This window comes from Streptomyces sp. NPDC024698 (assembly GCF_055559015.1).
The window spans coordinates 57,672-282,513 of sequence record NZ_JBVHLK010000002.1 but is presented as its reverse complement, the minus strand read 5'-3'; the positions used below and the strand labels follow the sequence as shown (position 1 = coordinate 282,513).

The window sequence follows — 224,842 nt, the reverse complement described above, 5'->3', positions numbered from 1 at the left end:
GTTACGAAGCCGTCATCAGGCGTTTCTCCCAGGACGTGCGCTGTTACGGGTGCGTCATCCGCAGGACATCGAGCGCCTCGTCCAACTGCTCGACCGTCAGGTCCCCGCGCTCCACGTACCCCGACTCCAGCACGACCGCCCGGATCGTCCGGCGCTCCGCCAGCGCCTTCTTCGCGACCTTGGCAGCCTCCTCGTACCCGATGTACCGGTTCAGCGGCGTCACCACCGACGGCGAGGACTCCGCGTACTCACGGGCCCGTTCGCGGTGCGCGACGACCCCGTCGACCGTGCGGTCGGCGAGCAGCCGCGAGACGTTCGCGAGCAGCCGCACCGACTCCAGGACGTTCTTGGCGATCACCGGCAGCATCACGTTGAGCTCGAAGTTCCCGGCCGCGCCGGCGACGGCGACGGTCGTGTCGTTGCCCGTGACCTGCGCGGCGACCATCAGCACGGCCTCGGGAATCACCGGGTTCACCTTGCCCGGCATGATCGAGGAGCCGGGCTGGAGATCCGGGAGGCTGATCTCGGACAGTCCGGTGCGCGGCCCTGAGGCCATCCACCGCAGATCGTTCGCGATCTTCGTCAGTCCCACGGCGATGGTGCGCAGCTGGCCGCTGGTCTCCACGATCCCGTCGCGCGCGCCCTGTGCCTCGAAGTGGTCGCGGGCCTCGGTCAGCGGCAGCCCGGTCGACCGCGCCACCTCCGCGATCACCGCGGCGGAGAACCCGGGCGGCGTGTTGATCCCCGTCCCCACGGCCGTGCCGCCGAGCGGCAGTTCGGCCAGCCGCGGCAGCGAGGCCGCGAGCCGCTCGACCCCGTACCGCACCTGGGCCGCGTATCCGCCGAACTCCTGGCCGAGCGTCACCGGGGTCGCGTCCATGAGGTGGGTGCGCCCCGACTTCACCACATCGGCGAACTCGCGCGACTTGCGCTCCAGTGAGGCGGCGAGATGCTCCAGGGCGGGCACGAGGTCGCGGGTCACGGCGGCGGTCGCGGCGACGTGGATCGAGGACGGGAACACGTCGTTGCTCGACTGCGAGGCGTTCACGTGGTCGTTCGGGTGGACGTCCCGGCCCAGCCGCTCGCCGGCCAGGGTCGCGATGACCTCGTTGGCGTTCATGTTGGAGGAGGTGCCCGAGCCCGTCTGGAAGACGTCGACCGGGAAGTGCGCGTCCCAGCGGCCCCCGGCGACCTCCGCGGCCGCCTCCTGGATCGCCTCCGCGACATCCTTGCCGATCACGCCCAGCTCGCCGTTCACCTTCGCGGCGGCCCCCTTGATCCGGGCGAGCGCCTCGATGTGGGCGCGCTCCAGGTGCTGCCCCGACACGGGGAAGTTCTCCACGGCGCGCTGGGTCTGCGCCCGCCACTTCGCGTCCGCGGGCACCCGTACCTCGCCCATGGAGTCGTGCTCGATCCGGTACGCGCCCTCGCCCTGGCCATCCGTCATGGGTGACACCTCCATGGGAGACAGCGTCCCGGAGCCCGCCGGTGTTCCCGCCCCGCCCGCGCGAACGCCGCCGAGAGGCGCCCGCACGGCCGGGAAACACGAACGGCCGCCTCACCGGCGGCCGTTCCCTCGCTCGTACGGCGTCAAGCGCGTTTCATCCGTACGGCCGCACCCGGATGGGTGTACGCCGTACGGGCCCGCACTACGCCAGTCCCGGGCCCCGCACCGGGATGGTGGTGAAGGTCGGGGCGGGCGCCGGGTCCTGGAAGAAGTCGTTGCCCTTGTCGTCGACGACGACGAACGCCGGGAAGTCCTCGACCTCGATCTTCCAGACGGCCTCCATGCCGAGCTCCTCGTACTCGACGACCTCGACCTTCTTGATGCAGTCCTGGGCGAGCCGTGCGGCCGGTCCGCCGATGGAGCCGAGGTAGAAGCCGCCGTGCGTGCCGCAGGCGTCCGTGACCTGCTTGCTGCGGTTGCCCTTGGCGAGCATCACCTTGGAGCCGCCCGCCGCCTGGAACTGCTCGACGTAGGAGTCCATGCGGCCGGCGGTCGTCGGGCCGAAGGAGCCGGACGCGTAGCCCTCGGGGGTCTTGGCCGGGCCCGCGTAGTACACCGGGTGGTCCTTCAGGTACTGCGGCATCTCCTCGCCCGCGTCCAGCCGCTCCTTGATCTTGGCGTGCGCGATGTCGCGCGCCACGACGAGCGGTCCCGAGAGCGAGAGCCGGGTCTTGACCGGGTACTTGGAGAGCTCCGCGAGGATCGAGTCCATCGGCTGGTTCAGGTCGATCCGGACGACGTCGCCCGCCTCGTCGAGGTGCTCGTCCGTGGTCTCCGGCAGGAAGCGCGCCGGGTCGGTCTCCAGCTGCTCCAGGAACACGCCCTCGGCGGTGATCTTCGCGACGGCCTGGCGGTCGGCCGAGCAGGACACGGCGATCGCGACCGGGCAGGACGCGCCGTGACGGGGAAGGCGCACCACGCGGACGTCGTGGCAGAAGTACTTGCCGCCGAACTGCGCGCCGATGCCGATCTTCTGGGTCAGCTCGAAGACCTTCTCCTCCAGCTCCTTGTCCCGGAAGCCGTGGCCGAGCTCGGAGCCCTCGGAGGGGATCTCGTCCAGGTAGTGCGCGGAGGCGTACTTCGCGGTCTTCAGCGCGTACTCGGCGCTGGTGCCGCCGACGACGATCGCCAGGTGGTACGGCGGGCAGGCGGCCGTCCCCAGCGAGCGGATCTTCTCCTCCAGGAACTTCATCATGGAGCCCTCGTTGAGGACCGCCTTGGTCTCCTGGTAGAGGAACGACTTGTTGGCGGAGCCGCCGCCCTTGGCCATGAAGAGGAACTTGTAGGCGCCGCCGTCGGTCGCGTACAGCTCGATCTGCGCGGGCAGGTTCGAGCCCGTGTTCTTCTCGTCCCACATGGTCAGCGGGGCCATCTGCGAATAGCGCAGGTTCAGGTTCTTGTACGCGTCGTAGATGCCGCGCGAGAGGGCGGCCTCGTCGCCGCCCTCGGTCAGCACGTTCTGGCCGCGCTTGCCCATGACGATCGCGGTGCCGGTGTCCTGGCACATGGGCAGGACACCCGCGGCGGCGATGTTCGCGTTCTTCAGCAGGTCCAGGGCGACGAACTTGTCGTTCGCCGAGGCCTCCGGGTCGTCGATGATGCGACGGAGCTGGGCGAGGTGCGCCGGGCGCAGGTAGTGCTGGATGTCGTGGATGGCCTCCGTGGCGAGCTTGCGCAGCGCCTCCGGCTCCACCTTGAGGAACGTCCGCCCGTCGGCCTCGAAGGTGCAGACACCCTCGGAGGTCACCAGCCGGTACGGGGTGGTGTCCTCTCCCTGGGGGAGCAGATCGGTGTACGCGAACTCAGGCATCTCGCCCATTCCTCACTCGGCAGACAGCTTTAGGGCATCGCCTCGGGCGCGCCCGTTCGGCTCACTCGCCGGAGGCCGGCCGTCATCGGCAGCGTCCACCAGCGTAGAACCTGGCGACGACGCCGGGGTTGTGAGGTAAGGCTCAGTTCGGACACCGGACCGGCGGGCCCCGCGGGAGTGCCGGTTTCACGCGGGTGGCGGGAGAGGGGTAGTCGCGATCTATCGCGTTTGGGTACGCTGTCGCCGTGGACCTTCAAAAGAGCCCCGACGCGAGTGCCGCCACGGCGGCGAAGCCGGCCGAGCTGCGCGCTTCCGACGCCGACCGCGACCGGATCACCGACATCCTGCGCGAGGCCGTCGCCGAGGGGCGGCTGACCCCGGAGGAGCACGCCGAGCGGGTCGAGGGTGTGCTGGCCACCAAGACGGTCGGCGAGCTCGACCGGTTCGTCCGGGACCTGCCCGCCGCCCACACCGGCCGCGCGCCTTCCGGGTACGCCTCCGCGCCCAACCGGCCCGCCCAGGGCGCGATCCCGGCGGAGGCCGACGAGAACGTGGTGGCGGTCTTCAGCTCCGCGGTCCGCAAGGGCCGCTGGCGGGCGGGCCGGCGCATCCACGCGTACTCGGTCTTCGGCAATGTCGAGATCGACCTGAGCGAGGCGATCTTCGAGTACCAGCAGGTCGTGATCAAGGCGATCTCGGTCTTCGGCAACGTCGAGATCTTCGTGCCGGAGAACGTCTCGCTGCGCGGCAGCGGCGGCGGTGTGCTCGGCAACTTCGAGGTGGACACGCTGGACTCGGGCGACGCCGACGCGCCCGTGGTCTACGTCGACGGTCTCGCCGTCCTGGGCAACGTCGAGGCGAGGCCCAAGCGCGGCAAGCTCATCGCGGACATCCTCGACCGGGTCACCAGCCGGGTGAACGAGCGGGTGGCGGACCGGCTGGACCGGAGTTTGCGCAAGCATCTCGACCGTTGACGCTCGTGAATATGCGGGCGGCGGATGCGGCCGGTCCGCGGCGGACGATCGATCACGCGTGGATACGGCCGGGCTTCGGCACGCAGTGCATAGGCGCGCGCACAGCGGGTAGGGCTTGCTGCATCGTCCCCTGAAGGGTGCTGCGGAACGTTCCCGGTGCCCGGCACGCTCGCGAAGCCGTCGTCAGGAGTAGACCGTGCTGCAACCGCCGCATCAGTCCCTGCATGTAGCTGCCGTTCCGGCCCAGCGGGCGCCCGTGCGGGACAGGGATCAGGAAGCGCCATGGCACACGGAGGCGGTGTGCAGGCGGGACGAGGCCGGCCTGTTCTTCGCGCCCTCCAAGGAACCGACCGCCTCACGGCTCTCCCGCGAGGAGGCGGCCAAGCGCGTCTGCGCCCGCTGTCCGGTCATGGTCGAGTGCCGTGAGCACGCGTTGCTGCAACCCGAGCCGTACGGCGTCTGGGGCGGTCTGACCGCCGCCGAGCGCCGTGTCGTGCTCGCCAGGCGCCGCCGCCGCGAGCTGGAACTCAAGAAGGCCGCCCACGGCACGATAGCCGCGGCCGGCTGACCCGGCCGGCAGGCCCCGGACGGGCTGTGCCCCGGACGGGCTGCACCCCGGACGGGCTGTGCCCCGGACGGGCTGTGCCCGGCCGAGCACCGGCTCGTATCGCCCCTGGGGGAAACGGCCCGTATCGGCTCGGGAAAAGGGCAGGAAAAAGGGGCGCCCCTCCGCACAAGGGGCGCCCCTTCCGCGCCTCGTGGGCGCCGGAGCGGTGGTTCTACTTGGCGCGGTCGAAGTCGATCGCGCTGTACGCCCGCAGCTTGCTCAGCCGGTGCTCCGACCGGATCTGGCGGACCGTGCCCGACTTGGACCGCATCACGATCGACTCGGTCGTCGCGGTCTCGGAGCGGTACCGCACTCCGCGCAGCAGCTCGCCGTCGGTGATGCCGGTCGCGACGAAGAAGACGTTCTCGCCGGAGACCAGGTCGTTCGTGGTCAGGACGCGGTCGAGGTCGTGCCCGGCGTCGACCGCCCGGCGCCGCTCCTCCTCGTCCTTGGGCCACAGCTTGCCCTGGATGGTGCCGCCGAGGCACTTCACGGCACAGGCCGAGATGATGCCCTCGGGGGTGCCGCCGATGCCGAGCAGCAGGTCGATGCCGGTGCCCTCGCGCAGCGCCAGGATCGAGCCCGCGACGTCGCCGTCGGAGATCAGCTTGATGCGCGCGCCGGTCTCCCGGATCTCCTTGATGATCCCGTCGTGGCGCGGCCGGTCGAGGATGACGACCGTGACGTCCTCGGGCGTGACCCGCTTGGCCTTGGCGACCCGGCGGATGTTCACGGCCACGGACGCGTTGATGTCGACGAAGTCGGCGGCCTCCGGGCCGGTGACCAGCTTGTCCATGTAGAAGACCGCGGACGGGTCGAACATGGTGCCGCGGTCGGCGGCGGCGAGCACGGCGATGGCGTTCGTCATGCCCTTGGCGGTGAGCGTGGTGCCGTCGATCGGGTCGACGGCGATATCGCACTCGGGACCTGTCCCGTCGCCCACGCGCTCCCCGTTGAAGAGCATCGGGGCCTCGTCCTTCTCCCCTTCGCCGATGACGACGACGCCGTTCATCGAGACGGTGGAGACGAGGGTGCGCATGGCGCGGACGGCGGCGCCGTCGGCGCCGTTCTTGTCGCCGCGGCCGACCCAGCGGCCCGCGGCCATCGCGGCGGCCTCGGTGACCCGGACGAGTTCGAGGGCGAGGTTGCGGTCGGGGGCTTCCGACGGGACTTCGAGTTCGGAGGGCAGATGATGCTCGGTCATCGACACGCACCTTTCTGATACGACGACGGCCGGATGAGGGTGATGCCCCGACTCTATCGCCAGGCTTACAAAATGAGCAGGGGGCCCCACGGATGAGCAGGCCAGGGCACCTGCGACGATAGGTGCGTGGCAGGTATGAAAGGCAAGCAGTCGGTCCGGGACATGATTCTTTCCCTGGGCCTCATCGGGCTCATGGCGGGCGTCATCTACATCTTCATCCCGCATGACGACTCCAAGCCCGATATCAAGCGTGTCGACTACAGGGTCGAGCTGCTGACGGCTCGCCGTGCGGCGAGTTATCCCGTCGCGGCGCCGGAGGGTCTGCCCCCGGCGTGGAAGGCGACCTCGGTGCGCTACGACGGCAGCGAGTTCGATGCCTGGCATCTGGGCTTCCAGGCCCCCGACGGTCAGTACGTGGCGGTCGAGCAGTCGACTCAGCGGCCGGCCGTGTTCATCGACGCGGCGAGTCAGGGCGCGCGGCAGACGAAGGCCACCGAGCGCATCGGTGACCTGACCTGGCGGCGCTACGAGGGCGACCACTACGACGCGCTCGTCCTGGAGGACAAGGGCTCCACGACGGTGGTGACCGGCACCGGGTCGTTCGGCACGCTGGTGAAGATGGCCGAGGCGCTGAAGACCTCGTAGGGGCGTACAGCACGACGAGAAGGGCCCCCGGCACCGCCGGGGGCCCTTCTCGTCGTTCGTGCGGGGCCGGGGGCGATGCCCGGCCGGACCGCGGTGCCGCGGGTCAGACGGTGGTGATGACCTGGTCGGCGTCCAGGCGCGGGGAGCGCTGGAACCAGGCTTCCTCGCCCGGCTTGCCGATGTTGACGATCATCAGCGGGGTGTGGTCGTCGTCCAGGAACTCCTTCTGGACGCCCGCGAGGTCGGCACCGGTCATCGGGCCCGCGGCGAGACCGGCGGCACGGACACCGATGATGAAGTACGCGGCCTGGAGGGCGGCGTTCATCGCGGCGGAACCCTCGCGGACCGGGCGCTCGGAGAAGAACATGTCCTTGGCGGCCGGGAAGTGGGGGAGGAGCGCCGGCAGTTCCTCGTGGAACTCGTTGTCCGCGGAGAGGATCGCGACCAGCGGGGCGGCGGCGGTCTTCGCCCGATTGCCCTCGGCGAGGTGCTGCACCAGACGCTCACGGGCCTCGGGGGAGCGGACCAGCGTGATGCGCAGCGGCGACTGGTTGAAGGCGGTCGGGCCGAACTTGACCAGGTCGTAGATCGCCTGAACCTGCTCGTCGGTCACCGGCTCGTCGGTGAAGGTGTTCGCGGTGCGGGCCTCGCGGAACAGCAGGTCCTGAGCGGTGGGGTCAAGGACGAGAGACATGAAGAACCTTCTCGGTATGTGCGGTGGATCCGGGGGGATCTGTTGGCGAGTACGACAGTACGCCGAAGAGGTTTAAAGTTCAATCAAAACCGGGGCGTGGTGATCCGCTTCACAGACGCGTACGTCCGGGGGCGCGGTCGTCGCGGGACCACATGACGGTGGCCGGCCCCGCCGGGGCCGGCCACCGTGGTCGTCGGGGGTTACGGGAAGCCGCTCACTCCGAGCCGGCGTCCGTCTCCTCCGCCCGGGACTCCTCGGCCAGGGCCGCGTCCAGACGGGCCCGCGCGCCCTCCAGCCAGCGCCGGCACACCTTGGCCAGCTCCTCGCCGCGCTCCCAGAGCGCCAGGGACTCCTCCAGGGTCGTCCCGCCCGCCTCCAGTCGGCGTACGACCTCGATCAGCTCGTCCCGCGCCTGCTCGTACCCGAGCGCCTCGTCCACCTTGCTGGTCATGCGCCCACCCTATGCATCGACTCTGACAGTGAATTCACCTTCGGCGACCCGCGCCCGCAGTGTCTCGTCCGCCGTCACCTCGGCCGGGTCCCGGACCACATGACCGTCGGCCCGCTGAAGCACCGCGTACCCCCGCTGGAGGGTCGCCGCGGGGGAGAGGGCCACCACGCGCGCGTGGGTGTGCGTCAGTTCCGAGTCCGCGCGGTCCAGCAGATGCCCGAGGGTGCGCCGGCCCCGGTCGAGCAGGGCCAGGACCTGGTCCGACCGTTCGTCGATCATCCGGTGCGGATCCTCCATCGAGGGCCGGGCCAGCGTGTGCGCGAGACCCCGCTCCTCGCGGTCGACGAACGCCTGCACACAGCGCCGCGCACGGTCCCGCAGCAGCCGCACCCGCTCGTACTCCTCGCCCACGTCCGGCACCACCTTCTTGGCGGCGTCCGTCGGCGTGGAGGCGCGCAGGTCGGCCACCAGGTCGAGCAGCGGGCTGTCCGGCTCGTGCCCGATCGCCGAGACGACCGGTGTGCGGCAGGCCGCGACCGCGCGGACCAGCTGCTCGTCGGAGAACGGCAGCAGGTCCTCCACGCTGCCGCCGCCGCGGGCCACGACGATCACGTCGACCTCGTCGAGCGCGTCCAGCTCCCGCACCGCCTGGACGACCTGCGGTACGGCGTGGACGCCCTGCACGGCGACATTGCGCACCTCGAAGCGGACGGCGGGCCAGCGGTGCCGCGCGTTCTCCAGCACGTCACGCTCGGCCGCCGACGCCCGCCCGCACACCAGCCCGATCAGCTGCGGCAGGAACGGCAGCGGCTTCTTGCGCCCGGCCGCGAACAGCCCCTGGGCCGCCAGCGACTTCTTCAGCGCTTCCAGACGGGCGAGGAGCTCTCCGACACCCACCGGTTTGATCTCTGTGGCCCGCAGCGACAGCTGCCCGCGCGGGGCGTACCACTCCGGCTTGGCGTGGACGACCACGCGGGCGCCCTCGCTCACGATGTCGGCGACCGCGTCGAAGACCTGGCGGTAGCAGGTCACGCCCACCGAGATGTCGTGCGACGGGTCGCGCAGCGTCAGGAAGACGACGCCCGCACCGGGGCGCCGCGACAACTGGGTGATCTGCCCCTCGACCCACACCGCGCCGAGCCGGTCGATCCATCCCCCGATGAGCCGTGACACCTCGCCGACGGGCAGCGGAGCGTCCGCGGACGTGTTGAGAGCCATGCGCCCGAGCGTAGTGGCCCCCACCGACAACGCCCGGACACCCGGACAGCCCGGTCCCGCGCCCCGTGCCCCGCGCGCGGTCCGGTCATCCGGCTCCGGGCTCCGGCCCCGTGCGCCCCCTTTGGGCGAACAGCACGACCAGGCCCGCCGCCAGCCACACCAGACCCGTCACCTGAGCCGTTCCCGACGCCTCGGTGATCACCGCGACGGTGACCGCCGCTCCGAGGACCGGCATCAGGACGTGCCGCCACCACACCACGGGCCCGCCACGGCGCCGTACGGCGAACCAGCCCACCACCGAGGCGTGCAGCAGGGTGAACGCGGTCAGCGCGCCGATGTCGACCACCGAGACGAGCCTGTCGAGGCCGTCGTCGCGGCGCGCGGCCCAGACCGACGCGACCAGCGTGATCACCGCCGCGCACAGCAGAGCCGCCCGCGGCACTCCGGAGCGGGTCCGCGCCAGCGCCCCGGGCAGCCGCCGGTCACGGGCCATCGCGAAGACGATCCGCCCGCCCGCGGCCTGCCCGGCCAGTGCCGCGAAGGCCGCGCCGACCGCCTTGCCGACCGCGACGAGATCGTGCAGCCACGGCCCGACCGAGGCGTCCACGGCGTCGTAGAAGGCCGGCCCCTGGAGAGCGGGGTCGGCGGCCAGGCGCGCGGAGGGCAGCGGTTCCAGCAGCGCCGCCAGATACGTCTGGGCCACGAACAGCACACCCGCCAGCGCCAGACAGAACAGCACCGCGCGGGCCACCTTCTCCGATCCGCCCGTGACCTCCTCGGCGAAGGAGGCGATCGCGTCGAAGCCCAGGAAGGACAGGACGGCGACCGACACGGCGCCGATCACCGCCGACAGCGCGAACGCGCCCTGGGTGCCGTCCCCCGACAGCGGGGACAGCCATGCGCGTTGCGCGCCGTCGCGTGCGAGCACCACGGCAGCCGACACGACGAACACGGCCAGGATCACGATCTCCATCGCGAGCACCAGGAACCCGGCGCGCGCCGCCGTACGGACCCCGTAGAGGTTGAGGAACGTCGTCACGACGACGGCCAGCGTGGTCCACACCCACCGGGACACCTCCGGGACCAGCGCGTTCATCGCGATCCCGGAGAACAGATAGGCCACCGCCGGAATGAGCAGATAGTCCAGCATCACCATCCACCCCGCGACGAACCCGGCCCCCGGACCGAGCCCCGCGCGCGCGTAGGCGAACACCGAACCCGCCCGGGGGACCACCCGGACCATCTGGGCGTAGCTGAAGGCGGTGAACGCCATGGCGGCCGTCGCGACCAGGTAGACCAGCGCGACCGCGCCGTGCGACCTCGCGTCCAGCGTCCCGAAGACCCCGACCGGCGCCATCGGGGCGATGAACAGCAGCCCGTAGACGACCAGGTCCCGGAAGCCGAGGCTGCGCCGCAGCTCCTGCTCCGCCGGGTCCGTGCCCGCGGTGGTCCGCGCCTCGGACATCGTGCCTCCTGGGAATCGCCTGGTCCCGCCCCCGCGGCTGCCCACAGTGTCTCCGAGGAGGCGATCCCCGACCCGCCGGGCGCGGCCTTACGATGGGGGCATGACCGCTTCTCCTGGCCGCCGTGTCCTGCTCGCCGCCCCCCGTGGCTACTGCGCGGGCGTCGACCGTGCCGTGATCGCCGTCGAGAAGGCCCTTGAGCAGTACGGGGCTCCGATCTACGTCCGTCACGAGATCGTCCACAACAAGTACGTCGTGCAGACCTTGGAGAAGAAGGGCGCGATCTTCGTCGAGCGGACGGCGGAGGTCCCCGAGGGGTCCATCGTCATGTTCTCGGCGCACGGCGTCTCCCCCGTCGTCCACGACGAGGCCGCCGCCGGCAAGCTCGCCACCATCGACGCGACGTGCCCGCTGGTCACCAAGGTCCACAAGGAAGCCGTCCGCTTCGCCGGCGAGGACTTCGACATCCTCCTGATCGGGCACGAGGGCCACGAGGAGGTCATCGGCACCTCCGGCGAGGCGCCCGACCACATCACCCTGGTCGACGGCCCCGAGGACGTCGCCAAGGTCGAGGTCCGCGACCCCTCCCGGGTCGTCTGGCTCTCCCAGACCACCCTCTCCGTCGACGAGACGATGGAGACGGTCGACGCCCTGAAGGAGAAGTTCCCGCTGCTCATCTCCCCGCCGAGCGACGACATCTGCTACGCCACGCAGAACCGTCAGCTCGCCGTGAAGCAGATGGGCGCGGAGGCCGAGCTGGTCATCGTCGTCGGATCGCGCAACTCCTCGAACTCGGTCCGGCTGGTCGAGGTCGCCAAGCTCGCCGGTGCCCGCGCCGCCCACCTGGTCGACTTCGCCGACGAGATCGACGAGGCCTGGCTGGAGGGCGTGACCACGGTCGGTGTCACCTCCGGCGCCTCCGTCCCCGAGGTCCTCGTCGAGCAGGTCCTGGAGTTCCTGTCCGGGCGTGGCTTCGAGGACGTGGAGATCGTCAAGGCCGCCGAGGAGTCCATCACCTTCTCGCTCCCCAAGGAGCTGCGCCGCGACCTGCGCGCCGAGGCGGCCGCACTCGTGGAGTCGCGCACCGGTGGTCCGTCCGGGAAGTGACGGTCAGCCGTACGTCGTAACGTAGGGCCATGAAGATCTTCGGTGTGGACATTGGCGGATCCGGGATCAAGGGTGCCCCTGTGGACCTTGACCGCGGGGACCTGGCGGAGGAGCGCTGCAAGGTGCTCACCCCGCACCCGGCGACGCCCGACGCGGTGGCCGACGGCGTGAAGGACGTCATCGACCACTTCGGTTGGACGGGCCCGGTGGGCATCACGTTCCCCGGTGTGGTGACCGGCGGTTCCACCATCCGTACGGCGGCCAACGTCGACAAGTCCTGGATCGACACCGACGCGGGCGCGCTGCTCGGCGAGCGGCTCGGCGGTCTGCCGGTGACCGTGCTGAACGACGCGGACGCGGCGGGCGTCGCCGAGATGGAGTTCGGCGCGGGCAAGGGCCGCCGGGGCACGGTCATCCTGCTGACCTTCGGCACCGGCATCGGCAGCGCCCTCTTCACCGACGGCGAACTGGTCCCGAACACCGAGCTGGGGCACCTGGAGCTCAACGGCCACGACGCCGAGAAGCGGGCCTCCACCAAGGCCAAGGACGACCACGAGCTGACCTGGGAACACTGGTCGCGGCGCGTCAGCAAGTACCTCGCCCACGTGGAGATGCTCTTCTCCCCGGAACTGTTCATCATCGGCGGCGGCGTCAGCCGCAAGGCCGACAAGTTCCTGCCGTTGATCGAGGGCATCACCGCGGAGATCGTCCCCGCGCAGCTCCAGAACAACGCCGGCATCGTCGGCGCGGCGATGCGGGCGGCGCAGATCTCCCGGTAACCGGGGAGCCGCCCGCGACGGTACGCGGGGTCAGCGGGCCTGCCGGCCGGACGGCAGGCCGCGCGCCCGGTCCCGCCGCTGGGCGCTCCTGCGGCCGATCAGCCGGATCCTGCGGACGGCCACGACGAGGACCGCGGCCAGCGTTCCCGCGTACAGCCAGCCCGCCTGGAGCGCGAGCGCGGTGACCAGGCCCATGAAGTGGCCGGCCAGGCCGCCCCCGCCGTCGTCGGCGAGTGGCGGCAGCCCGACGGCGAAGGCGATCGGTACGACCACGGGTGCGGTCACCAGGTCGCCGGGCCGCACCCACAGCGCGGCCAGCACGCACACGGGCAGGAACAGCACCCCGTACACGGTCGCCGACCCGCCGAACAGCAGCGCGTCGAGGCAGGCCAGCGCGAACATCGAGGCGCCGCAGAACAGGCCGCCGCCGAGCCCGGTCAGCCGGGGCCGCGAGGCGCCGCGCCGCTGCGGGACGCGCGCGGGCGCGGGCCGCCGCGTCACCGGTCCGTCCCGCCGGACACCGCCGCCCGCGGCCCGCCCGGCCTGTGCCGGAACCGGTGCCCCGCGTCGCGGTCTGTACTGAGGGGGACGCGTCCTGTGTTGCTCCACTGGACCAACTTAGGTCGTTTTATGTGTGGAACGGCTCATCGGACACGCCGAAGAACGGCCGAAGGCGAGGTCGTGGAAAGTCCTTGGCCATGCGTTCGATACCTCGCGGGCCGGGGGCGGGCCACGCCGTAGACTGGTGGATCGGCCCGCTCTTCTGGAGGGCCCTTCGCCCATCCTCTCGTACGGGAAGTCGCAACGTGTCGCTCACGATCGGAATCGTCGGACTGCCCAATGTCGGCAAGTCGACCCTGTTCAACGCCCTGACCAAGAACGACGTGCTCGCGGCCAACTACCCGTTCGCCACGATCGAGCCGAACGTCGGCGTGGTCGGTGTCCCCGACCCCCGTCTGACCAAGCTGGCCGAGATCTTCTCCTCGCAGCGCGTCCTGCCGGCGACCGTCGACTTCGTCGACATCGCGGGCATCGTGCGCGGCGCGAGCGAGGGCGAGGGCCTGGGCAACAAGTTCCTCGCGAACATCCGCGAGTCGGACGCGATCTGCCAGGTCATCCGCGCGTTCAAGGACGAGAACGTCGTGCACGTCGACGGCAAGGTCTCGCCCAAGGACGACATCGAGACGATCAACACCGAGCTGATCCTCGCCGACCTCCAGACCATCGAGAAGGTCCTGCCGCGCCTCCAGAAGGAGTCGCGCATCAAGAAGGACGTCGCGCCCAAGGTCGCTGCGGTCGAGGCGGCCCAGGCGATCCTGGAGAAGGGCGACACCCTCTTCTCCGCGGGCATCGTCCAGGGCTCCGGCAAGGAGGAGCTGCTGCACGACCTGCACCTGCTGACCACCAAGCCGTTCCTCTACGTCTTCAACGTGGACGAGGACGAGCTGGTCGACGAGGACTTCAAGGCGGCGCAGCGCGCCCTGGTCGCCCCCGGCGAGGCGATCTTCCTCAACGCCAAGCTGGAGCAGGACCTCGCCGAGCTGGACGAGGAGGACGCCATGGAGCTCCTGGAGTCGGTGGGTGCAGCGGAGCCCGGCCTCGCCACGCTGGCCCGCGTCGGCTTCAACACCCTCGGCCTCCAGACCTACCTGACGGCCGGCCCCAAGGAATCCCGCGCCTGGACCATCAAGAAGGGCGCGACGGCCCCCGAGGCCGCCGGTGTGATCCACACCGACTTCCAGAAGGGCTTCATCAAGGCCGAGGTCATCTCCTTCGCCGACCTGGTCGAGACCGGCTCGGTCGCCGAGGCCCGCGCCAAGGGCAAGGCCCGCATGGAGGGCAAGGAGTACGTCATGCAGGACGGGGACGTGGTGGAGTTCCGCTTCAACGTCTGACCGGACACCGGACCGCTTTCCCGAGCCGGCGGAAAGTGCGGGTCACAAGGGGCTCACCCGTGAGGGTGGGCCCCTTTCCCGTGCGGCGCCGCGGTGTCGGGGACCGGGTCTCAGGCTCGCGCCATCCCCGTCTTCACCCCCGCGCCGCACAGCGGCACCACCGCCTCGCGGCCGGCCAGCGCGCCCTCGCGGACCGCGGCCCAGCAGGCCACGCCCGTCGACTCCACGTACAGCCCGCGTCCCGCGAGGTCCGTCTGCGCGTGTCGGATCTCGTCCTCCGTCACGGTCAGGAAGGCGCCGCCGGAGGCGCGTACCGCGCGCAGGATCTGACGGGCCCGCAGCGGGTGCGGGATCGCGATGCCCTCGGCGAACGTGGGTGCCGCGGGAGTCGTGCCGACGAGCTCGTAGGCGCCCTCGGACCAGGCACGGGCCAGCGGCGCCACGGCGGCGGCCTGGACGGCGTACAGCGCGGGCCGCTTGTCGATCAGCCCCGCCGCGTGCAGTTCGGCCACGGCGAGGGCGGCGCCGAGGAGCAGTGTGCCGTTGCCGACCGGCAGCACGACGACGTCCGGCAGGCGTCCGCCGAGGTCCTCCCAGAGCTCGTGGACGTACGTCTTGGTGCCGTGCAGGAAGTACGGGTTGAAGACGTGCGAGGCGTAGAACACCCCGTCCTCGTCGGCCGCCTCGCGCGCCGCGCGTGCCGTCGCCTCGCGGTCGCCCTCGACCACCCGCAGCCGGGCCCCGTGCGCGCCGATCTGCTCCAGCTTCTTCGCGGAGGTGCCCTCGGGGACGTAGACGGTGCAGTGCAGTCCGGCCCGCGCGCAGTACGCGGCGACCGCCGTGCCCGCGTTGCCGCTGCTGTCCGCGATCACCCTCCGGGGCCCGAGCCGCAGCGCGAGTTCGGCCAGCAGCACGGCCCCGCGGTCCTTGAAGGACAGTGTCGGCATCAGGAAGTCGAGCTTGGCGAGCACGCCCTCGCGCAGGGGGACCAGGGGGGTGCGGCCCTCGCCGAGGCTGACGGTGGGCGCGGCCAGCGGCAGGCACTCGGCGTACCGCCACATCGAGTTCACCCGGCCGGCGAGGGAGGCGAGGGGAGCCGGCGTCGGCGAGAAGTCCAGGTCGAGCGGGCCGCGGCAGACCGGGCAGCACCAGGCGAGCGAGCCGGCCGGGACCCGTGTGCCGTCCGTCGGGCAGAAGCAGTCCGGCAGTGCAGTCATGGGTGCAGGTTAGACGTGCCGCCGCGGGACGGGACGGCGCGCGCGCCCGGGGGGGCGGCCGGTGCCCCCGGGCGGCCGCCCGGACGGCCTCCACGGGCCGCTGTGCGGGCTCTGTACGGCCTCTGTGCGGCCTCTGTTACGACCTCGTCCGTGTCGCGCTTACGATGCGCGCAGCCAATCGGCCGTCGTACGCGCGTTCCGTCGCGCATGCATGAGGAGCAAGGGAAAACGTGGCCATACCCCCGCCGCCCGGCCCGCAGCAGCCCGAGGGGCAGTACCCGCCGCCGGGGACCCCGCCAGGGACGCCGCCCTATCCGCACGCTCCGTACCCTCAGGGGCCCTCCCCTCAGGGGCCGTATCAGCAGGGCCCGTACCAGCAGTACCCGTACGCGGGCCCGTACCAGACCTGGGGGCAGGGTTACTCCCCGTACAACCGGCCCGTTCCCTTCAACGGGCTCGCCATCGCGGCGCTGGTCCTGGGCATCCTCTGTTTCCTGCCCGGCGTCGGACTGGTGCTCGGGATCGTGGCGCTCGTGCAGATCAGGAAGCGCGGCGAGCGCGGCAAGGGCATGGCCGTGGCGGGCATGATCCTCTCGTCGGTCGGCGTCGTCCTGCTCGCGCTCATGGTCGCCACCGGGGGAGCCCGCGACTTCTGGGACGGCTTCAAGGAGGGGGCCGGCGGCAGCGGCAACACCTTCTCCCTGCACAAGGGCCAGTGCTTCGACGCGCCGGGCGGCACCCTGGAGGGTGTCGCCTACGACGTCGACTTCGTGCCGTGCTCCGGGAAGCACGACGCCGAGGTGTTCGCCGAGGCGAGGGCGCACGACGGCTCCTACCCGGGCGACTCCGCGGTCTCCGGCGAGGCCGGGGACATGTGCTACGCCCTCACGGACACCTACGCGCTGGACGGCTGGGCCGTCCCGGACGACGTCGACGTCTACTACTTCACGCCGACCCGGGAGAGCTGGAGCACGGGCGACCGCGAGATCACCTGCATGTTCGGCAACACCGACGAGCACGGCACCCTGACCGGCTCGCTGCGCAAGGACTCCACGACGCTCGACGCGGACCAGCTCGCGTACCTGGAGGCGGCGCGGATCCTCAACAGGGCGATGGACACGGCCCCCGAGGCGCAGTACGTCGAGGACGACCTGCCGGGCCACAAGAAGTGGGCGACCAGGGTCTCGGGGGCCCTCGCGGCGCAGACCGGTCTGCTCCGCGGCCACACCTTCGCCCCCGCCGCGGGCGAGCGGGTCGCGGTCCTGGCCAAGGATCTCGACCTGGCCCGGAAGGAATGGGTGAAGGCCGCCGGTTCTCCGGACGCGGACACCTTCTACGCCCACTACGACAAGGCCCTGAAGCTCATGGATCCCGACAGGACGGTCACCACACGCAAGGCTCTGGGTCTGGCCACCACCCCGCCGAAGGAGGACCAGAGCGGAAGCGGTGGTAGCGGCGGCGAAGACGGCTCCGGAATCGAGGTGTGACGGCGGCCACAGTGGGGAGAAAGTGCCTGCGTAATGCCCTCAAGAGGCAGACGTCATCACATCGAGTGATTCTCTGGCCTTTGCTTGCATGGCACAACCCACGGTTGCCACGCTGTTGCTGTCTGTACAACCTGATGGGAGCGGCTAAGTGACATTCGGTGAGCAGCCGGCGTATCTGCGCGTCGCGGGTGATCTCCGCAAGAAGATTGTCGACGGCTCGCTGCCACCGCACACCCGGCTCCCCTCGCAGGCCAGGATCCGCGAGGAGTACGGGGTCTCGGACACGGTCGCCCTGGAGGCGCGCAAGGTGCTGATGGCCGAGGGCCTGGTCGAGGGCCGCTCCGGTTCGGGCACCTACGTCCGCGAGCGGCCGGTGCCGCGCCGTCTCGCCCGCTCCGGGTACCGGCCGGACAGCGGTGCCACACCCTTCCGCCAGGAGCAGGCCGACTTCGCCGTGCGCGGCACCTGGGAGTCGCACAGCAGGCAGGTCGAGGCGAGCGGCGCGATCGCCGAACGGCTCGCCGTCCAGCCGGGCGACCGCGTGATGTGCACGAACTACGTCTACCGCGACGGCGGCGAGGCGATGATGCTCTCCACGTCCTGGGAACCGCTCGCGGTGACCGGGCGTACGCCGGTGATGCTCCCGGAGGAGGGCCCGCTCGGCGGCATGGGTGTCGTCGAGCGCATGGCGGCCATCGACGTGATCGTGGACAACGTCACCGAGGAGGTGGGCGCGCGCCCCGGCCTCGCCGAGGAACTCCTGGCGCTCGGCGGCGTCCCCGGTCATGTGGTCGTGGTCATCCAGCGCACGTTCTACGCCTCGGACCGTCCGGTGGAGACGGCCGACGTGGTGGTCCCGGCGGACCGGTACCGCATCGCCTATCACCTGCCGGTGAAGTGACAGCGCGTCACGTCCGACCGGAGTGACATCCATCCAGGTGGCGTCCGTGCGGCGTCCGGTGCGGCGTCCAGTGTGCCGTCCGGTGTGCCGTCCGGCGTGGCGCGGAGCCCCGTGTCCCAACAGGGCCTTTCGTGGGCCCGGTTGGAATCTGGCCTTTCTCGCATCGCGGACAGGGGCGACTTCGCCGCACTGGAGGGCGCGCGGGGAGTCGTGAGCGGCGCGTTCGATGGCGTGCGCCCCCTGGGTCCTCGTTCCTTACTGGCCGGTTGCGTACCTCTTTGTGTAAACCCGTGTTCGCTGCGTGAAGGTAAGGCGTACGCTCGGGCATATGCGGATTGCGGTTTCGATGGAATGCGGGGTTCGGCGGGGGCCCGAGGCGGGAAGTGGAGGGGCTCGATGAACGACAGCATGATCACGCTTCCCTGGCTCGTCATACGGCAGGACGACAACGGCAATCGCTATCGCGTGGGCAGGTACGCGACCCGCGCCGAGGCCCAGAAGATCGCGGACAGCCTCGACAGTCGCGGACACAAGCAGCTCTACTGGGTCGAGCGCGTCGGGGCGAACGGAACCCGCTGAACCGGCCGGACCCGGACCCCGCTCCCGCTCCCGTAGGCTCCGGCGCATGACGGAACGGATCGTGGTGGTCGCGGGCGCCGTGGTGCGCGACGGACGCCTGCTCGCGGCCCGCCGCAGCGCACCCCCCGAGCTCGCCGGGCGCTGGGAGCTGCCGGGCGGCAAGGTCGAACCCGGCGAGACCCCCGAACGCGCCCTCATGCGCGAGTTGCGCGAGGAGCTCGGCATCGACACGCGCGCTCTGGAGCGCGTCCCCGGCGAATGGCCCCTCAAGCCGGGATATGTCCTGGTGGTGTGGGCCGCCCGGCTGCTGCCCGGTTCGGCCGAACCCGAACCCCTCCAGGACCACGACGAACTGCGCTGGCTGACACCCGGGGAGATCGGGGACGTGGACTGGCTCGACCAGGACGTGCCGGCGGTCAAGAGCGCGTTGCCCTGGTTCGACCCGGGCGTGTGACGATCCGGCAGCCCGCGGATGCGCCGTTCGCGCCATCGTGTGCCCGGGGCGCGGTAAAGCTCAGGCGATATAGGGTATGTGCCCATTAACCCCCCGAAACCGGGCGTGGGTGGGTTTCTGGTCTGGGAAGTGATCGGCTTGATCGACACTGACGGCTACTGCGCCGAGTGGACCTTTCCCGCGGAGCCCGGTGCCGTCCGCACCGCCCGCGCCGTCGTCCGGAGACAGCTGCGCGCATGGGATCTCGAATCCCTCGGTGACATCGCCGCCCTCCTCGTCAGCGAACTGGTGACGAACTCGCTCCGGCACGCGACAGGCCCGATCGGTGTCCGTCTCGTACGTCCCGAGGGGGCGCCGGGCGTCCCGGGCGCACTGCGGGTCGAGGTCTCCGACCCGCTGCCGGACCCGCCCCGCGAACGGGCCGCCGACACCTCCGACGAGAGCGGCCGCGGACTCCAGCTCGTGGCCGGGTCGTGCAGACGCTGGGGCACCTGGCCCGCGGACACCGGCAAGACGGTCTGGTTCGAGCTGGCCGTCCCCGACTGAGCGACGGAGGCCCCTGACGCCCGCGCGGCACGAGGCCGGATCACACTCCCGACCGGAGTCCCCTTGTTTGGTTCGACGGGGCGCCACCTGGTTAGAAGACTGGGAGTATGTCGCGGCCGGTCCAAAAACCATCGGGACCGTGCTGTGATCGTGAACACCGTGTCGTGCGGCCCCGTAGTGCTGGATACTGCGGGCAGCCGCCTCCGGTGACCGGTGCCGGACGCGGTGAGCTGGAGGGGACGGTTCGCGTGAGCGAGATACCAGCGAAGGCCACGGAGTCCGAGGACCCGTCGGACGGCGCGAGGGCTGATGCGGCGGGCGATGTCGCGCGCGCGACCGCGGGCGAGGCCGCGGACACCGCAGGCGCGGCGGACCGTGCGACGGTGGGCACGGCCGAGGACGAGACCGGCGACGCCCCCGCCGGCGCGACCGGTGGAACGCCGGACGGCATGACTGATGAGACGCCAGGCGGCATGACTGATGAGACGCCAGGCGGCATGACCGGTGGAGCGCCCGGTGACGCGATGTGGCAGAGCAGTCCGCCCGGTTCCATCTACGACTACATCAAGGCCGCCTCCTTCTCCATCGGCGCGGACGGGCTCGTCGACCAGTGGAGTCTGCGGGCCGAGCAGATCTTCGGCATCCCGGCGGAGCGCGCCGTCGGCCTGGACCCCATCGAGGCGTTCGTCCCCGCCGACCGGCGCGAGTCCGGTCAGCGGAAGATGGCGGAGATCCTCGACGGCCGTGAGTGGACCGGTCTCGTGCCCTTCCGCACACCCGCCTCGGAGGACGCCGGGGAGGGCGCCGAGGACGCCGGGGGCAGGGAGGGACTCGCCGAGGTCTATGTGATGCCGACGACCACGGAACACGGCGAACGGGCCGCCCTGTGCATCGTGGTGGACGTCCGGACCCTGCGGACGATCGAGACGGACCTCGCCGCCTCGCAGGCTATTTTCGGTCAATCTCCGTTCGGCTTCCTGCTGATCGACACGGACCTCCAGGTCCGGCGCGCCAACCAGCGGTTCGCCTCGATCTTCGGCGGCACCGTCGACGACCACCGCGGCAAGGGCGTCCACGACTATCTCCCGCACGCGGAGGCCGATCGGGTCACCGCGGTTCTGCGCCGGGTCCTGGAGACCGGGGACTCCATCACGGACATGCACGTCACCGGGCAGGTCCCCGGTTCCGACGAGCGCCGCCACTGGTCCATCAACCTCTACCGGGTGCACAGCGGCAGCGGCCGTCCCATCGGCATCGCCTGGCTCGGAACCGACATCACCTCCCGCCGCGCCGCCGCCCGGGAAGCGGCCGCCGCCCGGCGCAATCTCGCCCTGCTGAACGAGGCGGGCGCCCGGATAGGCAACTCCCTCGACCTCGAGACCACCGCGCGCGAACTCCTCGACGTCGTGGTCCCCGGCTTCTGCGACCTGGCCACGGTCGACCTGTACCAGGGTCTGCTGGTCGGAGACGAGACCCCGCCCGGCCTCGCGGACGGCAGCGCCGAACTCCGCCGGGTGGCCTTCGCCAGCGCCGTCTCCGACGCGCCCTTCGTCGGCGGTCCGGCACCCGTGGCCGTCGGCGCGGTGCACCACTTCCCGTTCAACTCGCCCTGCGCGGACGCCCTGCGCACCGCGCGGCCCCAGCATCTGCCCGCCGACGACGGCGGCCTCATCCAGTCCACCCTCGCGGTCCCGATGGTCGCCCACGACACGGTCGTGGGGCTCGCCCAGTTCTCCCGTACGAAGGGCAGCGAACCGTTCGGGGAACGCGACCGCGCCCTGGCCGTGGAGCTCGCCGCCCGCGCCGCCGTCTGTATCGACAACGCGCGCCTGTACCGCCGCGAACACGAACGGGCCCTCATCCTCCAGCGATCCCTGCTGCCCCCGGGCGACCCCGAGGCCTCGGGCCTCGACATCGCGTGCCGCTATCTGCCCGGCAACGCGGCGACGGAGGTCGGCGGCGACTGGTTCGACGTCATCGAACTCCCGGGCCACCGCACGGCGCTCGTCGTGGGCGACGTGATGGGCCGCGGGCTGCGCGCCGCCGTGGCGATGGGTGAACTGCGCACCGCGGTACGGACCTTGGCGCTGCTCGACCTCGAACCCGCCGAGGTCCTCTCGGCGCTGGACGAGATCGCGCGCGGCCTCGGCACCCCCGGAGGGGTCCAGCAGGCCACCCGCGCGGGCCGTCAGTCCCGCGACGCCGACCTCTCCGAGGTGTACCTCGCGACCTGCGTCTACGCCGTCTACGACTCCGTGACCCGCCGGTGCACCTTCGCCAACGCGGGCCATCTGCCGCCCGTGCTCGTCGAGCCCGGCGAGAACGCGCTGATGCTCGACGTGCCGCCCGGCATGCCGCTCGGGGTGGGCGGCGAGCCCTTCGAGGAGGTGGAGGTCGAACTCCCGGAGGGTGCCCTGCTGGCGCTCTACACGGACGGACTGGTCGAATCGCGCGACCACCCCCTCGACGAGGGCCTCCAGGCGTTCGTCGGCGCCCTCACCGACCCCTCCAGGCCGCTCGAGGACGTCTGCGACCACGTCCTGAACACCCTCGACACCCATCACGGCGAGGACGACATCGCCCTGCTGATGGCCCGTGTCCAGGGGCTGCCCGCCGAGTCCGTCGGCGACTGGACCCTGCCGCGCGAGCCGCGCAGCGTGGGGCGGGCCCGCGAGTACGCGCGCACCCAGCTCGTCGCCTGGGATCTGGAACCCCTCGTCGACACGACGGAACTGCTGGTCAGCGAGCTGGTGACGAACGCCCTGCGCTACGGCGAGGGCGAGATCAGGCTGCGGCTGCTCCTTGACCGCACCCTCGTCTGCGAGGTCTGGGACGCCGGACTCGTCCAGCCGCGCCGCCGCCGCGCCCGCGACACGGACGAGGGCGGCCGGGGCCTTCAGCTGGTCGGCCTCCTCTCCGCCGGCTGGGGCTCCCGCCGGACCCCGCGCGGCAAGACCGTGTGGTTCGAACTCCCCCTCCCGGACGGAGGAACACCCCTCACCGACCCGGCGGAAGCACTCCTGAGCCTGTTCTGAGGGCTGAGGGCTGAGGGCTGAGGGCTGGGGCTGGGCCGGCTACGGGCTGAGGTCCGGGCTGCGGGCCGAGGGTCGCTTCCGGGACGCCCCGGGTGCGCGGGCCGGCCGTGCTCTAGGCCGGTCGCGTTCCCCGGTCGGTGAGCACCCTTGCCGCCTCCCCCGCGCGGACCCCCGGCCGGTCAGGTGAAGAACGCCCCCCGGCGGCCCCGGGTGCGGGGACCGCCGTAGCTCATCGGGCCTCCCTCGCCGTCGCTCAGGAGAATCCCGCCGAGCACCGCGCCGCCCGCTCCGGCGCCGCCGCGGCCGCCCGAGGGGTTGCCGTGGGCCCGTACGTCCCGCTCGGCGAGCCGGCGGGCCTCCCGGGCGAGGTCGTCGGCGCGCAGCACCTCGGAGAGGGGGACGGGTTCCGGCCCGAGCAGCCGCCGCGCCTCGGCCAGCCGGGTCCGCGCCTCGCTGCCGACCGCCCCGCGGTGCGTGCCGACGAAGCACGCGGCCCCGGCGAGCGCGCTGTGGGCGGGGACCAGCGCGGGGCCCCGCCCGTCGGGGACGTCACCGCCGCCCGCCCCGGCCAGGCCCGCGGTCGCCTCCGTCACCCGGCGCAGCGCGTCCAGCGGATCGTGGGGCCCGGCCGCCGTCTCGTGCCGGACCGCGCAGAGCACCGACTCCGTGTGCGCCAGGGCCCCGACGAGCCCGGCGCGGGTGTCCGGCGGGAGTGCCCCGGCCGCGTCGCGCGCGGCCTCCGCAGCCGCGATCGCCTCGGGCAGCCCGGCCGCCGCCGAGGCCAGTTCACCCGCCAGCCGGTCCACGCCGTCCACCAGGTCGAAGGCCTGCGCCAACGCCCCTTCCGCCGCCCGGAGATGGGCCGCCGCCTTCGCGCCGTCGCCCCGGTCCGCGTACTGCCGTGCCTGGTTGAGATGCGACGTCGTGAACAGGAGCCGGTCCTTGGCCTGTTCGGCGTGGCCGACGACCGGGAGCGAGGCGGCGGGCGCGTACTCCTCGTGGAGAGCGGCGATCGTCGCCTCGGCGGCACGGGTGCGCGCGCCGGCCTCACGGAAGCGGGTCTCCGCCGAGTCCAGCGCGGCCACCGCGTTGCGCTCCAGGGCCCGGATCTGGTCGAACCCCGGAGCCGCCGCGTCCAGCCGCTGCCCGGCGTCCTGGCACAGGGCGACGATCTCCTCCAGGACGTCCCTGCGGTCGTCCTGGTCCTCGGCCGGGTCCGCGCCGGTGCCGGCCGTTTCCGTCTCGTCGAGGCGCTGCCGCAGCCGGAAGGCCGCGGCGAGTCCGGCCTCCGCGTGCCGCAGGTCGTACACGAACGGTTCTACCGCGTCGCCCGCCGCGCGGTCCGTGGCGAGCGCGAGCTCCTCGGCGGCGACCCGTGCGCAGTCGTCCGTCTCGACGAGCAACCGCCGTGCCCGCCGGTCGAGTTCGGGCAACGGGGTGAGCGCGGGGTCGCCGCCCGGTGTCGTGCGGGTCGTCGCCCGCCGTCTGCGGCGCCCGTACCCGTACGCCGCGACCGCGCCCGCGGCGCCCGCCGCGACCAGGGGCGGCACCAGATCGCCGGTCGCCGTCGCCTCCTGCGCGGCCGCGGCCGGTGGAGCGCCGGCCCCCGTCCCGCGTGCCGCGCCGACCGGGGCGTCGGCCCCCGCCCGCGCCAGCGGCAGCAGCAGCCAGCCCATCGCGACCAGCCCCCCGAGCACGGCATGCGCCACCCGCACGGCTATGTGCGACGGGACCCGGCGCGACCGGCTACGGCTCTGGGGCGACGTCACATTTGGGAGCGTATGGCCGTTCGAGCGGCTCCGCGACCGGTATACGAGGAGTTGGGGGCAGTTGGGGTACGGGAGGTGTCGGGGTGTACGGGAGGGGCGCGGGGGCCGTTCCCGCGGGCGCCCTCGTGCCCGGGGCCGCACATGGCGCGTCCGCCGCCGAATGCCCCGCCACGTGATGACGGCCCGGATCCCGCGTGCGATGATCGCGACGCGTGCCCCTGTGCGGTACGCGGGGGAGTGGGGGTTCGATGCACCGGTATCTCGTCGGGTTCGCCGCACTGGTCGTCCTCGCGCAGGCAGGGATCGGGATCGCGGCCATCACGAGGTACTGGATCCCCCCGTGGGCGCGTCGCAAGGTCGTGCGCCCGACGCTGTGGGGCTGGGGCGCGCTGGCGGGGGCCGTGGGGTGGTCCCTGTTCATGTTCCTCGGACCGTTCCAAGGACCCGACGCCGAGTTCACGCCGTACGCCCTGGGCGGGATCGGCCTGTTCGTCGCGAGCCAGGCGGTCCAGATGATGGGGCAGTACCCGGGCCGGCGCCCGGTGGCCCCGCCGGACACCGAGGGGCCGTGACGACGGCCCGGGCGGACCGGGGACGGCGTACCCTCCCCGACCCGCCCCGACCCCGGTCTACGTCCGCCGTCTGCCGATCTTCGAGCCCAGCCACACGAGCGGGTCGTACTTGCGGTCCACGGCCCGTTCCTTCAAGGGGATCAGCGCGTTGTCGGTGATCTTGATGCCCTCGGGGCAGACCTCCGTGCAGCACTTGGTGATGTTGCAGTAGCCGAGACCGTGCTCGTCCTGGGCCGTGGCCTTGCGGTCGAGGCCGGACTCCGCCGCCGCGTCCAGCGGGTGCATGTCCAGCTCCGCGACCCGCATCAGGAACCGCGGGCCCGCGAACGCCGGCTTGTTCTCCTCGTGGTCGCGCACCACATGGCAGGTGTCCTGGCACAGGAAGCACTCGATGCACTTGCGGAACTCCTGCGACCGGTCGACGTCCTCCTGCATCATCCGGTACTCGCCGGGCCCGACACCGGCGGGCGGAACGAAGGCCGGGACCTGTCGCGCCTTGTCGTAGTTGAAGCCGACGTCGGTCACCAGGTCCCGGACGACCGGGAAGGCGCGCAGCGGGGTGACGGTGATCGTCTCCTCCCTGCCGAACACCGACATCCGCGTCATGCACATCAGCCGCGGCCGGCCGTTGACCTCCGCCGAGCACGAACCGCACTTGCCCGCCTTGCAGTTCCAGCGCACGGCGAGGTCGGGGGCCTGGGTCGCCTGGAGCCGGTGGATGATGTCGAGCACCACCTCGCCGTCGTTGACCTCGACCCCGAAGTCCTCCAGGCCGCCGCCCTTCACGTCCCCGCGCCACACCTTGAAGCGGGCTTCGTAGCTGCTCACTCGTACAGCTCCTCTTCGGCGAGGTACTTGACCAGCTCCTCCTTCTCGAAGAGGGCGAGCAGGTCGGAACGGATGGGCTGGGTCGTCTCGTTCACCAGGTCGATCTGTCCGGCCACCGGATCGGTCGCGGCCAGCCCGCCGGTCGGATCGGCCGGCCGGCACAGCAGGTTGATCCGGCGCCAGGAACGCTCCATCGCCGGGTGGTCCTCGCGGGTGTGCCCGCCGCGCGACTCCGCGCGCTCCAGCGCCGCCCGTGCCACGCACTCGCTGACCAGGAGCATGTTCCTGAGGTCGAGGGCGAGGTGCCAGCCCGGGTTGAACTGACGGTGGCCCTCGACCCCGGCCCGGCGCGCCCGTACCCGCAGCTCGGCCAGTTTCTCCAGGGCCCGCTCCATCTCGCCCTCGCGGCGGATGATGCCGACCAGGTCGTTCATGGTCTGCTGGAGCTCCTGGTGCAGGGTGTACGGGTTCTCGGGCGGCTGCGCTGCGAGGGCGGCGCCCGCGGCCGGCGCGGCGGGGACGGACTCGGGACCCTCGGCCGAGAAGGGCCGCAGCGCCTCCGCGGCGGCCGCGTCGACCTGGACGTCGTCCACGGGCGGGCGGGAGCCGGGGCCGGTGAGACCGGCCGCGTACTCCGCCGCGTGCCAGCCGGCCCGCCGCCCGAACACCAGCAGATCGGAGAGGGAGTTGCCGCCCAGCCGGTTGGAGCCGTGCATACCGCCCGCGACCTCACCGGCCGCGAACAGCCCGGGCACCCCGCGCGCCGCCGCCGTGTCCGAGTCGACCGCGATGCCGCCCATCACGTAGTGGCAGGTGGGCCCGACCTCCATGGCCTCCGCCGTGATGTCGACGTCGGCCAGCTCCTTGAACTGGTGGTACATGGACGGCAGCCGGCGTTTGATCACCTCGGAGGGCATCCGGGTCGACACGTCGAGGAAGACGCCCCCGTGGGGCGAGCCGCGGCCCGCCTTCACCTCGGAGTTGATGGCCCGTGCCACCTCGTCGCGCGGCAGGAGTTCCGGAGGACGCCGGTTGTGGTCCGGGTCCTCGTACCAGCGGTCGCCCTCCTCCTCCGACTGCGCGTACTTCTCCTTGAAGACGTCGGGGATGTAGTCGAACATGAACCGCTTGCCCTCGGAGTTGCGCAGCACCCCGCCGTCGCCGCGCACCGACTCGGTGACGAGGATGCCCTTGACCGAGGGCGGCCAGACCATGCCGGTGGGATGGAACTGCACGAACTCCATGTTCAGCAGCGGCGCCCCGGCGAGCAGCGCCAGCGCGTGCCCGTCGCCGGTGTACTCCCACGAGTTGGACGTCACCTTGAAGGACTTGCCGATCCCGCCGGTGGCGATCACCACCGAGGGTGCCCCGAGGACGAAGAAGCGCCCGGACTCGCGCTCGTAGCAGAACGCCCCGGAAACCCGCTCCCCGTCCTTCAATATCCTTGTGACGGTGCACTCCTGATAGACCTTCAGGCGCGACTCGTAGTCACCGGTCTCCTTCATGTCCTCCTGCTGGAGGGACACGATCTTCTGCTGGAGCGTGCGGATCAGTTCGAGCCCGGTGCGGTCGCCGACGTGGGCCAGGCGCGGATACTCGTGGCCGCCGAAGTTGCGCTGCGAGATGCGCCCGTCCTTCGTCCGGTCGAACAGGGCGCCCCAGGTCTCCAGTTCCCAGACCCGGTCCGGTGCTTCACGGGCGTGCAGCTCGGCCATCCGCCACTGGTTGAGGAACTTGCCGCCGCGCATGGTGTCGCGGAAGTGGACCTGCCAGTTGTCGCCGGAGTTCACATTGCCCATGGCGGCCGCGATGCCGCCCTCGGCCATCACCGTGTGGGCCTTGCCGAACAGCGACTTGCAGATCACCGCCGTACGGGCGCCGCGCTCGCGTGCCTCGATCGCGGCACGCAGTCCGGCGCCACCGGCACCGACCACGACGACGTCCCACTCCTGTCGGTCGACCACGGACATCAGGGGGTTCCATCCGATCTAGAAGAAGCGCGGATCGTCGAAGGCGCCGGACGCGACCAGGTACACATAGAAGTCGGCGAGCGCCACGCTCACCAACGACGCCCAGGCCAGCAGCATGTGACGGGCATTCAGCTTTCCGACCCACTGCCACATCCGGTACCGCACGGGATGCTTGGAGAAGTGCTTGAGCTTCCCGCCGACGATGTGCCGGCAGGAGTGGCAGGAGAGGGTGTACGCCCAGATCAGTGTGATGTTCACCAGGAACACCAGCGAGCCGAGGCCCATGTGACCCCAGGCGTAGTGCTCGTCGCGGAAGGAGAGCACGGTGTCGTACGTGAGGATGCCGGCGACGACGAGGGCCGCGTAGAAGAAGTACCGGTGGACGTTCTGGAGGATCAGCGGGAAGCGCGTCTCGCCCGAGTACTTCTTGTGCGGCTCGGCCACCGCGCAGGCCGGGGGGCTCGCCCAGAAGCCCCGGTAGTAGGCCTTGCGGTAGTAGTAGCAGGTCAGCCGGAAGCCCAGCGGGAAGACCAGGATGATGATCGCGGGGGAGATGCCCCACCAGCTCCCGAACAGGTCCGCGTTCGGACCGGAGCGCATCGTCCCGCACCGCTCGGCCAGACAGGGCGAGTAGAACGGCGAGACGTAGGGCGCCGCGTAGTAGTGCGTGTCCGAGAAGGCCCGCCACGTCGAGTACACGACGAAGGCCAGCAGCCCGGCCGCGGTGGCGGCGGGCGCCAGCCACCAGCGGTCGGTCCGCAGGTGCGGGGCGGCGATCGCGGCGCGGGTACCGGTGCGTACACCGCCGCTGTTCAGATGAGGTTCCGTACCAGTGGCCAACTTCGCACTCCGGTCGGGTTCGGGGGCGCGCCGCCGTCGGGGGCGCTAGTGGGAGGGACCGTGGTGCGCGCCGAGACCCTCGTCGTCGGAATCGGTCCACAGGGAGCTGTCGTACGGGGTGTCGGAGACGGTCACCAGGTCGGGCAGCCTGCCGGAGGCGGACACCGCAGGCCCGGGCCCGGTGGGGCGCCTGGGGGAGGGTCCGGCGGCCTCGCGCAGCAGCGCGAGGCTCTCCCGCAGACGGTCGGCGTCGGCGCGCACGCGGCGCATCTCCAGACCGGCACCCATCTGCTGTTCCAGGCGCCGCACCGACCGGTGCAGATCGTCCAGGCAGCGCTGGACTGACGTCAGGTCGTCGTGCACGGACATGACTTGCCCTCACTTCCGTGGGCCCCGCGGCCTTCAGGCGGCAACGTTCATGCGCCTGCGAGTGTTGCGCGTCACCCGCACCCGTGTGAAGGCGTGTGCACGGATTGGCGGCCCGCGCGCTCCAGAACGGCTTCCGCGCGCCGGTTCACCCGCCCCGCGCCGGCCGGTCTCCCCGCGCGTCCCGGAGCGGCACCGAGGGCCGGGCGGCAGGCCGGACGGCGTGCGGGGGCGGGCGCGTGGGCCGTGCCCTTCTGCGCGGTGGGTCCGGGTCCCGGCCTCGGCGCGGCCCCGGCGCGGTTCCGGATTGCGCCGCACGAGTGGGGTTCCCGCGCCCGTCGCCGTGTCGCCGTCGCCCCTCCGCCGGACTGCTCTTCAGTTGGCACGTAGATCGGATCAACTCACTAATACCGCCGAACGGGACCAGGAAGAGACCAGCCCCCGCGGCGGAGCGTCCCCCGGAGGTTGCAGTGATGTCCCACGAAGGCGTCGGACTGCGCGCGGTGATGCGCTCGGCCGCATTCCTCGCCGCGGGCGTACTCGCGGTACCCGCCCTGTCCGCGTGCAGTGCGGACGACGAGGCGGACAGGCCTGTGGCCGTGCAGGACATCGCGCCCGCGTCCCGTGACCTGATCGCCGACGGCGGCACCCTGCGCTGGGCCGTGGACGCCGTGCCGGCCACGCTGAACGCGTTCCAGGCGGACGCGGACGCCGCGACCTCGCGGGTAGCGGGCGCCGCCCTGCCCTCGATGTTCCGTCTTGACGCCAACGGGCGTCCGCAGATCAACTCCGACTATCTGGAGTCGGCGAAAGTCGTGGGCACCTCGCCCAAGCAGGTCGTGCTGTACAAGCTCGACCAGCAGGCCGTGTGGAGCGACGGACGCGAGATCGGCGCCGCCGACTTCGCCGCGCAGTGGCGCGCCCTGTCCGGCAAGGACTCCGCGTACTGGACGGCACGCAACGCGGGCTACGACCGGATCGAGAAGATCGAGCGGGGCAAGAGCGACCTGGAGGTCCGCGTCACCTTCAGCAGGCCATACGCCGACTGGAAGGCGCTGTTCTCGCCGCTGTACCCGAAGGACGTCATGGGGACCGCGGACTCCTTCAACGACGGGGCGCGGCGCGCGCTCAAGGTCAGCGCGGGCCCCTTCGCGGTGAAGACGGTCGACCGCAAGACCGGCCAGGTCCGCCTCACGCGCAACGCGCGCTGGTGGGGCCGCCCGAGCAAGCTCGACGAGATCGACCTGGTGGCCGTCGCCCGTGACAAGCGGGCCGAGGCGCTCGCCGACGACGAGCTCGACCTGGCCGAGATCGACCCCGCGGAGGCCGAGCGCGTCACCCTCGCGGCCCGGCACAAGGACGGCGCCCCCTTGCAGGGGGCCTCCGCCACGGACGGGCGCCACACGGCCGGGACGAAGAGCGGGAAGGAACCGTCCGGGAAGAAGGCCGGGAAGAGCGAGTCCGAGGAGGAGGACGGGAAGAACCCGGCGGACGAGAGCACCGGACACGAGAAGAGCGAGAAGAGCGACAAGAGCGAGAAGAAGCACGGGAAGAGCGACGCGTCCGAGAAGAAGGACGAGGGCGCGAAGCGCGAGAAGGACCCGTCCGGGAAGAAGGACGAGGGCGCGAAGGGCGACAGGAGCGACGACGGCGAGCGGGGCGACGAGAGCGGGAAGGGGGAGGCGGGCGCCGAGGGAACCGGCGCGAAGGACGCGGCCTCCTCCGGGTCGGCGCTGAAGGACTTCGTGGTCCGCAAGTCACTCGAACCCGCCTACACCCAGCTCGCCCTCAACGGCTCCGAGGGCCCTCTCGCCGACGAGCGCGTGCGCCGCGCGGTGGCCCGTGCCCTGGACCGCAGGGAACTCGCCCGGGTCGTCCTCCAGCCGCTCGGTCTGCCCGCCGAACCGGTCGGCAGCCATCTGGCCCTGGCCGGACAGGCCGCGTACGCCGACAACAGCGGAGCCCTCGGCAACCAGGACGCCGCCGAGGCGCGGGCGCTGCTCGCGGACGCCGGATGGGTGCCGGGCGGGCCGGTCACGGAGCAGAAGAAGACCGAGAAGGCCGCCGGGTCCAAGGGCAGGAAGGCGGACACCGGCGCGGACGACAGGCCGGGCGCGGGCGGGACCTACGACCTCGGCGAGGACGACAAGCCCGCCGGCGCCCCCCGCGAGCCCGCGCAGGACCCCAAGGACCACGCGGGCAGGCAGGAGCGGCAGGCCAGCGCGATGCAGGGCGCCCACACGGACGAGCAGGCCGCCCGGCATCTGGACGGACGGCAGTACCCCGGGCAGGGCGGGCTTCCGGGGGCGTACGCGCCCAAGGGGACGGCCGCTCCGGCGGGCGCCACGGCGGCTCCCGCGGGTGCCGCGTCCAACGTCCTCGCCAAGGACGGCAAGCCGCTGACGCTCCGCTTCGTCGTGCCCTCGGGCGCCGGCTCGGAGTCCCTGCGTCTCGTGGCCGACCGGATCGCACGGATGCTCCAGCGCATCGGTGTCCGTACGGACATCACCAAGGTCTCCGACGACAGCTACTTCAAGGACCACATCGCCTCGGGGCAGTACGACCTGGCGCTCTACTCGTGGCCCGCCTCCGCCTTCCCGGCCACCGACGCCCGCCCGATCTACGCCAAGCCCGTCCCGGCGGCGGACGGCTCGCTGAGCGTCGAGCAGAACTACACCCGCGTCGGCACCGACCAGGTCGATCAGCTCTTCGACCAGGCGCTCTCGACGCTGAACGAGGACAAGGAGCGCTCCCTGGTCCGCAAGGCGGACGCCCGGATCTGGGCCGCCGCCGGCTCCATCCCTCTCTACCAGCGCCCTCAGCTGGCCGCCGCCCGCATCGGCCTGGCGAACACCGGAGCCTTCGGATTCCAGACCCCGGTGTACGAGGACATGGGCTTCCTGAAGAAGGGCGCCAAGCCGTCGGCGAGCCCGTCGAAGAGCCGGTGACCTGCGCCTGAACGGCCCCGGCCCGCCCTGTGGCGGGCCCGGGCCGTGTAGGCCCCGGTAACCCTGCGGAGGCCGCTTCTGTCAAGGCCCCGTACGATGGGGTAAGGCCGTGGCGTGTTCAGCCCGGCAGTGGCCCCGCGGATGCGGAGGCCGTCCACTCACTCCGGGAGAAGCGCCTCACTATGGCCACGCGCCACGACATCCGCAACGTCGCCATCGTCGCCCACGTCGACCACGGCAAGACCACCCTGGTCGACGCCATGCTCAAGCAGGCCGGTGCCTTCGCCGCGCACGCCGCAGAGTCGCTGGACGACCGCATGATGGACTCGAACGACCTGGAACGTGAGAAGGGCATCACGATCCTGGCGAAGAACACGGCGGTCAAGTACCACCCGAAGGATGGCGGCGACGTCATCACGATCAACATCATCGACACCCCCGGCCACGCCGACTTCGGTGGTGAGGTCGAGCGCGGTCTGTCGATGGTGGACGCGGTCGTCCTGCTCGTCGACGCCTCCGAGGGTCCGCTGCCGCAGACCCGCTTCGTGCTGCGCAAGGCGCTCCAGGCCCGCCTGCCCGTCATCCTGTGCATCAACAAGACGGACCGCCCGGACTCGCGCATCGAAGAGGTCGTGAACGAGGCGTACGACCTCTTCCTCGACCTGGACGCCGACGAGGAGCAGATCGAGTTCCCGATCGTCTACGCGTGTGCGCGTGACGGCGTGGCCTCGCTGACCAAGCCGGAGGACGGCACCGTCCCGGCCGACAGCGACAGCCTGGAGCCGTTCTTCACCACGATCCTGGAGTCCGTCCCGGCCCCGTCCTACGACGAGGCCGCGCCGCTCCAGGCCCACGTGACCAACCTGGACGCCGACAACTTCCTCGGCCGTATCGCGCTGCTGCGCGTCGAGCAGGGCGAGCTGCGCAAGGGCCAGACCGTCACGTGGATCAAGCGCGACGGCACGATGTCCAACGTGCGCATCACCGAGCTGCTGATGACCGAGGCGCTCACCCGCAAGCCCGCCGAGGTGGCGGGCCCCGGTGACATCTGCGCCGTCGCCGGTATCCCGGACATCATGATCGGCGAGACCCTGGCCGACCCGGAGAACCCGATCGCGCTGCCGCTGATCACGGTCGACGAGCCGGCGATCTCCATGACCATCGGCACGAACACCTCGCCGCTGGTCGGCCGTGGTGGCACGGGCAAGGGCGCGGACGCCAAGGCCGCGGTCAAGGACAAGGACCGCAAGGTCACCGCCCGCCAGGTCAAGGACCGTCTCGACCGCGAACTGGTCGGCAACGTCTCCCTCCGCGTGCTCGACACCGAGCGCCCGGACGCCTGGGAGGTCCAGGGCCGTGGTGAGCTCGCGCTCGCCATCCTGGTCGAGCAGATGCGCCGCGAGGGCTTCGAGCTGACCATCGGCAAGCCGCAGGTGGTCACCCAGGTCATCGACGGCAAGGTCCACGAGCCGGTCGAGCGCATGACGATCGACGTGCCCGAGGAGCACATGGGCGCGGTCACGCAGCTCATGGGCGTCCGCAAGGGCCGTATGGACAACATGTCGAACCACGGCTCCGGCTGGGTCCGCCTGGAGTTCGTCGTCCCGTCCCGCGGCCTCATCGGCTTCCGGACCGAGTTCCTGACCGGTACGCGCGGCACCGGCATCGCCCACTCCATCCACGAGGGCCACGAGCCGTGGTTCGGCACCCTGACGACCCGTAACAACGGTTCGCTGGTCGCCGACCGCGCGGGTGCCGTCACCGCGTTCGCGATGACGAACCTCCAGGAGCGCGGTGTGCTGTTCACCGACCCCGGCACCGAGGTGTACGAGGGCATGATCGTCGGCGAGAACTCGCGCGCCGACGACATGGACGTGAACATCACCAAGGAGAAGAAGCTCACGAACATGCGGTCCGCCGCCGCCGACTCGTTCGAGGCGATCGTCCCGCCGCGCAAGCTCTCCCTGGAGCAGTCGCTGGAGTTCTGCCGCGACGACGAGTGCGTCGAGGTGACCCCGGAGTCCGTTCGCATCCGCAAGGTCGTTCTCGACCAGAAGGAGCGCGGCCGCTCCGCGAGCCGCGCCAAGCACGGCTGATCCACCGGACCCGCCGGCCCGGACCACCCGGTCCGGCCGGCTGATCCGAAGGCGACCTGAGCCCGGGTGCCCCCGCATGGGGGCACCCGGGCTTTTTCGTCACCTGTTTTCCGTCCCCCCGTGTCCGAAATGCGGTGTGGCCCGACCGATAGGCATGTAACACGTCCGTTTCGGGGGCTTCTCCCGCAGATCATTTTGTCCAGATAACGGAAGATGTACGCGGCAGCTGTGATGGAACCGAGACCTAAAGGCTGTGGTCGGTTATCTGGCTCATGTCAGATAGTTAGCCGCGTAACGCTCGGGTCAATGGGTCATGCGCTGTGGGGACAGCGCCGACTCACGAGCACAGTGGGGTACTTGATCCTCCGTCAGGGGTGTCGGAGGTCAGCCAGTACCCCTCCTGTCCGTGCACCGGTTGAGTCATGAGGAGGTACCCATGTGCGGTGTCATCAGCGCCCTGTGGGTCACATCGTCCCCTGCGGTCCGCGACGACGGCGCGGAGTTCCGAGCCCGGATCCGCGCCCGAGCGCACTGACGCGGGGCCGGCGTCGACATCCGGCCCGACGGACCGTGCCGTGGTTTCACCTACGCGCGTCCCGCTGGGGTTTCCGGACGTCTGCCGGGCGATTGACGTCTCTTCTGAACCGAACGGTGGCCGGGCACGCCAGGTGACGGCCGCCGGCTCGGCACAGCCTGATCCGCTCCGGCGGACCGGCGGTGCCGGGTACGGCACACCCACACTTGCGGAATGGGCGAATTGTGACGAGTCCTATCGAGACTGAGGACGGCGCGGAACCGGTCGTCGTGCACGGCGGGCAGGCGGCGACCACGAAACCCGAGGGCGATCCGCTCGTCGGCCGGTCTCCCGGCCGGCTCATGTGGATCCGTTTCAAGCGGGACCGCTCGGGGGTCATCTCCGCCTACGTCGTGGGGTTCTTCTTCCTGATCGGGGTGCTCGCCCCGCTGATCGGCAAGCTGTACGGCAAGAATCCGTACACGGTGTACGCGGACGAACGCCCCGAGCTCTTCGACAGCGCCGGTGTGCCGCTCCAGCCCAACGGCGGTATCAGCAGCGAGTTCTGGTTCGGCCTGGAGCCGGGCAACGGCTACGACGTCTTCACCAAGCTGATCTTCGGCATCAGGACCTCGCTGATGATCTCCGTGGCGGTGACGGTCACGGTCGTGCTCACCGGCATCCTGCTGGGCGTCACCGCCGGCTACATCGGCGGACGGGTCGACTACGGCATCAGCCGTGTCATCGACTTCCTGCTGGCCTTCCCCTCGCAGCTGTTCTTCATCGCGAGCATGCCCGTCGTGGTCTCGCTCTTCGTGAGCCCGCGCGACGAGACACCCACCTATGTGCGGGTGATCGCGCTGATCGCCGTCCAGTGGGCCCTCGGCTGGATGAGTCTCGCCCGCATCCTGCGCGGAACCGCACTCGCCCTGCGCGAGCGGGAGTTCATCGAAGCGGCCAAGGTGAGCGGGGCCTCACCCTGGCGGATCATCCGCAAAGAGGTGCTGCCCAACGTGGTGACACCGCTCCTGGTGCAGACCACCTATCTGCTCCCCAACTTCGTGACGATCGAGGCGGGTCTGTCGTTCCTCGGCGTCGGGATCGTCGAACCGACGCCCGACTGGGGCCAGATGTTCTCCAAGGCCTCGACGGAACTCGTCCTCCAGAACGACATCACCTACATGTTCTTCCCGGGCGTCTCGATGATCATTTTCGTCGTCGCGTTCAACCTGCTCGGGGATTCGGTCAGGGACGCCTTCGATCCCAAGACGGCTCGCTGATCACAGAGTTGTGGGCGCCTTCGCCCCGATCACGAACGGCATCTCCACAGCACGTCAAGGTCCTGTCACAGGTCCGAAGACCGCAGAGCGCAACTCACCGGCACCACAGGTGCACTTGTTCGCACCGGTGACAACAGATGGGTAGGAATCTGAGTGATGAGTAGGGGCGGACGCCACGCATACGCCGCAATCTCTGTGCTCGCGGCGGGAGCTCTCGTGCTCACCGGTTGCAGCAAGGGCGGCAGCGACAAGGGGAACAACAACAACAAGGACAAGGAGAACGCGCAGCGGCAGCAGGCCTCGATCAAGTTCGGTGGCGCCGCCGAATCCACCGGACCCGCGGCCGATGTACCCGGCGCGAAGAGCGGCGGCACGATGGAGGTGCTCCAGCGTGACAGCTACGCGCACCTCGACCCGGCCCAGATCTACGTCTCCGACGAGGGCTCCCTCGCCACGCTGATCCACCGTGGTCTGACCGGATACAAGTCCACGAGCAACGACGGCTCCAAGCACGAGATCGTCGGCGACCTCGCCACCGACTCCGGCACCACGACGGACGGCGGCAAGACCTGGAAGTACACGCTCAAGGACGGCATCAAGTTCGAGGACGGCTCGGCGATCACGTCCAAGGACGTCCGCCAGACCTTCGAGCGCCTCTTCGCCCCGTTCATCAACCAGGGCCCGCCCTACATCCAGCAGTGGCTCGCCAACAGCCCGGGCGCGGACTACCGCAAGCTGCTGAAGGACGGCCCCTACAAGGGCAAGCACCTGCCGGACAGCATCCTCCAGACGCCGGACGCGAAGACCGTCGTCTTCAAGTTCCAGACGCCGCACCCCGACCTGCCGTACGCCCTCGCCATGGCGGGCTACGCGGTCGTCTCGGCCAAGGGCGACACCAAGACGAAGTACGACCGGGCGCCCGTGACGACCGGACCGTACAAGATCCAGTCGTTCAAGTCCGGCAAGTCGATGGTCCTCGTGAAGAACACCAACTGGGACCCGAAGACGGACCCGATCCGTCACCAGTACGTGGACCAGTTCAACATCACGTTCAACCAGCAGTACGAGACGTCCACCAAGACGCTGCTCGCGGACACCGGCGCCGACCAGGCCGGCGTCAGCTTCAACAACCAGGTCGACGCGGGCAACCTCTCCAAGGTCCTCGCCGACCCGAAGATGAAGTCCCGTACGGTCTCGGGCTTCCAGCCCTACGTCGGCCAGATGAACATCAACATGACCCACCCGGCGCTCCAGGACAAGAAGGTCCGCGAGGCCATCGCCTACGCCCTGCCGATCACGCCGTTCGTGCGTGCCTACGGCGGCACCGACGCGATGGAGGTCGCCGGCGGTCTCATCAGCCCGACCGTCAGCGGCTACGACGCCTCCTTCGACCCGTTCGGCAAGAAGAAGAAGCCGGCCGGTGACCCGGAGAAGGCCAAGGCCCTGCTGAAGGAAGCCGGCAAGGTGGGCATGAAGCTGACCTTCGGCTACATCAACACCCCCGAGGGCCAGCAGTACTCCACCGCCATGGCGGCCGGTCTCCAGAAGGCGGGCTTCAACGTCCAGCGCCAGGAGATCCCGGCCGAGACCTACTACGACCAGGTCGGCAAGGTCGACAACAACTACGACATCTTCCACACCGCGTGGGGTGCCGACTGGCCGTCCGCCTCGACCGTGATCCCGCCGCTGTACGACGGCCGCGCGATCGCCGACGGCGCGCAGAACTACTCGCACGTCAACGACCCCAAGGTGAACGCGGACATCGACCGCATCAACAAGATCACCGACCCGGTCAAGGGCGCGGCCGAGTGGGAGAAGGTCGACCAGTACCTGGTCAAGGACGTCGTCAACGTCGTCCCGACCGCGTACTACAAGCAGTCCCAGATCGCCGGCTCCAAGGTCGGCGGCCTGGTCTACGACGACGTGATCGGTGGCGTCGACCCGCGTCGCCTGTTCGTCAAGTAACCGTCGCCCTGACGGGGCCCGGCGCGCTCGCCCTCGGCGGGGCAACCGCGCCGGGCCCCGCCGGGCCCGCTGACGTCTGAGAGCTGCCCCTGCCATGCTGCGCTTCCTCATTCGCCGGACACTCGGCGCCGCCGTCATTCTCTTCCTGCTGAGTATCGTCGCGTTCCTGCTGTTCTTCGGGATGCCGAGGGATCCGGGCCTGCTGATGTGCGGCAAGACCTGCACGCCCGCCAACCTCGCGAACATCCATCATGTGCTCGGCCTCGACAAGTCGATCCCCGAGCAGTACTGGATCTTCCTGCACAACCTCGTGCTGGGCAGCAACGGATTCGACCAGGGGCCGTGCCCCGCCCCCTGCTTCGGGTACTCGTACCACACCAACGAGGCCGTCTGGGGCACGCTGATGGACCGCCTGCCCACCACGGTGTCGCTGACCCTGGGGGCCGCGGTGTGCTTCCTGATCGTCGGCCTCGGCACGGGCATGCTCTCCGCGTGGAAGCGCGGCACGCTCGTGGACAAGACGGTCACCGCCGGCGCGATGGTGCTCAGCTCGATGCAGATCTACTTCCTCGGCCCGCTGGCCCTGGCGGCTCTCGTCTACCAGAGCCACCTCTTCGACAAGCCCGCCTACAACGACTTCACCGCGAACCCGATCAGCTGGTTCAGCGGACTGATCATCCCCTGGGTGATCCTGTCCACGATCTTCGCCTCGCAGTACACCCGTATGGCGCGCTCGTCGATGATCGAGCAGCTCCAGGAGGAGCACGTCCGCACCGCGCGGGCCAAGGGCATGTCCCGCAAGTACGTCTTCTTCCGCTACGCCTGGCGCGGATCGCTGATCCCCATCGTCACCATCTTCGGCATCGACCTCGGCTCGCTGCTGGGCGGCGCGATCATCACCGAGTACACCTTCGGACTGCCCGGCCTCGGCAAGCTCGCCGTCGAATCGGTGTTCTTCAGCGATCTGCCGCTGCTGCTGGGCGTGATGCTCTTCTCCGCCGCCATGATCCTTCTGTTCAACATCATCGTGGATGCCTGCTACGCCTTCATCGACCCGCGCGTGCGGCTGTCCTAGGAGCAATCCGTGACCACTCTGACCAAGGAATCGGGCGCCGGCACCCCGGCCGACCCGGGTGCCTTCCTCTCGGTGCGCGACCTGTACGTCCGGTTCAAGACCGAGGACGGTGTCGTCAAGGCCGTCGACGGGCTCTCCTTCGACCTCGAACGGGGCAAGACCCTCGGCATCGTGGGGGAGTCGGGCTCCGGCAAGTCGGTGACCAACCTGACGATCCTCGGCCTGCACAACCCGATGTTCACGAGCATCGAGGGCGAGATCGTGCTCGACGGGCAGGAGCTGATCACCGCCCGTGAGACGGAGTTGGAGAAGGTGCGCGGCAACAAGGCCGCGATGATCTTCCAGGACCCGCTGACGGCCCTCTCCCCGTACTACACGGTGGGCCGGCAGATCGCCGAGCCGTTCTGGAAGCACACCGGGGCCTCGAAGAAGGCCGCCTGGGACCGCGCGGTGGAGATGCTCGGCAAGGTCGGCATCCCCAACCCCAAGGAACGGGCGAAGGACTATCCGCACCAGTTCTCCGGCGGTATGCGCCAGCGCGCGATGATCGCGATGGCGCTGGTCTGCGACCCCGACCTGCTGATCGCCGACGAGCCGACCACCGCGCTCGACGTCACCGTGCAGGCCCAGATCCTCGACCTCCTGAAGAACCTCCAGCAGGAGTTCGGCTCGGCCATCATCTTCATCACGCACGACCTCGGCGTCATCGCCGACATGGCCGACGACATCATGGTGATGTACGCGGGCGGGGCGGTGGAACGCGGCACGGTGAACGAGGTGCTGCGCGCGCCCCAGCACCCCTACACCTGGGGCCTGTTGAACTCGATGCCGCGGCTGGACTCGGACCTCGACACCCCGCTGGCCCCCATCCCCGGCTCGCCGCCCTCCCTGCTGAGGCCGCCGTCGGGCTGCCGGTTCCACCCCCGCTGCACCTTCCAGGGCGAGGTCGGGGGCGCGCGGTGCGTGGACGAACTCCCGCTGCTGCCGGCGGGCCGGGGCGGCGCGTGCCACCTCACGGCCGAGCAGAAGCGGACCATTTTCATCGAGCAGATCAAGCCCCGGCTGCGGTAGGGAGAAGAGCGTCATGAAGGAAGACGTCGAGAAGGACGTCACCGCGGGCGCCGCCACGCTGCCCGCGCCGCGCGCCGCCGGGGCCGACGGCTCCGCCGAGCCGCTGCTGGTGGTCGAGAAGCTCGTCAAGCACTTCCCGGTCAAGGGCGGCTTCCCCATCCGGCGCACCATCGGCGCGGTGCAGGCCGTGGACGGCATCGACCTCACCGTGAACGTGGGCGAGAGCTTCGGTCTTGTGGGGGAGTCGGGCTGCGGCAAGTCGACGACAGGGCGCCTGATCACCCGCCTTCTGGAGCCGACGGGCGGCACCATCAGGTACCGCGGCCGGGACATCAGCCACGCCAGCCGCAAGGAGCTGGCGCCGGTCCGCTCCGAGATCCAGATGATCTTCCAGGATCCGTACTCGTCGCTGAATCCGCGCCAGACCGTCGGCAAGATCATCTCCGCGCCGATGGAGGTCAACGGGATCGACCCGCCCGGCGGCCGGGAGAAGCGGGTCCGTGAGCTGCTGGAGATCGTCGGTCTCAACCCCGAGCACTACAACCGCTTCCCGCACGAGTTCTCCGGCGGCCAGCGCCAGCGCATCGGCGTGGCCCGCGCGCTGGCACCCGAGCCCAAGCTGATCGTCGCGGACGAGCCGGTCTCCGCCCTGGACGTCTCCATCCAGGCGCAGGTCGTCAACCTGCTCCAGAAGGTGCAGAACGAACTGGGCATCGCGTTCCTGTTCATCGCCCACGACCTCGCGGTGGTACGGCACTTCTCGCAGCGTGTCGCCGTCATGTACCTCGGCAAGGTGATCGAGGTCGGCGACCGGAGCTCGATCTACACCCGGCCCCGCCACCCCTACACCCACGCCCTGCTCTCCGCCGTGCCCGAGGTCGAGCTGGAGGAGTCCGACAAGGCCCCCCGGGAGCGCATCAGGCTCGCCGGCGACGTGCCGTCCCCCATCTCCCCGCCCTCGGGCTGCCGCTTCCGCACCCGCTGCTGGAAGGCCGAGGACAAGTGCGCCCAGGAGGAGCCGCCGCTGGTCCGCCTGTCGGGCAACCGCGAGGGGCATCTGACGGCGTGCCACTTCCCGGAGGACCCGACCACCGAGGCGCGCGACGAGGACATCGTGCTGGACCCGGCACTGGTGGCCCTGGAGGAAACGCCCCAGGGCGGGTCCGCGAGTCCCGCCTGACCGCGGATGCGCCCCAGGGCGACCCGCCTACCGAGAGGGGCCCGCAGCCGTCGCGCGCGGGCCCCTCTCCGCGTACGGGCGGGACTCCGTCCGGTCAGGCCCGGGCCGCGACCGTGATGATCTCGGGCGCGGTGGGGGAGGGCGGGCGGCGCCCCCAGTCCCCGTACTGCTCGCGCACGACGAGCCCGGCCCCGGCGAGGAACTCCCCCAGGGCGTCGGCGCCCAGGAACCGCAGCGTGCTGCGGCTGACCCGCGGGCACCCCCAGTGCGCGTGCTCGAACGTCTCGCGGAACGTCACGCGGTCCCCGATCACCGGCGTCTCCACCTCGTGCCGGACCCGTACGGCGTTCCCGTGCACGTCGCTCACCTCGCGCGCCCGGTCCGGCCGCCAGGTCTCCCACGCCCGGGCGCCGGGATTGCGGGTCTCGAAGACGAACCGCCCGCCGTCGCCGAGAGCCTGACGTACGGCGCTCAGCGCGGAGCGCACCTCCTCGTCGCCCAGGAGCACCTGGAACGCGTGCCCGGTCATCACCACGAGGTCGAACTCCCGCTCCCAGCGCACCGACCCGAGGTCGCCGAGCACCCACTCGACGTCCGCCTGCCCCCGCGCCTGCACCAGCATGGCCGCCGCGGGATCCAGCCCGCACAGACGCCCCGTGTGACCGGTCTCCCGGGCACGTGTCAACAGGCGCCCCGTCCCGCAGCCGACGTCGAGCACGGACCCCGCGGCCATCACCAGATCCAGGTAGAAGTCGTCGCTCGGCCCCCAGGGATTCAGCGCGTCGTACAGGGAGGCGAGCGAGACGTCACTGAACGAACGGTCAGTCATCGCAGCAGTCTGTCAGCCCGCCGGGCCATCCGAAACCGTTGATCGGGAAGGATTCCGGTGAGCGAGTGGCCGGAAAGAATCGCAGGTTGAACGGGTGGTACAAGGGAGCCGGGAGACGACCGGCTCCTTCGCCGCTCACGAGAATCGGGACCAGATGCTGCACCACATCGAGCTGTGGGTACCGGACCTGGCGCGTGCCGTGCGCTCCTGGGGCTGGCTGCTGGAGCGGCTCGGGTACGCGCCGTACCAGGACTGGCCGGACGGCCGCAGCTGGCGGCTGGGGGAGACCTATCTCGTCTTCGAGCGGTCGCCCGCCCTGACCGGCGACCGTCACGACCGGCTGCGCCCGGGCCTGAACCACCTCGCCTTCCACGTCGCGAGCCGCGCCGAGCTCGATGCGCTCGTCGCCGAGGCCCCGGCGCACGGCTGGACGCTGCTGTTCCCCGACCGCCATCCCCACGCGGGCGGCCCGGGCCACTGGGCGGCCTATCTGGAGGACACCGACGGGTTCGAGGCGGAACTGGTCGTCAGGCAGGACGCGCCGCCGGGCGACGGCGTCGGCGGGCAACAGCCTTCGCACGAAGGGTAGTTCGCGTCATCAAGCAGGGTGATCGCCCTGCTGTTCTTATTCGCTCGACATCGGCGGGGCGGCCCGCAATGCTTCACCCCGATGACTTCACAGAAACGAACGGACAGGCCTCAGGCCTGGGACGAGCGTACCCAGCTGACCACCTTCCTCGACTACGCCCGAGCCACCGCCCGCGACAAGTGCGAGGGCGTGTCGGCGGAGGACGCCCGCAAGGCTCCGCTGCCCGGCTCCCCGCTGATGACGCTGAGCGGGCTGATCAACCATCTGCGCTGGGTCGAGTACTACTGGTTCCAGGTGGTCTTCCTCGGCGAGGAGGACAAGGGGCCCTGGACGGACGAGGATCCCGACCGCGAGATGCGTGTCGCCGTCGACTTCCCGCTGTCGCTGCTGCTCGACGAGTACGAGGAACAGAGCGCCCGCTACCGCGAGCTGGTGGCGGAGCACGACCTCGACGCGAAGGCCGAACGGCCGGGCCGCGACGGCACCCGTGTCGACCTGCGCTGGATCGTCCTCCACCTCGTGGAGGAGACCGCCCGGCACAACGGCCACCTCGACATCCTGCGCGAACTGGCCGACGGCCGGACGGGAGACTGACCATGGCGGAAGCCCCGGCGTCGCACCCCACCATCCGTACGATCACCTTCGACTGCACAGGCGATCCCTACGAGGTCGGGCTGTTCTGGAGCGGGCTGCTCGGCCGGCCGCTCCACGACGACGACAAGCCCGGTGACCCGGAGGCGGTGATCGAGGACCCGTCGGGCGGCCCGACCCTCCTGTTCGTCCAGGTCCCCGAGAGCAAGACGGTCAAGAACCGCGTCCACCTCGACCTGACCCCGCACGGCCGCACCCGCGACGAGGAGGTCGAACGCGCCCTGACCCTCGGCGCCCGCCACGTCGCGGACCACATCCGCCCCGACGGCGGCGGCTGGGTCCTCCTCGCGGACCCGGAGGGCAACGAATTCTGCGTGGAACGCGGCCCGTCGGAGATGGGCGGCTAAGGGCTGTCCCGTAATCCCCGGTGGATCAGCGCACGGCGTCAGATGCGGTGCATCGCAAGGCGGAGGGTCGTCCTCATACTGGGCGTATTCGGGCGATCCGACAACGCGGCGAGGTGCCGTAGCTGTCGTCGTGTGCCCGCCGGGGATTACGGGACAGCCCTTAGGGCCTGTCGTTTGGATCAGTTCGCAGACGCAGAGTAGTCCCGTCGATGCCCTGCGACCTGATCCGAACGACACGCCCTAGGGGCGAAGATCCGATGCGGTCGCCGTCCTGCCGCCTGCACGGCGAAGGCCCGCACACGAGTGGGTGCGGGCCTTCGGTTCCCCTGGAACCGGCGTTCATGGGCTCGGGTCAATGGGCCGGGAAAGACGGTTCCTCAAGGGGGCGGCTGACGAAAAGGGGTGTGTCAGACCGCCGCCTCGGGGTCCTTGGCGAGACGCTGGGCCGGGATGGTCTCCTTCGTCTCCGGGTAGTGGCAGGCCGTCAGGTGGCCGTCGCTGCTGCCCGAGATCTGCACCAGCGGCGGAGCCTCGGTCGCGCACTTCTCCGTCGCCTTCCAGCAGCGGGTGCGGAAACGGCAGCCCGACGGCGGGTTGAGCGGCGAGGGGACGTCACCCTTGAGCAGGATGCGCTCACGGGACGGGACGTCGTCCGCGGTCGCCTCGGGAACGGCGGACATCAGCGCGCGCGTGTACGGGTGACGCGGGTTGTCGTACAGGTCCTCGCGGTTGGCGACCTCGACGATCTTGCCGAGGTACATCACCGCGACGCGCTGCGAGAAGTGCCGCACGATCGCGAGGTCGTGGGCGATGAACAGGAACGCGATGCCCAGGTCCCGCTGGAGGTCCTGGAGCAGGTTGACGACCTGCGCCTGGATGGAGACGTCGAGCGCCGAGACCGGCTCGTCCGCGACGATCAGCTTCGGCTGAAGCGCGAGCGCGCGGGCCACGCCGATGCGCTGACGCTGGCCGCCGGAGAACTCGTGCGGGAAGCGGTTGTAGTGCTCGGGGTTGAGACCGACCGTCTCCAGCAGCTCACGGACGCGCTTCTCGTGGCCGCCGGGCGGGTTGATCCCGTTGATCTCCATCGGACCCGAGATGATCTTGCCGACCGTCTGCCGCGGGTTGAGCGAGGCGTACGGGTCCTGGAAGATCATCTGGATCTCGGAGCGGACCGGCGCCAGCTGCTTGCGGTTGGCGTGCGTGATGTCCTGGCCGCGGTACTTGAGGCTGCCGCCGGTGGGCTCCAGCAGACGCGTGACCAGCCGGCCCGTCGTCGACTTGCCGCAGCCGGACTCGCCGACCAGACCGAGGCTCTCGCCCTCGGCGATCTGGAAGTCGAGACCGTCCACGGCCTGGACCGCGCCGATCTTCCGCTTGAAGGGGAAGCCGCCCATCACCGGGAAGTGCTTGGTCAGTCCGGTGACGTCCAGGAGGGGGTTCGTGTTGCTCATGATCGTGAAGTCCCGTCTCAGTTACGTCAGTGCGACCGGGTCGCGGCGTAGTCGGCGAAGAAGTCGCGGCGCTGGTCCGCCGTGAGGTGGCAGGCGGCACCGCGCCCGTCGGTGACCTGGAGCGGCGGCTGCTCGGTGGAGCAGAGGCCGCCGGTGACCTTCTCCGCGAAGGTGCACCGCGGGTGGAAGCGGCAGCCGGACGGCGGGTTGAGGAGCGAGGGCGGCGAGCCGGGGATCGGCGACAGCGGCACGTCGACCGGTCCGTCCAGACTCGGCATCGAGCCCAGCAGGCCCCAGGTGTAGGGGTGCTGCGGCGCCCGCAGCACCTCCTTCTTGGTGCCCCGCTCCACGCACCGGCCGCCGTACATCACGAGCACGTCGTCCGCGATGTCGGCGATGACGCCGAGGTCGTGCGTGATGAAGATGATCGCGGTGCCGAACTCCTGCTGGAGGTCCTTGAGCAGGTCCATGATCTGGGCCTGCACGGTCACGTCGAGCGCGGTGGTCGGCTCGTCCGCGATCAGCAGCTCGGGGTCGCAGACCAGCGCCATCGCGATCATCGCGCGCTGGCGCATACCGCCGGAGAACTGGTGCGGGTAGTCGTCCACCCGGACGTCCGGCTGGGGGATGCCCACGCGCCGCAGCATCTCGATCGCCCGCGCCCGGGCCTCCTTCTTGGAGGCACCGGTGTGCTTGCGGTACGTCTCGCCGATCTGCCGGCCGATGGTGTGGTACGGCGACAGCGAGGCCAGCGCGTCCTGGAAGATCATCGACATCTTGTTGCCGCGCAGCCGCTCCAGCTCCCGCTCGGAGGCGGTCAGCAGCTCCTTGCCGTCGAGCAGGATCTCGCCGTCGATGGCGGTGCGGTCGCGGTCGTGCAGGCCGAGGATCGTCAGGTTCGTGACGGACTTGCCCGAGCCCGACTCGCCCACGATGCCGAGCGTCTTGCCCTTGGCCAGGTCGAAGGTGAGACCGTCGACGGCCTTGACGACGCCGTCTTCGGTGGAGAAGTGGACCTTCAGATCCCTGACGGACAGGAAGGGCTGCTGATCGGTGCTCGTCACGGGGACGCTCCTGGGGGGTGATGCGAGGGGTAGCTTGCGGGTCGGCGGGTGGAACGGCGGCGGGGCGCCGGGGTCAGGCGAGCCGGATCCGCGGGTCGATGAAGGCGTAGACGGCGTCCACGAGGATGTTGAAGAAGACGATCGCCCCGGAGGCCACCATGGTCACGGCGAGCAGCATCGGCAGGTCGTTGGCGTCCACGGCGGTCACGGCGAGCTTGCCGATGCCCTGGAGGCTGAAGACCGACTCGGTGATGATGGCGCCGCCGATCAGGGTGCCCAGGTCGATGCCGAAGATCGTGACGATCGGACCCATCGCTCCGCGCCAGGCGAAGCGGAAGAACACCGCGCGCCGGGACAGGCCCTTGGCGCGGGCCGTGCGCACGTAGTCCTCGCTGAGCTGCTCCACCAGCTGGGAGCGCGTCATACGGGTGTAGTTCGCGGTGAAGATGATGGAGAGCGTCAGCCAGGGCAGCAGCAGACCGCCGGCCCAGGCGGCCGGGTCGTCGGTGAACGGCGTGTACGAGGGCTGCTCCAGGATGCCGAGCTGCTGGACCAGGAAGTACATCGCGATGTAGCCGACGAAGTAGATCTGGAGCGAGGAGCCGATCAGCGAGAACGAACTGGCGATCTTGTCGGCGGCCTTGCCCTGCTTGACCGCGGCGATCATGCCCGTGCCGACACCGATGATGAGGAAGAAGACCGAGGCGCCGAGCGCGAGGGAGATCGTCGTCGGCATGCGGTCCATGATCGTGCCCAGAACCGGCTCGCGGTTGGTGAACGAGAAGCCGAGGCAGGGCGCGTTGCAGTTGCCCAGACCGCCGTAGTCACGCCCGATGAAGATGCCCTCCAGCCAGTGCCAGTACTGCACCGGAAGCGAGTCGGCGATCCCGAGGTTGTGCCTGACCTGCTCCAGCAGCTCCTTGGTGCAGACCTTGCCGCACGCCATGCGGGCGGGGTCACGCGGGAGCGCGTAGAAGAGCATGAAGGTGACGGCGCTGATGATCAGCAGAATCACCAGTGCGCCGATCACACGGCGGACTAGAAAACGGAGCATGGCGTGACTTTCCGGACGGGGCGCCGTCGCCGGGAGCGTGGGGTGGGGGTGAGAGAGACCGGGGCGGCGGCACGGTGGCCGCCGCCCCGAAGCAGGATCAGGCCTGTGCGGCGTAGACCTTGCCCAGTGCGATGCAGGTGTTGCCGGAGTCGTAGATCACGCCGCCGACCTTGGAGCCGTGGAAGTAGTTGCGGATCGGGTTGTAGTCCGGAACCACGGCGGCGAGCTGCATGATCTGCTCGTCGATGTCGCCCCACATCTTGGCGGCCTTCTTCGAGTCGGGCTCGATCGTGGCGGCGGCGATCGCCTTGTCCACGCTCGCGTCCTTCAGCTGCGGCCAGTTGACACCGCCGTCGGCGATCTGGCTGCTGTCGAAGCAGGGCTGGATGACCGCGTAACCGGACGGCCAGTCCGGGCCCCAGCCCGCGGCGAACATGTCGTACTGGTTGTCCAGCTGACCGATCTGGCTGTAGAAGGAGGTCTTGTCGACCTGCTTCACGACCGGGGTGAAGCCCGCCTTGGTCAGCGCGGTCTTGATCGCGACGGCCTGCTTGACCGCGTTGTCCGACTGCTGCATGGCGACGACGATGCGCTGGCCCGTCTTGCCGGCCTCCTTGAGAAGGGACTTGGCCTTCTCGGGGTCACCCATCGGCTTGGTCTTCTTCTCGTAGAGGTCGAAGTCCTTGTGACCCGGGGTGAGCGGGCTGATGATCGTGGTGGCGGTCGCCGTGGAGAGCGAGCCACCGCGGATCTGCTGGAGCTGCTTCGAGGGCCACGCGAAGTTGAGCGCCTGGCGCACCTTGGCGTCGGTGACGCGCTTGGTGTTGATCGCGAAGTAGTAGCAGGTGGTGTCGACCTGCGTCAGGACGCGCTTCTTGAGCGTCGGGTCCGTCATGACCTTCTGGATGCGCTCGGCGGCGACCTCGTTGAGCAGCGACAGCGTGAACTGGTCGTTGCCCTGGTCGGCGATGTAGCGGTCCGTGGAGGCCAGCGACTGGAAGCCGAACTGGAACTCGAACTTGTCCGGGTACGCGTTGCGCAGCGGGTCCGTCTCGGCGACCCAGTGGGTGTTGCGGACCAGCGACGCGCCCTTGCCGATGCTGCGGCTGGCGATCTTGTAGGGGCCGCAGGAGAAGGGGCGCTTGTCGTACTTCTCCTTGGTGTCGTGCTTCTTGGGCACGATGGAGAAGCCGCGCATGGCGACCATGAAGTTGAAGTCGGCGTGGGCCTCCTTCAGCTTGAACGTGATGGTCTTGCCGCTGACCTCGATGGAGTCGAGGTGCTTGCCGCCGTAGGGGCCCTTGTACTTGTCGCCGCCGATGAGCCAGCCCTGCGGGTAGCGGGGGCCCTGGGTGACGAAGGAGGCGAAGAGGCGCTCGAAGGTCCAGCGCACGTCCTCGATCGTGACGTCGGCGCCGTCCTCCCACTTCACGTTGTCCTTCAGCGTGAAGGACCAGGTCTTGCCGCCGTCGGCCGCGGTGCCGGCGTCCGTGGCGAGGTCACCCACGAGGGTGGTGCCGCCCTTGGAGTCGACCTTGTAGCCGGTCAGGCCGCGCAGGAACAGGACCGAGCAGGAACCCTCGTACGAGGAGTAGAGCTGCGCCGGGTCCAGGTGGTCCCAGTCGATCTGGTCGAGCGTGTAGATCGTGCCGCCCTTGACCGCGCCGGTGACCTCGGGGGCCGGGCCGGTGGAGTCCGCCTTGGTGCCGACCGCGATGGTGGCCGCCTTGGCCTTCGCCACGGACGGGGCCTTGTTGCTGCCGCTCCCGCCGCCATTGCCGCTGCTGCACGCGCTCAGCACCGTGGTGGCACCGGCGGCCACACCAGTGGCTATGAGGAAGTTTCTGCGGGAAAAGGACATGGCTTACCTGCCTAGTGGTGGGTGAGTGTGAGACGGGTAACCAGCCGGACGGCGATGACCGGTACTGGGGTGGAAGTCAGCGCTTGGACTTCGGGTCGAGTGCGTCGCGGACCGAGTCTCCGAGCAGGTTGAAGGCGAGGACGAAGAGGATCATCGAGACGCCCGGGAAGATCATGAAGGTGATGTCTTCCGTGTAGAAGCCGGCGCCGCGCTGGATCATGACGCCCCAGTCGGGGGTCGGGTCCTGGATACCTGCGCCGAGGAAGGCGAGTCCCGCCTCTGCCGTGACGTATGCCGGCAGCATGAGGGTGGACTGGATCAGGATCGGCGTCCAGAGGTTGGGCAGGAGTTCCTTGAAGACGATGCGGCGCGAGGACGCGCCGGTCACCTTCGCCGCCTCGACGAACTCACGCTCCCGCAGGCCAAGGACCTGACCACGCAGCAGACGCGCGATGGAGGCCCAGCCGAAGGCGGACAGGACGAGGATCAGGCAGGTGGCCCGCAGCCAGGTCGGGACGTCCTCGTTGAAGGGCACGAAGAGCGTGTAGACGACCGGCATGAAGGCGATGAAGAACAGCGTGGACGGGAACGACAGCAGGATGTCGATCACTCGGCCGACGAGGTAGTCCGTCCGGCCGCCGAGGTATCCCGCGGTGATGCCGATCACGACACCGACCACCGTGGTCAGCAGGGTGGCGGCGGTGGCGATCATCAGCGAGGTGCGGATGCCGTACAGCAGGAACGTGAAGACGTCACGGCCCAGCTGGGGCTCGACGCCGAACCAGAAGTTGCTGTCGATGCCGCCGTTGGGTTTCACCGGGAAGGCGAAGTCGTTGAGCAGGCCGTCCTTCTCCTGGCCGTACTGCTCGTACGGGTTCTTCCCGTACAGCTTCGCTATCAGTGGCGCGCAGATCGCGATGACGAAGAAGAAGATCACGACGTACGCGGAGACGACACCGGTGCGGTCGCGCTTGAACCGCGTCCAGGCGAGTCGTCCCGGGGAGCGACTCTCCGAGCCCTTGGAGGTGGAAGACGGAGCCGGGGTCTTGCCGGTCTCGTCGGTCACCTCAAGTGGGGCGGCCGCGGATGGAGTAGGGGGGGTCATGATGCTCCAGGCCCGAGGGTCAAGGGCTCCGCAGGGCGCTCCCTACGGGCTACGCCGGACTTTTTCAACGCAATTCATGCAAGGTCAATAAAATCTCGGTCGCCTTGGTCCTCTCTTTACTTTCTTTACCCTGGGTTGACCTGAGCGTAACTACGCGTGTAGCGCACTGTGGCCGTTCTGTGTCCGGATTCGGACCAATGCGGCGAAACGGGCAATGAGTTCGTTATCCGGACGCCAGAGTCTCGGAATGCGTACATCTGGTGCGCTGGAATCAACAGTTCCGTATCGAAGCGTGAAGATCCATTGCGCCGAAGGTCAAGATCCTCCTCTTCGATGGTCAAGATCATTTGACGGAGTGTCCGGAGCGCCACCCTTCCGGACGGAGCGCCACCCGAAAGGGTGGGGTAAATGTGCGATGCGCCCCATATAGACAGATATTGGGCCCCATAGGTACACCGCACCGGAGCCGGATGCCCGACCCCGACGCCGGCGGCACAGCGCACTCTCGAGGAGGCACTCCATGCGTGGAGCCACGCACGCCAAATGGGCCGCATGCGCGGCGGCGGTAGCCCTGGCGGCGTCCGCCTGCGGGGGCGGAGGGGGGAGCAGCAGCGGCTCCGGCACGGTCAGCGCCTCCTGGGGTGACCCGCAGAACCCGCTGGAGCCGTCCAACACCAACGAGGTGCAGGGCGGCAAGGTCCTCGACATGATCTTCCGCGGGCTCAAGCGGTACAACGCCAAGACCGGCGCCGCCGAGGACATGCTCGCGCAGAAGATCGACACCACGGACTCGCAGAACTTCACGATCACGGTCAAGAGCGGCTGGAAGTTCAGCAACGGAGAGGCCGTCACCGCCCAGTCCTTCGTCGACGCCTGGAACTACGGCGCCAGCCTGAAGAACAACCAGAAGAACGCGTACTTCTTCGGATACATCCAGGGCTACGACAAGACGCACCCCGACACCGGCAAGCAGACCGCCGACACCCTGTCCGGGCTCAAGGTGACCGGCACGGACACGTTCACCGTCGCGCTGACCCAGAAGTTCTCGACGTTCCCGGACACCCTCGGCTACGCGGCCTTCTCGCCACTGCCCAAGTCGTTCTTCAGCGACCACGCGGCCTGGGTGGCGAAGCCCGTCGGCAACGGCCCGTACACCATCGACTCCTACTCCAAGGGCTCCCAGATGGCCCTGGTGAAGTGGAACGACTACCCCGGTGACGACAAGGCGAAGAACGCCGGTGTGACCCTCAAGGTCTACACGGACAACAACACCGCCTACAACGACCTCCTGGCCGGGAACCTGGACCTCGTCGACGACGTGCCCGCGGCCCAGCTCAAGAACGCCAAGAGCGACCTGAACGGCCGGTACATCAACACCCCGGCCGGCATCATCCAGACGCTCGCGTTCCCGTTCTACGACCCGAAGTGGAACACCAGCGGCGCCACCAAGGTCCGCCAGGGACTGTCCATGGCGATCAACCGCCAGCAGATCACCGACACCATCTTCCAGAAGACGCGGACCCCCGCGAGCGACTGGACCTCACCGGTGCTCGGCGAGAAGGGCGGCTTCCAGGAAGGCCTGTGCGGCAAGTACTGCGACTACAACCCGTCCGAGGCCAAGAAGATGGTCCAGGAGGGCGGCGGTCTGCCCGGCGGCCAGGTCAAGATCACGTACAACGCGGACACCGGCTCCCACAAGGAATGGGTCGACGCCGTCTGCAACTCGATCAACAACTCCCTCGGCAACGAGAAGGCCTGCGTCGGCAACCCGGTCGGCACCTTCGCCGACTTCCGCAACCAGATCGGGCAGCACAAGATGCCCGGTCCGTTCCGGGCCGGCTGGCAGATGGACTACCCGCTGATCCAGAACTTCCTCCAGCCGCTCTACTACACGAACGCCTCGTCCAACGACGGCCAGTGGTCCAACAAGCAGTTCGACAGCCTCGTCAACCAGGCGAACGCGGAGACCGACACCACCAAGGCCGTCAAGCTCTTCCAGCAGGCCGAAGGCGTCGTACGGGACAACATGGCCGCCATCCCGCTCTGGTACCAGAACGGCAGCGCCGGCTACTCGGACAAGGTCTCGAACGTGGCCCTGAACCAGTTCAGCGTGCCCGTCTACAACGAGATCACCGTCAACTGAGCCGCCCGGGGCGGGCCGCTCACACCGGTCCGCCCCTCTATCTCCGGAGCACTCATGGGACGGTACGTCGTCCGGCGTCTGCTACAGATGATCCCGGTCTTCTTCGGCGCCACCATTCTCATCTTCGTGATGGTGAACGTGATGGGCGACCCCATCGCGGGCCTGTGCGGCGAACGGCAGTGCGACCCCGCCACGGCCGCCCAGCTGCGCGCGGAGTTCGGCCTCGACAAACCCCTGTGGCAGCAGTACCTGACCTACATCGGCCACATCTTCACCGGGGACTTCGGCACCGCGTTCAACGGACAGCCGGTCACCGAGCTGATGGCCTCCGCGTTCCCGGTCACGATCCGGCTGACGATCGTCGCGATCTTCTTCGAGATCGTCATCGGCATCACGCTCGGCGTCGTCACCGGTCTGCGCCGCGGCCGGCCGGTCGACACCGGCGTCCTGCTGCTCACGCTCGTGGTCATCGCGGTGCCGACCTTCGTCACCGGTCTGCTGGCCCAGTTGCTGCTCGGCATCAAATGGCACTGGATCGAACCGTCGGTCTCCGGGGACGCCACCTTCGGCGAGCTGATCGTCCCGGGCCTGGTGCTGGCCTCGGTCTCGCTCGCGTACGTGACCCGGCTGACCCGGACCTCCATCGCGGAGAACAAACGGTCCGACTACGTCCGTACGGCCGTCGCCAAGGGCCTGCCCCGGCGCCGCGTGACCACCCGGCATCTGCTGCGCAACTCACTCATCCCCGTGGTCACCTTCATCGGCACCGACATCGGCGCGCTGATGGGCGGCGCGATCGTCACCGAGCGGATCTTCAACATCCACGGCGTCGGTTACTACCTCTACCAGGGGATCGTGCGCCAGAACACCCAGACCGTCGTCGGCTTCGTGACCATCCTCGTCCTCGTCTTCGTGGTCGCCAATCTGCTCGTCGACCTGCTGTACGCCGTACTCGACCCGAGGATCCGCTATGCCTGAGCAGCCGCCGTACGAGGAAGAGGAATTCCACCACGGTCCCGAGGGCCCGCCGCCGGAGGATCTCGCCATCGCCCCGACCGGCTTCGGCGGCACGATGGACCTCGGGTCGAGCGAGGCGGAGACGCTGGAGCGGACACCGGGAGGACCGGAGGGAACAGGGCCGAAGGAGAAGCCGCGGTCCCTGTGGTCCGACGCCTGGCGGGACCTGCGTCGCAACCCGGTCTTCATCATCTCCGGAGTCGTCATCCTGTTCCTGGTCGTGATCTCGATCTGGCCCTCCCTGATCACCTCCCAGAGCCCGCTCAAGTGCGACCTCTCCAAGGCCCAGGAGGGCTCGCAGCCCGGACACCCCTTCGGTTTCGACGGGCAGGGCTGCGACGTCTACACCCGGACCGTGTACGGGACCCGCGTCTCGATCAGCGTCGGCGTCCTCGCCACGATCGGGGTCGCGCTCCTCGGCTCGTTCCTCGGCGGTCTGGCCGGCTTCTACGGCGGGGTGGGCGACTCGGTCCTGTCCCGGATCACCGACATCTTCTTCGCGATCCCCGTCGTGCTCGGCGGTCTGGTCCTGCTCTCCGTGGTGACCAGCAACACGATCTGGCCGGTCGTCGGGTTCATGGTGCTGCTCGGCTGGCCCCAGGTCTCCCGCATCGCGCGCGGCTCCGTCATCACCACCAAGGAGAACGACTACGTCCACGCGGCGCGCGCCCTGGGAGCCTCCAACTCCCGGATGATGCTGCGGCACATCACCCCGAACGCGGTCGCGCCGGTCATCGTCGTCGCGACCATCGCGCTCGGCACGTACATCTCGCTGGAGGCGACGCTGTCGTACCTGGGCGTCGGTCTCAAACCCCCGACGGTCAGCTGGGGCATCGACATCTCCTCGGCCTCCGCGTACATCCGCCAGGCCCCGCACATGCTCCTGTGGCCGGCCGGCGCGCTCGCGATCACCGTGCTCGCGTTCATCATGCTCGGCGACGCGGTGCGCGACGCCCTCGACCCGAAGCTGAGGTGACCGCCGTGCTGCTCGAAGTGCGCGATCTGCACGTGGAGTTCAGGACCCGGGACGGAGTCGCCAAGGCCGTCAACGGCGTCAACTACAGCGTCGACGAGGGGGAGACGCTCGCCGTGCTCGGCGAGTCGGGCTCCGGCAAGTCCGTGACCGCCCAGGCCGTGATGGGCATCCTCGACATCCCGCCCGGGAGGATCACCGGCGGCGAGATCCTCTTCCAGGGCAAGGACCTGCTGAAGTTCAAGGAGGAGGAGCGGCGCAAGGTGCGGGGCGCCGAGATGGCGATGATCTTCCAGGACGCGCTGTCGTCCCTGAACCCCGTCATCAGCGTCGGCGACCAGCTCGGCGAGATGTTCACCGTGCACCGCGGGATGAAGCGCAAGGAAGCCCGGGCCAAGGCGATCGAGCTCATGGAGCACGTGCGCATCCCGGGGGCCGCCGAGCGCGTACGGGACTATCCGCACCAGTTCTCCGGCGGTATGCGCCAACGCATCATGATCGCCATGGCGCTGGCACTGGAACCCGCCCTGATCATCGCCGACGAACCGACCACCGCGCTCGACGTCACCGTGCAGGCCCAGGTCATGGACCTGCTCGCGGAACTCCAGCGCGAGCTCCACATGGGGCTCATCCTCATCACCCACGACCTCGGCGTGGTCGCGGACGTCGCCGACAAGATCGCGGTGATGTACGCGGGCCGGATCGTCGAGACGGCCCCGGTCCACGACATCTACAAGGCGCCCGCCCACCCCTACACCAAGGGGCTCCTCGACTCGATCCCCCGGCTCGACCAGAAGGGCCAGGAGCTCTACGCCATCAAGGGCCTGCCGCCCAACCTGATGCACATCCCGCCGGGCTGCGCCTTCAATCCGCGCTGCCCGATGGCCCAGGACATCTGCCGCACCGAGGTGCCGCCGCTCGCCGCTGTCGACGAGAACCGCGGGAGCGCCTGCTTCTTCTGGAGGGAGTGCCTCGATGACTCAAGCCGCAACTGAGCCGCTGCTGGAGGTCAGCGGACTGGTCAAGCACTTCCCGCTCACCCAGGGGATCCTGTTCAGGAAGCAGATCGGGGCCGTCAAGGCGGTCGACGGCGTCGACTTCCACCTCGACCGCGGCGAGACCCTCGGCATCGTCGGCGAGTCCGGCTGCGGCAAGTCCACGGTCGCCAAGATGCTCGTCAACCTGGAACGGCCGACCGAGGGCGCGATCAGGTACAAGGGCGAGGACATCACCCAACTGTCGGGCAAGGCGCTGAAGGCGGTGCGCCGCAACATCCAGATGGTGTTCCAGGACCCGTACACCTCGCTCAACCCGCGCATGACCGTCGGCGACATCATCGGGGAGCCCTACGACATCCACCCCGAGGTCGCGCCGAAGGGCGACCGGCGGCGCAGGGTCCAGGAGCTGCTGGACGTGGTCGGGCTCAACCCGGAGTACATCAACCGTTATCCGCACCAGTTCTCCGGCGGCCAGCGCCAGCGCATCGGCATCGCGCGGGGCCTGGCGCTGCGGCCCGAGATCATCGTCGCCGACGAGCCGGTCTCCGCGCTCGACGTGTCGGTGCAGGCCCAGGTGATCAACCTGCTGGACCGGCTCCAGTCCGAGTTCGAGCTCAGCTACGTCTTCATCGCGCACGACCTGTCGATCGTCCGGCACATCTCCGACCGGGTCGGGGTGATGTACCTCGGGCGGATCGTGGAGACCGGCAGGGACACCGAGATCTACGACCACCCGACGCACCCCTACACCCAGGCGCTGCTGTCCGCGGTGCCCGTTCCCGACCCCGAGGCCCGGGAGCACCGGGAGCGGATCATCCTGCACGGGGACGTGCCCTCGCCCGCGAAGATCCCCTCCGGGTGCCGGTTCCGCACCCGTTGCTGGAAGGCGCAGGAACGCTGCACGCTGGAGGTGCCGCTGCTCGCGGTGCCGGCCGAGTTCCGGCTCGTCGAGGGCCCGGCCGCCCACGACTCGGCCTGTCACTTCGCGGAGGAGAAGCAGGTCGTGCCGCCGGAGGAGCCGACCGACGGGACGGCATAGCGCCACAAATGCGCACGAACGTCGTTAACACGCAGGCAACTTGACGGAAGCGGTACCGATATACGGACGCGGCAGGGTGAACACCGTACGGCCGTGCGGGTGCCGTGAACGAGCCGGGGTGTCGCCATGTCACCCCGGCTCGTTGTTTTCCCGGTGCGTCAGCTCATGCCGAGGGACCGCTTCAGGAAGTCCACCTGGAGCAGCAGCAGGTTCTCGGCGACCGCCTCCTGCGGGGTCATGTGGGTGACCCCCGACAGGGGCAGCACCTCGTGCGGGCGGCCGGCGGCCAGCAGGGCGGAGGAGAGCCGCAGGGCGTGCGCCACCACGACGTTGTCGTCCGCGAGGCCGTGCACGATCATCAGCGGCCGGCGGGTGTCCGCGGGTGCGGACAGTCCCTCGTCGGTGACCAGCGAGTTCGACGCGTAGACCGCGGGACTCGCCGCCGGGTCACCGAGGTACCGCTCCGTGTAGTGCGTGTCGTACAGCCGCCAGTCCGTGACCGGGGCGCCCGCGATGCCCGCGTGGAAGACGTCGGGGCGGCGCAGCACGGCGAGCCCCGCGAGCCAGCCGCCGTACGACCAGCCCCGGATGGCCACCCGGGACAGGTCCAGCGGGAACCGTCCGGCGAGCCCGTGCAGCGCCTCGACCTGGTCGTCGAGGGAGAGCATCAGGTCGTCGCGGACCGCCTTCTCCCAGGCGGGGGAGCGGCCCGGGGTGCCGCGGCCGTCGGCGACCACCACCGCGAAGCCCTGGTCGGCGAACCACTGCGAGGTGAGGTGCGCGTTGTGTGCGGCGAGCACCCGGGGGCCGTGCGGACCGCCGTAGGGGTCGAGGAGGACGGGCAGCGGGCTGTCGCCGTCATAGTCGGTGGGCAACAGCACGGCGCATGGGATTTTCTGTGCGCCCCCTTGTGTGAGCGTCACGCGCGGGGACAAACCAGGATCTTCGGCGTACGAGGGGATGCTCGCCAGTTGCTTCCCCTCGCGCAGCACCTGCACCTGGACGCCCGGCCGGTCGAGCACCGACGACACGAGCACGGTCACGCCCCCGGCGCGCACCGCCCCGTGCACGCCCGGCTCCTGCGAGACGCGCTCCAGGCCGAGTTCGTTCACCCGGTACACATGGACTTCGCCCGTTTCGGGTGAACTCGCGTCCTCGCCCGCGGAGGCCGAGACCAGCACGTCGTCGACCGAGACGTCGAGCACCGCGCGGACATGCAACTGGGCCCCGGTCAGCGGACGTTCACCGAACGCCAGGACCCGCGCGCCCCCCTCGTCCGCGATCCGCACGAGCTGTCCGCCGGGACTCCAGCACGGGACGCCAGGGAAAAGATCGAGCCAAGTTGGATCTTCATCGGCGTGCACCATCCGGGTCGCCCCGGTGTCCGGGTCCGCGGCCAGGAACAGCTGGCTGCGCTGGTCCCGCGCCTGCACCAGAAGCAGCGGCGCACCGGCGGCTGACCAGTGCACATGGGCCAGATACGGGTACCGCGCCCGGTCCCAGGACACCTCCGTGCGTACGCCGTCGAGCCCGACCGTGAAGAGCCGCACGTCCGCGTTGGCGCTCCCCGCCACCGGATACGCGACCCGCTGCGGATCGGCTTCCGGGTGCGCCGGATCGGAGATCCACCAGCGCTGCACCGGCGTGTCGTCCACCCGCGCGACGAGCAGCCGGTCCCCTTCGGGTGACCACCAGAAGCCGCGCGAACGCCCCATCTCCTCGGCCGCGATGAACTCGGCCAGTCCGTAGGAGACGGCACCGGCGCCCGCGGTCTCCTCCGGCTCGGCGAGCGCCCGGTCACCCTCGCCCTCCACCCCGACGACCCGCAGGGCGCCGCCGGACACGTAGGCCACGAGCGTGCCGTCGGGGGAGGGGCGCGGGTCGATCACCGGCCCGGGGACCGGGAGTTCACGTGCGGTGCCGGACCGCAGCTCCGCCGTGAACAACCGCCCTGACAAGGCGAAACAGGCCAACTCGGCGGCTGTGTCGGTGGCGTAGCCGACGATCCCCGCACCGCCCTCGCGGCTGCGCTCGCGACGCGCGCGCTCCTCCGCGGAGAGGTGCTCGACGGCACCGCCGAGCAGGGCCGCCGGGTCCGCCACGACCCGCTCGCGGCCCTCCGGAACGTCCAGGACCCACAGGTGGTTCGCCCGCTCCGTACCCGAAGGGGACCGCAGGAACACCACGCGGGAACCGTCGGGGGACACGGTGAACGCGCGCGGCGCGCCGGAGGTGAACCGCTGGGTGCGGGCGTACCGGCGCGGGAAGGACAGAGGCTCGTTGGTCATGCCTCGACCATATTGGCCATGCGCCCCCTTGTGCGGCCGTGCGCCGATCGATGCGCGCGTACGGATAGTTATGATCACTAGCGCTGTGTGGGTAGGAACCTGCTGGCTGCTGTTTGGAACGACCGACCCCCCATGTCCGACCCCGTACCGGACCCCAGGTCCCTGGGAACTTTGGAGGTGAGCCGCCGTGGCACTCTCGATTTCGGCGGTGGTGCTGCTGGCGATCATCGTCTTTCTTCTGATCAAGAAGTCAGGACTGAAAGGCGGTCACGCGGTGGTCTGCATGCTGCTCGGCTTCTATCTCGCCTCCTCGACGATCGCGCCCACCATCAGCGATCTGACCACCAACATCGCGGGCATGATCGGCAGCATCAAGTTCTGATCCGCGCCGGGCGACCGGCGGCGGGGCGGAGCGTCCGACTCCCGCTCCCCGCCTGCCCTGTTCGGACTTCCCGAAACAGGTCCGTCCGTCCGATCCCACCGACGGCCGGTCCTGCGGCCTCCCGGGGGCTGTGAGGCGGCCTCCGGCCGCCGCGGGGCGGGGAGGCCCGGCGGGCGGGCCGAGGGCGGCCGGCGCCTCGTAGGGTGGGTTCCATGACGGAACTGCCCGACCGGCGTCTGCTCCTGGTGCACGCGCACCCGGACGACGAGTCGATCAACAACGGCGCGACCATGGCCCGCTACGCGGCCGAGGGCGCCCAGGTGACGCTGGTGACCTGCACCCTCGGCGAGGAGGGCGAGGTCATTCCGCCCGAACTCGCCCATCTCGCCCCTGACCGCGAGGGCGGACTCGGCCCCTACCGGACCGGTGAACTGAGCGCCGCCATGAAGGAACTGGGCGTCACGGACCACCGCTTCCTCGGCGGCCCCGGGCGGTTCCGCGACTCCGGGATGATGGGCGCCGAGCAGAACCACCGCGACGGCGCCTTCTGGGCCGCCGACGTCGACGCCGCCGCCGACCATCTCGTGCGGGTGATCCGCGAGGTGCGTCCCCAGGTGCTCGTCACCTACGACCCCGACGGGGGCTACGGCCACCCGGACCACATCCAGGCCCACCGCGTGGCCGTCCGCGCCGCAGAACTGGCCGCCGAGCCCGCCCACCGCCCCGAACTCGGCGACGCCTGGCGGATCGCCAAGACCTACTGGAACCGGGTGCCCCGCCCGGTCGTCGAGGAGGCGTTCGCCCGGCTGCGCGAAGCCCTCCCCGGGCTGCCGTTCGACCGGACCGCCGCCGTCGAGGACGTACCTGGTGTGGTGGACGAGGCGGTCGTCACCACCGAGATCGACGGCACCGCCCACGCGGCGGCCAAGGCCGCCGCGATGCGCGCGCACGCCACCCAGATCACCGTGGACGGACCCTGGTTCGTCCTCTCGAACGAGCTGGCCCAGCCGCTCTTCACCACCGAGTACTACGAACTGGCCGGCGCCCCGCGCCCCGCGGCGCGCGAGACCGACCTCTTCGAGGGGACGGAACAGCGATGAGCACGAACGGACAGCGCGGCGGCGGAAGTCTCCTCGCCCAGCCCCTGACGCGCCCCTCGGGCGGGCGGATCGCCGCCTGTCTGGGGCTCTTTGTGCTCGGCGCCGTCGTCGGTGTCGCCGGCGCGCTGGTGCAGCCGGGCTGGTTCCCCCTCGGGCTGCTGCTCGCCCTGGCGGGCGCCGCCGGACTCTTCCTCGGCGGCGCGCGGGCGACGGAGTCCCGGGCCGGAGCCGTCGCCCCCGCCGTGGGCTGGATGGTCGCCGTCGTCCTGCTCACCGCCAGCCGTCCGGAAGGGGACTTCCTCTTCGGCGCGGGAGTCGGCTCGTATCTCTTCCTGCTCGGAGGCATGGCGCTGGCTGTGATGTGCGCCACTCTCGGGCAGGGGCGGCAACCGGCCCCTTCCCGTGCCCGACTTGGCAAGTGACGTACCACTTCGCCGTATCGGTCCCGTGCCGGTCCCGTGCGAGATTCCTGGACGGGCGAGGTTTGCGGGCCGGACATGGCCAGTATGGTGGTGCGCGCCGCCGAGCTGCCCGAGATGAGGTCGAGTAAACGGGCGGCGGAGCCAACCGGGAGAACCTGCCTTGAGTCGTGAAACTGACAGTTCGTCCTCCGGGCCCAACGGGCGCGGTGGAGCCGCGTACCCGTCGGGGACGCCGCCGTACGGCACCCCTGCGGCTTCCGAGACCGGTGCCGACGCGGGCCGTTCGGCCGCCGGCAAGCCGACGGAGGAGCGCAAGACCGAGACAACCCTGACGACACGGATCCGGATCAACATCCCCGGATCGCGGCCCATCCCGCCCGTGGTCGTCCGTACGCCCGTCGCCGACGCCGACGCGTCGCCCGAGGGCGGCGACCGCGCGCAGACCGGCACACAGGCGCCGCAGCGCACCGGTTCGCCCGCGGGCGCCGCCGCCGCGACGGCCTCCGTCCCGGCCCCGTCCGCACCCGCGGCCGCGCCCGTGGACCAGCCGGCGCCGGCCGAGGAGAAGACGAGCGACTGGTTCGCGCCGCGCAAGGCCGGTGCGCCCCCCAAGGGCGGGCAGGGCGGCGGCTCGACCAACGGAGCGGGTGTCCCGGGTGCTTCGGCGCCCACGGGAACCATGCCCTCCCTGCCCCCGGCGGGCACATCGGGCACGGGACGGCCCGCGCCGTCCCCCGGCGCCGGCCCGCTGGGCATCACCGGCGGCCGACCCGGCGGCGCGAACGGCGCCCCGCTCCCCGGTGCCACCGGCGCCGGACCCGTGGCCCCCGGCCACGGCGGCGGCACGGGCTCCTTCGACGTCTCCGGGGCGCTGCGCGACACCGGCTCGTTCCCGGCCATCGGTTCGGCCGGCGCGTCCGCGGGATCCGGCGAGCCGCGCCGTGACGACCTTCCGTACTTCTCCGAGAACGGCCGGGGCGGCCCGGCCGGTCCGACCTCGGGTCCCGCCACCGGCGACGGCCCGATGCGGCCTCCGGCCGGTGCGGGCGCTGCCCCCGGCAGCCTGGCCGCGCCCTCCGGCCCGGCCACCGGCAACCGGGGCACCGGCAGGGGCTACCCCGCCGCCGGCACCGGCACGCGCGGCGGACTGAGCGGCGGTCTCAGCGACGACACCGCGATCCTGACGCCGCAGAAGCCGGCCCCCGACCCGGGGCCCGGTGGCTACGGCGCCCCCGCCGAGAACGTCTCCGGACACACGCTGACCAGCGGCATGCCCGTCGTGTCGCCCAGCCACAACTTCGCGTACGAGGGTGACCGCAACGACGGCCCCAGGTCGCACACCCCGCCGAAGCTCCCCGAGCCGGTCCGTCAGCAGGCCGCCCCCACGAAGCCGGCGAAGAAGAAGGGCCGCAACAAGCCCGCGCTCCTCGCCGCCCTCGTCGTGGTCCTCGCGGGCGGCGCCTACGGTGCCGGCCTGCTGATGAACCACTCGGACGTGCCCAAGGGCAGCACGGTCCTCGGCGTCGACATCGGCGGCGGCACCCGTGACGACGCCGTCAAGAAGCTCGACGAGGCCTTCGGCGACCGGACGAACAAGCCGCTCACGCTGTCCGTCGACGGTGACACGGTCAAGCTCAGGCCCGACCAGGCCGGACTCCAGCTGGACAGCCAGGCCACCGTCCGCGCCGCCGCGGGCAGCGACTACAACCCGATCTCGGTGATCGGCTCGCTGTTCGGCGAGGGGCGCGTGGTGGACCCCGTGATGCCGGTCGACAAGGAGAAGCTCCAGGCGGCCCTGGAGCGCGCCGCGAGCGACTCGGGTTCGGCGAACGACGGCACGATCAAGTTCCAGCCGGGCAAGGCCGTCGCCGTCTACGGCAAGGCGGGCAAGGGCATCGACGTCGGACCCTCCCTCCAGGCCGTCCAGGACGCCTACCGCGCCCAGGTGGAGACCGGCGCGGCCACTCCGGTCAAGGTCGCCACCACGACCCGTCAGCCGACGGTCAGCAAGGCCGAGGTGGACCGGAAGATGTCGACGTTCGCGACGGTCGCCATGTCCGCGAACATCACCATCCGCACGGACGCCGTCCACGCCATCCCCTTCAGCCCGCAGAAGTCCATCTGGAGGTTCCTGAGCGTCCGGGCGGTCCAGGGCAAGCTCGTCGAGCACTACGACCTCGCCGTGCTCCAGTCCCTGTACGGCCACGCCTTCGACGGTGTGACGATCACCAAGGGCGACGGCACCAAGAAGGCCGTCAGCCCGGAGGACGTGGCCTCCGCCATAGGAAGGGCGCTGGTCGGGAAGACGACCGCCGAACGCGACGTGACCATCCCCACCAACCCCAACTAGGCCGGGCACGAACCAGGTCCTGGCGAGCACGACGGGAGGGCATCCCACCGGTACTCCACCGGCGGGGTGCCCTCCTGCCGTGCCCGACCGGGATCGCAGACATGACATCTGTCATCCGCGACCCAGGACGCACCGCACTGCCGCGGACTCCCCCCTCTCCTCCACGATGGACGACATGACAACGACAGCGGCGACCGCCACCACATCGGTGGTCCGGTTCGAATCGGTGACCAAGAGCTACGGGAACGTCCGGGCCGTGGACGGGCTGACACTCGACCTCCACCCCGGCGAGACCGTCGCCCTCCTCGGCCCCAACGGCGCGGGCAAGTCGACCACCCTGGACCTGCTGCTCGGCCTCAAGAACGCCGACAGCGGAACGGTCCGGGTGTTCGGCACCGGCCCGCGCGAGGCGATCGTCGCCGGCCGGGTGGGCGCCATGCTCCAGAGCGGCGGCCTGATGGACGAGGTCACCGTCGGCGAACTGGTCAGGCTCGCCTGCGACCTGCACCCGAGGCCGTACCGCCCCGGTGAGGTCCTCGCCCGCGCGGGCATCGCCCAGATCGCCGACCGCAAGGTCAACAAGCTCTCCGGCGGCCAGGCACAGCGGGTCCGCTTCGCCCTCGCCACGGCCGGCGACAGCGACCTGATCGTCCTCGACGAACCCACCACCGGTATGGACGTCTCCGCCCGGCAGGCCTTCTGGGCCACCATGCGTGAACAGGCCGACCAGGGCCGTACCGTCCTGTTCGCCACGCATTACCTGGAGGAGGCCGACGCCATCGCGGACCGCGTGCTCGTCCTGCACCGCGGACGGCTGCTGGCCGACGGCACCGCCGCCGAGATCAAGGCCAAGGCCGGAGCGCGCCGCGTCTCCTTCGACCTTGAGGGCGTGATCGACGAGGCCCCGCTGCGCGCGCTGCCGTTCCTCACCTCGGTCGACGTTTCGGGCCAGACCGTCCGCATCCAGTCCTCCGACGCGGACGCGACCGTCCACGCGCTCTACGGACTCGGCGTCTACCCGCGCAACCTCGAAGTCGCCGGGCTCGGGCTCGAGCAAGCCTTCGTCGCCATCACCGAGGCCGAAGAGGCCACGCTCACCGCTGCCGGGGCCGCAGAGGCCACCCGCACCGCCGCCGAGGAGGCCGCGTCCAAGTGAACAGTCTCATCAAGCTGGAGATCACCCGCGCCCTGCGCAACCGGAAGTTCCTGTTCTTCTCGGTGATCTACCCCTCGGCCCTGTTCCTGCTGATCGCGGGCAGCGCCGACGACCACACCAAGGTGCCCGGCACCGGCCTGACCCTGCCGACCTTCTTCATGGTCTCCATGGCCTCCTTCGGCGCCCTGACCGCCGTCCTGATGGGCAACAGCGAGCGCATCGCCAAGGAGCGGGAGAGCGGCTGGGTACGGCAGTTGAGGCTCACCCCGCTGCCCGGCCGCGGCTATGTGTTCGCCAAGACGGCCAGCGCCGCCGTGATCAGCCTGCCGTCGATCGTCATCGTCTTCGTGGTCGCCGCGGCGGTGAAGAACGTACGCCTGGACGTCTGGCAGTGGTTCGCGCTCACCGGTGTGATCTGGGCGGGCAGCCTGGTCTTCGCCGCGCTCGGCGTCGCCATCGGCTACCTCGCCAGCGGGGACGCGGTACGGCCCATCACGATGATCGTCTACTTCGGTCTGTCGATGCTCGGCGGTCTGTGGATGCCGACGACGACGTTCCCCGACTGGCTCCAGGACATAGCCAAGTGGCTTCCCACGCACGCGTACGCTGCGCTGGGGCAGGCCATCGAACTGGGGAACGCCCCGCACGCGAAGGACATCGCCATCCTCGCCGTGTCCTTCGCCCTCTTCGCGGGCGGCGCGGCCTGGCTGTACCGGAAGGACACGCTGAAGGCGTGAACGCCATGACGGAAGACCCGCTGCCCGACGCGGCCCGCACGGACCGGATCGTGAAGTTGGGGGAGTCCCCGCGCAACCTCCGCGAGGCCCTGCGCAAGTCGGCGTGGATCGTCATCTGGCTGGTGTTCCTCAGCTCGCCGGTCCACGACCTCGCCTCGGGCGCTCACACACCCGCGGCCACAGCGGCCGGCTGGGCGGGCCTCGCGGCCTTCGTCGCGGTCTATCTGACGCTGGTCTTCCGGCACATGGGCAAGGCCTTCACGGGCACCCTGGCCGTCACGCTCATGGTCGTCGCCCTCGGCGCGCTGGCCGTCGTCCTGTGCCTGACGCTCGGCGCGCCCTGGCTCGGCCTGTTCGTGTACGTCTCGGTCGCCTGCGGCACGACGTTCCCACTGCGGGTCTCCTACTGGACGATCCCGCTGACCGCCGTCGTGATGCTGCTCGTCGGCCTGCACGGCGGCGAGGACGACGCCCGCAACCTCGTCCTGCTCGTCGTCCTCATCGGCTTCGCGATGACCGGCGTGCGCCAGCTCGTACGGACGACGGTGGAGCTGCGCAAGGCGCGGGCCACCGTCGCCCAGCTCGCCGCGAACGAGGAGCGCCTGCGGCTCGCCCGCGACCTGCACGACCTGCTCGGCCACTCGCTCTCGCTGATCACGCTGAAGAGCGAGCTGGCCGGGCGGATGCTCCCCGACCACCCCGACAAGGCGGCCCAGCAGGTCGCCGACATCGAACAGGTCAGCCGCCAGGCCCTGGTCGACGTGCGCGAGGCGGTCACCGGCTACCGCAGGCCCCGGCTGGCCGGTGAACTCGCGGGCGTCCAGGTGGCGTTGACCGCCGCCGACATGGTCGCCGATCTCCCTGTCGAACCCGACCTCGACGGCGTCCCCGAGGAGACCGAGTCCGCGCTGGCCTGGGCGCTGCGCGAGGCGGTCACCAATGTCGTACGGCACAGCGGCGCCCGGCGCTGCACGGTGGAACTCGTCCGCCGCCAGACCCTGGACGGCCCCGTGCTCGAACTCTCGGTGGAGGACGACGGTTCCGGCGGCACCTCGGGCGCGGCCCCCGGCAACGGTCTGACCGGCCTGACCGAACGCCTGGAGAAGGCGGGCGGATCGATGGAGGCGGGCCGGGTGCGGCGCGGATTCCGGCTGGTGGCACGGGCGCCCTTGGAGGGCGGCCGGACCCCGGCGGGCACGGCGGAGGACCCCGTAGGATCCGGTGCATGAGCCGCACGATCAAGGTCCTGCTCGCCGAGGACCAGTCGATGGTCCGCGAGGCGCTGGCCGCACTGCTGGGACTTGAACCGGACATCGAGGTGGTCGCCCAGGTGGCCCGCGGCGACGAGGTGCTGGCCGCGGCCCGCGCCCACGACGTGGACGTGGCGCTCCTCGACATCGAGATGCCCGGCATGACGGGCATAGAGGCGGCGGCCGAGGTCCACAAGGAGCTCCCGGGCATCAAGCTGCTCGTCCTCACCACCTTCGGCCGCCCCGGGTATCTGCGCAGCGCCATGGAGTCCGGCGCCGACGCCTTCCTGGTCAAGGACGCCCCGGCCGCCCAACTCGCCGCGGCCGTGCGCAAGGTGCTGGCCGGAGAGCGGGTCATCGACCCCACCCTGGCGGCGGCCGCGCTGGCCGAGGGCGCCAACCCCCTGACCGACCGCGAACGCGAGGTCCTGCGCACCGCGGCCGACGGCTCCACCAACGCCGAACTGGCCAAGGCACTCCACCTCTCCCAGGGCACGGTCCGCAACTACCTCTCGACCGCGATCCAGAAACTGGCCGCGCGCAACCGGGCGGAGGCGGTACGGATCGCGCGGGAGAAGGGGTGGCTGTGAGCGGTGGAACCGGCCGGTGCCTCAGTTGAGCATCGCCCGTGCCGCGTGGGCCTGGCGGCGGATCCGGGACGCGGACGGTTCGTCGACCGCCGCCACCACGTCCGCGTAGGCGTCGAGTTCGGCCGCGCCGGTCAGGAAGTCCCCTCGCTGGACGAGGAGTTGAGCCCGCTCATGGCGCAGCCGCGCCGGATGCGAGGGCAGCAGCAGGGAGAGTTCCACCGACCACAGGGCCACGTCGGAGCGTTCGGGCCGCGCGGCGGCCCAGGCCCGGATGTTGTTCAGGACGCGCAGCACGACGTCCAGCGGGTCGGCGGGGGAGAGCATCGACGCGTCGAGCGGGGCGCCGGTCGCGCCCGCGACGAGGAGCTGCGCGTCGGGACCGGTCAGCACGCGCCCGCCGTCGAAGGGATCGGCGAGCACCTGCCGCTCGGGCGGGCCGAAGCCCACCACGAAGTGACCGGGCAGCGCGACCCCGTGGACCGGGGCCCCGGCCCGCCGCGCGACCTCGATCCACAGCACCGACAGCAGGATGGGCAGCCCGCGCCGCCGGCGCAGCACCGCGTGCAGCAGCGAGGACTCCAGCCGCTGGTAGTCGCCAGGTGAGCCCCGGAATCCGTGGCGCCCGCCGAGGAGGTCGGCCAGGGCGGTCGCCCACGGCAGGGGGCCGCCCGGACGGAAGGGCAGCCGGCCCGCCAGTTCGTCCAGCAGGATCTGCGCCGCGTCCATCCCGGCGTCGTCCAGCGTCGCGTCCGCCGCGGCGCCCACCAGCAGGCACAGCTCCGCCAGGTCGGGCCGCTCGGCCCGCGCCTGGTCGGCGAACCGCCGCCGTACCTCGTCGGCCCGTTCCTGCTGCGGTGGCTGGGGGGAACGCATACCTGGCTCGTGCCCCGTCACGTCGATCGATACGGCTCGACGCCCGCACCGGTGTCGCCGGGCGCGCCGCCCGTCCCCGGCGAGGCCTCCGTGGTGGCGCTTCCCCGGCCGGCCTCCGTGGCCGGTCCGGACGGCCACCGGTAGTGGTGGTACGCGTGATGCGGGGCGAAGCCCGTCCGGGCGTACAGCGCCCGTGCCCCGGTGTTGTCCGTCTCGACCTGGAGCCAGGCCGCCGAGGCTCCCTCCTCCAGGGCCCGGCCCGCCAGCGCGGCCATGACGGCGGTGGCCAGGCCCCTGCGGCGCAGAACCGGGTCGACCTCCACGGCGGCGAAACCGGCCCAGCGGCCGTCCACCACGCACCGCCCGATCGCCGCGGGAGCCGCGCCCGGCTCGCCGGGAACCGTCGCGAACCACACCGAGGGACCGCCGCTCAGCACCCTCAGGGCCGTCTCTCCGACGCCCTTGCGCTGGTAGCGGCCGAGCCACGCCTCGTCCGCCGTCCGGGAGAGCTGCACTCCTGGGGCCTCCCGGTCCGCGAGGGGCGCGAGCGCGCCGGTCCACAGCTCGGCGCTCACCTCGCGCGTCCAGCCGCGTTCCTCCAGCTCGGCGCAGAGCACTTCCTGGGTGCCCTCGGCGCCGGTGGCGGTCTGGACGTAGGCGGGCAGGCCGCGGGCCGCGTACCAGTCCCGTACGTAGGTCAGGGCCTCGTCGAGCGGCATGTCCGGGCCGGCCAGCGGCAGCACGGAGTTGGCGCGCCGCGTGAACCCGCCCGCCGCCCGCAGCTCCCAGCCGCCGAGCCGCTCGCTCTCCACCGGAGGCCAGGCCCGCGCGGCGACACGCGCGAGCTCCTCGTAGGACGCCGCGGGGCCGCGCCGCCGTGCGGGCGCGGCCGGTACGACCTTGGCCGCTACCAGGGAGGATTCCTCGATCCGGACGCGTTCTCCGGTCCTGCGTGTGATCAGCAGCACACCGTTGTCCCATGATGTGAGAACACCGACCGTATCGGTGAACTTCTCCACCATGTCTCCATTGTCGGTCAGGCGGCGCACCGAGACGCGTTTCCCCACGTCAGCAGCCGTGACGCGGACCTCCAGGCGGCCGGCGGCGGAGAATTCCACAGGTCAGTTCACCCCTCCTGTTCGGATCGTGCCCAAGAACGGAGATACTAGGGGCGGGCATCGACGAGCCGCGCTCCCGCGCGCCAGGCGGCGGAGCCTACGACAGGCCCGCCAGCGCCCTATCGAGGAGGAACGACAGCGTGACCTACGTCATCGCGCAGCCTTGTGTCGACGTCAAGGACAAGGCGTGCATCGAGGAGTGCCCGGTCGACTGCATCTACGAGGGCTCCCGGTCCTTGTACATCCACCCGGACGAATGCGTCGACTGCGGAGCCTGTGAGCCGGTGTGCCCGGTCGAGGCGATCTTCTACGAGGACGACACTCCTGAGGAGTGGAAGGACTACTACAAGGCGAACGTCGAGTTCTTCGACGAGCTCGGCTCGCCCGGCGGTGCCAGCAAGCTCGGGCTGATCGAGCGCGACCACCCCTTCGTCGCCGCGCTGCCGCCGCAGAACCAGTAGACGGCCCGCTGGGGTCCCACCCAGTGCAAGCCGGCGGAACGTCGCCCCGGTCCCGTACGGCCTGATCCTTCCGGTCGCTGTACGGGACCGAGGCGTTTGCCGTGCCGACGCGCGGCTTCCGTGCAGCAGCCCGTACCCGTGCGTACGGGGCGTCCGTACGAGAAAGTGAGCCTGATCCCGTGTCCGCAGTCTCCGACCGGCTTCCCGTCTTCCCCTGGGACAAGCTGGAGCCCTACAAGGCGACGGCCGCCGCTCACCCGGGCGGCATCGTCGACCTGTCCGTCGGCACCCCGGTCGACCCGGTGCCCGAGCTGATCCAGAAGGCCCTGGTCGCGGCCGCGGACTCGCCCGGCTATCCCACGGTGTGGGGCACGCCCGAGCTGAGGGACGCGCTCACGGGCTGGGTGGAACGGCGGCTCGGGGCGCGGGACGTCACCCACCGCCACGTCCTGCCGGTCGTCGGCTCCAAGGAACTGGTCGCCTGGCTGCCGACCCAGCTCGGCCTCGGCCCCGGTGACAAGGTCGCCCACCCGCGCCTGGCCTACCCGACGTACGAGGTCGGCGCGCGGCTCGCGCGGGCCGAGCACGTGGTCTACGACGACCCGACCGAGCTGGACCCGGCGGGTCTGAAGCTGCTGTGGCTGAACTCCCCGTCGAACCCGACCGGCCGGGTCCTGTCCGCCGCGGAGCTCACCCGGATCGTCGCCTGGGCCCGTGAGCACGGCATCCTCGTCTTCGCCGACGAGTGCTACATCGAGCTGGGCTGGGAGGCCGACCCGGTCTCGGTGCTGCACCCGGACGTGTGCGGCGGCTCCTACGAGGGGATCGTCTCGGTCCACTCGCTGTCCAAGCGCTCGAACCTGGCCGGCTATCGCGCGGCCTTCCTCGCGGGCGACCCCGCGGTGCTCGGTGAGCTCCTCGCGATCCGCAAGCACGGCGGCATGATGACCTCCGCGCCGACCCAGGCGGCCGTGGTCGCCGCCCTCTCGGACGACACCCACGTCCGCGAACAGCGCGAGCGCTACGCGGCCCGCCGCACCACCCTGCGCGACGCCCTGCTGGACCACGGATTCCGTATCGAGCACAGCGAGGCGAGCCTGTACCTCTGGGCGACCCGGGACGAGTCCTGCTGGTCCACGGTGGCCCACCTGGCCGAGCTGGGCATCCTGGTGGCCCCCGGCGACTTCTACGGCGAGGCGGGCGAGCGGTTCGTCCGCGTGGCCCTCACCGCCTCGGACGAGCGGGTGGCGGCGGCGGTGGAACGCCTGCGGTAACCCACGACGACGAGAACGGGGGTCCGGGGAAGCGAGTTCCCCGGACCCCCGTTCTCGTATGAGCGCGGCCCGTATGAGCGCGGTCCGTATGGGCGCGGCCCCTGTGAGCGCGGCCCGTACGAGTGCTGCTGTACGAACGCGGCCTGGCGCGAGCCGAACGGCGGGCGGCGGGTCCTAGCCCAGCGGCAGGCCCTTCAGCGGCAGCCGGCTCGTGGGCAGCCCGCCCTTGGTGACGGCGTCCGTGGGCAGGCCGCCGCCGGACGCGGTCTTCGTGGTGGCCCCGAGGAGGCCTCCGGCCTGCCCGGTCGCGTCCCCGGCCACCTTCCGCGCGGCGGGCGTGGCCTTCTTGGCGACCTTGGCGCCGGTCGGGACGGCCTTCTTGACCGCGTCGCCGCCGGACTTGCCCGCGATCCCGGCGACGTCGTGCGTCGCCCCGTCGACGGTGTTGCTGACGTTCGCGCCGTCCAGGGCGGTCAGCCCGCCGAGACCGGGGGTGACCGGCAGGTCGGTGGCCGCGCAGGCGGAGCCGGCCGCGCCGACCACGGGCGCCGCTCCGGCCGCGACGAGCAGCGCGACACGGGCGATCCGGCGGGTCAGGGAGAGGGACATGGTGCTCCTTTGACGGAAGGGAACGGGGAAGCGCCCTGCCTACCGCTCGAAGCCCGCGAAGGTTGCGGTGGCCCGCCGCAAAGAGTTGGTAATGCGTCGCATTATCGGTTGTGGATAAAAACGGGCAAACAATACCCGGCCAAAGGGGTCTCGGAATCGCCACGGCCCTTTGTTCCCAAGAGTTTTCGCGGGCCCTGGAGTGAGGCCCCGAAGGCCTGTGGTCCGCCGGTCCGCGGGGGTCCGCGTCCTCCCCAGGGGTGAGTCCCCGCACTCCTGCCCGGTCACACTCCTGCCGGGTCGCGCTACTGCCCGGTCACGATGCTGACCTCGGCCGCGGCCTCCTCGGTCCCCGGGCCGCTCTTGTCGTCGGCCGTGCGCCACGAACCCTCCGCGGTGCCCGCGGTCCACTCGCGCCCCGCGTACGACACGCGGTCGATGTGCAGGGCCGAGGAGTTGGCCACGGCCCAGTGCGCCAGCTCCCAGCCGCGGCGCAGCGTCCCGGTCCCGGCCCCGGTGGCGGAGCCGCCCTCGCGCACGGGGACGGTCACGGTCCGGTCGGCCTCCGTGGCGGCGGGGGCTGTGGGGGAGGCGGACGAGACCGTGGCCGCCGGGGAATCCGAGGTGCGCGGTGCCGGAGCCGCCGAGGAACCCGCGGCGGCGTCCACGGTGGCGCCCGCCTCCTGGAGCACATCACGCCCGAAGTCCCGCGCGAGCGCGGCGCGCACCGGCGCCGGGCCGCCCGCCGGAGTGGTCGCGGCCGGCCGGCCCTGGCAGGTCAGCGTGGCCGCCGCGCGGCCGGTCAGGGCGGCGGCGAGCAGGGTGGCGTCCGGCTCGTGCTTCGCGTACGCCTGCGGGAAGCCGCTGTGCTGCACCCGCTGCGCGGCGACGGTGAGCGGCAGCCGCGAGTACCCGGGCACCTTGGCCAGGTGTTCGTAGAAGACACCCGCCGCGTACGTCGGGTCCATGATCTGCTTCTCGGTGCCCCAGCCCTGCGACGGACGCTGCTGGAACAGACCGAGCGAGTCCCGGTCGCCGTGCTGGATGTTGCGCAGCCCCGACTCCTGGAGCGCCGTCGCGAGGGCGATGGCCACTGCCCGCTCGGGCATCCCTCGGGAGGTGCCGACCGCGGAGATCGTGGCCGCGTTCACCGCCTGCTCGGGGGTGAACTCGTACGACGCGCCGTCGCCGTTGCCGGAGACGACCTTGCACCGCGGCGCGCCCACGCCGCCCGTGAGGTACTGCACGCCGAGGTAGCCCGCGACCGCGAGCAGGACCACGAGGGCCCCGCCGTAACGCAGGAGGCGACGGCGGCGTCGCCGGACAGGAGTGGGGGACGGCTCAGACACGCGTACAAGGTACTGGAGAGCGCTGCGGGCCGATCCTGGGGTGTGGACAACACGAGCGCGGCCCGGTGGATAAGACCGCATCCGGCTGCTTTCGATACCTCCGAACGGTGCGCGCTAGGGTCGACGCCATGGCCGACACCCCGCTTGACCTCACCCTCGACGCAGCCGAGCTCACCGCGCGGCTGGTCGACTTCCGCTCGGAGAGCGGCACCGAGAAGCCCCTCGCGGACGCCGTCGAGACGGCCCTGCGCGCCCTGCCGCATCTGACGGTCGACCGGTACGGCAACAACGTCGTGGCGCGCACGAACCTGGGCCGCGCCGAGCGGGTCGTCCTGGCCGGTCACATCGACACCGTGCCGATCGCCGGCAACGTGCCCTCCCGCCTCGACGAGAACGGCGTCCTGTGGGGCTGCGGCACCTGCGACATGAAATCGGGCGTCGCCGTCCAGCTCCGTATCGCGGCCACCGTCCCGGAGCCCAACCGGGACCTCACCTTCGTCTTCTACGACAACGAAGAGGTCGCGGCCGACCTCAACGGTCTGAAGCACGTGTCCGAGGCCCACCCCGACTGGCTGCGGGGCGACTTCGCGGTCCTCCTGGAGCCCTCCGACGGACAGGTCGAGGGCGGCTGCCAGGGCACGCTACGGGTGCTGCTGAAGACCAAGGGCGAGCGTGCGCACTCCGCCCGCGGCTGGATGGGCTCGAACGCGATCCACGCGGCCTCCCCGATCCTCGCCGCGCTCGCCGCCTACGAGCCGCGCCACCCGGTGATCGACGGTCTGGAGTACCGCGAGGGCCTGAACGCGGTGAACATCTCGGGCGGGGTCGCCGGGAACGTCATCCCCGACGAGTGCGTCGTCACCGTCAACTTCCGCTACGCGCCCAACCGCTCCGGGCAGGAGGCGATCGAGCACGTCCGCGAGGTCTTCGCGGACTGCGGTGTCGAGGAGTTCGTGATCGACGACCACAGCGGTGCCGCCCTCCCCGGCCTGTCCCACCCGGCCGCCGCCGCCTTCATCGAGGCGGTCGGGGGCACCCCGCAGCCCAAGTACGGCTGGACGGACGTCTCCCGTTTCAGCAGTCTGGGCGTCCCGGCGGTCAACTACGGCCCCGGCAATCCCCACCTGGCGCACAAGCGGGACGAGCGCGTGGAAACGGCCAAGATCCTCGCGGGCGAGGAACGGCTGCGCGCCTGGCTCACCGCCTGAGGCGGACCGTGTACCCGTCGGCTGTCCACGGCGGACATGCCGACGTCCCCCCGCCGTAACCAGCGGAGATCTACGCTGGGGCGGAACGACCTTCCCCCGCACCGGTTTCGGCCGGGGCGGGGGAGATCCGTACGCGGAGGGAGTGGACATGGCTACTGGCAACCCGGAGGGCAAGAAGCGGCCACCGGACGAGCAGCGGCTGGGCCCGGTGCTGCGCAGGCGGAACCAGGTGCAGGCGAGCACCACGGACCAGCGGCTGCTGGACGCGGGAGGCCCCTCGGACTGGGTGCACACCGATCCCTGGCGTGTGCTGCGCATCCAGTCGGAGTTCATCGAAGGCTTCGGGACGCTGGCCGAACTCCCGGCCGCGATCAGTGTGTTCGGCTCGGCGCGGACGCCGGTCGACTCGCCCGAGTACGAGGCGGGTGTCGCCCTCGGCCGGGGGCTGGTCGACGCGGGATTCGCGGTGATCACCGGCGGTGGGCCCGGTGCCATGGAGGCCGCCAACAAGGGCGCCCTGGAGGCGAAGGGCATCTCCGTCGGCCTCGGCATCGAGCTCCCCTTCGAGCAGGGGCTGAACCCGTACGTCGACATCGGCCTGAACTTCCGCTACTTCTTCGTCCGGAAGATGATGTTCGTCAAGTACGCGCAGGGCTTCGTGGTCCTGCCCGGCGGTCTCGGCACCCTGGACGAGTTCTTCGAGGCGCTCACCCTGGTCCAGACGCAGAAGGTGACCCGCTTCCCCATCGTGCTGTTCGGCACGGAGTACTGGGGCGGCCTCGTGGACTGGCTCAGGAACACCATCGTCGCCCAGGGCAAGGCGGCGGAGAAGGACCTGATGCTGTTCCACGTGACCGACGACGTGGACGAAGCGGTGGCACTGGTGTCGAAGGAGGCCGGCCGCTAGGTCGTGTCCGTAGGCGTAGGCGGGTGCGGGGGTACCGGTACGGCCGTACCCCCGCACACCGTCCGTTACGCCAGCCCGCGCCGGGCCACCGCCGGCGGCCGGTGGCCGGCGATCGACGCCACCATGTCCAGCACCTGACGGGTCTCGGCGACCTCGTGGACGCGGTACACCTGCGCCCCGAGCCACGCCGACACCGCGGTCGTCGCCAGCGTTCCGACGACCCTCTCCTTGACCGGCTTGTCGAGCGTCTCGCCCACGAAGTCCTTGTTGGACAGGGAGACGAGGACCGGCCACCCGGTGGAGACCATCTCCCCGAGCCGCCGGGTCGCCTCCAGGCTGTGCCGGGTGTTCTTCCCGAAGTCGTGCCCCGGATCGATGAGCACCGACTCGCGGGGCACCCCGAGGGCGACCGCGCGCTCGGCGAGGCCCAGTGTGACCCGCAGGATGTCGGCCATCACGTCGTCGTAGGCGACCCGGTGCGGGCGCGTGCGCGGCTCGGACTCCCCGGCGTGGGTGCACACGAGCCCGACCCGGTACCGGGCGGCCACCTCCGCCAGCCGCGGATCGACCCCGCCCCAGGCGTCGTTGAGCAGGTCGGCCCCGGCCTCGCAGACCGCCTCGCCGACCTCGTGACGCCAGGTGTCGACGCTGATGATCACATCGGGGAAGCGGCGGCGCACCTCGGCGACGAAGCCGACCGTCCGGCGCGCCTCCTCCTCGGCGGTGACCTCCTCGCCCGGTCCGGCCTTGACCCCGCCGATGTCGATGATCGCGGCTCCCTCGGACACCGCCTGCTCCACGCGCGCGAGGGCGGGCTCGTCGCGGAACGTGGCCCCCTGGTCGTAGAAGGAGTCCGGGGTCCGGTTCACGATCGCCATGATCACCGGCTCGTGCGCCTCGAATTCGCGCCTGCCCAGCCTGAGCATCCCCTGTGACCTCTCCCAGTAAGTCGCACCGATAAGCCGCCTGCGACCTTAACTGTCAGACTCGCATGGCACGATCGGAGCCTGACACTTCCAGCGTCAGACTGCCTTCGTCAGCACCAGTACTTCCGCGCCGACGCGACCGCGCCGGCACCAGAGCGTGGGGACCTCAGCGATGTTCATGTTCTTGTTCCTGGTCGTCGCCCTCGCCGTCGTGGTCGCCGCGGTGACCCTGTCCGTGGTGGGCGGCGGCGAGAGCACGCCCCTTCCCGACGCCGGACCCGAGCGGCTGCGTGATCCGCTGCCGTACGACCGTCCGGTGCACAAGGGTGACGTGGACGCCCTGCGTTTCGCCGTCACCGTGCGCGGCTACCGCATGGTGGACGTCGACGACGCGCTCGGCCGGCTGGGCGCCGAGATCGGCGAGCGGGACGCCCGGATCGCCGACCTGGAGTCCGCTCTCGCGGGCGCCCGCGCGGCGGGAGCCACCACCTCGCTGCGCAAGCACACCGAGGGCGAGCAGTGAGCGAGGCGCTGGCCGGACCCGACGGCGTCCTGCGCTGCCCCTGGGCGCTGTCCGCCGAGGACTACGTGGCGTACCACGACGAGGAGTGGGGCCGGGCGGTCCACGGCGACGACGCCCTCTATGAGCGGCTGTGCCTGGAGGCCTTCCAGTCCGGGCTCTCCTGGATCACGATCCTGCGCCGCCGCGCCGGTTTCCGCGCGGCCTTCGCCGACTTCGAGATCGCCAAGGTCGCGGCCTACACGGAGGCCGACGAGGAACGGCTGCTCGCCGATGCCGGGATCATCCGCAACGGCGCCAAGATCCGGGCGACCGTCGCCAACGCGCGCGTGCTGGCCGAGTGGGCCCCGGGTGAGCTGGACGAGCTCATCTGGTCCTTCGCCCCCGACGCGGCCACCCGTCCGGCCCCCGCGAAGCTTTCCGACGTACCGGCCGTCACCGACGAGTCGACCGCGCTGTCCAGGGCGCTCAAGAAACGCGGCATCCGCTTCGTGGGCCCGACGACGGCGTACGCCCTGATGCAGGCCTGCGGCCTGGTCAACGACCACCTGGCGGACTGCGCGGCGCGCCACGAGGCATGACCGGGGCGCCCCTTTCGGGAGCGAAGACCGTTCGCGCGGGCCGGGTGCGGCCCGCGCGGGACGGCCCCCGGACGGTCAGCGCCCCAGGTACTTGGGCTTCTCCTTGTTCACGAACGCCTGCACCGCGATGCTGTGGTCCTCGGACGCCCCGGCCAGCCCCTGGAGCTCGTCCTCCCGCTCCAGGGTCTCCTCCAGCGAGTGGGTGAGCCCGAAGGCGACGGCCTTCTTCAGCGAGGCGTACGCCAGCGTCGGCCCGGACGCCAGCGCCCGCGCCACCTTCTCGGCCTCGGCCCGCAGCTCACCGGCCGGAACCAGCCGGTTGGCGATGCCCAGCTCGTACGCCTCCTGGGCGCTGATGCTGCGCGGGAAGAGCAGCAGATCCATGGCACGGCTCGGGCCGATCACCCGGGGCAGCGTCCAGGAGATCCCCGAGTCGGCGGTCAGCGCGACACCGGCGAAGGACGTGTTGAAGGCGGCGGTGTCGGCGACGACGCGATAGTCGGCCGCCAGCGCGAACCCGAATCCGGCTCCGGCCGCCACGCCGTTGACCCCGGCCACCACCGGCTTCGCCGCGCCGGTCAGCGCCCGCACGATGGGGTTGTAGTGCTCGCGCACGGTCCGCATCGTCCCGCCCGACCCCGACTCCCGGTCGGCGGCCAGCAGCCCGATGTGCTCCTTGAGGTCCTGGCCCACGCAGAACGCCCGGTCTCCGGCCGCGGTCAGCAGGATCGCCCGTACGGCGTCGTCGTCGGCGGCGGCCTGTGCCGCGTCCCGGAGAGCGACCTTGGTCTCGACGTTCATCGCGTTCATCGCCTCGGGGCGGTTGAGCGTGATCGTCGCGAGTCCGTCGCTCACCTCGTAGAGCACGGTGTCGGCCATGTGGGGTCCCTTCCGGGGTCGCGGCTCGTCGTACCCGTCCGGTACGTCCTGTGTCCGATGACAGCATGGCGGAGATCACCGTCGGTGGCGCGGTGCTTACATGTGACCTGCATCAAAGAATTCCGGCCCGTGGAAGTCGATGCGGCGGCGAAGTATCGCAGTCACATCGCCGAATTGGGTGGTTTTGCTCAAGCGCGTTGCGCAAGCGATGCCGACTGATGTTGGTCATCGGGTCCTGAGATGCGAGATAATGGCCTGGAAGCAATGTGTTCGATGCCGGTGACGTGTGTCCTATGAGGGGACGTGCGTGCCCTCGGAGGGGGCCGTCGGCGACGATGAGCTGGTTTCAGGAAGGGGAACGAGCATGGCGGCCATGAAGCCGCGGACGGGCGATGGCCCGCTCGAGGTGACCAAGGAGGGGCGGGGCATCGTCATGCGCGTTCCGCTCGAAGGCGGCGGGCGGCTCGTCGTCGAGCTGACCCCTGACGAGGCCGACGCGCTCGGCGACGCCCTCAAGAAGGTCGTCGGCTGACGCGGAACGCGACCCTTACCTCTTCGGCTTCCCCGGCACCGTACCTGGTGCCGGGGAAGTTGTGCTTTCCGGCGCACACGACCACGGCGCCGCCCTCCGGGCAGCAGTCGACGAGGGTATATATCCAGGTCAGAGACGTGTGACGTGAAACGGCCGACCGCGGGAGCCGGCGGTGGGCGGGCTCGCGGTCAGCGTTTGACGGCACACAGCAGGCCGTCGCCCACCGGCAGCAGCGACGGCACCAGCTCCTGGCTCTCCCGCACCGCGCGCAGCAGTTCGCGCAGCCGGCTCACCTCGACCGGCTGCGGTCCCGAGTCCACGGTGCGGCCGTCCGCGAAGACGCCCTCGAAGGCGACGAGCCCGCCCGGACGCAGCAGGCGCAACGATTCAGCGAGGTAGTCCAGACTCTCCAGCCGGTCGCCGTCGCAGAACACGAGGTCGTATCCGGCGTCCGCGAGCCGGGGCAGGACCTCCAGCGCGCGACCCGGGATGAACCGCGCGCGATTGCTGGCGAAACCGGCGGCGCGGAAGGCCTGGCGGGCGAACTGCTGACGCTCGGGCTCCGGATCGACCGTGGTCAGTACCCCGTCCGGCCGCATGCCGTGCAGAAGATGAATTCCCGAGACACCGGTCCCGGTGCCTATCTCGGCGACCGCCTTCGCGTCCACGGTGGCGGCGAGAAGACGCAGCGCGGCGCCCGTGCCGGGCGTCACCGAGCGCAGGCCGGCCTCGTGAGCCCGGTCCCGGGCCCACCGCAGCGCCTCGTCCTCGGCGACAAAGGCGTCGGCGAACGCCGCCCAGCTCGTCTGCCGGTTGCCGGTAATGACCCACTCCTGTCCCCGTGATTGCCTGGGCGTGACTGTATCCGTTGGTGCCGGGAACCTGCGGATGGGACCGGGCGTTTAAGGGGATGGGAGATCCGAGCGGGGGGAAGACGATGAGCCGGTACACGGAGCGGGGCCGGGGACGGACGTCGGCGCACCCATATGAGCCCGTATCAAATTCGCGTAAAACCGCTTATCCGGAGCTAACGGGCGAGGTGGCTATGGTAGGGGCTCCACTGGACACCACCAGAGCCGACAGGGGAGGTGCGGCTGCGCCTGTGGATCGGGGAGGAGTGCTGCGGCGCCTGCTCAGATCGACCGGTGAGCCGAAATCCGTGACCGACAACGCTGACCAGCTCCCCGTTGCTGCCCCGGCGCAGACCGCGACGTTCACCACCGACGCGGAGTCGCAGGCGTGGACTCCCCCGACGTGGGAGGAGATCGTCAGCACGCACAGCGGTCGCGTCTACCGTCTCGCCTACCGCCTCACGGGCAACCAGCACGACGCGGAGGACCTCACCCAGGAGGTCTTCGTCCGCGTCTTCCGCTCGCTGTCCACCTACACGCCCGGCACCTTCGAGGGCTGGCTGCACCGCATCACCACGAACCTCTTCCTCGACATGGTGCGGCGCAAGCAGCGCATCCGCTTCGACGCCCTCGGCGACGACGCGGCCGAGCGCCTGCCCAGTCGTGAGCCCTCCCCGCAGCAGGTCTTCAACGACGCGCACTTCGACGCCGACGTCCAGCAGGCGCTGGACACCCTCGCGCCCGAGTTCCGCGCCGCCGTCGTCCTGTGCGACATCGAGGGACTGTCCTACGAGGAGATCGCCGCGACGCTGGGCGTCAAGCTCGGCACGGTCCGCTCCCGGATCCACCGCGGCCGCTCCCAGCTGCGCAAGGCCCTGGCACACCGGTCTCCCGAGGCCCGCGCCGAGCGTCGCTCGTTCGCGGCCCGTGTGCCCGTGCTGGGGGGAGGAGGCGCGACCGCGTGAGTGGAACCCGTCCCACCCCTGCCGAGCAGCACCTCGGGGACCGACTCTCCGCCCTGGTGGACGGAGAGCTCGGCCATGAGTCGCGCGACCGCGTCCTGGCCCACCTCGCCACCTGCGCGAAGTGCAAGGCCGAGGCCGACGCCCAGCGCCGACTGAAGAACGTCTTCGCGGAGATGGCACCGCCGCCGCCCTCCGAGAGCTTCCTCGCCCGCCTCCAGGGACTCCCCGGGGGAGGCGACTCCGGCAGCCCCCGGCTGAACGGAGGCAGCTTCGGCGGCGGACTGTCCGGCGGTTCCGCCGGCACCGGACTGCCCGGTGTCTTCGGAACGCGCGGCGAACCTTTCGGCTACGTTCCGGCCGGACCGCACGCCGGCGTGCTGCCCCCCGACGCGGGGCGCGGCTTCCGTATCCATGACGTCAGCCGCCACGAGGCGGAGCGGTCCGCCTCGCGCGGGCTGCGGTTCGCCTTCGTCGCCGCGGGCGCGGTGTCCCTCGCGGCCGTCGCGCTCGGCGGGGTGACCACCGGCATGCCCGGGGACACGGACGCGCGCGGCTCCGGGAGCAATGTGACACCGTCCCGGACCCAGGGCACGGGAGCGACCTCGGCACCCGAGTCGCAGCGCCGCCGATCCACCGGGCCCCTGCTCGCCCAGGGCGAGCGGTCCCTCGGCAACGGTCCGGTGGCACCGACGAGCGTGTCCGCCCCACTGCTGCCCGGAGTCCCCCCTCCGGCGGGCCGCGGCCAGGACGCCGTGCACACGCTGACGACCCCGGTGGTCGCCGGCGCCGCCGCGATGTCCCCGCTGATACGCCCGCTCACCGACACCGAGCCGCTCGCGCTCACCCCGCATCCGGGGCTGCTCGCCGCCCCCGCCGTCACACCGACGCCCACGTCGTCCCCGTCCCCCACCCCGCGGGACGTTCACTGACGCCACCCTCTGCGCCGCGGCCCGCGAACCTGGTTGAATCCGGGGTGGGCCGCGTCCGCGGGAGGGTTCACGGACGCGGAGTCGACCAGTCTGTGGTGGCCGTCGGCGAGCTGTGCCGCGGGCCAGGTGTGGGGAGAGCATGAACGAGGGCAGGCCCACGAAGGCGAAGTGGTGGAGTCGACCCCGGCCCGCGGGCACGGGCGCGGACGTACCGGCGCATCCGACGGAACCGGACTCCACGCCGGATTCCCCGCACCTCGCCGCCCTGCCCCCGCCCCGCTCACCGGAACAGGGACCGGAACCGGAGTCCTCCGGGTCCCCGGAGCCGATATCCCCCATATCCGAGCTCCTGGCCGAAGCCGAAGCCGAAGCCGACGCCGACGCTTCCGTCCCGACCGCGTCCGCCGGGCCGGCCCACCCGGCCGAGTCCGCCGAGCCCGTCGAGGACGAGGTCCCCGATCCCTGGCGGAACTACGACCCCTGGGCCACGCCCGGATCCGCGCGGCAGGACGACCGGCTCCTTCGGAGCGGACCCTTCCAGCAGAACGGCGCCGCCGTGCCCACCGCGGCGCAGCGGCGCGGCAGGGCGCGCAGGACCCTGGTGCTCGGTGCCGTCGCGCTCGCGCTGGTGTCCGGGGGCGTGGGCGGCGCCGTGGGGTCGTATCTGGAACGGAACGGGGGGCTGACGGACATCGAGCTGCCGCAGGCCGCCAAGGAGGCCCCGGGGCGCGCCCCGGACAGCGTCGCCGGGATCGCCGCGCAGGCCCTGCCCAGCGTGGTCACGCTGCATGTGCACGGCAGCGAGGAGGACGGCACCGGCACCGGGTTCGTGCTCGACGGCGAGGGACACATCCTCACCAACAACCATGTGATCCAGCCCGCCGGCGGCAGCGGCACGATCACCGTGACGTTCAGCGGCGGTCAGACCGCGAAGGCCCGGGTCGTCGGACACGACAGCGGCTACGACCTCGCCGTCGTCAAGGTCTCGGGAGTCCACGGCCTGGCCCCGATGCCGCTCGGCAACTCCGACAGCGTCCAGGTCGGCGACCCCGTCGTCGCCATCGGCGCGCCCTTCGACCTGGCCAACACGGTCACCTCCGGGATCATCAGCGCCAAGGAGCGGCCCATCACGGCGGGCGGCGAGAACGGCGACGGCTCCGACGTCTCGTACGTGGACGCCCTCCAGACGGACGCGCCGATCAACCCCGGCAACTCGGGCGGGCCCCTGCTCGACTCCCGGGCCCGTGTCATCGGCATCAACAGCGCCATCCGGTCCGCCGACAGCGGCTCCGACCTGGAGACCGGCCAGGCCGGTTCCATCGGGCTCGGCTTCGCCATCCCGGTCAACCAGGCCAAGCGCGTCGCCGAGGAGCTCATCAACACGGGCCGGGCCACCCACCCCGTGATCGGTGTCACGCTCGACATGAACTACGCGGGCGACGGAGCCCGGGTCGGTGCCAAGGCCGCCGGCGGCGGTCCCGCCGTCGCGGCCGGGGGGCCCGGCGCGAAGGCGGGCATCAGGCCCGGCGACGTGATCACCGGGGTCGACGGCACACGGGTCCACTCCGGCGAGGAACTCATCGTCAGGACCCGCGCCCACCGGCCCGGCGACCGCCTCAGGCTGACCGTGCGGCGGGGTCGCGCGGACCGGACGATCACCCTGGTCCTCGGTTCGGCGGACGGCGACTGAGAGCCGCGGGCACCGGGGCCCGCGAGTGACACGAACCTCACAGTCGAGCACGACGTCGCAGCTCCGGACGGCAAACATCATGGAAAACCCTCGGTGCACACGAAGCCGGAAGCCCCTGGACAGTTCCGGACGGACAGGTACGCCGGGTACCGTTGGACTCGGCCCGGACCACGGAAGACTTCCCGAGGGCCGAGGACCGAGAGCATCGCGAGGAGCTACCAGGTGTTCAATGACGTAGGACCGCTTGAGCTGGTGACGCTCGTCGTCCTTGCCGTGCTCGTGTTCGGTCCCGACAAGCTCCCGAAGCTGATCCAGGACGTGTCCCGCACGATCCGCAAGATCCGCGAGTTCTCGGACAGCGCGAAGGCGGACATCCGTGACGAACTCGGTCCGGAGTTCAAGGACTTCGAGTTCGAGGATCTCAACCCCAAGACGTTCATACGCAAGCAGCTGGACAACGACGAGCTGGGGCTCAAGGAGATCCGCAACGGCTTCGACCTGAAGAAGGAGATGGCCGAGGTCACGGACGCGGTGCACAGCCGTGAGGCCGAGTCCTCCTCCGCCGGGTCCGCCACGGGCACGACGGGCGGCTCCGTCGACATGACGAAGAAGCGCGAGAAGCTCGACGCCGACGAGCACCCGCCCTACGACGCCGACGCCACCTGATCCCTGCGGCGCCGACGCCACCTGATGCGCAGCACGACGTCGGGGCACCTGTGATGTGTACGACGTCGGCACGCCTGATCCGTAGACCGTGCTCCGGTCCGTACACCGTCATCTGATCCGAACGGCGTACCGGGGCGCGGTCCTTCGCGACCGGGCCCGTCGACCGGCCCCGATCGGGCCCCGCGCGGTCCGAATACGCCGTTCGTGCGCCTTACGCGCCGGTCGCTTTCACCGCTGCTCGGAGCGGGGTGGCTATGCTGCCCAGTTGTTGTGCGGACCGGCAAGGACGCCCGAGGGGGGCGGGCCCTCCGGTCCGACGAGAGCGAGGAGGCGTCCGGCAGATGGAGACGACAAGTCGGGTAGGCGCGCAGGCGCCGGCCGCGGAGGGCGGGCAGCAGCTCCCTTCCGCCCGGCGTACGGTCGACGGCTACCTGCTGGCGCCCTTCCCCTGGTACGGCCTCGACGAGGCCTTCACGGGACCGCGCTGGCTGATGCAGGTGGGCACCTCCGCGGACGGAATGGTCGAGCACGGTTCCGTCGGACACGGGGACGAGCCCTCGGTGCGCCCCGAGCCGGGCGAGGACAAGGAACGGTTCGCGGTGGTGGTCACCGTCGCCGCCAGCCCCGTACGGCGCAGCGCGGACGGCACGGGACTGCTGGAGGCCACCTCGGTGTCCTCGGCGGCGTGGCTGGCCGGTGTGGGGCTGCTGTCCTTCACCTGGCCCGGCCAGATGGACCACACCCTGCGCGACGACTGGCTGGACCAGCAGACCGAGACCGCGTGGGTGCTGGCCGACGACCTCGACGGCGAGGACTGGTCCACCCTGTCCCTGCCGGTGGACGGCGTCCCCACGCTGTTCCACTACCGCGAGTCCGAGTTCGGCTGGGTCCTGGCGGGTTCCACCCAGGAGGGCGTCCACCTGGGGGCGTACGGACGCGGGATGAGCGCGTACGGGCTCGGCTTCGCCGTGGTCAAGGACATCGCGGCATACGCCGTGTAGGGCCCTGGCGGCCGATGGGAGGCCCCGGGACCGCCGACGGGACCCGGGGCGCCACCGCGAGCCCCTGACAGCCGCTACGAGGAAGGGGGCGCCGTCCGCACGGACGGCGCCCCCTTCCTCGTCTTCGTCGGGTCGGACCCGGCCCGGCTCCGACCTAGAACTTGTTGCGCGGGGTGATCCCCAGCGACATGCCCGACAGACCGCGCTGACGGCCGCCCAGCTTGCCCGCGATGGCGCGCAGCGCCGAACCGGCGGGGGAGTCGGGGTCGGTCAGGACGACCGGCTTGCCCTCGTCGCCGCCCTCGCGCAGGCGGACGTCGATCGGGATGGAGCCGAGGACCGGGACGGTCGCGCCGGTCGTGCGGGTCAGGCCGTCGGCCACCGACTGGCCGCCACCGGTGCCGAAGACGTCGACCATCTCGTCGCAGTGCGGGCAGGGCAGCCCCGACATGTTCTCGACGACGCCCACGATCTTCTGGTGGGTCTGCACGGCGATGGAGCCGGCCCGCTCCGCCACCTCGGCCGCCGCCTGCTGCGGGGTCGTGACGACCAGGATCTCGGCGTTCGGGACGAGCTGGGCGACGGAGATCGCGATGTCGCCCGTGCCCGGCGGCAGGTCCAGGAGCAGGACGTCCAGGTCGCCCCAGTACACGTCCGCCAGAAACTGCTGGAGGGCGCGGTGGAGCATCGGGCCGCGCCAGACGACCGGCGCGTTGCCCGGGGTGAACATGCCGATGGAGATGACCTTCACGCCGTGCGCGGACGGCGGCATGATCATGTTCTCGACCTGGGTCGGCTTGCCGTCCGCGCCGAGCATGCGCGGCACCGAGTGGCCGTAGATGTCGGCGTCCACGACACCGACCTTGAGGCCGTCGGCGGCCATCGCGGCGGCCAGGTTCACGGTGACGGAGGACTTGCCGACGCCGCCCTTGCCGGAGGCGACCGCGTACACCCGGGTCAGCGAGCCGGGCTTGGCGAACGGGACCTCGCGCTCCGCGGTGCCCCCCTTCAGCGCGGTCGCCAGCTCACGGCGCTGTTCGTCGCTCATCACGTCGAGTTCGACCTCGACGGCGGTGACACCCTCGACCCGCCCGACCGCCTCCGTGACCCGCTGGGTGATCGTGTCGCGCATCGGGCAGCCGGAGACCGTCAGGTACACGGCGACCGCGACCACGCCATCCGCACCGATCTCCACCGATTTGACCATCCCCAGCTCGGTGATGGGTCGGTTGATCTCGGGGTCGTTCACCGTCGCCAGTGCTTCACGCACCGCGTCTTCCGTAGCCATAGGGACGATGGTACGGCGCTCCCCATGTGCCCCGGAAAGCCCCGTCACCGGTCGTCTACGTCACGTCCCTTCGACCGTTCCGCCGGGAATACGACCCGTCCGTCCCCGTGGCCGTCCGGGTGATGGTCCTCCAGCTCCTTGACCAGGTCCTGGAGCTCGTTGCGGATCCAGTCCCGGGTGGCGACCTCGCCGAGGCCCATCCGCAGCGCGGCGATCTCACGGGTGAGGTACTCGGTGTCGGCGATGGAGCGTTCGTTCTGCTTGCGGTCCTGTTCGAGGTTGACCCGGTCCCGGTCGTCCTGCCGGTTCTGCGCGAGCAGGATCAGCGGGGCGGCGTAGGAGGCCTGGAGCGACAGCATCAGGGTCAGGAAGATGAACGGGTAGTTGTCGAAGCGCAGGTCGTGCGGGGCGAAGATGTTCCACAGCACCCACACGATGATGACGACCGTCATCCAGACGATGAACCGTCCGGTGCCGAGGAAACGGGCGATGCGCTCCGAGAGCCGCCCGAAGGCCTCCGGATCCCACTCGGGCAGCAGTCTGTGGCGCGGCGGCTTCGGCTGGTCGAGCCGGGTGCGCGGACGGGAGGCCGCCGTCGCCCCCGTGGCGGCCCGCTCACGGGCCTCACGGTCAGGCGCCATGGCGTCCCTCGGGGTGTTCCTCGACGTGTTCCCCGTGGGTATCCGCGTGCATGCTCTCGTGCACGCCCTCGTCGAGGTGGAACTCCGTCTCCCGCCAGTCCTCGGGCAGCATGTGGTCCAGTACGTCGTCCACGGTCACCGCGCCGAGCAGCGAGCCGCTCTCGTCGACGACGGGCGCCGCGACCATGTCGTACGTCGCGAAGAACCCGGCGACCACCGGCAGCTCGTCCTCCGGGGCCAGCGGCTGGAGGTCGTCGTCGACGAGCGAGCCGACCAGGGTGGGAGGCGGATCGCGCAGCAGCCGCTGGAAGTGCACCGCCCCCAGGTACTTGCCCGTCGGCGTCTCGTCCGGCGGGCGGCACACGTACACCTGGGCGGCGAGCGCCGGGGAGAGGTCGGGGTTGCGGACCCGGGCCAGCGCGTCGGCGATGGTCGCGTCGGGCCGCAGCACGATGGGCTCGGTGGTCATCAGCCCGCCCGCCGTCCGCTCGGCGTACGCCATCAGCCGCCGGACGTCCGCCGCCTCGCCGGGCCGCATCAGCGTCAGCAGCCGCTCCACGTCCTCGGTGGGCAGCTCGGCCAGCAGGTCGGCCGCGTCGTCGGGGTCCATCGCCTCCAGGACGTCCGCCGCGCGCTCCTCCTTGAGCTTGCCGAGGATCTCGATCTGGTCGTCCTCGGGCAGTTCCTCCAGCACATCGGCGAGACGGTCGTCGTCGAGGGCGGCGGCCACCTCGCCGCGCCGCTTCGGCGACAGATGGTGCAGCACGTTGGCGAGGTCGGCGGGCCGCAGCTGCTCGAAGGTGGCGAGCAGGCTCTCCGCGCCCTGTCCGTGTTCCTCGAGCGAGAAGCCGGTGACCAGGGACCAGTCGACCGTCGTCGTCTCGCCCTTGGCACGCCGGAACGCGCCGCCCGCCCGCCCCTTGCGCACGAAGACCCGGCCGATCTCCCACTCCCTGCGGGCCGGCAACTGCTGGATCGACACGTCGAGGACCGTCACCTCCTCGCCCGTCTCGACGAGGGTCACGACCCGGTCCAGGAGCTCGCCGAAGACGAGCCGTTCGGTGGGCCGCTGCTCGAAGCGGCGCACGTTCAGGACGCCGGTCGTGATGACCTGGCCGGACTCGATGCCGGTCACCCGGGTCATGGGCAGGAAGATCCGGCGGCGCGTGGACAGTTCGACGACCAGGCCCAGCATGCGCGGCGGGCGCCGTCCCACGCGCAGCATGGCGACGAGGTCCCGCACACGCCCCACCTGGTCGCCGTTCGGGTCGAAGACGGCGACGCCGGACAGGTGCGAGACGAAGATCCGGGGGGCGGCTGCGGCCATGCCCGCGCCTCCTTCGCTTCGATATGTTCTGTGCCGGTCTGTCCGCTCGGGTGGGCTTCAGGCTAGCCCGTCCCGGTCGGCTCCGCCCTGGTGGGCGGTCCGGACGGACTGCCTCCGCCGGGCGGGTGCCGCACCGGTACGCTGCCGTACGCCGTTTGAGGACCGCGCACGAGAGGCAGCCCCACCTGTGACCGCACTTCCCCAGGGCCGTACCCGCAGAGCCGTGACGGTGGCCGCGACGTGCGCGCTGGCCGTCGCGGGGACGGCACTGACGGGCTGCGGCAGCGGGGACCCGGACGCGGGCACGAACGGGGTCGGCAAGCTCTCCGCCGCCGCCATCCAGGCGAGGGCGAGGACGGCGGCCGAGAAGGCGCCGGCCGTGCGGCTCTCCGGGACCGTCGTCTCGGGCGGCACCACGTACACCCTCGACATGCGCCTCAAGCCGGACGGCGGCACCGGCTCGGTCACCTCGAAGGGGGCCGGTTTCCATCTGCTGCGGGTCGGCCGGCACCTCTTCCTCAAGGCCGACGCCGGGTTCTGGGCCCACGAGGACGGCAAGAGCGGCGGCAAGGCGTCGGACACCGCGGCGGCGGACAAGCTGGAGGGCATGTACGTGAAGGTGCCGACCGGCGACCCCGCGTACAAGCGCTTCAGCGGCTTCACCGACAAGGACGTCCTGCTCGAAGGGCTGCTCGGGCTGCACGGCACCCTCGCCAAGGACGGCCACCACGAATCGTCCGGTGTCCGCACGATCCGCATCACCGGCGACAAGGGCTCCGGCGGCACCCTGGACGTCTCCCTCGAAGGCACCCCGTACCCGGTCCTGCTCGGGCGCGCGGGCAACGCCGGCAGCCTCCGCATGACCGACTGGGGCAAGGACTTCAAGCTGGCGGAGCCGTCGGCGAAGGACACGGTCGACTACGGGCAGCAGCTCCCCTCGTCGTAGCCCTGGCGGGCCGCGGGCCGCGGCCGGGAGGGACTCGTCGGAGACAGGCCCCGGCCCCGCTTCCCGCGCCTAGCCCCGCTTCCCGCGCCGCTTCAGCAGCAGGCGGGGCAGCGCCGCCGGCGCAGGCCTGCGGGTCGTCGCCGGGGTCGGCAGCGGCCGTTCGGCGAGCGAGCCGTCGGGCAGCCCGGCCGTCGCGCCGGTCGGCACCAGGCGCACCACCCGGCACTCACGGGCCCAGCGCCCGGGCATCGCCTCGCCGTCGGGGGCGTTCAGCCGCTTGCCCTTGAGCTCGCCGACGGCCGTCTCCCACTCGGGGGTGCCCGCCGAGAGCTCCACGACCTTCGCGGACCAGGTGACGAGCCGTCCGCCCTTGTCCTTGCTGCGTACGGTGACGACCGCGTCGCCCCCGTCCACAAGACCCGGCAGCGGCTGCTCGCCCGGTCCGTCGCCGACCAGGCAGGCCGCGCCGTCGTGCCACACGTGCCACAGCGCGCGGGTGGGCGCCTCGGCGCCCGGACCGGCCTGCGCGGGCACTCCGGCGCCCCGCACCCAGATCAGTCCGGACTTCTTGGTGGCCTCCTCGACGAGGGCCTGGTCGAGCAGCTCTTGCGTCATGGGGCCCAGACTATCCAGCCCGCCCTACAGCCAGCCGTTGCGCTTCAGGATGCGGTGGATGGACAGACACAGGCCGACCGTGATGCCCATGACCACCGGGTAGCCGTAGCGCGCGTGCAGTTCCGGCATGTACTTGAAGTTCATGCCGTACACACCGCAGACCATCGTCGGTACGGCGACGATCGCGGCCCAGGAGGTGATCTTGCGCATGTCCTCGTTCTGCGCCACGGAGGCCTGCGCGAGGTTCGCCTGGAGGATCGAGTTGAGCAGTTCGTCGAAGCCGAGGACCTGCTCCTGCACCCGGGCGAGGTGGTCGGCGACATCGCGGAAGTACTTCTGGATGTCGGGGTCGATCAGCCGCATCGGGCGCTCGCTCAGCAGCTGCATGGGGCGCAGCAGCGGCGACACCGCCCGCTTGAACTCCAGCACCTCGCGCTTGAGCTGGTAGATCTGTCCGGCGTCCGTGCCGCGCGGGGTGCCCTTGCGGCCCGGCGAGAACACCTCGGTCTCGACCTCGTCGATGTCGTCCTGCACGGCGTCCACGACCGCGATGTAGCCGTCGACCACATGGTCGGCGATCGCGTGCAGCACCGCCGAGGGGCCCTTGGCGAGCAGCTCGGGGTCGTCCTGGAGGCGGTGCCGCAGCCCGCGCAGCGAGCCCTGCCCGCCGTGCCGGACGGTGATGAAGAAGTCCCCGCCGGTGAAGCACATGACCTCGCCGGTCTCGACGATCTCGCTGGTCGCCGTGAGCCGGTCGTGCTCGACGTAGTGGATGGTCTTGAAGACGGTGAACAGGGAGTCGTCGTAGCGCTCCAGCTTGGGCCGCTGGTGGGCCTGGACGGCGTCCTCCACGGCCAGCGGGTGCAGCCCGAACTCGCGGGCGATACCGGCGAATTCGTCCTCGGTGGGCTCGTGCAGGCCGATCCACACGAACCCGCCGTCGCGCCGCACCTGGCGCATGGCCTCCTGCGGCGTGAGCGGCGCGCGGCTCGCGACGCGGGCACCGTCGCGGTAGACGGCGCAGTCGACCACGGCCGAGGGGGTGCCGGGGTCGCGCGTGGTGTCGTACGAGCCGCTGTCCTTGCGCAGGGACGGGCGGGGGCGGACCGCGGCTCGCAGGTCACGGATCATCGACATGGCAGGCTCCTTCTCGCAACGGAGGCGGCCTGCGACGGTTGGAACTACCCGGAATGGGGACGTCCTGACTGCGGATGTTTGGCACGTCCACAAAGCGGGGAGCACCGCACCGTCGTCTTGGCAGCTTCGCTGTTGATTCAGATCAGACAGATCAGGGGTTCAGATCGGACAGATCAGGCGGAAACGAAGCGCTCTTCCGTGGTGCGCCGGGCAACGCTGACACGTGCGCACACGATTGCGGGAGGCGGCAGCCGGCAGGGCCGAGGACCCCGCGGAATCAGCTACGAACTCAGCGACAGGAAGAGCGGGTGGTACTGCACGATCGACTTCGATCCATTGCAGCCCCACCTCCTCCGGTCGGTCCCCCGTGAGGGACGGTCCATCCCCCGAAGGGGAGTCTGTCTCCCTCCGAAGGGGAGTCAGATCAGTCTCAGTGCGTCGGAGTCAGGGAGCAACTCCCGCAGTGCCGATGAGGGCCTGTGGGCGCTCAGCCATGCACTGCTCCGACCAGCGGCCAAGACTATCAGCGCACCGATACGTCAAGGCTCCGCTTTGCGCGATGTTGACCGGGGTCCGGTGCGTGGTGGCGCAATTGACGCGGCCTATGCTCGCTTCATGGCTGATGTTCTTCCTCTGGTCGAGGCCCGTTTGCGCTCCGCGCTGGGCGAACCCGACGCGCGGGCCGCGGTCACCTTCCTCGGCACCGACCGCATCGAGGTGCTGCGCTTCACCGAGGGCGACATCGTCCGCTACGCCACCCTCGGCATGTCGGCCCAGCCGATGGCCGATCCCACCGCCGTGCTCGCCGATCCGGTGAAGGGCCCGCGCGCCGAGCTGGTGCTGTCGGTCCGCCCGGCCGGGACCGACACCGACAAGGTGCTCCGCCCGCTCGCCGTGCTCGCCGCCTCCCCCCAGGTCGAGGGTCTGGTGGTGGCCTCCGGTGCCTCGCTCGACGTGGGCGAACCGCTGTGGCCCGGCGCGCCGTTCACCTCCGTCCTGGTCGCCGAGTCCGGCGGTCTGGTGGAGGACCTGGAGCTGGACGCCCCCGCCGATCCCGTGCGTTTTCTGCCGCTGCTCCCCATGACGCCCAACGAGGCCGCCTGGAAGCGGGTCCACGGCGCGGGCGCCCTCCAGGAACGCTGGCTGAACGGCGGGACGGACCTGCGCGATCCGCTGCGCAGGTCCGTCCCCCTGGACTGACCGTCCGGCCGAGCCCGCCCCCTTGTGTGACGGGGAGTCAAGTTCGTTTCCCGATGCCTCAGTTGGCGAAGACGGTCACGCTGTCCTCGGTGGCGTGGACGGGCTCCAGCTCCTCGGCCTTCCTGGTGAGCGCGTCGCGCCGTACGTAGACCACCACCGCTCCCAGCAGCGCGGTGATCGCGGCGACCACGAACGGGACGCGCCGGTCGCTCCAGCCCTCGATCTTCGGAGCGAAGTACGGGGCCGCGGCGGCGGCGAACCAGCGGACGAAGTTGTAGCCGGCGCTCGCCACCGGGCGCGGGGCGTCCGACACCCCGAGGGCCAGCTCGGTGTAGACGGTGTTGTTCACGCCGATGAAGGCGCCGGACAGGACCGTGCAGACGACGGCCGTGGTGTGGTCGCCGTATCCGAGGACGAGTACGTCGGCGGCGAGCAGCACCAGGGAGCCGCCGAGCACCTTCAGCGAGCCGAACCGTGCCTGCATGCGCGGGGCCACGATCACCGAGAACACGGCGAGCAGCAGGCCCCAGCAGAAGAACACCGCGCCGGACCGGTACGGCGTCATGTTCAGCACGAACGGGGTGAAGGCCAGCACGGTGAAGAACGTGTAGTTGTAGAAGAACGCGGAGGCCGCGGCGGAGGCGAGGCCTCCGTGGCCGAGGGCGCGCAGCGGGTCGAGCAGCGAGGTCTTGCGCGCGGGCCTGGGCTGCTCCTTCAGGAACGCCGTGATGCACAGGAAGCCGACCGCCATCAGGAATGCGGTGCCGAAGAACGGGTAGCGCCAGCTGGCGTTGCCGAGCAGGGCCCCCAGCAGCGGTCCGCAGGCCATGCCGAGGCCGAGCGCGGACTCGTAGAGCAGGATCGCCGCCGCGCTGCCGCCGGCCGCCGCCCCGACGATCACGGCGAGGGCGGTGGAGACGAACAGGGCGTTGCCCAGTCCCCAGCCTGCCCGGAAGCCGACGAGCTCGCCGACCGATCCCGAGGTGCCGGCGAGGCCCGCGAAGACCACGACGAGGGCGAGGCCGAGCAGGAGGGTCTTCTTGCCGCCGATCCGGCTGGAGACGAAGCCGGTCAGCAGCATCGCGACGGCGGTGATCAGGAAGTACGAGGTGAAGAGCAGGGACACCTGGCCGGGCGTGGCGTCGAGGCCCCGGGCGATGGACGGCAGGATCGGGTCGACGAGGCCGATGCCCATGAACGCGACGACGGACGCCCCGGCGGTCGCCCAGACGGCCCTCGGCTGACGCAGGATGCCACCCGCGCCGGCGTCGAACGTGTCGCCCTTCGCGGGGCCTTCCGTGCTGTTGATCATGCCCGCTCCCTCACTGTGCGCCGACTGGATCGTTGTCTTATACACACAATAAGTTAGGGGAGCTAATAAATGCAAGATGCACGTAGTTTTTGGCGTGGCCGGCCCGCGCCGGACGGGTGATCGTCCTTGACGCGGGCAAGGACGGGGAGGACCGTTGAGCCCTATGAGGGGCGAACCCAGTTGCCCGAAGTGTGGTGGCCGGGTCAGGGCTCCCGGCCTCTTTGCCGATACCTGGCAGTGCGATGTACACGGCACGGTGCATCCGCTTCAGCCCGTGATCCCGCCCAGCGTCGAGGCCCTCGGCGTGGTCGTGCACCGTGCCCGGGTGCCGGTGTGGATGCCGTGGCCGCTGCCGGTCGGCTGGCTGTTCACCGGGGCGGCGTTCGCGGGGGACGACCGCAGTGGGGGCAGGGCCACCGTCATCGCCTGCTCGGGGCCCGGGCCGCTCGGCGGCATGGGCGAACTGATCCTCGTCGCCGAGGAACTGGGCGTCGGCCTCGGCGCGCGGTACGCGGGCATGGACGGACCCGACCCCGGCCCGTACATGAACGTCGAGAAACCGCCTCAGGCCAAGGTCCTCGCGGCGGGCCGGCCCACTCCGCTCTGGCATGTCTCCGGCGTCCCGGACGACCGCGCCGTGTTCGCGGGCGAGGCGCGGGGGCTGTGGCTGTGGGCCGTCGTCTGGCCCGAACAGACCGGACTGCTGATGTACGACGAGCTGGTCCTGACGGATCTGCGCGACGCGGGCGCCGAGGTCGACCTGCTGCCGTGCGGCGCCCTGTCTCCGCGCATTCTGGAGCCGTAGGGGCGCGAGGCGTCCGCATCTCGGGGTGGGGGTGGGGTGTGCGGTGACCCTGTGCCGCCGGTGGGGGCGCGTGCCTGGGACGGGATCGAGTGCGTTCCAATGGGGTGGAGCTGTTCCGTCGGGGCGATGGCGGGTGCGCCGGATCGCTGGAGCGGGGCGTGACCTCGGTCGGGGCGTGACTGGTTCCGTCGCCCGATGTGTAGGGGGTGCTCCCCTGGTGCGGGTGTGACATCGGGGGGTGGATTCCCGCTATCCTTGAGCGTCCCCGCCCGTTCCGTCCCGCCTGGAGTCCGCGTAGTGCGTATCGACCTGCACGCCCACTCCACCGCGTCCGACGGTACGGACACGCCGGCCGAGCTGGTGCGCAACGCGGCCGCGGCCGGTCTGGACGTCGTCGCGCTGACCGACCACGACTCCACGCGCGGGCACGCCGAGGCGATCGCCGCCCTCCCCGAGGGACTCACCCTCGTCACGGGTGCCGAACTCTCCTGCCGGATCGACGGCATCAGCATGCACATGCTGGCCTACCTCTTCGACCCCGAGGATCCCGCCCTGCTCGCCGAGCGTGAGCTGGTGCGGGACGACCGGGTGCCGCGGGCCAAGGGCATGATCGCCCGGCTCCAGGGCCTCGGTGTGCCGGTCACCTGGGAGCAGGTGGCGCGCATCGCGGGCGACGGCTCGGTCGGGCGCCCGCATGTCGCCTCCGCGCTGGTCGAGCTCGGCGTCGTCGGCAGTGTCTCGGACGCCTTCACCGAGCAGTGGCTCTCCGACGGGGGCCGCGCCTACGTCCCCAAGCACGAGACCGATCCCTTCGAGGCGATCCGGCTGGTCAAGGGGGCCGGGGGCGTCACCGTCTTCGCCCACCCCGCCGCCGCAAAGAGGGGCCGCACCGTGCCGGAGTCGGTGATCGCGGAACTGGCGTCCGCAGGCCTCGACGGCATCGAGGTCGACCACATGGACCACGAACCGGCCACCCGGGCACGACTGCGCGGTCTGGCCTCCGAACTGGGGCTGCTGGTCACCGGCTCGTCCGACTACCACGGCAGCCGCAAGACCTGTTCGCTCGGTGACTTCACGACCGACCCCGAGGTCTACGGGGAGATCACCCGCCGCGCCACCGGGGCGTTCCCGGTGCCGGGCGCGGGCGGAGCCTGAATCCCCGGACGCCGCGCACCGCACGGTTCCGGCCGGGCCCGTGACCGAGGCCGCGTCGTCGCCCGCGGCCAGGTGCCACGGGCCCGGTGCGTGAGGCCCGTACGGACCACGCCGATGTCGTGAGGCCCGTACGGACCCTCCGACCGGCGCCGTGAGGACACTCCCGTCAGCCGTCAGCCGTCAGCCGTCAGCCGTCAGCCGTCAGCCGTCAGCCGTCAGCCGTCAGCCGTCAGCCGTCAGCCGTCAGCCGTCAGCCGTCAGGCCCGGTGCCTATTACGGCCCGGTGCTCGCGGCCCGGCCCGGCGGGAGGCGCCGGTCGTCCCGGACGCGCGGTGTCGCGCGGTGTCGTCGGTTCGGGCCTCGCGTTCCGCGCCGCACCGGCGGGGTCCGCGACGGACCCGTGCCGTCCCGTGCGGCCGTGCGACGGACCCGCGCCCGTTCGCGGCGCGTGACCACGGTGCGGGTCCCCGCTCGCCGGGCCGGAACCGTGTTCTCCGGCCCATTCCCCTGCATCCGGCACCGCCGGCCGTGCCGCCCCGTCCCGCCCGCGGGACGACTGCCCGAAGCGGTGGACGGAAGACCCGCCCACCCACTCCCACCCACCTCGCAAGGCTCTTCCTCACCATGTTCGACGTCGCCGTCTTCGGCTCCCTGTTCCTCACCCTCTTCGTCATCATGGATCCCCCCGGGATCACCCCGATCTTCCTGGCGCTCACCGCCGGCCGCCCCGCCCGGGTGCAGCGGCGCATGGCCGTCCAGGCGGTCTGCGTCGCCGGTGGCGTCATCACCGTCTTCGGGCTGCTCGGGCACCAGATCCTCGACTATCTGCACGTCTCCGTGCCCGCGCTGATGATCGCGGGCGGACTGCTGCTCCTGCTCATCGCCCTCGACCTGCTCACCGGCAAGACGGACGAGCCGAAGCAGACCAAGGACGTCAACGTCGCCCTCGTACCCCTGGGGATGCCGCTGCTCGCCGGGCCCGGCGCGATCGTGTCCGTGATCCTCGCGGTGCAGAAGGCCGACTCGGTCGCCACCCAGGTCTCCGTGTGGACCGCGATCATCGCGATCCATGTCGTCCTGTGGGTCGTGATGCGCTACTCGCTGCTGATCATCCGCGTCATCAAGGACGGCGGAGTGGTCCTGGTGACCCGGCTCGCGGGCATGATGCTCTCCGCCATCGCGGTGCAGCAGATCATCAACGGCGTGACCCAGGTGATCCGGGGGAGCTGACGCGCTCCCGGGCTTGCGGGCGCACGCGCAGAGCCCCGTACGGCATCCTCGCCGTACGGGGCTCTGAAGTCTGTGAAGCGTCTGCTGTCCGCCGCGCGTCTCGTTCCGTGAGGCGCCTTCGGCGCGTTCCGTATACGCGGGGCGGACGGTCGTCGTTGTTACGAAGCGGTGGTGTCGGCCGGGCGGATCCACAGTCGCTGCCCGATGGCGGCGGCCTGCTGAACGATCCGGTTGACGGAGGCGGCGTCCACGACAGTGCTGTCCACGGGCGTGCCGTCGACATCGTCGAGTCGCAAGATTTCGAAGCGCATGGGCTTCTCCCTTCGTCTGGTCATCCTCCTGAGGAGAACTACTCGTGTGAGGAGCGAGGCATCAGTGCCCTCGCTCTCGTAAGGATTCAACGGGATGCGTGTTACAAACATTCCCTACGCTAAGGAAACTTTTCGAGAACCTAATTACCCACGGGTAGCCCGGGTGGCGGAGACTGAACGGCGCCGGTTGTGTTCGCAGCGTGACCGCCGGGACAATGGAAACGATGAACGACGACCACGCGGCTCTCGCCGCCCGCATAGACCGTACGAACGAGCTCCTTCAGCGCATGCTCGCCGAAGTCGCGAAGACCCCCTCCACTCACGCGATCTTCGTGGACGCCGGATATCTGTACGCGGCCGCGGGGCGTCTCGTCGCCGGTACGGAGGACCGCCGTTCGTTCGACCTGGACACCGAGGGGCTCATCGAGGCCCTCATCGACCGGGCCCGCACGATCTTCGCCGACAGCCGGCTGCTGCGCGTCTACTGGTACGACGGCGCACGACGCCGCATCCACACCGCGGAACAGCAGTCCATCGCCGAACTCCCGGACGTGAAGGTCCGGTTGGGCAACCTGAACGCCAACAACCAGCAAAAGGGCGTCGATTCACTCATCCGCTCGGACCTGGAGTCCCTGGCCCGGCACCGCGCCATCAGCGACGCGGCACTGCTCGGCGGCGACGAGGACCTCGTCTCCGCCGTCGAGGCGGCCCAGGGGTACGGCGCCCGGGTCCACCTCTGGGGGATCGAGGCACCCGAGGGCGGCAACCAGGCCGAGCCGCTGCTCTGGGAGGTCGACAGCCAGCGCACGCTCGACCTCGACTTCTTCAAGCCGTACGTGGCCAGGCGCACCGCCCAGTCGTACGACCCGACGGCGGCGGTCCGGCCCACCCGGGAGGACGTGCGTTTCGTGGGCGCCCAGATCGCCGCGAAGTGGCTGGCGGCGCGCGGCCGGGAGTCCCTGGCCGAACTGCTTCCCGGACACCCGTACCTCCCGGGCTCTGTCGACCAGGATCTGCTGGTCGAGGCCGAGGGGTTGCTCCAGTACTCCCTGCGCGGCCAGTCGGACCTGCGCCGCGCACTGCGCGACGGCTTCTGGGAGCACCTTCAGGCGCAGTACTAGGGCGTGTCCCGGGGCCGCGCGGGGGCGCTCGCCCCGAGGTTCCGCGGGGCGGGTGCCGGCCGTGTGCCGTCCCAGAACGCGGCCAGGGCGCGGGCGGTCTCCAGGGGCCGGTCGGCGTTCGGGGAGTGTTCCGCTCCCTCGACGACCGTGCGGTGCGCGTCCAGCCGTACGGCCATCGTGTCCAGCAGGGTGACCGGCCAGGTGTCGTCGTGCTGGCCGGATATGACGTGCTTCGGGAGGGGGACGGCGGCCAGTTCGGCGACACGGTCGGGCTCGCCGCAGAGCTGGCGGCCGGTGGCGACGAGCTGGGCGGGGCTGTTGCCGAGCCAGCGGCGGCGCAGGTCGGCGAGGTCGTCGAGACCCGCGTCCAGTCCGCCCGTGTCGGTCTCCTCGGGCGGCTCCATCGCCTGGATCGCCTCCCACACCTCGGCCATGCTCATCACGGCCAGCGCGTCCCGCAGCAGCTTGACGCGCTGCTGCTGCGACTCGGAGATCTGCGCGGGGCCGGAGGCCATGAGCGTCAGGGAGACGAACGGCGAGGGATCGGCCAGTACCGCGGCGCGTGCGATCTGGCCGCCGAGCGAGTGCCCCACCAGGTGCACCGGAACACCGACGGCGGCGGCCTGCGCGAGCACGTCCTGCGCCAACTCGCTTTGCGCGTAGGCCGTTTCGTCGTCCCGCGGCCCCTCGGTCTCGAACTGCCCGCGCCCGTCCACGGCCACCGTCCGGTAGCCCGCCGCGGCCAGCGGAACGTGCAGCGCGATGAAGTCCTCCTTGCTCCCGGTGAACCCCGGAAGCAGCAGCACGGTCCCCTTGGACCGTCCCTCGGGCTCGGCGTCGAGCACGGCGAACTCGCCGCGCGTGGTGGACAACCGGTACGCGCGGACACCGGCGGGGGGCACGAAGGTGGCGGGCCTGCTCATGCGCAGGAGGCTATCGGGCGACGGCGAGCGCCGCGCGACGGGTACGCCGCTTCCGGACCGGCGACCGGTGGAGTCCGGCGCGGGTCGCCGGGCGGCGCGGGAACGCCGACGGCCCGGTCCCACCGGATGGGGGACCGGGCCGTCGGGGTGGAGATCAGCTCTCCGTGGGCTCCGTGGCGACCGCCTTGCGGGTGCGTCGGCGGGTGGCCGGCGCGGCCTCCGTGGCCTCGGCGGCCTGGGCCGGGATCTCGGCGTCGGCGACGGCCTTGCGGGTCCGGCGGCGGACGGGCTTGGTCTCGGTCGCCTCGGCGGCCGTTTCCGTGTCCGTCACCGTCGCCGTGGCGGCCTTGGCGCGGGTGCGCCGGGGCTTGGTGACCGTCTCGGTGACCTCGACGGCCTCCGCGACCTTGCGGGTGCGTCGGCGGGTGGCCGGCGCGGCCTCCGTCGTCTCGGCGGCCTGGGCCGGGATCTCGGCGTCGGCGACGGCCTTGCGGGTCCGGCGGCGGACGGGCTTGGTCTCGGTCGCCTCGGCGGCCGTGTCCGTGTCCGTCGCCGTGGCGGCCTTGGCGCGGGTGCGCCGGGGCTTGGTGACCGTCTCGGTGACCTCGACGGCCTCCGTGGCGGCGGCCTCGACGGTGTCGACGACGGCCTCCGCGGCCTTGCGGGTCCGGCGCCGCACGGGCTTGGCCGGGGCCTCGGCGACCTCGGCGGCCTCCGTGACCGTCTCGGCGGCGGGAGCCGTCTCGACGGCCTTGCGGGTCCGGCGGCGGGCCGGCTTGGCCGGGGCCTCGGCGACGGCCTCGGCTGCGGCGTTCTCGACCACGGCCTCGGCGGCGGTCACCACCGCCTCCGCCGTCTCGACGGCCGTCGCGGCGGGCTTGCGGGTACGGCGACGGCGCGGCGCGGCCGGCTCGTCGGTGACACCCTCGGCCGTCGCGACGGCGGCCTCGGCGGCCTCGGTCACGGGGGCGGCGACGGCTGCCACGGACTCGCCCGCTCCGGCGCGGGTGCGACGGCGGCGGCGCGGGGTGCGGGGCTCGGTGGCCTCGACGGAGGCGGGCGCCTCCGTGCCGGCCGGAGCGGCCGTGGTCGCGGCCGTCTCCTCCGCGGGCGCACCGCTGCGGGTACGGCGGCGCTGGCGCGGAGTGCGCGGGGCGCGCTCACGCTCGGTGGTCGCCGGCGCGGCCTGACGGCCGCCGCGGCCACGCGGACCACCACGCCCGCCCGTCTCGCCCAGGTCCTCGACCGCCTCGGCCGAGAGCCCGGCGCGGGTGCGCTCGGCACGCGGCAGGACACCCTTGGTGCCGGCCGGGATGTTCAGCTCCTCGAAGAGGTGCGGGGACGTGGAGTACGTCTCCGGCGGGTTGCCGAAGCCGAGGTCCAGCGCCTTGTTGATCAGCTGCCAGCGCGGGATGTCGTCCCAGTCGACGAGGGTGATCGCGATGCCCTTGGCGCCCGCGCGGCCGGTGCGGCCGATGCGGTGCAGGTACGTCTTCTCGTCCTCGGGGGACTGGTAGTTGATGACGTGGGTGACACCCTCGACATCGATACCGCGGGCCGCGACGTCGGTGCAGACGAGGACGTCCACCTTGCCGTTGCGGAAGGCGCGCAGCGCCTGCTCGCGGGCGCCCTGGCCGAGGTCGCCGTGGACCGCGCCGGAGGCGAAGCCGCGCTGCTGGAGCTGGTCGGCGAGGTCCGCCGCCGTCCGCTTGGTGCGGCAGAAGATCATCGCGAGACCGCGGCCGTCGGCCTGTAGTATCCGCGCGACCATCTCGGGCTTGTCCATGTTGTGCGCGCGGTAGATGAACTGCGCGGTGTTCGCGACGGTCGCGCCCGAGTCGTCCGGCTCGGAGGCGCGGATGTGCGTGGGCTGCGACATGTAGCGGCGCGCGAGACCGATGACCGCGCCCGGCATGGTCGCCGAGAACAGCATCGTCTGACGGCGGGCCGGCAGCATGTTCATGATCTTCTCGACGTCGGGCAGGAAGCCCAGGTCGAGCATCTCGTCGGCCTCGTCGAGGACGAGCGCCTTGATGTTCTTGAGGTTGAGCTTCTTCTGGCCCGCGAGGTCCAGCAGTCGCCCCGGGGTGCCGACGATGACGTCGACGCCCTTCTTCAGGGCCTCCACCTGGGGCTCGTAGGCCCGGCCGCCGTAGATGGCGAGGACGCGCACGTTGCGGACCTTGCCCGCGGTCAGCAGGTCGTTGGTCACCTGGGTGCACAGCTCGCGCGTGGGGACGACGACGAGCGCCTGCGGGGCGTCGGTCAGCTGCTCGGGCTTGGCCCGGCCCGCCTCGACGTCCGCGGGGACGGTGACGCGCTCCAGGAGGGGGAGGCCGAAGCCCAGCGTCTTGCCGGTGCCGGTCTTGGCCTGGCCGATGATGTCCGTGCCCGAGAGGGCGACCGGGAGCGTCATCTCCTGGATGGGGAAGGGGTTGACGATGCCGACGGCCTCAAGGGCTTCGGCGGTCTCAGGGAGGATTCCGAGGTCTCGGAAAGTCGTAGTCAGGGTGCTGCCTCTTCTGTGTACGCGGCGCGAGGCGAGCGCGGGGGTCGTGACGGGACCGTGCCGGGGACATCGGCCGCTCTTGACGGGCGGGCCGGGTGGCATGGGACCACTGCCGACGCTCGAGCTCTCGTACCGCTGAGGGTTCCCTCCGGATGCCGTACGCAATGTGCCGTACCTGCGAGGAGGGCTGTCGGGTCGGAGCCGATCGGGCCACCGACCGGGCATCCTCATTCGTGCGGCCCGTCGAATTACTCGCCGGGCGCATTACCACCATACCCCGGAATCGCGCACATGCGATGGCCGATTTGGTCACGTAGTCGTCGTCACACTGGTTGACCAGGGACTTCCCTCGTGCCGTGAGCGGGCTATTGTGCGCTTCATGACGACGCCTGACAACGCCGCTGAGAAGCCCGCCGAGGCCCCCGCCGACACCGCCCCCGCGGCCACCGGAGTCGCCGCGCAGAACTGGGACACGGCCTCGGCCGAGCCTCACTACCGCGCCGCGGTCGTGGACCTGCTCGGAGCGCTCGCGTACGGCGAGCTCGCGGCGTTCGAGCGGCTCGCGGAGGACGCCAAGCTGGCGCCCACGCTCAGCGACAAGGCCGAGCTGGCGAAGATGGCGTCCGCCGAGTTCCACCACTTCGAGCAGCTGCGGGACCGGCTCGCGGCGGTCGGCGCGGAGCCGACGGAGGCGATGGACCCCTTCGTCGCCGCGCTCGACGGCTTCCACCGGCAGACGGCCCCCTCGGACTGGCTGGAGGGCCTCGTCAAGGCGTACGTCGGCGACTCGATCGCCAGTGACTTCTACCGTGAGGTCGCGGCCCGGCTGGACTCGGACACCCGCAAGCTCGTCCTCGGTGTCCTCGACGACACCGGTCACGCCGGTTTCGCCATCGAGAAGGTGCGCGCGGCGATCGACGCCGACCCGCGGGTGGGCGGCCGGCTCGCGCTGTGGGCGCGACGGCTGATGGGCGAGGCCCTGTCCCAGTCGCAGCGCGTGGTCGCCGACCGCGACGCCCTGTCGACGATGCTCGTGGGCGGTGTGGCGGACGGATTCGACCTCGCGGAGGTGGGCCGGATGTTCTCCCGGATCACCGAGGCCCACACCAAGCGGATGGCGGCGCTGGGCCTCGCGGCCTAGCCGGTCGCGGACGCGTTGCCCCGGGCCCGAGGTGCTGGGCCCGAGGTCCTGTTCCCGGGGTGCTGGGGCTCGACGTCCCGAGGTTCAGGTCCTATGACCCGGGGGCCGCGCCGGTCAAGGGCGCGGCTCGCGGTCCCGGGACCGGCGCAGGGGCCTACGCCGTCGCCGAGCGGCGCCGAAACCGCTCCTCGGGGCGCAGCAGCAGCGACAGCAGCGCGGCCGAGACGGCCACGGCGCCGAGAAGGATGGCCAGGAAGTGGCCGGAGCCCAGGGCCGTGTGGGTCAGGAAGGCGCCGAACAGGGCTCCCGCCACACCGGTGGACAGCACCAGGCTGCGTGACGGCAACCGGTGGGGCAGGCGGTACGAGGCCGCCCAGGCCAGCGCGAGACCGAGCAGCGCGGAGCCGAGCGCTTCCAAGAACATGATGGGGTCCCTCCCGCACGGCCGGTGCAAATCGGTCGTAGCCGGTCCTACCCCCGACGTTCGGAACGCAACCCTCCTCCGCGCCCGGCATGTGCTCCATCTGCGTCTGCGCAGGTGCTCGGGCCTGCGAGCGGGTACGCGCACGGACGACGGGAGGGGCCCGGTGACGGTGTCACCGGGCCCCTCCCGTACCGCTTCGCCGCGCGGCAGTCCTACAGGGCGCTGAATCCCACCTTGCGCTGCGTGGGCTCGCCGAGCTCCACGTACGCCAGCCGGTCGGCCGGAACCAGGACCTTGCGGCCGTGGTCGTCCACGAGGCTCAGCAGCTGCGACTTGCCGGCCAGCGCCTCGGACACCGCGCGCTCGACCTCTTCCGGGGTCTGACCGCTCTCCAGAACGATCTCGCGGGGCGCGTGCTGCACGCCGATCTTGACCTCCACGGCTTTGTCCCTCCGACGGTCAGTCATGTGCGCGTTCGTACGCGCCGTACGCAGCACACATTAGCCCGGCGAGGGGACCGGCACGCTCCGCCCGGGAACGCCAGGAGCGAACAGCGGACGGGAACAAGGAAGCGGCCGAGGGGGCGTACCCCTCGGCCGCTTCCGTCACGCCGGTGATCCGGTGGCCCGACGATCCGGCGGATCAGTGGTGGTCGGTGCCGTGCAGCGGGAAACCCGCGATACCCCGCCAGGCGAGCGAGGTCAGCAGCTGGACCGCCTGGTCGCGCGGGACGCTGCGGTCGCTGTGCAGCCAGGAACGGGCCACCACCTGTGCCAGACCGCCGAGGCCCGAGGCGAGGAGCATCGACTCCGCGCGCGAGAGACCCGTGTCCTCCGCGATGACGTCGCAGATCGCCTCGGCGCACTCGTGCGTCACCTTGTCGACGCGCTCGCGCACCGCCGGCTCGTTGGTCAGGTCCGACTCGAAGACCAGCCGGAACGCGCCGCCGTCGTCCTCCACGTACGCGAAGTAGGCGTCCATGGTCGCGCGGACGCGCAGCTTGTTGTCCGAGGTCGACGCGAGCGCCGCCCGCACGGCCATGAGCAGGGACTCGCAGTGCTGGTCGAGCAGGGCGAGGTACAGATCGAGCTTGCCCGGGAAGTGCTGGTAGAGAACCGGCTTGCTGACGCCCGCGCGCTCGGCGATGTCGTCCATGGCGGCCGAGTGGTATCCCTGCGCAACGAACACTTCCTGGGCGGCGCCGAGGAGCTGGTTGCGTCGGGCACGGCGCGGCAGGCGAGTGCCCCGCGGGCGTGCTGCCTCTGTCTGCTCGATGGCTGTCACGCCGCCTCCCAAAATTGTCCACGTGCGGTGTGCGCCGCGCCGCCATCGTACTTTTCGGTAACCCCGCTGTGTGCGGTGCGAGCGCAGAATTTCCTGGACCGGACCCCGACCCGGACGGCGCACAGGGTGCCGAAGGGGACGAGCGGGGGCATCCGGCCGCGGCGGCGGCCTCGATCGACGCCGCCGGGTCACCCGTGGCCGGTCGCCCGTGACCGGGTCACCTGTAGTCGTCCTCGTTCAGCCGGACGACCCGGGCCTGCTCGGCCAGATCCCCCTCGTCGGCGTTGAGGCGGTCGCCCGGCGGTTCCGGGTCGACGTCGTCCGCGGGGTCCAGCTCCGCGGACTGCTCGACGGCGTCCGCCTCGGGGGTCTCCGCGTCGGGGATCTCCCGGAACTGGTCGTCGAACGTTGCGGGGTCTGTCGGGTCGACTGTCATGGTTCCTCTTCCCGAACGGTACGAGTGCGCTCCTGATGTGCGTACGAGTGCCCTCGTTCGAAGCCTAGGAGACACGCGATCCGGACGCTATGCGATCCGTCCGCGATCTGTGACGGCGAACACATGAGCCCCCGCGTGATCGTCTCGTAACATTGCGGCATGTCTTCGACCGAACTCCCGTCCGCGCCGGCCGTCAGCGTCACGCCGAGGGTCGGCGCCGTCAGGGTCGCCGAGGGAGAACGGCTGAGATCGGTGGGGCTGCCGGGCATCACCCTGACGATCCGGTCGCGACCGCCGTCCAGGGAGGGCCTTCCCCCCGCGCTGTACGTGCACGGCCTGGGCGGCTCCTCGCAGAACTGGACGGCGCTGATGTCCCGCCTGGACGGTCTCGTGGAGAGCGAGGCCCTCGATCTGCCGGGCTTCGGCGACTCCCCGCCGCCGGACGACGGCGACTACTCGATCACCGGACACGCGCGCGCGGTCATCCGACACCTCGACGCGTCCGGACGCGGTCCGGTACATCTTTTCGGCAATTCACTCGGCGGAGCCGTCACGACGCGGGTCGCGGCCGTGCGCCCGGATCTGGTGCGGACGCTGACGCTGGTGTCCCCGGCGCTGCCCGAGATCCGCGCCCAGCGCACCGCCTGGCCGACCGCGCTGCTCGCCCTTCCCGGAGTGGCCGGACTGTTCACCAGACTGACGAAGGACTGGAGCGCTGAGCAGCGCGTACGCGGTGTTCTGGCCCTCTGTTACGGCGACCCCGGGATCGTGACCCCCGAGGGGTTCCGTGACGCGGTCGAGGAGATGGAGCGGCGGCTCGCCCTGCCCTACTTCTGGGACGCCATGGCACGTTCCGCGCGCGGGGTCGTGAACGCCTACACGCTCGGCGGGCAGCACGGACTGTGGCGTCAGGCCGAACGGGTGCTCGCCCCCACGCTCCTGGTCTACGGCGGCCGCGACCAACTTGTCGGCTACCGTATGGCCCAGCGCGCGGCCCGTGCCTTCCGCGACTCCCGGCTGCTGTGCCTGCCGGACGCTGGGCACGTCGCGATGATGGAGTGTCCGGAGACGGTCGCCACCGCCTTCCGTGAACTCCTCGCGGACCTGGAAGAGTTGACCTCTTCGGTGGCAGTCGGCGCGGAGAGCTGAGGCGGGAAGTGGGACGACACAGTCGTCGGGGGCGGGCCGGCAGGACGGACACCGCGCAGACGCGGGGGGTTGCGGCGGAGGAAGCGGCACCGGCTCCTGCGCCGGGCCCGGACGGCGCCCACCGCGCCGCGACACGCCCACCCGGCTCCCCGGGCCCCTACCCGCCCACGGCCGGGTACCCGCAACACGGCGCACCACACTTCCCCGACGGGACTCCGGCGCACGGTTTTCCGCGGGCCCAGGGCGGCGGTCCGGTCCAGGGTGGTCCGCGTGCGCAAGGCGGCCCCCCGGTCCAGAGTGGTCCGCGTACGCAGGGTGGCGCTCCGGTCCAGGGTGGGCCGCGTCTTCCCCACGGGACTCCCGCGCACGGTTTTCCGCTGATGGCCGACGGCACTCCCGCGCGCGGGGTGCCACGTCTCGCGGACGGGACTCCGGCGCACGGCGTCCCGCGCTTCCAGGGCGGCACCCCGGAACGTGGGGTGCCGCGTTCGTTCGAGGGGACCCCGGCGCACGGAACACCCCGCCTTCCCGACGGGACCCCGGCGCACGGGGTGGCGCAGGTGCGGGGCGGGCATCCCGAACAGCGTGAACAGGGCGGCGGCTGGGGGGAGTCCAGGGCCGGCGCGGCCCCCCAGGGCGCGCCCGCCGGGCCCCGGGTGCCGCGACAGCGCGCCCAGGCCGTGCCGGGCCCCCGGCAGGCGTACGTCGACGCGTTCGACCTCGACGGGCAGGAGAACGGCACCCGGCCCGGGACCCGTGGCGGCGCGCCGCGGACGGCCCGCACCGGCGCCGTCGGCCTCGACCCCGCCGACTGGAACGCCCCGGCCACCGACGCCGGTGAGCGGCCGCCCCAGGAGACCGCCGATCAGGGCGAGGACGAGGGCAAGGGCCGCAAGGGATGGGCGTTCACCGGCATCGCGGCGGCCGCCGTCACCACGGTGCTGGCCGTCGTCGTGGCCGGACAGATGGCCACGGGAGGCCATGACGCCGACGCGCGGACCCAGTCCGCCGACGCCGCCGGCCGCGCGGCCCAGGACTCCGCCTCGCGCGGAGACGGCAGGCCGACCCAGTCGGGGCAGCCGCAGGTGGCCGCCGCGCCCCTGACGTACGACCAGCAGATGGCCAGGACGTACCCGCTCGGGGCGAAGCTCAAGGGGTCGGGGAAGTTCGAGGTGGTGCCGGGTACCGCCAAGGCACCCGGCAAGGGGCACAAGTACACCTACCGCGTGGACATCGAGCAGGGCCTCGGCCTGGACGGCGCGCTCTTCGCCGACGCCGTCCAGAAGACCCTGAACGACCCGAGGAGCTGGGCCCACGGCGGAGCCCGTACCTTCGAGCGGGTCGATTCCGGCAAACCGGACTTCGTCATCACGCTGGCGAGTCCCGGTACCACCGGCGAGTGGTGCGCCAAGTCGGGGCTCGACACCACCGAGGACAACGTGTCCTGCGACTCGGCCTCCACCGAGCGCGTCATGATCAACGCGTACCGCTGGGCCCAGGGTTCCAAGACCTACGGCTTCGGCGACAAGATCCACGCCTATCGCCAGATGCTGATCAACCACGAGGTCGGCCACCGGCTCGGATACGGGCACGTCTCCTGCGAGAAGGACGGGGACCTCGCACCGGTCATGCAGCAGCAGACCAAGTTCCTCGACCACGACGGAATCCACTGTCTACCCAACTCGTGGCCCTATCCGAAGAGTTGACGGAAAGCGCTCACACCGCTTTGACATGCGGAAAAAGATCGTTCATATTTTCCGCATGTCCTCCCGTCACGCCTCCGTTCGCGCCGCCATCGAGCTGGCGCTCATCGGCGTGACCGCGCTCTGCGTGGCCGACATCCACTGTTGCTGACGCCCGCCCCCGGCGAGTGCGTCGCTTTCCTCCCCGTCCTGTTCCCGTGCGCCCCCGGACCCTCGCGGTCCGGCGCGCCCGTGCCCCTTTCGGTCCGGTCGGACACCGACGCCTGACGCCGTGGGCGAGCTCCGCGCTCTGCCGTCTCACTCCGTGTCATTCCGTCTCAGTATTCGAGTCATCCGAGAGGTCGTCTTCCGATGCGTCAATCGTCCGTCATAGCGCGCCGCGTGGCCGCGGCATCCGTCAGCCTGGTCGTGGCAGCGGGCGCCGCCGCCTGCGGGCCGAAGGACAGCGATGCCAAGAGCTCCGGTGGCGACTCCCAGCCCCACAAGGGCGGCACCCTCACCGTCCTGAACGCCAACCCGCAGCAGGACTTCGACCCCGCGCGGCTCTACACCTCCGGCGGCGGCAACGTGCCCTCGCTCGTCTTCCGCACGCTCACCACCCGCAACCGCGAGAACGGGGCCCCCGGCGCCAAGGTCGTGCCCGACCTGGCCACCGACACCGGCCGCCCCAGCGAGAACGCGACCGTGTGGACGTACACCCTGAAGAAGGGCCTCAAGTACGAGGACGGCAGGCCGATCACCTCCGCCGACATCAAGTACGGCATCGAGCGCTCCTTCGCCGCCGAACTCTCCGGCGGTGCGCCCTACCTCAGGGACTGGCTGATCGGCGGCGCCGGATACCAGGGCCCCTACAAGGACAAGAAGGGCCTCGACTCGATCGAGACGCCGGACGCGCTGACCATCGTCTTCCACCTGAACAAGCCGGAGGGCGAGTTCCCCTACCTGGCCACGCAGACGCAGTTCACACCCGTCCCCAAGGCCAAGGACACCGGCACGAAGTACGAGGAGCACCCGGTCTCCTCGGGCCCGTACAAGGTCGTCAAGAACGAGAACGACGGCGAGCGCCTCACCCTGGAGCGCAACACGTACTGGTCGGCCTCGACCGACGCCGAGCGCAAGGCGTACCCGGACAAGATCGACGTACGGTCCGGCCTGGACTCCTCCGTGATCAACCAGCGGCTGTCCTCCTCCCAGGGCACGGACGCCGCCGCCGTCACCACGGACACCAACCTCGGCCCGGCCGAGCTCGCCAAGGTGACCGGGGACAAGGAGCTGGCCGCCCGGGTCGGCACCGGGCACTTCGGCTACACCGACTACATCGCCTTCAACCCGAAGGTGAAGCCGTTCGACAACCCGAAGGTCCGCCAGGCGATCTCGTACGCCGTCGACCGCAGCTCGGTGATCAACGCCGCGGGCGGCTCCTCGCTCGCCGAGCCCGCGACGACCTACCTGCCGAACCAGAAGTCCTTCGGCTACACCCCGTACGACCACTTCCCGGCGGGCGCGTCCGGCAACGCCGCCAAGGCCGAGGAACTGCTGAAGGAGGCCGGTTACAAGAACGGCCTGACCGTGACGCTCACCCACTCCAACAGCAAGGACTTCGAGACCAGCCCCGAGATCGCGACCGCGATCCAGGACGCGCTCAAGAAGGCCGGCATCACCGTCAAGCTCCAGGGCCTGGAGGAGAACGACTACAGCGACAAGATCCACGGCGCCAAGACCGAGCCGGGCTTCTTCCTCGCCCACTGGGGTGCCGACTGGCCCTCCGGCGGTCCCTTCCTGGCCCCGATCTTCGACGGCCGGCAGATCGTCAAGGACGGCGCCAACTTCAACACCGGCTTCCTGAACGACAAGTCGGTCAACGACGAGATCGACGCGATCAACAAGCTGACCGACCTCGACGCGGCCGCCCGGCGCTGGGGCGCCCTGGACAAGAAGATCGGTGAGCAGGCGCTGACCGTCCCGCTGTTCCACCCCGTCTACAAGCGCCTGTACGGCAAGGACGTCAAGAACATCGTCATCAGCGACTGGACCGGCGTTCTGGACATCTCCCAGGTCGCGGTGAAGTAGCGCCGTGAGCGAGGCACTTCTCGCCTCCCCGGCCCCCGCGGCGGACTCGTCCGCCGCGGGGGCCTCGGGGGCCCGTCAGTTCTGGCGGCGGCTGCGTGCGCAGCGCGCCGCCCTCGTCGCGGCGGCCGTCGTCGCGCTGCTCGTCCTGATCGCGCTCGGCGCACCGCTGCTCACGGCGATCGAGGGCCAGGACCCCACCACCTACCACCCCTCGCTGGTGGACTCCGCGCGCGGCGGCGTCCCCGTCGGCCCGCTCGGCGGCATCGGAGCCCACCACTGGCTCGGCGTCGAACCCCAGACCGGCCGCGACCTGTTCGCGCGTCTCGTCTACGGCGCCAGGGTCTCCCTCGGCGTCGCGCTCGCCGCGACCCTGGTGCAGGTCCTGATCGCCGTCGTCGTGGGCGTCTCGGCGGCGCTCGGGAACCGATGGGTCGACCAGGTGCTGAGCCGGATCACCGAGATCATCGTCGCGCTGCCGCTGATGATCATGTCCCTTGCGCTGCTGGCGATCGTGCCCGGCAGCTTCCCGCGGCCCGTCCTGGTCGCCCTCGTCATCGGTCTGATCGCCTGGGGCACCCTCGCGAAGATCGTGCGCGCGCAGACCCTCACGCTCAAGCAACTGGACTACGTCGCCGCCGCGCGGCTCAGCGGCTGGGGCACCTGGCGGATCGCCCGCCGCGATCTGCTGCCCGGCCTCGCCGCCCCGCTCATCACCTATTCCGCCCTGCTGGTGCCGCAGAACATCGGCGTCGAGGCGGCCCTGTCCTTCCTCGGCGTCGGCGTGAAGCCGCCCACCCCGTCCTGGGGACAGATGCTGACCGCCGCCGACGTCTGGTACCAGGCCGCGCCGCAGTACCTGCTGCTGCCCGCGGGCGCGCTGTTCGTCACTGTCCTCGCCCTGACCGTCCTCGGCGACGGGGTGCGCACCGCCCTCGACCCGCGCGCGGCCTCCCGGCTGCGCGTCGGCACGGGCCGCAGGGGAGAGGCCAGGGCCGAAGCGAACACCGCCGGACCCGCCGACGGGACCGGCCTGCCCCGCCAGGGCACCCCGGGACCGGACCTGCCCGTCCAGGGCGCGTCCGCCGACGGAACGAAGGAGGCCACGGCATGAACGGCTTCGGCGGATTCGTCCTGCGCCGGACCCTCGGCACGGTGGTCACCCTCCTCGCCATCTCGGTGATCGTCTACGTCGTCTTCTACGCCACCCCGGGCAACGTCGCCCAGATCACCTGCGGCCCGCGCTGCTCGCCCGCCCAGGTGCACCAGGTCGCCCAGCAGTTGCACCTCGGGGACCCGCTGTACCTGCGCTACTGGCACTTCCTCCAGGGACTCCTCGCGGGCCAGGACTACTCGACGGGCACCTCCGTCCAGCACTGCCCGGCGCCCTGCCTGGGGCTGTCGTACCAGAGCGACCAGCAGGTCACCCGGCTGATCCTGGCGAAGCTGCCGGTCAGCCTGTCGCTGGTGTTCGGCGCGATGGTCCTCTGGCTCGCGCTCGGTGTCGGCACCGGGGTGCTCTCCGCCTGGCGGCGCGGCCGGCTCAGCGAGCGGGTCCTGACCGGGCTCACCCTCGCGGGCACGGCCACGCCCGTCTTCGTCATCGGCCTGATCCTGATGATCGTCGTGTGCGGCCAGCTGGAACTGCTGCCCTTCCCGCAGTACGTGAAGTTCACCGACGACCCCGAACAGTGGGCGTGGAACCTGGTGCTCCCCTGGCTCTCGCTCGCCCTCGTCGAGGCCGCCGCGTTCGCCCGGCTGACCAGGGCCTCGATGCTGGAGACGCTGGCCGAGGACCACATCCGGACCTTCCGCGCCTACGGCGTGGGCGAGCGGTCGATCATCGGGCGGCACGCCGTCCGGGGGGCGCTCGCCTCGATCATCGCGCTGAACGCCAACACCTTCGGATCGGCGGTCGGCGGCGCGGTGCTCACCGAGACGCTCTTCGGACTGCCCGGCATCGGCCAGGAACTGGTGCACGCGGTGAACGTCGTCGACCTTCCCGTGGTCGTCGGCATGGTCCTGGTCATCGGCTTCTTCGTGGTCATCGCCAACGCCGTCGCGGACGTGCTCTACGCGGTGGCCGACCGACGGGTGGTACTGGCATGAGCGACTCCTCCGCGAATCCCGCCTCCCCGGCGTCCGCGGTCTCCCCCCTGGTCGAAGTCAGCGGTCTCGTCGTCGACTTCGGGGGCCTGCGCGCCGTCGACGGCCTCTCCTTCCGGCTGGAGAAGGGCGCGGCGCTCGGCCTGGTCGGCGAGTCGGGATCGGGCAAGTCCACCGTGGCGTCGGCCCTGCTGGCGCTCCACCGGGGCACCGGAGCGCGGGTCGAGGGCACGGTCCGCGTGGCGGGCGTCGACGTCCAGAGGGCGTCCGACGACGAACTGCGCGGGCTGCGCGGCCGGAAGGCGGCCATGGTCTTCCAGGACCCGCTGTCCTCGCTCGACCCGTACTACGCGGTCGGCGACCAGATCGCCGAGGTGTACCGGGTGCACACCCGGGCCTCCCGGCGAGCGGCACGCGCGCGTGCGGTGGGGGTCCTCGACCGGGTCGGCATCCCGGACGCGGCCCGCAGGTCCCGCTCGCGGCCGCACGAGTTCAGCGGCGGCATGCGCCAGCGTGCCCTCATCGCGATGGCGCTGGTCTGCGAACCCGAGCTGCTGATCGCCGACGAGCCCACCACGGCCCTCGACGTGACCGTCCAGGCGCAGATCCTGGACCTCCTGCACACCCTGCGGCAGGAGACCGGGACGGGTCTGCTGCTGGTCACCCATGACGTCGGGGTCGCGGCCGAGAGCGTCGACGAGATCCTGGTGATGCGCCACGGACGTGCCGTCGAACACGGTCCCGTCGGCGCCGTCCTCGGCGCGCCCCGGGAGCCGTACACCCGCGAACTCCTCGGCGCCGTCCCCCGCGTGGACACCCCCCGGGCGCCCCGGGGAGCCGGACGGGAGGCGGGCACCGGCCCGGCCGAGGACGGCCGCCCGGGCGACGTCGTCCTCGAAGCCGCTGGACTGCGGCGGGAGTTCGGGCGTGGCAAGGGCCGGTTCGCGGCCGTCGACGACGTGTCGCTGACCGTGCGCCGGGGCGAGACCCTCGGCATCGTCGGCGAGAGCGGCAGCGGCAAGACGACCCTGGGAAGGATGCTGGTCGGACTTCTGGAGCCCACGGCCGGCGTGGTCCGCCACGAGGGACGCGAGCAGTCCGGTGTCCGCCCCTCGGTGCAGATGGTCTTCCAGGACCCGGTGTCGTCCCTCAACCCCCGGCGCAGCGTGGGCGAGTCCATCGCCGACCCCCTGCGGGCGCGCGGGGACCGGGACGAGGAGCGCATCCGCGGACGCGTACGGGAACTGCTGGAGCGCGTGGGGCTGGACGGTTCGCACTACGACCGCTACCCGCACGAGTTCAGCGGCGGCCAGCGCCAGCGCGTCGGCATCGCACGGGCCCTGGCCGCGGAACCGCACGTGATCGTGTGCGACGAGCCGGTCTCCGCGCTCGACGTCACCACACAGGCCCAGGTGGTCGCCCTGCTCGGCGAGCTCCAGCGGGAACTCGGGCTCGCGCTCGTGTTCGTGGCGCACGACCTCGCCGTCGTACGCCAGGTCAGCGACCACGTGGCCGTGATGCGGCGCGGCCGGCTCGTCGAGTACGGTCCCGCCGACGAGGTCTACGAGCGTCCCCGCGACCCGTACACCCGGCAGCTCCTGGCCGCCGTACCCGCGCTCGATCCGGAGGTCGCGGCACGGCGCCGCGCGGAGCGGGGGGAACTGGCCCCGGCGTGATCCGGGGCCGGGTCCCGCGGGCCGCGAACGTGTCCGCGTGATCTCGTAGCGCGGCGAAACGCGACCTGCGCGGGAAAGTTACGACCGTTCACCCCTTCTGGTGGTGCGACGGACAACCGTCCGTCGTACCACCGCCTTGTCCGCATACCTTCGTCCCGCTGCGAGCCGCCGGGTCAACGGCGGCTCCCCATGCGGGAGATCGGGGGTGTGCTCGTGCGCATCGGACTGCTTACGGAGGGTGGCTATCCGTATGTGAGCGGTGATGCCGGACTCTGGTGCGACCGGCTCGTGCGCGGACTCGGGCAGCACACGTTCGACATCTACGCCCTCAGCCGCACCGAGCGCCAGGAGGCCCAGGGCTGGGTCAGGCTGCCGCCCCAGGTCGGCCGGGTCCGTACGGCACCGCTGTGGGCCACCCACGACGGCGGGGCGGTGTACGGCCGCCGGGCCAGGCGCCGGTTCGCCGAGGCGTACGGAGAACTGGCGGCGGCGGTGTGCGCGGGGCCGGGGACCGGAGGCCGGGAAGTCCCCGGAGAGCAGGCGGATCCGGCGGATTCCGCCGGCGCCGAGGCGGACCGTTTCGCCAGCGCCCTGTACGCGCTGGCCGAACTCGCCCGGGACGAGGGCGGACCGGCCGGCGCCCTGCGCTCCGAGGACGCGGTGCGCATCCTCGAACGCGCCTGCCGCGCACCGGGCGCCCTCCGCAGCGCCGGCACCGCGCGCGTCCCCGACCTGCTCGCCGTCGCCGCGCACGTCGAACGCGCCCTGCGTCCGCTCTCGCTCGACTGGTACGAGGACGACGCCCTCGGTTCAGCGGACCTCTGCCACGCCGCGGCCGGCGGGGCCGCCGCGCTGCCCGGCCTCCTCGCCCGCCACCTTCTCGGCGTCCCCCTGCTCGTCACCGAGTACGGCGTGCATCTGCGGGCGCACTATCTCGCCGCCGCGACCCTCGAAGAGGCCCCTGCCGTGCGCGCCCTGCTCGCCGGCTTCCACGGCCGGCTCGCCACGGAGGTCTACCGCGCCGCCTCCCTCATCACGCCCGGCAACACGCACGCCCGCCGCTGGCAGGAGCGCTGCGGCGCCGACCGGGCCAGACTGCGCACGGTCCACCCCGGAATGGAGGCCACGCGCTTCGCGGACGTCGGGGAGGGAGTGCCGGGCAGCCGGTGCGCGGACCCCGACACCCTGGTGTGGGTCGGCCGCGTCGAACCGGCCAAGGACCTGATCTCCCTGCTGCACTCCTTCGCCGAGATCCGCAGGGCCGAACCCCGGACCCGGCTGAGGATCGTCGGCGCCCCCGCCGAGGACCCGGAGGCGGCCACCTATCTGGCGCACTGCAAGGCACTGGCGGCGCAGCTCTTCCCCGACGAGGCGGACGGCGCCCACGCCGTCGGCGACAACCCGGTCTCCTTCGAGGAGATCGGCGGCCCGGACCTCCTGAGCCTCGCGGAGGCCTACGCCTGCGGCGCCGTGGTCGTCCTGTCCAGCGTCGTGGAGGGCTTCCCGGTCAGCCTGGTCGAAGCCATGCTCTGCGGCCGGGCCACCGTCTCCACGGACGTGGGCGCGGTCGTCGAGGTCATCGGCGGTACGGGTCTGGTGGTCCCGCCGCGCAACCCACGGGCGCTCGCCGAGGCGTGCGTGGCACTGCTGCGCGATCCCGAACGCCGTGAACGGCTCGGCGCGGCGGCCCGCGCCCGCGCCCTCGAACTCTTCACCGTCGAGCAGAACATCACGGCATTTCACGGCATTTACCTGGAGATCGTCTCGCACTCCCCGGTGCGCCGGGTCGTCGTGGACGAACAGGGGGAGCCGCGGCCCTTCGGCACTCCCGCCGAGGCCCGGGTGCCCGGCCGCTGGACCGAGACCCGCTTCCTGACCGAGCGCAGGCCGCGCTGGGCGGAGGGGGCGCCGGTACGGGCCACCGTGCCCCCGCCGGTACCCGTGGCCGTGAGGGAGGGCACATGACGATCGACAGCGCGGAACCGGGCGCCCCCGAGCGGGCCGTCCACCGCGACGAACCCGACGGGCCCGCCGGGCGACGCGGTGCGGTGGACCCGGTGAAGGCGCTCATGCACCGTCACCGAGAGCTCTGCGCACGGGCCGTGGACCCGCTGGAGATCGCGGCGGGCCTGGAGGCGCACGGGGTCACCGACCGGACCGCCGCGCGCCTGCGGCACCGTGACGTCTTCTCGCTCGCCGAGGAGATGTACGCCCGCGCGGCACGCGACGGGGAGGAGGGGCCCCGCGCCGAGACCGCGGACCGCCCCGGCCCGCGCCCCTACTGGGCGGTGCTCGCGCTGACGCCGGGCGTCCTCGGCGCGGCCGTCGTCGCCGGTCTGCGGCTCACCGACGGGCAACCGCGGGCGGCCGTCGCCGCGTTCGGAGCGCTGGCCATGGCACCGGTCCTGCACCTCGCCTTCCGGCGCGGCCCCCTGAGCACCCGGCGCCGCGCCACGGCCGGCGCAGGCGCGTGGACCTGCTGGCTCCTCGCGTACGCCCTCGTCGGCGACGGACTGCTCAGCGCCGCCCGGGACGGCGGCCCGCACGGCGCCTGGTCCCTGGCCACCGCACCCGTGCTGGCCCTCTTCCTGGCCTGCGCCCCGGCCGCCTGGTGCGCCCATCTCTTCGCCGCCCGCGCCCGCCGCCGGCTGATCGCGAGCCGCGGCCTGGAGGAGTTCACCACCGCCGTACGCCCTCTGCTCTTCGGGGCGTTCGGCCTGTTCACGGCCGCGCTGTGCGCTCTGCTCGTGCTGTGCGCGACGGCACTGGACGAACCGCCCGCATACGCCGGAGCCGGCGCGCTCGGCGCACTGCTCCTCCTCGCGCGGCTTCTCACGGCACACGGCTTCCCCCAGGTCGCGGACCGTGCCCTCGCGGGCGCGGGTGCGGCGGAGGCCGTCGCCCTCGCCACGGTCTTCGCCGCGCGGCTGCCCGGCTGCTCGTTCCTCGCCGCCCCCGTCGAGGGACTGACCGCGGCGGCGGGCCCCGGGGCCGTGCCGGCCCTGGCCTGCGGGGCGGGCGCCCTCGTCCTCCTCGTCCAGGCGGCCCGCACGCTCACCCGAGCCTCGGCCCACGCCCCGCCCTGCGAGGCCTCATGACCGGCGATCACCCCACGCCCCGAGCCGAGCCCCCGCGCGCCGAGGCCTCGCACGCCGAACGCCCGCGCGCCGAGGCCTCGCACGCCGAACGCCCGCGCGCCGAGGTTGCGCACGCCGAACCCCAGCGCGCCGAGGTTGCGCACGCCGAACGCCCGCACGCCGAGCCCGTCCGTGCCGTGGCCCACCAGGTGGCCCGTTCGGCCGGGTGGGCCGGGGGCGTCCGAGACCGGCCGACGGCACCACCGCCGTGAGCCCTCCCCGGATTCCGGTCAGCTTCCCGGATCCGGGCCCCCTTTCTCCCGCGGGGCCGACACCGCGGGCCCTCTTACCGACCTACGGCATCACCTCGAAGGAGACAGCCAGATGATCACCTCCCGAACCGGAGAATCCGCCCCGGGAGCTGCCCGATGAGGGTCCTGCTGATCGGAGCCAACGGTTACCTCGGACGATTCGTCGCCGACAGACTGCTCGCCGACCCGGCCGTGCAGCTCACCGCGCTCGGCCGGGGCGACGACGCCGACGTCCGGTTCGACCTCGCCTCGGGCAGCCCCGGCGCGCTCACCCGCTTCCTGGACGCCGTGCACCCCGGAGTCGTCATCAACTGCGCGGGCGCCACCCGCGGCGGCGCCCGCGAACTGACCCGGCACAACACCGTCGCCGTCGCCACCGTCTGCGAGGCCCTGCGCCGCAGCGGCTGCGGCGCCCGGCTCGTCCAGCTCGGCTGCGGCGCCGAGTACGGGCCGAGCCAGCCCGGCTCCTCCACCGCGGAGGACGCCGTGCCGCGCCCGGGCGGCCCGTACGGCGTGAGCAAGCTCGCCGCGACCGAACTCGTCCTCGGCTCAGGTCTGGACGCCGTCGTGCTCCGCGTCTTCTCCCCGGCCGGACCCGGCACGCCCGCCGGATCCCCGCTCGGCCGGCTCGCCGAGGCCCTGCGCCGTGCCATGCAGGCCCACGACGGCGAACTCAAGCTCGGCGGCCTCGGTGTCCAGCGCGACTTCATCGACGTCCGCGACGTGGCCCGCGCCGTCCACGCCGCCTCCCTCTCCGCCGCGCAGGGCGTGATCAACATCGGCTCGGGCCGTGCCGTACGCCTCCGCGACGCCGCCTCCGTCCTCGCACGGGTGGCCGGCTACAGCGGCAGCCTGCACGAACTGGACGGCCCGCCCGGCCCTTCCATGCGGCCGGCCATCGGCCACCCCCGCCCCGAACCCGACCACGCGGCCCCGGTCGCCTACCCCTACCCCGACGGCTGCGGCAGCTGGCAGCAGGCCGATGTGCGCACCGCGCGCGACCGGCTCGGCTGGCGGCCCCGGATCAATCTGGAGGAGTCCCTCGCCGACATCTGGATGGAGGCGGCGTGTCGTATCTGACCAGAACCGCGACCGGCGGCGCGAGCACCGACCTCGGACTCGGCTTCGGTGTCCCCGGCCACGCCCATCCTCTCGTCGCCCCGATGGAATGGGACGAACTCACCCGGCCCGGCACCCCCTTGCACTGGGTCGTCCTGAACGTGGACAACGGTCCCGGCGAGCGCCCCGACCCGCGGTGCCTGGAGGCCACGGGACGGCTGCGCAACGCGGGGGTCAGGGTGCTGGGACTCATCGACGCCGGCCACGGGGTGCGGCCCTTCGGCGAGATGATCGCCGACGCGCGCCGCCACCACGACTGGTACCAGGCGGACGGCTTCGTCCTCGGCCGCTGCCCCACCGAACGCGCCGCTCTCCCCGATGTCCGCCGGACGGTCGACGAGCTGCGCGCGCTGCGGGACGGCGCCCACGTCGTGTTCGGCCACGGCACCCACCCGCACCCGGGATACGCCGAGTGCGCCGACCAGTTGGTGACGTTCTCGGGTCCCTGGACGGAATACCGCTGGTCGCAGGTCGCCGAGTGGACCGCCGACTATCCCCCGGAGCGCTTCTGCCACTTCGTGCACGGCGTGCCGCGCGGTCATCTGGACGAGGCGCTGCGCATCGCCCGCTGGCAGGGCGCGGCGACGATCTACTTCACCGACCGCTCCGATCACGGCGGGACGGCCGACCCCTGGGAGGCGATGCCCGGCTACTGGGACGAACTCGTCTCGCGGATCGGAACGGGTGTCTCGGAATGAAGAAGGGCGTGGCAGTGTTACGGGGAGAACAACCGTAGTGATAGACCGACCAACGGAGTCCCCGTGTCGCTGCCACCCCTGGTAGAGCCAGCCTCTGAGCTCACCGTAGACGAGGTCCGCAGGTACTCCCGCCACCTGATCATCCCCGATGTGGGCATGGACGGGCAGAAGCGGCTGAAGAACGCCAAGGTGCTCTGTGTGGGCGCCGGCGGCCTCGGATCGCCGGCGCTGATGTACCTGGCCGCGGCGGGCGTCGGCACGCTCGGCATCGTGGAGTTCGACGAGGTCGACGAGTCGAACCTCCAGCGCCAGATCATCCACAGCCAGGCGGACATCGGCCGTTCCAAGGCCGCGTCCGCCCGCGATTCCGTACTGGGCATCAACCCGTACGTGAACGTGGTCCTTCACGAAGAGCGGCTCGAGGCCGAGAACGTGATGGACATCTTCAGCCAGTACGACCTGATCGTCGACGGCACCGACAACTTCGCGACCCGCTACCTGGTCAACGACGCGTGTGTGCTGCTCAACAAGCCGTACGTGTGGGGCTCGATCTACCGCTTCGACGGCCAGGCCTCCGTCTTCTGGTCGGAGCACGGTCCCTGCTACCGCTGCCTCTATCCGGAGCCCCCGCCGCCGGGCATGGTGCCCTCCTGCGCCGAGGGCGGCGTCCTCGGCGTGCTGTGCGCGTCCATCGGCTCCATCCAGGTCAACGAGGCGATCAAGCTCCTCGCGGGTATCGGTGAGCCGCTCGTCGGCCGCCTGATGATCTACGACGCCCTGGAGATGCAGTACCGCCAGGTCAAGGTCCGCAAGGACCCGGACTGCGCGGTCTGCGGCGAGAACGCCACCGTCACCGAGCTCATCGACTACGAGGCCTTCTGCGGCGTCGTGTCCGAGGAGGCGCAGGAGGCGGCCGCCGGTTCGACGATCACTCCCAAGCAGCTCAAGGAGTGGATCGACGACGGCGAGAACATCGAGATCATCGATGTCCGCGAGGTCAACGAGTACGAGATCGTCTCGATCCCCGGCGCCAAGCTGATCCCCAAGAACGAGTTCCTCATGGGCACCGCCCTGGCGACCCTGCCGCAGGACAAGAAGATCGTCCTGCACTGCAAGACGGGTGTCCGCAGTGCGGAGGTCCTCGCCGTCCTGAAGTCCGCCGGTTTCTCCGACGCGGTGCACGTCGGCGGCGGTGTGATCGGCTGGGTCAACCAGATCGAGCCCGAGAAGCCGGTGTACTGACCGGCCGACCGCCCCGCTCTCCCGACGGCGGGGGTTTCGCGGACCCGGTGTCCGCGAGGCCCCCGCCCTCGTCATGAACAGACCTTGCCGTCCTTCGGCACCGTCCCGTCCAGCAGATAGCTGTTCACGGTCGAGTCGACACAGTCGCTCCCGCTCCCGTAGGCGCCATGGCCCTCGCCCTTCCAGGTGAGTTCCACGCCGACTCCCTTGCCGAGCCCGTCCGCCATCCTGCGCGCCCCTTCGTACGGCGTCGCCGGGTCCCCGGTGTTGCCGACGACCAGCACGGGCCCGGCTCCCGGTGCGCTCACCTCCGGATGGTCGAACTGCCCGGCCACCGGCCAGTCGTGACACCAGCCCGCCGTGTCCCAGCCCATGAAGTCGCCGAACACGGGCGAGATCTTCTCGAACTCGGGGAGCCGCTTCCTCGTCTCCTCGGGAGTCGGCCGCTCCTTGTCGTCCAAGCACGATATGACCCGCTGGGAATGGGTCGTCGTGCCGTAACGGCCGGAGGCGTCTCGTTCGTTGTAGGCGTCGGCCAGCGTCAGCAGGGCCGAACCGTCCCCGCTCTCGGCGTCCTTCAGGGCCTCGGTCAGGCGCGGCCAGCCCTCCTTGCTGTAGAGCGGCAGCACGATGCCGGTCAGCGCCAGCGTCTGGGTGAGCTCACGGCCGCCGCCCGCGGGCAACGGCTTCGCGTCGATCCGCTTCAGCAGGTCCGCGATCTTCAGCGAGCCCTGCTTCGGGTCCTGGCCCGTGGATTTCAGGTAGTCGTCCAGGGCGCGCTGGAATCCCAGCGTCTGGTTCTTGGCGTGGCCCACGGTGTCGGCGCTCGGGTCGACGACCGCGTCCAGGGCCAGTCGCCCCACGTTCCTCGGGAACAAGTGGGCGTACACGCCGCCCAGTTCGGTGCCGTACGAGATGCCGAAGTAGTGCATCCGGCGGTCGCCCAGAACCTGGCGCATCAGGTCCATGTCGCGGGCCGTGTCCGTCGTCGAGACATGGGACAGCAGTGTGCCCGCGGCCTTCGCGCAGCCCTTGCCGAGGTCGGCGGCGTCCTTGAAGTAGGCCGCCTCCTCGGCCGCGTCGTCCGGGGTGGCGTCCACCGACTCGGCGGCCTGGATCGCCCGGTCCCCGCGGCACCGCACCCCTTCACTGGCGGCGACCCCGCGCGGGTCCCAGCTCACCAGGTCGTAGCGCTCGTGCAGCGGGCCGACGACACTCGCGTACGACGGCATCGTGGAGACGCCCGAACCGCCCGGGCCGCCGAAGTTGAAGAGGAGCGAGCCGATGCGCTTGCCCTGGCCGCCCGTCGCCCTGGAGCGGATGAGGGCCAGATCGATCGTCGCGCCGCCCGGCTTCGCGTAGTCCAGCGGGGCCTTGAGCGTGGCGCACCGCCAGTCGCTCCCGGGCGCGGGCGAGTCCGAAGTGCCTTTGCAGCGGCCCCAGTCGAGCTTCTGCGTGGTCAGGGAGGCGGGCAGTCCCGGTGATCCGCCGGAGGGCGGCGCACTGGCCGGCGCCCCGTCGCCGTTCTTCCCCTCGTTCTTCCCGCCGGCCGGTGAGCCCCCGCAGCCGGCCAGCAGCAACGTGGCCGCGGCCGCGGCCGTCCACCGTGCGAAACGTGTCATGAGTGCCCCCCTCGCCCATGGTCCGCCCGAAGTCGCGGATCACTTGCACGCCATAGTAGGCGCAGGCCGCGGACCGCCGTCGAGGCCTGTGGATAACGCTCTGACCTGCAACTTTCTAGGAGCAGACGGTTCCGGCCGACGGAACGGTGCCGTTCAGCAGATAGCCGTTCACCGCGCCCTGCACACACTTGTTCTTGCTGTCGTAGGCGCCATGCCCCTGGCCCTTGTACGTCAGCTCGACCCCGACGCCCTTGCCCAGCGCGTTCACCATCGCCCGGGCGCCCTCGTACGGTGTCGCCGGGTCGCCGGTGTTGCCGACGACGAGGATCGGCGCCGCGCCGGGAGCGCTCACGTCCGGGTGCTCGGCCGCTCCCGGCACGGCCCAGTCGGTGCAACTGACCATGCCCCAGGCCAGATAGTCGCCGAACAGCGGGGAGGCGGCCTGGAACGCGGGAACCCTCGACTTCACGAAGTCCGCGGTGTAACGCGGCTTGTCGTCGGCGCAGTTGATGGAGATGTTGGCCGGAGTGATGTTGCTGTACTGGCCGTTCTCGCTGCGCCCGTTCATCGAGTCGGACAGGAGCATCAGAATCTTGCCGTCACCCTCGTACGCCTGCTGAAGCCCCTCCGTCAGGTACTCCCAGAAGTCCTTGGAGTACAGCGACTGCGCGATGCCGCTGGTGGCGGCGGTCTGGGTGAGCCGGCGCGGGAAGACGCCGGGGATCGGCTTGCTGTCGAGGTCCTTCAGCAGCTTGGCGATGCGGTCCTTGACGTCCTGCGGGGTGTCGCCGATGGGGCAGTCCTCGGCCTTCGAGGTGCAGTCCTTCGCGAAGTTGTCCAGCGCGAGCTGGAACCCCTTCGCCTGGCCGAGGGAGCTCTGCTCCACGTTCTGGGTCGGGTCGACGACTCCGTCGAACACGGCCCGTCCCACGTTCTTGGGGAACAAGTGGGCGTATACACCGCCCAGTTCGGTGCCGTACGAGATGCCGAAGTAGTGCAGCTTGTCGTCGCCGAGCACCTGCCGCATCAGATCCATGTCGCGCGCGGCGTCCGTGGTGCGCACATGGGGGAGGAACTTGCCGGAGTTCTTCTCGCAGGCCGCGTTGAACGTCTTCGTGTTCCGCAGGAGAGCCTTTTGTTCGGTGGCGTCGTCCGGAGTCGCGTCCTGCTGGAAGAACCGGTCGAGCTGCTGGTCGTTCTCGCACTTCACCCCGGCGCTGCGGCCCACCCCGCGGGGGTCGAAGCTCACGAGGTCGTAGCGGGTGCGCAGGGCGGCGTAGTCCTGTCCGAACGCGGGCAGGGTCGCCACGCCCGACCCGCCGGGGCCGCCGAAGTTGAAGACGAGCGAGCCGATCCGCTTGGCGGGGGCGCCGCTCGCCTTCGCCCGGATCAGTGCGATCCCGATCGTGTCGCCCTTGGGGTCGGACCAGTCGAGGGGCGCCTTCATGGTGGCGCACTGCCACTCCGCGCCTCCTGGCAGCGGCGAGGGGGCGCTGCCGCCGCCCTGGGCCTCGGACGGCGCGGGGCATGCCTTCCAGTCCAGCTTCTGCGCCGTCAGGTCCCCGTGCCCGGAGTCACCGCTGCAACCGGACACCCACGAGGTCAGCAGGACGGCGGTGACGGCCAGGGCGGCGGCGCGCGGCTGGGACGGGTTCGGCATGTTCCCCATCCTGCGGGCGGGCGGGGTGGGGCGCTCGGGGCGCGAGCCGTGTGGGTGAGGACGCGCGGAGGGCCCGCGCCGATGGGCACGGGCCACGACGAGACGGTCCCCGGTTCGCCGGGGCGGGGCCGTCCGCGAGCCGCCGGGACCGGACCCTCCGTACGCCCTCGGGACGGCAGGGCGCACGGGCGGTCCGGGACGGCAGGGCGTACGCGCGGGTCCGGGGCGGGATCCTAGAGCGCGCCCTTGCGGGTCAGGTGGTTGAAGAACAGCCATCCCGGCAGCACCGGGATCCACAGGGTCAGCAGCCGGTACAGCAGCACGGCGGGCGCCGCGACCTCCTTGGGCAGACCGACGGCGATCAGACCGACCGTGAGGGTCGCCTCGACCGCGCCCACACCGCCGGGGGTCGGAGCCGCCGAGCCCAGCGCGTTGCCGGCGAGGAAGACGACGGCGACGCTCGCGAGGCTGAGCGTGGTCGTCTCCTCGTGGCCGAACGCGCGGATCGACGCGTCCAGGCACATCACGAAGCAGGCCGTCAGCAGCAGCATGCCGCCGATGCCGGTGATGAGCTTCTGGGGCCGCTGGAGCACGTCCAGCATGCGCGGTACGACGCCCGCGAACAGCGACCTCACGCGCGTGGAGACGAACTTGCGCAGCAGCGGCACCGACGTCACCACGAGGATGAACACCGCGACCGTCAGCAGACCCGCGATGACCGTGCGGGACGGCGACAGGGACGGCGTCTTCTCCGTGCCGGTCATGTAGCCGAATGACAGCAGCATCAGGATGTGGCAGCCGAGCCCGAACAGCTGCGACGCGCCGACACTCGCCACCGCGAGCCCCGGCCGCACCCCGGCACGCTGGAGGAAGCGGGTGTTGAGGGCGACACCGCCGACCGCGGCGGGCGCCACGATCTTCACGAACGAGCCGGCGACCTGGGCCGCCGTGGTCCGCAGGAACGGCACCCGCTCGGGCACGAAGCCGAGCAGGCTCATCGCCGCCGCGAAGTAGCTCAGGGCCGAGAACAGCACGGCCGCCGCGACCCAGCCCCACTCGGCGTTGTCGAAGAGGGTCCCGAACTCGATGTGGGTGAGCTGCGTGAGCAGGAAGTACGCGCCGATCGCCCCGGCGATGAAACTGATGAGCGTGCGGGGCTTGATCCGCTCCAGACGGGCCGGTTCCACGGGCGCCTGCGGTCTGATCAGCAGTACCTGGTGGCGGATCTGGGTGAGCAGATCCTCCTCGCGCGCCTCGTCAAGGGCCTCGTCGATCGCCCGCTTCTCGGCGCGCTGCTCGGCGCGTACGGCCTTCTTCCCGGCCTTCTCCGGCACAGGTGGGGCTGCTTCCCCGCCTTCCTCGGCCGCTTCCTCGGCGCGGGCGAGCTTGGCCTGCCGCGAGGCCTCCAGGACCGCCTCGCGCTCGCGCTGCGCGCGCTCCCGGGCGAGCCGGCGCAGCGTCGCGCGCGTGGAGCGCGTGAGAGCGATCGGCTGGAGCATGGGCAGACAGTCGGCGACGGCGTCCGGGCCGAGCACGCCCACCGCCGACGCCACCGCCCGTTCGGCGCCCACGCGCAGCCCGAGGGTCGTCACCAGCTGGGCGACGTCCATGCGCAGCAGCAGATCGCCGGCCGCGATCTCGCCTCCGCGCAGATCCGTGAGGATCACCGTGCCGGAACGATCCACCAGAATCGCGTCGCCGGCGAGCCGCCGGTGCGCGATGCGCCGGGACTGGAGCGCCTGCACCTGGTGCCAGGTGTCGCGCAGCAGCTGGTCGGTGATCAGCTCGTCGGGCAGGGAGTCCAGGGTGTGCGCACCGGTGTGTTCGTAGACGAGCATCACGGCGTCGGGGCCCAGCTCGGAGGTGGCGATCAGCTTGGGCGCGTTGGCCCCGGCCGCGATGGCCGCGTAGGCAAGGAGGGCCTCCTGCTCCAGGGCCTGGCGCAGGGACTGGAGACTGCGGCGCGTGGTGATGCCGCGCAGCGTCAGGCGCCGCCAGACGCGGTAGAAGAAGCCCTGTGCCTGCTGCTCGCGGTCGACGACCGTGACGTCCAGGGGCGGGCCGTCCTCCAGGGTGACGAAGTAGCGCCGTCCGCGGTCGCCGCTCTCCGCGTTCTCCGGCATCTCCTCGCGGGCCGCGCTGACCGGGTGGAAGCCGACGTGCCTCAGGCCCGCCATGAGCGTCCGTCCGGTCGGCCGCACGTTCGGCGAGCCGACCGCGTACAGCGTTCCGTAGGCGACGGTCCAGCCGATCAGTACCGTCAGGATGATCGAGAACGGGGTCGTGTAGCCGGTCACCAGCATGGAGAAGGCGTCCAGGAGCAGCACGACCCACAGCACCCCGCGCCAGCGCGGTCTGCGGGACATGCCGACGGCCGTCATGTAGGCGATGACCGGTGCGAGATAGCCGTGCACCGGGTCGGTGAGCGCGTGGACGTCACCGGGCGAGGGCTGGGTGAGCGCCTCCTGGATGGAGCCGGGGGCGCCCTTCGCGACCCAGAGGTCCGTGGCGAGTGTCACTCCGTGCGCGAGGACGGCGGCGAGGACGCCGTCGGCGATCCGCAGCCCGTCCCGTTTGATCAGCCGCTCGATGGCGAAGGCGACCGGCACGAGGAGGATCGCGATGCTGGACGCCAGTCCGGCGATCTTGATCAGCAGATCGGGTGCCTGTCCGGTGCCCTTGTTGATGTCCTGTTCGAGGCCTGAGGTGGTGCCGTGCGCGAACGCGGCGATGGCGAGCAGCACCACGATCGCGAGAACGCCGACCAGGAGCCGCATCAGGTCGGACGGGCGGTGCACGCGCGCGGGCAGCAGGGGTTCGTCGCCCTCCACCTCGTCCGCGTGGACCTCGTCCGCGCAGCCGGTGCCGCGCTCGGCCTGCCGCTTCTCGTCCGAGGGGGTTCGGGAGAGGGCGTCCTGCTCCTTGTCCTGCTCCTCGGAGGCGAGGGCTTCCCTCTCGTCAGGGTCTTCAGGAGTGAGCGTTTCCCCGGCTTCGGGGGACTCGGCCGCCTTGTCGTCCCCGTCCTTCTCGCCGGCGCCGCCGGTGTCAGGGCGTGACGAGGCGGCGGAGGTGCTCTCCGCGTCTTCGGGGTGCACGCCCTGCTGCCTCATGGTCTCTTCTTGGTCTCGTATCACCAGTCACCGCCCGCACGATGGTGGCATGCCCGACCGACACACGGGGGCATCAGGGTGCAAATGAGGGGCGTGCAATCTGCTACAAGCGTCACTCCGCGGGAAGGAGTATGCACAGCCGCCGCGGGGTCACGTTGTCGGTGGCGTGGGGCAGGATGGGGCGGATGAGCGAGGAGAGCCTTTCGGCGGACGCACTGCCGGAGTACGCGGAGCGGGTCCTCGACGTCGCCGAGCTGATTCCGCCCGGCCGCGTCATGACGTACGGCGACATCGCCGAATGGCTGGAGGAGGGCGGACCGCGCCAGGTGGGCCGGGTGCTGGCCCTGTACGGCGGAGCGGTTCCGTGGTGGCGCGTCATGCGCGCCGACGGCGTGCTGCTGCCCGGCCACGAGCTGGACGCGCTGGCCCACTACCGCGACGAGGGGACGCCTCTGAAGGAGGCGAGCCGGGCCTCGGCGGGGCATCTGCCGCGCGTCGACATGAGACGGGCCCGATGGGACGGCGGCGAACGCGCGGAAGGTCACACCTGACAGCTTCCGGCATTCAGGGGGCCGAAGGGGACACTGAGGCCTGTACGAGGGAAACGAGGCACATCCGTGACATGCCGTACGTTCGTACGTCACGGGACGCATGGGGCACTCGGGGCGCTCGGGGTGTGAGGGAACAATCGGAAGCCCTCCTTCCGGGAATCGCACCGGCGTAGCGTCATCGGCACACGTCCCCCTCACCCCGCGGTCACCGCCCTCCACGCGGCGGTCCGCCCACCCGTACGAGCACCAGGACCGGCGAACCACGTGAGCTCCACCTCCTCCCCCAGGCGCCTGACGCACCCCTCCGTGCGCCAGGGGGCCCGTGGTGCGTACCGGCTGGTGCGCACCGCGCCGGCCGAGGTGGAACCCCCTCGTCTCGACGCGGGACAGCGCGCGGTGGTCGACCACGGGAGCGGTCCGCTTCTCGTCCTCGCGGGCCCCGGTACGGGCAAGACGACCACGCTCGTCGAGTCCGTGGCCGCCCGGATCGAACGCGGCGGCGACCCGGAGCGGATCCTGGTCCTCACCTTCAGCCGCAAGGCGGCCGTCGAGCTCCGCGACCGCATGGCACTGCGCATCGGGGCCGCGCGTGCGCCCCGGGCCACCACGTTCCACTCCTTCTGCTACGCCCTGATCCGCGCGCACCAGGACAGCGACCTCTTCGCGGAGCCGCTGCGGCTGCTGTCCGGCCCGGAACAGGACGTGGCCGTGCGCGAGCTGCTCGCCGGCCAGCCCGACCTGGAGCGGCTGGGCCTCGCCCATGTGCGCTGGCCGGACGAACTGCGCGCCTGTCTGACCACGCGCGGCTTCGCGGACGAGGTCCGCGCGGTCCTCGCCCGCAGCCGGGAGCTGGGCCTCGGGCCCGACGCCCTGGAGGCCTTCGCCCGGCGCATCGGCCGCCCGGACTGGGGCGCTGCGGCCGCCTTCCTCGCCGAGTACCTCGACGTCCTCGACATGCAGGGAGTGCTCGACTACGCGGAACTGGTCCACCGCGCGGTGCTCCTCGTCCGCCGCCCCGAGGTGGCCGAGCGGCTCGCGGCGCAGTACGACGCCGTCTACGTGGACGAGTACCAGGACACCGACCCCGCCCAGGTGCGGCTGCTGCGCGGGCTCGCCGGCGGCGGGCGCACCCTGGTGGCCTTCGGTGACCCCGACCAGTCGATCTACGCCTTCCGCGGCGCCGACGTGAACGGAATTCTGGACTTTCCCGACGCCTTCGCGCGCGTGGACGGCCGCCCGGCCCCGGTCGAGGTCCTCGGCACCTCGCGCCGCTCGGGCGCCGAGCTGCTCGCCGCGACGCGCCGGCTCACCCAGCGCATGCCCCTGACCCGGCTTCCGGCCCAGAAGGTGCGCGCCCACCGCGACCTGGCCCCGGTACGGGAAGGTGGCCAGGTCGAGGTCTACACGTACCCGACGTCCGGCACGGAGCTCGACAACATCGCGGACATCCTGCGCCGCGCGCACCTGGAGGACGGTGTTCCCTGGGGGGAGATGGCCGTCCTGGTGCGGGCCGGTTCCCGCACGATCCCCACCATCCGGCGGGCCCTCACCTCGGCGGGCGTGCCCCTCGACATCGACGGCGACGACCTGCCCCTGCGGTACGAGCCCGCGGTCGCGCCCCTGCTGACAGCGCTGCGGGCGGTGGCCCGCGCGGAGTCGGAGACGAGCGGGGGCGGGGCGTCTGTCGCGGGCGCGCCGTCCGCTGCTGCCGACGCAGACCCTGGTGCCGACGTCGACCCGGGCGCCGAGGCAGCCCTGGGTGCCGAGATCACTCCCGAAGCCGAAGCCGAAGCCGAAGCCGAAGCCGAAGCCGATGTCGACCCGCGCGCCGAGACCGATTGTGACGCCGACGCCGATGCCGACCCGAGTGCCGTGACCGGTCCGGATGCCGACGGACCCCAGGAGGACGCGGACACCGCCGGTGCGCGGGTCGCGTCCTGGCTCGACACCGAGACCGCGCTCACCCTCCTCGCCTCGCCGCTCGCCGGCATGGACGCCGCCGACCTGCGGCGCCTCGGGCGCGCCCTGCGCGAGGAGGAGCGCGCCGGCGGCAACCTCGTACCGCCCCCGTCCGACGTCCTGCTCGCCCGCGCGCTGGCCGAGCCGGAGCGGCTCGTCGCGCACGATCCCGCGTACGCCCGGGGCGCCCAGCGTCTCGGCGCGCTGCTGCGCAAGGCGCGTGAGCGTCTCGCCGGCGGCGGAACGGCCGAGGAGGCCCTCTGGGACCTGTGGGACGGCACACCCTGGCCGCAGCGTCTGGAGCGGGCCGCCCGGCGCGGCGGCGCGGCCGGACGCAACGCCGACCGGGACCTCGACGCCGTGTGCGCGCTGTTCGCGACCGCCGAACGCGCGGAGGAGCGCACCGGCGGCCGTGGCGCCCTGAACTTCCTGGAGGAGATCGACGCCGAGGACATCGCGGCCGACACCCTCACCCGCAGGGCCGTCCGCCCCGAGGCCGTACGCCTGATGACCGCGCACCGCTCCAAGGGCCTGGAGTGGCGCCTCGTCGTCGTCGCCGGCGTCCAGGAGGGCCTGTGGCCGGACCTGCGCCGTCGTGGCTCCCTGCTGGAGGCCGACCGCATCGGGCGGGACGGACTCGCCGAACCGCTCACCCCCGGAGCACTCCTCTCCGAGGAACGCCGGCTGTTCTACGTGGCCGCCACGCGCGCGCGGGAACGGCTCGTCGTGACCGCGGTCAAGGCACCGGCCGACGACGGCGACCAGCCCTCCCGCTTCCTCACCGAACTCGGCGTCGAGCCCAAGGACGTCACCGGGCGCCCGCGCCGCCCGCTGGCCGTCGCCCCGCTCGTCGCCGAGCTGCGCGCCACCACGGTCGACCCGCGCGTCTCGGACACCCTCAGGCAGGCCGCGGCCCGCCGCCTCGCACGCCTTGCCGCGCTCGCCGACGAGGACGGCCGCCCGCTGGTCCCCTCCGCGCACCCCTACCGGTGGTGGGGCATGTACGAGCCGACCGAGAGCAAGGTCCCGCTGCGCGACCGCGACCAGCCCGTCGTGCTCTCCGGCAGCGCGCTCGACCAGCTCGCCAACACCTGCGCCCTCCAGTGGTTCCTCGGGCGGGAGGTGAAGGCCGACGCGCCCGCGACCGCCGCCCAGGGCTTCGGCAACGTCGTGCACGTCCTCGCCGACGAGGTCGCCTCCGGACGTACCCCCGCGGACCTCGACGTCCTCATGGAGCGCCTCGACTCCGTGTGGAACGCGCTCGCCTTCGACGCGCCCTGGAAGTCCGCCCAGGAGAAGCAGCACGCGCGCGTGGCGCTCGAACGCTTCCTGAAGTGGCACGTCATGGACCGCACGAGCCGTACCCCGGTGGCCAGTGAGCACGACTTCGACGTGACCCTCGAAGCGGGCTCCTACGAAGTACGCATCCGCGGCTCCATGGACCGTGTCGAGGCGGACACCGAGGGCCGTGCCTACGTGGTCGACTTCAAGACCGGCAAGCAGGCGCCGAGCGCCGCCGAGGTGACCCGCCACCCGCAGCTCGCCGTCTACCAGCTCGCCGTCGGCGAGGGCGCGGTCGACGACGTCTTCGACGGCGTACGCCCCGAAGCGGGCGGCGCCGAGCTCGTCCAGCTCCGCCAGGGCGCCGCCAAGAAGGACGGCGGCGAGAGCCTCCCCAAGGTGCAGGCGCAGGAGCCGCTGGAGGGCGAGTGGGTCGGCGACCTGCTCGCCAACGCCGCCGGCAAGGTCCTCGACGAACGGTTCTCGCCGACGACGGGACAGCACTGCACACACTGTTCCTTCCAGGCCTCGTGCAGCGCCCGGCCGGAGGGCCGACAGGTGGTCGAGTGACGGGCGCCGCACCGGCCCCGAGGCCGTGACGTTGACGCGTGACGCAGAGCACCACATGTGCTGACCTGCGGTTCTTTCGCCCCGGTGGCCGATGTGGCCACCGCTGTCAGTGGACGCGGCTAGCCTCTGCGACATGCCCGCCCGTATCACCGACCCCGAACAGCTCAAAGAGCTCCTCGGCATCCCGTTCACCCCGGAACAGACGGCCTGCATCACCGCGGAGCCCGCCCCGCAGGTGATCGTGGCCGGGGCCGGTTCGGGCAAGACCACGGTGATGGCGGCCCGCGTGGTCTGGCTGGTCGGCACCGGACAGGTGGCCCCCGAGCAGGTGCTCGGCCTGACCTTCACCAACAAGGCGGCGGGCGAGCTCGCCGAGCGGGTCCGCAAGGCGCTCGTCAAGGCGGGAGTCACCGACCCGGACGTCATCGACCCCGACAACCCGCCCGGCGAGCCGGTCATCTCCACGTACCACGCCTTCGCGGGCCGGCTGCTGACCGACCACGGACTGCGCATCGGGCTCGAACCGACGTCCCGGCTCCTCGCCGACGCCACCCGCTACCAGCTCGCCGCGCGCGTGCTGCGGGAGGCGCCAGGCCTGTACCCGGCCCTGACCCGCTCCTTCCCGGACCTGGTGGGCGACCTCCTGACCCTCGACTCGGAGCTCGCCGAACACCTCGTGACGGCCGAGGACCTGCGCGCCCACGACGCCGAGCTGCTGCGCACCCTGGAGGGCGCGCGCCTCACGAACGCGGATCTGCGCAAGGTCCCCGAGGCCGCCGCAGCCCGGCGTGAACTCGCCGAACTGGTGGGCCGCTACCGCGCGGCGAAACGAGAGCGCGACCTCCTCGACTTCGGCGACCAGATCGCCAGCTCCGCCACGCTCGCCCGCACCCGCCCCGAAGTCGGGGAGATCCTGCGGGACGAGTTCCGGGTGGTCCTGCTGGACGAGTACCAGGACACGTCGGTGGCCCAGCGGGTCCTGCTCGCCGGACTGTTCGGCGGCGGCACCGGGCACCCCGTGACCGCGGTCGGTGACCCCTGTCAGGCCATCTACGGCTGGCGCGGCGCCTCGGTGGCCAACCTCGACGACTTCCCCGAGCACTTCGCGCGTCCCGACGGCCGCCCCGCGACCCGCCAGTCGCTCAGCGAGAACCGCCGCAGCGGCGGCCGCCTCCTCGACCTCGCCAACGGTCTCGCGGAGCCGCTGCGCGCCATGCACGCGGGCGTGGAGGCCCTGCGGCCCGCCCCGGGGGCCGAGCGGGACGGCCTGGTGCGCTGCGCGCTGCTGCGCACCCACGCCGAGGAGATCGGCTGGCTCGCCGACTCGATCGCGCATCTCGTGCGCACCGGGACCGCACCCGCCGAGATCGCCGTGCTGTGCCGCACCGCCACCGACTTCGCCGAGATCCAGGGCGCGCTCGTCGCCCGTGACATCCCCGTCGAGGTCGTGGGCCTGTCCGGTCTGCTGCACCTGCCCGAGGTGGCCGACCTCGTGGCCGTCTGCGAGGTTCTCCAGGACCCGGGGGCGAACGCCTCCCTCGTCCGGCTCCTCACCGGTCCGCGCTGGCGCATCGGCCCGCGCGACCTCGCCCTCCTCGGGCGCCGTGCCCGGCTGCTCGTGTCCCACGCGCGCGTGGGCGCCGACGACGATCCCGACCGCAGGCTCGCCGCGGCCGTCGAGGGGGTCGACCCGGCCGAGGTGATATCGCTCGCCGACGCTCTCGACACGTTTCTGGAGACGCCGATCGGGGCCGCGGGGGACGACGACGGGCTGCCCTTCTCGCCGGACGCGCGCGTGCGGTTCGCCCGGCTCGCCGCCGAACTGCGTGACCTGCGGCGCTCGCTCGCCGACCCGCTGATGGACGTCCTGCACCGGGTCCTCGCGGTCACCGGCCTGGAGGTGGAGCTCTCCGCGTCCCCGCACGCCCTGGCCGCCCGCCGCCGCGAGACCCTGTCCAACTTCCTGGACGTCGCCGCGTCCTTCGCGTCCGGCGACGGCGAGGCGAGCCTGCTGGCCTTCCTCGGCTTCCTGCGCACGGCCGCGCAGTACGAGAAGGGCCTGGACAACGCCCTGCCCGGCGGCGAGAACACCGTCAAGGTGCTCACCGCGCACAAGTCCAAGGGCCTGGAGTGGGACGTCGTGGCCGTCCCCGGCCTCGTCAGCGGCACCTTCCCCAGCGGCCAGGGCCGCGAGAAGTGGACCGCCCAGGGCAAGGTCCTGCCCCACCGGCTGCGCGGCGACGCCGACACGCTGCCCGACGTCCAGAGCTGGGACGCCAAGGGCATCAAGGCCTTCCAGGAGGCCATGAAGGCCCACCAGCACACCGAGGAACTGCGCCTCGGCTATGTGACGTTCACCCGCCCCCGTTCCCTGTTGCTCGGCTCCGGCCACTGGTGGGGGCCCTCCCAGAAGCGGACGCGCGGCCCCTCGGACTTCCTGGACGCCCTCCATGACCACTGCGTGGCCGGACACGGCGAGATCGAGGTGTGGGCGGACCGGCCGGCCGAGGACGAGGAGAACCCGGCCCTGCGCGAGGCGGCGGCCGACCACGCCTGGCCGCTCCCGCTCGACGACGCGGCCCTCGCCCGCCGCCGCGCGGCGGCCGAGACGGTGCTCGCCCACCTGGAGAAGGTCGCGTCCCACGACGAGGCCCACCCGGGCGCCGACGCGCACCCGCGCACGCCCGCCCACGACCCGGGCTCGTACGACGACCCGGAATGGCCGCCGCCGCCCGACGACGACCTCCCGCCCTTCGACGAGCACGAAAAGTACGACGCGTACGACGAACGCGACGCGTACGACGAGGACGGCGAGGGCGCCCTGCCCGAGGACCCGTTCTCCGAGGACGCGGCGGACGACTGGGACTCCTGGACGACGCGGCGGCCCGGAGACCGTCCGGCCGGCTCCGGGCACGGACGTCCGACGGTCCCGCACCAGGCACAGGCCCCCTCCGCCCGCCCGCACCCCCGGGAGGCCGGGAGCGAGCGCCTCACACCCGAGGAGGCCCGCACCCTGGCCTCCTGGGACCGTGACCTGGACGCGCTGACCGGGGAGCTCCTGCGCGCCCGCGAGACCGTCACCCACGTACCCCTGCCGGCCTCGCTCACCGCCTCCCAGCTGCTGCGCATGGCCGCCGACCCGGACGGCTTCGCCCAGGAACTCGCGCGCCCCATGCCGCGCCCCCCGCAGCCCGCGGCACGCCGGGGCACGCGCTTCCACGCCTGGGTCGAGTCCCGTTTCGAGGAGCTGCGGCTGCCGATGCTGGACCCCGAGGACCTGCCCGGCAGCGAGGCGGAGATCGCCGACGAGCACGACCTGCAAGCCCTGAAGGACGCCTTCGAACGCAGTCCCTACGCGCACCGCACCCCGTACGGCGTCGAGGTTCCCTTCCAGCTCTCGATCGCCGGCCGGATCGTCCGCGGCCGGATCGACGCCGTCTACAGGAACGGCGAGGGCGAGGGGACGACGTACGAGATCGTCGACTGGAAGACCGGCCACGGACGCACCGCCGACCCGCTCCAGCTCGCGTTGTACCGCCTGGGCTGGGCCGAGCGGCAGGGAGTGCCCCCGGAATCCGTCACGGCCGCGTTCCTCCACGTCCGCGACGGCGAGATCGTACGACCGGAAGGGCTCCCGGGCCGCGCGGCACTGGAGCGGCTGCTCACCGAGGACCCGGGCGCACACGGCGAGCTTCCCGGAGAACCACCGGACGAACACGCCTCTGTGGGCGGATAGGCTCAGGAACATGAGCAAGCCCGTTGACAACGCCGTCAGCACCGTCCGTACGTACATCGAGACCCACCGCGCCGCCTTCCTCGACGACCTCGGTCAGTGGCTGCGCATCCCCTCGGTCTCGGCTCAGCCCGAACACGCCGCGGACGTGGCACGCAGCGCCGACTGGCTCGCCGCCAAACTCCGGGAGACCGGCTTCCCGACCTGCGAGGTCTGGCCGACCGCGGGAGCCCCGGCCGTCTTCGCCGAGTGGCCCTCCGACGACCCCGAGGCGCCCACCGTCCTCGTCTACGGACACCACGACGTGCAGCCGGCCGCCCGTGAGGACGGCTGGGACACCGACCCCTTCGAGCCGGTGATCCGGGGCAACCGCCTCCACGCGCGCGGGGCCGCGGACGACAAGGGCCAGGTGTTCTTCCACACACTCGGCGTCCGCGCCCACCTCGCCGCCACCGGGCGCACCACCCCCGCCGTGCACCTCAAGCTGCTGATCGAGGGCGAGGAGGAGTCCGGCTCGCCGCACTTCCGCGAACTCGTCGAGGAGCGGGCGCGGCGGCTCGCCGCCGACGCCGTGATCGTCTCCGACACCGGCATGTGGTCGGAGGACACTCCGACGGTCTGCACGGGCATGAGGGGCCTCGCCGAGTGCGAGATCGTCCTCCACGGACCCGAGCAGGACATCCACTCGGGATCGTTCGGCGGAGCCGTGCCCAATCCCGCCACCGCCATCGCCCGCCTGGTCGCGGCCCTGCACGACGAGCACGCGCGCGTGGCCGTACCCGGCTTCTACGAAGGCATCGTCGAACTCACCGACCGCGAGCGCGAACTCTTCGCGGAGCTGCCCTTCGACGAGGAGCGGTGGCTGCGTACCGCCCGGTCGACGGCCACCCACGGGGAGGCCGGACACACCACCCTGGAGCGCGTCTGGGCCCGCCCGACCGCCGAGGTCAACGGCATCGGCGGCGGCTACCAGGGCGCGGGCAGCAAGACGGTCATCCCGTCCTCGGCCATGGTGAAGCTCTCCTTCCGGCTCGTCGCCGGACAGGACCCGGACCACATCGAGAAGGCCGTACGCGCCTGGGCGGCCGAGCAGGTGCCCGCGGGCATCCGGCACGAGATCACGTTCGGGGCGGCCACGCGCCCGTGCCTGACGCCACTGGACCACCCCGCCCTCCAGTCCGTCGTACGCGCCATGGGCCGGGCCTTCGATCAGCCGGTCCGCTACACCCGCGAGGGCGGCTCGGGGCCCGCGGCCGACCTCCAGGAGGTCCTCGACGCCCCCGTGCTCTTCCTGGGCATCTCCGTGCCCTCCGACGGCTGGCACGCCCCCGACGAGAAGGTCGAACTCGACCTCCTCATGAAGGGCGTCGAGACGACCGCCCACCTCTGGGGCGACCTGGCCGAGAACTGGCGCGAGACAACCTGAACAAGCCGCAGCGCGACGCCGAGAGCGCACCGCACGACCGTCCTGCTGGACCGCCCGCCGAAATATCCGTTCCACCGGGGGAGTTGGAAGCATCCGTGACCACCTGGACCGACCACAGCGCCGACCGTCCCATCTCGCTGACCGCTCCGAGCGGCATCGACCGAGCCGCCCACCACCGGCTCGACGAGGCCTGGCTCGCGGCGGCCTGGAGCCACCCCACGACCCGTGTCTTCGTGGTCTCCGGCGGTCAGGTGCTCGTCGACGAGACGGCCGACGGCAGTACCGAACTGCTGATGACACCCTCCTTCGAGGCACCGCTCACCGAGGCGCACCGCTACTTCCTGGGCACGGACGACGACGGGGTGAGCTACTTCGCGCTCCAGAAGGACACGCTTCCCGGCCGCATCGACCAGTCCGCCCGGCCTGCCGGCCTGCGTGAGGCGGGCCTGCTGCTTTCGCCGCGTGAGGCGGGCCTGATGGTGCACGCCGTCGGCCTGGAGAACTGGCAGCGCACCCACCGCTTCTGCTCCCGCTGCGGCGAGCGCACCGTCATCGCCGCCGCCGGACACATCCGCCGCTGCCCCGCCTGCGGTGCCGAGCACTACCCGCGCACCGACCCGGCCGTGATCATGGCCGTGACGGACGACGACGACCGCATCCTGCTCGGCCGGCAGGTGCACTGGCCCGAAGGCCGCTTCTCCACCCTCGCGGGATTCGTCGAGCCCGGCGAGTCCATCGAGCAGTCGGTGCGCCGCGAGGTCTTCGAGGAGGCCGGGGTCACGGTCGGCGAGGTCGAGTACGTCGCCAGCCAGCCCTGGCCGTTCCCCTCCAGTCTCATGCTCGGCTTCCGGGCCCGCGCCACCTCGTCGGAGATCGACGTCGACGGCGAGGAGATCGAGGAGGCCCGCTGGTTCTCCCGGGACGACCTCAGGGCCGCCTTCGAGTCCGGTGAGGTCATGCCCCCCTACGGAATCTCGATCGCCGCCCGCCTGATCGAGCTCTGGTACGGCAAGCCCCTGCCGATCCGAGGCCACAGCGCCTGACACCGTCCCGGACATGACGAATGCCCCTCCGGCTAGCTCACCGGAGGGGCATTGCCGTGCGCGCGGGGGCTCAGGCGGTGAGGGCCTGCTTCACCTGGGCGAGACTCGGGTTCGTCATGACGACCTCGGCGCCACCGGCCGCGACCACCAGGACCGTCGGAACCGTCTGGTTGCCGCCGTTCGCCTTCTCGACGAACGCCGCGGACTGCGGGTCCTGCTCGATGTTGATCTCGTTGTACACGATGCCCTCACGGTCCATCTGGCTCTTGAGCCGACGGCAGTAGCCGCACCACGTGGTGCTGTACATCGTCACAGTGCCCTGCATGTCTCATGCGCTCCTTCACGGCTGGCGGGTGGCTGGTCGCTGCAAGTGGAACGCAGGTCACCCGGTCGCCATTCCCGCGGGGGGTATCCGGGCCCTCCCTCCGGCACGTGACGCTCGCCGCAGCCGTGCCGCACCGCAGGTGAGGACGGTCGCGGCGGGGGAGGGGCGGGGCACCCGGGCCTGGCCGAAAGACGACCCCGGAACAGGCGGCGGAGGTGATGCTCACCGCATTCGTACGATCGCAGCCGCCTCCCTGTGGACAACCGGCTCACCCGTCTCCGCCGACCTGGCAGCATGGCTGTGTGACAGCAGCAACGCACTCCACCCTCTTCCCGCAGGTTCCGGACACGGCCGACGCGGTGCTCGACGGGCTCGACCCCGAGCAGCGCGCGGTCGCCACCGCCCTGCACGGTCCGGTGTGCGTGCTGGCGGGAGCCGGCACGGGCAAGACGCGGGCGATCACCCACCGCATCGCCTACGGGGTGCGCGCGGGGATCCTCCAGCCCTCCAGCGTGCTCGCGGTCACCTTCACCAACCGCGCCGCCGGAGAGATGCGCGGACGGCTGCGCCAGCTCGGCGCCGGAGGCGTCCAGGCCCGCACCTTCCACTCGGCCGCGCTGCGCCAGCTCCAGTACTTCTGGCCGAAAGCCGTCGGTGGCTCACTGCCCCGGCTGGTGGACCGCAAGATCCAGCTCGTCGCGGACGCGGCGGCCGCCTGCCGCGTCCGCCTCGACCGGGGAGAGCTGCGGGACGTCACCGGCGAGATCGAGTGGTGCAAGGTCACCCAGACCATCCCCGCCGACTACGCGGCGGCCGCCGCCCGGGCCGGCCGCGATGCCCCCAGGGACCCGGCCGAGACCGCCAAGATCTACGCGGCGTACGAGGACCTCAAGCGCGATCGCGCGGTCATCGACTTCGAGGACGTCCTGCTGCTGACCGTCGCCATCCTCCAGGACCGGCACGACATCGCCGAGCAGGTCCGCTCCCAGTACCAGCACTTCGTGGTCGACGAGTACCAGGACGTCAGCCCGCTCCAGCAGCGTCTGCTGGAGCTGTGGCTCGGCGAGCGGGACAGCCTCTGCGTGGTGGGCGACGCCAGCCAGACGATCTATTCGTTCACCGGGGCGACCCCGGACCACCTTCTCGACTTCCGCACCCGCCACCCCGGGGCCACCGTCGTCAAGCTCGTCCGCGACTACCGCTCCTCGCCCCAGGTCGTCCACCTCGCCAACGGCCTGCTCTCCCAGGCGCGCGGCCGGGCCGCCGAGCACCGCCTCGAACTGATCTCCCAGCGGCCGCCGGGCGCCGAACCCGTCTACGCCGAGTACACCGACGAGCCGGCCGAGGCCGAGGGCGCCGCCCGGCGCATCCGCGACCTCATCGCCTCGGGCGTCCCCGCCGCCGAGATCGCGATCCTGTTCCGCACGAACTCCCAGTCCGAGACCTACGAACAGGCCCTCGCCGACGCCGGTGTGCCCTACCAGCTGCGCGGAGCCGAGCGCTTCTTCGACCGCCCCGAGGTGCGAAAGGCCGGCTCGGCCCTGCGCGCCGCGGCCCGCTTCGGCGGCAACGACTCGCTCCTCGACGACGTCGTCGACCTGCCCTCGCAGGTCCGCGCGGTGCTCTCGGGCGAGGGCTGGACCGGCAACCCCCCGGCCGGTTCGGGCGCGGTCAGAGAGCGCTGGGAGTCCCTGGCCGCCCTGGTGAACCTCGCGCAGGACTTCGCGATCGCCAAGACCGGCGCGACACTCGGCGATCTGGTGGCCGAGCTCGACGAACGGGCGAGCGCCCAGCACGCCCCGACCGTGCAGGGTGTCACCCTCGCCTCCCTGCACTCCGCCAAGGGACTGGAGTGGGACGTCGTCTTCCTGGTGGGTGTCGCCGAGGGCATGATGCCGATCACCTACGCAAAGACCGACGCGCAGATCGAGGAGGAGCGCCGCCTCCTCTACGTCGGTGTCACCCGCGCCAGAGAGCAGCTGTTCGTGTCCTGGGCGCTCGCCCGCTCGCCCGGAGGCCGCGCGGGCCGGCGCCCCAGCCGGTTCCTCGACGGTCTGCGTCCCGGGTCCGTCGCCACGGCGGGCACCCGTTCCGGCGCCCGCTCGGGAGGCATCGAACGCGGCTCCGCGAGGACCGGCGTCACCGCCCTGCGGCGCACGAGCCGCAGCCCCGCGCGCTGCCGGGTCTGCGGCCGCACGCTCACCGACGCCGGTGAGATGAAGCTGATGCGCTGCGACGGCTGCCCCTCGGACATGGACGAGGGTCTGTACGAGCGGCTGCGGGAGTGGCGCGCGGTACAGGCGGAGCGCAGCGGGCAGCCCGCGTTCTGCGTCTTCACCGACAGGACGCTGATGGCGATCGCCGAGAGCGCGCCGGACGAGGAGGGCGAGCTCGCCCGGATCCCCGGGGTCGGTGTCCGCAAACTCAACCGCTTCGGAGCCGACGTTCTGGCCATCTGCGCAGGTCGGGAGGTCGCCGAGCACGGTGAGGGCAACTGATTGAAACTCGTCGGGAAAATAGTTTGCGCATGCCCCGGCAATCCCCATAGGTTCTTAACCACGGCGGCAGCGGCCTTCTCGAAGGCCCTGGTTCCGTGCTGTACTTAATATCCGTCGGACCGGTTCGCCCGGTCCCCCAAGACGCCGAGAGGAGGCGATTCCAGTGATCAGCATCGACACCAGCTCCTTCAACACCGTGAAAATGACCGATCCCTCGGTCGTCGTCTCCATGTGCTCGCTCGGCGTCTCGAACCTGGGCACCGGTCTGTCCGGCGGCATCACCGCCGTCCGGCCGGCGTCCTCCGTGTCTCTCGTGGGTCTTCCCATTCGTGAGCGCAATGAGCGACCGATCCAGGCACTGGAAGCGGCAGTAGTGGCAGAAGCACATGCCTATGCCTTTGCGGCAGCCGGTGCCGGATCCCTGAAGCAGACGCAGCAGCACCACACGATGTGGGCCTTCCGTGGGCCTGAACCCTGGAGTGATCCAGCCTGATCCACCATCAGGCCGGCGCCTTCAGGGCCGCGGAACCCCACCCGGGATCCGCGGCCCTTCTGTTTGTCCCCGACCGGGGACGGCGGAGCGAAGGGGCCTCGGGACAAGAAAAGACCCGGTACCAGCCGCCAACCGGCCGACCCAGGCCGGCACGACCAGACGAGGAAGACGAACCGTGCAACTCGAAGCGCACGCCCCGTCCGTACCGCCTTCCGAAACGATCTCCCCGCCCGGCCTCACGGAGGACTCCACCTTGATCCCGCTCACTGCGCTCACCGCGCTCGACGACGCCATCGAGAACCTCGGCGTACCCGTCCCCTGCCGTTCCTACGACCCGGAGGTCTTCTTCGCCGAGTCGCCGGCCGATGTCGAGTACGCCAAGTCTCTCTGCCGCACCTGCCCGCTGATGGAGGCCTGCCTCGCCGGCGCCAAGGAGCGGCGTGAGCCCTGGGGCGTCTGGGGTGGCGAGCTCTTCGTCCAGGGTGTCGTCGTGGCCCGCAAGCGGCCGCGTGGCCGCCCGCGCAAGAACCCGGTCGCGGCATGAACATCCGAGGAACGATCGACCGCCCCCTGACGCACGACCCCAAGAAACAGGCCCCGATGAAGCCGTTCACGAGCGAGCCCGCAGGCTCCGCGACCACAGACTTCGCCACCACCGGCGCGAACGACTCGCGTCAGAACAGGACCCGAGAGATGCAACTCATCCCAGAAGCCCTGGCTCGTGCGCATATGCACGAGCGACTGCACCAGGCCGAGCGGGAACGTCAGGCCGTGCGCCTGGCGACCGCTCGCCGCATGCAGCGCCGGGCCGAGCGCGCCTCGATGCGAGCCCGGCGCGCGCTGGCCATGGCGGTCATGCAGTAATCGGCGCACACAGCCGTAGCAGCCGTTGCAGTCGCAGCACTGACAGGCATTGACAGGCATTGACCCTGGCGGGGGCCGGTCCGAACGGACCGGCCCCCGCGGTGCGTTACAGCGCGCGAACCGCCGGACGCGGGGATATCGTCGCCAGAGTGACGAGTCTTCCCGAAGACAGTGACAGCAGCCGCCCCGCGCCCGGCTCCGACGCGGACGACGCCGAGAAGATCGTGTGTGCCCGCTGCGGCACCACGGCCTCCGGTCCCCGGCCGACGTGGACCTGTTCCGTGGAGAACGGCACCCGCCGCTACTTCTGCGACAACTGCGCCCGCGACAACCTCAGATCGATCGAGGGCCGTCTCGACTCGGCCTGGTGGTAGCCGGGTTCGGTGAGCGGCAGGACCGTGTTCCGCGGATTCTGAGGCGGGCTCACGCCTCGGCGGCCGACACCTCTTCGCCCAGTTCCTCGTCCTCCAGCCCCTCGTCCTCCGGCACGAACCCCGGGAGCCACTCCTCCAGTTCGTCGCGCAGACGGACCGTCGCGCCGAGCTGGCACAGGACCCCTATGGTGCTGAGCGTCACCCGGTGTATGAGGAGATACGCGGGCGGCAGGTTCAACTGCCGGCCCAACTGGTGGGCTGGGGAACGCGGATCGGCGATGCGGGCGGCCTGACTGCGCATCCAGTTCCGGGTGAAGGTGAACTCGTCCACCTCGGCCGGTTCGATGATCGGCAGCAGATAGTCCAGGACCGCGTCGGGTTCGAGGTCTATCGACTCCTTGACGAAGCCTTCCTCGCGGAGCAGTTCGTAGACCGACTCGGCGTCACCGTCCAGTGTCATGCGCAGCGAGTCGCCGATCGGCTGCGGCAGACCGCCGGGAAGCCGGTCCACCGTGCCGAAGTCCAGGACCCCCAGCCGCCAGCCGCCCTCCTCGTCGGGCAGCAGACGGAAGTTGCCCGGGTGCGGATCGGCGTGCAGCAGGCCGGTGCGGGCCGGGCCCGAGAACAGGAAGCGGGCCAGCAACTGGCCTGCGCGGTCCCGCTGTTCCGGCGTGCCGTCGTTGATCACCTCGGACAGGGGCACCCCGTCCATCCACTCCGTCACCAGGACCTGGTCGCACTGGTGGACCACCGCGGGCACCTGCACGTCCGGGTCGTCCGCGAACTCCTCGGCGTGCGCGGCCTGGGCCTGTGCCTCCAGGCCGTAGTCGAGCTCCTCGGAGACCCGGTCGCGCAGCTCCGTGATGAGCGGCTTGATGTCCATTCCGGGAATCAGGGGCCCCAGGAGCCGTGCGAAACGGCTGAGTTGGGTCAGGTCGGACAGGAGAGCCTCGCCCGCGCCCGGATACTGCACCTTGACGGCGACCTCCCGGCCGTCGTGCCACACCGCCCGGTGCACCTGACCGATCGAGGCCGCGGCGGACGGCTTGTCCTCGAACTCCACGAACAGCTCGGGCCAGTCCGCGCCGAGCCGCGCCTCCAGCACGGAGTGGACCGTGCGCGTCGGCATGGGAGGTGCCGCGTCCTGGAGCTTCGTGAGGGCCGCCCGATAGGGGCCCGCGATCTCCTCCGGCAGTGCCGACTCGAACACGGACAGTGCCTGCCCGAACTTCATCGCACCGCCCTTCAACTCCCCGAGGACCTTGAAGAGCTGCTCGGCCGTGCGCTGCTGGAGTTCCCGGCCCACGATCTCCGCCGACTTCCCCCCGATCCGCTTCCCGAGACCCCAGGTCGCCCGCCCGGCGAAGCCGAGTGGCAGCGCGGCCAGTTTGGCAGTCCGGGTGACTGCCTTCCGGGGAAGATCAGACATGCGCCCTCCAGGTCCCAGCAAGCTGTGCCGCGTGCGGCTGTCGCCCTGCCATTGTCTCGTGCGCCCGGCCGTCCCCGGGGGTCCCCTCACCATTTGTTTTCCCGGCGGTGCCGCAGGCGCAGGCGGGATGCGCCCGGACCGGTGCCGCACGCCACTCGCATCCGGGCAGCGACGCCTCCCAGCGGACACCCGCGCGGACGGGCCGATCCCCGTCCAGGAAGGAGAGCGCATGGCTCGCCGCGAGTCCGGCCACCGCCGCGGCCAGGGCGAGATCACACGCGGCGACCCGGCGCTGCCGTCCGGACCGCCACTGCGCCACCAGCCGCGGCCAGGTCGGATCGAGGTCGGTGCGCCGCTGGTCCAGACAGCCCGCGCAGCCGGTCTCGCCCGGCAGGACCAGGGGCCCCACGACTCCGGTCGCCTCGACGACCCCCGCGTACAGATGGGGCGTCCCTGACAAGATCAGGCTCTCGGCCGACAGGGGGTCCGGCGCGTGGACGGCGAGACCGTCCCGGGGAGTGAGGACCACCAGGGACAGCCCGCGCGTCTCCTCCCCCGTGCCCTGCCGGGCGAAGACCCGGGGCGGACGGTCCGGGGCGGCCCGGCGCACCGCCCGCCGGGCGGCGTCCTCCCGGCGCTCGCCGATGGACTCGACGCGAAGCCCGCCCGGCGCCAGGTCCCACGGCTCGACACGGCCGAGGTCACGGACCTCGACCTCGCCCACCCCGGCGCCGGCGAGCAGTGCGGCCAGAACGGCTCCCACCCGGCCGGCCCCCCGCACCTGTACGCGCAGGCGGCGCCGCGCCGCCAGCCGTTCGACCGCCCCGCCCGGCTCGCGGGCGAGGAGGGAGAGGGAGGCGAGGTCCGGGCGCAGCCGGTCCATGGCCTCCTTCCTCGCGCGCAGGGCGTCCGCGGCCGGACCGCCTCCCGTCGTGTCGTCGAGGAGACCGGACCCGGCCAGCCGGGCCACCAGAGCGTCGACATGGCCGTCGGGCAGCCCCATCTCCCGCCCCTGCTCACGCAGCAGCGGCATCCCGCGTGTCCCGTCGAGCAGTTCGAGAAAGCTGCCGGTCGCCGTGTCCATCGGGCCCAGCACCATCGCGTGCGCGGGTGTCATCCCGAACTGCACGGTGTTGAGATCCCGCCAGCCGCGCCGCAGCGCGGGCTTCACGATCGGATGCATGACCTACCCCCGTAGACCCATCGGTACGTCCCCGTACGTCCCCGTGCGTCCGCGGTGCACTCCCGCAGCGCGGACCGGATGCCAGCATGCCCGTGCCCGCCGGAGCGCGTCGGAAGTTGTCCACAGATGGCACCGTTCGTCGTACGAATCGGACGGGCAGACTGCGGATCGGCATCGAACCGTCCCGGGGGCGGGACTTCCCCCACGCACAGCAGGTAACGTCAGGGCGTGCCCGCCGACCCACCGCACAGCGCCGCGACCTCACAGCGCAGCACGACGAGCCCGCCGCCGAGCGGTTCGGGGGCGCGCGCGATCGAGGTCCGCAGGAGCGCCCGACGGCGCAGAACGGTCTCCGCGTACCGCGAGGGCGACCGCACCGTCGTGCTCATCCCCGCCCGGATGTCCGAGGCGGAGGAGAAGCGCTGGGTGACCGTCATGCTCGACAAACTGGCGGCCCAGGAAAGCCGGCGGGTGCTCGGTGACACCGAACTCGCCGAACGCGCCGAGCGGCTGTCGGCCCACTACTTCGGCGGCCGGGCGCGGCCCTCGTCGGTGCGCTGGGTCACCAACCAGAACACCCGCTGGGGCTCCTGCACCCCTGCCGAGGGCAGCATCCGTCTGTCGCACCGGTTGCAGGGCATGCCCGAGTACGTCGTCGACTACGTCCTTCTCCACGAGCTCGCCCATCTGCTCGTACCCGGACACGGGCCCCGGTTCTGGCGGCTCCTGGAGGCCTACCCGCGTACCGAGCGCGCCCGCGGCTACCTCGAAGGCGTCGTCGCCGCGGACCGGCTGCCCCACCCTCCGGCGGCGCGCGACGAGTAGGGCCCGGCCCGTCCCGCCGAGGGTGTGATTGTGTACCGGCTCTGCACCGGCTTCGTCCACTTCCGGACTTTGCCGTTAGCCTGACGCGACGCACTCGCATCGGGATGGGGGACGGTCGTTACGCATGGCCAGGGAATTCCAACGCGGCCACAAGGCCAAGATCAGTGACCTGACCGCGGGCACGGATCTGTACGTAGGCGTGCAGATCACCGGCCCCGGACTCACCTTCGACATCAGCTGCTTCGGCCTGGACGCCGACGAACGGCTCTCGGACGACCGCTACTTCGTCTTCTTCAACCAGCCGAAGTCCCCCGAGGAGTCCATCCAGCTGCTCGGCGCGCAGTCGGGCGACACGGAGTCCTTCCGGGTCACCCTCGACCGGATTCCGGCGCAGATCCAGAAGCTGTCGTTCACGGCGACGATCGACGGCGCCGGACAGATGTCGCAGATCGCCCCCGGATACCTCCGCGTCGTCGCGGGCGGTGAGGAGGTGGCCCGGTACGCGTTCAGCGGCGCCGAGTTCTCCACCGAACGCGCCGTGATGCTGGGCGATTTCTACCTCAAGGACGTCTGGCGCTTCGCCGCTGTGGGACAGGGCTTCGACGGCGGCCTCGACGCGCTGCTGAAGAACTTCGGAGGAGAGGTCGCCGAGGAGGCGCCCGCAGCCCCGCAGCCGCAGTCCGGTGCCGCGCCGTCCTTCGCCCCGCCCGCGTTCGGCGCGCCGCAGGCGCCCGCTCCGGCGCCCGCCCAGGGCTTCGCGCCTCCCCCCGGTGCCACCCCGCACGCTCCGATGCCCGCGCCGTCGGTGCACGGCGCACCGACGATCGTGGCACCGCTGCACATCCCGACGGGCGGAAGCGTCCCGCCGCCGGGTCCCGCGCCCTACGGGCAGCCTCCCGGCTACGGCCAGCAGCCGCCCGGGCCGCCGGCCAACCTGCCGCCCGGCTACGGCCAGCAGCCTCCGACGGCGCCCCCCGGCTACGGCCAGCAGCCGCAGTACGGCCAGGTCCCTGGGCAGTACCCGGGCCAGCCCGGTGCCCCGTCCGCCTACGGCGCGCCCCAGGGCGCCGCGCAGGCCGGGGCCGGTGTGACCGCCGCGCTGAGTGCCTTCAAGGAGACGCCCACCGGCCAGCGGTGGACCCCGCAGAACAAGAAGCTCATCCGCGTCGACCTCGGCATCGGCGGCCAGCCCGTACTGGCCCGCCAGGGCAGCATGGTGCTGTACCAGGGCAAGGTCGACTTCAGCTACAAGGGCGCCGGATTCGCCGGCCGGCTCGTCGGCAGCGCGACCGGCCAGGAGATGCAGCTGATGCGCTGCACCGGCCAGGGCCAGGTGTTCTTCGCCGAGAACGCCACCCATGTGCACCCCATCGAGCTCCAGGGGGACGCGATCTGCGTCTCCGCCGAGAACGTCCTCGCCTTCGACGAGTCCCTCCAGTACGAGGTCCGTCGCATCGAGGGACACGGCATCCCCGGGGGCGCGCTGTTCACGATGCAGTTCCAGGGCACGGGAACCATCGTCGTCAAGACGCACGGCGCGCCCGTCGTCCTGCCGGTGACCCCCACGACCTTCGCCGACTGCAACGCCGTCGTCGCCTGGTCCGCCGCCGCCCAGGTGATCGTCTCCAGCCAGGTGAGGATGCGCCGCAACGCCTACGCCGGTGACACCGGCGAGAGCGTGAACCTCCAGTTCCGCGCCGCGCCCGGCAGTTTCGTCGTCGTCCAGCCGTACGAGGTCTGAGGGAGTCCGTCATGAACCAGCCACTCGCGGGCTTCGCCCCCGCACCCGTCACCGCGCGCATGGAGAACCACGGCAGTCACATGCTGAAGGTCGCCATGCAGACCGGAAGCGACCTCCTCGCGCGCGTGGGGTCGATGGTCGCCTACGAAGGGTTCGTGCAGTACGAGCCCAACCCGCCCGCCGTACGCCAGATCGCCCGCGACTGGATGACCGGCGAGGGCGCGCCCCTCATGAAGTGCTCCGGCGACGGTCTGCTCTACCTCGCCGACTACGGGGCGAACGTCGTCGTCATCAACCTCAACGGCGACGCGATCTCCGTCAACGCGACCAATCTGCTCGCCTTCGACGCCCACCTCACCTGGGGTGTCGAGCGGGTCAAGGGGCTCGCCAAGTTCGCCGGACAGGGTCTGTGGAACACCAAGATCTCCGGTCAGGGCTGGGTCGCGCTGACCTCTCGCGGCAACCCGATCGTCGTCGACTGCGGCGGCGGTGAGGACGAGACGTACGTCGACCCCGACGCGCTCGTCGCCTGGTCCCCGAACCTCAAGGTGAAGGGCAAGCGCAGCTTCAAGGCACAGTCGCTGATCGGACGCGGCAGCGGCGAGGCGTTCCAGATGGCGTTCTCCGGGCAGGGCATCGTCGTCGTCCAGCCCAGCGAGGACAGCACCGACCGCCTCCGAGTCCGGGGCTGAGGGGGAGCAGGATCATGCAGAGCCCGCTTTTCGGCTACAACGAGCAGCAGACCCAGGACCGCTACAGCCTCCAGAACGCGCAGATGCTGCGGGTCGTCCTGGAGGGCCACGACGACATCCTGGCCCGCAAAGGCACCATGGTCGCCTACCAGGGGCTCGTCGAGTTCGACGCCGAGTACCAGAACAGCAGCCAGCACCGGGCGCGCGCGTACACCGGTGAGGGACTCGACCTGATGCGCTGCCACGGGCAGGGCACGGTCTACCTGGCCAACCTCGGCCAGCACGTGCACATCCTGGACGTCGACCAGGACGGCCTCACCGTCGACAGCGCCTATGTGCTGGCGATGGACTCCGGGCTGCACCACGAGGTCATCGCCGTGGACAGCCAGTACGGCATCTCCGGCTCCGGCAAGTACCAGCTCAACATCACGGGACGCGGCAAGGTCGCGCTGGTGACCTCCGGGTCGCCGCTGATGATGCAGGTCACCCCGGACCGGTACGTCAACTGCGACGCCGACGCGATCGTCGCCTGGTCCACCGGTCTGCGGGTGCAGATGCAGGCCCAGACCCACTCCTCGGGAGTGTGGCGGCGCCGCGGCAACACCGGCGAGGGCTGGGAGCTCAGCTTCATGGGCACCGGCTACGCGCTCGTGCAGCCGAGCGAACTGCTGCCGCCGCAGAACGCGGTGATCGGCCAGGGACTGCGCGCCCAGTACGGCATGGGCCAGCAGGGCGTGCACGCGCAGAACCAGGGCAATGCCTGGAGCTGACCGTTCCGCCGTACGGAGTACGACGGGCCCCTGAGCGGAGGCGCGGGGTACGTCGGTCCGCCGAGCAGAGGTGAGGGGCGACCGCCATGGGCGGTCGCCCCTTACACGTCGGTGCCCCTCGCGGCGGTCACAGCCGGGCGAGGGTCGCCTCCAGAAGGCGTACGACCGATGCGTCGGCCACGTCGGCGACCTCGGCGTACGTGAACCACCGCAGGTCGAGGGACTCGTCGCTGATGGCCTCGACGGCGTGGGCCGGGGCGAGGGCCGCGTACTGGACGTCCAGATGCCAGTGGCACGGCGCCGGGATGGCGTGCCGGTCCAGCGTCACGGGGCCGCCGGGCAGCAGGGTCAGTCCTTCGACGCCCGACTCCTCCGTCGCCTCGCGCAGGGCGGCCTCGGTCAGGGTCGCGTCGCCCGGCTCGCAGTGCCCGCCCATCTGGAGCCACATCCGGAGCTTGCGGTGCAGCGTCAGCAGGACGCGCCCGCGTGACGGGTCGATCACCAGGGCACTCGCCGTGAGATGCCCGGAGTGGCAGGCCTTCCACATTCCGTCCGGGTGCTCGGACAGGTGGTCCAGATAGACCTGGCGCAGCTCTTCCTGGCCCTCGTACGCCTTCAGTACGAGGACCGCGTCGTCGTGCAGGCTCACTCGGCGCCGTCGCCCTTGCCGGAGTCCGCGGAGTCACCGGAGTCGTCGTGCTTCTTCAGGTCCGGCTGCTCCGCGGTGCCGCTCGCGGCCTCGCCGAGCATCTTGTCGAGCTCGGAGAAGTCCATGTGCTCGCGGTGCACGAAGCCGTCGGGGTCGTCCAGGTCGGACGCCGTCGGCAGCATGTCCGGGTGGGCCCACAGGCCGTCCCGGCCGTCGACGCCCCGCGCGTCGGTCAGCGAGGCCCAGAGCCGGGAGGCGTCGCGCAGCCGGCGCGGGCGCAGCTCCAGACCGATCAGGGTGGCGAACGTCTGTTCGGCTGGGCCGCCCGTGGCACGGCGGCGGCGCAGCGTCTCGCGCAGCGCGTCGGCCGACGAGAGCCGCGGCTTGGCCGCCGAGTGGACGACCGCGTCCACCCAGCCCTCGACCAGTGCGAGCGCCGTCTCCAGACGGGCCAGCGCGGCCTTCTGCTCCGGCGTGTCCTCCGGCTGGAACATGCCCTGCTGGAGCGCCTGCTGGAGCTCCTCGGGGTTCTGCGGGTCGAACTGGCCGACCACGTCCTCCAGCTTCGCGGTGTCGACCTTGATCCCGCGCGCGTATCCCTCGACGGCGCCGAACAGGTGCGAGCGCAGCCACGGCACGTGGGCGAACAGGCGCTGGTGGGCGGCCTCGCGCAGGGCGAGATAGAGCCGCACCTCCTCCTGGGGGACGCTCAGGTCCTTGCCGAACGACTCGATGTTCAGCGGCAGCAGCGCGGCCTTGCCGACCGGGCCGAGCGGCAGACCGATGTCGGTCGAGCCGACGACCTCGCCCGCGAGCACGCCGACGGCCTGGCCGATCTGCGTGCCGAACATGGCGCCGCCCATGGAGCGCATCATGCCGATCAGCGGGCCCGCCATGGCCTGCATCTCCTCGGGCAGCACATCGCCCATGGCCGCGCCGACCCGCTCGGCGACCGGGTCGACGAGCTCCTTCCACACGGGCAGGGTCGCCTCGACCCACTCCGCCCGGCTCCAGGCCAGCGCGGAGGCCGCGCCGGACGGCAGGGACGTCGCGTCGTCCAGCCACAGATCGGCCAGACGGACGGCCTCCTCGACGGCGAGCCGCTCGGCGGGACCGACGCTCGCGTCCTTGGTGCCGTCAGAGGTGCCCTGGGCGACCGTCTGCCGGGCGATCTGCTTGGCCATGTCCCAGTTCACCGGTCCGCCCTCGTACGAGAGCATCTGCCCCAGCTGCTGGAACGCGGCGCCCAGGTCGTTGGGGTTCATCGAACCGAACATGGCTGCGAGCGGATTGTCGGCTCCGGGGCCACCGGCTCCGGGCGGCCCGAAACCGAACGGTCCCTGACCACCGCCGCCCTGCTGGTCCTTCTTCTTGCCCTCGTCGCCGTTGTCCGGCTCCTCCGGCGGAAGGCCGAATCCGAATGGGGTGTCACTCACGGGATTCCTCGGCTGGTAAGGCCGCCGGTGCGTTCCGACGGCGGCTGCCCACAACACCACCCAGCGTAGACACCTGAACCCGATCGGGCCTCGGTGCTTCGCCGACTCGTCGCCTGCGGCAGGATGGATGCCACCTGGTAGGGGCGCGTCACACGCGCCCGTTACTGAAGACAACCGCTGGAGACGCCCGGTGAGTTCCCCAGATCCGCAGGTTCGCGCAGCGCGAAACCACTCAACCAGCTCAGCCTCGCGCGGCCCCGTCGTCGCGGTCACCGGCGCCGCGGGCGGTGTGGGGGCGCTGCTCACCGCGCGGCTGGCCGCCAGCGAGGGGATCAAGCAGGTCGTCGCCATCGACGAGCGGCGCGGAGAGTGCGCCGAGGCGCAGTGGCACATCCTCGACGTCCGGGACCCGGCGATCGCCGAGAAACTGCGCGGGGCGGACGTCGTGGTCCATCTGGCGCTGGACCTGGATCTGGAGACGGACGGAGCGGCCCGGACCGCCTACAACGTCCGGGGGACGCAGACCGTGCTCACCGCGGCCGCGGCGGCCGGCGTCCACCGGGTCGTGCTGTGCACGTCGGCGATGGTCTACGGAGCGCTGCCCGACAACGAGCTGCCCCTGTCCGAGGACGCGGAACTGCGGGCCACGGCCGAGGCGACGGGCGTCGGCGACCTGCTGGAGATCGAGCGGCTCGCGCGCCGCGCGCCGCGGGCGCACCCGGGGCTGAACGTGACCGTCGTACGGCCCGCGGTGCTCGTGGGCGGCGGCACCGACACCGCGCTGACCAGGTATTTCGAGTCTCCTCGGCTGCTGGTGGTGGCGGGGTCCAGGCCGGCCTGGCAGTTCTGCCACGTCGAGGATCTGTGCGACGCGCTGGAGTACGCCGTCGTCGAGAAGGTCGAGGGCGAACTGGCCGTCGGCTGCGACGGCTGGCTGGAGCAGGAGGAGGTGGAGGAGCTGAGCGGGATCCGGCGGATGGAGCTGCCGTCCGCGGTCGCGCTGGGTGCCGCCGCCCGTCTGCACCGGATCGGGCTGACGCCTTCGCCCGCCGGGGACCTCGCCTACACGATGTATCCGTGGGTGGTCAGCGGGAGCCGGCTGCACGACGCCGGATGGCGGCCGCGCTGGACCAACGAAGAGGTCCTGGCGGAGCTGCTGGAGGAGGTCGCGGGGCGGCACACGGTGGCCGGCCGGCGACTGGGCCGCAAGGACGCGACCGCGGCGGGCGCGGCGGGCGCGACGGTGGCCCTGCTGGGCGCGGCGGCGGTGGTCCGCCGGGCCCGGAAGGCCCGGCGGAGGTTCTGACACCGGGGCGGCGTCGCCGCGGCCCGCCCGCCCCGCAGGGCGTCGTGCGCGTTCCGCCCGGACCCGCGCCGCGCCCGTTCGGCGTCGCGTGCGTTTCCGCGCTCCCCTGTGCCGCACGCCCCCGCGCCCCACGGCGTCGTACGCGCCCGCCCCTGTGGTCCGCGTCCGCGCCCCGCCCCACGACACGCCCGGGTGTCCTGGAGGAGGCTCCAAGCGGTACGCGCGCGTGCCGGGGGAAAGCCGTATTCCAGGCACTCCGCGGGGTGCGGCACGATGGGGGGTATGGCACCTACCTACGACCACCCCGGCGAGCGGGCCGCGCAGGATCCGATCCGGCTGCTCGCGATCCGCGACGAACCGCTCTCCCTGGACGAGGTCTTCAAAGCGGTCGGGGACGACGCCGCCGGAGGGACCGCGCTGTTCGTGGGGAGCGTGCGCAATCACGACGCGGGCGCCGACGTCGACGAGCTCGGGTACTCGTCCCATCCCACCGCCGAGGCGGAGATGCGCCGTGTCGCCGAGAAGGTGGCCGCCGCCTATCCGGTACGGGCGCTGGCCGCCGTGCACCGGGTCGGTGACCTGCGGGTCGGGGACCTGGCCGTGATCGTCGCCGTGTCGTGCCCGCACCGCGGCGAGGCCTTCGAGGCCTGCCGCATGCTCATCGACGACCTCAAGCACGAGGTGCCGATCTGGAAGCACCAGCGGTTCTCCGACGGCACGCAGGAATGGGTCGGCGCCTGCTGAGACCCGCCGGATCCCCGGGCGCCGGGGACTTACCCGGGGCTGACCGACTTCTCACCACCGTCCGGTTGCGTAACCCGGGCCCTGCCGTGAGCGTTGACACTGCGGATGGTTAATCTGCTGAACAGTGCAGATGTCAAATCTGCTGATCAGTCAGGTCGCTCATGGGGATGGGAGGTCGACATGGCGGCGCTTGCCTGGTTGCTGATTCCGCTGATGGCCGCGATCGGTGCCAGTCTGTGGGGCGGTTGGGCCGGCCGGAATCGCAAGGCCGCGGGAGACGGTGTCGAGCTCGCCGGATACACGCGCTTCCGTGAGGCCATGGAACGGACCGACGTCCGGGAGAAGTCGCACTCCGACGTCTGACGCACCCGGTCCGTCCCCGCACGCCGACGCGATGCGCCCAGGCGTTCGACGGACCGCGTACGGCCTCCGGTGACCCACGGCCGTACGCAACGCTTCGGATCACCGCCCGGAACACGGCATTCGCGCCGTTCGGGCGGTCTCCGGACCCACCACGTACGGACGGCCCCGACGGTGCGCTTACATCACTGTCCCGTACTGTCGTTCCATGCCACGCCGCACCGCGACGATGCTCGCCTCCACTCTGATCCTGATCGCGCTCCTGTGCGCGGGAGTGTTCATCAAAGTGCCGTACTCGGAGATGTCGCCGGGTCCCACGGTGAACACACTGGGTGACCACGACGGCGAGCCGGTGCTTCAGATCTCGGGCCGCAAGACGTACCCGACGAACGGTCATCTGAACATGACCACGGTCCGGGTCACGAGCGCCGACTACAACATGAACCTCGTCGAGGCCGTGTACGGATGGCTGGCGCACGACAGCAAGATCGTGCCGCACGACACGCTCTACCCGGGCGGAAAGACCGAGCAGCAGTCGACGCAGGAGAACGCCGAGGAGTTCAGCCAGTCCCAGGAGAGCGCCAAGGTGTCCGCACTGAAGGAGCTGGGCATCCCGGTGAAGTCCTGGGTGATCGTCTCCACCGTCGTCAAGGGCTCCCCGTCCGAGGGCCGGCTGCACGCCGGTGACGTCATCAAGGCCGTCGACGGCACGGTCGTCAAGGCGCCCGACGACGTCGCGAAGCTCGTCACCAAGCACAAGCCAGGCGAGAAGGTCGTGTTCACGATCGTGCCCGCCAAGGAGCAGGCCGCCGCCGTGAAGGAGCACACCACGGCGAGCGCGACCAAGAAGGTGACGATCACCACGGCCAAGTCCGACGACGGCGGCACCGACCGTGCCGTGGTCGGGATCTCGGCCGGGACGGACCACACGTTCCCGTTCACCATCGACATCAAGCTCGCCGACGTCGGCGGCCCGAGCGCGGGTCTGATGTTCTCGCTCGGCATCGTGGACAAGCTCACTCCGGGGAACCTCACCGGAGGCAAGTTCGTGGCCGGCACCGGCACCATCGACGACAACGGCAAGGTCGGTCCGATCGGCGGCATCGACATGAAGACCGTCGGCGCGCGCAACAAGGGCGCCCAGTACTTCCTGACGCCCAAGGACAACTGCGCCGAGGCCGCGAAGGACACTCCCGGCGGGCTCAGGCTCGTCAAGGTCGACACGATCGGCGACGCGATGAAGGCCCTGAAGGACATCAGCGCGGGCCGGACCTCCGATCTGCCCCAGTGCACCACCAAGGGCTGATGGCACCGCCCGTCCACGCCTCCAAGGGGTGACGGACACCGCCCGTCCGTGTCAGGGGGCGCTCCGCGATTCGCGGGGCGCCCCCTGACACGTCCGCGCGCGGATCAGTCCGCGAACGTCGCCGACAGCGCCTCGGCGAGCCCCGGCACGAGGCCCGCGCCCGTCAGCACCTCCGTCGCCGCGTCCTTCTCGCGCAGCCGCACCGCCGAGTCGCGGGTGCCGTTCCGCAGGACGCCGACCGTCATCCGCACCTCCTGGCGGTCGGGGTGCGCGGCGACCCACTGGGTGAGCTTCTTGCCGCTGAGGCCTTCCGGGACCGATGCCTCCGCGGACGGCGGCAGCATCAGCCGCTCGACGGTGAGCGCGCAGCCGACCACCGCGTCGGGCCAGGCGATGGTGCCGAGGAACTCGTCCAGCGGCTTGCCGGCAGGGATCTCGTCCTGCTCGATGGGGGTGAGGGCGGTGGTCTGCTGCTCGTTCTCCAGGCCGAGCTGAGCGGCGAGGCCGGGTTCCTGTGCACGCAGCCGTGCGGTGTCTACGAGGGCGAAGAGGCGGGCGGGCTGGTCCCAGCCGAGGCCGGAGGCGTACTCGTCGATCTCGAGTACGGCCCGGGTCAGGGGGCTCGCTGCCATGGGAGTGTTGGACATGGTCACAATCCTGCCTCGTTCGTGACCTGAATCGGGAACCGAGTAAAGCGTGAGTAAGTTGCATAGATGAGGCTCCCCGATCACGGAGAGCCTTGCTGACGGTCCACCGACATGGGGACCTGACGGAATCGATGCGACTTCGAGGTGCGCACCTTGGCTTTCCAGATGCCGGACCGCGGCGGAGGCCCGACGGGGTCACGGATCAGAGTGGGCCGGCCGTCCCGGCGTGTCCGGACCCTGCTCATGACACTGGGCGTGCTGGCCGTGCTGGCCATGGCCTTCGTCATGTTCGCGGGGTTCTGGACGGACTGGCTCTGGTACCGCTCCGTCCACTACTCGTCGGTCTTCACCACCACACTGTGGACCAAGATCGGGCTCTTCTTCGTCTTCGGTCTGCTGATGGCGGCCGCGGTGGGCTTCAACATCTGGCTGGCGCACCGGCTGCGCCCGCCGCTGAGCGCCATGTCGATGGAGCAGCAGAGCCTCGACCGGTACCGCATGGGCATCGCGCCGTACAAGCGCTGGCTGCTGGTCGCGATCACGTCCCTGGTGGGTCTGATCGCGGGCGCGTCCGCCTCGGGCCAGTGGCGTACGTGGCTGATGTGGGTGAACGGAGTCCCCTTCCACCAGACGGACCCCCAGTTCCACCTCGACGTCTCGTTCTACGCCTTCGACCTGCCCTGGTACCGCTTCCTGCTCGGCTTCGGCTTCGCGGCCGCCGTGCTCTCGCTGATCGCCGCCGCCCTCACGCACTACCTGTACGGCGGACTGCGGATCACCAGCCCGGGAGCGCGCGCCACGGCCGCGGCCACCGGACACCTCTCGGTGCTCCTCGGTGTCTTCGTCGCCCTGAAGGCGGTCGCCTACTGGCTCGACCGGTACGGACTCGCGGTGAAGTCCAGCGACTTCAAGGCGACCGGCAACTGGACGGGCCTGCGCTACGTCGACGCGAACGCGTATCTGCCCGCCAAGACGATCCTGTTCTGCATCGCGGTCATCTGCGCGCTGCTCTTCTTCGCGACGCTGTGGCGCCGCACCTGGCAGCTGCCGGTGATCGGCTTCGGCCTCATGGTGCTCTCGGCGGTCCTCATCGGGGGTCTGTACCCCGCGATAGTCCAGAAGTTCCAGGTCGAGCCCAACGAGCAGGCCAAGGAAGCCCCGTACGTCGAGAAGAACCTCAAGGCGACCCGCGAGGCGTACGGGATCGCCGGCACCGATGTGCAGGACTACCCGGGGGCGAGCGACACCAAGGACAAGGCCGAACTGCGTGACGACGCCGACACCGTCGCCAGCATCCGGCTGATGGACCCGAACATCGTGTCGCCGACCTTCCAGCAGCTCCAGCAGGTGCGGAACTACTACGGCTTCCCGTCGAACCTGGACGTCGACCGGTACAGCAAGGACGGCAAGGAGCAGGACACCGTCCTCGGTCTGCGCGAGCTGAACCTCGCGGGCATCCCGAAGAACAACTGGATCAACGACCACTTCCGGTACACCCACGGCTACGGCATCGTCGCGGCCAAGGGCACCACGGCCGACAACGAGGGCCGCCCGGTCTTCACGGAGTACAACCTGCCGTCCAAGGGCGACCTCGGCTCGTACGAGCAGCAGGTCTACTACGGCGAGAAGACCACCCAGTACTCGATCGTCGGCGGTCCCCAGAAGGAGATCGACTACTCCGACGACAGCGGCGAGAAGACCACCAGCTACAAGGGCAAGAGCGGGGTCAGCCTCGCGAGTCCGGTCAACCGGGCCGCGTACGCGGTGGCGTTCGGCGAACCGCAGATCCTGTACTCGGGCGCCATCGGCGAGGGTTCGCGGATCCTGTACAACCGCACGCCCAAGGAGCGGGTCGAGGCGGTGGCCCCCTGGCTGACCATCGACGGCGACGCCTACCCGGCGGTCGTCGACGGGAAGATCCAGTGGATCGTCGACGCGTACACCACCACCAACGGCTATCCGTACGCCTCGCGTACCACGCTCGGTGACACCACGGCGGACTCGCTGACGGCGGCCAACAACCAGCGCGCTGTGGTGGCCCAGCAGAACCAGGTCAACTACATCCGCAACTCGGTGAAGGCGACCGTGGACGCGTACACCGGCGCGGTCAAGCTCTACCAGTGGGACGCCGAGGACCCGGTCCTGAAGACCTGGATGAAGGCGTTCCCCGACACGGTGCAGCCGCGCGCGTCGATCTCGCCCGAGCTGATGGCCCATCTGCGGTACCCGCAGGACCTGTTCAAGGTCCAGCGCGAACTCCTCACCCGCTACCACGTGAAGGACGCCCAGACGTTCCTGAGCGGCAGCGAGGTGTGGCAGGTCCCGGACGACCCGACGAACAAGTCGGGCAGCGCCGTGCCGCCGTACTACCTGAGCATGAAACTGCCGGGGGAGTCGTCGCAGGCGTTCTCGCTGACGACGACGATGACACCCAACGGACGGGACAACCTGAGCGCGTTCGTGTCGGTCAACGCCGAGGCGGGGACGCCCGGTTACGGCAAGATCAGCATTCTGAAACTGCCGACCGGCAGAACCGTCGACGGACCCAAGCGGGTGCAGAGCCAGTTCAACTCCGAGCCGTCCATCGCCGAGTCCATCAGACTCCTCAGAGGCGGCGACTCGGAGGTCGAGTACGGCAACCTGCTGACCGTGCCGCTCGACGGCGGACTGCTCTACGTGGAACCGGTGTACGTCCGCGGCGGTGACCTCAAGTACCCGCTGCTGCGCAAGGTGTTGGTGACCTACGGAGGCAGCACCGCCTTCGAGGACACCCTGGGCCAGGCGCTCAACAAGGTCTTCGGGGCGGAGAGTTCGACCCAGCCGCCGGACGAGAGCACCACCAAGCCGCCCACGTCGGGCAACCCGACGGTCCAGGCCGCGCTCGACGACGCCCAGAAGGCCTTCGACCAGGGCCAGGAAGCCCTCAAGAAGGGTGACTGGAAGGCGTACGGCGAGGCGCAGAAGAACCTGGAGGACGCGCTCAAGCGGGCCGAGGACGCGCAGGCCAAGGCGGCCAAGCCCGCCGGCGGTTCCGGAGCGGGCGGGACGAGCGACAAGAGCGCGGGCAAGAGCGGCACTTCGAGCGCGAGTCCCGGTCCGAGCCCGAGCTCCAGCGGCTCGAAGGGCTCGGGAAGCGGCTGATCAGGAGCTCCTCCCGCGCCGTGGTACGGTTGAGACACAACGGCGCGGGGTGGAGCAGCTCGGTAGCTCGCTGGGCTCATAACCCAGAGGTCGCAGGTTCAAATCCTGTCCCCGCTACTGAAGTCGAAGGCCCGGATCCAGTTCATGGATCCGGGCCTTCGACGTGTGACGCCACGCCGGGGTGCGCCGGTGACCTGGCCCGTCGCATGAAGTGCCGCGACATGCGGGGGGAGTTGGGCGTTCTGTGTTTGACTTGTCTCTCTGTGGGCATGTCGACAAAACGCTGAAGTGACCTCACTGGCTGCGGTATACCAGGTGTACCCAGGTAGCAGGTGGTGCGACGATGGACGTTATGGGGGACAAGGCAACTCTGTTGGATACAGGGCGGTTTGCGCAGTCTGCCGAGTTCGAGCAGCCTGCGGATCTCACACAGTCCTCCGACCGGGACGAGACCGGCGAGGCTGCCGAGGAGGCGCGCCAGTGGTCGGCCGCGGAGGCCGGCGACGTCGAGGCGATGAGCGTCCTCGGGGCCATGCTGCTGCGCCGCGGCGATCTCGACGCGGCCGAACCGCAGTTGCGCGTCGCCACCGCGGCCGGTGACCGTGCCGCCGCCAACAATCTGGGTGTCCTCCTCTACCAGCGCGGATACGCCGACGAAGCCGCCGGATGGTGGCGGATCGCCGCCGTGGCCGGCAGCGCTGCCGCCGCCCACGCGCTCGGCCGGCACCACCGCGAGCGCGGTGACGAGCCCGCCGCCGAGTACTGGCTGCGCCAGTCCGCCGAGCAGGGTCACGCGCTGGGGGCGTACGCCCTCGCCGATCTGCTGGAGCATCGTAGCGACGTGGGTGCCGAGCAGTGGATGCGGGCCGCCGCGGAGCGAGGGCACCGCGAGGCCGCCTACCGGCTGGCGCGCACGCTCGACCGCAAGGCCCTGGACTCGGGCGAAGCCGTGGGCGACAACGGTGTCATCGGCGCCGCCGGACAGGCCGCCGAGCAGTGGTACCGGCAGGCCGCCGCCCGTGGGCACCGACGGGCCGCGCTGCATCTCGGGGCGATCCTGGAGAAGCGCGGGGACCTCAAGGAGGCCGGGCGCTGGTATCTGACGTCCGCCAAGGACGGTGAGGCGCGGGCCGCGTGCGCCCTCGGGTTCCTGCTGCGCGACGCCGGGGACCCCGACAGCGCCGCCGTCTGGTGGCTGCGGGCAGCTCAGGACGGGGACGGCAACGCTGCCAACGCGCTGGGCGCCCTGCACGCCGAGCGGGGCGAGCCCCAGACCGCCGAGCGGTGGTACCGGGCCGCGATGGACGCGGGCGATGTGAACGGCGCGTACAACCTCGGACTGCTCTGTGCCGAGCAGGGGCGGACCGCGCAGGCCGAGCAGTGGTACCGCAGGGCCGCGTACGCCGGTCACCGCGAGGCCGCCAACGCCCTGGCCATCCTGCTGCTCCAGGTCGGCGACGCCGCCGGAGCCGAGCCGTGGTTCTCCAAGGCCGCGGAGGCCGGGAGCGTGGACGCCGCGTTCAACCTCGGCATCCTGCACGCCGGACGCGCCACCGAGGGCGACGAGGCCGCGGCGCTGCGGTGGTACGAGCGCGCGGCCGCCGCCGGGCACACGGAGGCGGCGCTCCAGGTGGGCATCGCGCGGCTGCGGGAGGGTGACGAGCCGGAGGCCGAGCGCCATCTGCGGTGCGCCGCGGGTGGGGGCAGCGCCGAGGCCGCCTACCGGCTCGCCGCCGTGCTCGACGCCCGGCGGCCCCCGGCGCCCGCCCATGAACTCGGGGAGCCCGCGCAGGAGAAGAGCGAGTGCGAGGAGTGGTACGAGCGGGCCGCGTCCCAGGGGCACCGGCGTGCGCAGGTGCGGGTCGGGATGCTGGCCGCGGCGCGGGGTGACGTGGTGGAGGCGGCACGCTGGTACCGCGAGGCCGCCGAGGCGGGGTCGCGCAACGGCGCCTTCAACCTCGGGCTGCTGCTGGCCCGCGAGGGGAGCGAGCCCGAGGCGGCGCTGTGGTGGACCCGCGCGGCCGACGCGGGCCACGGGCGGGCGGCGCTGCGGCTGGCGCTCGTGTACGCGCGGCGCGGGGAGCTCGCGGAGGGCCAGCGGTGGGCCGACCGGGCGGTGTCGCTGGGGCCGGCGGAGGTCTCCGAGCGGGCGGCGCGGCTGCGGGACGCGTTGCGGGAGGAGCTGTCCGCGTGAGGAGCCGGGTCCCCGGGGGTGCCCCGAGGGCTTGCGCCAAGGGATTTGCGCACGCCACGCTCTTGACGTACTGTTCAGTTCATCGACGCGGGGTGGAGCAGCTCGGTAGCTCGCTGGGCTCATAACCCAGAGGTCGCAGGTTCAAATCCTGTCCCCGCTACTGAAGGCCGAGGGCCGGAATCCGAAAGGGTTCCGGCCCTCGGTGCGTTTGCGGTCTTGACGCGGAAACGCAGCCGCGAACAGCGAACGACCATCCACGAACCACGCGTTCGCGTGCCCCTACGCCGCCATGGCCGCGCAGTCCGGGCAGACGCCCCGGTAGGTCACCTCGACGTTCGAGACGGTGAAGCCGAAGCGCTCCGAGTCCGGGAGGTCGCCGAGCGGGTTGCCGATCGGGTGGACGTCGCGGATCGCGCCGCACCGGGCGCAGACCAGATGCTGGTGCGGGCGGTGCGCGTTCGGGTCGTACCGCTTGGCGCGCTTGTCCGTGGCGACTTCCAGCACCTCGCCGAGCGAGACCAGCTCACCCAGCGTGTTGTAGACCGTCGCCCGGGAGATCTCGGGCAGCTTGGCCACGGCGCGGGCATGCACCTCGTCGGCCGTCAGATGGACGTGGTCGCCGTCGAGGACCTCGGCCACGACACGTCGCTGCGCGGTCATCCGCCATCCACGTCCGCGCAGTCGTTCCAACAGGTCACTCATACAGGTCAGCCTAACAGCAGGTGAACCAGATCCCGAATGTGTGTGACTTTAGAGTTGATCGTTACTTGGACACGATCCAGCACGGGGCCGGCCCGAATCCGGGCTCGGGCCGGCCCCGCGCGGTGGGCTCACTTGGGTCCCGCGCGTGGGCTCAGGCGGGTACCTGCTGCCGGGCGGGCGCCCAGCAGCGGATGATGTCGCGGACCGACACGATGCCGACCGGGCCGCTGCCGTCGAGCACGATCAGATGCCGGAAGCCGCCGTGCGACATCGCGGCCGCCGCCTCCTCCAGGGTCCAGGTGGGTGCCGCGAACACGACGTCGGTCGTGGTGTGGCTGCCTGCGGTCTCCGAGTCCGGGTTCTGGCCGTGGGCGAGGGAGTTGAGGATGTCGCGCTCGGTGAGGATGCCGAGGCCGGAGGAGTCCTCGTCGAGGACCACCGCCGCGCCGACGCGGCGCGCGGACATCAGGCGGGCGGACTGGCGGAGGGTGTGTGCCGGGCCGATGGTCAGGACCACCGTGCTCATGGCGTCGCGGACGAGCATGGGCTGGAGCCACCTCCTCGGTGAACCGTCCGCTCCCCGGCTCCTCCAGGGAGCGCGAAGAGAAATGGTTCACAAGTTCACAAGTGGGGGAGCTCTCAGGGTCGCAGTTAAAGAGAGGGTCAACAAGAGGGCGCGTGCCGTGAGTTCGGGGGCGCCCGGGGGTTGCTCAGCAGTCCCGGGGTCCGGCAGGGCCGCTCAGGCGCCCCGGGGGCACCGCCCGCGGGAGAGGCTCCCGGCGGCCCGCGGCGGGCGACCGCCGGGTGAGTCGCCGTCACCTCACGGCTGTCGCGCGCCCGTTCAGTAGCGCTGGTTCAGGTAGCCCAGCATCTCGTCGTGCAACAGGCCGTTCGACGCGGCCGCGTTGCCGCTGTGCGGGCCCGGGCGCCCGTCGAGGCCGGTGAACGTGCCGCCCGCCTCGGTCACGATGATCGCGTTCGCCGCCATGTCCCAGAGCGACAGCTCGGGTTCGGCGCAGATGTCGACCGAGCCCTCGGCGACCATCATGTACGGCCAGAAGTCGCCGTACCCACGGGTGCGCCAGACCGCCTTCGTCAGGTCGAGGAAGCCGTCCAGACGTCCCTGGTCCTCCCAGCCGGACAGCGAGGAGTACGCGAAGGACGCGTCGGCCATCCGGGAGACGCTGGACACCCGCAGCCGGGTCGCGGAGGACAGGCTGCGGCCGGTGAACGCGCCGTGTCCCTTCGCCGCCCACCAGCGACGGCCCAGCGCGGGCGCGGAGACGACGCCGACGACCGGCTGGTAGCCGCCCTCGCCCGCCTCCATCAGGGAGATCAGCGTGGCCCACACGGGCACACCGCGGACGTAGTTCTTGGTGCCGTCGATCGGGTCGACGACCCAGCGGCGCGGGCCCGTGCCCTCGATGCCGTACTCCTCGCCGAGGACCGCGTCGCGCGGCCTGGCCCGCTGGAGATGGCCGCGGATGAGTTCCTCGGCGGCCTTGTCCGCCTCGCTCACCGGCGTCATGTCCGGCTTCGTCTCGACCTTCAGGTCGAGCGCCTTGAAGCGGTCCATCGTCGCGGCGTCGGCGGCGTCCGCCAGGACATGGGCGAGGCGCAGGTCATCGCGGTAGTCGGGCATGGGTGAACCGTATCTGCCCGTGTCGGGACGGGGCTACACAGCATCGCGGGTGATCGCCGGACCGGACGCGCCGACCGAGCCCACGGGGAACCGGCCCCGGACCCATGTCCGGTCCGGGTGTGTACGACCCCGGGCTCGCCCCCGGTCGCGGCGCGCGGGCCCCGGGTTCGCGCCCCTCGGAGCCGCCGCGAACCCTTGACAGTGCCCCCGCACGCGTCAAATCTGGCTCCAGAGCCGCTCGCCCCAGGGAGGCGCAGATGCCCGCAGCGCGCGAATCGCTCCTGGACGCCGCCTACACGGCACTCGCGCGCCGGCCGTGGACCGCGGTGCGGATGGTCGACGTGGCCGCGGTGGCCGGGGTGTCACGCCAGACGCTCTACAACGAGTTCGGGAGCAAGGAAGGCCTCGCGCGCGCCCTCGTGCGACGGGAGGCCGACGCCTATCTCGCCGGTGTCGACCGGGCGTTGGCCGCGCACACGGACGCCCGGGAACGGCTGGCCGCGACCGCGGAGTGGACCACCTCGACGGCCCGGAGCAACGCGCTGGTGCGGGCGATGCTGACCGGCTGCTGGAGCGAGCGGCTCCCGTCCCCGGCGCTGTCCGCCGTGCCCTCGTCGTCCGCGGTGCCGGCCCAGCGGCGGGCCGACGGACCGCTGCCCTCGCCCGCGGACTTCGTGGCGCTGGTCCGCGACCGCGCGGTCGCCGCGCTCGCCCTGTCCCGGGCCGACACCCCCGAGATCACCCGGGTCTGCGAACTGGTGGCCAGGATCGCGCTGTCGTGCGTCGTCGCGCCGCCCGCCCGGGGCGGTGTCACGGACATGGTCAGGACGGCGCTGGCACCGTCCCAGCGAATCGGGGTGTGAGCGCCGGGGCTCCCGGGGCCGGGCGTGTACGGGAGCTCAGTGCGCCGACCCCGACAGCTGGAGCCCGATGACGCCCATGATGACCAGGCTGATCGAGACGATCTTGAGGACGGAGACCAGGTCGTCGAGGAAGATCATGCCGTAGATGGCGGTGCCCGCCGCGCCGATGCCGGTCCACACCGCGTAGGCGGGACCGACGTCGAGCTTCTTCAGCGAGAGGGTCAGCAGACCGAAGCTGCCGAGGGCGAACACGCAGAACGCGACCGTGGGCCAGAATCTGGTGAAGCCGTGCGAGAGCTTCAGACAGACGGCGAAGCCGGTTTCGAGCAGTCCCGCCACAACGACCAGCAGCCACGCCATGTCTTGTCCTCCCGCATCGCACGTCGACTGCTGGCCCGGACCGGCTCGGTGCGATTATGCATTCACCGGCCCGCAGAAGCCCTTACCGACGGCGGGCGCACGCAAACACGGTGACGTCAGTCGCCCTCACGGCGCTCGCGCGTGGCGAGCAGACGGCGCAGCGAGTACAGCCGCTGAGGGTCCGCGTGGCCCTCGGCCACCCACGCGTCCAGCGCGCAGTCCGGTTCGTCGTGGCTGCACGCCCGGGGGCAGCCCTCGGTGCCGGGTACGAGATCGGGGAAGGCGTGGATCACCCGGGACGGATCGACGTGGTGGAGGCCGAAGGAACGGACACCCGGCGTGTCGATCACCCAGCCTCCGTCGCGGCCCGCCAGGGGAAGCGCCAGCGCCGAGGTCGTCGTGTGCCGGCCGCGGCCCGTGACCGCGTTGACATGGCCGGTCGTCCGTCGCTGCTCGGGCGGCACCAGCGCGTTCACCAGGGTTGTCTTGCCTACGCCCGAATGGCCGACGAACGCCGTGATCCTGCCGTCCAGTTGCTCGCGCACCCGGTCGGCGGCGGCCTCGTTGCGCAGCTCCTCGCGGCTGGTCACCACGTACGGGATGTCCAGTGCGCCGTACAGCTCCAGGAACTTGTCCGGGGGCGCCAGGTCCGACTTGGTCAGGACGAGGAGCGGGGTCAGACCGCCGTCGAAGGCCGCCACCAGACAGCGGTCGATCAGCCGGGGGCGCGGCTCGGGGTCCGCGAGGGCGGTGACGATGGCGAGCTGGTCGGCGTTGGCGACGACCACCCGCTCGTACGGATCGTCGTCGTCGGCCGTGCGGCGCAGCACCGAGCCGCGCGGCTCGATGCGGACGATACGGGCGAGGGTGTCCTTCTCTCCGGACAGGTCGCCGACGATGGCCACCCGGTCCCCGACGACGGCGGCCTTGCGGCCCAGCTCGCGTGCCTTCATCGCCGTCACGGCCCGGCCCTCGACCAGACAGGTCAGCCGGCCGCGGTCGACCGTGAGGACCATGCCCTCGACGGCCTCCTCGTGCTTGGGGCGGATGTTCGTACGCGGACGGTTGCCCTTGCGGTTCGGCCGCTGGCGGATGTCGTCCTCGTCGGTGTTCTTGCCGTAACGGCGCATGATCCAGGTCCGCCCGTCAGTTCCCGAGCATCCCGGTCCACAGATCGGGGAAGTCGGGCAGGGTCTTCGCCGTCGTCGCCACGTTCTCGATCTGGACGCCCTCCACCGCCAGCCCGATGATCGCGCCGGCCGTCGCCATGCGGTGGTCGTCGTACGTGTGGAAGATGCCGCCGTGCAGCCGGCGCGGCCGGATGTGCAGGCCGTCGGCGGTCTCGGTGACATCGCCGCCGAGTTCGTTGATCTCCTTGGTGAGCGCGGCCAGCCGGTCCGTCTCGTGCAGCCGCAGATGGGCCACGCCCCGCAGGGTGGAGGGGGAGTCGGCGAGCGCCGCGACCGCCGCGATGCCCGGGGTCAGCTCACCGACCTCGCCCAGGTCCACATCGATACCGTGGACGGCACCCGAACCGGTGAACTCCAGTCCGCGCTCGGTCAGTTCGCAGGAACCACCCATCTCGGTGAAGATCTCCCGCAGCCGGTCACCGGGCTGGGTGGTGTGGGCCGGCCAGTCGGGGACCACGACCGTGCCGCCGGTCACCAGCGCCGCCGCGAGGAACGGCTGGGCGTTCGACAGGTCGGGTTCGATGATCAGGTCGCGGCCGAGCAGCGCGCCCGGTGTCACCCGCCAGACGTTCGGCTCGCCGCCCGACTCGGGGGTGCCCACCTGGGCGCCGACCGCGCGCAGCATGTCCACGGTCATCCGGATGTGCGGCATCGACGGGAGCGTCGAGCCGGTGTGGCGGACCTCGACGCCCTGGTTGAAGCGCGGGGCGGAGAGCAGCAGGGCGGACACGAACTGCGAGGACGAGGACGCGTCGATCTCCACCGGGCCGCCGTCCAGGGCGCCGCCGCCGTGCACCGTCAGCGGCAGCGCGCCGCGGGCGTCGTCGTCGATCCGGGCGCCCAGCAGGCGCAGCGCGTCGATCACTCCGTGCAGCGGACGTTCGTACGAGCGCGGGTCGCCGTCGAAACGGATGGGGCCGTCCGCGAGGGCGGCCACCGGAGGCAGGAAGCGCATGACGGTGCCGGCGTTGCCGACGTCGACCGTGGCTGGGCCGCGCAGGCCGGAGGGGATGATCCGCCAGGCCTCGCCGGAGGCGTCGGGGCCCGCCGCGACCGTCGAGCTGGAGGCGACCGTCTCCTCGATGCCCACGCCCATCGCGCGCAGCGCGCCGGCCATCAGCAGGGTGTCGCGGGAACGCAGCGGGCGGCGCAGCCAGCCCGGCTCGGAGGCCAGCGCGGCCAGGACGAGGGCGCGGTTGGTGACCGACTTGGACCCCGGCACGTGAACCGTCGCGTCGACGGCTCCGCTTGCGTGCGGGGCTGGCCAGAGGGCGGTGTGGGCGGGGTTCACGGTCATGCGCCCCACTTTAGTGGCAGGGCGCCGGGCAGCCGTGGGTCCGTCACCGCCGGTGACGTCGGCCGGGGGATGCCGGGCTGGTGACGCCGCGCCCGTGTACGCGGACCGGGCCTGCTGTTCACAGCCCCACGGACAGCGGCCCACCGGTCACAGCCCCAGCAGCCACCGGCCCCCGCCCATCAGTGAGCACAGCGACACGGCGTGGAAGAGGAACAGCCACAGTCCGGCCGGTACGTGGGTGAGCCGCGACAACTGGTCCGCGTCGGAGTCGCCCGCGCCGCCCCGCCTCCGCTTCGCCTGGAGTTCGAAGGCCGGGCGGACGCCGCCGAGGAGCAGGAACCACACCACGGCGTACGCGAACGCGGCCTGCACCTGGGGTCCGGCGAGCCAGGACACCAGCAGGAAGGTGCCGCCGGTGAGGATCACGGTGAGCGCGCCGTACGCGTTACGGATCATCACCAGCATGGCTATCAGCAGGGCCGTGGCCGCCCACAGCAGCAGGGTGATGTGGCCGGCGCCGAGCAGCGCGGCGCCGCCGAGCCCGAGCAGCGGGGGAGCGGTGTAGCCCGCGGCGGCCGTGAGGATCATGCCGAGGCCGGTCGGCTTGCCGCGGCTGACCGTGAGGCCGCTGGTGTCGGAGTGCAGCCGGATGCCGCTGAGACTGCGGCCCGTGAGCAGGGCGACCAGCCCGTGGCCGCCCTCGTGCGCGATGGTGATGGCGTTGCGGGAGACGCGCCAGACCCCGTGCGGGACGATCGCCGCGAGGGCCGCGACCATGGTGGCGATCACCACCCACAGGTCCGGGTCCGGCTGGGTGCCGAACACCTGGTCCCACAGGGAGCTGAGCGAGGCCAGCGAGGTGGATGCGGTGCTGTCCATTGTCGGCGGTGGCTCCCTTTCACGGCGCGGAATCTGGCAGTGTTGCACGTATGTGCGGACGGTATGCAGCCAGTCGTGGACCCGAGGATCTCGCAGCAACCTTTGAGGTCGAGAAGTGGGACGCGGAGGAGACTCTGGCGCCCGACTACAACGTGGCCCCGACCAAGGAGGTCTACGTCGTCCTCGACCGTCCTGTGAAGGACGCGGACAGCCCGAGGCCGGTTCGCCAGCTGCGCAAGCTCAAGTGGGGACTCGTCCCGTCCTGGGCCAAGACGCCCGAGGGCGCAGCCCGGATGATCAACGCGCGCGCCGAGACGGTGCACGAGAAGCCCTCGTACCGCCGTGCCTTCGCCGCCCGGCGCTGTGTCGTCCCGGCCGACGGCTACTACGAATGGGTCACCTCCGGTGCCGAACGCGAGCTGGAGGTCGAGGGCAGGAAGAAGCGGCCCCGCAAGCAGCCGTACTTCGTGACGCCCGCGGACGGCTCGGTCTTCGCGATGGCGGGACTCTACGAATTCTGGCGGGACCGGACGCTGCCGGACGAGCATCCGCTGGCCTGGTGGGTGACCTGCTCGGTCATCACCACGGAGGCGGAGACGGCACCGCTCGCGGTGGGCCCCGCCGAGGGCCCGCGCGCGCTGGCCGACATCCACCCCCGGATGCCCCTGATGCTCACCCCCGACCGCTGGGACCACTGGCTCGACCCCTCCCGCACGGACCCGGACGAGCTCCGTGACCTGCTCACGCCGCCGCCCACCGGACTGATGCGGGCGTACCCCGTCTCCACCGCGGTCAGCAACGTCCGCAACAACGGCGCGGAGCTGCTGAAGGAGCTGGAGGGGCCCGAGGAGGGCACACTCTTCTGACGTGACGAGGACCAGTGACGTGAGCGGGACCGACGTGAGCGAGACCATCGAGACCGGCGCCGGTACGGCCCGGATCACCTGGCACCGGGCGGCCGGGGCGCGGCTCGTGCTCGCCGTGAGCCATGGCGCGGGCGGCGGCATCGAGGCCCGGGACCTGCGGGCGCTCGCGGAGACGCTTCCCGAGCACGGGGTGAGCGTGGCACTTGTCGAACAGCCCTGGCGAGTGGCCGGCAAGAAGGTGGCGCCCGCGCCGAAGACGCTGGACGTGGGCTGGCGGGGCGTGTGGCCGGTGCTGGCGGCGCAGGGACTGCCCGTGATCTCCGGCGGCCGCAGCGCGGGCGCCCGGGTCGCGTGCCGGACCGCGGTGGAGCTGGGCGCCGCCGCGGTGCTCGCCCTGAGCTTCCCGCTTCACCCGCCGGGCAGGCCGGAGAAGTCCCGCGCCGCCGAGCTGCTCGGCGCCGGGGTGCCCACACTCGTCGTACAGGGCGGCAACGACCCGTTCGGCCGGCCGGAGGAGTTCCCGCCGGGCTCGTACGAGCTGATCGAGGTGCCCTACGGCGATCACGGCTTCGCCGTCCCCAAGCGGGCTCCGCTCGGCGAGGAGGAGGCGCTGAAGGTCGTCACGCACGGTGTCGTGCGGTGGGCCGCGTCACTCGGGTGACGGCCGGGAATGCAGAGTGACGGACTTCTGTTGTGCGGATCAGACAGCACGCCGCGTGCTGCACCGTTCGTACGAGAGGAAGTCCGCCGCATGGGTTCGACCTTCTGCCCGAGCCGCAGCAGCCGCGCTGACCTGGACTGGACGGTGCTGCACGCGGGCAAGAACGCCCCGATTCGGGCGGCGGGCGGGCATGATGTTCGTCTATCCTCCGATTCCAGTGGGACCGGTCTCGGTCTCGCTACGTCGCTGGAGGAGGTGGGTCCGGTCACTGGGACCGACGCAGGGACCGAAAACGGCCAGGCGGAGCAGCCCGAGGGCCGGGGCACGGGCGACGCGACGGCGGAGACCTCCGCCGAGCGCACCGCGCGCTTCGAGCGGGACGCGCTCGAATTCCTCGACCAGATGTATTCGGCCGCGCTGCGGATGACACGCAATCCGGCCGATGCCGAGGACCTGGTGCAGGAGACGTACGCCAAGGCGTACGCGTCGTTCCACCAGTTCCGCGAGGGCACGAACCTCAAGGCGTGGCTGTACCGCATTCTCACCAACACCTTCATCAACTCGTACCGCAAGAAGCAGCGCGAACCCCAGCGCAGTGCGGCCGAGGAGATCGAGGACTGGCAGCTGGCGCGTGCCGAGTCGCACATGTCGACGGGCCTTCGTTCCGCCGAGTCGCAGGCGCTGGACCACCTGCCCGACTCCGACGTGAAGGAAGCGCTTCAGGCGATCCCCGAGGAATTCCGCATCGCCGTCTATCTCGCGGACGTAGAGGGCTTTGCCTACAAGGAGATCGCGGACATCATGGGGACACCCATCGGTACGGTGATGTCCCGGCTCCACCGGGGCCGTCGCCAACTGCGCGGCATGCTGGAGGACTACGCCCGTGACCGCGGGCTGGTCCCCGCCGGCGCCGGAGAGTCGAACGAAGCGAAAGGCTCGGGCTCATGAGCTGCGGAGAGCCGCACGAGACGGATTGCAGTGAGGTACTCGATCATCTGTACGAGTTCCTCGATCATGAGATGCCGGACGCGGACTGCACCAAGTTCGAGGTCCACTTCGAGGAGTGCTCTCCGTGCCTGGAGAAGTACGGCCTCGAACAGGCCGTCAAGAAGCTGGTCAAGCGCTGCTGCGGTCATGACGACGTGCCCACCGACCTGCGGGCCAAGGTCATGGGCCGTATCGATCTGATCCGCTCGGGACAGACCGTGCCCGAGCACGACGTGACCGCGACGGCCCAGGAGTCCTGACCCCGGCGGTTCGTCCGCCGAGAGGGCCGGGCCACGGCCCGCAGGACCTTCGTTTATCACCCGAACGTGCTAATCCGCGGGCCCGGAGCCCGCGGATTCGTACATACCCGTCCCCGTCCCCTTCCTCCCGCCCTAGGCTCCGAGCCTGAGACCGGGGAGGTACGGGGGAGGTATCGGGGATGGGTTCGGTTCCGGCGTGGGCGCGCGCGTATGTGGCCGGTGTCGTTCTCCTGGCGCTCGTCTGTCTCGCGCCTCTGCCGCATCTGCGCGTCCCCTGGGAGATCGTCACCCTGCTCGCCGCCCTGTACGCGGGCTGCGAGCGCGTCACCCTGCCGCCGCGGCCGGGTGCCGGCGGCGCGTCGGGCGGCGAGACCGCCCAGGGCATGGGCGCCTTCCTCCCCGTCCTGCTGGCCGGCGCCTTTCTGCTGGCCCCGCCCGCCGCCGCCCTCGTCGCCCTGCCAGGGGCCCTGCTCGCCCGGGTCGAACAGCGCCCGCGCGGCCCGCGCCGGATCTGGCGCGCGGCCCAGCTCGCCGTCGCCGTCTGGACGGCCTCCCGGGTGTACGGGACGCTCGGCGGCCGCGAGGCGCTGGTCACCCCCCGGTTCCCGTACGCGCTCGTACCCGCCGGGGCCGCGCTGCTCGCCTTCTGCGCCGCGCTCACCGTCCTCGACTGCGGGATCCTCGCCCTCGCCGAACGCGCCCCGGTGCGCCGGGCCTGGCACGGACTCTTCGCGCGCTCGCTGGCCCCGGTCGCCGTGCACGGCCTCGCCGGACTGATGATGGCGGTGCTCTGGCGCAGCCCGTACGGCCCCGTCGCCGCGCTGCTCGTCCTGCTGCCCATGTACGTGTCCTGCTGGGTCTTCGCCCAGTACCACCGCGAACGGGCCGCCCACCAGGCCACCATCCGCGCGCTCGTCCAGGCCGTCGACATCAAGGACGGCTACACCCGCGGACACAGTGAGCGGGTCGGCCGCGCGTCCGTGATGATCGCCCGCGAGCTGGGCATGCACGACGAGCGCGTCGAGGTGCTCCGGTTCGCCGGCATCCTGCACGACGTGGGAAAGCTCGGCGTCCCCACCCGGCTGCTGCGCAAGGACGGACCGCTGACCCCCGAGGAACGGCGGGTCATCGAACTGCACCCCGAGTACGGCCACGAGATGGTCCGTGGGATCGGGTTCCTCGGCGAGGCCCGCTCGGCGATCCTGCACCACCACGAACGCCTCGACGGGAGCGGCTATCCGTACGGGCTCGCGGGGCCCCAGATCCCCGAGTTCGCCCGGGTGGTGGCCGTCGCCGACGCCTTCGACGCCATGACCTCGACCCGGTCCTACCGCAGGGGCCGCCCGGTGCCGGCGGCCCTGGACGAACTGGGGCGGTGCGCGGGGACCCAGTTCGACCCCCGGATGGTGACGGCCCTGGTCCGGGCGCTCGACCGGCACGGCTGGCATCCCGCGGTGACGGCGGACACCGCACCGGCCCCCGCGGCGGGCATCCCGCCGGCCCATCCCTCCGACACCCTCGGGCGGAGCGCACCGTGAGCACCACCGCCCCGCGGCACGCGGCCCACGCCCGGCCCGCGCCGGCCGTCAGGATCCCCGTCCTGCTCGCCGCCGTGCGCGCCCTCGCCCTGCTCCTCGCGCTGCTCGCCCTCGGCGCCACGCTCTGGGACGGCCTGGAGGAACGCGGCACGGCACTGGCCTTCGGCCTGCTCATGACCGTCGGCGAGCTTGCCCGGTGGAACGGGGCCGAGGAACGGGAGTCCGCGCCCCTCGGCGCCGCCGGGGCCCTCGCCTACGCGCTGCTCGGCGAGAACGCCGGGCACCGCACCGACCACGGTGTCCTCCAGGTCGTCGCCGTCGTCGTGGCGGCGGCGCTGGCCGGCTGCGTCCCGCACGTGGCACGGGGACACGCGCCCGTCCTCGACCATCTCGCCCGCCGCGTCCTGACCGTCGCCTTCGCCGCCGTCTGCTTCCAACCCCTCTACGACCAGGGTCGGTTGCTGCGCTGGGGTGGCCCCGCCCAGGCGCTGCTGCTGGTCGCCCTGCTGGTCCTCACCACCCTCTGGGACGCCGTGCTCGCGGCGGCGACGACCCACGCGCGGACCCGGTGGCCCTTCGGCCCGCTGCTGCGCGACGAACTGCGGGCCACCCCCGGGATCGGCTCCGCCGTGTGCGCGACCGGGGTGGTGATGGCGCTCGCGGTCGCGGTGGTCGGCCTGTGGGCCCTGCCCGTCTTCTCGCTGCCGCTGCTGCTCACCCAGCTGTCCTTCCGGCGCTACGCGGCCGTGCGGGTCACCTACCGGCAGACCATCGCCTCCCTCGCGCGCGCGACCGAGATCGCGGGGTACACACCCGCCGGGCACGCCCGGCGGGTGGCCGCCCTCAGCCGGGCCGTGGGCCGGGAGCTCGGTCTGTCCGAGCCCGACCTCACGGTCCTGGAGTACGCGGCGCTGATGCACGACATCGGGCAGCTCAGCCTGGTCGACCCCGTACCGGCGGGTGCCACCGCCGCGCTCCCGGCGGCCGAGCAGCGGCGGATCGCGCTGCTCGGCGGCGCCGTCGTCCGGCAGACCGGCGTGGAGGCCGCGGTCGCCGTCGTGGTGGAGCGCCAAGCGGACCCGTACCGGGCCCAGCCCGTCACCGCGCGCATCGTGCGGACGGTGAACGCGTACGAGGAGCTGGCCCGGGAAGCGGGACCCACGGGGCCGCTGACCGCACTGGAGAAACTGCGGCTGGCGACCGCCCGCGACTACCAGCCGGAGGTCGTGGAGTCACTGGCCCGGGTCCTGTCCCGAGCCGGTCTGACCTTGCCCCGGGCTGGGTAACCCATGGGTAATGAGCGGTCGTCCGAAGGTACGTGGTTGGATGCGAGGGAGAGGGTGTCAGGGGGCACGGGACGGCCCGGGGCCGCACTGCCTCCCCGGAATTCTTCGAAGGACCGGCAGGCGGGAAGCGCAAGGAACTGGCAGGCGGGAATCGTGAGGATCTTCGGCAAGGGACGACACCGGCCCTCCGCCTCATGGCGGCAGGCCACCGACCGCGCGTTCACGCTGATCGGCGACGGCCGGTACGAGGACGCGGGGGCGCTGCTGACGCGCGCCGCGGACCTGGAGCCCTGGCTGTCCGAGTCCTGGTTCAACCTGGCCCTGCTGCACAAGTTCCGGCACGACTGGGAGCAGGCGCGGGCGGCGGGTCTGCGGGCCGTCGCGCTGCTCGACCGGGAGACCGGCGCACCCGACTGGTGGAACGTGGGCATCGCGGCCACCGCCCTCCAGGACTGGCCGCTGGCACGGCGTTCCTGGCAGGCGTACGGGCTGCGGGTGCCCGGCGGCGCCGCCGTGTCCGGGGAGCCGACGGGCATGGACCTGGGCAGCGCGGCCGTCCGGCTGTCGCCCGAGGGCGAGGCCGAGGTGGTGTGGGGGCGCCGGCTGGACCCCGCCCGCGTCGAGGTGCTGTCGATCCCGCTGCCGTCCTCCGGACGCCGCTGGGGCGAGGTCGTGCTGCACGACGGCGTACCGCACGGCGAGCGGACCACGGCCGCCGGGCACGCCTACCCGGTCTTCGACGAGATCGAGCTGTGGGCCCCTTCACCGGTGCCGACCTGGGTCGTCCTGCTCGAAGCGGCCACCGAGGACGACCGGGACGCGCTGGAGCGGCTCGCCGCCGACGCGGGCTTCGCCGCCGAGGACTGGTCCTCGTCCGTGCGGCTGCTGTGCCGGATGTGCTCCGAGTCCCGGATGCCCTCCGACGAGGGGGACGAGGAACACCTCGACCCGCACGACCACAGCGAGCCGGGGCACCCGGGTCCGCTCGGGCATCGCACCGACGGGCAGCTGTGGGTGCCCGAGCGGGAGTGCGGGCTCGCGGCGCCGGCCTCGCTGGTGCGCGGCCTGCTCGACGGCTGGGTCGCCGACAGTCCGGACTCCCGTGACTGGCGGGATCTGGAAGAGGTCTGCTGAGCGCCCTTTAGGCTGTAGTCGCAGAAAATTACAAGGTCTGAGGAAGGCGTACGTCGTCATGGCGCAGCAGGACACCGATCAGCAGCACGTGGGCGTGCTCCCCGTGGACGACGACGGCTTCGTCATCGACACCGAGGACGCCGAGGAGCGCGAGGCCGGCTACCGCGAGCGCGGCACCTCGCGCCCGATCACGGTGGTCGGCAACCCCGTGCTCCACAAGGAGTGCAAGGACGTCACCGAGTTCGGGGACGAGCTCGACCAGCTGGTCGCCGACATGTTCGCGAGCCAGCGCACCGCCGAGGGCGTGGGCCTGGCGGCCAATCAGATCGGCGTCGATCTGAAGGTCTTCGTCTACGACTGCCAGGACGACCAGGGTGTCCGGCACGTCGGGGTGGTCTGCAACCCGAAGCCGGTCGACCTGCCCGCCGACCGGCGTCAGCTGGACGAGAGCAACGAGGGCTGTCTGTCCGTGCCGACGGCCTACGCGCCGCTCGCCCGTCCCGACTACGCCGAGGTCACCGGGCAGGACGAGAAGGGCAACCCGGTCCGGCTGCGTGGTACGGGCTACTTCGCACGCTGCCTCCAGCACGAGACGGACCACCTGTACGGCTACCTGTACATCGACCGGCTCTCCAAGCGCGACCGCAAGGACGCCCTGCGGCAGATGGCCGAGAACGAGCCCCGGTACGCGATCGTGGCGAACGACTGAGCCGTCGCTCCGGCGAGCGCCCCGCGCCGCTGTGACATAAATTGACCGGCGTGACGCACGGTCTCTCGTGGGCCCACTCGAACGGTGCTTGGACAGGTGATCCTCCTGACCAGGCACCGTTCGCATGTACGTCGTATGTTCGATCCCTTGTGCTCCTCCGGTGATCCAGATTCAGTCACACAAGGGGAGATTCTCGGCATGGTCGTGTACTCGGTGGACCAAATCCGTTCCCAGAACGGTCAGTTGTGGTGCTGAATGGGAAGTGCGGGGATACGCAGCGGCGCGCGCCCGGCACAGCGGGAGGGGTGTGACGTCAACAGGCGGCTGAGAGGGGTTTGTTCGTGCGTGCTTTCTCATACGGCTCTCCATCGACAGCGCTCGCGGTACCACCGGCGCTCTATCTCCCGGTGATCGAGTCCGAGTTTCCCCGTCAACTGCACCCGTATTGGCCGAGGCTCCAGGAGAACACCAGGACCTGGCTCCTCGAAAAGCGGCTGATGCCCGAGGACAAGGTCGAGGAGTATGCCGACGGCCTGTGCTACACGGACCTCATGGCGGGCTACTACATAGGCGCCTCCGACGAGGTCCTCCAGGCGATAGCGGACTACAGTGCGTGGTTCTTCGTCTGGGACGACCGGCACGACCGCGACGTCGTCCACGGCCGGACGGGCGCCTGGCGGAAGCTCAGGCTCCGGCTTCACGCCGCTCTCGATGCCCCCCGGGACCATCTGCACCACCAGGATCCCCTGGTCGCGGGGTTCGCGGACAGCATGGTGCGGCTGTACTCGTTCCTCGGCGAGAACTGGAACAAACGGTTCTCGCTCCACTTCCACGCGGTGATCGACGCGTACGACCGGGAGTTCCGGAACCGGATCTCCGGCACCGTTCCCACGGTCGCCGAATATCTCGAACTCCGCCGGCTCACCTTCGCGCACAGGATCTGGACCGATCTTCTGGAGGCGAGTGCGGGCCTGGAACTCCCCGCCGAAGTGCGTCTGCATCCCGCATTTCAGCGGGCGGCGCTGCTGAGCCAGGAATTCGCCGCCTGGTACAACGATCTGTGTTCGCTGCCCAAAGAAATAGCGGGCGACGAGGTCCACAATCTCGGAATCAGTCTCATTCATCACCAGGGGCTGACACTCGAAGAAGCCGTCACCGAACTGAGGCGACGGGTCGAGGAATGCGTGCGGCAATTCCTCGACGTCGAGAAGGACGTTTCCCGGCTCGCCGGATTACTCGACGACGGCACGGTCCGGGGAAAAGAGACGAGCGCCGCCGTCAAAGCGTGCCTCGGAAACATGCGGAACTGGTTCAGCTCCGCGTACTGGTTCCACCACGAGTCGGGCCGGTACATGGTCGACAACTGGGACGACCGCTCCACACCCCCGTACGTCAACAATGAAGCGGCAGGTGGGAAATGACCGTCGATTCGGTACGACCCGAGGTGCCCGAGGCGCGGGAGCTGTCCGTCCCGCCCCTCGCCGGAGGCGGGGTGCCCCTGCTCGGGCACGGCTGGAAACTGGTCCGCGACCCGCTGGGCTTCCTGGCCGGGCTGCGCGACCACGGGGACGTCGTCCGGCTCAGGATGGGCCCCAAGACGGTGTACGCCGTCACCACCCCCGCGCTCACCGGCGCGCTGGCGCTCAGTCCCGACTACGAGATCGGCGGCCCCCTGTGGGAGTCGCTCGAAGGGCTGCTGGGCAAGCAGGGGGTCGCCACGGCCAACGGATCCCAGCACCGGCGCCAGCGCCGGACCATACAGCCCGCGTTCCGGGCCGACATCGTCCCCGAGTACGGGCCGATCATGGAGGAGGAGTCGCGGGCGTTCGCGGAGCGCTGGGAGAACGGCGCCACGGTCGACTGCACCTCCGAGTCGTTCCGCGTCGCGGTGCGTGTCGCGGCCCGCTGCCTGCTCCGCGGCCGGTTCATGGACGAGCGCGCCGAGCGGCTGAGCCTCGCGCTCGCCACCGTCTTCCGCGGGATGTACCGCCGAATGGTGATACCCGCCGGACCGCTCTACCGGCTCCCGCTTCCCTCGATACGCGCATTCGACCGCGCATTGGCCGATCTGCACGCGCTGGTCGACGAGATCATCGACGAGCGACGGGCATCTGGTCAAAAGCCGGACGATTTGCTGACGGCATTGCTGGAAGCGAAGAACGACGACGGCGACCCCATAGACGAACAGGAGATCCACGACCAAGTCGTCGCGATACTGACCCCCGGCAGCGAAACCATAGCCTCCACGATCATGTGGTTGCTCCACGTGCTGACGGAACATCCGGAACAGGCGGACAAAGTGGCCGCGGAGGTCCGATCCGTCGCCGGAGACCGGCCCGTCGGATTCGAGCACGTCCGGAAGCTGTCGCACACGAACAATGTCGTCGTCGAGGCGATGCGTTTACGCCCCGCCGTATGGATATTGACACGGCGCGCGGTGGCCGAAACCGAGCTGGGGGGCTATCGGATTCCGGCCGGTGCCGACATCGTCTACAGCCCGTACGCGATACAGCGCGACCCCCGCTCGTACCAGGAGCATCTGGATTTCGATCCCGACCGCTGGCTTCCGGAACGCTCCGCGGACATTCCGAAGTACGCGATGCGCCCCTTCAGCGTGGGCAACCGCAAGTGCCCGAGCGACCATTTCTCGATGGCACTGCTCTCCCTGATCACCGCGACCGTGGCGTCCCGGTGGCGCTTCGAGGCGGTCTCCGGGTCCAGCGACGCGACCCGCGTCGGCATCACCCTGCGGCCCCACGACCTGCGCCTGAGGGCCCGGTCACGCTAGACGGGTCCGCGCGCGTACCCCGGCGCACGTCCGGCCGCCCTCGGGCCGCTGGACGTGCGCCGCGCGTTCACGCCTTCGGCACGACCACGGTGACCGTCCAGGCCTGAAGCCCCTTGCAGGAGATCCGGGCCGGATCGCTCGGGCACAGCGGGCGGGACGAGGTCAGCCGGACCGTTCCGGGCGCGACCGCCCGGTAGGCGGCGGAGGCGTCACCCGGCTGGAGGACGATCCCGCCGTTGGTGGCCTCCAGGCCCTTTCCGTCGGTCTCGACGGGCTTCCAGGGCCGGACTTTGGTGCCGTCCAGGGAGACGCGGATCGTCTCACCGGGTGCCAGGCAGTACGTGTGGCCCGTGTCGGCGGCACCGAGCTCTCCCTTGGCCCCCGGGCAGTCCGCGCGGGACGGGGACGAGGACGGGGACGAGGGAGATGACGGGGACGCGGTGCCCCCGGGCGGGGCCGGCGACACCGTGCCGCCGGCGCCCGTGTCGCCCCCGCTTTGGCCGCCGCAGCCCGCGAGAAGCAGGGTCAGGGCGGCGAGGGAGATGGTCCGGGTGTGAGTCGTTCGACGCATGAGGTGGCCTCCTTGCGGGTTGGACGTGCCACCTGCTGATCAGGATCCGTCCCCGCGCACGAAAGGGCCCCGGCCGCCTTCGCGACCGGGGCCCCGGCGTGGGTCAGCTGGTCGTGAGGGCGGTGTCGTCCACGACGAAGCTGGTCTGGAGCGAGGAGTCCTCGACGCCGCTGAACTTCAGCGTGACGGTCGAACCGGCGAAGGAGGACAGGTCGAAGCTCTTCTGGGCGTACCCGGAAGCCTTGTTGAGGTTGGAGTAGGTCGCGAGCGTGGTGGAGCCCGCGGTGACGGTGAGCTTGTCGTAGGCCGTGCTGGTGCTGGTCTCGGCCGTGTCGACGTGCAGGTAGAAGGTGAAGGTGGCCTTGCAGCCGCTGGGGACGGTCACCGACTGGGACAGCGTGTCGGTGTGGGTCGAGCCGTACCCGTCGAGCCAGGCGTCGTACGAGCCGGCGTGCGTGGCCTCGCCCGTGTCATTGGTGATGACACCGCTGGTCTCGCTCCACACGGTGGCGCCGGACTCGAAGCCCTGGTTGCCGAGCAGCTGCGCCGAGGTGCAGGTGCCGCCGCCCGAGGTGCTGACGGTCCAGGTGAACGAGGCCGAGCCGGAGGCGCCGGTGCTGTCCTTCGCGGTGACGGTGACCGCGTAGGTGCCCGCGGTGCTCGCGGTGCCGGAGATCAGACCGGTCGAGCCGCCGATCGACAGGCCGGTCGGCAGTCCGGTCGCGCTGTAGGTGAGGGCCGCGCCCGCGCTGTCGCTCGCCGAGATCTGAAGGCTCGCCGCGCCGCCGGTGGCCGTGGACTGGCTGCCCGGGTTGGTGACGGTCACGGTGTTGCCGGTGCTGGTGCCCGAGGTGAAGGCGGCCGTGCCGTTGGGGGTGCCCCAGCCGGTCGGGCCGTCGTAGCCGGTGCCCGCGGTGCAGAAGTACGAGGTGGAGCAGGAGCCGTTGTTGCCGCTGGTCACGTCGTACAGGTTCGAGGTGTGGGAGTAGGGGTACTTCGCCGGGTAGTCGCTGGAGCCGGGGGTGCCGGCCAGCGCGTACACGCCCGCGATGATGGGCGAGGAGGCGCTGGTGCCGCCGTAGACCGCCCAGCCGGAGCCGCCGTAGGTGTCGTAGACCGCCACGCCGGTCGCGGGGTCGGCCACCGCGGAGACGTCGGCCTCCATGCGCTTGGTGCAGCCGGTGTCGGTCTGCCAGGCGGGCTTGGCGTCGTAGGCGGAGCAGCCGGATCCGGTGCCCTCGGTGCTGCTGGTCTTCCAGACCGACTCGCTCCAGCCACGGGAGTTGGAGGAGGTGCTCAGCGCGGTACCGCCGACGGCGGTCACGTACTGGGAGGTCGCCGGGTACTCGGCGCCGTAGGCCTCGTCACCGGAGGAGACGGTGATCGCGACGCCCGGGTGCTTGAAGTACGAGGTGTCCTCGCTGGTCTGCGAGGAGGACTCGGAGCCGCCCCAGCTGTTGGAGACGAACTTCGCGCCCAGCGTGACGGCTTCGTTCTCCGCGATGCCGAGGTCGGAGTCGTTCGCGGAGCTGGCCTCGACGAGGATGATGTTGCAGTTGGGACAGACGGCGCTGACCATGTCGATGTCGAGCGCCTCCTCACCCGCCCAGCCGGTGTCGTTCGTCGGCAGCGAGGTGGTCGAGCCCGTCTGGCTGACCTGCTTGAAGCAGCCGTTGGCCTTGGTGCAGGCGGACAGGCCGAACTGCGTGCGGTAGGTGGCCAGGTCGGCGGCGGCGTTCGGGTCGTTGTAGGCGTCGACCACGGCGACCGTCATGCCGGAGCCGCCCGTCGAGGGCAGGCTGTAGGCGCTGTGCAGGTTCGCCGGGCTGAGGCCGGACACCGCGGCGGCGGCGTCGGGGGAGACCTTCGCCGCGAGCTTCTGCGCGATGTCGGTACGGCGCTGGGCGAAGCAGGACATCTGGCCGGGCTTGGCCGCCGCGGCGCACAGGTGCTTGGTCGCGACCTTCTGTCCGGCCCTGCCGGTCGCGTGGACCGTCTGCCGGGAGGGGTCGGTGAGGGACCGGGCGTTCTGGGTGGTGCGCGACACGTGGGGGGCCGGCGCGGGTTGCGCGCTCGCGGGCGGGGCCGCGGTGAACCCGGCGAGGCCGAGTGCCAGGGCGGGGAGGGCGGTGGTGAGGAGTCTTCGCAGGCTCCGGGCCGGTCTGCCGGCGGGTATCGGGCGCTGGGAACGCATGGGGGTGTCGCCTCCATCGGTTCGAGGCCGGTGCCGCTCGGGCCCGGGTGGGGCCGTCCGCGGTGCCAGGGCCGGAAGTGGGGTTCTCGGCGCTCTGAAGCGGCACGCCCGTGACGCGCGTAGCGTGAACGTGGAGAGACACGTCATGGGCATGCCAAATCAGTCGTCCCGGTGTGCCGCGGTGCCTGGCGTGACGGGACGGCCAGAACGTAGCCGGGGGGAACGAGGTGCGAACAGGCGTGCCGGAAGAACTTTGCCGCTCCATGGGAGGGGATTGGGACGGCGATTGGAGGCGCGGGGGCAGTACGTGACGAAAGCCGGGCCGCACCAGGCGGCCCGGCTCTCACCGGTGACGAACGGTCAGGACGACCGCGTCTCTCAGAAGTCCTCGTCGAAGTCGACGGTGCCCTCCACCGCGACCTGGTACGCCGACGGCCGGCGCTCGAAGAAGTTGGTCAGCTCCTGGACACCCTGGAGCTCCATGAAGGAGAACGGGTTCTCGGAGCCGTACACCGGCGCGAAGCCCAGGCGCTGGAGGCGCTGGTCCGCCACGCACTCCAGGTACTGCCGCATCGAGTCGGTGTTCATGCCCGGCAGGCCCTCGCCGCACAGGTCACGGCCGAACTGGAGCTCGGCCTCGACGGCCTCGCGCAGCATGTCGGTCACCTGCTCCTGGAGCAGGTCGTCGAAGAGCTCCGGCTCCTCCTTGCGGACGGTGTCGACGACCTCGAAGGCGAAGCTCATGTGCATCGTCTCGTCGCGGAACACCCAGTTGGTGCCCGTCGCCAGACCGTGCAGCAGACCCCGGCTGCGGAACCAGTAGACGTACGCGAACGCCCCGTAGAAGAAGAGCCCCTCGATGCACGCGGCGAAGCAGATCAGGTTCAGCAGGAAGCGGCGGCGGTCGGCCTTGGTCTCCAGCCGGTCCAGCTTCTCGACCGAGTCCATCCACTTGAAGCAGAACTGCGCCTTCTCGCGGATGGAGGGGATGTTCTCGACGGCCGCGAAGGCCGCCGTGCGGTCCTCGGGGTCGGGCAGGTAGGTGTCGAGCAGCGTCAGATAGAACTGGACGTGCACGGCCTCCTCGAAGAGCTGACGGCTCAGGTACAGCCGCGCCTCGGGGGAGTTGATGTGCTTGTACAGCGTCAGCACCAGGTTGTTCGACACGATCGAGTCGCCCGTCGCGAAGAACGCGACCAGCCGGCCGATCATGTGCTGCTCACCCGGCGTCAGCTTCGCGAGGTCGGCGACGTCCGAGTGGAGGTCGACCTCCTCGACGGTCCAGGTGTTCTTGATCGCGTCCCGGTAGCGCTCGTAGAAGTCCGGGTAACGCATGGGACGCAGGGTGAGTTCGAAGCCCGGGTCGAGCAGGTTCTTCTCGGTTGAGCTCATTACTGGCAGGCCTCGCAGGACTCGGGGTTCTCAAGGGAGCAGGCGACGGCGTCGGGGTCGGCGGCCTGCTGGACGGGGATGACGGCCTCGGGCCGCGCCTGGGCCTGGGCCGCGCGGGCGATGCGTGTCGCCGGGCGCGAACGCAGGTAGTACGTCGTCTTCAGGCCGGCCTTCCACGCGTAGGAGTACATCGAGGAGAGCTTGCCGATGGTCGGCGTCTCCAGGAACAGGTTCAGCGACTGGGCCTGGTCCAGGAACGGGGTGCGGGCGGCGGCCATGTCGATCAGGCCGCGCTGCGGGATCTCCCACGCCGTGCGGTACAGGTCGCGGACGTCCTGCGGGACCCAGGTGAAGCCCTGCACCGAGCCGCTGGACTCGCGCAGCGCCTCACGGGTCTGCGCGTCCCACACGCCGAGCGCCTTCAGCTCGGCCACCAGGTACGAGTTGACCTGGAGGAACTCACCCGACAGCGTCTCGCGCTTGAACAGGTTCGACACCTGCGGCTCGATGCACTCGTACACGCCCGCGATGGACGCGATGGTGGCCGTCGGCGCGATGGCCAGCAGCAGCGAGTTGCGCATGCCGACCGAGGCGATCCGCTCGCGCAGGGCGGTCCAGCGCTCCGGCCAGTTCAGCTCCACGTCGAAGTGGTCCGGGTGCAGCACGCCACGAGCGGTCCGGGTCTTCTCCCAGGCCGGGAGCGGTCCGTTGCGCTCGGCGAGGTCCGCGGAGGCCTCGTAGGAGGCGAGCATGATCCGCTCGGCGATCCGGGTCGACAGGGCGCGGGCCTCGGGCGAGTCGAAGGGGATCCGCAGCTTGAAGAAGACGTCCTGGAGGCCCATCGCGCCCAGGCCGACCGGACGCCACTTGGCGTTGGAGCGGCCCGCCTGCTCGGTCGGGTAGAAGTTGATGTCCACCACGCGGTCGAGGAAGGTGACCGCGGTGCGCACGGTCTCGTCGAGCCGCTCCCAGTCGATGTCACCGCCGGTCACGAACGCGCCGAGGTTGACCGAGCCCAGGTTGCAGACCGCCGTCTCGCCGTCGTCCGTGACCTCCAGGATCTCGGTGCACAGGTTCGAGGAGTGGACGGTGTGGCCCGGCTCCGCCGTCTGGTTGGCGGTCCGGTTGGCGGCGTCCTTGAAGGTCATCCAGCCGTTGCCGGTCTGCGCGAGGGTGCGCATCATGCGGCCGTACAGGTCGCGGGCCGGGATGGTCTTCCTGGCGAGGCCCGCCTCCTCGGCCTTGCGGTAGGCCGCGTCGAACGCGTCGCCCCACAGGTCGACCAGTTCCGGCACGTCGGCGGGGGAGAACAGCGACCAGACGCCGTCCTCGTTCACCCGGCGCATGAACTCGTCCGGGATCCAGTGCGCGAGGTTCAGGTTGTGCGTACGCCGGGCGTCCTCACCGGTGTTGTCGCGCAGCTCAAGGAACTCCTCGATGTCGGAGTGCCAGGTCTCCAGGTAGACCGCGGCCGCGCCCTTGCGCCGGCCGCCCTGGTTCACCGCGGCCACCGAGGCGTCGAGGGTCTTGAGGAACGGGACGATGCCGTTGGAGTGCCCGTTGGTGCCGCGGATCAGCGAACCGCGGCTGCGGATACGGGAGTACGACAGGCCGATGCCGCCCGCGTGCTTCGACAGGCGGGCCACCTGGTGGTAGCGGTCGTAGATGGAGTCCAGCTCGTCCAGCGGGGAGTCGAGGAGGTAGCAGGACGACATCTGGGGGTGCCGCGTACCGGAGTTGAAGAGCGTGGGGGAGGAGGGCAGGTAGTCCAGGCGGCTCATGAGCCGGTAGAGCGCCGCGACCTCGTCCAGGGAACGGACGGTGTCGTCCTCCGCGAGACCGGAGGCCACCCGCAGCATGAAGTGCTGGGGCGTCTCGACGACCTTGCGGGTGATCGGGTGCCGGAGCAGATAGCGGGAGTGCAGCGTGCGCAGCCCGAAGTAGCCGAAGCGGTCGTCGCCCTCGGCGTCGGTCAGCGCGTCCAGGCGGTCCGTGTGCAGCCGCACGAACGCGGCCGTGCGGTCGGCGATCAGGCCCTCGCGGTGGCCGACGGCGACCGACTCGGAGAAGGTCGTGACGCCCTGGGAGGCGGCCTCCGCGGCGATGGTGACCGCGAGCAGGCGGGCGGCGAGCCGCGAGTAGGCGGGGTCCTCGGAGATGAGGCCCGCGGCCGCCTCGGTGGCCAGTTCGCGCAGCTCGGCCTCGTCGGCACGGGCGGACCGGCCGCGCAGCGCCGCGGCGGCGACCCGGCCGGGGTCGGCGTCGGGGAGGTCGGCGGTCAGATCCGTCAGGGTCCGCAGCAGCACGGTTCCGGGACCGTCGGTCTCCACCGGGGCCTGCTGCGCGGTCACTGAAGCCGGATCGGCTGGCGCGATGGTCACGTGTGGCTCTCCTCGCTCGGCACGGGGCCTCACGAGCGGGGACGGGGCACACGGGAGCGCTTTCGGGCACAGCGCACCGCGTCCACCGGCCCATTCCGCGAGGCCCGGACGTCATCGGCACCCGGGCCGGACGGCCGGGGCGCGCTGTCGGCAGGTCCTCGGACTGACGCGAGTACGGGCACACGCAGACGCGAACACGCACAAGTACACCGTTGCGGGACAGTTCCGGATTCGCACCGGATTCCCCTGCGGCGACAGCGACCATGAGCATACATCTTGTGCCGGGCTTCGGGACTGCCCCCACATGTTGTGTCGGCTGTGTGTCCAAGGGCGCTACGGAGCGTGCCGGAACGCCAACGCGTGGGTGAGCGGCGGGACGTCGCCGAGCTCCGGAAGGGGCCGATGTCCGTGCGGGCCGGTGTGCCCGCCCGGCACGGCGGCGGGCCGCCGGATGCCCTCCGGCGGCCCGCCGCTCGCGCCTGTTCCGAGGCCGGCCCCAGGGGCCCTAGTGGCTCGCGTCGGCCGTGGCCGGCGGGAGCTCCGTCTCGACGCCGGGGTCGCCCGCGTCGGCCGTGTAGTCCCCGGGCGAGGTCTCGTCGACGCCGTCGGGGGCCTTGAACGTCCTGAGGGCGAAGGTGAGGACCACGGCCACGGCAGCGTTCAGGACGAACGCCGTCAGGCCGATGTAACCGATCTCCCCGATGCCGGGGATGTCCTTCGAGCTGCCGCCGAAGTGCTTCTGGGTCGGGGAGGCCACCCCGTAGGCGGCGATCGTGCCGTAGAGCATGCCGACCGCCCAGCCGCCCAGCAGCGCCCAGCGGTGGAACCAGCGGGTGAAGAGGCCGCCGACCAGCGAGGGGAAGGTCTGGAGGATCCAGATGCCGCCCAGCAGCTGGAAGTTGATCGCGACGGTCTTGTCCATCGTCAGGACGAAGACCAGGGCGCCCACCTTCACCAGGAGCGAGACCAGCTTGGAGACCCTGGTCTCCTGCCGTGGGGTCGCGGCCGGGTTGATGAAGTCCTTGTAGATGTTGCGGGTGAAAAGGTTCGCGGCCGCGATCGACATGATGGCCGCCGGGACGAGCGCCCCGATGCCGATGGCGGCGAACGCGACGCCCGCGAACCAGTCGGGGAACATGTTCTCGAAGAGCTGGGGGATGGCCAGTTGGCCGTTGGTGACCTTCACCCCGGCGGCGATCGCCATGAACCCGAGCAGGGCGAGCAGGCCCAGCATCAGCGAGTACAGCGGCAGGATCGTGGTGTTGCGGCGGATGACCTCCCGGCTGCGTCCGGACAGCGTCGCGGTGACGGAGTGCGGATACATGAACAGCGCCAGTGCCGAGCCGAGCGCCAGGGTGGCGTACGTCCACTGGCCCGCCTCGGCGGGGACGATCCCGCCGGCGCCCGCGGCCGTGTACTTGGCGCCCGCCGCCTTGAAGATCTCGTCGAAGCCGCCGAGCTTGATCGGGATGTAGATGATCGCCACCGCGATCACGATGTAGATCAGCGTGTCCTTCACGAACGCGATCAGAGCGGGCGCCCGCAGACCCGAGGAGTAGGTGTACGCGGCCAGCACGCCGAACGCGATGAGCAGCGGAAGGTCCTTGACGAACCAGTTGGAGGACGCGCCGCCGCCCACGCCCATCACGTCCAGAACGGCCTGGATGCCGACGAGTTGGAGCGCGATGTACGGCATGGTGGCGAGGATGCCGGTGACGGCCACGGCGAGGGACAGGCTCTTGGAGCCGAAGCGGCCGCGCACGAAGTCCGAGGTCGTCACATAGCCGTGGCGGTGCGAGACCGACCACAGGCGGGGCAGGAAGGTGAAGATCAGCGGATAGACCAGGATCGTGTACGGCACGGCGAAGAAGCCGGCCGCGCCCGCCGCGTAGACCGCCGCGGGCACGGCGACGAAGGTGTACGCGGTGTAGAGATCGCCGCCGAGCAGGAACCAGGTCACCCAGGTCCCGAAGGACCGTCCGCCCAGGCCCCATTCGTCGAGCGTGTGCTCGTCGGCGGCCCTGCGCCAGCGCGCGGCCAGGAATCCCAGGACCGTGACGGCCAGGAAGAAGAAGATGAAGACGCCGAGGGCGACGCCGTTCACACCGTCTTTCATGCTTCCGCACCCTCCTTCGCGGAGGTGCGGGCCCGCTGCTCACGCCGCCACAGCTGGTACGCGATCACGGTGAGCAGCGTGGAGAGGGGCACCCACAGGATCTGGTACCAGTAGAAGAACGGGATACCGATGAACGCCGGGTCGGTCTTCGTGTAGGAGCCGACCCACAGCATCGCCACGAAGGGCGCGAGCAGGCACAGGCCGATCACCACACGTACCGGTGTCACCACCGGTGGTTTCACTTCGGGCAGGTCTGACACAGGTCGTCTCCGTCCCCTCATCGATCACCTGGGTAACGCGCAGGCAATCTAGGGGACGGTCAGGTTTTAGGGAACACCGCAGCGCGGCGGCCGGTGTGGAGGGTTCGTGTCGGGCACGGGGAGGTGCCCCGTGCCCGCCGCGTGCTCCGTACCGCTCAGTCCTGCGGGCGCTTGAGGCGGGCGACGAACTTGTACCGGTCGCCGCGGTAGACCGAGCGCACCCATTCCACCGGCTCGCCCTGCCGGTCGAGCGAGTGGCGGGAGAGCATCAGCATGGGCAGGCCCACGTCCGTGCCGAGCAGTCCGGCCTCGCGCGGGGTGGCCAGCGAGGTCTCGATGGTCTCCTCGGCCTCGGCGAGATGGACGTCGTACACCTCGGCGAGCGCGGTGTAGAGCGACGTGTACTTGACCAGCGACCTGCGCAGGGCGGGGAAGCGCTTGGCCGAAAGATGGGTCGTCTCGATGGCCATGGGCTCGCCGCTCGCGAGGCGCAGCCGCTCGATGCGCAGCACCCGGCCGCCGGCGGAGATGTCGAGCAGCCCGGCGAGGGCGTCGTCCGCGGTGATGTAGCCGATGTCCAGCAGCTGCGAGGTGGGTTCGAGGCCCTGGGCGCGCATGTCCTCGGTGTACGAGGTCAGTTGGAGCGCCTGGGAGACCTTCGGCTTGGCGACGAAGGTGCCCTTGCCCTGGATGCGTTCGAGGCGGCCCTCGACGACCAGCTCCTGAAGGGCCTGCCGCACCGTGGTCCGCGAGGTGTCGAACTCGGCGGCGAGGGTCCGCTCGGGCGGCACCGGCGTGCCGGGCGGCAGCGTCTCCGTCATGTCGAGCAGGTGCTTCTTGAGGCGGTAGTACTTGGGCACGCGCGCGGTACGGATGGGCGCCCCACCCTCGTTCTCCGCACTGCTGACGTCGGTGCTCATGCTCTGCCTTCCCGGCTCCGGATGCCGATGCGACCGCCATGTCGTCGGCCACGGCTCACATCGTGGCACGGCTTGCTGTTCGCGTGTTCCCCGCACGCTCCGTGATCCCCTCTATATACCGTCGGCGTACCTGTTGGTCTAGTCCATCGCGTGCAGACGGTGGTGTCCCGGCCGCCGCGCACGGTCCGTGAGCGGTTCCTTCGCAGGCCGCGAACTCGGCCGTATTTTGTGCCGCTTGGCTACTTAAAGGTCCTTGCATATGTAGGTCCCATAACGGCCGACTGGACGGGCTTACACACCCTTGACACCCCCCTAGGTCTAGGCCAAGCTCCGGGTACTGGTCTACACCATTGGTCCAGTCCCGGCCCCACGGGCGGTACACGGCTTATGTCACCGCGGGGGAGCAGGGGGGTTTGTGGCATCCCTGAGGAGGGTGGCGTGAAGCGCAAGCTGATAGCCGCGATCGGTATCGCGGGCATGATGTTCTCCGTCGCGGCGTGCGGGAACGACAACAAGTCCGGGGGGTCGGACAAGGGCGCGGACGCCAAGGAGCTGACGGTCTGGCTCACGGTCGACGCGCAGAACAACTGGCCCGACCTGGTCAAGCAGGCCGACCAGGCGATCGAGGCGAAGCACCCCGGCATCAAGATCAAGCACGAGTACTACGGCTGGCCGGACAAGAACACCAAGCTCGACGCGGTCCTCGCCACCGACAAGGCGCCGGACGTGGTCGAGATGGGCAACTCCGAGATGCTCGGCTACATGGTCAAGGGCGCCTTCGCTCCCCTGGACGCCTCGAAGTTCGAGAACTCGAACGTCTGGCTCGACGGACTCAAGGAGTCCGTGACCTACGACGGCAAGACCTACGGCGTGCCGTACTACGCCGGTGGCCGCGTCGGCAACTGGCGCAAGGACATCGCCGCCTCGGCCGGCGTGAAGTCCACGCCGAAGACGTACGCGGAGCTCACCTCCGACCTGGACAAGATCCAGAAGAAGGAGGGCGCCAAGTTCAGCGCCTGGTACCAGCCCACCCGTGACTGGTACGCGGCCATGTCCTTCGTCTACGACGCCGGCGGCTCCATCGCGAAGGAGGAGGGCGGCCAGTGGAAGGCCAACCTCTCCTCGCCCGAGTCGGTCAAGGGTCTCAACGAGTTCAAGACCATCGTCGACAAGTACATGCACGGCGACAAGACCAAGGACGAGTCCGACCGTTACATCGTCTACGGCCAGGGCAAGTCCGGCATGATCTTCGGTGCCGCCTGGGAGGGCGCGACCGCCGAGGACCCGAAGAGCGACAAGACCGGCAAGCTCAAGGGCAACCTCGAGAACTTCGTGATGCCCGGCCCGTCCGGCAAGAACCTCCCGGTCTTCCTGGGCGGCTCCGACCTCGCCGTCCCGGTGAAGTCGAAGGCGCAGGCCGTCGCCGCCGAGTGGATCAACGCGTTCACCGGCGCCAAGGGCCAGAAGGGCCTGATGGCCAAGGGCAACCTGCCCAACAACAAGACCGACCTCGTCAGCCTCCAGAGCGACCCGGCCACGGCCGTCCCGGCCACCGCCGCCGAGTCCAGCTGGTTCGTCCCGATGGCGCCGGGCTGGGGCCAGGTCGAGAAGGCCCAGGTCCTCCAGACCATGCTCCAGAACATCGGCACCGGCAAGAAGTCCGTCGCGGACGCCGCGAAGGAAGCGGACGCCGCGATCGACAAGGTCATCAACACCAAGTGACCTGAGAGCAGGGCCCCGTCGGTCCTCCGCAACGGAGGGACGGGGCCCTGCCTCCCGTACGGCCCGGCCAGGGGTCGGTCCCGGCCGCCCCGCCGTACGGGCCTTCGCTTTCGTACGACCTGAGGGACCGCTGAGGAGCGCGCGATGAGTGCCGACACGACCACCCACGCCAAGGTGCCGCCACCGCGGCAGGCACCGCCACCGGCCGCAGTGAAGGCGCCACGCGCCCGGCGGACTCAGGGAGCGGCCGCGGCCCCATGGGCCCTGCTCGCCCCCTGTCTGCTGATCCTCGCCGTGGTCCTCGGCTACCCCCTGGTGCGCCTGGTCACGCTCTCCTTCCAGAAGTTCGGGCAGTCCCAGCTCTGGGGCTTCCAGCCGCCGGAGTCGGTCGGCTTCGACAACTTCAAGGGCGTGCTCTCGGACAGCGAGTTCTGGCGGGTGGTCGTCAGGACCATCCTGTTCGCCGGCGGGGCCGTCGTCTTCACGATGGTCATCGGCATGCTGATCGCCCTGCTCCTCCAGCGGGTGTCCGGCTGGATGAAGACGCTGATCAACATCGTGCTGGTGGCCAGCTGGGGCATGCCCATCATCGTGGCCACCACCGTCTTCAAATGGCTCTTCGACTCCGACTACGGCGTCTTCAACGCGCTGCTCAGCAAGCTGCCCGGCGTCGACATGATCGGCCACAACTGGTTCGCCAGCGGAGCGCAGGGCCTGAGCGTGATCATGCTCCTGGTCGTCTGGGGCGCGGTGCCCTTCGTGGTCATCACCCTCAGCGCCGGACTCACCCAGGTCCCCGCCGAGCTGGAGGAGGCCGCACGGCTCGACGGCGCGGGTTCCTGGGGCGTCTTCCGCCATGTCACCCTGCCGATCCTCAAGCCGATCATCGTCATGCTGACGACGCTCTCCGTCATCTGGGACATGGGTGTCTTCCCGCAGGTCTTCGTCATGCGCGGCGGCCACCCGGAGGCGGAGTTCCAGCTGCTCACCACGTACTCCTACGACCGGGCCTTCGTCGTCAACGACTACGCGCAGGGGTCGGCGATCGCCGTGCTGACCGTGCTGCTGCTCCTGGGCGTGGTCGCCGTCTACATGCGCCAGATGCTCCAGATCGGAGAGGTCGAATGACCATCACGGACGCCGTCGCCCCCTCCGGGCGCAAGTCCGCCACGGGGCGGAAGTCCTCCGGGCCCCGCAAGTCCAAACTCGGCTGGAACCTGCTCGGCCTGTTCGTCTTCCTCACTGCGGGCTTCCCCGTCTACTGGATGCTCAACACGGCGATCAAGCCGGCCAAGGACGCCATCGATTCCGATCCGAGCCTGCTCCCCACCGGGTTCACGCTCGACAACTTCCGCCGCGCGCTGGACATCGCCGACTTCTGGGGCCCGGTGGGCCGCAGCCTGATCGTGTCGCTCTCGGTGGTCGTGATCGGCATCGTGGTCGGGATGCTGGCCGCGCTGGCCATCTCCCGCTTCGCCTTCCGCGGCCGCAAGGTCGTGATCGTCGGCATCCTCGCGGTCCAGATGATTCCGCTGGTCGCCATGATCATCCCGGTCTTCCTGCTGCTGAACGACCTGCACCAGTACGACAAGCTCTCCGGTCTGATCCTCACCTATCTGACCTTCATCCTCCCCTTCACGGTGTGGACGCTGCGCGGGTTCATCGTCAACATCCCCAAGGAGCTGGAGGAGGCGGCCATGGTCGACGGATGCAGCCGCACCGGCGCCTTCATCCGCGTCGTCTTCCCGCTGCTGGCCCCCGGCATGGTCGCGACGTCCGTCTACGCCTTCATCCAGGCCTGGAACGAATACCTCTACGCCCTCATGCTGCTGAGCCAGGAGAACCAGACCGCCACGGTCTGGCTCGGCAACTTCACCACCAAGCACGGCACCGAGTACGCCCCGATGATGGCCGGAGCCACCCTGATGGCCGTGCCGATCGTCGTCCTGTTCCTCCTCGTCCAGCGCAAGATGGCCGCGGGTCTGACCGCGGGCGCCGTGAAGGGATAACGCCCCCGATGACGACATTCGCCAGCGGTACAGACACCCTGACGCGCGACGCCCTCACCGTGCTCCAGCCCGGTTTCACCGGGACCACGGCCCCGGACTGGCTGCTGCGCCGGCTCGGTGAAGGCCTCGCCTCCGTCGGCCTGTTCGGCCGCAACATCGCCTCGCCCGATCAACTGGCCTCCCTGACAGCCCAGTTGCGCGCGGAACGTGACGACGTCCTGGTCGCCATCGACGAGGAGGGCGGTGATGTCACCCGCCTGGAGGTGCGCACCGGATCGTCCTTCCCGGGCAACCACGCGCTGGGCGCCGTCGACGACGTGGCGCTCACCGAGCAGGTCGCCCTCGAACTCGGCCGCAGACTGGCCGCGTGCGGGGTGAACCTCAACTGGGCACCGTCCGCCGACGTGAACTCCAACCCCGCCAACCCGGTCATCGGCGTACGGTCCTTCGGCGCCGACACCGCCCTGGTGGCCCGGCACACGGCCGCCTACGTCACCGGTCTCCAGGCCGCGGGCGTGGCCGCGTGCACCAAGCACTTCCCGGGCCACGGGGACACCGCGGTGGACTCCCACCACGCCCTGCCGCGCATCGACGCGGACCTGTCGGTCCTCAAGTCCCGCGAACTCGTCCCCTTCAGGGCCGCGATCGCCGCGGGCAGCCGGGCCGTGATGAGTGCGCACATCCTCGTCCCGGCCCTGGACCCGGACCGCCCGGCCACCCTCTCCCGCCGCATCCTCACGGGCCTGCTGCGCGAGGAGCTCGGCTACGACGGCCTCATCGTCACCGACGGCATGGAGATGCAGGCCATCGCGGCCACGTACGGCATCGAGCGGGGCAGCGTACTGGCCATCGCGGCCGGCGCGGACGCCATCTGCGTCGGCGGGGGACTGGCGGACGACGACACCGTGCGGCGGCTGCGCGACGCCCTGGTCTCCGCCGTCCGGGCCGGCGAGCTCTCCGAGGAGCGCCTCGCGGACGCGGCGAACCGGGTGCGGGCGCTGGCCGAGTGGACCGCCGCGGCCGCCGCGGCCCGCGAGGCCTCCCCGGCCCCCTCGGGCCAGGTGGCCGTCCCTCACACGAATGGCTTGAACGGCTCGAACGCCTCGAACGGCTCGGCCGGTACGGGAGGGGTAGGCGGTGCGGGTGGCGCTGGGGTCACGGATGTCGCCGGTGGCGCGGGCGCTGCGGACGGTACGCATGGTGCCGGTGCGGCCAGGGCCACGGGCACGGCGGGGGGTTCCGGCGGGGGCCCCGACGTGGGGCTGGTCGCCGCCCGGCGGGCGCTGACCGTGACCCGCTCGGCGTCGTACGCCCCGCTCACCGAGGCTCCCTACGTGGCCGCGCTCACCCCGGTCGCGAACATCGCCGTCGGTGACGAGACCCCCTGGGGCGTGGCGGCGGAGCTGGCCCGGCTGTTTCCCGGCACCGAGACCGGCAGCTTCACCGGCGAGGACGCGGGCGCCTCGGCCCTCGCGGCCGCCGCCGGCCGGCCCCTCGTCGCGGTGGTCCGCGACGAGCACCGCCATCCCTGGATGGCCGCGGCCCTCGACACCCTGCTCGCCGCCCGTCCCGACACCGTCGTGGTCGAGATGGGCGTCCCCCGGTCGGCACCCCGCGGCACCCTGCACATCGCCACCCACGGCGCGGCCCGGGTGTGCGGCCAGGCGGCGGCGGAGGCCATCGCGGCCACCTGAGGAACCGGGCCCCAGGTCACCGAGCACCGATGCCGGGCACTCCTTCGGGAGTGCCCGGCATCGCTCTGTTAGCGGGGTGGCGTGCCGTTTCGGCGGTTCTAGATGCCCTGCCAGTCCGGCTTGGCGGCGAAGGTCTGGCGGAAGTAGTCCGCGAGCTTCAGCTTGGACGCGGCGGCCTCGTCGACGACCACCGTCGCGTGCGGGTGCAGCTGGAGCGCCGACGCCGGGCAGACCGCGGCGACCGGCCCCTCGACCGTCGCCGCGACGGCGTCCGCCTTGCCCTCGCCGGTGGCGAGCAGCACCAGGTGGCGGGCCTCCAGGATCGTGCCGATGCCCTGGGTGATGACGTGGTGCGGCACCTGCTCGATGTCGCTGTCGAAGAACCGCGCGTTGTCCACCCGGGTCTGCTCGGTCAGCGTCTTGATCCGGGTCCGCGAGGCGAGGGAGGAGCACGGTTCGTTGAACCCGATGTGCCCGTCCGTCCCGATCCCCAGGAGCTGGAGATCGACCCCGCCCGCCGCCGCCAGAGCCCTGTCGTAGGCCTCGCACGCGGCCTGGACGTCCGCCGCCGTGCCGTCGGGCCCCATGAACGCGTCCATGCCGATGCCCAGCGGCTCCAGCACCTCGCGCCGCAGCACCGAGCGGTAGGACTCGGGGTGCTCGGCCGGCAGGCCCACGTACTCGTCGAGCTGCGCGATGCGCGCGGCCGAGGTGTCCACGGCGCCGGACCGCACCCGGGCCGTCAGCGCCGTGTAGATGGGCAGCGGCGTCGAGCCGGTGGCCACGCCGAGGACCGCGTCGGGCTTGCGTCCGAGCAGCTCCGCCATGGCCTCGGCGATCAGCTCGCCGCCCGCCTTGGCGTCCGGGACGATGACAACTTCCACGCTGGGCCTGCCGATCTGGAGAGGGGACCCGGGAAGGCGACCGAGTCCGCAGGGGGACACATGTGGTATAGACCAATCTAGCAGAGGGTGACCCTTCCGTCGCCCCGGTGCGGGGCGCGTCGTGGGGTGGATGCGACGGACGGAAACGGACTTGCCTGTTCCGGTCGCCGGGCGCACCAGCCGTCCCCGTACCTCCTGTTCACCATCCGGAGCGGGATAGCCTGACGGGCGCTCCTGGTGTTGGATGAGGGGACGACGAAGACCATGACCGCGACGCCCGGCCCGGGCGCGTGAAGCGGCCCGCCGACGCATGGACGCGAAACCATGGTCTAGTCCACAATGCTCTGAGAAACTGAATAAGCCTCCGTCTTCCCCGCACAGGAAGACGGACCGAGGAACCGGCGCTCTCTGCCCTGACTGCACCGGCTCCTCTCTTCGGCCGACCGGGACCGCACACCCCACGGCCGTTGTTGCTCCGGGCTGCGGTGCCGGGAGGGCTGAGGGTCCCTCTCAGGCGCCGCGGCCCGCGGGTGTTTCCGGGGCCGGTGCGGCGCCCCTCCGCAGCCCCGGGCGCGTGGCCGATTTCGGGACCTGTCGGATCCGCCGGGTACGCTCGCACACGTGCCCTCCATGAACGATCTCGTACGCCAGCACACAGCCCTCGACGACTCCGATCTCGAGTGGCTGCATCTGCTGGTCTCGGAGTGGCAGCTGCTCTCCGACCTCTCCTTCGCCGACCTCGTCCTGTGGGTTCCCACCCGCGACGGCACCCGTTACGTCTCGGTCGCCCAGATGCGCCCCAACACCGGGCCCACCTCGTACCAGGACGACATGGTCGGCCATCTGGTCCCGCGCGGCCGCCGCCCGCTGCTGGACGCGGCGCTCGACGAGGGCCGGATCGTGCGCGAGGGCGACCCCGAGTGGCGCGAGGAGGTGCCGGTCCGCGTCGAGTCCATTCCCGTACGACGTGAGGGCCGCGTCCTCGGTGTCATCGCGCGCAACACCAACCTGCTCACCGTGCGCACCCCGAGCCGTCTCGAACTGACGTATCTCCAGAGCGCCTCCGACCTCGCGCAGATGATCGCCGCGGGCACCTTCCCGTTCCCCGACCAGCAGGTCGACATGGACGCCTCTCCCCGGGTCGGCGACGGACTGATCCGCCTCGACGCGGACGGCATCGTCCAGTACGCCTCGCCGAACGCGCTCTCCGCGTACCACCGCATCGGTCTGGCCTCCGACCTGGTCGGCCACAACCTCGGTTCCACGACCGCCGAACTCGCCCCGTCCCGGGGCCCGGTTGACGAGGCGCTGTCGAAGGTGGCCAGCGGCTGGGCGCCCCGCGAGTTCGAGATCGAGAGCGCCGACGGGGTGATCCAGCTCCGGGCGATCCCGCTCAAGCCCAAGGGCACCCGCGTCGGTTCCCTGGTCCTGCTCCGCGACGTCACCGAACTGCGCCGCCGCGAGCGTGAGTTGATCACCAAGGACGCCACCATCCGGGAGATCCACCACCGGGTGAAGAACAACCTCCAGACGGTGGCGGCCCTGCTGCGGCTCCAGGCCCGCCGCATCGACTCGGACCGGGGCCGGGAAGCCCTGGAGGAGGCCGTGCGCCGCGTCGGCTCGATCGCGATCGTACACGAGACGCTCTCCCAGAACCTGGACGAGCGGGTGGAGTTCGACGAGATCGCCGACCGGGTGCTCGCCATGGTCGCCGAGATCTCGCCGGGCAAGGTCACCGGCCGGCGCACCGGCCGCTTCGGCATCCTGGACGCCGAGGTCGCGACCCCGCTCTCCATGGTGCTCACCGAGATCCTCCAGAACGCGCTGGAACACGGCTTCCGCGAGGGCGACCGGGGAACCGTCGAGGTCTCCGCGGTGCGCGGCGGCACCTCGAAGGACGCCCGGCTGCTGGTCACCGTCCAGGACGACGGGGTCGGACTGCCCGAGGGCTTCGACCCGCACCGCTCGGGCAACCTCGGCCTTCAGATCGTACGGACGCTGGTGGAGGGCGAGTTGGGCGGCACCTTCGACATGGTGGCCGCTCCGGAGCGCGGTACCCAGGTGCTCCTGGACATCCCGGTGATCGTGCCCAAGTGACGTTCCGTCCCCGCAGCGCGTGAGCCGCGCGCAGGACCGGGGCGCGTAGGAATCACGCAAGAGGCCGGTGGGCGGCGGCAGTCGGAGCCCACCCGGGACGCGTCACTCAGCGTGACGCGTTCCGGACGCGAACAGCAATGAGCCCCGGACCATCAGGTGGTCCGGGGCTGAAAGCTCGTTGCATCAAGCGCATCGGGGTACTGCGCGCTGCGGCTCGGGGGCGGGAGTTGCGTACTCGCTGTACGCGCCGCCAAGCTCAGGCTCGTGCGGGGTGGAACGTCAGGCGGTGGCCTGACGAGCTCGGTTGCGGGCGGCACGGCGCTTCATTGCGCGGCGCTCGTCCTCGCTGAGGCCACCCCAGACGCCGGAGTCCTGGCCGGACTCGAGCGCCCACTGCAAGCACTGCTCCATGACGGGGCAGCGGCGGCAGACGGCCTTGGCTTCCTCGATCTGCAGCAGCGCAGGACCGGTGTTGCCGATGGGGAAGAAGAGCTCGGGGTCTTCCTCGCGGCAAACGGCGTTGTGACGCCAGTCCATGGCTGCTACCTCTCCTTGGTATTACATGCACGTTGCTTGTGAATGTGAACGCTTTCACGAATCCCTCAACAAGTGAAGGGCCGACAACCAGACGGACTGGTGTGGTCCTTGATTTGAGGAGGGGTTCCGGTGCTCTGTGGGGCCGATGTTGCGGGCCGTCCCGAGCGCCACGTAGAGACTCGCAAACCTCAGCGGCGGATACAACCCCTTCCGGAAAGTTTTTTTTGATTCCTCGGTGTCGGCTGAGTCACAGCCGTACTTCCATGGGGTGGACCGTGGTCTAAACGTTCGAGTGAAAGGAGTTTGGCCCCTTCCACTCACACAATCACACGCAGTGCACGGCGTACGCCTGTGAACGTCACGCTTGTACGCAGTCCCAGATGGTCACCGTCCATCTGAAGGGGGAGTGGCACCTTCGAATGCAAGGTGAAGTCCGTCAGGTCATGCAGAGTGACGGCGTGCTTGCCCTGGGGTCCACGCTCGGGGGACGAAGTGAGCAACTGGGTGGCATACCGGGCGACCGAGGGCGTCGACATGCGGCTGAGGGCGAGTACGTCGAGTCCGGTATCGAACGAGGCCTTAGGTGTCGCGTACACCGGACGATTGCCGAGAAACGTCCACGGCGAGGTGTTGCAGATGATGGACAGGACCAGATCGGTGACCGGGTCGGCGCCGGGTCGCTCCAGGGTGATCACCCCGCGCCGACGGTGAGGATCGTCCAAAAACTGGCGCAGCACCTGGCGCAGATACAGCGCATGCGTGGAGCGCCGGCCGAGCTCGCGCTGCTGTTCGACCCGTCCCACCACTCCCGCGTCGAAGCCGAGCCCGGCGCAGAAGGTGAACCAGCGGGAGGGGACGGACTCGTCCTCGGTGCCGGGAGTTCCCGCGGCGAGACCGAGGCCGACCGTGCGCTCGCGCTCCTCGCGCAGCGCGTCCAGCAGGGCGCCGGTCGCCTCGACGGCGTCGTTCGGCAGTCCCAGGGCGCGGGCGAAGACATTGGTGGAGCCGCCGGGGACCACGGCGAGGCCCGGAAGACGCTGGAGGTCGGGACCCCGGTGGAGAAGACCGTTCACGACCTCGTTGACCGTGCCGTCCCCGCCGAGGGCCACGACCATGTCTATGTCGTCGCTGTCGGCGGCCTGCCGGCCGAGGTCCCGGGCGTGCCCGCGGTACTCGGTCGTGACCACTTCCAGTTTCATCTCACTGGCCAACGCGTGGATCAGCACATCACGCGTCCGCGCACTGGTGGTGGTTGCCGCCGGATTGACCACGAGAAGTGCACGCATGCGATGCAGCGTACCTACTGGGTGGTACTCGTCCCAGACCGAGGTAGGGATCGAGTAAGAGTTCGCAGGTGGCGCAGGGGTGCGGAACGGGACCGGCGCGAGGTCCACGGCGGTTGCGGTTCCCGGCCCCGGGGCACCCGGGCGCCCGGGACCGGCGGCTACTCTTCGGGGGTGAGCCGTGAGCAGAATCCCACCCCCGACGCCCCCCACTCCGACGCCCGCCCCGGCAGGCTGACCGCCGCGGCGGCGCTCGCCGCGCTGGAGGGGACCGCCCTCGTGGCGGGCGGTGTCTGCGTCCTGGTCCTCGGACTCACCGGCGATCCCGACAGCCGGCAGCAGGCCGTCACCGGCGGCATCACGCTGATCGCCCTCGCGCTGCTGCCGCTGCTCGCCGCGCGCGGACTGCTGCTGCGCCGCTCCTGGAGCCGGGGCCCGGCCCTCGTCACCCAGATCCTGGCGCTGCCCGTCGCCTACACCCTGCTCCAGGCCGACAGTGTCGCGATCCCCGCCGGGATCGCCCTCGGGGTGGTCGCGCTGGTGGCCTTCGTCCTGCTGGTGAACCCGGAGACGACACGGGCCCTCGGAATCCGAGGGCCCGGCGGTGACGTACAGGAAGCACCGAAGGAGAAGTAGCCGGGGCGCACGCTCCGGACTCCTGATCCGGGGCCCCGGCGCAAATCCGTGCCGCCGGTTCCGCCCCGCAGTCTCCCGTGGGCCTCGCCCCGCGGTCTCACTCCTCGACGAGGAGCTTCTCCCGCAGCTGGGCCAGCGTGCGGGCCAGCAGCCGGGAGACGTGCATCTGCGAGATGCCGACCTCCTGCGCGATCTGCGACTGGGTCATGTTGCCGAAGAAGCGAAGGAGCAGGATCCGCTTCTCCCGCGGGGGCAGGTCCTCAAGCAGCGGCTTGAGCGACTCGCGGTACTCGACGCCCTCCAGCGCCTCGTCCTCCGCGCCCAGGGTGTCCGCGACCGCCGGGGACTCGTCGTCCGTGTCGGGGACGTCCAGGGACAGCGTGGAGTACGCGTTGGCGGACTCCAGGCCCTCCAGGACCTCCTCCTCCGAGATGGCCAGCTTCTCGGCCAGCTCGTGGACCGTCGGGGAGCGCCCGTGCAACTGGGACAGCTCCGCGGTCGCCGTGGTCAGCGCGAGGCGCAGCTCCTGAAGACGGCGCGGGACGCGCACCGCCCACCCCTTGTCCCGGAAGTGCCGCTTGATCTCGCCGACCACCGTCGGCGTCGCGTACGTCGAGAACTCGACACCGCGCTCCGGGTCGAACCGGTCGACCGACTTGATCAGCCCGATCGTCGCGACCTGGGTCAGGTCGTCCAACGGCTCACCGCGGTTGCGGAAGCGGCGGGCCAGGTGCTCCACGAGCGGCAGATGCATGCGGACCAGCTGGTTGCGCAGCTCCGCGTACTCGGCGCTGCCGTCCTGGAGCTTGCGCAGCTCGATGAACATCGCCCGCGCCCCGCTGCGGTCCTGCGGGGAGTGCTGCACATGCTGGACGTGCTGGGCGGTCGGCCCGTGCTGCGCGCCCTGCGCAGCCTGCTCAGGCTCCCGCTCGTGCTGCGCGCCCTGCACGTTCTGCTCCGCGTTTCGCTCGTGCTCGCTCATAGTCCCGCCCGTCACCATTTCCCGAGCTCGAGGCTCTTCCCCCGTGTCCTCGGCCGCGCTCGAACCGGGGGGACCTCCCCGGACGGGGGAGGCTCCCGGTGTCGCCGCTGCCGAGGAGACGTCGATCTCCGGATGCGGCCGGGCCTGTTCGGGGATGCCGTCGACGCCGTCCGCCGTGTGCCGCGGCCCGACCGGGCCGTCGGCGCGCCCCGCGGGAGGCTCCCGTGTGCCGCGCTCTTCGTCCCGCACCGGCCCGTCCCCGTTCCTCACGCCGGCCCGGGTCCCGCGCCGCGCTGTTTGTAGAGGCTGATCGAAACGGTCTTGTCCTCGGCGACGGTGGAGTCGACCTTGCCCGCGAGAGCCGACAGGACGGTCCACGCGAACGTGTCACGTGACGGAGCGTGACCGTCGGTGGTCGGCGCCGAGACCGTGACCTCGAGCGAGTCGTCGATCAGCCGGAAGACACAGCTGAGCACCGAACCGGGGACGGCCTGCTGCAACAGGATCGCGCAGGCCTCGTCCACCGCGATGCGCAGATCCTCGATCTCGTCGAGGGTGAAGTCCAAACGGGCCGCCAGCCCGGCCGTGGCCGTGCGCAGTACCGACAGGTAGGCACCCGCGGCGGGCAGCCGGACTTCCACGAAGTCCTTCGTCGCGGGCTCGCCTGCGATCTGGGACACCCTCACCTCCATGGTGGTACAAGCTCATTCGAGCTCTTTCGGGGGCCGAGGGTCGCCCCCCGGGGTAACGCGCTACGTCGTTCTGCGGTGACGCTACCGCGCTCCCGACTTTCCTGTCCCGGGGACCCCGCCCCTTGCTGTCACTCATAGTAAGCCCATGAGTACGCACAGTGGCTAGAGGTCTGCGGCCCCAAATAGGAAGAGCGCGCGCCGGGTTGACGTACCCAGACGTCAGACGGTCGAACCGTCCGGATCGTGAGTCACGCGCGTGCGTGATCCACGGCTCGGGCGAGGACGCGGCCCACGGCTCAGACGAGGACGTGGTCCACGAAACACCAACGCCAGTTCTCCCCCTGCTCGAACGTGCGCATGATCGGATGTCCGGTGTCGTCGTGATGGGCCGAGGCGTGCCGCAGGGGTGAGGAGTCACAACAGGCGAGATGCCCGCACTCCAGACACAGCCGGAGCTGTACCGGGTGGGTGCCGGCGGCCACGCACTCCAGGCAGGTCTCGCTCCCGGGGTCGGGTGCGGGCTCCGGCAGCGCGTCGGTGTGCGTGCACTGTTTCATGATGGCCAGGTTACGTCGGGCGTGCGGGATACCGCGCGGAAAAAGAGGGCGGGCGGAAGACGATGGACCTGTTGCCACTGCTGTTGCTGGTCGCGGGGAGCGCCGCGGTCGCCGGGGCGGCCCGCCGCACCCCGGTCCCGGCACCCCTGCTGATCGTCGCCGTGGCCCTGCTGGTCTCGTACGTCCCCGGGGTGCCCGCCTACGAACTCGACCCCGACGTCGTGCTCCCGCTGGTGCTGCCCCCGCTGCTGTACACGGCGGCCACCGACAGCTCCTACCTGGACCTGAGGGCCCAGTTGAGGCCTGTCGCCCTGCTGTCGGTCGGCTACGTCCTCTTCGCGACCCTCGCGGTCGGCTGGGCCGCCTATCTGCTCGTACCGGGCCTGCCGCTGCCCGCCGCCCTCGTCCTCGGCGCCGTGGTCGCGCCCCCGGACGCGGTGGCCGCGACCGCCGTCGCGCGCCGGGTGGGACTGCCGTCGCGGATCACCACGATCCTCCAGGGCGAGTCCCTGGTGAACGACGCCACCGCGATCACCGCCTACCGGGTTGCCCTCGCCGCGGCCGTCGGCGAGGGCGCGACCTGGGCGGGCGGCATCGGCGAGTTCCTGCTCGCGGCCGTCGGCGGCGTGTTCGTCGGGCTCGCCCTGATGATCCCGATCCACTGGCTGCGCACGCACATGAACGAGGCGCTCCTCCAGAACACCCTCTCCCTGCTGATCCCCTTCGTCGCCTACGGGATCGCCGAGCAGCTGCACGCCTCCGGAGTGCTCGCGGTGGTCGTCGTCGCGCTCTACCTCGGACACCGCTCCTGGGAGGTGGACTTCGCGACCCGGCTCCAGGAGGAGGCGGTGTGGAAGATGGTCGCCTTCGTCCTGGAGTCCGCCGTGTTCGCGCTCATCGGACTCCAGCTGCCGGTCGTCCTCAAGGGCCTCGGCGCCTACGAGGGCACGAGCGCGGCCTGGTACGCCGTCGCCCTCTTCCTCGTCGTCGTCGCCACCCGCTTCGTCTGGGTGTATCCCGCCACCTTCCTGCCCCGCCTCCTGTCGGCGCGCATCCGCGAACGCGAGGACAACCCCACCTGGAAGGCGCCGTTCATCATCGGCTGGGCCGGCATGCGCGGAGTCGTCTCGCTCGCGATCGCCTTCTCCATCCCGCTCACCGTGGACGACGGCAGCGCCTTCCCCGAGCGCAACCTGATCCTCTTCCTGACCTTCACCACCGTCATCGGCACCCTGGTCGTGCAGGGACTGACCCTGCCCCCGCTCATCCGGCTGCTGAAACTGCCCGGACGCGACACACAGGCCGAGACGCTCGCCGAGGCCAACGCCCAGGCGCAGGCCTCCCGCGCGGCCGAGGAACGCCTCGACGAACTCCTCGCCGACGAGCGCAACGCCCTGCCCCCGCCGCTCGCCGAGCGGCTGCGCACGGTCATGGAGCGGCGCCGCAACGCCGTCTGGGAGCGGCTCGGCGCGGTCAACCCGGTCACCGGCGAGACCGCGGACGACACCTACCGCCGGCTTTCCCGCGAGATGATCGGCACCGAGCGGGACGTCTTCGTCAGGCTGCGCGACCACCGCTACATCGACGACGAAATGCTGCGCACGCTGCTGCGCCGACTGGACCTGGAGGAGGCGGCGGCCTACCGGGAGGCGGCCTGAGGTCCGGGAGCCGCCCGGCCCGCCCCGCCCCGCCCGGCCGGGTCCGGTCAGGTCCCCGAGCCCGGGGCGGGGAACGGCGCTCCGGTGATCACCGCCGCCACCGTCGTGCCGCGCGGGAACGCCCCCTCCCCGGCGAGGGCGACAAGTCCGTAGAGCATCTTGGCGACATAGAGACGTTCGACCGGCAGTCCGTGCCGCTGCTCGAAGTCCTCGGCGAAGGAGTCGAGTTCGGCGGTGGTGCGGGCGTAGCCGCCGAAGTGGAAGCGGTCGTCGAGGGACCAGTTCCCGCGCCGGGCGCCGAACGCGGCCGTCTGGAGCGCCGTCGTGGCGGCGTCGAGGAAGCCGCCGCGCAGGACCGGGACGCCCAGGGCGCGCTGCCCGGAGCCGAGGCCGGCGGCCGTCCCGGCGAGGGTGCCGCCGGTGCCGCAGGCGAGGGCGGCCACGTCGATCCCGTCCGCGTCCCGCAGCTCCTCGCCGAGCGCCACGCAGCCGCGGACGGCCGGCGCGTTGCTGCCGCCCTCGGGCACCACGTAGGCGTCCTCGGCGCCGATCGCGCGCAGGATCGCGGCCAGCGTCCCGGGTTCCGTCTTGTGCCGGTAGGCCGACCTGTCGACGAAGTGCAGGCGCATGCCGTCGGCCGCGCAGCGGGCCAGCGAGGGGTTGAGGGGGCGGTCGGCCAGTTCCTGGCCGCGGACCACGCCGAGGGTGGGCAGGCCGAGCAGACGGCCCGCGGCGGCGGTGGCGCGCAGATGGTTGGAGTAGGCCCCGCCGAAGGTGACCAGGGTGCGGCCCGCCGCCGCGTCGAGGTTCGGCGTCAGCTTGCGCCACTTGTTGCCGATCAGCTCCGGGTGGATCAGGTCGTCCCGCTTCAGCGCGAGCCGGACCCCGTGCCGCTCGAACCGCTCGTCCACGACCTCCCGCAGGGGCGACGGAAGCCGCGGGGACGGGCCGGGGGTCCCGACCGGGGCGGCTTCGGAGGCGGCGCGGTCGGGGCGGACGCGGTCCTGGGTGGTGCGGTCGGGGCCGGCGCCGTCCGGGGTGGCGCGGTCCGGGGTGGCGGGGCTGGTCACGCCCTCATTGTCGGACACCTGTCCGGGGGCGGCCCGGCGCGGGGGCCGAGGCGTCGGCCGTCGGCGTCGGCCTCGGCGCCCTCAGCTCACTTCAGCTGCTCGCGGACCCGGCCCCGCAGGAAGCTCATCGTGAAGCCCCGCGGGTCCACCTTCCCCGGCTGCCACTCCAGGTGACCGATGACCGAGCGTTCCGTCCAGCCGTGGAACCGGCAGATCGCGGCGCAGACCTTGGCGATGGCCTCCAGCTGGACCTCCGGCCACGGGTCCTTGCCGTCGCCGAGGTTCTCGCACTCGAAGCCGTAGAAGTGACGGTTGCCGTCGGTGTTCGCCTCGTTGTCGTGCGGCAGCGCCTTCTCGGCGATCACCGCGCGCAGCACGTCGTCGTCGCCGAGGCCCGCGTGGTTGGCCCGGCCGTAGCCGACCAGGTGCACCACGCCGTCCTTGGTGATGACCCCGTGGCACAGCGGTCCCGGCAGGTCCTCGCGGCCCTCGCGGCACAGTCCGACCGTGAGCGCGCCGCCCGAGGTCACCGTGTGGTGGATCATCACCCCGTGCACGGGCCCCCACGGGCCCTTCTGGTTGCGGTTGTGATGCTGCCAGTCGCCGACCTCGACGACATGGACGCCTTCGTCCCTGATCCGGTCCAGGAAACTGCCCGCGGACATGGGCGATGCCATGGCCGACTCCTTCGCGCTGTACGCCGGCCACCCTGCCGCGGCCGTCTGGTACCGCAGCTTCTATAGCCGCCCGGGCCGCCGGGCCCACCCGTTCGCACAGCGTGCGAGCCGATCCGGTCAGCCTGGCGGGAGCGGGAACGCCCCTCCCTGCCCAGGTCCGGAGTGATCCATTCCCGCTCATTCGTGTAATGGCATCAGCACACTCCGTGATGAAAGGCTTGGCCGCGAAGATCAGTGCACGACCGGGAGGGCAATTTTCATGTCGGTAGGCGAAGAGGTCCGCGCGGAGCAGAACCGTCCGCAGCAGAGTCTCGGCACATCAGCCGCGCGGAACCTGGCCACCACCACCAAGTCCGCGCCGCAGATGCAGGAGATCAGCTCGCGGTGGCTGCTGCGCATGCTTCCGTGGGTGAACGTGCAGGGTGGCACGTACCGCGTGAACCGGCGGCTCAGCTACTCCGTGGGCGACGGCCGGGTGACGTTCGTCAAGACCGGCGACCGCGTCCAGGTCATCCCCGCGGAACTCGGGGAACTGTCTGTGCTGCGCTCGTACGAGGATCACGACGTGCTGGGCGAGCTCGCCCAGCGGTGCCAGCAGCGGGAGTTCGCGCCGGGCGAGGTGCTGGCCTCCTTCGGCAACCGGGCCGAGGAGGTGTTCCTCCTGGCGCACGGCAAGGTCGAGAAGATCGGCACCGGTCCCTACGGGGGCGACGCGGTGCTCGGAGTCCTCGCCGACGGCGCGTACTTCGGTGAACAGTCGCTCATCGACCCGGAGGCCATCTGGGAGTACACGGCCCGCGCGGTGACGGCGGTGACCGTCCTCGCCCTGCCCCGCCAGGACCTCGAACAGGTGGCGGAGCGTTCGGAATCCCTGAGCGAACATCTCCGGGAACTGCGCGCGATCCCCTCGCAGCGCACCAACAAGTACGGCGAGAAGGAGATCGACCTCGCGGCCGGCCACACCGGCGAACAGGACATCCCGGGCACCTTCGTGGACTACGACGCGTCCCCGCGCGAGTACGAACTGAGCATCGCCCAGACCGTCCTGCGGCTGCACACCCGTGTCGCCGACCTCTACAACCAGCCGATGAACCAGACCGAGCAGCAGCTGCGGCTCACCGTGGAGGCGCTGAAGGAGCGCCAGGAGCACGAACTCATCAACAACCGCGAGTTCGGCCTGCTCAACAACTGCGAGTACGACCAGCGGCTCCAGCCGCACGACGGCGTCCCGAGCCCGGACGACCTGGACGAACTGCTCAGCCGCCGCCGCGGCACGAAGCTGTTCCTCGCCCATCCGCGCGCGATCTCCGCGTTCGGCCGTGAACTGAACAAGCGCGGGCTCGTCCCCGAGAGCATCGAGGTGGCGGGCAACCGCATCCCGACCTGGCGCGGGGTGCCGCTCTTCCCGTGCAACAAGATCCCGGTCAGCGACGCCCGGACGACCTCCATCATCGCCATGCGAACCGGCGAGGCCGAACAGGGAGTCGTCGGGCTCCAGCAGGCGGGCATCCCGGACGAGATCGAGCCGAGCCTGTCGGTGCGCTTCATGGGAATCAACGAACAGGCGATCATCTCCTACCTGGTGACGGCGTACTACTCGGCCGCGGTCCTCGTGCCGGACGCCCTCGGCATCCTGGAGAACGTCGAGATCGGCCGATGGCGGTGACGATCCGCGACGCGGAGCCCCGTGCGGTCCCGCCTTCCGGGGCGGGGCCGCGGCGGGGGCGCGCGCCGTGCGGCCGCCCCGGCGCCACCGCGGGCCGGCTTTCCGGGGCGGCCGGACGGGTGCGGACAGGGGTGAGGACATGACGACCCGGACGCGGCAGGGACCGGCCGGGATTCCCGGTGGACGGCGCCCGGCGGGGACCTCGGACCGGCGCGGCACCGGCGGGAGGCCCACGGAGGACCGGCGCGACACCGGCGGGAGGCCCGGGGAAGGACGGGAGACGCAGGGCCCGCCCGACGCGCAGGAGGCCGCGGTCCTCCTGGAGCGGGCGCGGGCGCTGGTCGATCCCGAACTGCGCCGGGCCCTCGACTCGCTGCCGGGCTCGATGCGCCGGATCGCCCTGTATCACTTCGGCTGGGAGCAGGCGGACGGCTCTCCCGGGACGGGCAACGCGGGCAAGGCCATCCGCCCCGCGCTCGTGCTGAGCGCGGTCCAGGCGCTCGGCGGACAGCACGAGACGGCCGTACGGGCGGCCGCCGCCGTGGAGCTGATCCACAACTTCAGCCTGCTGCACGACGACCTGATGGACCGGGACACCACCCGAAGACACCGCCCCACCGTCTGGACCGTGTTCGGTGACGCCGACGCGATCCTCGCCGGGGACGCCCTCCAGGCACTGGCCCTGCGGATGCTCGCCGAGGACCCGCACCCGGCGTCCTCGGCCGCCGCCGCGCGGCTCGCGGGCTGCGTCGTCGAACTGTGCGCCGGACAGCACACGGACACGGCCATGGAGAAGCTCGGCCCGCACGAGGTCACCCTCGACGAGTGCCTCGCCATGGCCGAGGCGAAGACGGGCGCCCTGCTCGGCAGCGCCTGCGCCATCGGCGGACTGTACGCGGGGGCGGACGCCGAGGACGTGGAGGCGCTGGACGCGTTCGGCCGGGAGGCCGGCCTCGCCTTCCAGCTGATCGACGATGTGATCGGGATCTGGGGGAACCCGGGCCGGACCGGCAAGGCGGCCGGGGCGGACCTCGCCGCCCGCAAGAAGTCGCTGCCCGTGGTGGCCGCGCTCACCTCGGGCACCCCGGCGGCCGCCGAGCTCGCCGGGCTGTACGCGGAGCCGTACCGGGAAGGGGAGTTGGAACGCACGGCGCGGGCCGTCGATCGGGCGGGCGGACGCGACTGGGCGCAGGTCCAGGCGGCCGACCGGATGTCCCGGGCGCTGCACGAACTGTCCCGCGCGGTCCCCGATCCCGAGGCGGCGGGCGGACTCATCGCGCTGGCCGAGTTCGTCACACGGCGCAGCAACTAGGGCCACGACAGGCTCCGTTCACCCGGTCGGGCGCATGATGTCCGCCGCGCACCAAGAGCACGGGGACGCGAGGCCGGGCCCTGGAGCCGGGCCCTCGAACCCCCAGAGCCCCGGGCGGCGCACGGAACCTGACGACCGTGCGCCGTCCGGCTCCGGGTGGCGGGTCCCGCGCGTCCCCACGGCGTGCGGGACCCGCTCCCGGCCGTCTCCCCGGTACCCGGTGGGCCGATGCCGACACCCAGGCGCATAGGCTCAACCGCCGTACGGTCGAGGCTGGTTGGGGCGAAGGGCGGGACTGGTCATGGGTGTGGCGATCCGGGTGGCGGGCGAGGCGGACCGGGAGCTGGTCGTCCGGCTGCTGGACGAAGCCTTCCAGGACGATCCGGTGAGCAACTGGGTCTTCCCCGACCCGGCGCACCGGCGGGCGAAGCACCCCGGGCTGATGGCGGCCTTCACCGACGTCGTGCTCGCGGAGGGGCGCATAGACCTGGCCGAGGACGGTTCGGCGTGCGCGCTGTGGCTGTCCGTTCCCGCGGCCGGGAACCACGACGGCGGCGACGGGGCACAGGAGGACGGTCCCGCGCAGCTGCGCGCGGCCGTCGACCCGGACAACGAGCGGGTCGAGCTGATCGGCCGGCTGACGGCGGGCATCCACCCCGAGGGGCGGGCCCACGCCTATCTGTGGATGATCGGGGTGGCGCCGGAGCGCCAGGGCGAGGGGCTCGGCGGCGCGCTGATCGGGTCGGTCCTCGACCGCTGCGACCGCGAGGGGCAGGCCGCCTATCTGGAGGCGAGCAACGCCCGCAGCCGCGCACTGTACGAACGGCTCGGCTTCGGGCTCACGGGCGTCCCCCTCGACCTGCCGGACGGTCCGCGGATGTGGCCGATGTGGCGCGAACCGCGTCCCGGAGCGCAGGCCTAGACAGGGCCGGGGACGGTCCGGGACGTACGACAGGAAGCGGCCCGTGTGCCGTCCTACCCTGAAGACATGGGCACCGATGAGCAGGTATGTCCCGCGTGCGGGCAGCCGGTCGCCACGGTCGTGCACCGGTACAAGACCCTGGGCGCCTGGGTCCCCAGATGGGGTCCGGGCCCCTGCCACAACCCGGACTGCGCGGCCCGCGCGGACGACCCAGGACACAGACAGGGGCCCGAGCAGGGACAGGGGCAGGCTCCCCCTGGGGAGACCGCGGCGGAGAAATCCTGACGCGCACCGGACACCCCCGCGCGGGACCGTGAAAAAGACGCGCGCAGACGTGTAGAGATACGCGGGCCGGCTCCGACGTCCCCTGTGAGAGCCGCCCACCACGGGCGGTCCGAGCCGAGGAAGCCGAAGGAGCGCACTCATGAAGTACCTGGTGATGGTGCAGGGCACACAGGCCGACTACGAGGGCATGCGGGGCAACGCCTCCGCGCAGTCGCCGGCCTGGAACGAGCGGGAACTCCAGGCCATGTACGCCTACATGGGCGCGATCAGCGACGACCTCTCCGAATCCGGCGAGCTCGTCGACGCCCAGGGACTGACCGACCCCGCGCGGGCCCGTCAGGTGGCCCTGGGCCCCGACGGCAAGGCCGTGATCACCGACGGCCCGTACGGCGAGACCAAGGAGCTGATGGCCGGCTACTGGGTCGTCGACTGCGCGAGCCTGGAGCGGGTCACCGAGATCGCCGAGCGGGTCACCCGGTGTCCGGGTCCCGAGGGCGCCACCGGACGCCCGGTGGTCATCCGGCCCGTCCAGGACGGTGCCGGAGACCTCTGAGCGGGATGAGGGACACGACCGGGGTCGAGGACCTGCTGCGCCGGCACGCGCCGCAGGTCCTCGGCGCGCTCGTCCGCCGCTACGGACACTTCGACGCCGCCGAGGACGCCACCCAGGAGGCGCTCCTCGCGGCCGCGGGGCAGTGGCCGGACCAAGGCGTGCCGGACAATCCGCGCGGCTGGCTGATCAAGGTCGCCTCGCGCCGGCTCGTCGACGCCCTGCGCGCGGAGCGGGCACGACGGCTGCGAGAGGAGAAGGCCGCCGCGCTGACCCCGCGGGACGCGTTCGTCGCGCCGCCGCCGGGCGCGGGCCGCGCCCCGTCCCAGGACGACACGCTCTCCCTGCTCTTCCTGTGCTGCCAGCCCTCGCTGTCCCCGGCCGCGCAGATCGCCCTCACCCTGCGCGCGGTCGGCGGCCTGACCACGGCGGAGATCGCCCGGGCCTACCTGGTGCCCGAGGCGACCATGGCGCAGCGGATCAGCCGGGCCAAGCAGCGGATCAGAGGTGTCGGCCTCACCCGCCCCGACCACGGGGAGGAACGGCTCCCCGCCGTCCTGCACACCCTCTACCTGATCTTCAACGAGGGCTACACGGCGACCTCCGGCCGGGAGCTCCAGCGGGCCGAACTCGCCCGGGAGGCGATCCGGTTGACCCGCACCGTCCGGCAGCTGCTGCCCGGGGACGGCGAGGTGACCGGACTGCTCGCGCTGATGCTGCTCACCGACGCCCGTCGCGCCGCGCGGACCGGGCCGCAGGGAGAACTCGTCCCCCTCGACGAACAGGACCGCACCCGCTGGGACAGGGCCGCGATCGAGGAGGGGGTGGCGCTGGTGACCGAGGCGCTGGGGCTCGGCCCGGCCGGTCCCTACGCGCTCCGGGCCGCGATCGCCGCGGTCCACGACGAGGCGCCCTCGCCCGAGGCGACGGACTGGACCGAGATCCTCGGCCTCTACGACCTCCTCGTCCGCCGGGTCCCGGGCCCCGTCGAACGCCTCAACCGCGCGGTCGCCGTGGCCATGGTGCACGGGCCCCGCGCGGCCCTCGCCGAACTCGACCGGCTGGAGGGCGAGCCGGCCGCGGGGCACCGGCTGGACGCGGTCCGGGGCCACCTGCTGGAGCGGGCGGGCGACCCGGCCGCGGCCCGGGAGGCCTACGCGTCGGCGGCGGCCAAGACCCTCAGCCTTCCCGAGCGGCGCTATTTGGAAGTGCGCGCGGCACGGCTGCGGTCATAGCGTGGTCCGCATGTCCGAACCCCTGCTGCACCTGACCGAGCGCTCCCTGTGGGACGCGGCCCGCGCCACGGGCACCTTCGAGATCTCCACCCGCGGCCGCACCCTGGAGGAGGAGGGCTTCATCCACTGCTCGCTGCGCCGCCAACTCCCCGCCGTGGCGGCCATGGTGTACGGCTCCTACACCGGCCCCGACGACCTCGTGGTGCTGGTGATCGACGCCGAACGGCTCACGGCGCCGGTCCGCTTCGAGGCGATGGCTCCCGGCGGGGAGGAGTTCCCGCACGTCTACGGACCGATCGTGGTGGACGCCGTCGTGGACGTGGAGAACTGGGACCCGTCCGGCACCGACACGCCCTAGACCGGACACGCGCCAGACCGGACACGCGCCAGACCGGACACGCCCTAGGACAGGCTGCCCGTCGCGGGATCGCGTTCGGTCAGGCAGTACACGCCGCCGACGGGGTCCCGCATCACCGTCCAGCGCGCACCCCGGCCGACCGTCGTCGCCCCCAGGGCCTCGTGACGGGCCCGGACCGCGTCGACGTCCGAGCAGGCGAGGTCCAGGTGGGCCGAGGTGGGGCGGTCGGCGTCGAGCCGTTGCAGCAGGATGCGCAGCGGCAGCCCGGCGGGCGGCCTGATCAGATGGAACTCCGGGAGCGCCCCGGGAACGGACTCCCACCCGGTGAGCCCGCCCCAGAAGGCGGTCTCGGCGTCGAACACGCCCGGCGCCAGGTCGATGCTCACCTGGTCGAGCCGGCTCGTCGCCCCGGCCGGCCCCTCGGTGACCGGCGGCCGCGCGGACTGCCCGTCCCAGGGCACCGCGCAGAACAACTGGCCGCCGGGGGAGCGCAGTACGGCCCAGCCGCCGTGATCCGCCACGACCGTGGCACCGAGCTCCAGCGCCCGGTCCACCATCGCTGTCACATCCTCCACGGACAGACACGGATGCGCGCCCCCGGGGCCCTCCTCGATGCCCTGCGCCTTCACGTAGGCGTCGCCGTCGTCGGGCAGCAGCGTCACGAACTCGCCCCGCTCGCCCCGGGGTTCGGACAGCCGTGTGCCGGTGACCGCCGTCCAGAAACCGAGCGCGGGTCCGAGATCCGCGGCGGGCCGGTCGATGAACACGTGCGCCCACCGGACGACCGGGCCCGTGGCCGACGGGAGGTCCTCCGCCGCGCCGCCCCCCTGGGTCATACCGTCTCCTCGGCGATCAGGGCACGCAGCGACGTCTTCATCCGTGCGACGAAGGAGTCCCGGGCCTCGGGGGAGAGGACGTCCAGGGACAGATACGGGTTGAGGTCCTCCAGTTCGACGAGGAGCAGCTCGCCGCCGGGGGCCCGGCAGGCGTCGACGCGCTGGATGCCGTACCGGATGTCGTTCCAGTCGACGAACCGCTGCGCGAACTCCCGGTCCTCGTCGGTGGGTTCGTAGGGTTCCAGGGCCCAGCGCCGGTCCGGGTCGGGTGCGTACAGGGCGTACTGGAGGGCGTCGTCGACGAAGTAGAACGACACCTCGTAACGGAACTCGACGCGCGGCTGGACGAGGATGTCGCCGAAGGGCAGGCCGGCGAGCCGCTCGGGCGGCACGAACTCCAGGCCGATGGAGTCGGCCCCCTGCCGGGGCTTCACCACGTACATGCCGGCCTCGGGCAGCAGGTCCAGGTCCTGGGCGCGGTCGACGGTCGGGATGACGGGGAACCCGGCCGCGGTCAGCTCCAGCAGGTAGCCCTTGCCGGCCATGTCGCCCTTTCCCGACAGCTGGTTGTAGACCCGGACCCCCTCCGCGAGCGCCCGCTCGCGGAACGCGTCGTAGGCGGTCTGGTGGTGCAGGACGGGACCGCTGTTGCGTACGACCACGGCGTCGAAGCCGGTCATCAGCGCGGCCGCGTCCAGCGGGTGGCAGACGGCGATGTCGAAGTCCTCGCGCAGCCGCGAGGTCAGGGCGATGTCCTCGTCGCAGTACCGCCGCCCCTTGGCCGGATAGGCCAGGTCGCTGACGAACAGGACGCGGGGGCGAGCGGGCGGCACGGTGGCTCCTCGAAGTGGGCGGGCGGTTCGTTCCCCGGGCGGATCGTGCCCGTGGAACCCGTAGTGTCTCTCCCGCCCGAACCCGGCCTCCCGCCGCCCCCGCCGCGCCCTTCGTCCCAGACAGACCCTAGGCGCGCTTCTGGGCGAAGCGCAGGAGGTTGCCCGCCGGGTCGCGGAAGGCGCAGTCCCGCAGGCCGTACGGCTGGTCCTCGGGTTCCTGGACGACGTCGGCGCCCGAGGCGCGGACCCGTTCGAAGAGCTCGTCGCAGTCGGTGGTGGAGAAGATCACTCCGCGCAGCATTCCCTTGGCCAGCAGCTCGGCCATGGCCTGCTTGTCCGCGGCGGAGGCGTCGGGGTCGGCCGCCGGGGGCTCCAGGACGATCTCCACGTCCGGCTGGAGCGGCGAGCCGACGGTGACCCACCGCATCCCCTCGAAGCCGACGTCGCCCCGGACCTCCAGACCGAGCACGTCACGGTAGAAGGCGAGCGCCTTGTCGTGGTCGTCGACGGAGATGAAGCACTGGGACAGTTTCAGATCCATGCCTCCCAACCTAGGCCGTGCGCGGCCCTGACGGAGGGTGCTGCGCCGGGCCGGACCCGGCTCAGAGGCGCGTGCCCGGTTCCGCCTCCGGGTTGCGGTGGCGGGCCGGACGGGTCAGCCGGCGGGACACGCAGGACGGGATGGGGGCCCCGTGGTCGTGCGGACGGGCCCGGTACGCGCTCGGGGTCTCGCCCACCAGCTCGGTGAACCGCGAGCTGAAGGAACCCAGCGAGGTGCACCCCACCGCGAAGCACACATCGGTCACCGTCAGGTCGCCGCGCCGCAGCAGCGCCTTCGCGCGCTCGATCCGCCGGGTCATCAGATAGGTGTACGGCGTCTCGCCGAACGCCTCCCGGAAGCTGCGCTGGAAGTGCCCGGGCGACATCAGCGCGGTGCGCGCGAGCGTGGCCATGTCCCATGGCTCCGCGTACTCGCGGTTCATGCGGTCGCGTGCCTGCCGCAGCCGGACCAGGTCTTCGAGCGGTCGGGGATTCGCCACCTCCCCAGAATGGCACAACGGACCGCCGTCCCCCGGGGGATCACTGGCCCGGGGGACGGCGGTGGTCGTGCGTTCGCGGGGGTGTCCGCGCCGTCAGGCGGCGAGGACCTTGGCCTTGGCCTTCTCGAACTCCTCGGCCGTGATGTGGCCGTGGTTCTTGAGGTCCGCGAGCTTCGCCAGTTCATCGGCCTTGCCGGTGCCTCCGGAGCTGCCGGCGGTCTCACGGATGTAGGCGTTCATGTCGTCCTGGTTCTTCTGCATGCGCCGCATCTCGCGCTCGCCCATGCCGCGGCCGCGCGCGATCAGGTACACGAAGATCCCCAGGAAGGGCAGGATGACGACGAACACGCACCAGCCCGCCTTGCCCCAGCCGTTCAGGTCGTCGTCGCGGAAGATGTCCCCGATGACGCGGAAGAGCAGCATGAACCAGAGGATCCAGAGGAAGAACCACATCGTGGTCCAGAAGACCTGGAGCAGGGGGTAGTCCGCTGCCAGATTGACCGTCGAGCCGTTCATGGTCGAACTCCTGTCGGTTGTGCGACATCTCCGCGAGCGTTGCCTTGGTGTCGGGCGGATCGAACTGTCGCCGGGCGCCGGGTCGCGATCTCGGGGATTCCGCCCAGGCCCGGCCGCCATGGGTCGCGGCCGGTCGGCAGGGCCTGGCGGGTCAGTGCGCGGAGCGTGGTGGTGGGGCGGACGGTGACGGTGCCGCGGTGTCCGCCCGCGGACGGAGACTCGAAGGCGGGGGGCGTGCGGGACCCGCCGGACACACGGGCCGGGCCGCGACGAGGCCGTCCGGGGCGCTCGGCGTGACCGGTGCGACGTCCGGGGCGTCGCGAGGGCGCCGCGCCGACCGCGTCGACGGCGTGCGCCGCGGGGATCCCGGGGGCCACGGCGGGGCGAGGGACCGTACGGGGTCCTTCGGGCCGCGGCGGGAGGGCCCGGGGCACGGCACAGCCGGCACGGGCCGGATCTGCCGCTGGGTGCAGGCCATGAGCGGTGCCCTCTCTGACGCGTGACGTCTTGCTTCGGCTCCAGAGTGCGGTCGCTCCCGTCCCGCCGGATCACCCTTCGCGGGTGAGCTCGCGGATCGGGCCGGCACGGATTCCCGAGCGGTCATCCCGGGTCCCGGGCGGTTCTCCCGGCTCCCGGGGACCCGCTCACCGGCCGTCCGGCCGGTCCCCGTCCGCCTCCCGCGACCCACGTCAGGCGGGTGATCCGTCCTCGTCCCCGTGCTCCTTCGCGAGGGTGTCCCGCAGCCGGGGGAAGCCGGTGTCGAGCTGTTCGTCGACCCAGGCCAGACGTCTGACGAGCGGCCCCTCGGGGTGGCCGTCACCGGTTTCGCGCAGGTTCTCCAGGAGCGTACGAAGGCGCATGAGGACCATCGGGGAGTTCCGGGCCGCCGGGATCACGTCGTCGAGCGCGGTCCGCAGGAAGTCCTCCCGGCCGGGCAGCGGGACCAGCACGCGCACGGTGCCCGCCCGGTCGGCGACCGCGCGGGGCCGCCCCCGCCCCGGTACCGGCCGGGACAGCAGGTCCTCCACGGTGTCCAGCGCCTGCACCGCCGTGGCGGGGTCGTTGACCGCCGGGGACAGAGCCCTGAGCGCGATGTCGGCGAGCAGCCGGAACGCGAGGCCGGGGTCCTGGTCGAAGACCCGCTCGGCGCCGGTCTCCAGGCCGCGCAGAACGGCGGAGTCGGGCAGGTCGCCGTCGTAGACCTCGGCGACCGTGGTTCCGTACCGCAGGGTGGTGCCGGGGCTCACCCGCAGGACGACGACCGCGCCGGCCTTGCGCGCGGCGTCCGCCAGCCGGCCGGTGTCCACGCGTTGCAGCACCGCGCCCGCCCCCGGCCAGCCGACCGCGGACCGCAGCCGCCCCGGACCGGCCGGACCGGTCGGGTCCCCGGGGTCGCCGCAGGCGCGGAGGACGTCGAGTTGGTGCCTGCCGCGTTCGGAGACGGAACGCAGCACCGGGGCCAGCTGGATCGCGGCGACGGCCTGGAGCAGCAGGCCGCGCAGCAGCGCCAGCAGCAGGAGCAGCAGGACACCCGTGGCGGCCGGCACGATCACCGCGACCTTGTCGCGGCCCGCGACGGCCAGGGCCGCGGTGGCGCAGAAGACGGTCAGTCCGATGACGAAGGCGAAGGTCCGCCACACGATCGGCGCGTCCCGGAACAGGGTGAGCCGGGGGGTGAAGGTGGTCGCGGCCCACTGCACCACCAGGAACAGCACGGAGAAGATGACGGTGGCCGCGCCGAGCACCCCGAAGGCGGTCGCGAGCAGCAGTTCGGCCACCTGGCGGGACGGCAGCAGGGGACCCCGGCGGATCCGCGGGACGACCAGGCCGAGCCCGAGGCCGAGGCCGATGGACGCCAGTTGCAGCAGGCCCGAGCGCAGCCGCCGCCGACGGTGGAACGCGGCCCGGCCGGTGCGGGCCTCCGCGCTCCGGCCGGCTGCCGCGAGAACGTTCATCGGACATCCTCCGAGGCGGTCCCGGGACCGGTGGAACGCGGACCCGCACCTCAAGGTTCACCGCGGACGCGGCCCTTCGCATCACCGGCCACCGCCCCCGCGGCCTCACCCGCCCTCACCCTCCGGAGGTGAGCGCCGGGTGCGGGGAGTGCCGTCCTTTCGCCCGTTCCCGGATTTCCCGGACGTTTTCGCTGTCCCGGAGCGCGCGGCGCCGGGACATGGGGGGAAGGTGGAACGGCGAGGGTGTGAGCGGGAGCGTTCGGGGGCGCACGGATGTCGCCCGCACCGGGGGATGCCACATCGGCGGGCGCGGCCGACGATGGCAGGGCATCGCAGCGGACCCCGCGCCCCGGCCCCGAGGGAAGTGCTCGTATGCGTTACGAATTCCGCATCGCCGGCCTTGTTTCGGACACGCTCGCCTCGGCCTTCTCCGAGCTCGACCGGGTGCGTACGAAGGAGCAGACCCTGTTCTTCGGCACCGTGATCGACGACGCCCATCTGTACGGACTGCTCACCCGGTTCCAGGCGCTTGGCCTGCGGGTGATCGAGATGCGCCAGCTGCCCGTGTGAGCACGCGACGCCGGCCGCGCCCGGAAAAGCAGTACGCACCCGGTCCGTCGGGACGCCGAGAGCGGCGGCCCCGCGGACCGGGTGCGGACGAGCGGGCGACGCGAGCCGCGCGGACGCGGTTCGGACGGCCGGGGCGAAGGTCAGGCCTTCTTGGTCTCCCAGAAGATCTTGTCGATCTGGGCGATGTAGTCCAGCGCCTTCTGGCCCGTCGCCGGGTCGGTGGACGCCTTCGCGGCCGAGAGGGCCTTGAGGGTGTCGTTGACCAGCTGGTGCAGCTCCGGGTACTTCTCGAAGTGCGGGGGCTTGAAGTAGTCACTCCAGAGCACCGACACGTGGTGCTTGGCGAGCTCGGCGCGCTGCTCCTTGATGACAATGGCGCGAGCCTGGAAGTGCGGGTCGTCGTTGCCGGCCATCTTGTCCTGCACGGCCTTGACCGACTCCGCCTCGATGCGGGCCTGGGCCGGGTCGTACACGCCGCAGGGCAGGTCGCAGTGCGCGCTGACCTTGACCTTGGGGGCAAACAGGCGGGAGAGCATTGAGCTGTCCTTCCTCGTGATCGTCTTCTCAGGTGGGACATTACTCCGTGGGAGAGCGTATTTCGCGAGTGCCCCCATGGGCTTGGGACAAAAGTCCGGGGTGAAACTGGGACTGGTGGAGGATAGGACCGGGGAGGTGCCGTCGATGCCGGAGCTGTCGCGGGAGACCGAGCGGGGGAAGGCTCTACTGCCCTTCGGGGCGGCGGAGGTGACGGGCCCTTCGATGGTGCCCACGCTCCTGCACGGGGATCGGCTCGTCGTCCATTGGGGAGCCAGGGTGGGGCCGGGGGACGTCGTCGTCCTGCGGCATCCGTTCCAGCAGGACCTGCTGGTCGTGAAGCGGATCGCGGAACGGCGTGAGGGCGGCTGGTGGGTGCTCGGGGACAACGCGTTCGCGGGCGGGGACAGCACCGACTACGGAACCGTCCCCGAGGAACTCGTCCTCGGGAAGGTGCGGTTCCGGTTCCGGCCGCCGAAGACGGGTCAGCGTTCGCCGTTCGCCGTCGTCCGCTGGGTGCTGGTGGCCGCCAGGCCCGTGCTTCCCGCCCGGTCCGCCTCCAGGCGTTTGCGGGCGCGGTAGGCCGCGACGTTGGCGCGGGTCGCGCAGCGGTCCGAGCAGTAGCGCCGGGAGCGGTTGGTCGAGGTGTCCAGGTAGGCGTTGCGGCACGGGGCCGCCTCGCACAGGCCGAGCCGGTCGACGCCGTACTCGGTGAGATGGAAGGCCAGTCCCATCGCCGCGATCGCCGCGTAGCCCGCGGTCGCGTTCGACGGGTGGTCGGCCAGATGCATGTGCCACAGCGGACGGCCGTCGTCGTCGCGGTGGTCGTGCCCCGAGATCTGCGGGCTCACCGGGAATTCGAGGAGCAGCGAGTTCAGCAGGTCCACGGCGAGGGTCTCCTCGCCGCCGGCCGCTGCCTCGAAGACGGCGCGCAGCCGTCCCCGTACCGAACGGAAGCGGGTCACGTCCGCCTCCGCGGCGCGGCGGGCCGCCGAGGCGTTGCCCCCGAACAGGTCGCGGACGGCCTCGACGGAGGTCAGCGCGTCCTTGCCCCGGGCCGGTTCCTCGGTGTTGACGAGGCGGACGGCGTAATCCGAGTAATAGGCCAGTTCCACTTGTAGTCCTTACGGAGGCGCTCTATCGTCGTGGCGGTGGTCAGGTAACAGCTGATCGCGCTTACAGGGTATTACGTGGGCGACTGGAGGAGGGGCTTTCATGGCCATCGGCACCGGAACCGACTGGCACGCCTGGCAGCGGAGCTGGGACCGGCAGCAGGAGTGGTACATGCCGGACCGCGAGGAACGCTTCCGCGTGATGCTCGACATGACCGAGGCGCTCGCCGGACCCGCGCCCCGCGTCCTCGACCTCGCCTGCGGCACCGGCACCATCACCGCCCGGCTGCTCGCCCGCCTCCCCGGAGCCACGAGCACCGGCGTCGACCTCGACCCCGCGCTCCTCGCCATCGCCGAGGGCACCTTCGCCGGCGACGACCGCGTCTCCCTCGTCACCGCCGACCTCAAGGACCCGCACTGGCGCGCCCGGCTCCCGTACGACACGTACGACGCCGTCCTGACCGCCACCGCCCTGCACTGGCTGCACAGCGGACCCCTCACCACCCTCTACGGCCAGATCGCCGAACTCGTCCGCGACGGCGGTGTGTTCATGAACGCGGACCACATGATCGACGGGGCGACACCCCGGATCAACGCCGCCGAGAGCGCCCAGCGGCACGCCCGGATGGACCGGGCGAAGCGGGACGGCGCCCTCGACTGGGCCGAATGGTGGAAGGTGGCCGCCCAGGACCCCGTCCTCGCCGGACCCACCGCCCGCCGCTTCGAGATCTACGGCGAGCACGCCGACGGCGACATGCCCTCCGCCGACTGGCACGCGCGCGTCCTGCGCGAACAGGGCTTCGGCGAGGCCCGGCCGGTGTGGCGCTCCCCCTCGGACGCACTGGTGCTCGCGGTCAAGTAGCCCGCGCGGGGACCCTGTTGGAGGCGGTACGGAAAATCCGTACCGCCTCTTCCGCGTCCTGCGGCGCCTCCCGCCGCACTGGAAGGGTGAGACGGTCCGCGAGCGCGGGCCGGGAAGGGGGCGGGATGACGCGCGGCGAGGAAGCCGCTCTGCACGCTTTCGTGGAGGGCAGACGGACGGCTCTGTTCCGCAGCGCCTACCTGCTGTGCGGCAATCGTGACGAGGCCGAGGACCTCGTCCAGACGACGCTGGTGAAGGTCGTCCTCGGCGCGCGGCGGCACGGGCGCCTCGAAAGCCTCGAGGCCTACGCCCGCAAGACGCTGGTCAACACCTTCATCTCCGCCCGCCGCCGGTTCTGGCGGCGCGAGCACGCGTACGGCGAGGTGCCGGACGTCGCGGGGCGGTCGGTCGACAGCGACACCGGACTCATGGTGCGGGCCGCGCTCGCGGAACTCGCGCCGAAACAACGGGCGGTGCTCGTCCTGCGCTACTGGGAGGACCTGAGCGTGGCCGCCACGGCCCAGGTCCTCGGGATGCGCGAGAGCACGGTCAAGAGCCACACGGCCAGGGGACTCGCGGCACTGAGAGCCGCGGTGCGGGAGGAGTACGCATGAATCAGGAAGCGGAGACGGAGTACGTGAGGGAGCTGCTCGGGCGGGCCGTGGACGAGGTCCAGGTGCCCGGGAGCCGGGGCGGGGAGGAGGTCTTCGCGAAGGCCGCGCGCGTGCGGTGGCAGCGGCGCACGGCGGCGACCGGTGCCGTCGCGGCCGCCGTCGCGGCCGGCCTGGTCCTCGGACCCGGCGTGCTGAACACCGGGCACGGCGCGAGCGTGGCGAGCACGCCCACCGCCGGCGAGTACACGACCAAGGCGGGCCGCTTCGCGAAGCTGCTGCCCGCCGGGACCGGGAGGATCAGCGAGATCTCGCTCCTGCGCCTGTTCAAGCAGATGCCGAACGCCCCGCTGCCCGAGCCCGTCGGCCCGTACGACGGTGACTACGCCGTCGCCCGGCCCGGCGGGGTCGGCTACATCAGCGTCGGCGTGGTCACCGCGTCCGTGATCGCGACGAAGACGGGCGGCAAGGGCCTGGGCGACCCCTGCAAGGACGCCCCCAAGGACGGGCGCGTCGGCTGCACCACGCAGAAGCTGTCCGACGGCGGTCTTCTGGCCGTCTGGGAGACGCCCCCGGCCGATCCCGCCCTGCACCCGGTTCCGGCCGGGGGCCGGGAGCTCGACGCACGCCTGGTCCTGAAGGGCGGCGGCTTCCTCCAGGTACGGGCCAGCACCGGGTTCCAGGGCAAGGGCCGGCTCGGCCCGCTGCTCAGGACCCCGCCGCTGACCCGGACCCAGCTGAGCAAGCTGATCCAGAACCCGGCCCTGCTGAAGTAGGGGAAGGGGCGGAAGCAGCGGAAGGGGCGGTACGGGAGACCCGTACCGCCCCTTGTTCCTGCGCCCGGGAGCGCGGGTGTTCCGGTCAGAGGACCTTCGACAGGAACGACTTCGTGCGCTCGTGCTGCGGGTCCGTCAGGACGTCGCGCGGGTTGCCGGCCTCGACGACCACACCGCCGTCCATGAAGACCAGGCTGTCGCCGACCTCGCGGGCGAAGCCCATCTCGTGCGTGACGACGACCATCGTCATGCCGGACTCGGCGAGGTCGCGCATGACGTCGAGGACGTCACCGACCAGCTCCGGGTCCAGCGCCGAGGTCGGCTCGTCGAAGAGCATCAGCTTCGGGTCCATCGCCAGCGCGCGGGCGATCGCCACGCGCTGCTGCTGGCCGCCGGAGAGCTGCGAGGGATAGTTCTTCGCCTTGTCGCCGAGGCCGACACGCTCCAGCAGTTCCATCGCGCGGTTCCGGGCGTCCGACTTCTTGACGCCCTTCACCTGGATCGGCGCCTCCATGACGTTCTCGACGGCCGTCATGTGCGGGAACAGGTTGAAACGCTGGAAGACCATGCCGATGTCACGGCGCTTCAGGGCGACTTCGCTGTCCTTGAGCTCGTAGAGCTTGTCGCCCTTCTGGCGGTAGCCCACCAGATCACCGTCGACGTACAGACGGCCCGCGTTGATCTTCTCAAGGTGGTTGATGCACCTCAGGAAGGTCGACTTGCCGGAGCCGGAGGGGCCGATCAGGCAGAACACCTCACCGGTGTTCACCTCCAGGTCGATGCCCTTGAGGACTTCCACCGGGCCGAAGGACTTGTGCACGCCCTCCGACTTCACCATCGCGGTCATGCCTTGCCCCTCTCACTGCCGAGGCCGAGCATGTTCGCCTTGATCTTCTGGAAGACGGTCGGCGGCAGGCTGCGGCTGGAACCGCGTGCGTAGTAGCGCTCCAGGTAGTACTGGAAGACGCTGAACACGCTGGTCATGGCCAGGTACCAGATGGAGGCCACGAACAGCATCTCCATGACGGCGTACGACGTGGAGCCGATCGCCGAGGTGGAGCGCAGCAGTTCGTTGTACGTGACCGCGTACACCAGCGACGAGGTCTTCAGCATGTTGATGAACTCGTTGCCGGTCGGCGGCACGATCACCCGCATCGCCTGCGGGATCACGATGCGGAACAGCGTCTTCGTGTGGCTCATGCCGAGGGCCTGCGCGGCCTCGGTCTGGCCCTCGTCGACGGCCAGCAGACCGGCGCGGCAGATCTCGGCCATGTACGCGGCCTCGTTCAGACCGAGACCGAGCAGGGCGCACATGAACGGCGTCATGACGGCCGTCATGTCGTTCTTGTAGATCGGCCCGAGGTTCAGGACCGGGAAGATCAGCGCCAGGTTGAACCACAGCAGCAGCTGGACGTAGACCGGGGTGCCGCGGAAGAACCAGATGTACAGCCACGCGACCGTGCTGGTCACCGGGTTCTTCGAGAGCCGCATCACCGCGAGGAGGATGCCCAGCACCACGCCCACGATCATGGCGAGGATGCTGATCAGCAGCGTGCGGCCGGCGCCCTGGACGACGGTGGAGACGAAGAGCTGGTCGCCCACCGTGTGCCACTGGATGTTGCCGTGCGAGAACGCGATGCCGAGCGCCACCAGCAGCGCGAGGACGATGACGCCGCTGATCCACCGGCCGTAGTGCCGGACGGGGATCGCCTTGATGGTCTCCGGGGCCGGCCCGGACGCCGCGCCCGCGGACACCGAGTCGCCCGGGGGCGGGGTGTCCGAGGGGGACTTGTCGAGTTTGTCAGTCACGTGACTGCCCTTCAGTGGTGCTCTCGGCTTACTTGCCGCCGTTGATCGCGGACTGCGAGATCGCGCCGGACTGGGCGCCCCACTTCTCCAGGACCTTCTGGTACGAGCCGTCCTTGATGATCGCGTCGACGGCTTCCTTCAGCGCGTCGCGGAGCTGGGTGTTGTTCTTGTTGAGGATGATGCCGAACGGGCCGGCGTCGTACTGCTTGTTGATGACCTCGAAGGCCTTGCCGCCGTCGGCCTTGTTGGACAGGTCGACCGCCACCGGGTAGTCGTTGATGCCGGCGACCGCGCCGCCCGACTTCACACGGGTCTGGGCCTCGGTGTCGTTCTGGAACGACTCGATGTCGATGGCCTTCTTGCCGGCGTCCGTGCACTTCTTGGACTGGTCCTTCAGGGCCGCCTCGTACGTCGTGCCCTGCTGCACGGCGGCGGTCTTGCCGCAGAGGTCCTCGATGCCCTTGATGCCCTCGGGGTTGCCCTTCTTCACGTAGATGGCCGTACCGGCCGTGAAGTAGTCCACGAAGTCGACGCCCTGGCCGAGCTTCTTGCCCTTGTCGTCCAGGCCTTCCTGGCGCTGCTTGTTGTCCGTGATGGACGACATGCCGATGTCGTAGCGGCCGGAGTTGACGGCGGTGATCAGGCCGTCGAAGGAGCCCGAGGTGAACTCGAACTTCACGCCGAGCTGCTTGGCCAGCGCGTCGGCCAGGTCCGGGTCGACGCCGACGATCTTGCCGCCCTCGGTCGACTCCATGGGCGCGTACTCGGCGTTCGTGCCGACCTTGATGACGCCCGCGTCCTGGATCTTCTTGGGCAGCTTGGAGAACAGCGGCGCACTGTTGGTGGCGGACTCGCTGGAGCTGCCCTTCTTGGTCTGGTCACCGCAGCCGGTGAGGACCAGCGCGCCGGCGACCGCGATCGCGCCGACCGCTGCTATCCGGGACTGCGCGGCCTTGGTACGACGGGTGGTGCGTGCGGTCATGAGGGTTCCTCCGGCGGATCTGGGAGTAGCCGATAGGTCGACGGAAACACACACCATCGAGTGTCGCGACCTCGTGTAATGACGGCATCTTGCCATTCGGACCGCGAGATTCAGGGTGGCCGCTATGTCAAAATCGGATAACGGGTGACCCCCGAACCAACACCGGGCGGTCCGGCACCGCCGGATCTTGTCCGGGAATCCTTCCTTCCGGCGGGAAGATCTTCGGCGCATCGCCGCAGGCGGAAGACCGCTACACGGCACTCGTGGCTGAACGAGGACATGTCCGGACGTGTCAATGGATCATGGCATGAGTCATCTCACCGCCGTGTGATCTTGTCTCTATCGACTCGTCCTCGGCACCATCCGTCCGGTAAGAAGGTTCTTTACACCCCTCATCCGGGGCTCAGGGCGCGTGTGCGGCGCGCCCGTCGCGCAGCGGCCCGTACGCAACCACGGCGGCAGGGCCTGTGCGGTGCCCGCCCACCCCTCAACCAGGAGTGGACACCCTCAAACATTGAAGACTTAAGGGGTAAACAAAGTGGCAGCGGAGATCGTCAATCCTCGCAGCGACAGCAGTACGGATCACGAAGGCGGGGCAGAGCCCCTCGATTCCTTCGACCCGGCTTTCGCGCTGCACCGCGGCGGCAAGATGGCAGTGCAAGCCACCGTGCCGGTCCGCGACAAGGACGACCTGTCCCTGGCTTACACGCCCGGCGTCGCGAAGGTGTGCAGCGCGATCGCCGAGCAGCCGGAACTCGTCCACGACTACACGTGGAAGTCGTCCGTGGTCGCTGTGGTGACCGACGGGACGGCAGTGCTCGGGCTCGGTGACATCGGCCCGGAGGCCTCGCTCCCCGTCATGGAGGGCAAGGCCATCCTGTTCAAGCAGTTCGGCGGTGTGGACGCGGTGCCGATCGCGCTCGCCTGCACGGGCGTCGACGAGATCGTCGAGACCGTGGTCCGGCTCGCTCCCTCCTTCGGAGGCGTCAATCTGGAGGACATCTCGGCACCGCGGTGCTTCGAGATCGAGCGCAAGCTCCAGGAGCGACTGGACATCCCGGTCTTCCACGACGACCAGCACGGAACCGCGGTCGTCACCCTCGCCGCCCTGCGGAACGCCGCCCGGCTCACCGGGCGCTCGCTCGGCGAGCTGCGCGCGGTGATCTCCGGCGCGGGCGCGGCCGGTATCGCCATCGCCAAGTTCCTGCTGGAGGCGGGCCTCGGCGATGTCGCGGTCGCCGACCGCAAGGGCGTGGTCTCGCGGGACCGGGACGACCTGACGGACGTCAAGCGCGAGCTGGCGGAGATCACCAACAAGGCGGGGATCTCCGGTTCGCTGGAGGAGGCGCTCGCGGGCGCCGACGTCTTCATCGGCGTCTCCGGCGGTACGGTCCCGGAGCCGGCGGTCGCCTCCATGGCCGAGGGAGCCTTCGTCTTCGCGATGGCCAACCCGAACCCCGAGGTGCACCCGGAGATCGCCCACAAGTACGCGGCCGTCGTCGCGACCGGGCGGTCGGACTTCCCGAACCAGATCAACAACGTGCTGGCCTTCCCGGGGATCTTCGCCGGTGCGCTCCAGGTCCGGGCCTCCCGGATCACCGAGGGCATGAAGATCGCCGCCGCCGACGCGCTGGCCGCCGTCGTCGGGGACGACCTCGCCGCGGACTACGTCATTCCCTCGCCGTTCGACGAGCGGGTGGCTCCGGCGGTGACGGCCGCGGTGGCGGCGGCCGCCCGTGCGGAGGGCGTCGCCCGCCGCTGACCGGCGTCCAGCTCTGGCCCCGCCGGGATGTCTCCCGGCGGGGCCTTTCCGTACCCGGGGCGCCGCCCCCGGACCCCCGCTTCGGCCGGAACGGCCTCGTCCTCGATCGCCGGACGGGCTAGGAATCAGCCCCTCCGGTGATCGATGGAGGGGGCGTGGAAAGGTCTGTGCCGGGGGCCACCCGGTCGGTGGGGGACGTGTCACAGACGGAGGCGGTTCCCCAGGCCGGGGGCGGAGCCTATCGTCAGGGTCATGTTCGCTGCCTACGCCGCCCGAATCGACAGTGACCAGCCGCTCAACGGCCTGGAGTTGGGGGAGCGCCCCGCCCCCGGACAGAGGCCGGGCTGGACGACCGTGAACGTACGGGCCGCCTCCCTCAACCACCACGACCTCTGGTCGCTGCGCGGGGTCGGCCTCGCCGAGGACAAACTGCCGATGATCCTCGGCTGCGACGCCGCCGGAATCGACGAGCACGGCAACGAGGTCGTCCTGCACTCCGTCATCGGCCAGAGCGGACACGGGGTCGGCCCCGACGAGCCCCGGTCCATCCTCACCGAGCGCTACCAGGGCACCTTCGCCGAGCAGGTCTCCGTACCCTCCTGGAACGTCCTGCCCAAGCCCAGGGAACTGTCCTTCGCGGAGGCCGCCTGTCTGCCGACCGCGTGGCTGACGGCGTACCGCATGCTCTTCACCAACGCCGGGGTGCGGCCCGGTGACTCCGTGCTCGTCCAGGGCGCGGGCGGCGGCGTGGCCACCGCCGCGATCGTGCTCGGCAGGGCCGCCGGGCTGCGGGTCTTCGCCACCAGCCGTGACGAGGCCAAGCGCAAGCGGGCGCTCGAACTCGGGGCCGTCGAGGCGCTGGAGCCCGGGGCGCGGCTGCCGCAGCGGGTGGACGCGGTCATCGAGACGGTCGGCGCCGCCACCTGGTCGCACTCGGTCAAGTCGCTGCGTCCCGGCGGAACGGTCGTCATCTCCGGAGCCACCAGCGGCGACCGGCCCTCGCACGCCGAACTGACGCGGATCTTCTTCCTCGAACTCAAGGTGGTCGGCTCCACCATGGGCACGAAGGACGAGCTGGAGGACCTGCTGGCCTTCTGCGCGGCCACCGGCGTACGGCCCGTCATCGACGAGGTGCTGCCGCTGGACCGGGCCCGCGAGGGCTTCGAACGGCTGGAGTCCGGCGACCTGTTCGGCAAGATCGTGCTGACGTCGGGCTGAGGGCTGAGGGCTGAGGGCTGAGGGCTGAGGGCCGAGGGCTGAGGGCCGAGGTCGACGGCTGTCCCCGGCCGGCTTGGAGGAGTGGTGCGGTGAAGGCGGGTCCGGTGTGCCGGGCCCGCCTTTCGCGTGCCCGGTCCAGGTGTCAATGTTGGTTGACACGTCGGAGATGTCAACGTAGGTTGACGTCATGACCGAAGCAACGGATCTCGCCGAGCGCGCGGGCGACCGCGATCCGCGGATCGGGCTGCGGGCGGTCTCCGCACTGCGGAGGCTGCTGGAGCAGCTGGAGGCGGTACAGGTGCGCAGTGCGCGCCATCAGGGCTGGTCGTGGCAGGAGATCGCCGCGGAACTCGGAGTGAGCAGGCAGGCCGTGCACAAGAAGTACGGGAGGCAGTGATGTTCGAACGATTCACGAAGGACGCGCGGGCCGTGGTCGAGGGCGCGGTGTCGCACTCCGGGCGGATCGGGAGCGAGAGCGTCGACGAGGAGCACATGGTGCTGGCCCTCCTGGACCGGGAGGGCAGCCGGGCTTCCTTCGCCCTGACATCGCTGGGCGCGACCGGCTTCCGGGAGTCGCTGGAGCGGGACCTCGCCGTGGCGCGGCGCAGGGGCGGGCTCTCGCGCGCCGACGCGGACGCCCTCTCCGGGCTCGGTATCGATCTGTCCGAGATCGTCGCCCGGATCGAGGAGGCCCACGGCGAAGGGGCACTGGAACCGGGCGGGCGGGGCGGCGACGGCCGGCGCGTGCGACGCCGGCCGTTCGGACAGGAGGCGAAGGACGTGCTGGTGCGGGCCCTGCGGATCGCCGTCGCCCGACGCGACCGCCACATCGGTGACGAACACCTGCTGCTGGCGATCACTCTCCGGGGCGGAGTGGGCGCCGAGATACTGGCCGACCACGGTGTCACCTACGAGTCGGTGACACGCGTGCTGTACG

The 224,842-nt window shown here is 71.2% G+C and carries 204 protein-coding genes, 2 tRNA genes and 1 riboswitch (1 of these 207 running past the window's edge); of the genes, 123 read left to right on the top strand and 83 right to left on the bottom strand.

From position 1 onward, the window contains the following. Positions 1–43 precede the first annotated feature (43 nt). Together ACZ4AA_RS05710 and ACZ4AA_RS05705 are read right to left on the bottom strand one after the other, a co-directional pair. On the bottom strand, positions 44–1,447 hold the full coding sequence (locus ACZ4AA_RS05710) for a class II fumarate hydratase (protein WP_467595905.1): 1,404 nt from the start codon (positions 1,445–1,447) through the stop codon (positions 44–46). 202 nt (positions 1,448–1,649) lie between these two features. Further along, complete coding sequence (locus tag ACZ4AA_RS05705; RefSeq protein ID WP_467595904.1) at positions 1,650–3,317, bottom strand: fumarate hydratase; 1,668 nt, start codon at positions 3,315–3,317, stop codon at positions 1,650–1,652. Positions 3,318–3,562: 245 nt separating this feature from the next. Here ACZ4AA_RS05705 and ACZ4AA_RS05700 point away from each other — a divergent pair, with 245 nt between their 5' ends. Then, positions 3,563–4,291 carry a DUF1707 SHOCT-like domain-containing protein gene (locus tag ACZ4AA_RS05700; protein WP_467595899.1) on the top strand — a complete coding sequence of 243 codons (729 nt, stop codon included), beginning with the start codon at positions 3,563–3,565 and terminating at the stop codon, positions 4,289–4,291. Between the two features lie 196 nt (positions 4,292–4,487). Further along, positions 4,488–4,859, top strand: coding sequence for a WhiB family transcriptional regulator (locus tag ACZ4AA_RS05695; protein ID WP_467595894.1), 372 nt, complete (start codon positions 4,488–4,490; stop codon positions 4,857–4,859). Positions 4,860–5,070: 211 nt separating this feature from the next. Here ACZ4AA_RS05695 and glpX read toward each other — a convergent pair whose 3' ends face one another. Beyond that, complete coding sequence (gene glpX / locus ACZ4AA_RS05690; RefSeq protein ID WP_339131215.1) at positions 5,071–6,102, bottom strand: class II fructose-bisphosphatase; 1,032 nt, start codon at positions 6,100–6,102, stop codon at positions 5,071–5,073. 126 nt (positions 6,103–6,228) lie between these two features. Between glpX and ACZ4AA_RS05685 the strand changes: the two genes are divergently transcribed. Next, positions 6,229–6,747 carry a DUF4245 domain-containing protein gene (locus ACZ4AA_RS05685; protein ID WP_467595891.1) on the top strand — a complete coding sequence of 173 codons (519 nt, stop codon included), beginning with the start codon at positions 6,229–6,231 and terminating at the stop codon, positions 6,745–6,747. A 103-nt stretch (positions 6,748–6,850) separates the two neighbouring features. Here the strand turns inward: ACZ4AA_RS05685 and ACZ4AA_RS05680 are convergent, their stop codons facing one another. The 4 genes from ACZ4AA_RS05680 to ACZ4AA_RS05665 form a co-directional block, all read right to left on the bottom strand. Continuing rightward, positions 6,851–7,441 carry a malonic semialdehyde reductase gene (locus ACZ4AA_RS05680; protein ID WP_467595888.1) on the bottom strand — a complete coding sequence of 197 codons (591 nt, stop codon included), beginning with the start codon at positions 7,439–7,441 and terminating at the stop codon, positions 6,851–6,853. Between the two features lie 214 nt (positions 7,442–7,655). Beyond that, positions 7,656–7,892: an exodeoxyribonuclease VII small subunit gene (locus ACZ4AA_RS05675; protein ID WP_467595884.1), complete on the bottom strand. Its 237-nt coding sequence runs from the start codon at positions 7,890–7,892 to the stop codon at positions 7,656–7,658. 9 nt (positions 7,893–7,901) lie between these two features. Then, entirely contained in the window at positions 7,902–9,110 is a 1,209-nt protein-coding gene (gene xseA, locus ACZ4AA_RS05670) for an exodeoxyribonuclease VII large subunit (protein WP_467595881.1), read from the bottom strand. An 85-nt stretch (positions 9,111–9,195) separates the two neighbouring features. After that, positions 9,196–10,575, bottom strand: a complete 1,380-nt coding sequence (locus tag ACZ4AA_RS05665) for an APC family permease (protein WP_467595878.1) — start codon at positions 10,573–10,575, stop codon at positions 9,196–9,198. A 100-nt stretch (positions 10,576–10,675) separates the two neighbouring features. Here ACZ4AA_RS05665 and ACZ4AA_RS05660 point away from each other — a divergent pair, with 100 nt between their 5' ends. Both ACZ4AA_RS05660 and ppgK read left to right on the top strand, forming a co-directional pair. After that, the gene (locus ACZ4AA_RS05660; RefSeq protein WP_467595875.1) at positions 10,676–11,680 is read left to right on the top strand and encodes a 4-hydroxy-3-methylbut-2-enyl diphosphate reductase; all 1,005 of its coding nucleotides are present in this window, start codon (positions 10,676–10,678) and stop codon (positions 11,678–11,680) included. A 29-nt stretch (positions 11,681–11,709) separates the two neighbouring features. Beyond that, positions 11,710–12,459: a polyphosphate--glucose phosphotransferase gene (ppgK, locus tag ACZ4AA_RS05655; protein ID WP_467595872.1), complete on the top strand. Its 750-nt coding sequence runs from the start codon at positions 11,710–11,712 to the stop codon at positions 12,457–12,459. Positions 12,460–12,489: 30 nt separating this feature from the next. Here ppgK and ACZ4AA_RS05650 read toward each other — a convergent pair whose 3' ends face one another. Further along, a complete protein-coding gene (locus ACZ4AA_RS05650) occupies positions 12,490–12,960 on the bottom strand; it encodes a DUF6542 domain-containing protein (RefSeq protein WP_467595869.1) in 471 nt (156 codons plus the stop codon). Positions 12,961–13,265: 305 nt separating this feature from the next. On the opposite strand from ACZ4AA_RS05650, the gene ychF reads away from it, so the two are divergent. After that, positions 13,266–14,354, top strand: a complete 1,089-nt coding sequence (ychF, locus tag ACZ4AA_RS05645) for a redox-regulated ATPase YchF (protein WP_467595866.1) — start codon at positions 13,266–13,268, stop codon at positions 14,352–14,354. Between the two features lie 110 nt (positions 14,355–14,464). Here ychF and ACZ4AA_RS05640 read toward each other — a convergent pair whose 3' ends face one another. Then, positions 14,465–15,571 carry a threonine synthase gene (locus tag ACZ4AA_RS05640; protein WP_467595863.1) on the bottom strand — a complete coding sequence of 369 codons (1,107 nt, stop codon included), beginning with the start codon at positions 15,569–15,571 and terminating at the stop codon, positions 14,465–14,467. Positions 15,572–15,801: 230 nt separating this feature from the next. On the opposite strand from ACZ4AA_RS05640, the gene ACZ4AA_RS05635 reads away from it, so the two are divergent. The 6 genes from ACZ4AA_RS05635 to ACZ4AA_RS05610 all read left to right on the top strand — a co-directional run bounded on the left by ACZ4AA_RS05635 (position 15,802) and on the right by ACZ4AA_RS05610 (position 22,573). Further along, positions 15,802–17,058, top strand: a complete 1,257-nt coding sequence (locus tag ACZ4AA_RS05635; RefSeq protein ID WP_467595859.1) for a DUF4190 domain-containing protein — start codon at positions 15,802–15,804, stop codon at positions 17,056–17,058. 148 nt (positions 17,059–17,206) lie between these two features. Then, a complete protein-coding gene (locus tag ACZ4AA_RS05630) occupies positions 17,207–17,959 on the top strand; it encodes a GntR family transcriptional regulator (protein ID WP_467595853.1) in 753 nt (250 codons plus the stop codon). 396 nt (positions 17,960–18,355) lie between these two features. After that, a complete protein-coding gene (locus ACZ4AA_RS05625) occupies positions 18,356–18,538 on the top strand; it encodes an SPOR domain-containing protein (protein ID WP_339131232.1) in 183 nt (60 codons plus the stop codon). A gap of 46 nt (positions 18,539–18,584) precedes the next feature. Then, a complete protein-coding gene (locus tag ACZ4AA_RS05620; RefSeq protein WP_467595848.1) occupies positions 18,585–18,992 on the top strand; it encodes a (deoxy)nucleoside triphosphate pyrophosphohydrolase in 408 nt (135 codons plus the stop codon). Positions 18,993–19,121: 129 nt separating this feature from the next. Further along, positions 19,122–19,538 carry an ATP-binding protein gene (locus ACZ4AA_RS05615; protein ID WP_467595844.1) on the top strand — a complete coding sequence of 139 codons (417 nt, stop codon included), beginning with the start codon at positions 19,122–19,124 and terminating at the stop codon, positions 19,536–19,538. Positions 19,539–19,786: 248 nt separating this feature from the next. Beyond that, a complete protein-coding gene (locus ACZ4AA_RS05610; RefSeq protein WP_467595840.1) occupies positions 19,787–22,573 on the top strand; it encodes a SpoIIE family protein phosphatase in 2,787 nt (928 codons plus the stop codon). A 179-nt stretch (positions 22,574–22,752) separates the two neighbouring features. On the opposite strand, the gene ACZ4AA_RS05605 is transcribed toward ACZ4AA_RS05610, so the two are convergent. Next, positions 22,753–24,342 carry a hypothetical protein gene (locus ACZ4AA_RS05605; RefSeq protein ID WP_467595837.1) on the bottom strand — a complete coding sequence of 530 codons (1,590 nt, stop codon included), beginning with the start codon at positions 24,340–24,342 and terminating at the stop codon, positions 22,753–22,755. A 248-nt stretch (positions 24,343–24,590) separates the two neighbouring features. Here ACZ4AA_RS05605 and ACZ4AA_RS05600 point away from each other — a divergent pair, with 248 nt between their 5' ends. After that, entirely contained in the window at positions 24,591–24,914 is a 324-nt protein-coding gene (locus tag ACZ4AA_RS05600) for a hypothetical protein (protein ID WP_467595834.1), read from the top strand. A gap of 57 nt (positions 24,915–24,971) precedes the next feature. On the opposite strand, the gene ACZ4AA_RS05595 is transcribed toward ACZ4AA_RS05600, so the two are convergent. The 4 genes from ACZ4AA_RS05595 to ACZ4AA_RS05580 are packed head-to-tail and all read right to left on the bottom strand — an operon-like array spanning position 24,972 to position 28,921. Then, positions 24,972–25,742, bottom strand: a complete 771-nt coding sequence (locus ACZ4AA_RS05595) for a succinate dehydrogenase/fumarate reductase iron-sulfur subunit (RefSeq protein ID WP_467595831.1) — start codon at positions 25,740–25,742, stop codon at positions 24,972–24,974. Beyond that, entirely contained in the window at positions 25,739–27,712 is a 1,974-nt protein-coding gene (locus ACZ4AA_RS05590) for a fumarate reductase/succinate dehydrogenase flavoprotein subunit (protein WP_467595828.1), read from the bottom strand. The genes ACZ4AA_RS05595 and ACZ4AA_RS05590 overlap by 4 nt, the downstream gene beginning before the upstream one ends. 18 nt (positions 27,713–27,730) lie before the next feature. Further along, on the bottom strand, positions 27,731–28,552 hold the full coding sequence (locus tag ACZ4AA_RS05585; RefSeq protein ID WP_467595825.1) for a hypothetical protein: 822 nt from the start codon (positions 28,550–28,552) through the stop codon (positions 27,731–27,733). Positions 28,553–28,597: 45 nt separating this feature from the next. Then, positions 28,598–28,921, bottom strand: a complete 324-nt coding sequence (locus ACZ4AA_RS05580; protein ID WP_467595824.1) for a hypothetical protein — start codon at positions 28,919–28,921, stop codon at positions 28,598–28,600. Positions 28,922–29,391: 470 nt separating this feature from the next. Here ACZ4AA_RS05580 and ACZ4AA_RS05575 point away from each other — a divergent pair, with 470 nt between their 5' ends. From ACZ4AA_RS05575 to ACZ4AA_RS05545, 7 genes are all read left to right on the top strand, one after another. Then, complete coding sequence (locus tag ACZ4AA_RS05575) at positions 29,392–31,866, top strand: ABC transporter family substrate-binding protein (protein WP_467595821.1); 2,475 nt, start codon at positions 29,392–29,394, stop codon at positions 31,864–31,866. A 182-nt stretch (positions 31,867–32,048) separates the two neighbouring features. After that, positions 32,049–33,962 (top strand): translational GTPase TypA, encoded by a 1,914-nt coding sequence (gene typA / locus ACZ4AA_RS05570; RefSeq protein WP_467595818.1) that lies wholly within the window; start codon positions 32,049–32,051, stop codon positions 33,960–33,962. A gap of 759 nt (positions 33,963–34,721) precedes the next feature. Beyond that, the gene (locus ACZ4AA_RS05565) at positions 34,722–35,756 is read left to right on the top strand and encodes an ABC transporter permease (protein ID WP_467595813.1); all 1,035 of its coding nucleotides are present in this window, start codon (positions 34,722–34,724) and stop codon (positions 35,754–35,756) included. A gap of 156 nt (positions 35,757–35,912) precedes the next feature. Next, positions 35,913–37,721: an ABC transporter substrate-binding protein gene (locus ACZ4AA_RS05560; protein ID WP_467595809.1), complete on the top strand. Its 1,809-nt coding sequence runs from the start codon at positions 35,913–35,915 to the stop codon at positions 37,719–37,721. Between the two features lie 94 nt (positions 37,722–37,815). Next, positions 37,816–38,796 (top strand): ABC transporter permease, encoded by a 981-nt coding sequence (locus tag ACZ4AA_RS05555; RefSeq protein ID WP_467595804.1) that lies wholly within the window; start codon positions 37,816–37,818, stop codon positions 38,794–38,796. Between the two features lie 9 nt (positions 38,797–38,805). Next, the gene (locus ACZ4AA_RS05550; RefSeq protein ID WP_467595801.1) at positions 38,806–39,867 is read left to right on the top strand and encodes an ABC transporter ATP-binding protein; all 1,062 of its coding nucleotides are present in this window, start codon (positions 38,806–38,808) and stop codon (positions 39,865–39,867) included. Between the two features lie 13 nt (positions 39,868–39,880). Further along, on the top strand, positions 39,881–41,047 hold the full coding sequence (locus ACZ4AA_RS05545) for an ABC transporter ATP-binding protein (RefSeq protein WP_467595798.1): 1,167 nt from the start codon (positions 39,881–39,883) through the stop codon (positions 41,045–41,047). 94 nt (positions 41,048–41,141) lie between these two features. On the opposite strand, the gene ACZ4AA_RS05540 is transcribed toward ACZ4AA_RS05545, so the two are convergent. Next, positions 41,142–41,876, bottom strand: a complete 735-nt coding sequence (locus tag ACZ4AA_RS05540; protein WP_467595795.1) for a class I SAM-dependent methyltransferase — start codon at positions 41,874–41,876, stop codon at positions 41,142–41,144. Positions 41,877–42,030: 154 nt separating this feature from the next. On the opposite strand from ACZ4AA_RS05540, the gene ACZ4AA_RS05535 reads away from it, so the two are divergent. The 3 genes from ACZ4AA_RS05535 (at position 42,031) to ACZ4AA_RS05525 (ending at position 43,463) form a co-directional block, all read left to right on the top strand. Continuing rightward, on the top strand, positions 42,031–42,465 hold the full coding sequence (locus tag ACZ4AA_RS05535) for a VOC family protein (protein WP_467595792.1): 435 nt from the start codon (positions 42,031–42,033) through the stop codon (positions 42,463–42,465). 81 nt (positions 42,466–42,546) lie between these two features. Then, positions 42,547–43,059 carry a DinB family protein gene (locus ACZ4AA_RS05530; protein WP_467595789.1) on the top strand — a complete coding sequence of 171 codons (513 nt, stop codon included), beginning with the start codon at positions 42,547–42,549 and terminating at the stop codon, positions 43,057–43,059. Between the two features lie 2 nt (positions 43,060–43,061). Continuing rightward, entirely contained in the window at positions 43,062–43,463 is a 402-nt protein-coding gene (locus tag ACZ4AA_RS05525) for a VOC family protein (RefSeq protein ID WP_467595787.1), read from the top strand. Between the two features lie 407 nt (positions 43,464–43,870). On the opposite strand, the gene ACZ4AA_RS05520 is transcribed toward ACZ4AA_RS05525, so the two are convergent. From ACZ4AA_RS05520 to ACZ4AA_RS05500, 5 genes are all read right to left on the bottom strand, one after another. After that, complete coding sequence (locus tag ACZ4AA_RS05520; RefSeq protein WP_467595784.1) at positions 43,871–44,917, bottom strand: ABC transporter ATP-binding protein; 1,047 nt, start codon at positions 44,915–44,917, stop codon at positions 43,871–43,873. 26 nt (positions 44,918–44,943) lie between these two features. Beyond that, positions 44,944–45,981 carry an ABC transporter ATP-binding protein gene (locus ACZ4AA_RS05515; protein ID WP_467595782.1) on the bottom strand — a complete coding sequence of 346 codons (1,038 nt, stop codon included), beginning with the start codon at positions 45,979–45,981 and terminating at the stop codon, positions 44,944–44,946. Positions 45,982–46,054: 73 nt separating this feature from the next. Continuing rightward, the gene (locus ACZ4AA_RS05510) at positions 46,055–47,035 is read right to left on the bottom strand and encodes an ABC transporter permease (RefSeq protein ID WP_467595779.1); all 981 of its coding nucleotides are present in this window, start codon (positions 47,033–47,035) and stop codon (positions 46,055–46,057) included. Between the two features lie 97 nt (positions 47,036–47,132). Then, complete coding sequence (locus ACZ4AA_RS05505; protein WP_467595774.1) at positions 47,133–48,896, bottom strand: ABC transporter substrate-binding protein; 1,764 nt, start codon at positions 48,894–48,896, stop codon at positions 47,133–47,135. A 76-nt stretch (positions 48,897–48,972) separates the two neighbouring features. Next, complete coding sequence (locus ACZ4AA_RS05500) at positions 48,973–50,001, bottom strand: ABC transporter permease (protein ID WP_467595770.1); 1,029 nt, start codon at positions 49,999–50,001, stop codon at positions 48,973–48,975. A gap of 520 nt (positions 50,002–50,521) precedes the next feature. Between ACZ4AA_RS05500 and ACZ4AA_RS05495 the strand changes: the two genes are divergently transcribed. Genes ACZ4AA_RS05495 through ACZ4AA_RS05475 form a run of 5 tightly spaced genes read left to right on the top strand, consistent with a single transcriptional unit; the run spans position 50,522 to position 56,171 of the window. Then, complete coding sequence (locus ACZ4AA_RS05495; protein ID WP_467595767.1) at positions 50,522–52,144, top strand: peptide ABC transporter substrate-binding protein; 1,623 nt, start codon at positions 50,522–50,524, stop codon at positions 52,142–52,144. Positions 52,145–52,198: 54 nt separating this feature from the next. After that, complete coding sequence (locus ACZ4AA_RS05490; protein WP_467595764.1) at positions 52,199–53,122, top strand: ABC transporter permease; 924 nt, start codon at positions 52,199–52,201, stop codon at positions 53,120–53,122. Then, complete coding sequence (locus ACZ4AA_RS05485) at positions 53,115–54,137, top strand: ABC transporter permease (protein ID WP_467595762.1); 1,023 nt, start codon at positions 53,115–53,117, stop codon at positions 54,135–54,137. Before ACZ4AA_RS05490 ends, ACZ4AA_RS05485 begins: the two co-directional genes overlap by 8 nt. A 5-nt stretch (positions 54,138–54,142) precedes the next feature. Further along, positions 54,143–55,129 carry an ABC transporter ATP-binding protein gene (locus ACZ4AA_RS05480; RefSeq protein ID WP_467595759.1) on the top strand — a complete coding sequence of 329 codons (987 nt, stop codon included), beginning with the start codon at positions 54,143–54,145 and terminating at the stop codon, positions 55,127–55,129. Further along, entirely contained in the window at positions 55,110–56,171 is a 1,062-nt protein-coding gene (locus ACZ4AA_RS05475) for an ABC transporter ATP-binding protein (RefSeq protein ID WP_467595755.1), read from the top strand. Before ACZ4AA_RS05480 ends, ACZ4AA_RS05475 begins: the two co-directional genes overlap by 20 nt. Before the next feature lie 158 nt (positions 56,172–56,329). Here ACZ4AA_RS05475 and ACZ4AA_RS05470 read toward each other — a convergent pair whose 3' ends face one another. Next, on the bottom strand, positions 56,330–58,459 hold the full coding sequence (locus ACZ4AA_RS05470; RefSeq protein ID WP_467595752.1) for a S9 family peptidase: 2,130 nt from the start codon (positions 58,457–58,459) through the stop codon (positions 56,330–56,332). Between the two features lie 187 nt (positions 58,460–58,646). On the opposite strand from ACZ4AA_RS05470, the gene ACZ4AA_RS05465 reads away from it, so the two are divergent. The 8 genes from ACZ4AA_RS05465 to ACZ4AA_RS05430 all read left to right on the top strand — a co-directional run bounded on the left by ACZ4AA_RS05465 (position 58,647) and on the right by ACZ4AA_RS05430 (position 66,446). Next, positions 58,647–58,841 (top strand): hypothetical protein, encoded by a 195-nt coding sequence (locus ACZ4AA_RS05465; RefSeq protein WP_037620693.1) that lies wholly within the window; start codon positions 58,647–58,649, stop codon positions 58,839–58,841. A 212-nt stretch (positions 58,842–59,053) separates the two neighbouring features. After that, the gene (gene mshB, locus ACZ4AA_RS05460) at positions 59,054–59,941 is read left to right on the top strand and encodes an N-acetyl-1-D-myo-inositol-2-amino-2-deoxy-alpha-D-glucopyranoside deacetylase (protein ID WP_467595749.1); all 888 of its coding nucleotides are present in this window, start codon (positions 59,054–59,056) and stop codon (positions 59,939–59,941) included. Then, the gene (locus tag ACZ4AA_RS05455) at positions 59,938–60,363 is read left to right on the top strand and encodes a DUF6113 family protein (RefSeq protein WP_467595746.1); all 426 of its coding nucleotides are present in this window, start codon (positions 59,938–59,940) and stop codon (positions 60,361–60,363) included. The genes mshB and ACZ4AA_RS05455 overlap by 4 nt, the downstream gene beginning before the upstream one ends. Before the next feature lie 160 nt (positions 60,364–60,523). Then, positions 60,524–62,713 (top strand): peptidoglycan binding domain-containing protein, encoded by a 2,190-nt coding sequence (locus ACZ4AA_RS05450; protein ID WP_467595743.1) that lies wholly within the window; start codon positions 60,524–60,526, stop codon positions 62,711–62,713. 175 nt (positions 62,714–62,888) lie between these two features. Beyond that, positions 62,889–63,869 (top strand): ABC transporter ATP-binding protein, encoded by a 981-nt coding sequence (locus tag ACZ4AA_RS05445; RefSeq protein ID WP_467595739.1) that lies wholly within the window; start codon positions 62,889–62,891, stop codon positions 63,867–63,869. Further along, positions 63,866–64,606 (top strand): ABC transporter permease, encoded by a 741-nt coding sequence (locus ACZ4AA_RS05440; RefSeq protein WP_467595736.1) that lies wholly within the window; start codon positions 63,866–63,868, stop codon positions 64,604–64,606. The genes ACZ4AA_RS05445 and ACZ4AA_RS05440 overlap by 4 nt, the downstream gene beginning before the upstream one ends. Positions 64,607–64,611: 5 nt before the next feature. Further along, positions 64,612–65,835 (top strand): sensor histidine kinase, encoded by a 1,224-nt coding sequence (locus ACZ4AA_RS05435; protein ID WP_467597052.1) that lies wholly within the window; start codon positions 64,612–64,614, stop codon positions 65,833–65,835. Next, positions 65,832–66,446: a response regulator transcription factor gene (locus ACZ4AA_RS05430; protein WP_467595732.1), complete on the top strand. Its 615-nt coding sequence runs from the start codon at positions 65,832–65,834 to the stop codon at positions 66,444–66,446. Before ACZ4AA_RS05435 ends, ACZ4AA_RS05430 begins: the two co-directional genes overlap by 4 nt. A 21-nt stretch (positions 66,447–66,467) precedes the next feature. On the opposite strand, the gene ACZ4AA_RS05425 is transcribed toward ACZ4AA_RS05430, so the two are convergent. Next, on the bottom strand, positions 66,468–67,319 hold the full coding sequence (locus ACZ4AA_RS05425; protein WP_467595728.1) for a transglutaminase family protein: 852 nt from the start codon (positions 67,317–67,319) through the stop codon (positions 66,468–66,470). A 17-nt stretch (positions 67,320–67,336) separates the two neighbouring features. Then, a complete protein-coding gene (locus tag ACZ4AA_RS05420) occupies positions 67,337–68,437 on the bottom strand; it encodes a GNAT family N-acetyltransferase (protein WP_467595725.1) in 1,101 nt (366 codons plus the stop codon). 140 nt (positions 68,438–68,577) lie between these two features. On the opposite strand from ACZ4AA_RS05420, the gene fdxA reads away from it, so the two are divergent. Together fdxA and ACZ4AA_RS05410 are read left to right on the top strand one after the other, a co-directional pair. Continuing rightward, a complete protein-coding gene (fdxA, locus tag ACZ4AA_RS05415; RefSeq protein WP_019058397.1) occupies positions 68,578–68,898 on the top strand; it encodes a ferredoxin in 321 nt (106 codons plus the stop codon). Positions 68,899–69,077: 179 nt separating this feature from the next. Further along, positions 69,078–70,172: a bifunctional succinyldiaminopimelate transaminase/glutamate-prephenate aminotransferase gene (locus tag ACZ4AA_RS05410; RefSeq protein WP_467595718.1), complete on the top strand. Its 1,095-nt coding sequence runs from the start codon at positions 69,078–69,080 to the stop codon at positions 70,170–70,172. A 174-nt stretch (positions 70,173–70,346) separates the two neighbouring features. Here ACZ4AA_RS05410 and ACZ4AA_RS05405 read toward each other — a convergent pair whose 3' ends face one another. Together ACZ4AA_RS05405 and ACZ4AA_RS05400 are read right to left on the bottom strand one after the other, a co-directional pair. Next, complete coding sequence (locus ACZ4AA_RS05405) at positions 70,347–70,781, bottom strand: ATP-binding protein (protein ID WP_467595716.1); 435 nt, start codon at positions 70,779–70,781, stop codon at positions 70,347–70,349. Positions 70,782–71,083: 302 nt separating this feature from the next. Next, positions 71,084–72,127: a heavy metal transporter gene (locus ACZ4AA_RS05400; RefSeq protein ID WP_467595712.1), complete on the bottom strand. Its 1,044-nt coding sequence runs from the start codon at positions 72,125–72,127 to the stop codon at positions 71,084–71,086. Positions 72,128–72,255: 128 nt separating this feature from the next. Here ACZ4AA_RS05400 and dapE point away from each other — a divergent pair, with 128 nt between their 5' ends. Then, positions 72,256–73,335, top strand: a complete 1,080-nt coding sequence (gene dapE / locus ACZ4AA_RS05395) for a succinyl-diaminopimelate desuccinylase (RefSeq protein ID WP_467595709.1) — start codon at positions 72,256–72,258, stop codon at positions 73,333–73,335. A gap of 148 nt (positions 73,336–73,483) precedes the next feature. Continuing rightward, a complete protein-coding gene (locus ACZ4AA_RS05390) occupies positions 73,484–74,242 on the top strand; it encodes an LOG family protein (protein ID WP_467595706.1) in 759 nt (252 codons plus the stop codon). 65 nt (positions 74,243–74,307) lie between these two features. Here the strand turns inward: ACZ4AA_RS05390 and folP are convergent, their stop codons facing one another. Beyond that, positions 74,308–75,168: a dihydropteroate synthase gene (gene folP / locus ACZ4AA_RS05385; protein WP_467595702.1), complete on the bottom strand. Its 861-nt coding sequence runs from the start codon at positions 75,166–75,168 to the stop codon at positions 74,308–74,310. Positions 75,169–75,340: 172 nt separating this feature from the next. Between folP and ACZ4AA_RS05380 the strand changes: the two genes are divergently transcribed. Together ACZ4AA_RS05380 and ACZ4AA_RS05375 are read left to right on the top strand one after the other, a co-directional pair. Continuing rightward, positions 75,341–75,691 carry a DivIVA domain-containing protein gene (locus ACZ4AA_RS05380; protein ID WP_467595700.1) on the top strand — a complete coding sequence of 117 codons (351 nt, stop codon included), beginning with the start codon at positions 75,341–75,343 and terminating at the stop codon, positions 75,689–75,691. Then, the gene (locus ACZ4AA_RS05375) at positions 75,688–76,269 is read left to right on the top strand and encodes a DNA-3-methyladenine glycosylase I (RefSeq protein WP_467595696.1); all 582 of its coding nucleotides are present in this window, start codon (positions 75,688–75,690) and stop codon (positions 76,267–76,269) included. The genes ACZ4AA_RS05380 and ACZ4AA_RS05375 overlap by 4 nt, the downstream gene beginning before the upstream one ends. Before the next feature lie 75 nt (positions 76,270–76,344). On the opposite strand, the gene chcB is transcribed toward ACZ4AA_RS05375, so the two are convergent. Further along, positions 76,345–77,148 carry a 2-cyclohexenylcarbonyl CoA isomerase gene (gene chcB, locus ACZ4AA_RS05370; RefSeq protein WP_467595692.1) on the bottom strand — a complete coding sequence of 268 codons (804 nt, stop codon included), beginning with the start codon at positions 77,146–77,148 and terminating at the stop codon, positions 76,345–76,347. Positions 77,149–77,512: 364 nt separating this feature from the next. Here chcB and ACZ4AA_RS05365 point away from each other — a divergent pair, with 364 nt between their 5' ends. Next, a complete protein-coding gene (locus ACZ4AA_RS05365; protein ID WP_003966491.1) occupies positions 77,513–77,680 on the top strand; it encodes a DUF3117 domain-containing protein in 168 nt (55 codons plus the stop codon). Positions 77,681–77,868: 188 nt separating this feature from the next. Here ACZ4AA_RS05365 and ACZ4AA_RS05360 read toward each other — a convergent pair whose 3' ends face one another. Then, positions 77,869–78,570, bottom strand: coding sequence for an O-methyltransferase (locus ACZ4AA_RS05360; RefSeq protein ID WP_467597049.1), 702 nt, complete (start codon positions 78,568–78,570; stop codon positions 77,869–77,871). Positions 78,571–78,797: 227 nt separating this feature from the next. Here ACZ4AA_RS05360 and sigE point away from each other — a divergent pair, with 227 nt between their 5' ends. The 5 genes from sigE (at position 78,798) to ACZ4AA_RS05335 (ending at position 83,782) form a co-directional block, all read left to right on the top strand. Continuing rightward, positions 78,798–79,496, top strand: a complete 699-nt coding sequence (sigE, locus tag ACZ4AA_RS05355; protein WP_339131287.1) for an RNA polymerase sigma factor SigE — start codon at positions 78,798–78,800, stop codon at positions 79,494–79,496. After that, entirely contained in the window at positions 79,493–80,425 is a 933-nt protein-coding gene (locus ACZ4AA_RS05350) for an anti-sigma factor family protein (protein WP_467595689.1), read from the top strand. The genes sigE and ACZ4AA_RS05350 overlap by 4 nt, the downstream gene beginning before the upstream one ends. Before the next feature lie 139 nt (positions 80,426–80,564). Then, positions 80,565–82,115, top strand: coding sequence for a S1C family serine protease (locus ACZ4AA_RS05345; protein ID WP_467595685.1), 1,551 nt, complete (start codon positions 80,565–80,567; stop codon positions 82,113–82,115). A 222-nt stretch (positions 82,116–82,337) separates the two neighbouring features. Then, positions 82,338–82,781: a sec-independent translocase gene (locus tag ACZ4AA_RS05340; RefSeq protein ID WP_467595680.1), complete on the top strand. Its 444-nt coding sequence runs from the start codon at positions 82,338–82,340 to the stop codon at positions 82,779–82,781. 341 nt (positions 82,782–83,122) lie between these two features. Then, entirely contained in the window at positions 83,123–83,782 is a 660-nt protein-coding gene (locus tag ACZ4AA_RS05335; protein WP_467595677.1) for a hypothetical protein, read from the top strand. Positions 83,783–83,936: 154 nt separating this feature from the next. Here the strand turns inward: ACZ4AA_RS05335 and ACZ4AA_RS05330 are convergent, their stop codons facing one another. Genes ACZ4AA_RS05330 through ACZ4AA_RS05320 form a run of 3 tightly spaced genes read right to left on the bottom strand, consistent with a single transcriptional unit; the run spans position 83,937 to position 87,038 of the window. Further along, complete coding sequence (locus ACZ4AA_RS05330) at positions 83,937–85,070, bottom strand: Mrp/NBP35 family ATP-binding protein (protein WP_467595674.1); 1,134 nt, start codon at positions 85,068–85,070, stop codon at positions 83,937–83,939. Positions 85,071–85,114: 44 nt separating this feature from the next. After that, entirely contained in the window at positions 85,115–85,711 is a 597-nt protein-coding gene (locus ACZ4AA_RS05325; protein WP_467595670.1) for a DUF1003 domain-containing protein, read from the bottom strand. Beyond that, positions 85,701–87,038: a magnesium transporter MgtE N-terminal domain-containing protein gene (locus tag ACZ4AA_RS05320; RefSeq protein ID WP_467595666.1), complete on the bottom strand. Its 1,338-nt coding sequence runs from the start codon at positions 87,036–87,038 to the stop codon at positions 85,701–85,703. The genes ACZ4AA_RS05325 and ACZ4AA_RS05320 overlap by 11 nt, the downstream gene beginning before the upstream one ends. A 187-nt stretch (positions 87,039–87,225) precedes the next feature. Here ACZ4AA_RS05320 and ACZ4AA_RS05315 point away from each other — a divergent pair, with 187 nt between their 5' ends. Continuing rightward, on the top strand, positions 87,226–87,984 hold the full coding sequence (locus tag ACZ4AA_RS05315) for a hypothetical protein (protein ID WP_467595663.1): 759 nt from the start codon (positions 87,226–87,228) through the stop codon (positions 87,982–87,984). 69 nt (positions 87,985–88,053) lie between these two features. Here the strand turns inward: ACZ4AA_RS05315 and ACZ4AA_RS05310 are convergent, their stop codons facing one another. Further along, positions 88,054–88,599 carry a hypothetical protein gene (locus tag ACZ4AA_RS05310; protein WP_467595659.1) on the bottom strand — a complete coding sequence of 182 codons (546 nt, stop codon included), beginning with the start codon at positions 88,597–88,599 and terminating at the stop codon, positions 88,054–88,056. A gap of 24 nt (positions 88,600–88,623) precedes the next feature. Next, complete coding sequence (locus ACZ4AA_RS05305) at positions 88,624–89,736, bottom strand: magnesium and cobalt transport protein CorA (protein ID WP_467595656.1); 1,113 nt, start codon at positions 89,734–89,736, stop codon at positions 88,624–88,626. A 615-nt stretch (positions 89,737–90,351) separates the two neighbouring features. Here ACZ4AA_RS05305 and ACZ4AA_RS05300 point away from each other — a divergent pair. Beyond that, the gene (locus ACZ4AA_RS05300; RefSeq protein WP_467595653.1) at positions 90,352–90,936 is read left to right on the top strand and encodes a suppressor of fused domain protein; all 585 of its coding nucleotides are present in this window, start codon (positions 90,352–90,354) and stop codon (positions 90,934–90,936) included. 58 nt (positions 90,937–90,994) lie between these two features. On the opposite strand, the gene ACZ4AA_RS05295 is transcribed toward ACZ4AA_RS05300, so the two are convergent. Then, positions 90,995–92,248, bottom strand: coding sequence for an MFS transporter (locus tag ACZ4AA_RS05295; protein ID WP_467595650.1), 1,254 nt, complete (start codon positions 92,246–92,248; stop codon positions 90,995–90,997). 163 nt (positions 92,249–92,411) lie between these two features. On the opposite strand from ACZ4AA_RS05295, the gene ACZ4AA_RS05290 reads away from it, so the two are divergent. The 3 genes from ACZ4AA_RS05290 to ACZ4AA_RS05280 all read left to right on the top strand — a co-directional run bounded on the left by ACZ4AA_RS05290 (position 92,412) and on the right by ACZ4AA_RS05280 (position 95,438). Next, complete coding sequence (locus ACZ4AA_RS05290; protein ID WP_467597046.1) at positions 92,412–93,053, top strand: DUF6758 family protein; 642 nt, start codon at positions 92,412–92,414, stop codon at positions 93,051–93,053. Positions 93,054–93,350: 297 nt separating this feature from the next. Then, positions 93,351–94,208, top strand: a complete 858-nt coding sequence (locus ACZ4AA_RS05285) for a PHP domain-containing protein (RefSeq protein WP_467595645.1) — start codon at positions 93,351–93,353, stop codon at positions 94,206–94,208. 624 nt (positions 94,209–94,832) lie between these two features. Continuing rightward, a complete protein-coding gene (locus ACZ4AA_RS05280) occupies positions 94,833–95,438 on the top strand; it encodes a MarC family protein (protein ID WP_339131308.1) in 606 nt (201 codons plus the stop codon). 158 nt (positions 95,439–95,596) lie between these two features. Here ACZ4AA_RS05280 and ACZ4AA_RS05275 read toward each other — a convergent pair whose 3' ends face one another. Continuing rightward, positions 95,597–95,749, bottom strand: coding sequence for a hypothetical protein (locus tag ACZ4AA_RS05275; protein WP_107065725.1), 153 nt, complete (start codon positions 95,747–95,749; stop codon positions 95,597–95,599). Positions 95,750–95,973: 224 nt separating this feature from the next. Between ACZ4AA_RS05275 and ACZ4AA_RS05270 the strand changes: the two genes are divergently transcribed. Next, positions 95,974–96,870, top strand: coding sequence for an NYN domain-containing protein (locus ACZ4AA_RS05270; RefSeq protein WP_467595638.1), 897 nt, complete (start codon positions 95,974–95,976; stop codon positions 96,868–96,870). Here the strand turns inward: ACZ4AA_RS05270 and ACZ4AA_RS05265 are convergent. Both ACZ4AA_RS05265 and ACZ4AA_RS05260 read right to left on the bottom strand, forming a co-directional pair. Continuing rightward, the gene (locus tag ACZ4AA_RS05265) at positions 96,867–97,793 is read right to left on the bottom strand and encodes an alpha/beta fold hydrolase (protein ID WP_467595636.1); all 927 of its coding nucleotides are present in this window, start codon (positions 97,791–97,793) and stop codon (positions 96,867–96,869) included. The genes ACZ4AA_RS05270 and ACZ4AA_RS05265 overlap by 4 nt on opposite strands. Positions 97,794–97,947: 154 nt before the next feature. Next, positions 97,948–100,404 (bottom strand): DEAD/DEAH box helicase, encoded by a 2,457-nt coding sequence (locus ACZ4AA_RS05260; protein ID WP_467595633.1) that lies wholly within the window; start codon positions 100,402–100,404, stop codon positions 97,948–97,950. Between the two features lie 277 nt (positions 100,405–100,681). Between ACZ4AA_RS05260 and ACZ4AA_RS05255 the strand changes: the two genes are divergently transcribed. Next, positions 100,682–101,443: a ferritin-like fold-containing protein gene (locus ACZ4AA_RS05255; RefSeq protein ID WP_467595629.1), complete on the top strand. Its 762-nt coding sequence runs from the start codon at positions 100,682–100,684 to the stop codon at positions 101,441–101,443. A 154-nt stretch (positions 101,444–101,597) separates the two neighbouring features. On the opposite strand, the gene ACZ4AA_RS05250 is transcribed toward ACZ4AA_RS05255, so the two are convergent. From ACZ4AA_RS05250 to ACZ4AA_RS05235, 4 genes are all read right to left on the bottom strand, one after another. After that, on the bottom strand, positions 101,598–101,867 hold the full coding sequence (locus ACZ4AA_RS05250) for a hypothetical protein (RefSeq protein WP_398394611.1): 270 nt from the start codon (positions 101,865–101,867) through the stop codon (positions 101,598–101,600). 212 nt (positions 101,868–102,079) lie between these two features. Beyond that, positions 102,080–102,307: a DUF3107 domain-containing protein gene (locus ACZ4AA_RS05245; protein WP_028801993.1), complete on the bottom strand. Its 228-nt coding sequence runs from the start codon at positions 102,305–102,307 to the stop codon at positions 102,080–102,082. Positions 102,308–102,509: 202 nt separating this feature from the next. Further along, positions 102,510–103,151, bottom strand: coding sequence for a TetR/AcrR family transcriptional regulator (locus ACZ4AA_RS05240; RefSeq protein WP_467595624.1), 642 nt, complete (start codon positions 103,149–103,151; stop codon positions 102,510–102,512). Between the two features lie 217 nt (positions 103,152–103,368). Next, positions 103,369–103,587 carry a hypothetical protein gene (locus ACZ4AA_RS05235; protein ID WP_339131316.1) on the bottom strand — a complete coding sequence of 73 codons (219 nt, stop codon included), beginning with the start codon at positions 103,585–103,587 and terminating at the stop codon, positions 103,369–103,371. 159 nt (positions 103,588–103,746) lie between these two features. On the opposite strand from ACZ4AA_RS05235, the gene ACZ4AA_RS05230 reads away from it, so the two are divergent. The 13 genes from ACZ4AA_RS05230 to moeZ all read left to right on the top strand — a co-directional run bounded on the left by ACZ4AA_RS05230 (position 103,747) and on the right by moeZ (position 118,735). Continuing rightward, positions 103,747–104,736 carry an alpha/beta fold hydrolase gene (locus tag ACZ4AA_RS05230; protein ID WP_467595618.1) on the top strand — a complete coding sequence of 330 codons (990 nt, stop codon included), beginning with the start codon at positions 103,747–103,749 and terminating at the stop codon, positions 104,734–104,736. An 8-nt stretch (positions 104,737–104,744) separates the two neighbouring features. Then, entirely contained in the window at positions 104,745–106,442 is a 1,698-nt protein-coding gene (locus tag ACZ4AA_RS05225) for a DUF3152 domain-containing protein (protein ID WP_467595615.1), read from the top strand. 55 nt (positions 106,443–106,497) lie between these two features. Continuing rightward, positions 106,498–106,590 carry an Ms4533A family Cys-rich leader peptide gene (locus ACZ4AA_RS05220; protein ID WP_318658278.1) on the top strand — a complete coding sequence of 31 codons (93 nt, stop codon included), beginning with the start codon at positions 106,498–106,500 and terminating at the stop codon, positions 106,588–106,590. Positions 106,591–106,790: 200 nt separating this feature from the next. Beyond that, entirely contained in the window at positions 106,791–108,509 is a 1,719-nt protein-coding gene (locus ACZ4AA_RS05215) for an ABC transporter substrate-binding protein (RefSeq protein WP_467595610.1), read from the top strand. 4 nt (positions 108,510–108,513) lie between these two features. Next, positions 108,514–109,620 carry an ABC transporter permease gene (locus ACZ4AA_RS05210; RefSeq protein ID WP_467595607.1) on the top strand — a complete coding sequence of 369 codons (1,107 nt, stop codon included), beginning with the start codon at positions 108,514–108,516 and terminating at the stop codon, positions 109,618–109,620. After that, the gene (locus tag ACZ4AA_RS05205; RefSeq protein WP_467595603.1) at positions 109,617–110,615 is read left to right on the top strand and encodes an ABC transporter permease; all 999 of its coding nucleotides are present in this window, start codon (positions 109,617–109,619) and stop codon (positions 110,613–110,615) included. The genes ACZ4AA_RS05210 and ACZ4AA_RS05205 overlap by 4 nt, the downstream gene beginning before the upstream one ends. Then, positions 110,612–112,288 carry a dipeptide ABC transporter ATP-binding protein gene (locus ACZ4AA_RS05200; RefSeq protein WP_467595600.1) on the top strand — a complete coding sequence of 559 codons (1,677 nt, stop codon included), beginning with the start codon at positions 110,612–110,614 and terminating at the stop codon, positions 112,286–112,288. Before ACZ4AA_RS05205 ends, ACZ4AA_RS05200 begins: the two co-directional genes overlap by 4 nt. A 213-nt stretch (positions 112,289–112,501) precedes the next feature. Beyond that, positions 112,502–114,253 carry a DUF3492 domain-containing protein gene (locus tag ACZ4AA_RS05195; protein ID WP_467597043.1) on the top strand — a complete coding sequence of 584 codons (1,752 nt, stop codon included), beginning with the start codon at positions 112,502–112,504 and terminating at the stop codon, positions 114,251–114,253. Continuing rightward, the gene (locus ACZ4AA_RS05190) at positions 114,250–115,386 is read left to right on the top strand and encodes a hypothetical protein (RefSeq protein ID WP_467595597.1); all 1,137 of its coding nucleotides are present in this window, start codon (positions 114,250–114,252) and stop codon (positions 115,384–115,386) included. Before ACZ4AA_RS05195 ends, ACZ4AA_RS05190 begins: the two co-directional genes overlap by 4 nt. Next, positions 115,383–115,637: a hypothetical protein gene (locus tag ACZ4AA_RS05185; RefSeq protein ID WP_467595594.1), complete on the top strand. Its 255-nt coding sequence runs from the start codon at positions 115,383–115,385 to the stop codon at positions 115,635–115,637. Before ACZ4AA_RS05190 ends, ACZ4AA_RS05185 begins: the two co-directional genes overlap by 4 nt. Before the next feature lie 156 nt (positions 115,638–115,793). After that, complete coding sequence (locus ACZ4AA_RS05180; protein WP_467595589.1) at positions 115,794–116,756, top strand: NAD-dependent epimerase/dehydratase family protein; 963 nt, start codon at positions 115,794–115,796, stop codon at positions 116,754–116,756. Next, the gene (locus ACZ4AA_RS05175; RefSeq protein ID WP_467595584.1) at positions 116,744–117,493 is read left to right on the top strand and encodes a spherulation-specific family 4 protein; all 750 of its coding nucleotides are present in this window, start codon (positions 116,744–116,746) and stop codon (positions 117,491–117,493) included. The genes ACZ4AA_RS05180 and ACZ4AA_RS05175 overlap by 13 nt, the downstream gene beginning before the upstream one ends. Before the next feature lie 63 nt (positions 117,494–117,556). Further along, positions 117,557–118,735: an adenylyltransferase/sulfurtransferase MoeZ gene (gene moeZ / locus ACZ4AA_RS05170; RefSeq protein WP_467595581.1), complete on the top strand. Its 1,179-nt coding sequence runs from the start codon at positions 117,557–117,559 to the stop codon at positions 118,733–118,735. Between the two features lie 71 nt (positions 118,736–118,806). Here moeZ and ACZ4AA_RS05165 read toward each other — a convergent pair whose 3' ends face one another. The 3 genes from ACZ4AA_RS05165 to ACZ4AA_RS05155 form a co-directional block, all read right to left on the bottom strand. After that, positions 118,807–120,357, bottom strand: coding sequence for an alpha/beta hydrolase (locus ACZ4AA_RS05165; RefSeq protein WP_467595576.1), 1,551 nt, complete (start codon positions 120,355–120,357; stop codon positions 118,807–118,809). Positions 120,358–120,472: 115 nt separating this feature from the next. Beyond that, positions 120,473–122,017, bottom strand: a complete 1,545-nt coding sequence (locus ACZ4AA_RS05160; protein ID WP_467595573.1) for an alpha/beta hydrolase — start codon at positions 122,015–122,017, stop codon at positions 120,473–120,475. A gap of 233 nt (positions 122,018–122,250) precedes the next feature. After that, positions 122,251–125,127, bottom strand: coding sequence for a lysylphosphatidylglycerol synthase transmembrane domain-containing protein (locus tag ACZ4AA_RS05155; RefSeq protein ID WP_467595571.1), 2,877 nt, complete (start codon positions 125,125–125,127; stop codon positions 122,251–122,253). 185 nt (positions 125,128–125,312) lie between these two features. Here ACZ4AA_RS05155 and ACZ4AA_RS05150 point away from each other — a divergent pair, with 185 nt between their 5' ends. The 5 genes from ACZ4AA_RS05150 (at position 125,313) to nudC (ending at position 135,690) form a co-directional block, all read left to right on the top strand. Continuing rightward, a complete protein-coding gene (locus ACZ4AA_RS05150) occupies positions 125,313–125,678 on the top strand; it encodes an MGMT family protein (RefSeq protein WP_467595568.1) in 366 nt (121 codons plus the stop codon). Between the two features lie 264 nt (positions 125,679–125,942). Continuing rightward, a complete protein-coding gene (locus tag ACZ4AA_RS05145; protein WP_467595564.1) occupies positions 125,943–129,488 on the top strand; it encodes an ATP-dependent helicase in 3,546 nt (1,181 codons plus the stop codon). A 133-nt stretch (positions 129,489–129,621) separates the two neighbouring features. Then, positions 129,622–133,224: a UvrD-helicase domain-containing protein gene (locus ACZ4AA_RS05140; protein ID WP_467595562.1), complete on the top strand. Its 3,603-nt coding sequence runs from the start codon at positions 129,622–129,624 to the stop codon at positions 133,222–133,224. A gap of 10 nt (positions 133,225–133,234) precedes the next feature. After that, complete coding sequence (locus ACZ4AA_RS05135; protein ID WP_467595558.1) at positions 133,235–134,647, top strand: dipeptidase; 1,413 nt, start codon at positions 133,235–133,237, stop codon at positions 134,645–134,647. Positions 134,648–134,742: 95 nt separating this feature from the next. Then, positions 134,743–135,690: an NAD(+) diphosphatase gene (gene nudC, locus ACZ4AA_RS05130; protein WP_467595552.1), complete on the top strand. Its 948-nt coding sequence runs from the start codon at positions 134,743–134,745 to the stop codon at positions 135,688–135,690. Between the two features lie 70 nt (positions 135,691–135,760). Here nudC and ACZ4AA_RS05125 read toward each other — a convergent pair whose 3' ends face one another. Next, the gene (locus tag ACZ4AA_RS05125; protein ID WP_467595549.1) at positions 135,761–136,015 is read right to left on the bottom strand and encodes a mycoredoxin; all 255 of its coding nucleotides are present in this window, start codon (positions 136,013–136,015) and stop codon (positions 135,761–135,763) included. A gap of 218 nt (positions 136,016–136,233) precedes the next feature. Here ACZ4AA_RS05125 and ACZ4AA_RS05120 point away from each other — a divergent pair, with 218 nt between their 5' ends. From ACZ4AA_RS05120 to ACZ4AA_RS05100, 5 genes are all read left to right on the top strand, one after another. Next, a complete protein-coding gene (locus ACZ4AA_RS05120) occupies positions 136,234–138,513 on the top strand; it encodes an ATP-dependent DNA helicase UvrD2 (protein ID WP_467595544.1) in 2,280 nt (759 codons plus the stop codon). A gap of 163 nt (positions 138,514–138,676) precedes the next feature. Beyond that, the gene (locus tag ACZ4AA_RS05115; protein WP_467595541.1) at positions 138,677–139,006 is read left to right on the top strand and encodes a hypothetical protein; all 330 of its coding nucleotides are present in this window, start codon (positions 138,677–138,679) and stop codon (positions 139,004–139,006) included. A gap of 175 nt (positions 139,007–139,181) precedes the next feature. Next, positions 139,182–139,550, top strand: a complete 369-nt coding sequence (locus ACZ4AA_RS05110) for a WhiB family transcriptional regulator (protein WP_355763875.1) — start codon at positions 139,182–139,184, stop codon at positions 139,548–139,550. After that, positions 139,547–139,870: a hypothetical protein gene (locus ACZ4AA_RS05105; RefSeq protein ID WP_467595537.1), complete on the top strand. Its 324-nt coding sequence runs from the start codon at positions 139,547–139,549 to the stop codon at positions 139,868–139,870. Before ACZ4AA_RS05110 ends, ACZ4AA_RS05105 begins: the two co-directional genes overlap by 4 nt. Positions 139,871–140,019: 149 nt before the next feature. Next, positions 140,020–140,244, top strand: coding sequence for a hypothetical protein (locus tag ACZ4AA_RS05100; protein ID WP_467595533.1), 225 nt, complete (start codon positions 140,020–140,022; stop codon positions 140,242–140,244). A 49-nt stretch (positions 140,245–140,293) separates the two neighbouring features. Here the strand turns inward: ACZ4AA_RS05100 and ACZ4AA_RS05095 are convergent, their stop codons facing one another. Together ACZ4AA_RS05095 and ACZ4AA_RS05090 are read right to left on the bottom strand one after the other, a co-directional pair. Further along, positions 140,294–141,673, bottom strand: a complete 1,380-nt coding sequence (locus ACZ4AA_RS05095; RefSeq protein ID WP_467595530.1) for an ABC1 kinase family protein — start codon at positions 141,671–141,673, stop codon at positions 140,294–140,296. Further along, positions 141,666–142,856, bottom strand: a complete 1,191-nt coding sequence (locus ACZ4AA_RS05090; RefSeq protein ID WP_467595526.1) for a TOMM precursor leader peptide-binding protein — start codon at positions 142,854–142,856, stop codon at positions 141,666–141,668. The genes ACZ4AA_RS05095 and ACZ4AA_RS05090 overlap by 8 nt, the downstream gene beginning before the upstream one ends. A gap of 228 nt (positions 142,857–143,084) precedes the next feature. On the opposite strand from ACZ4AA_RS05090, the gene ACZ4AA_RS05085 reads away from it, so the two are divergent. The 4 genes from ACZ4AA_RS05085 to ACZ4AA_RS05070 all read left to right on the top strand — a co-directional run bounded on the left by ACZ4AA_RS05085 (position 143,085) and on the right by ACZ4AA_RS05070 (position 146,884). Next, complete coding sequence (locus ACZ4AA_RS05085) at positions 143,085–143,681, top strand: M48 metallopeptidase family protein (protein WP_467595523.1); 597 nt, start codon at positions 143,085–143,087, stop codon at positions 143,679–143,681. 124 nt (positions 143,682–143,805) lie between these two features. Next, the gene (locus ACZ4AA_RS05080; protein ID WP_467595520.1) at positions 143,806–145,422 is read left to right on the top strand and encodes a TerD family protein; all 1,617 of its coding nucleotides are present in this window, start codon (positions 143,806–143,808) and stop codon (positions 145,420–145,422) included. A gap of 11 nt (positions 145,423–145,433) precedes the next feature. Then, positions 145,434–146,114 carry an AIM24 family protein gene (locus tag ACZ4AA_RS05075; protein ID WP_467595516.1) on the top strand — a complete coding sequence of 227 codons (681 nt, stop codon included), beginning with the start codon at positions 145,434–145,436 and terminating at the stop codon, positions 146,112–146,114. Positions 146,115–146,128: 14 nt separating this feature from the next. Next, on the top strand, positions 146,129–146,884 hold the full coding sequence (locus ACZ4AA_RS05070) for an AIM24 family protein (protein ID WP_467595514.1): 756 nt from the start codon (positions 146,129–146,131) through the stop codon (positions 146,882–146,884). Between the two features lie 127 nt (positions 146,885–147,011). On the opposite strand, the gene ACZ4AA_RS05065 is transcribed toward ACZ4AA_RS05070, so the two are convergent. Continuing rightward, positions 147,012–147,533, bottom strand: coding sequence for an NUDIX hydrolase (locus ACZ4AA_RS05065; RefSeq protein WP_467595511.1), 522 nt, complete (start codon positions 147,531–147,533; stop codon positions 147,012–147,014). After that, complete coding sequence (locus ACZ4AA_RS05060) at positions 147,530–148,969, bottom strand: zinc-dependent metalloprotease (protein WP_467595508.1); 1,440 nt, start codon at positions 148,967–148,969, stop codon at positions 147,530–147,532. Before ACZ4AA_RS05060 ends, ACZ4AA_RS05065 begins: the two co-directional genes overlap by 4 nt. Positions 148,970–149,159: 190 nt before the next feature. On the opposite strand from ACZ4AA_RS05060, the gene ACZ4AA_RS05055 reads away from it, so the two are divergent. The 4 genes from ACZ4AA_RS05055 (at position 149,160) to ACZ4AA_RS05040 (ending at position 152,685) form a co-directional block, all read left to right on the top strand. Next, positions 149,160–150,275 carry an SDR family oxidoreductase gene (locus tag ACZ4AA_RS05055; protein WP_467595505.1) on the top strand — a complete coding sequence of 372 codons (1,116 nt, stop codon included), beginning with the start codon at positions 149,160–149,162 and terminating at the stop codon, positions 150,273–150,275. Between the two features lie 282 nt (positions 150,276–150,557). After that, the gene (locus ACZ4AA_RS05050) at positions 150,558–151,019 is read left to right on the top strand and encodes a molybdenum cofactor biosynthesis protein MoaE (protein ID WP_467595502.1); all 462 of its coding nucleotides are present in this window, start codon (positions 150,558–150,560) and stop codon (positions 151,017–151,019) included. A gap of 180 nt (positions 151,020–151,199) precedes the next feature. Next, on the top strand, positions 151,200–151,382 hold the full coding sequence (locus ACZ4AA_RS05045; RefSeq protein WP_467595499.1) for a hypothetical protein: 183 nt from the start codon (positions 151,200–151,202) through the stop codon (positions 151,380–151,382). Between the two features lie 205 nt (positions 151,383–151,587). Next, the gene (locus ACZ4AA_RS05040; RefSeq protein WP_467595497.1) at positions 151,588–152,685 is read left to right on the top strand and encodes a YlbL family protein; all 1,098 of its coding nucleotides are present in this window, start codon (positions 151,588–151,590) and stop codon (positions 152,683–152,685) included. A gap of 104 nt (positions 152,686–152,789) precedes the next feature. Here the strand turns inward: ACZ4AA_RS05040 and ACZ4AA_RS05035 are convergent, their stop codons facing one another. Then, the gene (locus ACZ4AA_RS05035) at positions 152,790–153,332 is read right to left on the bottom strand and encodes a PPA1309 family protein (protein WP_467595494.1); all 543 of its coding nucleotides are present in this window, start codon (positions 153,330–153,332) and stop codon (positions 152,790–152,792) included. 165 nt (positions 153,333–153,497) lie between these two features. Here ACZ4AA_RS05035 and ACZ4AA_RS05030 point away from each other — a divergent pair, with 165 nt between their 5' ends. From ACZ4AA_RS05030 to ACZ4AA_RS05015, 4 genes are all read left to right on the top strand, one after another. Beyond that, positions 153,498–156,473 (top strand): UPF0182 family membrane protein, encoded by a 2,976-nt coding sequence (locus tag ACZ4AA_RS05030; RefSeq protein ID WP_467597040.1) that lies wholly within the window; start codon positions 153,498–153,500, stop codon positions 156,471–156,473. Positions 156,474–156,516: 43 nt separating this feature from the next. Then, positions 156,517–156,590 (top strand) — tRNA-Met (locus tag ACZ4AA_RS05025). A gap of 226 nt (positions 156,591–156,816) precedes the next feature. Next, positions 156,817–158,667 (top strand): tetratricopeptide repeat protein, encoded by a 1,851-nt coding sequence (locus ACZ4AA_RS05020; RefSeq protein WP_467595491.1) that lies wholly within the window; start codon positions 156,817–156,819, stop codon positions 158,665–158,667. 86 nt (positions 158,668–158,753) lie between these two features. Further along, a tRNA-Met gene (locus ACZ4AA_RS05015) sits at positions 158,754–158,827 on the top strand. 119 nt (positions 158,828–158,946) lie between these two features. On the opposite strand, the gene ACZ4AA_RS05010 is transcribed toward ACZ4AA_RS05015, so the two are convergent. The 3 genes from ACZ4AA_RS05010 to hisN form a co-directional block, all read right to left on the bottom strand. Next, positions 158,947–159,369 carry a Fur family transcriptional regulator gene (locus ACZ4AA_RS05010; RefSeq protein WP_467595489.1) on the bottom strand — a complete coding sequence of 141 codons (423 nt, stop codon included), beginning with the start codon at positions 159,367–159,369 and terminating at the stop codon, positions 158,947–158,949. Between the two features lie 151 nt (positions 159,370–159,520). Continuing rightward, positions 159,521–159,913, bottom strand: a complete 393-nt coding sequence (locus tag ACZ4AA_RS05005) for a CBS domain-containing protein (protein ID WP_326785618.1) — start codon at positions 159,911–159,913, stop codon at positions 159,521–159,523. Between the two features lie 297 nt (positions 159,914–160,210). Further along, positions 160,211–161,011, bottom strand: a complete 801-nt coding sequence (gene hisN / locus ACZ4AA_RS05000) for a histidinol-phosphatase (protein ID WP_467595486.1) — start codon at positions 161,009–161,011, stop codon at positions 160,211–160,213. Between the two features lie 257 nt (positions 161,012–161,268). Between hisN and ACZ4AA_RS04995 the strand changes: the two genes are divergently transcribed. Further along, the gene (locus ACZ4AA_RS04995; RefSeq protein ID WP_467595483.1) at positions 161,269–161,874 is read left to right on the top strand and encodes a TetR/AcrR family transcriptional regulator; all 606 of its coding nucleotides are present in this window, start codon (positions 161,269–161,271) and stop codon (positions 161,872–161,874) included. A gap of 36 nt (positions 161,875–161,910) precedes the next feature. On the opposite strand, the gene ACZ4AA_RS04990 is transcribed toward ACZ4AA_RS04995, so the two are convergent. The 4 genes from ACZ4AA_RS04990 to ACZ4AA_RS04975 form a co-directional block, all read right to left on the bottom strand. Beyond that, positions 161,911–162,234, bottom strand: coding sequence for a DMT family transporter (locus ACZ4AA_RS04990; protein ID WP_355771416.1), 324 nt, complete (start codon positions 162,232–162,234; stop codon positions 161,911–161,913). A gap of 116 nt (positions 162,235–162,350) precedes the next feature. Next, positions 162,351–163,364, bottom strand: a complete 1,014-nt coding sequence (gene rsgA, locus ACZ4AA_RS04985) for a ribosome small subunit-dependent GTPase A (protein WP_467595479.1) — start codon at positions 163,362–163,364, stop codon at positions 162,351–162,353. Between the two features lie 16 nt (positions 163,365–163,380). After that, on the bottom strand, positions 163,381–164,721 hold the full coding sequence (gene aroA / locus ACZ4AA_RS04980; protein WP_467595476.1) for a 3-phosphoshikimate 1-carboxyvinyltransferase: 1,341 nt from the start codon (positions 164,719–164,721) through the stop codon (positions 163,381–163,383). A gap of 147 nt (positions 164,722–164,868) precedes the next feature. Next, complete coding sequence (locus ACZ4AA_RS04975; protein WP_467595474.1) at positions 164,869–165,600, bottom strand: M50 family metallopeptidase; 732 nt, start codon at positions 165,598–165,600, stop codon at positions 164,869–164,871. Between the two features lie 50 nt (positions 165,601–165,650). Between ACZ4AA_RS04975 and ACZ4AA_RS04970 the strand changes: the two genes are divergently transcribed. The 10 genes from ACZ4AA_RS04970 to ACZ4AA_RS04925 all read left to right on the top strand — a co-directional run bounded on the left by ACZ4AA_RS04970 (position 165,651) and on the right by ACZ4AA_RS04925 (position 175,829). Further along, positions 165,651–166,466 carry an SOS response-associated peptidase gene (locus tag ACZ4AA_RS04970; protein WP_467595471.1) on the top strand — a complete coding sequence of 272 codons (816 nt, stop codon included), beginning with the start codon at positions 165,651–165,653 and terminating at the stop codon, positions 166,464–166,466. Position 166,467: 1 nt separating this feature from the next. Beyond that, complete coding sequence (locus ACZ4AA_RS04965) at positions 166,468–167,127, top strand: alpha/beta hydrolase family protein (RefSeq protein WP_467595468.1); 660 nt, start codon at positions 166,468–166,470, stop codon at positions 167,125–167,127. Positions 167,128–167,382: 255 nt separating this feature from the next. Then, the gene (gene sigR, locus ACZ4AA_RS04960) at positions 167,383–168,075 is read left to right on the top strand and encodes an RNA polymerase sigma factor SigR (protein ID WP_467597037.1); all 693 of its coding nucleotides are present in this window, start codon (positions 167,383–167,385) and stop codon (positions 168,073–168,075) included. Next, a complete protein-coding gene (gene rsrA, locus ACZ4AA_RS04955; protein ID WP_103548068.1) occupies positions 168,072–168,374 on the top strand; it encodes a mycothiol system anti-sigma-R factor in 303 nt (100 codons plus the stop codon). Before sigR ends, rsrA begins: the two co-directional genes overlap by 4 nt. A 179-nt stretch (positions 168,375–168,553) precedes the next feature. Then, positions 168,554–169,912, top strand: coding sequence for an HD-GYP domain-containing protein (locus ACZ4AA_RS04950; RefSeq protein ID WP_467595465.1), 1,359 nt, complete (start codon positions 168,554–168,556; stop codon positions 169,910–169,912). Further along, positions 169,909–171,198 carry an HD domain-containing protein gene (locus ACZ4AA_RS04945; RefSeq protein ID WP_467595460.1) on the top strand — a complete coding sequence of 430 codons (1,290 nt, stop codon included), beginning with the start codon at positions 169,909–169,911 and terminating at the stop codon, positions 171,196–171,198. The genes ACZ4AA_RS04950 and ACZ4AA_RS04945 overlap by 4 nt, the downstream gene beginning before the upstream one ends. 153 nt (positions 171,199–171,351) lie before the next feature. Further along, a complete protein-coding gene (locus ACZ4AA_RS04940; RefSeq protein ID WP_467595457.1) occupies positions 171,352–172,332 on the top strand; it encodes a tetratricopeptide repeat protein in 981 nt (326 codons plus the stop codon). A gap of 58 nt (positions 172,333–172,390) precedes the next feature. Then, entirely contained in the window at positions 172,391–173,041 is a 651-nt protein-coding gene (gene def / locus ACZ4AA_RS04935; RefSeq protein ID WP_467595454.1) for a peptide deformylase, read from the top strand. Positions 173,042–173,382: 341 nt separating this feature from the next. Further along, positions 173,383–174,462: an epi-isozizaene synthase gene (gene cyc1, locus ACZ4AA_RS04930; RefSeq protein WP_467595452.1), complete on the top strand. Its 1,080-nt coding sequence runs from the start codon at positions 173,383–173,385 to the stop codon at positions 174,460–174,462. After that, complete coding sequence (locus ACZ4AA_RS04925; protein WP_467595449.1) at positions 174,459–175,829, top strand: bifunctional albaflavenone monooxygenase/terpene synthase; 1,371 nt, start codon at positions 174,459–174,461, stop codon at positions 175,827–175,829. Before cyc1 ends, ACZ4AA_RS04925 begins: the two co-directional genes overlap by 4 nt. 67 nt (positions 175,830–175,896) lie before the next feature. Here the strand turns inward: ACZ4AA_RS04925 and ACZ4AA_RS04920 are convergent, their stop codons facing one another. From ACZ4AA_RS04920 to ACZ4AA_RS04890, 7 genes are all read right to left on the bottom strand, one after another. After that, entirely contained in the window at positions 175,897–176,400 is a 504-nt protein-coding gene (locus tag ACZ4AA_RS04920) for a hypothetical protein (RefSeq protein WP_467595444.1), read from the bottom strand. 103 nt (positions 176,401–176,503) lie between these two features. Beyond that, a complete protein-coding gene (locus ACZ4AA_RS04915; protein WP_467595441.1) occupies positions 176,504–178,594 on the bottom strand; it encodes a putative Ig domain-containing protein in 2,091 nt (696 codons plus the stop codon). Between the two features lie 378 nt (positions 178,595–178,972). After that, complete coding sequence (locus ACZ4AA_RS04910) at positions 178,973–179,986, bottom strand: ribonucleotide-diphosphate reductase subunit beta (protein ID WP_467595438.1); 1,014 nt, start codon at positions 179,984–179,986, stop codon at positions 178,973–178,975. Further along, positions 179,986–182,367: a ribonucleoside-diphosphate reductase subunit alpha gene (locus tag ACZ4AA_RS04905; protein WP_467595435.1), complete on the bottom strand. Its 2,382-nt coding sequence runs from the start codon at positions 182,365–182,367 to the stop codon at positions 179,986–179,988. The genes ACZ4AA_RS04910 and ACZ4AA_RS04905 overlap by 1 nt, the downstream gene beginning before the upstream one ends. Before the next feature lie 132 nt (positions 182,368–182,499). Continuing rightward, a riboswitch (cobalamin riboswitch) is annotated at positions 182,500–182,648 on the bottom strand. A 224-nt stretch (positions 182,649–182,872) separates the two neighbouring features. Then, positions 182,873–184,483: a monocarboxylate uptake permease MctP gene (mctP, locus tag ACZ4AA_RS04900; RefSeq protein ID WP_467595432.1), complete on the bottom strand. Its 1,611-nt coding sequence runs from the start codon at positions 184,481–184,483 to the stop codon at positions 182,873–182,875. Further along, the gene (locus ACZ4AA_RS04895) at positions 184,480–184,743 is read right to left on the bottom strand and encodes a DUF3311 domain-containing protein (protein WP_467595429.1); all 264 of its coding nucleotides are present in this window, start codon (positions 184,741–184,743) and stop codon (positions 184,480–184,482) included. The genes mctP and ACZ4AA_RS04895 overlap by 4 nt, the downstream gene beginning before the upstream one ends. A gap of 155 nt (positions 184,744–184,898) precedes the next feature. Beyond that, positions 184,899–185,663 (bottom strand): GntR family transcriptional regulator, encoded by a 765-nt coding sequence (locus ACZ4AA_RS04890; protein WP_103554145.1) that lies wholly within the window; start codon positions 185,661–185,663, stop codon positions 184,899–184,901. 438 nt (positions 185,664–186,101) lie between these two features. On the opposite strand from ACZ4AA_RS04890, the gene ACZ4AA_RS04885 reads away from it, so the two are divergent. The 4 genes from ACZ4AA_RS04885 (at position 186,102) to ACZ4AA_RS04870 (ending at position 191,088) form a co-directional block, all read left to right on the top strand. Further along, entirely contained in the window at positions 186,102–187,385 is a 1,284-nt protein-coding gene (locus tag ACZ4AA_RS04885) for an extracellular solute-binding protein (protein ID WP_467595425.1), read from the top strand. 144 nt (positions 187,386–187,529) lie between these two features. Beyond that, the gene (locus ACZ4AA_RS04880; RefSeq protein ID WP_467595422.1) at positions 187,530–188,513 is read left to right on the top strand and encodes a carbohydrate ABC transporter permease; all 984 of its coding nucleotides are present in this window, start codon (positions 187,530–187,532) and stop codon (positions 188,511–188,513) included. After that, complete coding sequence (locus ACZ4AA_RS04875; protein WP_467595418.1) at positions 188,510–189,394, top strand: carbohydrate ABC transporter permease; 885 nt, start codon at positions 188,510–188,512, stop codon at positions 189,392–189,394. Before ACZ4AA_RS04880 ends, ACZ4AA_RS04875 begins: the two co-directional genes overlap by 4 nt. 8 nt (positions 189,395–189,402) lie before the next feature. Further along, a complete protein-coding gene (locus ACZ4AA_RS04870) occupies positions 189,403–191,088 on the top strand; it encodes a glycoside hydrolase family 3 protein (protein ID WP_467595415.1) in 1,686 nt (561 codons plus the stop codon). A 98-nt stretch (positions 191,089–191,186) separates the two neighbouring features. Here ACZ4AA_RS04870 and nagB read toward each other — a convergent pair whose 3' ends face one another. Continuing rightward, complete coding sequence (gene nagB, locus ACZ4AA_RS04865; protein ID WP_467595412.1) at positions 191,187–191,972, bottom strand: glucosamine-6-phosphate deaminase; 786 nt, start codon at positions 191,970–191,972, stop codon at positions 191,187–191,189. Between the two features lie 621 nt (positions 191,973–192,593). Here nagB and ACZ4AA_RS04860 point away from each other — a divergent pair. Next, a complete protein-coding gene (locus tag ACZ4AA_RS04860) occupies positions 192,594–194,069 on the top strand; it encodes a histidine kinase N-terminal domain-containing protein (protein WP_467595409.1) in 1,476 nt (491 codons plus the stop codon). Between the two features lie 279 nt (positions 194,070–194,348). On the opposite strand, the gene ACZ4AA_RS04855 is transcribed toward ACZ4AA_RS04860, so the two are convergent. Both ACZ4AA_RS04855 and ACZ4AA_RS04850 read right to left on the bottom strand, forming a co-directional pair. Beyond that, positions 194,349–194,606 (bottom strand): WhiB family transcriptional regulator, encoded by a 258-nt coding sequence (locus ACZ4AA_RS04855; RefSeq protein WP_006380970.1) that lies wholly within the window; start codon positions 194,604–194,606, stop codon positions 194,349–194,351. Between the two features lie 317 nt (positions 194,607–194,923). Further along, positions 194,924–195,892, bottom strand: coding sequence for a diacylglycerol/lipid kinase family protein (locus tag ACZ4AA_RS04850; RefSeq protein ID WP_467595405.1), 969 nt, complete (start codon positions 195,890–195,892; stop codon positions 194,924–194,926). Between the two features lie 171 nt (positions 195,893–196,063). On the opposite strand from ACZ4AA_RS04850, the gene ACZ4AA_RS04845 reads away from it, so the two are divergent. Further along, positions 196,064–196,525 (top strand): hypothetical protein, encoded by a 462-nt coding sequence (locus ACZ4AA_RS04845; RefSeq protein ID WP_467595402.1) that lies wholly within the window; start codon positions 196,064–196,066, stop codon positions 196,523–196,525. Positions 196,526–196,622: 97 nt separating this feature from the next. On the opposite strand, the gene ACZ4AA_RS04840 is transcribed toward ACZ4AA_RS04845, so the two are convergent. The 3 genes from ACZ4AA_RS04840 to ACZ4AA_RS04830 all read right to left on the bottom strand — a co-directional run bounded on the left by ACZ4AA_RS04840 (position 196,623) and on the right by ACZ4AA_RS04830 (position 198,756). After that, positions 196,623–197,777, bottom strand: coding sequence for an RNA polymerase sigma factor SigF (locus tag ACZ4AA_RS04840; RefSeq protein ID WP_467595399.1), 1,155 nt, complete (start codon positions 197,775–197,777; stop codon positions 196,623–196,625). Beyond that, positions 197,774–198,187 carry an ATP-binding protein gene (locus ACZ4AA_RS04835; protein ID WP_054228129.1) on the bottom strand — a complete coding sequence of 138 codons (414 nt, stop codon included), beginning with the start codon at positions 198,185–198,187 and terminating at the stop codon, positions 197,774–197,776. Before ACZ4AA_RS04835 ends, ACZ4AA_RS04840 begins: the two co-directional genes overlap by 4 nt. A gap of 308 nt (positions 198,188–198,495) precedes the next feature. Further along, positions 198,496–198,756, bottom strand: coding sequence for a UBP-type zinc finger domain-containing protein (locus tag ACZ4AA_RS04830; protein WP_467595394.1), 261 nt, complete (start codon positions 198,754–198,756; stop codon positions 198,496–198,498). A 62-nt stretch (positions 198,757–198,818) separates the two neighbouring features. Here ACZ4AA_RS04830 and ACZ4AA_RS04825 point away from each other — a divergent pair, with 62 nt between their 5' ends. Further along, positions 198,819–200,414: a Na+/H+ antiporter gene (locus ACZ4AA_RS04825; RefSeq protein ID WP_467595390.1), complete on the top strand. Its 1,596-nt coding sequence runs from the start codon at positions 198,819–198,821 to the stop codon at positions 200,412–200,414. 47 nt (positions 200,415–200,461) lie between these two features. Here the strand turns inward: ACZ4AA_RS04825 and ACZ4AA_RS04820 are convergent, their stop codons facing one another. Together ACZ4AA_RS04820 and ACZ4AA_RS04815 are read right to left on the bottom strand one after the other, a co-directional pair. Next, positions 200,462–201,337 carry a 1-aminocyclopropane-1-carboxylate deaminase/D-cysteine desulfhydrase gene (locus tag ACZ4AA_RS04820; RefSeq protein WP_467597034.1) on the bottom strand — a complete coding sequence of 292 codons (876 nt, stop codon included), beginning with the start codon at positions 201,335–201,337 and terminating at the stop codon, positions 200,462–200,464. 233 nt (positions 201,338–201,570) lie between these two features. Continuing rightward, positions 201,571–202,161 (bottom strand): N-acetylmuramoyl-L-alanine amidase, encoded by a 591-nt coding sequence (locus tag ACZ4AA_RS04815; protein WP_467595387.1) that lies wholly within the window; start codon positions 202,159–202,161, stop codon positions 201,571–201,573. A gap of 259 nt (positions 202,162–202,420) precedes the next feature. On the opposite strand from ACZ4AA_RS04815, the gene ACZ4AA_RS04810 reads away from it, so the two are divergent. The 6 genes from ACZ4AA_RS04810 to ACZ4AA_RS04785 all read left to right on the top strand — a co-directional run bounded on the left by ACZ4AA_RS04810 (position 202,421) and on the right by ACZ4AA_RS04785 (position 208,489). Continuing rightward, positions 202,421–203,827 carry a family 2B encapsulin nanocompartment shell protein gene (locus tag ACZ4AA_RS04810; protein WP_467595384.1) on the top strand — a complete coding sequence of 469 codons (1,407 nt, stop codon included), beginning with the start codon at positions 202,421–202,423 and terminating at the stop codon, positions 203,825–203,827. Between the two features lie 139 nt (positions 203,828–203,966). Continuing rightward, positions 203,967–205,139, top strand: a complete 1,173-nt coding sequence (locus tag ACZ4AA_RS04805) for a family 2 encapsulin nanocompartment cargo protein polyprenyl transferase (RefSeq protein ID WP_467595381.1) — start codon at positions 203,967–203,969, stop codon at positions 205,137–205,139. A gap of 301 nt (positions 205,140–205,440) precedes the next feature. After that, positions 205,441–206,061, top strand: a complete 621-nt coding sequence (locus ACZ4AA_RS04800; protein ID WP_467595378.1) for a GNAT family N-acetyltransferase — start codon at positions 205,441–205,443, stop codon at positions 206,059–206,061. A gap of 424 nt (positions 206,062–206,485) precedes the next feature. Next, on the top strand, positions 206,486–206,899 hold the full coding sequence (locus ACZ4AA_RS04795; RefSeq protein ID WP_467595375.1) for a YciI family protein: 414 nt from the start codon (positions 206,486–206,488) through the stop codon (positions 206,897–206,899). 5 nt (positions 206,900–206,904) lie between these two features. Then, positions 206,905–208,131, top strand: a complete 1,227-nt coding sequence (locus ACZ4AA_RS04790) for an RNA polymerase sigma factor (RefSeq protein ID WP_467595372.1) — start codon at positions 206,905–206,907, stop codon at positions 208,129–208,131. A gap of 10 nt (positions 208,132–208,141) precedes the next feature. Next, on the top strand, positions 208,142–208,489 hold the full coding sequence (locus tag ACZ4AA_RS04785) for a DUF952 domain-containing protein (RefSeq protein WP_467595369.1): 348 nt from the start codon (positions 208,142–208,144) through the stop codon (positions 208,487–208,489). A gap of 44 nt (positions 208,490–208,533) precedes the next feature. Here the strand turns inward: ACZ4AA_RS04785 and ACZ4AA_RS04780 are convergent, their stop codons facing one another. The 6 genes from ACZ4AA_RS04780 to ACZ4AA_RS04755 all read right to left on the bottom strand — a co-directional run bounded on the left by ACZ4AA_RS04780 (position 208,534) and on the right by ACZ4AA_RS04755 (position 213,669). Further along, entirely contained in the window at positions 208,534–209,325 is a 792-nt protein-coding gene (locus ACZ4AA_RS04780; protein ID WP_467595366.1) for a VOC family protein, read from the bottom strand. Beyond that, positions 209,322–210,158, bottom strand: a complete 837-nt coding sequence (locus tag ACZ4AA_RS04775) for an ATP-grasp domain-containing protein (RefSeq protein ID WP_467595362.1) — start codon at positions 210,156–210,158, stop codon at positions 209,322–209,324. The genes ACZ4AA_RS04780 and ACZ4AA_RS04775 overlap by 4 nt, the downstream gene beginning before the upstream one ends. Positions 210,159–210,285: 127 nt before the next feature. Further along, complete coding sequence (locus ACZ4AA_RS04770) at positions 210,286–210,699, bottom strand: VOC family protein (RefSeq protein WP_467595359.1); 414 nt, start codon at positions 210,697–210,699, stop codon at positions 210,286–210,288. Positions 210,700–210,760: 61 nt separating this feature from the next. Next, on the bottom strand, positions 210,761–211,141 hold the full coding sequence (locus ACZ4AA_RS04765; RefSeq protein ID WP_467597031.1) for a helix-turn-helix transcriptional regulator: 381 nt from the start codon (positions 211,139–211,141) through the stop codon (positions 210,761–210,763). Positions 211,142–211,291: 150 nt separating this feature from the next. Further along, complete coding sequence (locus ACZ4AA_RS04760; protein WP_467595357.1) at positions 211,292–211,714, bottom strand: SHOCT domain-containing protein; 423 nt, start codon at positions 211,712–211,714, stop codon at positions 211,292–211,294. A 689-nt stretch (positions 211,715–212,403) separates the two neighbouring features. Continuing rightward, a complete protein-coding gene (locus tag ACZ4AA_RS04755; protein ID WP_467595354.1) occupies positions 212,404–213,669 on the bottom strand; it encodes a DUF2254 family protein in 1,266 nt (421 codons plus the stop codon). Positions 213,670–214,041: 372 nt separating this feature from the next. On the opposite strand from ACZ4AA_RS04755, the gene ACZ4AA_RS04750 reads away from it, so the two are divergent. Beyond that, positions 214,042–214,239, top strand: coding sequence for a hypothetical protein (locus tag ACZ4AA_RS04750; RefSeq protein WP_339131415.1), 198 nt, complete (start codon positions 214,042–214,044; stop codon positions 214,237–214,239). Positions 214,240–214,379: 140 nt separating this feature from the next. Here the strand turns inward: ACZ4AA_RS04750 and sodN are convergent, their stop codons facing one another. Next, positions 214,380–214,775: a superoxide dismutase, Ni gene (sodN, locus tag ACZ4AA_RS04745; RefSeq protein ID WP_339131416.1), complete on the bottom strand. Its 396-nt coding sequence runs from the start codon at positions 214,773–214,775 to the stop codon at positions 214,380–214,382. Between the two features lie 145 nt (positions 214,776–214,920). On the opposite strand from sodN, the gene sodX reads away from it, so the two are divergent. Beyond that, positions 214,921–215,355 carry a nickel-type superoxide dismutase maturation protease gene (gene sodX / locus ACZ4AA_RS04740; RefSeq protein ID WP_467595348.1) on the top strand — a complete coding sequence of 145 codons (435 nt, stop codon included), beginning with the start codon at positions 214,921–214,923 and terminating at the stop codon, positions 215,353–215,355. Here the strand turns inward: sodX and ACZ4AA_RS04735 are convergent. Further along, complete coding sequence (locus ACZ4AA_RS04735; RefSeq protein ID WP_385400879.1) at positions 215,259–215,888, bottom strand: CGNR zinc finger domain-containing protein; 630 nt, start codon at positions 215,886–215,888, stop codon at positions 215,259–215,261. The genes sodX and ACZ4AA_RS04735 overlap by 97 nt on opposite strands. Positions 215,889–215,988: 100 nt before the next feature. On the opposite strand from ACZ4AA_RS04735, the gene ACZ4AA_RS04730 reads away from it, so the two are divergent. From ACZ4AA_RS04730 to ACZ4AA_RS04720, 3 genes are all read left to right on the top strand, one after another. After that, positions 215,989–216,747, top strand: a complete 759-nt coding sequence (locus tag ACZ4AA_RS04730; protein WP_467595343.1) for a class I SAM-dependent methyltransferase — start codon at positions 215,989–215,991, stop codon at positions 216,745–216,747. Between the two features lie 125 nt (positions 216,748–216,872). After that, positions 216,873–217,361, top strand: coding sequence for a SigE family RNA polymerase sigma factor (locus ACZ4AA_RS04725; protein WP_387204671.1), 489 nt, complete (start codon positions 216,873–216,875; stop codon positions 217,359–217,361). Continuing rightward, a complete protein-coding gene (locus ACZ4AA_RS04720; protein WP_467595337.1) occupies positions 217,358–218,134 on the top strand; it encodes a hypothetical protein in 777 nt (258 codons plus the stop codon). Before ACZ4AA_RS04725 ends, ACZ4AA_RS04720 begins: the two co-directional genes overlap by 4 nt. An 85-nt stretch (positions 218,135–218,219) precedes the next feature. Here the strand turns inward: ACZ4AA_RS04720 and ACZ4AA_RS04715 are convergent, their stop codons facing one another. From ACZ4AA_RS04715 to ACZ4AA_RS04705, 3 genes are read right to left on the bottom strand one after another with little or no spacing between them, the layout of a single operon-like run. Further along, positions 218,220–218,981, bottom strand: a complete 762-nt coding sequence (locus tag ACZ4AA_RS04715) for an amino acid ABC transporter ATP-binding protein (RefSeq protein ID WP_467595333.1) — start codon at positions 218,979–218,981, stop codon at positions 218,220–218,222. Next, positions 218,978–219,943 carry an amino acid ABC transporter permease gene (locus ACZ4AA_RS04710; RefSeq protein WP_467595328.1) on the bottom strand — a complete coding sequence of 322 codons (966 nt, stop codon included), beginning with the start codon at positions 219,941–219,943 and terminating at the stop codon, positions 218,978–218,980. The genes ACZ4AA_RS04715 and ACZ4AA_RS04710 overlap by 4 nt, the downstream gene beginning before the upstream one ends. A gap of 28 nt (positions 219,944–219,971) precedes the next feature. Further along, positions 219,972–220,925 (bottom strand): ABC transporter substrate-binding protein, encoded by a 954-nt coding sequence (locus ACZ4AA_RS04705; protein ID WP_467595323.1) that lies wholly within the window; start codon positions 220,923–220,925, stop codon positions 219,972–219,974. Between the two features lie 538 nt (positions 220,926–221,463). Here ACZ4AA_RS04705 and ACZ4AA_RS04700 point away from each other — a divergent pair. The 4 genes from ACZ4AA_RS04700 to ACZ4AA_RS04685 form a co-directional block, all read left to right on the top strand. Beyond that, on the top strand, positions 221,464–222,687 hold the full coding sequence (locus ACZ4AA_RS04700) for an NAD(P)-dependent malic enzyme (RefSeq protein WP_467595320.1): 1,224 nt from the start codon (positions 221,464–221,466) through the stop codon (positions 222,685–222,687). Positions 222,688–222,939: 252 nt separating this feature from the next. Further along, positions 222,940–223,905 carry a zinc-binding dehydrogenase gene (locus tag ACZ4AA_RS04695; RefSeq protein WP_467595317.1) on the top strand — a complete coding sequence of 322 codons (966 nt, stop codon included), beginning with the start codon at positions 222,940–222,942 and terminating at the stop codon, positions 223,903–223,905. A 187-nt stretch (positions 223,906–224,092) separates the two neighbouring features. After that, positions 224,093–224,302, top strand: a complete 210-nt coding sequence (locus tag ACZ4AA_RS04690) for a helix-turn-helix domain-containing protein (RefSeq protein ID WP_148010429.1) — start codon at positions 224,093–224,095, stop codon at positions 224,300–224,302. Continuing rightward, positions 224,302–224,842 carry the 5' portion of a Clp protease N-terminal domain-containing protein gene (locus tag ACZ4AA_RS04685; protein WP_467595314.1) on the top strand. It continues 29 nt past the right edge of the window, so the window shows 541 of its 570 coding nt (coding positions 1–541); it begins with the start codon at positions 224,302–224,304; its stop codon lies beyond the right edge, outside the window. Before ACZ4AA_RS04690 ends, ACZ4AA_RS04685 begins: the two co-directional genes overlap by 1 nt.

Excerpts from the sequence above, each read along its gene's own strand:
- ACZ4AA_RS05710 (WP_467595905.1), bottom strand. The coding sequence starts at position 1,447 with ATGACGGATGGCCAGGGCGAGGGCGCGTACCGGATCGAGCACGACTCC.
- ACZ4AA_RS05705 (WP_467595904.1), bottom strand. The coding sequence starts at position 3,317 with ATGCCTGAGTTCGCGTACACCGATCTGCTCCCCCAGGGAGAGGACACC.
- glpX (WP_339131215.1), bottom strand. The coding sequence starts at position 6,102 with ATGACCGAGCATCATCTGCCCTCCGAACTCGAAGTCCCGTCGGAAGCC.
- ACZ4AA_RS05680 (WP_467595888.1), bottom strand. The coding sequence starts at position 7,441 with ATGTCTCTCGTCCTTGACCCCACCGCTCAGGACCTGCTGTTCCGCGAG.
- ACZ4AA_RS05675 (WP_467595884.1), bottom strand. The coding sequence starts at position 7,892 with ATGACCAGCAAGGTGGACGAGGCGCTCGGGTACGAGCAGGCGCGGGAC.
- xseA (WP_467595881.1), bottom strand. The coding sequence starts at position 9,110 with ATGGCTCTCAACACGTCCGCGGACGCTCCGCTGCCCGTCGGCGAGGTG.
- ACZ4AA_RS05665 (WP_467595878.1), bottom strand. The coding sequence starts at position 10,575 with ATGTCCGAGGCGCGGACCACCGCGGGCACGGACCCGGCGGAGCAGGAG.
- ACZ4AA_RS05660 (WP_467595875.1), top strand. The coding sequence starts at position 10,676 with ATGACCGCTTCTCCTGGCCGCCGTGTCCTGCTCGCCGCCCCCCGTGGC.
- ppgK (WP_467595872.1), top strand. The coding sequence starts at position 11,710 with ATGAAGATCTTCGGTGTGGACATTGGCGGATCCGGGATCAAGGGTGCC.
- ACZ4AA_RS05640 (WP_467595863.1), bottom strand. The coding sequence starts at position 15,571 with ATGACTGCACTGCCGGACTGCTTCTGCCCGACGGACGGCACACGGGTC.
- ACZ4AA_RS05625 (WP_339131232.1), top strand. The coding sequence starts at position 18,356 with ATGAACGACAGCATGATCACGCTTCCCTGGCTCGTCATACGGCAGGAC.
- ACZ4AA_RS05620 (WP_467595848.1), top strand. The coding sequence starts at position 18,585 with ATGACGGAACGGATCGTGGTGGTCGCGGGCGCCGTGGTGCGCGACGGA.
- ACZ4AA_RS05600 (WP_467595834.1), top strand. The coding sequence starts at position 24,591 with ATGCACCGGTATCTCGTCGGGTTCGCCGCACTGGTCGTCCTCGCGCAG.
- ACZ4AA_RS05590 (WP_467595828.1), bottom strand. The coding sequence starts at position 27,712 with ATGTCCGTGGTCGACCGACAGGAGTGGGACGTCGTCGTGGTCGGTGCC.
- ACZ4AA_RS05580 (WP_467595824.1), bottom strand. The coding sequence starts at position 28,921 with ATGTCCGTGCACGACGACCTGACGTCAGTCCAGCGCTGCCTGGACGAT.
- ACZ4AA_RS05575 (WP_467595821.1), top strand. The coding sequence starts at position 29,392 with ATGTCCCACGAAGGCGTCGGACTGCGCGCGGTGATGCGCTCGGCCGCA.
- typA (WP_467595818.1), top strand. The coding sequence starts at position 32,049 with ATGGCCACGCGCCACGACATCCGCAACGTCGCCATCGTCGCCCACGTC.
- ACZ4AA_RS05560 (WP_467595809.1), top strand. The coding sequence starts at position 35,913 with ATGAGTAGGGGCGGACGCCACGCATACGCCGCAATCTCTGTGCTCGCG.
- ACZ4AA_RS05555 (WP_467595804.1), top strand. The coding sequence starts at position 37,816 with ATGCTGCGCTTCCTCATTCGCCGGACACTCGGCGCCGCCGTCATTCTC.
- ACZ4AA_RS05545 (WP_467595798.1), top strand. The coding sequence starts at position 39,881 with ATGAAGGAAGACGTCGAGAAGGACGTCACCGCGGGCGCCGCCACGCTG.
- ACZ4AA_RS05540 (WP_467595795.1), bottom strand. The coding sequence starts at position 41,876 with ATGACTGACCGTTCGTTCAGTGACGTCTCGCTCGCCTCCCTGTACGAC.
- ACZ4AA_RS05535 (WP_467595792.1), top strand. The coding sequence starts at position 42,031 with ATGCTGCACCACATCGAGCTGTGGGTACCGGACCTGGCGCGTGCCGTG.
- ACZ4AA_RS05530 (WP_467595789.1), top strand. The coding sequence starts at position 42,547 with ATGACTTCACAGAAACGAACGGACAGGCCTCAGGCCTGGGACGAGCGT.
- ACZ4AA_RS05525 (WP_467595787.1), top strand. The coding sequence starts at position 43,062 with ATGGCGGAAGCCCCGGCGTCGCACCCCACCATCCGTACGATCACCTTC.
- ACZ4AA_RS05520 (WP_467595784.1), bottom strand. The coding sequence starts at position 44,917 with ATGAGCAACACGAACCCCCTCCTGGACGTCACCGGACTGACCAAGCAC.
- ACZ4AA_RS05510 (WP_467595779.1), bottom strand. The coding sequence starts at position 47,035 with ATGCTCCGTTTTCTAGTCCGCCGTGTGATCGGCGCACTGGTGATTCTG.
- ACZ4AA_RS05505 (WP_467595774.1), bottom strand. The coding sequence starts at position 48,896 with ATGTCCTTTTCCCGCAGAAACTTCCTCATAGCCACTGGTGTGGCCGCC.
- ACZ4AA_RS05500 (WP_467595770.1), bottom strand. The coding sequence starts at position 50,001 with ATGACCCCCCCTACTCCATCCGCGGCCGCCCCACTTGAGGTGACCGAC.
- ACZ4AA_RS05495 (WP_467595767.1), top strand. The coding sequence starts at position 50,522 with ATGCGTGGAGCCACGCACGCCAAATGGGCCGCATGCGCGGCGGCGGTA.
- ACZ4AA_RS05490 (WP_467595764.1), top strand. The coding sequence starts at position 52,199 with ATGGGACGGTACGTCGTCCGGCGTCTGCTACAGATGATCCCGGTCTTC.
- ACZ4AA_RS05485 (WP_467595762.1), top strand. The coding sequence starts at position 53,115 with ATGCCTGAGCAGCCGCCGTACGAGGAAGAGGAATTCCACCACGGTCCC.
- ACZ4AA_RS05475 (WP_467595755.1), top strand. The coding sequence starts at position 55,110 with ATGACTCAAGCCGCAACTGAGCCGCTGCTGGAGGTCAGCGGACTGGTC.
- ACZ4AA_RS05470 (WP_467595752.1), bottom strand. The coding sequence starts at position 58,459 with ATGACCAACGAGCCTCTGTCCTTCCCGCGCCGGTACGCCCGCACCCAG.
- mshB (WP_467595749.1), top strand. The coding sequence starts at position 59,054 with ATGACGGAACTGCCCGACCGGCGTCTGCTCCTGGTGCACGCGCACCCG.
- ACZ4AA_RS05455 (WP_467595746.1), top strand. The coding sequence starts at position 59,938 with ATGAGCACGAACGGACAGCGCGGCGGCGGAAGTCTCCTCGCCCAGCCC.
- ACZ4AA_RS05445 (WP_467595739.1), top strand. The coding sequence starts at position 62,889 with ATGACAACGACAGCGGCGACCGCCACCACATCGGTGGTCCGGTTCGAA.
- ACZ4AA_RS05435 (WP_467597052.1), top strand. The coding sequence starts at position 64,612 with ATGACGGAAGACCCGCTGCCCGACGCGGCCCGCACGGACCGGATCGTG.
- ACZ4AA_RS05430 (WP_467595732.1), top strand. The coding sequence starts at position 65,832 with ATGAGCCGCACGATCAAGGTCCTGCTCGCCGAGGACCAGTCGATGGTC.
- ACZ4AA_RS05425 (WP_467595728.1), bottom strand. The coding sequence starts at position 67,319 with ATGCGTTCCCCCCAGCCACCGCAGCAGGAACGGGCCGACGAGGTACGG.
- ACZ4AA_RS05405 (WP_467595716.1), bottom strand. The coding sequence starts at position 70,781 with ATGTCCCTCTCCCTGACCCGCCGGATCGCCCGTGTCGCGCTGCTCGTC.
- dapE (WP_467595709.1), top strand. The coding sequence starts at position 72,256 with ATGGCCGACACCCCGCTTGACCTCACCCTCGACGCAGCCGAGCTCACC.
- ACZ4AA_RS05390 (WP_467595706.1), top strand. The coding sequence starts at position 73,484 with ATGGCTACTGGCAACCCGGAGGGCAAGAAGCGGCCACCGGACGAGCAG.
- folP (WP_467595702.1), bottom strand. The coding sequence starts at position 75,168 with ATGCTCAGGCTGGGCAGGCGCGAATTCGAGGCGCACGAGCCGGTGATC.
- ACZ4AA_RS05380 (WP_467595700.1), top strand. The coding sequence starts at position 75,341 with ATGTTCATGTTCTTGTTCCTGGTCGTCGCCCTCGCCGTCGTGGTCGCC.
- chcB (WP_467595692.1), bottom strand. The coding sequence starts at position 77,148 with ATGGCCGACACCGTGCTCTACGAGGTGAGCGACGGACTCGCGACGATC.
- ACZ4AA_RS05365 (WP_003966491.1), top strand. The coding sequence starts at position 77,513 with ATGGCGGCCATGAAGCCGCGGACGGGCGATGGCCCGCTCGAGGTGACC.
- ACZ4AA_RS05345 (WP_467595685.1), top strand. The coding sequence starts at position 80,565 with ATGAACGAGGGCAGGCCCACGAAGGCGAAGTGGTGGAGTCGACCCCGG.
- ACZ4AA_RS05335 (WP_467595677.1), top strand. The coding sequence starts at position 83,123 with ATGGAGACGACAAGTCGGGTAGGCGCGCAGGCGCCGGCCGCGGAGGGC.
- ACZ4AA_RS05330 (WP_467595674.1), bottom strand. The coding sequence starts at position 85,070 with ATGGCTACGGAAGACGCGGTGCGTGAAGCACTGGCGACGGTGAACGAC.
- ACZ4AA_RS05325 (WP_467595670.1), bottom strand. The coding sequence starts at position 85,711 with ATGGCGCCTGACCGTGAGGCCCGTGAGCGGGCCGCCACGGGGGCGACG.
- ACZ4AA_RS05320 (WP_467595666.1), bottom strand. The coding sequence starts at position 87,038 with ATGGCCGCAGCCGCCCCCCGGATCTTCGTCTCGCACCTGTCCGGCGTC.
- ACZ4AA_RS05310 (WP_467595659.1), bottom strand. The coding sequence starts at position 88,599 with ATGACGCAAGAGCTGCTCGACCAGGCCCTCGTCGAGGAGGCCACCAAG.
- ACZ4AA_RS05305 (WP_467595656.1), bottom strand. The coding sequence starts at position 89,736 with ATGTCGATGATCCGTGACCTGCGAGCCGCGGTCCGCCCCCGCCCGTCC.
- ACZ4AA_RS05300 (WP_467595653.1), top strand. The coding sequence starts at position 90,352 with ATGGCTGATGTTCTTCCTCTGGTCGAGGCCCGTTTGCGCTCCGCGCTG.
- ACZ4AA_RS05295 (WP_467595650.1), bottom strand. The coding sequence starts at position 92,248 with ATGATCAACAGCACGGAAGGCCCCGCGAAGGGCGACACGTTCGACGCC.
- ACZ4AA_RS05290 (WP_467597046.1), top strand. The coding sequence starts at position 92,412 with ATGAGGGGCGAACCCAGTTGCCCGAAGTGTGGTGGCCGGGTCAGGGCT.
- ACZ4AA_RS05280 (WP_339131308.1), top strand. The coding sequence starts at position 94,833 with ATGTTCGACGTCGCCGTCTTCGGCTCCCTGTTCCTCACCCTCTTCGTC.
- ACZ4AA_RS05275 (WP_107065725.1), bottom strand. The coding sequence starts at position 95,749 with ATGCGCTTCGAAATCTTGCGACTCGACGATGTCGACGGCACGCCCGTG.
- ACZ4AA_RS05270 (WP_467595638.1), top strand. The coding sequence starts at position 95,974 with ATGAACGACGACCACGCGGCTCTCGCCGCCCGCATAGACCGTACGAAC.
- ACZ4AA_RS05265 (WP_467595636.1), bottom strand. The coding sequence starts at position 97,793 with ATGAGCAGGCCCGCCACCTTCGTGCCCCCCGCCGGTGTCCGCGCGTAC.
- ACZ4AA_RS05260 (WP_467595633.1), bottom strand. The coding sequence starts at position 100,404 with ATGCCACCCGGCCCGCCCGTCAAGAGCGGCCGATGTCCCCGGCACGGT.
- ACZ4AA_RS05255 (WP_467595629.1), top strand. The coding sequence starts at position 100,682 with ATGACGACGCCTGACAACGCCGCTGAGAAGCCCGCCGAGGCCCCCGCC.
- ACZ4AA_RS05250 (WP_398394611.1), bottom strand. The coding sequence starts at position 101,867 with ATGTTCTTGGAAGCGCTCGGCTCCGCGCTGCTCGGTCTCGCGCTGGCC.
- ACZ4AA_RS05235 (WP_339131316.1), bottom strand. The coding sequence starts at position 103,587 with ATGACAGTCGACCCGACAGACCCCGCAACGTTCGACGACCAGTTCCGG.
- ACZ4AA_RS05230 (WP_467595618.1), top strand. The coding sequence starts at position 103,747 with ATGTCTTCGACCGAACTCCCGTCCGCGCCGGCCGTCAGCGTCACGCCG.
- ACZ4AA_RS05220 (WP_318658278.1), top strand. The coding sequence starts at position 106,498 with ATGTCCTCCCGTCACGCCTCCGTTCGCGCCGCCATCGAGCTGGCGCTC.
- ACZ4AA_RS05215 (WP_467595610.1), top strand. The coding sequence starts at position 106,791 with ATGCGTCAATCGTCCGTCATAGCGCGCCGCGTGGCCGCGGCATCCGTC.
- ACZ4AA_RS05205 (WP_467595603.1), top strand. The coding sequence starts at position 109,617 with ATGAACGGCTTCGGCGGATTCGTCCTGCGCCGGACCCTCGGCACGGTG.
- ACZ4AA_RS05200 (WP_467595600.1), top strand. The coding sequence starts at position 110,612 with ATGAGCGACTCCTCCGCGAATCCCGCCTCCCCGGCGTCCGCGGTCTCC.
- ACZ4AA_RS05190 (WP_467595597.1), top strand. The coding sequence starts at position 114,250 with ATGACGATCGACAGCGCGGAACCGGGCGCCCCCGAGCGGGCCGTCCAC.
- ACZ4AA_RS05185 (WP_467595594.1), top strand. The coding sequence starts at position 115,383 with ATGACCGGCGATCACCCCACGCCCCGAGCCGAGCCCCCGCGCGCCGAG.
- ACZ4AA_RS05180 (WP_467595589.1), top strand. The coding sequence starts at position 115,794 with ATGAGGGTCCTGCTGATCGGAGCCAACGGTTACCTCGGACGATTCGTC.
- ACZ4AA_RS05165 (WP_467595576.1), bottom strand. The coding sequence starts at position 120,357 with ATGACACGTTTCGCACGGTGGACGGCCGCGGCCGCGGCCACGTTGCTG.
- ACZ4AA_RS05160 (WP_467595573.1), bottom strand. The coding sequence starts at position 122,017 with ATGCCGAACCCGTCCCAGCCGCGCGCCGCCGCCCTGGCCGTCACCGCC.
- ACZ4AA_RS05155 (WP_467595571.1), bottom strand. The coding sequence starts at position 125,127 with ATGAGGCAGCAGGGCGTGCACCCCGAAGACGCGGAGAGCACCTCCGCC.
- ACZ4AA_RS05150 (WP_467595568.1), top strand. The coding sequence starts at position 125,313 with ATGAGCGAGGAGAGCCTTTCGGCGGACGCACTGCCGGAGTACGCGGAG.
- ACZ4AA_RS05140 (WP_467595562.1), top strand. The coding sequence starts at position 129,622 with ATGCCCGCCCGTATCACCGACCCCGAACAGCTCAAAGAGCTCCTCGGC.
- ACZ4AA_RS05135 (WP_467595558.1), top strand. The coding sequence starts at position 133,235 with ATGAGCAAGCCCGTTGACAACGCCGTCAGCACCGTCCGTACGTACATC.
- ACZ4AA_RS05125 (WP_467595549.1), bottom strand. The coding sequence starts at position 136,015 with ATGCAGGGCACTGTGACGATGTACAGCACCACGTGGTGCGGCTACTGC.
- ACZ4AA_RS05120 (WP_467595544.1), top strand. The coding sequence starts at position 136,234 with ATGCTCACCGCATTCGTACGATCGCAGCCGCCTCCCTGTGGACAACCG.
- ACZ4AA_RS05105 (WP_467595537.1), top strand. The coding sequence starts at position 139,547 with ATGAACATCCGAGGAACGATCGACCGCCCCCTGACGCACGACCCCAAG.
- ACZ4AA_RS05095 (WP_467595530.1), bottom strand. The coding sequence starts at position 141,673 with ATGTCTGATCTTCCCCGGAAGGCAGTCACCCGGACTGCCAAACTGGCC.
- ACZ4AA_RS05090 (WP_467595526.1), bottom strand. The coding sequence starts at position 142,856 with ATGCATCCGATCGTGAAGCCCGCGCTGCGGCGCGGCTGGCGGGATCTC.
- ACZ4AA_RS05080 (WP_467595520.1), top strand. The coding sequence starts at position 143,806 with ATGGCCAGGGAATTCCAACGCGGCCACAAGGCCAAGATCAGTGACCTG.
- ACZ4AA_RS05075 (WP_467595516.1), top strand. The coding sequence starts at position 145,434 with ATGAACCAGCCACTCGCGGGCTTCGCCCCCGCACCCGTCACCGCGCGC.
- ACZ4AA_RS05070 (WP_467595514.1), top strand. The coding sequence starts at position 146,129 with ATGCAGAGCCCGCTTTTCGGCTACAACGAGCAGCAGACCCAGGACCGC.
- ACZ4AA_RS05050 (WP_467595502.1), top strand. The coding sequence starts at position 150,558 with ATGGCACCTACCTACGACCACCCCGGCGAGCGGGCCGCGCAGGATCCG.
- ACZ4AA_RS05045 (WP_467595499.1), top strand. The coding sequence starts at position 151,200 with ATGGCGGCGCTTGCCTGGTTGCTGATTCCGCTGATGGCCGCGATCGGT.
- ACZ4AA_RS05040 (WP_467595497.1), top strand. The coding sequence starts at position 151,588 with ATGCCACGCCGCACCGCGACGATGCTCGCCTCCACTCTGATCCTGATC.
- ACZ4AA_RS05035 (WP_467595494.1), bottom strand. The coding sequence starts at position 153,332 with ATGTCCAACACTCCCATGGCAGCGAGCCCCCTGACCCGGGCCGTACTC.
- ACZ4AA_RS05030 (WP_467597040.1), top strand. The coding sequence starts at position 153,498 with ATGCCGGACCGCGGCGGAGGCCCGACGGGGTCACGGATCAGAGTGGGC.
- ACZ4AA_RS05020 (WP_467595491.1), top strand. The coding sequence starts at position 156,817 with ATGGACGTTATGGGGGACAAGGCAACTCTGTTGGATACAGGGCGGTTT.
- ACZ4AA_RS05010 (WP_467595489.1), bottom strand. The coding sequence starts at position 159,369 with ATGAGTGACCTGTTGGAACGACTGCGCGGACGTGGATGGCGGATGACC.
- ACZ4AA_RS05005 (WP_326785618.1), bottom strand. The coding sequence starts at position 159,913 with ATGCTCGTCCGCGACGCCATGAGCACGGTGGTCCTGACCATCGGCCCG.
- hisN (WP_467595486.1), bottom strand. The coding sequence starts at position 161,011 with ATGCCCGACTACCGCGATGACCTGCGCCTCGCCCATGTCCTGGCGGAC.
- ACZ4AA_RS04995 (WP_467595483.1), top strand. The coding sequence starts at position 161,269 with ATGCCCGCAGCGCGCGAATCGCTCCTGGACGCCGCCTACACGGCACTC.
- ACZ4AA_RS04990 (WP_355771416.1), bottom strand. The coding sequence starts at position 162,234 with ATGGCGTGGCTGCTGGTCGTTGTGGCGGGACTGCTCGAAACCGGCTTC.
- rsgA (WP_467595479.1), bottom strand. The coding sequence starts at position 163,364 with ATGCGCCGTTACGGCAAGAACACCGACGAGGACGACATCCGCCAGCGG.
- aroA (WP_467595476.1), bottom strand. The coding sequence starts at position 164,721 with ATGACCGTGAACCCCGCCCACACCGCCCTCTGGCCAGCCCCGCACGCA.
- ACZ4AA_RS04975 (WP_467595474.1), bottom strand. The coding sequence starts at position 165,600 with ATGGACAGCACCGCATCCACCTCGCTGGCCTCGCTCAGCTCCCTGTGG.
- ACZ4AA_RS04970 (WP_467595471.1), top strand. The coding sequence starts at position 165,651 with ATGTGCGGACGGTATGCAGCCAGTCGTGGACCCGAGGATCTCGCAGCA.
- rsrA (WP_103548068.1), top strand. The coding sequence starts at position 168,072 with ATGAGCTGCGGAGAGCCGCACGAGACGGATTGCAGTGAGGTACTCGAT.
- ACZ4AA_RS04950 (WP_467595465.1), top strand. The coding sequence starts at position 168,554 with ATGGGTTCGGTTCCGGCGTGGGCGCGCGCGTATGTGGCCGGTGTCGTT.
- def (WP_467595454.1), top strand. The coding sequence starts at position 172,391 with ATGGCGCAGCAGGACACCGATCAGCAGCACGTGGGCGTGCTCCCCGTG.
- ACZ4AA_RS04925 (WP_467595449.1), top strand. The coding sequence starts at position 174,459 with ATGACCGTCGATTCGGTACGACCCGAGGTGCCCGAGGCGCGGGAGCTG.
- ACZ4AA_RS04920 (WP_467595444.1), bottom strand. The coding sequence starts at position 176,400 with ATGCGTCGAACGACTCACACCCGGACCATCTCCCTCGCCGCCCTGACC.
- ACZ4AA_RS04915 (WP_467595441.1), bottom strand. The coding sequence starts at position 178,594 with ATGCGTTCCCAGCGCCCGATACCCGCCGGCAGACCGGCCCGGAGCCTG.
- ACZ4AA_RS04910 (WP_467595438.1), bottom strand. The coding sequence starts at position 179,986 with ATGAGCTCAACCGAGAAGAACCTGCTCGACCCGGGCTTCGAACTCACC.
- mctP (WP_467595432.1), bottom strand. The coding sequence starts at position 184,483 with ATGAAAGACGGTGTGAACGGCGTCGCCCTCGGCGTCTTCATCTTCTTC.
- ACZ4AA_RS04890 (WP_103554145.1), bottom strand. The coding sequence starts at position 185,663 with ATGAGCACCGACGTCAGCAGTGCGGAGAACGAGGGTGGGGCGCCCATC.
- ACZ4AA_RS04880 (WP_467595422.1), top strand. The coding sequence starts at position 187,530 with ATGAGTGCCGACACGACCACCCACGCCAAGGTGCCGCCACCGCGGCAG.
- ACZ4AA_RS04875 (WP_467595418.1), top strand. The coding sequence starts at position 188,510 with ATGACCATCACGGACGCCGTCGCCCCCTCCGGGCGCAAGTCCGCCACG.
- ACZ4AA_RS04870 (WP_467595415.1), top strand. The coding sequence starts at position 189,403 with ATGACGACATTCGCCAGCGGTACAGACACCCTGACGCGCGACGCCCTC.
- ACZ4AA_RS04855 (WP_006380970.1), bottom strand. The coding sequence starts at position 194,606 with ATGGACTGGCGTCACAACGCCGTTTGCCGCGAGGAAGACCCCGAGCTC.
- ACZ4AA_RS04850 (WP_467595405.1), bottom strand. The coding sequence starts at position 195,892 with ATGCGTGCACTTCTCGTGGTCAATCCGGCGGCAACCACCACCAGTGCG.
- ACZ4AA_RS04830 (WP_467595394.1), bottom strand. The coding sequence starts at position 198,756 with ATGAAACAGTGCACGCACACCGACGCGCTGCCGGAGCCCGCACCCGAC.
- ACZ4AA_RS04825 (WP_467595390.1), top strand. The coding sequence starts at position 198,819 with ATGGACCTGTTGCCACTGCTGTTGCTGGTCGCGGGGAGCGCCGCGGTC.
- ACZ4AA_RS04815 (WP_467595387.1), bottom strand. The coding sequence starts at position 202,161 with ATGGCATCGCCCATGTCCGCGGGCAGTTTCCTGGACCGGATCAGGGAC.
- ACZ4AA_RS04810 (WP_467595384.1), top strand. The coding sequence starts at position 202,421 with ATGTCGGTAGGCGAAGAGGTCCGCGCGGAGCAGAACCGTCCGCAGCAG.
- ACZ4AA_RS04805 (WP_467595381.1), top strand. The coding sequence starts at position 203,967 with ATGACGACCCGGACGCGGCAGGGACCGGCCGGGATTCCCGGTGGACGG.
- ACZ4AA_RS04800 (WP_467595378.1), top strand. The coding sequence starts at position 205,441 with ATGGGTGTGGCGATCCGGGTGGCGGGCGAGGCGGACCGGGAGCTGGTC.
- ACZ4AA_RS04795 (WP_467595375.1), top strand. The coding sequence starts at position 206,486 with ATGAAGTACCTGGTGATGGTGCAGGGCACACAGGCCGACTACGAGGGC.
- ACZ4AA_RS04790 (WP_467595372.1), top strand. The coding sequence starts at position 206,905 with ATGAGGGACACGACCGGGGTCGAGGACCTGCTGCGCCGGCACGCGCCG.
- ACZ4AA_RS04785 (WP_467595369.1), top strand. The coding sequence starts at position 208,142 with ATGTCCGAACCCCTGCTGCACCTGACCGAGCGCTCCCTGTGGGACGCG.
- ACZ4AA_RS04780 (WP_467595366.1), bottom strand. The coding sequence starts at position 209,325 with ATGACCCAGGGGGGCGGCGCGGCGGAGGACCTCCCGTCGGCCACGGGC.
- ACZ4AA_RS04770 (WP_467595359.1), bottom strand. The coding sequence starts at position 210,699 with ATGGATCTGAAACTGTCCCAGTGCTTCATCTCCGTCGACGACCACGAC.
- ACZ4AA_RS04765 (WP_467597031.1), bottom strand. The coding sequence starts at position 211,141 with ATGAACCGCGAGTACGCGGAGCCATGGGACATGGCCACGCTCGCGCGC.
- ACZ4AA_RS04760 (WP_467595357.1), bottom strand. The coding sequence starts at position 211,714 with ATGAACGGCTCGACGGTCAATCTGGCAGCGGACTACCCCCTGCTCCAG.
- ACZ4AA_RS04755 (WP_467595354.1), bottom strand. The coding sequence starts at position 213,669 with ATGAACGTTCTCGCGGCAGCCGGCCGGAGCGCGGAGGCCCGCACCGGC.
- ACZ4AA_RS04750 (WP_339131415.1), top strand. The coding sequence starts at position 214,042 with ATGCGTTACGAATTCCGCATCGCCGGCCTTGTTTCGGACACGCTCGCC.
- sodN (WP_339131416.1), bottom strand. The coding sequence starts at position 214,775 with ATGCTCTCCCGCCTGTTTGCCCCCAAGGTCAAGGTCAGCGCGCACTGC.
- sodX (WP_467595348.1), top strand. The coding sequence starts at position 214,921 with ATGCCGGAGCTGTCGCGGGAGACCGAGCGGGGGAAGGCTCTACTGCCC.
- ACZ4AA_RS04730 (WP_467595343.1), top strand. The coding sequence starts at position 215,989 with ATGGCCATCGGCACCGGAACCGACTGGCACGCCTGGCAGCGGAGCTGG.
- ACZ4AA_RS04725 (WP_387204671.1), top strand. The coding sequence starts at position 216,873 with ATGACGCGCGGCGAGGAAGCCGCTCTGCACGCTTTCGTGGAGGGCAGA.
- ACZ4AA_RS04720 (WP_467595337.1), top strand. The coding sequence starts at position 217,358 with ATGAATCAGGAAGCGGAGACGGAGTACGTGAGGGAGCTGCTCGGGCGG.
- ACZ4AA_RS04715 (WP_467595333.1), bottom strand. The coding sequence starts at position 218,981 with ATGACCGCGATGGTGAAGTCGGAGGGCGTGCACAAGTCCTTCGGCCCG.
- ACZ4AA_RS04705 (WP_467595323.1), bottom strand. The coding sequence starts at position 220,925 with ATGACCGCACGCACCACCCGTCGTACCAAGGCCGCGCAGTCCCGGATA.
- ACZ4AA_RS04695 (WP_467595317.1), top strand. The coding sequence starts at position 222,940 with ATGTTCGCTGCCTACGCCGCCCGAATCGACAGTGACCAGCCGCTCAAC.
- ACZ4AA_RS04690 (WP_148010429.1), top strand. The coding sequence starts at position 224,093 with ATGACCGAAGCAACGGATCTCGCCGAGCGCGCGGGCGACCGCGATCCG.